This is a genomic window from Bacillus cereus group sp. N31 (assembly GCF_016483245.1).
In the GTDB taxonomy this organism is placed as follows: Bacteria; Bacillota; Bacilli; order Bacillales; family Bacillaceae_G; genus Bacillus_A; species Bacillus_A toyonensis.
The window spans coordinates 1-230,686 of sequence record NZ_JAEHCH010000004.1 but is presented as its reverse complement, the minus strand read 5'-3'; the positions used below and the strand labels follow the sequence as shown (position 1 = coordinate 230,686).

The window sequence follows — 230,686 nt, the reverse complement described above, 5'->3', positions numbered from 1 at the left end:
AATTATTTTTGCATATTGCTATTTTATCAAAGGGGTTTTAACATTTCCATATTTTATAAATAGCTTTCGCATTTTTCTTCAATTGTAATACCTGAAAAGCAGGCAGTCTTTAAGGCCTAATTAAGTAAGTATTCTATGTTACGAATGAAAAAGGATCTGATATAAATATCAGATCCTTTTTCACTGCTTCTTTTATAAATTTAATTTCTTGATACATACATCGTTTCACACGATAACTGGTTCATACGTGCTCAAATTATCATACACAGTTTTTACAATACTAGGCGGAAGGTTAACACATCCTCAGATCCACCTTTTCCTGTGGCAGTGCATAATGTTTAATAGAATCAAAGCATATTTTTACTTGCCTGACTTAATTTTTTCGCTATACTCTTCTAAAGTTAACCCTTTTTCTTTTAGATACACAGCAACTTCTTTTCCTACATAACGATAATGCCATGGCTCATACTTAATGCCAGTAATATTCTCTTTATCTTTCGGATAGCGGAGAGTAAACCCATACTCTGCAGCATTCTTATCTAACCATTTGAATGCATCAGTCGTTTCAAATTTTGCATTTAAATCTTCTACCGTATTCTGCCATTCAACTGAAATAATGTCTAACGCTAATCCCGTATGATGTTCACTTGCACCAGGATACTGAAGATATTCCAATGCTTTAGCACTAGCCTCTTTATCCGACAAACCTTGAGATTTATAGCTTTTAACTGAAGCATCATAATAAGTTTGTTGTAATTTTATAGCTCGATAACCTGATCTTAAATAAAGATTGATTCCCTCTTTTTTTGCAGCTGCTACCATATCCTGATAGGAAGTTGCAATTCTACTATCTATTTTCATATTTGGCTTCGCATTTTGAGTAATACTTGTTAATTCAATTCCTAGTTCCTTTGATAACATATGCTCTCTATTTACAAGAATAATTCTCCAATCATTAACATCAGAGATAGGTAAAACATCTTTTTTATTCGCATTTATCTCATTTTTATTTTTATCGTTATTATTAGTAGTTTCCTGAGATGTTTGCTTTCCACTACAAGCAGCAAGGCTCCATCCCATTGCCAATACCAATGCTAAAATTATAAATTTTTTAATTGTATCTCATTCCCTTTTTGTTTATTAGTCTTTATACCAATTTCCCAACACATCTCTAGGAATCTCCTTGAAATCCTCTAAAGAAACGGGGCCGACAAATTTTTTAATCCCATGATTTTTAGAATCTTCATCCGAATAATCTTTTAAAAATTGAATTTTAAATTGTTTCTTACCATCAGCATAGTCGGTTACTGTCGGTACGAGTGCCGCTTGTCGTATACCAAAAGTTTTATCTTCATACTTAACAAATTGTATATAAGATAATCCTCCTACCAATGTTTCTAATTTTTCTTGAGCAGAAATAAGATTTCCAAGAGAATAATAGATTAGCGTTTCATGTCCATCTTTATTTTGTTTCCACTCAATTGGTTGAATTACATGTGGATGATTTCCAATTACTACATCTACACCTAAATCTGTTAAATATTGAGCAACTTCTTTTTGTTGCTTTGAAGGTGTAGAGGTATATTCTACTCCCCAATGCACCATAACAATCACCATATCAGAGCTACTCTTTGCCTTTTCCACATCATTTTGGATCGCTTTTTTATCCATTACATTTAATGCCCAAGACTTATCAGCTGGAATTTTAATTCCATTCGTACCGTATGTATAATTTAGTAACGCAAAACGAATACCATTTTTTGTAATCGTTTTTATTTCATTACGCTCATTTTGATTCTCATTAATGCCTAATGGGATAACATCCGGATATTTCTTCCAGTATTCTCTTGTATTCGCAACACCTTTAATACCCATATCCATAGCGTGATTTGTCGCTTGCGTCACTATATTGAATCCAGTGTCCACTAAAGATTGACCTACTTCTTCAGGTGTATTGAAAGTCGGATATCCCTGTACTTTTAGATTATTTCCTGCTATTGGAGTCTCCTGGTTCACTATAGCAAGATCACTTGATTGAACAGCTTTTTTGATATTTTCATAAATATAGTGATAATCATATGAACCGTCTTTTTGTTTGCCATCTTTAATTACTGCATCATGATATAAATTATCACCCGTTGCCATTACATTCACAACCGATTTTACTTTTTTATCTTCAATAAAATTAGGAGACTGTTGAATGGGACTTTTCTCTACCCAGTTTGGTGCTTTTAATGATGTATCTGTATTTGATTGAGCCGGTGGTGATGAAGCTTTAGATGACTTAACATCTGTATTATCACAAGCGGTTAAAAGTACTAAAAAAATAAGACATAATAAAAATTTATTTTTACTTCTCTGTAAATTATGTAACATGTAATCCTCTTTTCTGTTCTATTACTTATAACCAATTTTAACAAATAACTTTTTAAACAACGTATTTTGGTTTTACACTTCATTATGGAAGGACACTTTGTTACAACTGCTTCGGAATATACGGATAACTATTTTCCACTTTCTAGCAATCTATCGATTCTATTAGAATTGATAGATTGCTAAAAAAGCATTATCCACCAGGATGCCGACTAGATTCCAATCAACATCCTCCATATATTGAATTTGATATACCTCTTCCAATTGTAGTAGCTGGTTAATCTAAACAATAGAGGAGATATAGCCTCTTCTCTTGCTTTACATTTGTGAGTGGCTCCAAAAAGAGGGAATCGTTGCCGTCCCCTCTTTAGATAGTGCAAAATTTTTGTACCTATTTTCTTTAAGTCGAGCGACAATCATTATACGAATCACAATAAGTAAGACCCAAGAACTTATTTTACCAATATATTAAAAAAGTAGCAATATCACCTGCGATTCATATAAAGAAGCCAATTAGGAGAAATGAAAAAGGAAGTCGTTATCTCTATCGTACAATTGATAAAGATGATGTAGCTCAAGTATTAAAAAAGTTAATCTGTACTATTAACAACAGTTAAAAGAAAAAAATAGTTATTTCCTATATCGAAAATTATGTAAATGAATACTGTTATGAAACGACTATACGATGGCACCGTTATATTTCCATAAAACTAACAAACTAAAATACCACGTAACATTACAAGAGTTACGTGGTATGTAAACGATGAAATATTAAATTTTCACTGATTGTTCTTCTTGATAAATAATTTCACCATCAATAATAGTTATTTCTACTTTTAAATCTTTAATTCGGTTTGGATTCACACTTAAAATGCTGTCATTTAATATAACTAAATCCGCCAACTTTCCGACCTCTATGCTTCCTTTTATCTCTTCTTCAAAACTCGCATAAGCGCCATTCCATGTGTATAGTTTAATAGCTTCCATTACACTTATAGATTGATTCACACCAACCTCTATTCCAGACTTCGTTTTTCTATTGACAGCAACATGAATTCCTAATAAAGGGTTATAGTCGGTAACTGGTGCATCCGAACTACCTGCTGCAATGATGCCTCGATCAATATAATCACGAGCAGCGTACATATGATTAACACGATCACCATAGTGCCGTACATATATCTCTCCGAATTCATATGGAAATGGAGGGTTTGGAATTGGAACTATCTCAAGTTTTTTCATTCTCTCTTGTAAATCTGGTGAAGAAATTCCCGCGTGCTCGATTCGATGACGATGATTTTTTCTTGGTGATTCCTCTAACGCCCTTTCTACACAATTTAAATACATTTCAATAGCTTTATCACCTTGTGCATGCACAGTGATTTGATAACCTTTTTTGTGTGCTTCGCCTAACACTTGATAAATTTCTTCCTCATTATAATAAAGAATGCCATAATTGTTACGATCACTCGAATACGACTCACGGGTTGCAATTGTAGGTCCAGTGCTACTTCCATCTGTAAACAGTTTAGCTGGTCCAACCTTGAACCTCTCATCTCCGGTACCAGTTATCACACCAGCTTCGACCATTTTATTAACAAATTCATGGGAGTTATTTATTTGACATATCATTGCATATATTCGGACACGAATATCCCTACTCTTCGCAGCTCGTTGTAGTAAACGAAAGCTCTCAGGTCCATCTCCACCTGCGTCATGTATACTCGTTATACCAGCTGCAACGAAATGATCTGATGCAATTTTCACAGCCTTCATCATTTCACTTTCTTTATAACTTGCAACTTCACTCATCTCCATATTTGCTGCTTCAATTAGCCTTCCTGTAAACTTTCCTGCCTGATCCTTTTCAATAACTCCCCCACTCGTGTTCGGTGTGTTCTCGTTAATTTGCGCAATTTCTAATGCTTTGCTGTTCACTACGCTTATGTGGTGACAAGTACGAGTTATAATAATAGGATGGTCAACTGAAATGTCATCCAGCTCAGTAATTGTTGGATAACGCTTTTCCTTCACAGCGGTTTCATTAAAGCCCCAAGCACGTATCCATTCACCTTTTGGCGTTTCTAATGCCTTCTTTTTTAGGTCATCTAACAAAGCTTCGATAGAATCAATATGTTCAGCTTTACAACTGACAGCCAACTGATTTTGTCCATAAGAAATGAGGTGCAGATGGGAATCAATGAATCCAGGAAGAAGCGTTTTTCCTTGCAAGTCAATTACATCCGTTTTTTCTCCTATAAAACTCTTAACCTCCTCATTCGAACCAACAAATGCGATACGATTATTTTTTATTGCCACAGCTTCGACTACTGTATTCTTTTGGTCGACTGTAATAACTTCTCCATTTAACAAGACAACATCAGCTTTCATAAACTCAACCCTTTCTGAATTACCCTTTTCGAGTAATTCATTCCGTATTTACAGTTACATCTCTCAATAGGATCTTCCGCCTTTTAACAAATTAAAGTTGAGCTAAACACTCTTTTATTGTTGTAACGATAAAAGTAAAGTCTTCCTCTGTAATGCTTAATGGCGGTGCAAGTTGCAAAATATTATTGTAACCGGCAACAGTGTCACCATTTTTACCGATAATTAGACCTTTTTCTTTACAAGCATTGATGACTTTGTTCATCTTTTCAATGGAAGCCGGTTCTTTTGTTTGCTTATCTTCCACTAGTTCAATACCTAAAAGAAGACCTTTTCCGCGAACATCTCCTACGTTTGGATGTTCTTTTACATCCTCTAGTTCATCTAACAGTCGTTCACCCAATTCCTTGGAACGGTCAATGAGTTTCTCATTCTCCATAATTTCTAAATTTTTCAAAGCTAAGGCGCAAGCTGCAGGGTTTCCTCCGAACGTATTCACATGGCGAAATCGATCATAATCTTCGCTGCCTACGTACGCCTCATAAATCTCTCGTTTAACTGCTGTTGCCGACAAAGGAAGATACGCACTTGTAATACCTTTTGCCATCGTAATGATATCTGGTTTGACACCGTAATTCATAAATCCAAACGGCTTCCCTGTCCGCCCAAATCCACATATTACTTCATCACAAATGAGCAACGCACCGTGCTTCTCGCAAATTTCTTTTACTTTTGCCATATATTCATCAGGAGGCATCAAAATGCCGCCCCCAGTAATAATCGGCTCCATAATTACGCCGGCTACTGTTTGACTTAACTCCCATGTCATGACACGATCGATTTCATCGGCACTTGCCAGTGTACGAACATCTTCTGGATTGCGATACGTATCAGGCGGTGCTACATGCAAGAATCCTTGCCCAAGTGGTTCATATTTATACTTTCTTTGTGCTTGTCCTGTTGCCGCAAGAGCCCCCATTGAGTTACCATGATAAGCACGATAGCGTGAAATAAACTTATAGCGTCCATGATCACCTTTTTGCTGATGATATTGACGAGCAATTTTAAACGCTGTTTCATTTGCTTCCGATCCACTGTTAGAAAAGAAAATAACGTATTCATCATCAAGCCATTCATTCAATTTCTCTGCTAATTTAATAGCAGGAACATGACTTTGTGTCAGAGGAAAATATGGCATTTCTTCCAGTTGTTCAAAAGCCGCTCTTGCAAGCTCTTTACGGCCATACCCAACATTCACGCACCAAAGACCGGACATGCCGTCTAAATAACGGTTTCCATTAATATCCGTCACCCATGCTCCTTCTGCTTTTGTAATAATTAAATTCGTTGGATTAGGGGATGCTCCTTTCATTGCATGCCAAAGGTACTTTTCATCTGCTTGTTTCAAATTTTGTGTTTGCTCTGTCGCTTGCACAATCACCAACTCCATTCTATCCGTTTATGATTTTCTATCACTCTATCAATAACGAGCCGTAAGCATTTTCTTGCGCGTATAAAATTCTACGCCATCTTTTCCATTTGCATGGAGATCACCATAGAAGGATTTCTTATAACCTGAGAATGGGAAGAATGCCATTGGAGCAGGGACCCCAAGATTGACCCCAAGCATACCTGCATCAATTTCTTCACGGAATTCACGAATTGCTTTCGCGCTATCGGTGTATAGGCATGCACCATTTGCGAACGGTGATGCATTAGCAACATGAATCGCTTCCATCAAGCCTTTTACGCGTATAATAGAAAGAACTGGTGCGAAGATTTCATCTTGCCAAATTTTCATTTCCTGTGTCACATTGTCAAAAATCGTTGGGCCAACAAAATAACCGTTACCGTTTGCTGCATCATCTTCACGTCCGTCACGAATAAGTGTCGCTCCCTGCTCTATACCAGATTGAATGTATCCAAGTGTACGCTCTTTATGGCCGTCACGAATAACGGGACCAAGGAAAACATCTTCTTCCAGGCCATTACCAATCGTAATTGCATTCGCCTCTTGAAGCAGTCTATTAACGAGCTCATCTGCAACGTCTTCTTCCACTACAACAACAGCCGCCGCCATGCATCTTTCACCCGCTGAACCGAAGGCAGCACTTGTAATTTCTTTCACTGCAAAACTAAGGTCCGCATCTTTTAATACGATCGAATGATTTTTTGCACCTGCAAGAGCCTGTACACGTTTGCCGTTTGCTGCTGCTGTTTTATATATATACTCAGCGACAGGTTGAGAACCAACGAAAGATACAGCCTTCACATCCTCATTGTCAAGAATGCCATTCACGACGTCATGTGCACCATGTACAACATTTAGTACTCCATCTGGAAGGCCTGCTTCTTTAAACAGTTCAGCTATGCGATTCGCCAGCAACGGTGTTCTTTCAGATGGTTTTAATACAAACGTATTTCCGCATGCAATCGCGAGTGGGAACATCCAGCATGGCACCATCATCGGAAAGTTAAATGGCGTTATTCCTGCGATTACTCCGATTGGATAACGATACATCCCTGATTCAACACCAGTAGCAATATCAGGAAGTTGCTCTCCCATCATTAAAGTAGGTGCACCTGCTGCAAATTCAACACATTCAATCCCTCGCTGTACTTCACCGTAAGCTTCTTTATAACTTTTTCCATTTTCCAAGGTAACGAGTTTCGCTAACTCCTCCCATTTTTCAATCAAAAGCTGTTGGTAGCGAAATAGAATCCGAGCACGCCGAGGTACAGCAACCTTTTTCCATGTTTGGAATGCTTCTTTCGCAGTTGCTACAGCTCTATCCAAATCTTCTTTAGTCGAAAGCGGCACACGAGCAATAGTCTCTCCTGTTGCTGGATTTGGTACATCTTCTACTTGTTTACTTTTAGATTCTATCCATTGTCCACCAATATAATTTTTTAACGTTTGTACATTTTTCGTTACTACCATGATGAAACCTCCTAATTTTAAGATAGCCGTCCTATGTATGTATTGCATTCACAAAAAAGAAAGCGCATTCGTTAGACGGTATATAAACTTATTTATATACATTTCTCTAACATTACTAATCTTACTCTTATCGATTGCATATGCAGGAGCAGTCATCTGCTTAGCATTTGTCCACTCCCCAGTTCACATTATTTCAGATTAATCTCATGGTTCATCTTATAATTCTTTTTCAAAAATACTGGGCAATCCCATTCACAAACAAGGTCCTTATCCAAGGAAACAACCCAGCCCTTTGTAACATGATACTTTTTTCCATCAACAGTAATAAACACTTCACCGTCTGTCACATAGAAAACTTCCTGTTCTTCTACATGCCACGTTCCTTTATTTGGTTCACCTACCCATGGTTCCCATGTGTTGGCACCTAGTTGCTCTGCTTCTTCTGCTGTAATTTTTTTCGCAAAAAACATGATGATAACCCTCTCTCTTATTAATAATTTTGACGGAATACGTTCCTATACATCTACTGTTTTAACATTGGTATCTGTATTAACATTGATAACCTTTAAACGTTTGAACTCTTTTCTCATAAAGTATATGGCAATGAGAACGCCTGGAATTTCGGCAGCAGGAGCAGCGTACCATACACCTTCTACACCCCAGAATTTCGGGAAAATAAATAGAAACGGTATCATGAACAACAATATTTTGCTAACACTAATAAACGTTGCGGACCAGTTTCTCTCCTGTGATTCAAAATAACCAGAGACAAGCAAGCTAACTGCACTAAGTGTAAACAAACAATTGAATACAACCGTCGTCCAAATGCCCAGTTTTTGCAATTCAGGATTACCACCGGAAAAAAATGACACAATTGGATCTGCAAAAATGATTAATATAGCTGTCACAATTACAAAGAAGGAAACTGTAAAAATGAGTCCCATCTTAATTGCTTGTTTCACACGATCAAGGTTGCCTGCACCGTAATTATAACTAATAATCGGTTGAAGCCCTGTCATCCCACCGAGCGCCGCTAAAGCGAGAAGATTTGTAATGTAACCATTTTGAATCGTGAAAGCTGCAACGTGCAGACCACCTCCGTAGCTTTGCAGTAAATTGTTGGTGAAAATAATTGCAATAAACATCATGAACTGACTAGAGAAAGATGCAAACCCCGTCCAAACTACTTCACCAATCTTCTTAAGATTAATCATCACATCTTTCATTTTTGGCTTCAGTTTTGTTTTACCAAACCAGAAATAAAAGATTAAGAGAACAGGAATCGATTGCGAAATCGTATTAGCCCATGAAGAACCCATCATCCCCATGTCGTACTTCACTACCATAATCCATTCCATAACTCCAGCAACAACTGCTGCGACTAACCAACTGTTCATTGACAATATAGGTTTTTCATCGATATTAGCTAAAATACTTAATACAACGGCCAATATCGTTAATGGCAACGAAATCCATAGTAGTCGGCTATATTGCACCGCATACGGAAGTGCTTCATCACTTGCTCCAAATAGAATCATAATATCAGTTTCAAAGACCAATCCAAGTACAGCTATCAAAGTGGAAAGGAAAAGAGTAAACCATAAAGTTTGTCCCATAATACTTCTAGCTTCTTCTATCTTCCCTTTCCCCATTCGAAGTGAAATGACCGCTCCGGCTCCTATCCCCAAAAGAACCCCAATCATACGGGTAATAACCATGACCGTAAACCCAATTCCGATTCCTTCGATTTCTAGCTCCTGAAAGCCACTGACGAAATAGCCATCAATAACCGATACAACTCCTAGAATTACATTAGCCATAATTCCTGCCAAAGCAAACCGTAAATATAGTAACGGAATACTTTTGGTTCCGAGCACTGAATCATCCACCGACTTATTCATTCCTTCTGGCTTCTCTATGTTCGATGACGGACGGTTGTCCACTATTTTCATGAGCATATCCCCTTACAAATAATTTATATAGCAAGTTAAGCTCAATTAATTCACATACCAACCTACAGGCTTGGCATGCTGGTGGATATTGATTTGCTTCGTTTCCATAAAGTGCTCCAGCCCGGCAACACCTAAAGCCCTACCGATTCCACTTTGCTTATACCCGCCCCAAGGACCTTCAACATAAGCAAGATGATAACTATTAATCCAAGTAATTCCCGCACGCAATTTACTAATGACACGTTTTGCTCGGTCCATATCTTCAGTAAATACAGCACCGGCTAATCCATAAATGGAATCATTCGCTTTTTGGATCGCATCTTCCTCATCTTTAAATTTCTGTACAACAAGGACTGGTCCAAAAATCTCTTCCTTAACAATACGCATATCTGCATTTACATCAGCAAAGATTGTTGGTGCGATAAAAAAACCTCGATCAAGCCCATTTTCTGTTAAACGTTTACCACCACAAACTAATTTTGCACCTTCTTCCATTCCACTCTTTATATAATGTAAAACGTCATTCATATGAGACTCGGTTGTAAGAGCTCCCATTTCGATATTCTCGCTTTCTCCGTTTCCAACTCCAATTTTGTTCGCACGCTCGGCCAATCTTTCAACAAACTTATCATAAATGGTCTCTTGTACAAGCAAACGGGATGCAGCTGAACAAACTTGCCCAGCGTTGTGGAAAATACCAAACATCGCATTATCGACAGCAGTTTCAAAATCCACATCGTCGAACACAATAAGTGGAGATTTCCCCCCTAGTTCCAGTGTAATTTTTTTCATATTGCCCGCGGCTGCTCGCATAATACTTTGACCTGTTTTTGTTCCACCTGTAAAGGCAATTTTGTCAACATCATGGCTCTCTGCAAGCTCATTCCCAACCTTTGAACCAGGTCCCAACACTAAGTTTGCCACTCCGTCTGGAAGCCCAATCTCTTCGATAATTTCAAATAACTTGAATACGCTTACAGGAGTGACGTCAGCAGGTTTAATTACAATTGTATTCCCTGCGGCAAGTGCAGGAGCAATTTGCCAAACAGCTAGCATAAGCGGGAAGTTCCAAGGTACAATCAGTCCACAAACACCAATCGGTTCATGAATAACAATCGTTTCTGAAGAATCATCACGATTGTAAGATTCCTTTTTTATACCTTTAATCAAGTCAGCATAATAGCGGAAGCATTGAACCGATACTGGAATATCTACATAGGTTGTTGCACGAATAACCTTACCGCTATTTGCAGTTTCCAAACGGGCAATTTCAGCTGTCTTCTCTTCAAGACGATCTGCAATCTTATATAGATAATCAGCTCTTTCATCAGCCGATAAATCTGACCAAATTCCGCTGTCAAACGCTTTACGAGCCGCCTTTATTGCTAGTTTCGCATCATCTGCTGATCCATGAGCGGACGTTGCAATAACCTCTTCAGTTGCAGGATTGATAATATTTCGTCTAGCACCCGATAATGCTTCTACCCATTTTCCGTCAATGAACATGTTTATTTCCATAAACACCTCTCCTTTACGCAATAATATCTACCAGCTTGAAACCAATATGTGCTATATTGACCAGCATCGTTTTCTGATTATAGAATGGGAATGATTTGAGACGTTCCTTTTCAAATCGATATCCACCTGCATTCCCCGTAACGATCCATTGTGCCAATAACTTACCAAACAACGTTGAGAGAGACGCGCCGTGGCCTGTATAACCAGTTGCAAAATATGCACCTTCTTTAGATTTACCGATAACCGGGAACGTATCAATTGTCACACCGATAAATCCACCCCACCTGTAATCTATCTTGCTTCCTTCTAGTTTTGGCATTATTTTAACCATAGCATCGTACACACTTTGATAAACGGCATCACCTAAGTTCGGACGAATATCACCACCGCCAAATACGATTCGATTATCTGGTGTACGCCTGAAATAGTAAAGGAAACTACTCGTATCAAAAACCATGCGATCTTTAGGAATGACGCTATTCAAAAGTGTTTCTGAAAGCTGTTCAGTAGCAATAATGCGTGCCGAAATTGGCAGTACGCCTTTATTCAGTTCAGCCATGATTTTTCCAGAGTAACCATCTGTAGCAACAATAATGTCTTTCGCTGTAACAGTACCTTTTTCTGTAACAACTTTCACACTATTTCGGCCGTACTCAATAGATAATGCTTTCGAATGCTCAAAGATTTTTGCACCAATTGATTTCGCTGCTTCTCCCAAACCAATTGCATAGTTCAGTGGTTGGAATGAGTAACTCGAGTTGTCGACTAAGCAACCATAATATTGCGGGGAATCAATTTCTTGATGCAACTGACTTCGATTAAGCACGCTACATTCATATCCAAAATTTTTGTTTAAGTACTCACTTTCATGTTTCAATCCTTCAAAATGTTTGGCTTTGTAAGCTGCCACAATGTGACCTGTCTTCCTAAAATTACAGTTGATTTGATGCTCGTCGATAATGTTTTTAACTAATTCAACACTAAGCAGAGAAAGATCGTTAAGCTGTCTCGCCTCTTCGGCACCATACTTTTTAGCAAGCTCCTGCATCGTTGACTTATAGCCCGGCAATACCATCCCGCCGTTGCGACCGCTTGCGCCATATCCGATTGTTTCCTGCTCAAGGACAATGACACTCTTTCCTAATTTTTGCAAATGATATGCAGAAGAAAGACCTGTGAAACCCGCGCCAATAATGACAACATCCGCCTCTTCATTTCCTTCAAGAGGTTTTCCTTTATCATAGCTGTTTGCAGTCGCTGTCCACAGAGAGAGCGTATCCATTCGATCCATCTTTTCCATAGCTAATCCTTCTCCTTTCGTGACATGTATGTTACAATACAGTCAAAAATATTCGCAATATTCACTCTTATTGAATTAATAATATGATTTGGAGTTTCCTCCAAGTCAATAGTCATTTAAGAGTTTTTTGAATTCATTTTACGAAAAAAGTGGAGTAACTCCACTTTTTTCATCGGAGGGACACATCTATGAAAATTGGTGCATTTGCAAAACTTTTTCATGTTACGACTGATACCGTTCGTTATTACATTGAACTTGGATTATTAATACCAGACAAAAAAAACACCCAGTATCAAATGAACCAATTGTGTTTCGACGACATGGCTTTTATTACCGAGTTGAAAAAATTTCATTTTTCATTGTTAGAAATCCAACGAATTTTATCGTATCGGCGTGTTACAAGCTTCTCGGACCATGAGGATATCGACTACTACAACAACTTGCTCACTGATAAAAAGAACGAACTGACCCAAAAAAAAGAAGACATATCAAAAGCTATCCAATTGATTGAAAAGGCGGTTCAAACCAGTTCGCCTTCATCCAAAGAAGAGAATATTACAGGAATCCCGCTTGACTTTGTAAATCTGCTCTATTGTCCGAAATGCCAAATTCCCCTTGAAATGAAAGATGTAACGATTAAAAAAGTTTACATTCACACGGGAAGTTTAACTTGTACCTGTGGATACGAAGCAGCTATCGAGGAAGGTATTATCATTACCGCGAACTTGTATGAGACGTCTCCTTATCCATCTTATTTTTACGATAAAGAAACGATTAAAGAGATTAATCCCAAAATGATTAACTTATTTGAAAAAATTAATTTTCAATTTCAAAAAGTTCTACAAAATATAGATTTGAAAAACAAATTAATTGTGGAAACAAACGTTGACGCTTTCGTGTCACTACCTAAATATATCGATGTTCTTGAAACGAGCGCATCCTATGTATTCAGTGGCTATTCACTTGAGATGCTCAAGAAGGTTCGAAACAGAATTGAGCGTATGAATCCGAAGCCACGCGTCCTTTATATTTTGAATTCCGATTTAAATTTGCCATTGAAACCGCTTAGCATCGATGTTTTTGTAGATAGTTTTTCAGTAACTGATTTTTCATTGCTCAATCCGCAATTCCCCATTCACGTTCTAAAAAACTATTTACATAACAGTTCAACAATTGTCGGCGGATACTCGTATTATGATAGCTCGGCCAAATCCTTGAAAAACATTTCAGGCTTATATCCAAATTCCAACGAGCATATTTTGTATCCCAAATACTTAGAAGAAAATTTATCAGTCAATGGATTTCAAATTACGCAAAGTGAAAATATCGGTTACTGTACAGATCCAGGACCTTATTTCGATTATCATGTAATAGACGAAAAATTCCACATGCTCCTGTATTTGGCTAGTACGAACAAATAGCATACAAAAAGTATTTGTCCGAAAAGCATGCTAGTTCACAAATGAGTAGCACCTTTGTAGCTAAAATGGTAGTGCGGGTATCAGCACCCGCACTACCATTTTCGATTTGCCAATTTCATTCTACAACGTTTACATATCAATCTTATTTAAATGAATTATAGTCACGGCTCTATAGTTCCTGTCCCAACTCCAAAACTCTATACGTTTAGCATTCTTCGGACTACTATTAGATTTTTTTATTTAGTAAAGGTCTCACAGTACTACCTTTACTAACGAAGACAGCGCAACTCATTTTTATTCGTTCTTCCCAGAAAATATCTCTTCATTCTATCCCCCTCCTAAAATCCCTTTTCCTCCATTGACCAGTCGTAAAAAAAGCCATCCAACTCGAACGAATTGGATGGCCTTATACTATAAAGAAAATGTTCTATTTGTATTACTTCAATTTTCCCTCAAAAACAATTTTTCTACCACACGGTTCAACTACTGTTTTTCCGTCTTTCTTCACTTCATGAAAGATTGGCTCTTCCATACGACGAGACGGGGCGTATCCTTCTTGTTCCATGCGAGCTAAGCAGTCTGTAATTGTTTCGTTTTCGAGTACTTCAAATTTCTTTTTATTAGGTTGTTTTGTCATGCCCTAACCTACTTTCTATTTTTCTTGATGCGAATTGATTCTTCATGTAGATCATATATACCATTGCGAGAATCCCTATTATAATCATAACCGCAATAAAAAAGCTTGTATACTGTATTTTTTCTATAAATACGCCTCCTAATACAGGCCCCATAATACTTCCTAAACTAAAGGCGATTCCAGATAATATATTACCTGCTGGTAGTAAGTGTCTCGGTAATAAATCTGTCATAAATCCAAGTCCTAAAGAGAAGCAAGATCCAATGACCATACCAGCTAACAGCATGCAGGCAAAGACTATCCAGTAATATTGATCAAATACGGCCGCAAGTAGAAAAATGCTCGTACCTATGCTGAACGTCCACGTTAATATACGGTCCCTTCCGTATTTATCACTTAATATACCGAGAGGAATTTGTGTAATAATGCCCCCAACTGCAAACGCTGGCAATAAGAAGGAAACTTCCGATACAGACCACCCTTTACGAAGTGCGTATACTGGTAAGTTACTATTTAACATTGCTTCAAGCACACCGTATGCAAGTGGTCCCAGTAATGCAATCCACCCTAATCCAACAACTTGTTTATAACGAGAAAATGATGATTCACTCTTCACTTCTCTTTCATCTTGTGCTGGGAATGCATTTTTCGTCGGGAGTAGTAAAAGCCAACCTATTAAACAAAGTATAGTAGATATGATAAATGGTGTTGCAAGACCGTACTGAACAGTGCTTGCTAAATACGGACCGACGGCAAAACCAATTCCGAAGAATACACCGTATATCGATACTTGTCTACCTATTTTACTCGGATCCGATGTTGTCGTAATCCACGTTTGCGTTCCAACATGAAGCATATGATCGCCGACTCCAACTAGAAATCTAAGGATAAACCATACCCAAAATGAAAATGTTTGTGTAAAAAAGAATAATGAAATAATAACAAGAAACCCACCAATGACGATAATTGGCTTCATTCCAAACTTTTGCATCGGTTTTTCAAGAAACGGTGAAATAACTAATATCCCAATGTATAATGCCGTCGCATGAATACCATTAATACTTGAACTAACCCCTTCTTGTTCAAAAATCATTGCAATGGCAGGTAAGAGCATCCCCTGTGATAAACCTGAGATTGCCACAATCCCAACCATAATCCAAAAAGTAAAACGCATCGACATCCTGTTCCCTCTCCTTCTCCCGCTTTCCACTTTTCATTATAAACGGTTTCTTCAAATGCGTGTACGAATATTAACAATAAAAAGAAGCTAAAAGAATGAGCCTTTTAGCTTCTTATCCTTCCCAAACTTGTGCTTTCACATTGTAATGAAAATGTTTAAAATATGGATTTTCATAAAATGAAGGGCCATATAAGTACGGATGTGAATGAGCGATTGGTGGCTGCTGTATTTGTAAAGGAACTACAGCTGGTGAAACTTGCAAATACATCGGGCTTATCATTATTTTTGCATATAAGTGATGACTATATGGCGAATGCGCAATTAAAAACGGTTGATGCACTAGTAATCTCCCCTTTTACCTACAAATGTTATAGTATATGCAATACTTTTGCTTTCGGGGACTATTTCTGTTCTAACCAATTCTCTACATGATTTATAAATACATCTAAACAATCAATAAACGGTGAGTGCCCGCAATCTTCTAACACCTGCAACTTTGCATTTGGCAAATGTTTTGCTAATTCCTCACCGACTACTTGCGGTACGACGTAATCCCTGTCACCTTGTATGACGAGTGTAGGAGTTTTAATACGATGAATTTGTTTATTTCCCTCTACCACACCATTATGTTCATCCGAAATATTAAATGTGATGAGCGCATAATTCACATCTACGAAATTACGCTGCGTTAACATATCATCTAAATACTTCTCATAACGATCCGGTTCCGGCTGATTGTGTGTATATATTAATAGATTCCACACTGTACGATAATATAATTTATTCATATTTTTTATCGCATCTAGTACTGGAGCGATTTGTACGGGATCTTGCGCGATTTCTTCTTTCGTCTTTACTAAACTTGATACGATCGGTTCCCCGTTAATATCTTTTTTAAAGATTGGATAGCCTTTCATCCCTACTGATTCTACTAAAATTAACTTTTCTACAAAAGTTGGGTGATTCGCTGTAAATTGCATCGCAACACCACCGCCCATTGACCATCCCATTAACGAAAACTTCTCTAGCTTTAATTGATCGATAAATAATTTTACATCTTCTGCGAAGTCTTGTAATGAATCTATCGACTTATTATACGTCGATTGTCCAAATCCTCTTAAATCAAGAGCGTAAATATGGTATTGATTTTGCAACTTTTCGATAACTAAATCAAAGTGTTGTGACGATGTCATGTTCCCGTGAATGAGTACGAGAGTTTCTGTATTTCGCCTTCCAACTTCCTGATACGCAATCGTTTCTCCATTCGATAGTGAAACAAACTCCATTGTTGCAGGCTTAATCATCACAAGTTCCCCCATTCTTTTTAATAGAAAGAAAATTCTTTATATAATTAAAGAATAACACACAGAATATATGTTCTCAACATAAAACCTATGCGAAATTTTTACATAAAACAAAATGCCTATTACTAGACAACTATAATAAAAAAAGATATAGTTAGCTAGGTAACTAATTTGAAAGGATCAAAATATATGGACGAAAAACAACATTTTTTTCACATCGTCAGCCAGACTTCTCGAAAGTTTACGAAGAAATTTAATGAACGCGTATCTCCAACTGGGTTATTTAGTGCGCAGTGGGCTGTTATTTTTCGCATTAATCAAACCGGTTCTTGTACACAAACAGAATTATGCCAGTATTTAAATGTTGAATCACCAACGATGACTCGTACGTTGACACGTATGGAAACGATGGGCTGGATTATTCGTACAGAAGGAAAAGATCGCCGTGAGAAGCTTATTTCTTTATCCGAAACAGCTATAAAAATGATTCCAGTATGGCAAGAAGAAGTGGATACTTTCGAAGAAAAGACGCTAGATGGTATTAACGAAGATGACTTACATCAAGCATTTCAAGTGTTACAACAAATTATTAAAAACTTAGATTAAATTGGAGGGATGACGATGCAAAGTGAAAAACTTTGGACGAAGGATTTCCTCGGAACTTGTTTTAGTAGTCTATTTCTCTTTTTAACATTCTATATGCTTATGACTACTTTACCTGTCTATGTAATAGACGGCCTAAAAGGAAGACCTGAGGAAATTGGTTTAGTTGCAACTGTTTTTCTTATTTCTTCTGTTTTATGTAGACCATTTACAGGAAAATGGCTCGATGACTTAGGAAGAAAGAAAATATTATTTATTTCACTTTCATTATTTTTAGCCGCTACTGTTATGTATTTCGGTGCGCAAAGTTTATTTTTATTACTTGCCCTTCGCTTCTTACATGGTATTGGCTTTGGGATGGCGACGACAGCAACTGGTACGATTGTAACTGATGTTGCGCCAGCTCATAGACGAGGCGAAGCACTTGCTTATTTCGGCGTATTTATGAGTCTGCCGATGGTAATTGGTCCTTTTTTAGGTTTAACAATTATTTCTCATTTTTCGTTTACTGTACTATTTATCGTTTGTTCCGTATTTTCATTACTTGCATTTTTATTAGGATTACTTGTAAATATTCCACATGAAGCACCAGTGAAAAAACAAAAACGAGAAAAAATGAAGTGGAAAGATTTAATTGAACCATCTTCTATTCCAATCGCTCTGACAGGATTTGTTTTAGCCTTTTCTTATAGTGGTATTTTATCCTTTATTCCTATATATGCGAAAGAGCTCGGTTTAGCCGATATTGCAAGTTATTTCTTCATTGTATACGCACTTGTTGTTGTAATTTCTCGTCCATTTACAGGAAAGATTTTTGACCGCTACGGCGAAAACGTACTTGTTTATCCAGCTATTATTATTTTCACAATTGGGATGTTCGCATTAAGTCAAGCGCAAACTCCATTTTGGTTCCTAAGCGCAGGTGTATTAATCGGTTTAGGTTATGGAACATTAATTCCAAGTTTCCAAACGATTGCAATTTCTGCGGCGCCAAATCATCGACGTGGTTCTGCGACAGCTACGTACTTCTCATTCTTTGATAGTGGTATTGGCTTTGGTTCTTTCATTTTAGGTATTGTCGCAGCGAAATCAAGTTATCATAATATGTATTTTATCGCAGCTATTATCGTTGCGTTCACTTTACTTCTATATTATGGATTACACGGTCGAAAACAAAAATTCAAGAAACAACGTACAGACGGACAAATTTCCGCTTAACGTTAATAAGGAAAGTAAACTTCCCCGTTTACTTTCCTTATTTTGTATTTCTTTCAAGACGAGCGTATACTTATAGTAGCAAATAAAGGAGGGACCTATATGAAACTAAAAAAATCTCCCCTACTCTTACTTATACTAACATGCATATTTGTAATTACAGGGCTTGGTTTTACATACTTCAAACATAATAAAACAACCCCATCAAAAAATAACGTGACAAAGGAGAATTGGTTAGATGATCCTTACTTACGTTGGTCGTACACACATATGAAAGAATTCACTTTAATTAATGAAGTCAAAAACAATCCCGACCAAGTGGCTCACTTCCCTACTGCATTACAAAAATTAGATGATTTTGCAGCGGAGCGTGGATTTGGAACTACGACTCCTTTAAGAAAACTTTTAGACGATAACAAAACAGATGCTTTTGTCGTTGTACATAATGGGCAACTTGTATATGAACGATATTTCAATGGATATAACGAGAGTGAACCGCATGGTATGGCTTCATTAGCAAAGGTCTTTACTGGGGCAATGATACAATCTCTCGCTGAAGAAAATCGTATCGATTTAGAGAAAACAGCTGACACTTATATAAAAGAATTAAACAATACACCGTTCGGTAAAGCTACACTCCAGCAATTAATGGACATGCAAGTTTCTATAGAGTACCCTACTCATGGATATGAACATCCAGCGTTAGAAAATCAAGATGCACAACTATATTTAGCGAGCAATATTTTACCCCGAGGTAAAAACTACGACGGTCCGATGAAAATTTATGATATGTTACGAGAAGCAGAAGAAACTGCACCGCCTGGTTCCGGTTTTTCTTACGATAACGGATCAGCGGAAACACTCGCTTGGGTTATTCGAACTATCACTGGTAAATCATTAGCTGAAAATGTTAGCGAACGAATATGGTCTCAAATTGGTATGGAAGAAAATGCGTATTACGTTACAGACGAAACAAAAGTAGAACAAGCAAGCGCTGGTTTAAATGCAACTGCTAGAGATATGGCAAGATTCGGTCAACTACTATTAAATAACGGGGAATATAACGGAAAACAAATCATCCCTTCCTCCATTACAGAAAGTGTGGAAAATGTACAAGAAGGTGAACTCGCAATTGGCAATGGCGCTTCTATTTCTTATCATAATCAATGGTGGATTCCGCACAATGAACAAGGTGCTTTCGAAGTGTTAGGCAGTTACGGACAAACGCTTTATATCGATCCGAAAGCAAATATGGTAATCGTCCACTTCTCTTCTAATGCTACACCTAGTAATGAAATACATTCGATTTATTCCGATATGTATGTTGATATTGCCCATCATTTGGAGAAGCTTTCACAGTAGTGGAAGCAGGAGTTTAAGCCTTACATGAATGACTATTTGGTTGAACAATCGATCTATTGTGCTGAAACGTCAATATAGTAAAAAAGGATCTCTCTTTATCAAGAGAGATCCTTTTTTTACTTCTTCTTCTTTTCTGTCGGTTGGCTTTGTTTAGCGAAATTAGATGAATCATCGAAATTTGGTTGCTTTTTACCAGCATTATTACTTCTACCTTTTCCCATATGTAATGCACCTCCCCCCTCCTTACTATTCCCAATAAAAAAATCCTCTTGCATCCAAAAGGATTTTTTGTTGTGCTATTATTAATAATGCCCAACTGTTACTGCAGTACTTCCAATACGGTCCTATCCTAACTTTTAACCATGGTGTTGATCGTGGCATCAAGCCTATGATTATCTATCCGTCTTGGCGTTTTTCTTTAAACGATACCCTAGTCTTCGATCGCTTGGTAGGCCGTGGTCCAGAAGTCTTGGATAAGATGCGATGGGGCCGGAGTGGACATCCCAACCTGGGTGAACAGAATTCCAATAAACTGTTTATCTGGATCAGCGTAAGCTGAAGTGCCGGTTCCGCCATCCCAGCCGAATTGACCGATAGACGCGTAGTCTCCAAGATAGGTACGCACCGCCATCCCAAAGCCCCAGCCACCTTGGATCCCTTGTCCGAATGACAAATGGACGTTATTTTTGGCCAAATCGTCTCGGTATACTTGTTGTTCAGGAGTAAGACGGTTGGTGGTCATCAGCTGGACTGCGGGCCTAGACAGGATCCGTTTAGTACCGTGCATCCCTTTATTCAAAAGCATCTGCAAATACGCGTGATAATCGTCGACGGTTCCAAGCAGTCCACCACCGCCTGCTTCGAATGCTGGAGGTTTGCTGTAACGTCCGCCCACACCTTCATCCCACACGACGAATTCACCTGTCTGCGGATCCGGGTTGAAGGCTGGTGGAAGCCGGTCAATCTTGAGCTGAGGTACGTAGAATCCAGTGTCCTTCATTCCTAGCGGATCGAATATGCGTTCGCGCAAGAACGACTCGAACGTCTGACCCGTGACCCTGGCAACAAGAACGCCGATTACTTCTAAACTGATATGATACTGCCACCGCTCTCCGGGCTGATAGCTTAGCGGAAGTGCACCTAGGCGACGCATAAACTCATCTGGATCGGGCATATCCTGCCCTGGCGTGTCGAATATCCCACTCTCGAAGAACGCGTTCATGATGGGAGAACCCATCAACGTGAGATCCACTCCGAGCCCGAATGTGGAGGTCAACAAGTCTCGTACAGTGATAGGACGCCGTGCTGGGACGGTCTCTTCTAGCCGGCCATCGGGCTGTTTCAACACTTGCCGGTCGGCGAGTTCCGGTAGCCATTTGTCTACTGGGTCGTCTAAATGCAGTTTGCACTCATCGAGCAAAACCATTACTGGTGAAACTGCGATTGGCTTGCTAGTGGACGCCAATCGAAAAATCGTGTCCCGACGCATTGGTGCACCGCCATCATGCCTCATTGTTCCAAGCGCTTCGACGTGCGTCTCGCCGTTTCGGCTGACTAAGGCGACGAGCCCAGGAATCTTTCCAGAATCGACATGCCGCGCCAATACATTGCGCATTTTGCGCAATCCTGTTTCAGAAAAGCCCTTATTGTTTTGTCCCATTTTGTTCTCCTTTAGTTTAGATTGAGATTTCTAATACATATTGACAATCAATTATTAGTTCTTCAAATAGAAAAATTCCCCTTTTTAATAATTTCGACAAAATGCATTTATATACATGGAGGCACCATGCATCACTATCAACCTAAGATAGGCTACATTTATGGGGATTTAATAATGGAGAATGCGATCATTAAAAACATTGATACATCCATTTAAAAATATGATTACAAAATTTGCGAATTGATTATGATACATCTAAAAACACCGATATATTTTCAAACAAGTAAAAAAGCGCCCTGTAAACAGGGCGCTTCGTTCCAACCTAATGACTAATATTAGCAGTTGGGTATAATGTCGTTCCTCCAATTGAAACCTTTATTTCATTTGTTAATGGAACATTTTGTTCATTAATAATTGTTCTCCACCATTCCCATGCAAGACCTGTACATTCTCTCGCTACGACTTTTACATTTTTTGAATTCGGTGGAAGTGGTATAACTGTAGAGAAGTGAGCCGTTTTATCTCTGCCGCTTCCTTCCCAAGTTTTATGTGTTAGTACTTCTTTCCCATTTTGATCATATGAGAATTCATCCCAAGATACATCAAATTGAGCAACATATGCACCGTAATGATCAAGCGTCATTTTCGCACTTGAATATTCTGTAGTTGTAGTCTCAACATAATCTGTATTGTTATGAACAGCAGCAGTTGCATTATCTTTTAAGAAAGTGCTCGTATATGAAATTGGGTATGCTGGATTTTTTTTACTTAACTCTGCATTATCTTTAATGATATTTCGGATTTCATTAAAATCTTTTGTAACAACCTTGTTATGCTCTTTTGCATCTCCGCCTAATACTACAGCGGTAAAGGTACTTTCTTCAAAAATATCTTTGTACTGTCCACTCGTTTCGACGCTGTTATTTTTAAGTAACGCTTTAAAAGCAGCTTGTACATCTTTGCTCTTAGATGTTGTTTCTAATTTCACATAAATGGTTCTGCCATAGGCTACATTTGACACCATAACAGGCGGAGCCGCATTACTTATCCCTTTACGAGTTAACTCACCGAAAGTAACACTATTATCAAAAAGATCGGATGGATTGTTAGGTAGTTCAGCACTTACGGTATAAAATATTTGCTTATATGCCGCAACCATCACTTTTTTCTCTCCATTTGCAACGGCATTAAAGTCAATGTTTAGACTGTTATCAAGATATTTAGCGTTGACATTAAGAGCACTTGCGATTTGTGATTTACTATACACCATGGACTCTGTATACTGCATTCTTGCAGGTAACGAATGTGTTGATGCATACTTCTCATTCCAAGTAGATACTAAATCATCTACTGCTCCAGACACATTACCATATGTCGGATTCTGGACAGATATCGTATTTTCTTTCCTCATTCCAGGTAAGTCTATACTAATATTTAAAGGTTTTCTCTTAGCCACTAATAAACTAGGTTGATTATCGGCAAAAGCTTTATTTGCAAGTTGTACTGCTCCTGGATACGTACGATTAGCTACAGAATCAATAATGGAAATATCGACCGGTGACGTTGTAAGTGATTTTTTTTCACGCTCAACTACTACAAATTTACCATTTGAATTGATACTTTCTTTCGGAACAAAACTCTCTACTTTATCACCATTTACTGCTAAAATATCTCTACTATCATACTTTAAATTTGCTATACCATTATTAATGTCACTAGCATTTTTTGTTGCATCAGTTGCATTACCTGTTTGCGTTTCCGCGAAAGAAATAGATGAATAATGAATAGTGCATAAACTAACTAATACACATGCTAGGAATTTTATTTTTTTATTATTTTTCTTAATTTTCAGAAAAATCACCCCGTTCTTTTTTTATATTAAATATGATAATGATTGCTAATTAATAAACTTACATAAATGCTTTTAAAAGTTCTTGAACTAACGGAATTACCCCACCTAAAAATTTCAAAACTGCCATTGCGATTTCCATATTGCTTCCTCCTCTTTGTTGTATTAAAGATGTGTTGAATATTTATGTCTTCATTATAATAAGCTTTTACATTTGCATCAATTCATTTTTATATGCAATATTACATATTGGAGGAAGAACATTTTTTTGCTAGATTGATGATGGAATAGAACCATATGCCCATCACCCTGAAGTTTTGGTGTCCCCCACAACGATAAAAACAAATCACTTCATGTGACACCTAAATCCAACGTTAAGATTAGTGCACAATTTAATAGAACTTGGAGATAATAGTGTCTAGTATTCAGCAAATGATTTTGAAACAAACAGGCGCACAATATTAGCCATTGTGGGATAAACAGCATAAGTGAATCACTTTATTTTGAAGCTCCTCTAGTTATGCTCCCTTTAATAAATGATCAGCACACAATCGCTGGACGAGTATACGAACTTGGTGCAGGGTTTATGTTACATATTCAGCAATTATCGGTCGAGGATTTAAAACATGCCGTCAATGGGGTGTTGCAGAGCCCTTTTTAACTAAGGTGCTAGTCTGACAAATTCATCTATAAATTCCATAATCAAAGCATAAATGATAAGACTTATAGGTAATACATTTACAACTAAAGCGAAAATTCTTTTACTTAATTTCTCTGTGCTGAACATTGAAAGAATGCTTACAGGTACACTAAATATAGAAAGATAGAATGTGAGTAATACTAACATTCTTATCATATAATTTCCACTATCGTCTACACTACTTAATAAATTGTAAATTGGTAAGATAATAATCGTAGCAATCGCTGTCACAGAGGATATTTTAGTAAATACATTCAAATTTCTCCTTACCAATCCTTTCACCTCTCTTTTATATTCATTACAATGCTCCTATAAGTTCATTCATTTTTTTACAGGTAGAAATAAGCATTTGCTCCATTCGTTCCTCTTATATTGAAAGGCATGTAGTACTCCCCCTCTTAAAAATATTTCAAATCAAAATGAAAAAACGTTTTGAAATATAAATTCAATCTATCAATACATTACAACAAAAATCTATAAATATCAGAATTTTCTATTTATTAAAGGTTATCCTCCAAACAACCTCGAACATTGTAAGAAACATACATAAGGAGGTTGATCTATTTTGTTTCGTTCCTTTACAAATGGTTGCGTCGCCTTAGTGCAACGTTTCTTGCCAGAACCGTTTATTTTATCATGTTTATTAACTGTTTTTGTTATCTTCTTCGGCATGTTTGCAACTCACCAAACACCGGTCGAAATGATTAATCATTGGGGTAATGGCATTTGGGGACTTCTCGCCTTTTCTATGCAAATGGCACTAGTACTTGTCACTGGATCTGCTTTAGCGAACGCTCCTCTTATTAAAAAGGGGTTAACGAAAGCTGCCAGGCTACCGAAAACGAATGGCCAAGGTATTATTGCCATTTCAATTGTAAGTTTACTTGGTGCATACATAAACTGGGGATTTGGTATTGTTGTATCTGTTTTATATGCAAAAGAAGTTGCAAGACAACTTGAAGGATTAGATTACAGATTAGCAATTGCTTCTTCTTACTCTGGATTTCTCATTTGGCATGCGGGTCTTTCCGCTTCTATCCCTCTTACGTTAGCTACTGGCGGTGAAACGTTAATTAAAACGACAGCTGGAAGTATTAAAGAAGCGATTCCAATAACAGAAACGTTATTCTCACCATACGCTCTCGTTCCAGTTATTATCTTTCTCATTACGATGCCACTCATTAACCGGGCAATGCATCCCGATGAAAAACATACGGTAACAGTAGATCCTAGCGTATTTCATGAAGAAGCTGCTGCTCAAGAAGTAGAGCCAAAAACACTCGCTGAAAAAATGGAAAATAGCATCATTATTACACTTTGCGTTGGATTATTAGGTCTCATTTATATTTTCAATTACTTTTATACGAAAGGTTTTAACCTTACACTCGATATCGTTATTTTTATGTTATTAATTGCTGGTCTTATTTTTCACCGGACTCCGATTCAATATATTCGCGCATTTTCAGACTCTACAAAAAGTGCTTCTGGCATTCTACTTCAGTTTCCTTTTTACGCAGGAATTATGGGTATGATGATTGGAGTAAATAGTGAAGGACTTTCTCTTGGAGGAGCTATTTCTAATTTCTTTATTAGTATTTCAAACGAAACGACTTTCCCGCTCTTTACTTTTTTAAGTGCTGGCATCGTTAATATTTTTGTTCCATCTGGTGGCGGTCAATGGGCTGTACAAGCACCCATTATGATTCCAGCTGGTGCTGAACTTGGTGTACCTGCTGCAAAAACAGCGATGGCAATTGCGTGGGGCGATGCTTGGACGAATTTAATTCAACCTTTCTGGGCATTACCGGCATTAGCGATAGCTGGTTTAGGTGCTCGTGATATTATGGGATTTTGCGTTGTGAACTTACTATATGCAGGTTTTATCATTAGTCTATGCTTCTTATTTATTTAAACGAAAAGCTAGTTTTATACTAGCTTTTTTACATAATAAATCACTTATTTCCCATGCAATTTACAATCGTTTCCCACTCTATATCGGTAAGATGTAATGCCTCAAATGCAAAAAAATCTTCACATATCTTTTCAATCAGATATGGATTTTCCCTCAAGAAATTCCACTGTAACGCTTTAGGAAGAAAATACGTTTCATACTCTTTACTTCCTCTTACTACCTCATCGACTTCTCTTTCACAAATCCCTCTTATTAAATAATCATTTCTTAATTGGATCTTCATTTGTTGAAACGTTTCACTATATTTCTTCAATTGGATTAAGCAATTAATATAGGTACGAAAAAGTTCGTTATCATACTGACAACAATTTATAATACGATCAATTTCATTCATAATGTACGAGCCTTTTCTTCTATTTGTAATAACCACTTTTCCCGCTTCTCTCGTTTACTCGTTTTCACAGATTGAAAAACAGATCGTTTTATATCGCGAATGCCGCAAAAACGTAACACACCTCTCTTCATCATAATCCAATCTGCTGATCGATATAATAGGGCGACGTACCATAACGGTGAATCTAACGTATTAATTACCCACGCCTTCTTTCCTTTCAATAAGCCCTTCGGCAAGGCACCTTCATATTTATAAGCAAATCCAGCTACGAAAATGCGATCAATAAACCCTTTTAAAATAGCAGGCATCCCCCACCACCATATCGGATATATGAATAAAAGAGTATCTGCTTCTGCCACTAACGTTCTGTACCAAGCTGTTTCTTCTTCATTTACTAAATCACGTCTTTTTTTCTCTTCATTAAATACAAGGACTGGATCAAATTGTTCCTTATATAAATCAAGTACCGTAACCGAATGATTTGTTTCTTGTAATCCTTTTTGCACATGCTTTAAAATCGCCGCGTTAAAACTGGAAGGACTAGGATGAGCGTATACAATTAGTACATTCACTACAAAACAACTCCCTCTATAGTTAAAGTTTCCCCTTCTTTAACATCTTCTCTACAATTTGTACGTTTTTCGAACTTTGTAATAAACGGTTTAATACGGTAAGTAACTCTTCCTTGTCTAAATCTTTCAGTTTCTCTTTCACCGTACGCTCACCAGCACCTTGAATATCATAAACAACTGCCGCCATATGCTTGCAAAGATTCTCATAAGGACACTCGCAGCTACTTTCTGTAAAATCTTCAAGATCAATAATCACTTCATAATTTCCTGCATTTCCAGTAACGAAAGCAATTACTTTCTTGTCTTGTATTTCAACATCTTCTACATGTCCATCTTCATAATATTCATATCCCTTATCTATAATGTACTTTGGGATCCATTTCGTTATATCTTTTAATAAGTAAGCGTACATATTTGCACCTCTTCCTTTAATTCCCTTTTGACTTCAAAAAACCTGCATGTTATTCTAATAACTGTCAAGTAGCGAGTCTACGTGACAAAACGACTGACACCTATTCGGCGGAGGTGTCTCTTTTCATTTGCAGCCGATATGAATTGCCTCTTTCAGGCACATTCAATTTTTGACACTACACACTCAACACCATTCCCTGTATCAGGCTGCATTAGCAGTCTTTTACTCTACATACTTCGCTATTTCAAGAAAAAAGAGAGACTAGCTCCCTTTTCTCGCCTTATAAAATACCCCTTTTTCAGTATAGAGATATTCATCATCAGCTAATGTAATTTTCCCATCCAGTTTGAGTTCATCTAATAGTCTTGATAAATAAAATTGATGTAACATTTTTTTCGTGAATTTTCCTTCATGATGCGAAACGATATGTTCTTGAATATCTAACAATGATATTGGCTTATCTTGCTCTATCATATATTCATAAACTGTAGTACGCAGTTTTACGTATTTTTCGAGTGTCACAGTAATCCGCAACCCCTTTCTTCTTAATATAAATTTTCGTAATCGGTTTTTTTTGCAACAAAAAAACCTCTCCGATAAGAAGAAGTTACGTATATATCTTCGTCTTATCTCCCAGAACAAATATGTTCTGCTGGAATTAGCACCTGCATCGCGGTTGCTGGGTTTCATCGGGCCAGTCCCTCCACCTCTCTGGATAAGAAAATATTCACTTAAATCTTACTATACGTAATTTCATTTCAATTGTCAAACAAATACAACAAATTATATTTTCTTTCTTCCTGTTCATACTATACATATATGAATATGCAAGGAGGATTATGAAATGCACGAAAATGCTCGCGGATATGTACAAGATTCTTTTCAATCATTACAAGAAGCAAAACATTGTTTAGAAGAAGCATTACAGACCGTCGAAAAAGATTTTAATCGTGCTCGTATTGAGCAATCTCTTTATGCGATCGAACAAGCTATTCAACGCTGCGATTACACGGTTCACATTTTAGAACAAGATTGAAAAAAAACTTCCCATCATAAGGTGGGAAGTTTTTTCAAATGGCATACTTCATAATTATTGCCGTTATGATTAAAAAATATACAGAATTAACAATTTCTAAAATCCCTACTTTTATGATAGAAATTTTTTTGCCATACAACATAATTGCCCGAATGACACTTGGTATAAAAATAAGAGAGCACCATGGATTGATAGCAAATATAATTATCGTTAATACGATATGATACCCCCATGATATAATACGATACTTCGTATTATTTTTTTCACGAATCATTGTCTTCACATAAAACGTACTTCCTAAAAAATATAAAAATGAAATAAGCGCAATAAATAAAGCTGTTTTATCTATGAGTTTCATTGAAAAATAATAACTAACTAAACCACCTATACAGAAAACGGTGATTGCGCAAATGTCATTTAGCAGTGCTCTTTCATTCTTTTGACGAGCGTAATACATATTTACTATAAATAATGGAATCATTGCTGCTATGAATAAAAGAACTCGCCATTCATATAATAGAGAAATCATCCCAAATACGAACGCAATAATAAAATATACAATTGCTGCATGTAAAAACTCTTTTTTTCGTTTTTGTTTTATGTACATGAGAAATGGATACGTAGCTAAATAGATAAAGAACCAAGCTAAAAACAATGGAATATGATAAAAAGTAGGTTTCCCAAGTATGACACTTAATAGAAATGGGATAACAAGCATGGCCCATGCACCATGTTGCTTCGGAATAACTAACTTCATTAACTATACACCTCCCTCTTGAAAGAAGTTCTCACCTACTATTATACAAATAATTTTATATAATAACGGATGTATATTGGATCTATTTTTTGACAATAAAAAATGCTCCTTACAATATGTAAGAAGCATGAAAGAGGCAAACGAATATGTAAGTCGCGACCCTACCTTATATAAGTATGCTTTTCTATGTCATGTTATGCTCATCTAATATACCGTATTTCTTTTTAAACCTTGTGAGAATCGTAATCCATGACGTACTAAATAGTAGTAGGAAAATAACATTTGAAATCGCATGACTTAAGTCAAAGTAAAAACTCGCGACATAGTACGCAATGACGGTTTCCCACGTTGCTTCTCGTATAAAACCGAGAAGTCCCCAGAAGTTCATAATCCAACCAAATAAAAATCCAACAATTAATCCGTATAGGAGTCTTCCCCAGAGCTTTTTCATGAAAAATGTATTACGTAATAGTCCAGCTATAAAACCAATCATACCCCACGAAAACATTTGCCACGGCGTCCACGGACCTTGTCCTAAAAAAATGTTCGATACGATAGCGGCTGTTGCCCCGATCATAAAACCAGTTTCACTCCCAAACACGATTGCAGAAACGATAATGACAAAGGAAGTTGGTTGTACACTTGGTAAAATAGAAAATGGTACGCGGCTAACCGCAGCAATTGCTGCTAACACGGCAACGAGAACAATTTCACGTGAAACAAACGCCTTCCTTTCAAAACGGATATAGAAAGGTAACATAATAACAGCTAATAAAAACAAACTACTTACCATGTAATAGCCGTCCATGAGGAGTGTAGTAAAGAGTAATGTGCCTATTATAAACGCAAAAATACATATTATGAATGCAATATATCGTTTGGACACGCTTCGTACACATCCTCCCACGTTAATGCATATGGCAATTCTTTTCGAATGAATCGATTAATAGATGTTGTATAAAAGAAGTTACCGCTAAAAAATTCTTTCGGTGCATCATTCATAATGACTGTTCCATCAAATAACATCATGCACTGATCAACATATTTCGCTGCGAACTCAATATCATGCGTTGCCATTACAATGGTTGTACCTTCTTTTTGTAATTTCCTAAATAGCTCTCCTACTCTTTCTTTCTTCCATGGATCTAATCCCTTTGTCGGTTCATCAAGTAGTAATAGCGTTGGTTTTGATAATAACGTTGTACATAATGCGAGTAGTTGTTGCTCTCCCCCGCTACAATCATGTGGATGGCGCTCTTTAAGCGAATGTAACCAAAACTGTTTCAACATATCTTCTGCTATTTCTTTTCCTTGTTCTCCATATAATTCACGAGCACGTTCATAAACTTCTTGCCACACTGTATCAAATGTAAAATGATAATACGGATGCTGTGATACATACCCGATCCTTTTAAATCGTTCTTTCGAATCAATTTTATGTATCACTTTACCATGCCACTTTACTTTCCCTCTTCTCGCTTTTTGCAATCCTGCTAAAATCGTTAACAGTGTAGACTTCCCAGTACCATTTTTCCCAACGAGCGCTACCCATTTTCCTTTTTCAATCGCAACTGTTAAATCTCGTAAAATAAGCGGACTATTTTTTTCATATTGAAAAGAAATATGTTCTGCACTTAACATTACTTCTTGTTTTTTACGTTGTACCATCTGCTCATTCACATATGATATCACTGAAAAATCATTCATTTTTATTTGTGCTTCTCGCACTGTAAACGGAATATCTCTCGCATTCCATTCTAAAAACAACCTTGGAATTTGCGGAATAAATGGACGGAAGTTTTCCACTTCCCACATTTTCGCTATAACTGTTTTAGGACTACCATCATAAACAATTCGGCCGTTATCCATACAAACAACGCGTGTTGCAAGTGGTATCACTTCATCTAAACGATGTTCACTTAAAATAATCGTAATTCCAAGTTCTTCATTAATACGTTTTAACAACCCTAAAAACTCTTTCGCAGCAATCGGATCTAATTGCGCCGTTGGTTCATCTAATAATAATAGTTTCGGCTGCATAACTAATACCGCAGCTAAATTGACAAGTTGTTTTTGCCCACCAGATAACGTATGAACAGATTGATGCAATAAATCTTGAAATCCTAAGAAGCTAATGAGCTCGGCTATTCGTTTTTGAATAATATGTGATGGTAATCCGATATTTTCTAAAGAAAATGCTAATTCTTGAATCACTGTATCCATTACGAGCTGATTTTCTGGGTTTTGAAATACCATCCCAATTTCTTGGGCAGATAATAAGTCAGGTACTTCCTCTAATAATACATCTTCATAAAACATCTCTCCCGAACGCGTGCCAATTGGAAGTAACTCCTTTTTAAAATGTTTTAATAATGTCGTCTTCCCAGATCCCGATCCCCCAGCTAGCGCTATAAACTCTCCTTTTTGAATAGAAAGAGAAATATGCTGTAACGCTTTTTCATTTTCATCAGCATATACAAATGATAAATTGTTTATTTCTGCATGCGCCACCATATCCATTCCCTTCCTTCCATTATGATTGGTAAATTAATAAACAGCATAAATGCTACAAACATCATTCCATCGTATTGCTGGAATAGAATAGATTCGACTTTCGGATAAATGATCAATTTTCCTCCGCCATACTTACTACATATGATAGCAGTTATAAATAAAATCATTAAATAACTGAGCGTATACCAATCATGTTTTTCCATTCTATACCGAATATACGTCGTACGTTTCGTTACACCAAATCCACGAGCTTGCATAGAATCTGCCGTTTGAAGTGCATCTTCTAACGAGCAAATTAATAATACTTGCAGTAACTGCATGCCATTTTTCACTCTTTCAACAATTGAACCTGAATCTACCTGCACACCTTTTGTCTTTTGGACGAGTGTTATTTTCTGTAATCGTCTAATAAACAAAGGCACAAACCTCACTGTAATCATCGTTAACAATGCAACTTTCGGTGAAATTCTCGAAAACAAATATAAAAATTTATGACTTGAAATAATATCATTATACGAAGCAAACGTAAACATAATCGCAACTAGTAATAACCCCATTACTAGTCCAAACATAATTGCCTCCAGCTTAATACGGCTATCACCTAACCAAAATAACGTTGTTCGACCTCTATGCGTTAATAACGAATTAAATAAAATTACCATAAAAAAGAATACGATTGTGCTCGGTAACATTTTTCTTATCTTTTCGCTATTCCCTTGCATCACATTTAATATAACGATTAATAAAATTGCTCCAATTAAAAAAAGAGGATGAAGACACATCATACATAGTATCATCACCCCAATATAATAGAAAAAATTCACAAAAGGATGTAAAGAAGAAAAACTTATTTTCATAGTCCTTTACCGAATGCCTTTCTTATTTTAATACATATACCCACTCAATTGTATCTCCTGGTTTTACTGTAACTACACCAGCACTACGGTTCGGAAATGCACCATTCACACGATATTTCCATCCACTAGTATCAGCAATATCTTTTTCATATAAATCATTAATACCTTTTACATAAATACTATCTTTTGATCCACTTGCATCAACATCTAATCCTGTACGCTGCAACACTTTATAAACAGTATCACCTTCTTGTACATCAACCTTTTTCGCACCTAATAAGTACCCTTCATGTCTTTTTACGGAGATAGTAACTTGTTTTGCTTGTGGTTTAGGTACCGGTACTGTATCTATTTTTGGTGGTACAGGAGTTGGTACGGGCGGAGTCGGTATCGTTTTATTCTCTTTATTCGGATCTACCTTTTGCTCCTGCTTCGGTGTTTCTTTCGGCTGATTGACAACCTTTGCTTCTTCTTTTACTTCCTGTGCTTTCGGTTGCTGTTGTTTCTCTTCGTTTGCTTTTTGTTGTTCTGGTTGTTTAGTAGCAGATTGCTCCTGAGGTTTCTCTTCTTTCTTTACTTCAGGTTGTTCCTGCGGCTTTTCCTCTTTCGGCTTCTCTGCTACTTTTTGTTCTTGTTTCTCTTCTTGTTGTTTCTGTTCCGGCTCAGCTTGTTTCTCTTCCGGTTTCACTTCTTCTTTCGGTTCTTCTTGTTTTGCTACCTCTTCTTGCTTTGGCTCTGCTTTCTTCTCCGGCTTTACAGCCGCCTCTTCACATCCGGCAAGTAGCCCGAGTGAAAGCATTAAAGAAATGAACCACTTCATCTTACTCATGTTCTCTCTCACCTTTCATATAAAAATTAGGAGCAAATCATTGCTCCTAATTTTTGTTAAGCTGCTTTACGTCTCCATAATACATATGCAGAAGCAATACATAATACACCCATACCTACTTCTGTAGCTGTACTATGAGAAGATGCTCCTGTTTTCGGTAGCATGTTTTCATTTTTAACTGGTTTATTATCTACAACAACTTTTACATCTTCATCTTTTGTTTCTTGTTGTATTTGTTTTTGTTCTTTCGGTTCTTCAGTAATTTCTTTTTCTATTACCTTATTTTCTGGCTCTTCAATTGGTTTCGGCTTAATTACTTCATCATCGCCTACATTAGACCAGTCATAAATAGACTTTCCGATTTCTTTAAATTGAACTAACGCTAAAAGAGCTTGCTCTGTAGCCATTCCGTTACCATTTTGATCACTTGGTAACCATTTAAATTCACCATTTGGAAGTTGATATGACAGCAGACTTTGCACTGCCTTATGAAGACGATTTTGATCTACATCTTTAACAAGTGATAATCCAATAATTGCTTGCGCAGTACTATTAGAATTTTCTTGTCCATCAGCAGAAAAACCACCATTTTTTAGCTGTTCGTTATATAAATACGCAACAGCTTTTTGTACAGCTGGTTTCACATCTGATCGATCTTGATAAGGTGCTAACGCGGATAAAACCATACCTGTTACATCGACGCTACTAGCACTATCTTTACTCCCTGAACTAGTATAAGTCCAGCCACCATCTGTATGTTGCGTGTTTAAAATTGCATCTACTAAAGCAACTCGATTCCACTTTGCTTCGACTGGAATTTCATATTTATTCGTATCAAAGGCAAGTAACGCAAATGTATAACCTGTAACAGAATTTACTTTATCAGATTCATACAATTTTTGAACTAAGTTATGTCCGCCTACCTTTTTAGGGTCTGCACTCATTGCATTCATCATAATAATCGTTCTAGCTAAATCTGTTGCTGAAAAACGATTTATACGCTTTTCCACTTTTTCTGTTACTGCCTTAACATAATTTAATTGCGCCTCAATTGGTACATTCTTTCCAGAACGAGAAAGCCCTAGAGCTACCCAATCACTCTCTATTCCATCTTGTAACATCTTTTCAGACGTTTTAGAAATTGCTTCGTTTACTTGCGCTGCTGGAACTTGAATGTTCTCTTGCTTTGGTTGTTCTGGTTTTTTATCATCTTGACCATTTGGTTTTGGATCGACTATCGGTTTACCATTTTCACCTTCTGGTTTTGGATCGACTGTCGGCTTACCATTTTCACCTTCTGGTTTTGGGTCAACTGTCGGCTTACCATTTTCGCCTTCTGGTTTTGCTTCGTCTGTTTTGCCACCGTTAGGTTCTTCCGTTTTACACGTTCCGAACTTATCTAACGTTTCTTTCAATGTTTCTTGACTCATATTGCTCCAGTCTGAAACAAAACGGAAAACAACAACATCTCCAGATTTTAATTTATAACTATCCGCTCCAACTTCTGCAGATTTATCATTTACATCATACAGCCAGCCACTTGTAGCCCCGGCCATTAGCCCATCAATGCCTTTTACATACGTTCCAAACGACATCGTTTCAGCTTCTACTTTGTCCCCCATGACTTTTTGCAGCAAACTTAAAGCTGTTTCCCCATCTTTAATTTGCTCTTCTTTCGGACATAACATAATGCCATTTTGTGATTCACCAACAATTGCAAGTTTTGCTGTATTTCCTTCAGCAAACGTAATATGTACTGTATTCGCAAAAGAAACAAATACAAGTATAACTGCCATTAACGACGTAAGCAGCCATTTTTTTAACATTGCCATCCCAAAATTTCCTCCCTTACTACCATTCACACAAAAAAAGACCCTTCAAGGGCGTGCAATTGACACTCTTTTTTTGTAAGTGTCGAACAAACTGTGCAACACCTCCTACCCGCATCATTCGCGGCTATATTTGTATAGGAAAAATAATTTTGTTCATGAACGTATCATTGTGATAACATTCACTTTTTTAGGCACGACTTACTTCCATTTAAGTTATCGTAAAACGATAAACCTATACATTCTGTTAATTTTAAATTTCTGTATTATTTTACTATTGACAAAGAATTTTGTCCATGCTTTATCGGATTTATTTTCTAAGAATAGTAACTTACTAACCTTTAACGACGCAAACTTTTTTCACTAATAATGACGCCATCTTCATCCACATAAACATAATCATTTGGCTTCCATTCTACTTGTCCAAATTGCAATGAAATATTTCGTTCTCCTTTCCCTTCTTTTACACTTCTATTTGGCATCGTCCCTAACGCTAAAATACCAATATTAATATTCTTTAGTTCACTAGAATCACGAACATATCCATTTACAATAATTCCTGCCAGCTTTCTTTCCTCTGCAATAGCTGCCAAATTATCACCGAGTAACGCACAATTCGTAGACGCTCCACCATCAACAACTAATACCGTTCCTTCCGGTAATGTTTGTAATCCTTCCTTCACTAGTACATTATCATCCTTCACTTTCACCGTTGCAATTTTCCCGTGGAATTGTTCTTTCTTCCCAAAAGATCGAAAAGACTGGCGACATATTTGTAACTCCTTTTCAAACTCATCACATAGATCCGTAGTTTTCCACATCTTTTTCCCTCTTTTCCTTTTACTTTCTATTTAACATATTCTTGGATTATTTTCGTTTCCCTGTCTAATGTTGCAATAATTTGTATGTGCAGGAAAGGACAGAAAAACTATTGCCTTAAGAAGCCACCTTTATTATAATCTATTTCACAGATAAATTTCAGAATATTAAAAATTAACCAAGTGAAAAAGGAGGGATTTTATGCAATTACAAACTGAGGTAAAAAAACAACCTAGTAAACGAAAGTTTAAAATGCCTGACGCGTACGTACTACTATTTTTTATTGCCTTACTTTGTGCCATAGCTACTTATTTCGTTCCTGCTGGAGAGTTTAAAAGAGTTACAAACGGTACTGTTACAACGACAATACCAGGAAGTTATCATTCTGTTCCACAATCGCCAGTAGGGTTTGTTTCTTTTTTTACCGCTATTGAAAAAGGAATGACACTTGCTGCTCCTATCATCTTCTTAATTTTATTTACAGGTGGAGCCATTGCCATTCTTGAAAAAACAGGTGCTCTTGACGGTTTAATCTATCATGTGATTAACAAATTTCGGAATCAGCAATTACTTTTCATTTGTATTGTCGCCGCACTCTTTTCTCTTCTCGGAACGACTGGCATTATCGTTAACTCAGTTATCGGCTTTATCCCCATCGGCATCATCGTTGCACGCACATTGAAATGGGACGCTATCGTTGGCGTAGCAATTATTTATTTAGGCACTTATGCTGGTTTTAATGCTACTATATTATCTCCCTCACCTTTAGGCATTTCACAAAAAATCGCAGAACTTCCGATGTTTTCAGGGATTGGGTTACGTACAGCAATCTATATCTCTTTTTTAATTGCTACCATTTTGTATATTAATTGGTATATAAAACGTTTAAAAAAATCGAATAAAGGAAGCATACTCGGCGATAACTGGTTTCCAAGTAATGCTCTTTCAAGAGAGAGAGAAATAGAGAAAACTGAAGTTCCTTGGACAATACGTCACAAATTAATTTTACTCGTCTCAGCTTTATCATTAATTGTATTTTTAATAGGGGCTTTTCGACTACATTGGACAGATGCAGAAATGACCGCTACTTTTATTTTCATCGCAATTACAGCAGGAATAATAGGCGGTATGAAAGCGAACGATATCGCTTCTACTTTTCTAGCAGGCTGCCAAAATCTCATATACGGTGCTTTGATCGTCGGAATGGCCCGCTCTATTTCAGTCATTCTAGAACAAGGCAAATTACTTGATACAATTGTTAATCAACTCGCACAGTCTCTCGAAGGACATAGCCCTGTATTTGGCGTTATCGGTATGTATGTAAGTAGTGCCGCATTACATTTCCTCATTTCATCCGGGACAGGAGAATCTGTTATTTTCATTCCGATATTAGCTCCATTAGCTGATTTCATGCACATTACACGCCAAGTTACAGTACAAGCTGTTATGCTCGGCGAAGGTGTAGTGAACTGTTTAAATCCAACTTCCGGTGTTTTAATGGGGGTACTCGCAGCGAGCGGCATTTCTTACGGAAAATGGATTCGATTTATGGCTCCTCTTGCATTCATTTGGTTTATTATTGGACTTATTTTTCTTATTATTGGAGTGAATATTGAGTGGGGACCGTACTAAAAGGTTTACAATATACTTAACTTGATGATACAAAAACATCTATTCTATTTTCCTCTCCAATCCTATAAAAATTATTGATTCTAGTATAGATGTAAGAAGGGATTGATCATTATGATCAATCCCTTCTTACAAAATATAATACCTTTACAAATCTTAGTTCCAAATTTTATTTACCCATTCCGGATGATCAATAAAAGGATTGCGATTATGTTGATATTTTGTAAAAATTATTTCATTACGCTTTCGCTCTAAATCATCGACCGGATCTTGTTCATTCCATTTTAGTAATACAGAGAGTTTTCCCATGTACGGATCTTTATTGTTATTCACCTTTTCATTGAGTTCCAAGTCTATTTCACCGCTATCCCCTTCGTAACGAACAGCCATGTAAAACAGCATTCTAGCGATGTCTCCTTTTACGCTATCACGAGGTTCCCAAGAATCACTATCATATTTACATTCTGTCGCTTCCGAATGATTCACACCACCATTATCAAAATCCAGATTTCCACGTGAACTATTTACAGATACATCCGTCGCTCTTAAATGATGCAGATCTGTTCCAGGTCCTGCAGTCGTTCCAAAATCACCATGAGATTTTGCCCAAACATGCTCTCGGTTCCAGTTATTAACTCCTGAACCATTCGTAAGTTTCCCTTGCGAACGCCCAGTATATAAGAGTATTACATTGTTTTTATTATTTGGATCTTCATCCGTATCTCTTAGCGCTTCCCAAACCGCACTGTATGATAACTTTGTATGATCATCAATAATATTATGAAGTTCCTTCTTTAGTTCCAAACCCGTTTTTCCTATTGCATTATTATAATATGTATCGTCATAGCTTTTTACAGTCATCTCTTGTGGTGATACAGAAGCTACTTCACCATGTATAGTATCTGTGAATGATAGAGATGCAGAACCTAAAATAAAAAATGAAGATAGTGTAACCATAGCAAGCTTTGTATTTCGAAACTTCATATACCCATTTCCCCTTTAAAATATAATTTGAAGTCATTTACTAAAAATGTTCTCCCTAAAACTACGAAAACGTTTAAAACTCCATTCCCCTTCTCTTTTTATTTAATACAAAACCCTATTCAGTCCGTATCATTTCCACACTTTTGGTTTATCTACTTTTCAAACAAATTCACTTTTCACAAGGAATATCCTTCCCTAGTAAAGATTATTAAACTATTCTTTACAATTAAAAAGTAGTTTAATGTTAACTTATAAATTTCAATTTTTTTATGCAATTATGCATATTCAATAAATTTTTCAAAGAAAACCGTGCAATAAAACAGATAGAGTCTAGGACAGCAATCGTACAAATCGAGATGATAGCTCGGCTCTTCCTTTTTCCATAACTGTCTTTATTTTTTGTGTAAAACTCTTCTTTCTCTGAAAAATAAGTACAAAAATAGATTGGATACCATGTAGGCACCAATCTATTTTTATTAAAGAAACTGTGTTAATTCTGCATTGACAACACGTTGTGCAGTAATGATAACACTTTCAGCTGTTATTCCATAAACACTATATAGTCCACCAGGTTGATTAGGAACAATTTGAACTTCATATTCTAATGCTTGTCCAAAAGCAGGATGAACTAAACTTAGAGTTTCAATAGTAGAAGCATTAGAATTCACATTGAAATTCACCTGTTCAATTAATACTATTGAACCGTCAAGTCTAAAAACTCTAGCTACTCCAGTAAGCGGGCCAGCAGTACGGTTAAGGATTTTCACCCTAACTCTATTTGCATTAGCAGGTTGATTTCCCAAGTTTTCAATAGGACCTGTAGTAAAAGCCATTTTACATTCACCTCCATTATATTATTACGATATTCAATGTTATATATTAACGCTATAAACTAATTACTCAATTTTTTCTAAATAAAAAAGCTCATTTCTTATATTTTTCAATAAGAAACAAGCTTTTCTTTTTCAACTATCATTCCTAAGGTAAATCTATCTGTCTCGGAAACTTTTGGAGCTAATTGACATTTATGTTGAGCATACAACTACTTCTATTTATTTGGCATCGAAGCTATATACTTTTTAACTACTTCATATACATATTCTTGATTTGCCGCTGCTGTATTTGGATTGTATTTTCCGCCGTTTGTTTTATTGTTAGATAATACTCGAATTCCTAAAAATGGTACGTCATAAGCTTTTGCGATTTGCGCTGCAGCAGCGCCTTCCATTTCTTCTACAGATGTACCGTATTTTGTATGGAACCACTTAATTCTATCAACTTCATTATTCCAAACGTCTGCTGAACCTATCGTACCCTCAACCACTTTACCTTTTGTATATGTATCTTTCACTGCATTAGCTGCTGCAAGTAAATCCTTATCTCCCTCGTAGTATCGGATTTTCTCAGCATTCGGATCTTCTCCAGCACTTCCTTCCGAAGCCATTAAGTCCATTGAAATCCATTTTGTCGGTTCAATCCCTTGATTCTCATCCATATTTGTTGTTTTTAATGAACCTATATTTGCAACTTGTTTTCCTAACACAATATCAAATACGTTTAAATTAGGATCATGGCCACCCGATGTTCCTTGGTTAATAATCGCTATAGGCTTATATTTTTCAATAGCCACTGCTGTAGCAGCTGCTGTATTTTCCATTCCTTTACCTGTTTTCGCAACGATTACAGGATAATTGTCGACAGTTCCTTTATAAAATACAAATGTTCCAGACTTTTCTTCTTTCACATTTTTTAACCTTTTCGCAAATTTTTCTGCTTCTATCGGCATTGGACCTTGAATTAAGATAGGCTTTTCGTTGCTTTTTGCCTCAACAACTTGTTTTGGACTCGCATTACATCCCGCAAGTATTGAGGATGACAATGCAATAGTAGTTACTAGGGCAACACATTTTTTTAACATATTGTTCTTCATAAATAATCTCTCCTCTTTCTCTTGTTGTTTCATATACTCGATGTTTTCGCCCAAAGAAAAAAGTTCTAGAAATTGTAGAAGAATCTCTACTTTCTAGAACTACGGTAGTCAAAGTTAATGAAGCAAAAGACGAGGTCAATGCTACATTATAGAACGGTAGCGGCTCCATACACAAACCGACCGAATACTTTAACCCGTAGTCCAGTTCTTTCATTGGGAACTAGGTAGAAACGCTCGGACCATATTACCGAGTATATACGAGTGATGTTATTCAAAATTATTATATGGATAATATAACAAACTATTAGTATGCACGCAATATAAATATGAACATTTTTTATAATTATTTAATAAATGTTCGTTTTTCGAGGGGTTGCATAATGAAAAAATCTGTTTTTTTAAGTTTCATACCGCAAAAACAGATTTCGTATACTTAATTAGATCATCCTCCAACAACCGTTAGGAAACATCTATCTAAAATAAAAAGAAGTTCCATAATATTTAGAACTTCTTTCCCTATGTATATTTACTTCGTTATCTCACCAAACTGCGCTCTCGTCACTTTCGCTAAGTCATCCACTTTAAGTTCAATTTGTATACCAATTTTTCCGCCGCTTACAATGATCGTTTCAAGCAATTGAGCACTTTCATCGATACATGTAGAAAATAACTTCTTCATTCCGACTGGTGAACAACCGCCGCGAATATACCCTGACACTTTCGTAATATCTTTAACAGGTATCATTTCAATCTTCTTTTCACTTACTGCTTTTGCGGCAGCCTTTAAATTCAGTTCCTCATCTACTGGAATAATAAACACATGATAATTTTTACTATTCCCTTGAGCAATTAACGTTTTATATACTTCTCTCACTTCTCGTCCAATTTTCTCGGCTACTGATACACCATCAATTTTCCCATCATCCGGATCATATGACATCATCGAATATTCAATTTTTTCTTTATCTAATATACGCATCGCATTAGTCTTATCTTTTTTCATAGTGATCTCCTTAAAAGGTTATTTCATATTATTAAGTTTTATTATACACCCTTTTCCATTTCTCCTACATAACTTCACGTATTTTTCAAAACTGAAAATATTGATATTTCAAAAATCATCTGATATAATTTGGAAAAACTTATGTTAAGGAGAGATTTGTAATGCGAAATTTTAATACTTCTTTCCAACTTCATCATCATACGTAACGCCGTGTATCCGAAGAAAAATTTTTCTTCGTGGGTACAGGGCTTTTCCTGTTGACCCACGAAGCGTTCATAAAGCTATGTGGGTATTTTTATACCCGCATAGCTTTTTTTAATTTAAAAATAGGAGTGATTACAGTGAAAATGAAAAATGTAAAAGGAACAAAGGACTATTTACCAGAGGAGCAAGTGCTACGAAATAAAATTAAAAGGGCGTGTGAAGATACGTTTGAACGTTATGGCTGTAAACCGTTAGAGACACCTACGTTAAATATGTATGAACTTATGTCTTACAAGTATGGCGGCGGTGATGAAATTTTAAAGGAAATATATACACTTCAAGATCAAGGAAAACGTGAGCTTGCTTTACGTTACGATTTAACAATTCCATTCGCAAAAGTCGTGGCGATGAATCCAAATATTCGTCTACCTTTTAAACGGTATGAAATTGGGAAAGTATTTCGAGATGGTCCGATTAAACAAGGGAGATTTCGTGAGTTTATACAATGCGACGTTGATATAGTCGGTGTTGAGTCTGTCATGGCAGAAGCTGAACTTATGAGCATGGCGTTTGAACTGTTCCGAACGTTAAACTTAGAAGTAACGATCCAATATAATAACCGAAAATTATTAAACGGTATTCTTCAGGCAATTAACATCCCTACTGAATTAATGAGTGACGTAATATTATCATTAGACAAAATTGAAAAGATTGGGATTGATGGTGTACGGAAAGATATATTGGGGCGTGGAATTACTGAAGAAATGGCTGATACGATATGTAATACCGTATTATCTTGTCTAAAGCTTACAATTGCTGACTTTAAAGAAGCTTTCAATAATCAACTCGTTACCGATGGAATAAACGAATTACAACAATTACAGCAATATTTAATTGCTCTTGGAATAAACGAGAATGCTATATTCAATCCGTTTTTAGCACGAGGACTCACAATGTACACAGGTACCGTATATGAAATCTTTCTAAAAGATGGCTCGATTACATCTAGCATCGGTAGTGGTGGTCGTTACGATAATATTATCGGAGCATTCCGTGGTGATAATATGAACTATCCAACAGTCGGTATTTCATTCGGTTTAGACGTTATTTATACAGCACTCTCACAAAAAGAAACAAAATCCTCTACAGCGGACTTATTTATTATCCCACTCGGGACAGAATTACAATGCTTGCAAATTGCCCAGCAATTACGATCCACTACTTCATTGAAAATTGAACTTGAACTAGCAGGACGCAAATTAAAACGTGCTCTTAATTATGCCAATAAAGAGAACATCCGTTATGTGCTTATTATTGGTGAAGAAGAACTTAGTACAGAAACCGTAATGCTAAGAAATATGAAAGAAGGTAGTGAGGTGAAAGTTCCTCTTGCTTCTTTAAGTAATTATTTATAATAAAAACCACCCTCGTTTGGGTGGTTTTTCTATTTTATAGATAACCTATAATTAGTTTACATAAAATGATTATAATCAACTCAAAACTACAAATATATAATATCCAATTACCTATTATTTTTAGTAATATATAGATATAGATTGTTTTAGGAGGATTTACTTTGAAAACCTACATCCAAGCACTAAAGTGGACTACAGGGATCTCTCACCTTTTATTACTTCCTTGTTATTATTTATTTCCAAGTCTTGTTAACCTATATGGGATACCTTTACTACTATTGATTGTTTTACATATCACTACTTTTTTATTAGCTAAAAAAGAAGGCATGAATACGTACCCTCATTATATCGGTATTATCGTTACTCTAGTTGCCTTCTTTCCTTATATAGCAATCGTTCTACATATTATAGCAGCAATCTTCCTTTTATTAGACGCTACTTCCACTACTAAAAATGAAGTTTGTAATTCATAGTAGGATAAATCGAAATTTTTATTACGGATGGTGTTGTCTATATTAGCACACACCAAAGTCTTTTTCACAAGTAGCACGCCTCCCGCTAACTCCTTTGCTTCAGTAAAGTTTTGAGGTGAATCGGCAAAGAGCAAAATCAGTAGCGCACTCTAGCCTTATTGCTAATATCCAAAAAGGATTTACTTTTTAAGTAGATCCTTTTTTTAATAGAAAAGCGAATTCCTTACTTCGGATTAATGAAAGAATATTCCGATTTATTTTTATAAAATTCTAAATATTTACAATAAACCTAAATTAACATACATTTTAGTTACACAAAAAATCTAAGTTTAAAGGAGATGAATTCATGCTTAAAAAGTTGGTAGTAGGTGCAGTGTTAGCTGCTTCATCATTAACTGTAGGATTTGGATCAGTATTAGCTAGTACCGAAAAGGATTATACGATTGCCTCTTTCGAATATGTAACTGTAGATGAAAAGGCTGTAGATTCGTTTCACAAATTGGGTGCTCCATCAAAGGAAGACGTAAAAATAACTTTAGTTCTACCGAAACAAAATCAAAATGGAGACTGGTTATCTTATGGATTTTCGAACAAAGAAAGTTTAGAGTCTTTTATTGAAAAAGATAAACAAAGGTTGAATCATACAATCACTCCCCTTGGTGTTGGAGGGAGCGGACCTGGTAGTACAGACTTCTATAAACGTACAGGTAGCGAGTATTTTTCTCTAAGTAGCGGTTATAAAAACTTGTCTGCTAGTTGGCAAAATCAAATTGTTTCTGTACGTACAGCAGCTCCTACTGCTAGCTATTCAACAACGCTATGGGAACGTACTTCAACTGAAGGATATGGAAAAGGTGTTGTTTTTAGACACGCTGATTGGTATGGTAAAACTGCAAACTTGAGTGACTTTGCGACTTCAGCAGTTGAAGTTAAAAAGTAACAAACATAGAAATAAAGTGAAACTTTAATCAGTGGGGGTTTTGTTCATCCCCCACTGATTATTAGCCTTCACCAATCGGGCTTTTACGGGCAGCCCGACCCCCACCTAATTTCTTTGCTTCCACTGAATTTTGAGGTGGAGGGCTTACTGCCCGTTAATGCGGGATAAAAGGTGTTTCCACATATGGAAACACCTTTTATTTCTACAACTATTTCACATATCTCTCCTATATCCATTTCAACTCTTAACTTTTATTTTGTGTATTTCTACTTTCCAAAACTTTCTCCATATTATGAGTTGCCCATTCCATCATTAATAGAATCATTGGACGAAGTGATTCACCAAGCTCAGTTAACGAATATTCTACTTTTGGAGGTACTTCGCGGTACACTTCGCGATGTATGATGCCATCTGCTTCAAGTTCTCTAAGCTGCAGTGTTAACATTCTTTGTGTGATATTAGGTTTTAATCTTTTTAATTCATTAAACCTCTTTGTACCATCTAATAAATGATACAAAATAACCCCTTTCCATTTCCCTCCAATGACCTCAACCATCGCTTCCACTGGACAAGAATATTTATTTAAAAATGGGTAATTTATATTATTTTCTTTTGAACAATCCATAATAAATCCCTTCCCTTAACATTAGTATCTTTTTTGATACTATACCACATAAATGTGCGTACTTGTTTCCATGTTACTTTAAAAATATAATTTACTTACAAAATAAATTAATGAAAAGAGGAACTTTTATGACAAATACAAACCAAATGACAAAAGAAAAAATTATGGAGGCTTTTCATTTCAGACATGCATGTAAAGAGTTCGATCCTATGCAACAAATTTCAGAAGAGGATTTTAATTTCATTTTAGAAACAGGCAGATTATCTCCTTCTTCTTTTGGATATGAACCTTGGAAATTTGTTATCGTACAAAATAAAGAAGTAAGAGAAAAACTACAACCATATTCATGGGGTGCTGGTGGGCAACTTGCAACAGCAAGTCACTTTGTCATTGTTCTTTCAAGAAACATTAAAGATATGCATTATGATGCAGATTATATTAAATATATGATGAACGATATTATTGGATTACCTGAAGACACTCAAAAAATCAGATATGAATTCTTCAAAAAGTTCCAGGAATCAGATTTTAACTTATTACAATCCGACCGTGCTGTATTTGATTGGGCATCAAAACAATCTTATATCGCTTTAGGTAATATGATGACGAGTGCAGCTCAAATTGGTATTGACTCTTGTCCAATAGAAGGATTTGATAAAGAGAAAGTAGATTCTTTACTTCGTCAAGAAGGCATTGTAAAAGACGATAATTTTGAAGTATCCGTTATGGCTGCCTTTGGTTACCGTAAAGAAGAGCCAAAGCGTGATAAAACAAGACAGACTACGGATACAATTGTTGAATGGATTTAGTAATATAGCACTCAAAAAATATTCCTCCTTATTGCTGGATACTCATACTAAAGAAGTAGAATTTGATTTTTCTTATGTATGAAATTGATTTTTCATGGAAAGATATGTTAGTATGTATGCATTTTGAACGCTCTATTTTTTAGAGTCGAACAGGAGGAGAATGAATATGTCTGATATTGAAGTTGGCGAAGTGTTTACTCTTAGTGATGAGAATAATGAGGATCAGGAAGTAGAAGTACTTGGAGCGATGGATGTCGAAGGTGCAGAATATATTGCAGTTGCCTTCGTAGAAGACATTCAAACAGAAACTGAGGAAGACATTGATATCTTCTTTTTAAAAGTAGAAGAAGATAATGAGTTTTCATACATCGAAAATGACGAAGAGTTTGACAAAGTATCGGCTGCTTTTGATAAGATTTTGGATGAGCAAGAAGAGCAAGAGTAATATTCGTTAAAAAACTCGAGGGGGATGCATATCCGCCCTCTTTTTTTATTCATCACTTACCAAGCTACATGTATTAAAGAGACTTATGCAGCCATTCCAGTACATCTTTCATCGCAAAAGGACCATCTTTTTTTACATGCTCCGCAAATTCCGAAACGAGACGTAGTGTTCTCACACTTTCGATTGGATGCTCTCCTGATGCACTTTCAGCAGAAAGCATCACTGCATTCGTCCCGTCTAGTACAGCTTGAAAAACATCGCTGACCTCTGCCCTTGTAGGAATAGAATGATCTACCATAGATTGAAGCATTTGTGTTGCTGTAATAACATATGTATTCGTTCGATTACATTCACGAATCATCATTTTTTGTAAAAGCGGAATAATTTGATACGGCAATTCCACTCCTAAATCCCCCCTTGCAATCATAATTCCATCTGCTTCTTTACATATATCTTGAAAATTCTCGATTGCTTCCATCGTTTCTATTTTTGCAATTAAACTTGGGGACGTTTCTTTATGCTCTTGTATAAAATTTCGTATTTCCTTTATATGACTAGGTTTTCGTACGAAAGAACACGCGATAAAATTAACATCCTCTTTTAAAAGAAATTGAATGTCTTTTTTATCTTTCTCTGTAATAGCCGGTAAACTAACTGTCGCACCTGGTAAATTCACCCCCTTATGAGATGAGATATTACCACCTGTTTTGATCTTTGTTTCTATTTTTTCCTTACTTACCTTTTCAACAATTAATTCAACCTCTCCATCATTAATCAAAATTCTACTGTCTACTTTCACATCATTCGCAATACCTACATAATCCACACTTGCTTCTGTATTACTCCCTATGACTGGTTGCGTATGTAAAAGAAAAGAATCCCCGGCCTTAAGTGAAATTTGATCTTCCTTCATTTCACCTAATCTTATTTTAGGACCTTGCACATCACCTAAAATTTTAATAGAGTCATCTAAAGATTTCACTAAACGAATGATGTCTTTATGACTTTCATGCGTGCCATGTGATAAATTTAGCCGAACAATTTTCATACCATTCTTTATTAACTGCACTAACGTTTCTTTATTATTACTTGCTGGTCCTATTGTACACACTCGATCAATTGTCATTCTTGCCACCATCCTTTTCAGATAGGTTTCCCACAAAAATTTAAAAATAACATAGGGAATACAATAACAGCTTTAAACTTTACAAACGAAATAATCCTACATACAAACGTAGAATTGCTTCGTATATGATTGATTTATACCGTGTTTCGTTTTTACCGTTAATGCTCTCCTTTACTATCTTTTCTTTTTCCGCCGCTACAATTAATGAATACATAATCCGATTGTTTTGTATTACATTCGATGCGATGCTTCTAACTCTCTTTCATTACCACCCTACTTTTCATTCATGTGCTCTTCTAAAAGTGTAAATCTACATTTACATGAATTTCATATTGGTAACCCTATTTCCATGTTCGCTAAGCAGTTAAAGCTATATTCAAATTATTAAAATGAAGATAGGTTAAATCAAAAGTAAAAGAAAAGTTAAGTATCGGATAGGTTGTTGAGAGTTTCGAATTTTTCGTATATTGTATGAGTTGAGTTCGAACTCAAAAATTAAAAAAGGTGGGAAAATTAGTGAATATGAAAAAATCTTTAGCGGTGACAACTTTAGGGTTAGCGGTTTTAGGTTTTGGTTTTACTAATAACGCAAGTGCCTCAGAGGTGGGTGCTGCAGACAAGCAGCCTGTTTTAGTTGACTTTGATACAATTCAATCAGCAAAAACATCCAATGTTTCTAGTTTGACTGTTGCAGCTGCACCTAAGAATGATTCTAACATTAGCGTCTATACTCCCTTTTTTGGTAACCCATATGCAGTTGCTAAATCGAAATCAACTACGACCGAAGACTATATTTATGCAAAAGCAAGGACTTTCAATGGCGATGGCTCATTAGTGAATACGAAAAGTAATAATGCAAAAAAATCATCTTATGTAAGTGCTACAGCGACCAACACAAGCGTTTATTATGGAGATGATTACGCTATTGGTAATCATACCTATAAATTAAATGGTTATAATGATGTGAATCACGAAACAAAAGCTTCCTGGTAAGAAAGAGAAAAAAGATATGCATCTTGCATATCTTTTTTCTCTTATATTTTAAATATATTGAGGTGTTATTTATGAAAAATATATATATCATTATCGGTTTTTTACTTATTTCTTTCTTTACAATGTATGTTTTGTTCCATACTTCAATTATACAACCTTATACACCTTCCAAAGAAAATAAGAGAGAGAAACAAACCAATACTATTTCATACGGCTTGAAGGATAATCAAGGCCAACATATTAACAACGGTAGTGAAATTACTAGTGAGAATAATACAATTAACGTATCGTTATCCTTTATACATAATATTGACGAAGACCGAAAGTATGGATTAATTGTTCTAGAAGATTACGTACAAAAACCTTTCAAAATAGAAAATACTGTAAATGAACTATCACACTACTCTTTCGATATGAAACCAAATAGTTCGATTACTACGAAAATCTCTTTACACACTTCTCCTAACGCAAGCGAATTAGCCTTTTTAATTATTAAAAAACCTGAATATAAGTTAAAAGATAATGACTTACATAAAGCGTCTATACTAGAAGAGATTTTAAGTATGCGATATTCAATACATCATCCTGATAAAGAAAGTGAAACATTAAAGTCTACCCCTATACAGCCAAATACTATTTTAAAAGATGGTCTTTATGAGCCATTATTTGTTACGAGCAATGAAGAGAAATTACAAACGGTATTTTCTGAAAAGGAAGGTGAAACATTAACTCTATCTAACGGAAATGAAACAAAAGATGAAATACCTTATGCAATCGTGGCCTTTAAAGATTGGGAACAAGTTGAATTATTCCATAATAAAAACGTCGCTTATACTACAGTGGCACCAGAAACGAGACAAACTTTTACTTTCACACTACCTACAGTGGAACAGGAAAGTAATTTTCAACTAGTCGCATTCCCATTTCCTTATAAAGTTAGTGAAGATCATTATGTCAGTCAACAAGCATACGGTTCATTTCGTATCGTAATTGAAAATAAAAAATAAATATGTTCCCACTATATACAATTACAACAACGTAAAAAGCCTACTCACACAAGTAGGCTTTTTCATACTACGATAACTTCGTCAATAACTGATTTAAATCTTTTTTCGTTTTCGTCGTTAATGACTTCATTTTCGTAATGTCGATCTTTTCTTTTTCCGCTCCTACAATTAACGGATACATACTTTGACCGATTGTTTTAGAATCCGTCGGATGTGATGCTTCTAACTCTTTTTCAATGACATCCCACTTCTCATTAATTTGTTTTCCAAGTTTATTTACTGTTTCTAATTTAGGGTTAGCAGCTAATTGCTTGTCTAAGCTTTCAATTAATGTAACGACTTCTTTTACGTTCGTTTTCACAGCAACATTTTTCTTCGAATCTTTAGTAGTCTTTCCACTTGTCGTTTGGTCTGTCGTTTTGCCGCTAGTTGATTGATCTGTTGCTTTGCCACTAGTAGTTTGCTCATTCGTTTTTCCTGTCGTTTCTTTTTCTTTTGTCGTTTTGCCGTTATTTTCTGTTCCAGATGATTCTTTTGTATTTTTTGCATCCTTATCTGTTTTTTCATTTGAAGAAGTATTTGTGTCTTTTTCAGTATCTTTCGTTGTTTTTGACGCTTCATCTGTACTTGTCGTTTTTGTTTCTCCTTCATTTTGTGCTGTTACTTGTTCTTTCTTTTCTGCCTCTTTATCTGCGGATGGACTACAAGCTGCCATAGTAAGCATTGTACCAATTGTTATCGATGCGATAGCGACCTTTTTCATTTTCATATAAATCCCCCTATGTTTACTTAATTTATCCTCCCCTTTACGATTCTATTTCCCCTTAAAAAATCCCTTTTCATACGAATCACCATCTTTCCGACAGTAATCTTCATAATAATACGTACAAAAACTGATAAACCGATTTGAATATTCGAGTTTCTTCTACTTCATTTTCCTCTCTGCTGTAAAAGAAAAAGAGTATATTGTCACATCAAGAATTACTATCCTCATATGACAATATACTCTCCTATCAAATTTTTCTCTTTCTTGACATTTTATTTATACAAAAAAATATAAATATCTTAATTTTTTTGTTTCTCAACAATTGTTAACATAATATTTTTATGAGAAACCACCATTCGAATGAATAACTTGCCCAGTAATCCACTTCGCTTCTTCACTTACTAAAAAAGATATTAGGCGCGCAGCATCCAATGATTCTCCAACTCTACCTTGCGGGAATTTCCATACTAAATAATGTTCTAATTCCTCTGTAATCCACCCCGTATTCGTCGGTCCTGGATCAACGGCATTAACGGTAATCCCCTTCTCCATCGCAACTGGTGCTACTGATTTTGTAAATGCTTCAATTGCCCCTTTCGTTGCCACATATGCTAGTTCATCTGGCATTGGACCTAATGACTGCCCTGAAGTAAGATTAATAATACTTCCACTCTGCTTGTATGCATAATGTTTTATAAATAATGAACTTAATAACATAGTTGCCCGAACATTCACTGTATAATGTTTATCTAACTGTTCTACATTTAATTCCTCAATTCTCGTATGAGTAGCATACGCTGCATTATTAATTAAAATAGATGGATCACCTAATCGTTCTGATACCATATAAAACAAACGATTTGGTGAATAAGACTGTGATAAATTGATTTCTGCCATTTCACATCGAACACCGTAACTTTCAATCTCCTTCTTCAACAAAAAGGGCTCTTGATCATTCATTCCCCATGGCATCGCTTTATCATACCGAGACCAGTATGTGAAAAAAATGTCTATCCCTTTTTGAGCAAGCACCTTGCATACAGCTGCACCAATTCCATTCAGACGGGTTGCCCCTGTTACAATTGCTATTTTCTTCACCTTTTCTCCTCCATCTATGGATAAATCCCCTGCACGAATACAGAGGATCTACCTTCTTAATTAATATTTGACAATATACGTTCTGCACCTAATTTTAAAATTTTAATAAAGATATAATTTACAATCGTAAACATTGCAAATAAAACGATAAACATAACCCAAAGTCCGACTTGAAGGAAGAAGTATAATACACTTACTCCGGCTACAATAATTAAAGCTATTAAAATATTAGCTAAAAAATTCCACAAAGTTGTATATCGACTTTTAAATAATTTCTGCTCTGTATCCCAATGAATATCTGCAGTTTGTGCGTCCCAGCGTGTTCCAATTAAATTAATTAATAACAACCCGTTCGCACTTAGTAAAAACCACAGTATCATGAAGACTGGAGAAATTCCAGCTACAACTGCCATCGTAATACCAAATACTGCTAAAATAATCACATTAATTAACCAAGCAGTGATCGCTTTCGCAAAAAAGATATCCGAAGCTTTTACTGGTAAATATCGATTCACAAACCATGAGCTTCCATCACGTGAAAATGACGTCGTTGCAATGACGTTACTACCCATCAAAAATAACGATGCACAAAGACCAACACCGATTGCAAACCCCGTTGTTTCTGGATTGTTAATATACTCTGTAATAAACTTTAAATTCCCATCTTGTACAAATAAAATAAAGAACAACATAATCGGCATAACGAAAGTTTGTACGATACAATTTAAGAAAAATTGTGGTGTACGGAATAACGTTTTAAATTCTTTTTTCACATACGCTTTCAAATGTGAACTTTGTACGGTTGATTTCTGTAAACCTTCTGCTGAAATGACCTCTTTTTTTGCTGTACTCGTTGAAAGTCCAATAACCCCTTTTAAATATGTACGCTCTGCAATGTAATAAAACAGCACAAAGAAGACAAATGAAATAAGGGCAAAGATCATTACATATAAAGGTCCCTTCCAATTTGCACTTTCTACTAATGCCACTGCTCCAAAATATGTAGTTGGAAAATAATTTGTCATTTGTACTATAAGAGAAGATTGATTATTTACAAGATATTCCGCAGCCCCGTCTCCAGAAAACGCACTTTTATTTCTCCACTGCATAAATACGTTAATTCCTACAATAAATAGTATACTTACGATTCCAATAAATATATTTCCTCGATCTTTATTTTTTGCTATATTTGTATACCTCATGATTACTGTCATCAGTAACGAAGCTAATACTAACGGGACGATCGGGAAAAGTAAGTAAATAAAAATCATATATATGTAATATGTAATAAATGCGTCACTTTTTAAACCGTACGTAATGAAGATTGGTAATAAAATGAATGAACTCATTACGTATTGTGTAATTAATACCGTTAAAAATTTTGCCGAAATAATTTGCGCTGGTTTTAATGGTAACGGCAATAACATTTCAATATCATTGCTGTAGTAAAATACAGTTAAAATGTTCGTTATACTCATTAAAAATACCCATATACTCGCAATCGCAAGTCCCATTGCAATAATCATTCCTGGGTCTTGCCCTAATTGTTTCATACCTTCATACATTCCGTGCGTCATCGAACCAAATATTAAAAAACCAACAAATAAAATAGCTGCAAATGAAAATACATATGCCCATCGCTTCTTCTTATCTGTTATGAAATCTGCATAATTTAATTTCAATAATACTTTCGTTAACGTCCAAATTTTACTCATTGCCCGTCATCTCCAAGAACATTTTTTCAAGTGATTCATTGGATTTAAAATGATCTCTCATTTCATTTAAATTTCCTTTAAACTGCAAATTCCCCTTATTAATAATAGCAACCCGGTCACATATTTTTTCCGCGACTTCTAATACGTGTGTAGAGAAAAATACAATCTTTCCTTTATCCGCATGCTCTCTCATCATTTCTTTTAAAATATAGGCAGATTTCGGATCAAGCCCTGTTAACGGTTCATCTAAAATCCATACATCTGGCTCATGCACGAGCACACCAATAATAACAATCTTTTGTCTCATACCGTGTGAATAACTTTGAATTTGATCAGATAAAGCATTATAAAGGTCAAATTTCTTCGCTAAAGACTCTATTCGTTCTTGGCGTACTTCTTTCGGCACTTCATACATATCTGCCATAAAGTTTAAATATTCAATTCCCTTTAATCGTAAAAACATATCTGGGCTATCTGGAACATAACCAAACGTCTTCTTCGCTTCCATCGGCTCTTTCATAATATTTTTGCCGTTAATAGTAATAGTCCCTTTGTCCACTCCATGAATACCAGTAATCATCTTAATTGTCGTTGATTTACCAGCACCATTCGGTCCTAAAAACCCAAAGATTTCTCCGCTAGGCACAGATAAACTTAAATCTTTTACTGCATAGGTAGACCCATTATAACTTTTTGACACATTCGTAATTTCAATCATTACATCCAATCCTTTCCTTAATTACCAAATAACTATATTGATATTATAGCATACTTCTATTTTAAGATTTTTACATTTTTCAGTTTATTTAACCTTTAAAATAAATGTACACCCCTAATCCAACAATTAAAACGACGGCTAATATAATATAAATTATCGTAAGACGTTTAATATTTCCTTTTGTCGCTTTACTATAATTCGCATCACCATTTCTCCCAATTAACACCGTCGCAATTACAGTAATCACTACAAGTAATACAACAATCATGATCCAAGTTAGCATTCCTTCCTCCCCCTCCTTACAATCATTTTACAATATTATCCTCTTTATTTCGCAGTATATTTCCTCTTTTTACTATTATTATGAAAAGAATTGGAAAACTATTATTACCATACATTTTTATACGTGATATATTTATAACATAATGTGATTTATTTCTAACATGATAAGGAGGATATATTTATGAAAACAACTTGGATTAAATATTTAGGATTTCTCGGTTTCTCCGGTTTTCTCGGATTTTTTTATGAAAAAGGATTTTTTACTATGTTCTGTTTCTTCTCCTTCTTCACATCGTATAGAACGGTTCAACACGATGAACGGTTTGAACAAATTGTCAATAAATCGTGCCGCAATGCATTTATCGTTACATTACTAACTACCGCTATCATTCTGTTTATTGAAATGTTATTTCCAAACCCTACTTTACAAGAGATTGATATTGCTGTTATTTTCGCTACACTTATTCTTACGTTCGGTTTCTCTATGTTCTTTTACGATAAACCAGTTGATGAAATGGAAGAAGTACCATGGCGTTCGTAACGAAAATAAAAGAATACCGCGCCAAGCTACATATGACACAAGAAGATTTAGCAAAGAGCGTTGGTGTACGCCGTGAAACAATTAGCCATCTTGAAAAAGGAAAGTACAATCCTTCCTTACAACTTGCTCACGATATAGCGAAGGCACTACATAGTACGATTGATGAGATTTTTATTTTTGAGGATTGATTAAAGGCATCCTGTCACCAGAATCACATAAAAAAATACCATCATTCTTTCCAAAAAGAATGACGGTATTTCTCATTGATTATCCATATAAAACTGCATGAAATACGCCTAACAGTAAGTATTGATCCTCTATATAATCATCATCATACACATTCATCTCGATGTAATACATATCTTCCTCAAGACGAATATTCCAATCTGCGATTACATAGCCCTTTCGTAATAACTTTCCAAGCCCAATTGAAGTTTTGTGAACAACATATTCTTCTCTCTTATATGTAAAGGTAAATAAGAAATTTGCGTCTAATAACTTTCCGTCACATACAAGTATTTCATGCTCTGCATCATTATTATCTTTGTACGTTACTAAAATCTTTCTTTGGCGCTGCCTACTTACATCCTTTGCAATGACGCGAATATTATCCTTACTATCCTTTATTTCATAAATGATATTACTACCGATTTTTGGAATGAAGTCTAGTACTCTCATCAACGTATTTTTATAGTAGCCCCGTACTACGCCTACTGGTTTGCTTTCATTATAAACTTCTATTGATATCGTATCCGCTTTACTATCACACGGTCGTTTGTAAGAAAGCTGCATCATTCGCTCTCCTCTTAAGTACTGATCAAACGTCACAGGATATTCTATCGCACGCAGTTCCTTATTTAGCTCATATAAATAACGCCCAACGCTCTCTATTAATGCTGTAGTAGATATACGTTCCTGAAGTTCAAATTGTTGCCAACTGGAATAAATTCTCCACTGATTTTCCTCTTCATAGGAAAAACCAAGAATTATCTCATCACGGTCAGCCGTTTCATAATTCATATGTACGTTCTGCCCGTATTGAACTTGTTCCATCCACTGTCCTAAATAAATGCCGAGCTCTGCAACCTTCATGCATGACTTTTGAAAAAGTACTCTTTCACTCGCGCAAATCGTTACATCTCCTTCGATAAAGCCCTTTGAATAAGCATCATACCGTGACTCATCCTTCTGCGGGAGACTTTTGTCTAACTCAAATAAAAACGTTAACATCCTTTATTCACCTCTAGTTGTTACACTAATCATACATGACATCGCATTACTCTGAGAAACTATTTATATACGTATATTTAATTCACGCATTATAACACGTGAATGACCTTGTATAGTAGCGCTATTTTTTATTCTATATCTTAGTATATGAACTTATATGAGCGATTTTTCTAATATATCTATCGTAACTTACAATATATCAACGATTTTTTCAATATATCTATCGCAACTTACAATATATCAACGATTTTTTCAATATATCGATTTTTCGACAAATATCAGCACAATTAAAATGAAGCTACCTTTTCTTCCGCCACTTCCCCAATTTCTAAAATTTGTAGCAGACTCTCCACTTCATAAGTCGGCTTAACACCCGTCATATTTTCTTTCAAACTCGGATTATACCAACACGTATCAATGCCGTAATCTTCTCCGCCTTTCATATCAGAAGTTAGCGAATCTCCAACCATTAGTACACTTGATTTATCCGTAATCCCAAACTTTTCAAACGCATAATCAAAAATCTCACGTGCTGGTTTTTGATGCCCCACTTCTTCAGAAATAATAATATGTTCAAAGAAGTTACGTAAAGGCGAATTTCCAATTCTCGATTGTTGCACCTTCGTATATCCATTCGTAATAATACCTAGCTTGCAATCTTGCAGATTTTCACATAATTGCACTGCACCTTCAATAAGATGTACTTCTTTCCCTAAGTTTTCAAGGTATACATCACTAAATTGCTGCGCATCTACTTCTATATGATGAAGTGCAAATAATTGTCTAAATCGATCTACTGCTAATTCACTTAGCGTAATCATTTTATTCTCTAAATCTCTCCATAACCCATTACTAATCTCTTTATAACTTGCAAGATAATCATTATACCCTGTAGGCATGCCGAACTGTACAAACGCGTTATGTAATGCGTTTCTTTCCGTTTCAGGGAAATCTAATAATGTATCGTCTACGTCGAATAATATAACTTTGTATTTCATGATGTTCTCCTCAATTCCTATTTTCAAAACTTCATTTTCATAGCTTCATTATAAACTTTTATATATTTCATTATAAAGTGCTTTGACTCGCTCTTTATAGAATACACCTTTATTCTTTATTTTCAAATGTGCTATAAATAAGTTTGCTAGCATGACCGCTGTATCTAGTCTATAAAATAAATTAACAATATGAGGGGTAGCATTAAAGATACTATCATTCTTATATCCATCTTTAAATTCATCCCAACTAACCTCATTTGTTTCAGCTATTCTCATAAGCTCCAATAACGGATGACCAATTAAAGCGTTATCCCAATCAACTATTGCTTTAACTTCTCCATTATACCCAATTAAATTGGCTGGTCGAATGTCCATATGTAATAAACACTTTACATGATTAGCTGTACTAAGAATATGTTCAATTGTTTGTGCATCTGGAAGTTTAATACCACAATTCGTAATTGTATTAAAACCTTCTACTCGTTTCACAATGCGTTCCGCTATATACTTACTAATTGGCTCTTTAATATTCTGCTCGTAATGTAAACCTTCAATTGACATACTATGAAGCTTGCTGACTAACTTCCCTATTTCGTATGCCGAAATTGGCATATGATCCGTAGCCACATAATCCGATATTAAAAAATCAAGTTCGGTAGAAAGATGCAATCTGTGTATACTTGGTACTGGAATACTTTTTGAATGACAATACTTAGAAAGCTCTGCTTCCTTTTGCAACGAAATCCGACTATTAAATAAATCTTCATTTATATTTTCTACTTCTCTTTCCCACGGCACTCGAAATGCTAAAGGTCCCTTTCCTGAATCTCCGCGAAAAACAATATTTTGCACTCCCGTTCCAATCACCTTTAAATCCTGCACAGCTAATTCCTTATATTTTTGACTTAATATTGTTGTTAAACTTTCCCTTAACTCCTCTGCTTTTAAACGTGTATGGATCATTTTATCCCCCGATTCGTAAGTTCTTTTCATCCATTTTCTCCTCAGTGCACAACATCCTCATAAACAAAATTATAGCAACAATAATAAAAGGAGGCTAATCCAAATCAGCCTCCCTTCTTCTTATTTTTCTTCTAACAATAATACTTTCATTTCCTCTAACGACTCTTTCGTAAAGCCAAGAGCTTTTTCAGCGTATACTTCAACTGATCCGTATTGCTTATGGATTCCATCAATCGCAGCTTGTAAATATTCGGCGCGTGCTTCAAACATTGCACCTAATATCGCTCTACTCTCATCGTTTTGTAGTTTTTCACCTAAAAAGGCCATCATTTTTTCATTTAATTTTTCACGGAAACCGTTACTTAGTAAATAATCTTCCATTACTGTTTTTTCTGGCACACCTAATAGAAGTAGTAATAATGCTGATCCAAATCCAGTACGGTCTTTTCCAGCTGTACAGTGGTTTACTAATGGTAAGTTTTCCGGATTTTGTGCAAGTTGTAAGAAGCTCACGAACGCCTCGTTACCACTTACGAAATCTTGGTTCATTTTCACAAGATATTCACCTGGTTTCCCCAACAGAGAAAGGTCACCAACTTGGAAAAACTCATTTATATTTAAGTCTTTCGCCAAGTCTTGCATAACTGGTAAGCATACTTGACGAGCACCTGTAATCTCTGGATTTGGCTTATGCTTCACTTCAAAGTCTGTACGATAATCACAGATTAACTTTAATCCAGATTTCTGTAAATACGCAATATCCCACTCTGTTAGTCCCGCTAATTCTTCAGAACGGTACAATTTGCCCCATTTTACTTTACGGCCTTCTGTCGTTTCATATCCTCCCATATCACGGAAGTTAAACGCTCCTTGTAGTGGCAATCTACGCTCAGCTACTGTCACTGCTTGTCCATTATTTCCTACTAGTCTAAAATATGGGCGTTCATTTTCAATCGGGTTTTCAATAGTGCATGATGATTCCCCGTTTACAGTTACAAGTAATTCTCCATTTTCTTCAATATAATCTGGTGAAGTACTCCAATAAATGCGTACTTCTTCTATATTATTTTCCCACTTTATATGTAACATATTATCTTCATTTCGTTCTACAGTTGCTTGTAGCCAATTCTCTTGCTGCTCCATTCTTTCACCAACGCTTTCTCTTATAATCAAATCTTTCTCTATTGTATTATAGGAATATCTACTTTGTCGTTCTCATTTTTCTTTTTATCTTACAAACAGGCAAAAAGTTCTTTTACTTGTTCATAATTTGTACATGGATTGCCTCGAAATGAGTTCGAGAGAGTACATCATTCATCCTCCTAAAACTTCCTCACATATCGCTCAGTAGAACTAAGCAGCTGACATCCATTCTTCCCAAAAACATCCTTCATCCACTCATTTTGTACATTTGTCTCGCCAATATAATAAGATGCACCTATTTCCTTTAAGACAAACATTGCACCTGTAAAGAATGCTGCTTCGTACCCTTTATTTCGCATATTTGGAGCCATTACGAAATACATAAGTTTCCCTTCTTCTAACGTACCTTTCTCAATATGCGGGATTACAATTCCTATTGGCTCTTCGCTTGCAACTGCTGTTAAACAATGTTCTTTCCATTGCTCACCAATTTCTTGTTCCATCATATGTACAAATTGATTATAGTCGACTTGTTCTTCCGTCATTTCGTTCCAAAAAGAATAAAAAGTATCCTCTCCTACTTCTTCAATCAGCTTAAAATCAATTTCACTTTCTACATCTTCTACTTCATATATATCCTTAAATACAATCATGTTTTCAGTAACATATTCAAATGAATACGTTTCAAAACATTTCTTATACACATCATAATTTGGACTTTTTGAAGAGATCTCAAAATGTAATTTTTCTACCCCCTCTTTTTCAGCCTCAGCAACGCAATATTGCATGATCTCTTTTAATTGCTCTTCTGTAAAAGCCTCTGCATTATTTTCTTTTATCATGATAGAAGAAGCACTTCTTCTTATTTTAAAATGTTTTTCTAACTGTTCTATTGTCGTCATATTCTTCCCTCATCTATGTCATACTCGAATTTCTAATGGTTCTCCTTGCATGAGCAGGATTGTCCTTGAATATATAGAATACTAGAAAAGATCGCATCTTTAAAGTGCGGAGGAGGTTCTCCATTGGATATTACAGCATTGCAACAACAGTTAGAGCTTATACAACAAAATGACTATACGCAACTGCATCATATAAATGTAAATGAGTTAACTTTGAACATGCTTCAGTACATCGGAACGACTGATAGTTACGTTCGTTACCAACTTATATATAAATGTTTTGCGCATTTCATTCATCATGAATTCCTTATGGACGATCAGCTGAAATTACTGTTGCAAACATGTTTAAGTGATGAGTATTTATATTGTGACATTTACTCCCCACATACAGATGGGGTTTTCACACGTTCTTACACTGTTTCTTTAATTGCGTTAATACTTCAATTCGCTAACTCTCACTACTTTTTTACAGAAGAGGATATTGAAGAGATAAAAAATAAACTCATTACATATACAAACTTAGAAATGGACTTTCGAGGATATATCGAAAATAAAGGATGGGCTCATTGTATCGCCCACGTATCTGATGCTTTCACTGAAATTGTTCATAATTCACATACGACTTTTGAGTGGTATGAAGAGCTTATTCATTGTTTATTAAATAAAATCTTCATTCCATCTGATATTTTTCATAATAACGAAGATGAGCGTATTGTTACGCCATTAATATCCATGCTGTATCATGACTTCCAGCAAGCTGAGTTAATTTCAATTATTTATAAAAAAATAAAAAGGCTTCCTCAAATTAGAAAACGCCTTTCGCTTAATGAGTATTGTATTTTATGTGCCAACATTAAAACCTTTTTACGTACATTATTTTTTAGAACAAAAGATGATCATAACTTAGCCTATACAGCACGTAAAACAGAAAAAATGTTAAAAGAACTTCCAAACTATTATTAAATACAAGGAGAAAAATTATGGGTTATATTGAAGACGTAAGAAATCTAGTAGGAAATCATCCACTTATATTAATAGGCTCACACGCCATTATATTAAATGAGAAAAATGAAGTATTACTACAGCTCCGAACAGACTTTAACCGTTGGGGTATTATTGGTGGTGCCTTAGAATATAACGAGACGTTAGAAGATGCTTTAAAACGAGAAGTATTTGAAGAAACTGGGCTTATCATTAAAAATCCAGAACTGTTCCGTACATACTCAGGACCAGATTTTTTTCAAATCTATCCAAACGGCGATCAAGTACACGGTGTACTCGTTGTTTATATTTGCCGAGAATTCCATGGTGAACTTGTATGCGATCAAACGGAATCGAAAGAACTGCGCTTCTTTTCACTTGATGAGTTACCTAGTAATCTTCCTCCTGTTATTGAGACAATCATGACAGATTATCTAAAAAAACAAGGGAACGCTTAACGTTCCCTCTCAAATCCAATCCGTTTTTTAATTTCCACCAAATTCACCTTCGCAATAGCCCCTGCCCTCTCAGCACCTTTTTCTAACGCTTCATATAGTAAATGCGGTCCATTCATATACGTTGCGTATTTTTCCCGAGGTCCTGCTAACTCACGATCTACAACGCGAAATAACTCTTTTTTTACATCGCCCCATCCGATTCCAGTTTCATATTTTTCACGCATTGACTGAATTTCATCTTTTGTCGCAAATTCTTTATAGATTGTAAATAACATTTCTAGTTCTTTCGGTTCATTTGGAAGTGAAGAATCTGTTTTTATTTTTAAAATAAGCTTTCGTAGTTTTTCTCGCTCTGCAAATAACGGGATAACATTCCCATAACTTTTACTCATTTTTCTTCCATCAAGACCAGGTAAAATTGCCCCTTCTTCTTGCACTACATACTCTGGAAGCGTAAATGTCATGCCAAATGTATGATTAAAATACGTCGCAATATCACGAGCAATTTCAATATGCTGAATTTGATCTTTTCCAACAGGTACATGAGTAGCTTGAAATAATAATATATCAGCCGCCATTAAAATCGGGTACGTATATAACCCCATATTCACACCTGCATCAATTTCTAATCCCGCTTCTTTATTTTGCTCTACCTTCGCTTTATATGCATGGGCACGATTCATAAGCCCTTTCGGAGTTAGACAAGCTAATATCCAAGCTAATTCCAAAATCTCTGGCACTTCTGTTTGTCGATAGAAAATAACATCTTCTCCAAGTCCGAGTGATAACCATGTAGCTGCTACCTCTTTTGTATAACTACTGAACTTCTCTGGATCATGCACTGCATTTAACGCATGATAATCAGCTATAAAGTACAATGCTTTTCCTTCATTATTTTTTGACATTTGCAATGCAGGTTTAATTGCACCAATATAATTTCCTAAATGCGGATAACCCGTTGGTTTAATTCCTGTTAACATTATTTTTTCGCTCATACTAACTCCTCCTTTCTCAAAATAAAAAACAAAAAGAGTCTCTCATCCTTAAAAAGGACGAGAGACTCCCGCGGTACCACCTTTATTAGCTATCATTAGCTCACTTCATACTTCGATAACGTGAAGTAACCGTCTTTACCTACTCATTTCAGTTAGAAGCTCCAGAGCCCATTCCATATTCATCCCTTACTGATTCCCACCACATATCAGCTCTCTGAAAAGTTTTGAACATGTACTCTTCTCTTTCATTGCTTTTTCGTTTTTTACAGTTTATCACATTCCCTTTCCAATTAAACCCTAATTTTCTGTTTTATATAGCAGGAATTTCCACCTTAATTGTCTAATAATATATAGGTTTGCAGAAGTAATCAAAACAACTTTGGAGGTTTTTTCATGGTAAAATATATATCCATTTTAGGTTCAACAGGATCCATTGGCACATCTGCATTAGATGTCGTTTCCGCTCATCCTGAACATTTTAAAATCGTCGGTTTAACCGCAAATTATAATATCGATCTTCTCGAAAAACAAATTGAATCGTTTCAGCCTCGTATTGTAAGCGTAGCGACAAAAGAATTAGCGGACACATTACGTTCTCGTATTTCAACAAATACAAAAATTACATATGGAACTGATGGTTTAAATGAAGTATCTACCCATCCTAATACAAATCTTGTATTAAGTTCAGTTGTCGGTGTTTCAGGTTTACTCCCAACAATTGAAGCATTAAAGGCGAAGAAAGATATCGCCATCGCTAACAAAGAAACTTTAGTTGCCGCTGGTCATATCGTAACTGAACTAGCGAAACAAAACGGATGCCGCCTAATTCCAGTCGATAGTGAGCATTCAGCTATTTTCCAATGTTTAAACGGAGAAAATAGTAAAGAGATTGAGAAGTTAATTGTCACAGCTTCTGGCGGCGCTTTTCGTGATAAAACACGTGAAGAAATGAAAACATTACAAGCGAAGGATGCTTTAAAACACCCAAACTGGTTAATGGGAGCAAAACTAACGATAGATTCTGCCACGTTAATGAATAAAGGGTTTGAAGTGATGGAAGCTAAATGGCTGTTCGATATTCCTTATGAAAAAATTGATGTTATGATTCATAAAGAAAGTATCATTCACTCTTTAGTGGAATTTATTGATGGATCAGTCATGGCACAGCTCGGTGCTCCTGATATGAGAATGCCGATTCAATATGCGTTTCACTACCCTACTCGACTACCTTCATCCTATGAAAAATTAAATTTATTAGAAATTGGTAGTTTGCATTTTGAAAAACCAAATTTAGAGAAGTTCCCCTGTCTACAATACGCATTTGAATGTGGCAAAATTGGCGGTACAACTCCAGCCGTATTAAATGCAGCGAACGAAATTGCAAATGCACTATTTCTTAAAAATGAAATTGCATTTTTCGATATCGAAAAAACAATTTACAATACAGTTGAAGCTCATCATAACGTAAAAGATCCTTCACTCGATGCTATATTAGAAGCTGATCAATGGGCACGCCAATACGCAAATCAATTATTAATAAAAAAGAGCTAAAACAGTTTTCTCTGTTTTAGCTCTTTTTTTACGTATTCAATTTTACAAATCTATAACCATGTGTAACTAACACTTTTAATATCGCATATCCTGGAATTGCTAAAACTATCCCCATAATACCGAATAAGTTACCGGCAGTTAAAATGATAAAGATTATTGTAATTGGATGGATATCTAGCTTTTTCCCCATTACTTGCGGGGAGATAAACTTACCTTCTGCTAATTGCACAACCATCATAACGATAATTACCTTTAAAACCATTCCTGGCGAGTCAATAAATGCGATAATTAACGCTGGAGTTATTGCAATAACTGGACCTACGTACGGAACGATATTTACAATCATCGCTAAAATAGCAAGTAATACCGCATATTTAATACCAATAATAAGATAGCCAATTAATAGCATGATACCGATAAACAAGCTAACGATAATTTGCCCTCTTATATACGAACTAATCGCATAATGCATATCATCTAGTATTCTCATTGCTGCCGGTTGTCTTTGCTCTGAAATAAACTTCAAAAAGTGATTCGGTAATTGTTCACCATCTTTTAATAGATAGAACAATATAAACGGAACCATGACAAAGGTTAAAACAACTTCTGTAAGTGTACTTAAAAATCCAGTTACATTTCCAGTCACTGATGATAATGACTTTGTAAAATCAACTGTATAGTCTTTTACTATATTCGCTACATCAATATTTAAATTCTCCTGAATTTTACCAAGTAAATTACTTTCCCCAAATCTACGTGCTGCTCGTTCGATTTCATGACCGAAATACGGTAAGTTATCTATTAATGCATCAATTTGATCTTTAATAATAGGGATAACCGTTACAACTAAAAACACAAATAATCCTAGTACTATTAAATATATCGAGGCTATCGATACGATTCTTGAAACACCTTTCTTTTCTAAAAGTGAAACGAATGGGTGCAAGATATAAAATAGCACTCCGGCTAATAATACCGGGAAGAATATTGTTTTTAAAAAGACGATAAACGGAGTAAAAACGAAAGAAATTTTTGTTAGCAATAATATGTTAATGAACAATAATGCAAATCCAAGTAACACTGCTAAATAATTTTGTTCCCTAAAAAACTTTTTTAACTTGTCTCTTTTTCTTATATTTACTTTTTCCAATGAAACCACCTCTTTGAATGATGAAAAGCCCTTACTCAGGGCTTTTCATCATTATCTATATCTTTATTTCCTTGCAGCTTTCACTACAAATGATACAATAAGAATTAATACGATTGCTCCTAATAATGCTGGCACGACATGAATTCCACCAAATGATGGCCCAAAAGATCCAAATAATCTACCACCTAACGAAGCACCTAATAAACCTGCGATAATATTTCCGAACATACCGCCTGGGAAATTTTTACCTGTTATAGAACTAGCAATTGCACCTATAATAGCACCAACTATTAATGTGATAATCCATCCCATCTTTAGTCCTCCATTTCTATTATAGTCTGTATGCTCAAATACAAGAGTAGCAAAACTCTTATATAAGATTACAAATTCATTTACACTAACCATATTCTACTATAGAAACAAACGAAAGAGTAATATATGTAAGGAGATACATATATTATATGCAAAAAAGAAAATCTTTGTCAAACTTACCCAAAAATCAATTATATTAATATACCATATTCAAAGGAGGCTTCACTATCTATGATTCTTAAGTTAAATGCCACTTCTTTTGAAGTTGCATCATCCATTTTACAAGTTCAAATTCCATCTTATAAAGTTGAAGCAGATTATTTAAACAGTACTGCAATCCCCCGTTTATATGATACTGTAAACGATATTCAAAATTGCGGTGAAACATTCTATGGATATTTTTCTGAAAATAAACTTGTCGGCTTTATTTCTTTTATGCAAGAAGAACAGCTAATTGATATTCACCGACTAGTTGTATCGCCTGATTTTTTTCAAAAAGGAATTGCAACGAAACTCTTAAGTTATATATTTAACATGTTCCCTTCTTCCATGGCATATATTGTACAAACAGGTAAAGCGAATACCCCTGCTATTGCATTATATAGAAAACATGGCTTCATTGAAGTAACCGATATAACAATTACCGATCGTATGATTCTTACACAACTAAAGAGACAGAAAACATAAAATAGTTTGACTCATTAGTTTATTTATGTTATATTTTACTTTATAATACCTTTTGCTGAGTCCAAATTTTGGAGCGGGGGAACCATTTTTGTAGCAATGCTACTTGGGGCGAATCTTTTTTAAGTAGGGATACTCTCACTTCCCGAGTCCGACAGCTAACCTCGTAAGCGTAATGGGAGAGGAAGGTGCTTTTTGCCTATGTTACACAGTATACCTCCTTAACTATAAAATCTGGAATCGATATCATTTTAGAGACCTATATTTATAGAAAAGGAGAGATGTATTATGTTACGTTTATCTGATCATGCAATAAAAATGATGGAGCAAAGACTTCGACTCGAACAACACCGCACATATCAAGCAAATAAAGTTGTAGATAACTTACATCACAAATACTTTTTCCAACATATTTTTCAACCAAAAAGATAAGTACTGACCTTTAACAAAATACAGCGCACACTAAAAAAAGTGTGCGCTGTATTTTACATTTTCTTGCCTTCACAATAAAGTAGTTGGCACCATCCTAGCTTTATATAAAGAATAATATTTCGTAGATGGTTCAGGCTCTTCTATTCTCTCAATTTTAAATCCCACTCTATTTAACTCATTTATGTATGTACTTATTTTTCTCTTATATAATGTCGCTTGTACATTTTCTCCTTTAAATGTTTCAAACGTAATAGGCATTTCCTCATGATAAGAAGACTTTATAGCAACTTCTTCTGTACCATACTGTAAGTTTGAATATACTGGGTGCTCCCAACTAAAAATAAAACTTCCTCCTGGCTTTACATATGAATAAATCAGTTCCAACGTTTTTCTTAAATCCGAAGTCCAACCTAATGCATAAATGGAATATACAATATCAAAATACCCTTTCGGAATATCTCCTTCCTCTTCCATTGCTCCGCATATTAACTTTAGATTCCAATCCTTTAACGCCTTATTCGCTATTTCAATTTGTGCACTCGAAAGATCAAGCCCCCATAATTCCTCTGCCCCTTGTTCCGCCATATATTACAACGAATGCCCACTTCCACATCCAATATTAAGTACCTTTTTATCTTTAATTGAATCGAACAAATGAATCTCATCTTCAGACGCCGTATACGGTCCATATTTCGGTAAACAATCCATTTGAAAGAAATAAGGTGCAACTGTATCCCAACACTTTTTATTTAAAGCTAACATTTGCGTACCTTTTATATTCTACATTCCCCATCCATTTTACTTTCTCTAATATTAATTACATATCATAACCAGATCGCCCTTTTCTCTTCGCCCGGTAGTTTTTCACTTTCGCAATCGTACCGCATGCTCTTCCTCCTTCTTCTCCAGCATACATACCGCACCATCTTTTACTTCCATTTCGCGAATGATCATAAAATACCCAGCGACAATCCGGACATGCTTTTAACCTTCCCCACACATTTTCTTGAATTGACATTAACACAATGCTTAACACTTTTGTATACACATTCTCTTCATATACCGGTTCATATGTAACACTTTTCATATCTTCCTTTACATGTACATGAAATGGGTATTTCTCTAACCACTTTTGCAATGATTCTCCGCCTTCAATTGCCACCCGAATATCTTCTCGAAAACTTTTTAATTCCTCTATCGTATGAAATGGAAGCTCTTCATGAAAATATTCTTTCATAAAAAGCTTTATATCCTCTTCTGTTTGCAGCAAATCAATTGCTTCTCTCGTATCGTTTGGTATTCTCCATGTATTTAAAAATTCTCGAATATATTCTAATTCATGTGGTGCGTTCTGATTCAATTCCATTCACCTTCTTCTTAAAATTTACTTTTTTCTGACTTTATGTATAATTATAATATAAAATAGTTAACCATTAAATAATTTTACTGGTTACAATATTAGGAGGAGTTCTATGAAAAGTTTCTCAATACCGATACGTTTCATGCTTATTTCTTCATTCTTTATGTCTTTTGGGTATTTTGCAGTATACGCATTTTTAGCTATTTATCTATTAACCTTTCTTCATTTTTCTGCTGTCCAAGTAGGAACAGTATTGACGGTTATGACCATCACATCACGAGTTATCCCATTATTCTCAGGGTTAATTGCTGACAAAATAGGCTATATCATCATGATGATAGCCGGATTATTTTTAAGAGGAATCGGATTTATCGCTTTAGGAATATGCTCTGATTTCTATACAATTTCTATTTCTTCTGCACTTATTGGCTTCGGAACTGCATTTTATGAACCTGCTGCTCGCGCCATATTCGGCTCACAACCAGCTCATATGAGAAAAAATTTATTTACATATTTAAACCTGAGTTTTAATTGCGGTGCAATAATTGGACCAATTGCAGGAGGATTCTTACTCTTACTCGATCCCATCTATGCTTTCTTTCTAACAGGATCACTTATGCTGTTATTCGCTTTTATCTTTTACTTACTTAAAAATCACTTCCAAGTCACTACTGAAAACACATCTATTACATTAGGAATACAGGCTATCTTACAAAACAAGCCTTTTCTTCTGTTTTCATTTATCATGATTTTCTTCTATATTATGTTTACTCAGCTTACTGTCGCACTTCCACTTCATATGAAAAACATTAGTAATAGCAACCAGCTTGCTACACTCGTTATTACGATAAATGCAATAACAGGCGTTATATTTATGGTGTTATTTCGAAAACTATTTCACAAATACAACACGCTGTCGATTATTAAATACGGTATTTTATTAATGGGCATTTCCTTTTTACTCATCCCTTTATTCCAGCACCCATATTGGTTATTTATTTGTGTAATTTTATTTACAATTGGTGAAACACTCGTATTACCTAACGCTGATATTGCTATTGCAAATTACAGTAACGAATCATATACAGCTACTTACTTCGGATTCTATCAACTATCACTCGCATTTGGTTTTATCATCGGTAATTATACCGGTACATCTTTTACATCCAACTTAAACGGAATGTATACACCATGGCTTATTTTCGGCGGAATAGGACTTATTGGTTTTATTTCACTACATATTTTAAATATAAAAAAAGGATTACCTAAGGAGGATATATACCTATGTAATGATACGAAACATCTTTAACAAATTTCAGTCGAGATGGTACCTTTAGACAAACGACCTATAATAAAAAAATTCGACCGTCATGTTTGACAGTCGAATCTTTTTATTCTTCATATTCAAGATGGTTATGTCTTTTACAACCAAATAAATAGCAACCCCCTATATGATAAGTTTCAAATTCTAACCCTGGAACATATCCAGATTTGATACGTTCTATCATTTTTTTATAACAATTATTCTCTTCTGTATATTCCTCAATTAACTCTTTCTTATCTTTTTCTGTCCAGTTTTTTTCTACTTCTTCAGTCTGAACATCTTCTATTTCTGCTGTTTTCGCTTCGATAGATTCCCGTATCACTTCATTTATACGCGTGAAATTATTAGCTTTATATAGAGCATAAACAAATCTACCAATCCAATTGGGGCTTTTCCAAACTTCTTTGTATCCCCTTTCGAACCATTCAATTGCTTCTTTATAGCAATTCAACTCGACATATAAATCTGCTACATGAATTTCTCCTATAAGATCATCAGATTCCCTGTTAAAAGTATCTAACTTCTCTTTCGCTTCTGTCGTTCTCCCTAAATCAATTAAACATTTTACATAGCTATACATGATATAGTCCGAATCCCCTGCAACTCGCAAGAAAAATTCCGAAGCTTTTTCCAGCTCTCCAAGGTTATAATGAGCTACAGCTACATTGTGATATGCTTCATTGGATGGTTGAATGGAAATAGACTTTTGTAATACTTCTTTCGCTTCTTCCCACTTTTTTTGTTTTATGTAAATTTCCCCTAAGATGTTATAAGGAAAGTATGAGGAAGGATTCAACTTAACAACTTCTTTTATTAATTCAAGAGCTCTAGCATCATCCTCTTCCTCATAAAAGTACATCCAAGCAAGATTATTGAGAGATTGCACACCTCTAGATTCATGTACCGCTCGTTGAAATAGTTCCATTGCTTTCTCATATTCATTTTGTTCAAACATTTCAATTGCCTTCTCGTTAATGTTCAAGTAACTACCTCCGAAGTGAATGAATTCATCTATTCCATATTATTATTTTAAAATGTAACAATTTTAATTTCCATAAAAAATAAGTTCACTTCGTATTAAGTTCTTTCTCCTGTCTACATTTCATCATATATTTGGATATCCAATTCGTAATGATTTTAACAACACCGCTTTCGAAAGAAAATATATATCTACTGTAAAAATACTGATTTACAACAATAAGTAAACTTTTCAATCTCTCTTAAACTGGATATACACCCTGTTACATTTTACATATTATGGTATAATTAAAATGAGTACTAGCTAAACATTTACGCTCCACACTAGCAGTCTAGCAATGCCAAAATCAAAAATCACTTGAAATTGGGGGATGTTATGAAAAAGAAATTAATTGTTCTTCTATTCATCGGAATCATATTATCAGGATGTTCAACTATAGCAGAAAATTCTTTAGAAACCGGAAACGGAAGTATGGAATTATTAACACCAACGATTACAACAAAAGATAATGAATTAGAAATTAAGACGGAAGGTATTGATGAAAATAAAGTAACTTTTATTTATGTCGCTAATAAAAAAGTATTGGAACAAAAAATAAAGAATAGTGAATCCTACAAACTTGATATTACAGGTATCAATGATGCTCATAGAACAGACTACAAGCCAAAAGTTCAACTTTTGCAGACTAAGGATGATAATAAAGATGGAGAGATGATAACTTTTAAGCAAGTTAGATATACAGTTAAAAAAAATTAATTTTAGAGTTATTTCATTATAAATGTAACGTACGAAAATATACTTTTAACAGAGGGTAAATGTAAGGGGTGCTAACATGAAAAAACGATGGATTTCTTGGTGGATTGGCAACATATTTTGGATTATCCTTTTTGGAGTGTGGGCAGCTATTATTTGGCTACGAGATGTCGATGGTGCTGGTGTTACTCAAACATCCGAAATTAAATCAATATCACTTATTGTTTTATTAATCGCGTTTATCATACCGATATTTATTCAAGTTATATGGCTAATCATTAATTTGAGGGTTAGTAGAAAAAACAATTATACGATTTAGTTTTTTAAATTAACAGATACATACTTTTTATAAAAAAGAGAGGAATCTAATTCGATTCCTCTCTTTTACATATGTGATTATGCCGTGCTTTTAAAGCCGCACTATTCCCTTTTTACGATGCATGATCGTCTTTCTTCTTCTTCAACAACGCTCTCTTCTTCATCGCCTTCGTTAAATATCCGCCTTTAAACGAACGGATTTCATAAGAAGACATAAACGCTTTCGGTGCAATTTCATTAATAATTTCTAAAAGTTCTTTCTCTCTAGAGCGCTTTGCAACGATATCTAAGCGATAACGTATAGAATTAATTCCTTCACCTTCAAATACTGTAACGCCAAATCCACAGTGACGTAATTCATCTACTAATTCATTACAACGGTCTAGTAAACTAACTTGATACGTAATATATCCAATTGCTAATTTATTCTCTATATAACCGCCTAATAATAGTCCCGCACTAAAGCCGATGACATAGGCAACGATGTTCATCCAATTTGATAAATCTTGAAACACAATCCCTAAACTGACAATGTAAATAGCTCCTTCTAACAATCCTACACCAGCAGCGGATCTTGTTTGATTCTTTACAAGCAAAATCGTTCGGATTGTTAATACTGGAACATATATAATTTGAAGCACAAAAATAAGTAACGCTTGTAACATTGGTATCCACCTCTTTCAAAAAGTCTTTTGTCATGATAACATACATAAGCTTTAGAAATCGATGGGTTTTTAAATTTTTAAAAATTATTTTTCGTACTATTGAAAAACCGAAAAAAGAAGCGTATTATAGTTGTCGTGAATTTGATTCCTGTCATTCACTCGCTTAAATAAAAAAGGAACCCCCATTAGGCCCCTTTTATTATAGCTCTATGTTATTAGAAGCCTTTTCTCTTCGCTTCTCTTCTTCTTTTACTAACTGTATATTTGCATAAGCTAAATTCGCAATCATTAAAAAGTGACCACCTAAAATACCTGTACCAAATGCCCACATTTCCATTTCATGCTCAATTTCATACATAATGATAGCCCCTAAAATTGCAGCTGCAAATCGGTTTAAAACCCCTAATCCAGGAGCCTTTTCTTTCATTACAATACTTCTTCCTAGTTTCTCCACCCTGCGAGCTAATAACCAAAGACAGTATGCACTTACAGCTAATCCAATACCGAACCCTGTCACTTGTTTTCCAAACGGAGTAATCGTCCACATAAGTAGTAAACCACTAAAGATCGCATACAATTGTAATCGATATACACGTAAGGCTTCTTGAATCAAAATATCCGCTCCTAATTCCTCATTTTTTATGCTTTAGAAGAAAAGCAGCAACTTACACAGTTGCTGCTTTCTCTTCTTCTTGTTCTTGTTCCATTTTACGAATTTCAACACGTTTAATTTGGTAAGCGTCTTTTTCTAACACTTTAAATTCATAACCTTCTGCTTCAACATGTTGTCCTTCTTCAATTTCATGATTTTGCATCATAATCCATCCACCGATTGTATCCACATCTTCTTCTTCAATGTGTAATCCAAACAGATCTTTTACTTCTGAAATAAGCACTTTTCCATCGACAATTTTATGGTACTCGTTCACATGTTGAATTGGTGGTGCTTCATCTTCATCATATTCGTCACGAATTTCGCCGACGATTTCCTCCAAAATGTCTTCAAGCGTTACAATTCCAGCTGTTCCTCCGTACTCATCATATAAAACAGCCATCGGAATTCGCTTCTTCTGCATTTGTAGTAATAAATCGTGAATTGGAGTTGTTTCCATCACTTCAATAATCGGACGCATATACGAGCGAATTGACGATAAATCTTTTTGATCCTCGGTCATATATCGAATAAAGAAATCTTTTACATTGACCATACCGATAATATCATCTTTATCTTCTCCAAAAATCGGATAACGTGTATATCGCTCATTTTGGATTACTTTCATGTGTTGTTCTACTGAATCTTCAAGGTAGAAACCAACGATTTCTGTTCGCGGTACCATAATCTCTTTTGCAATACGATTATCAAATTCAAATATATTATTTACATACTTGTATTCAGCTTGATTAATTTCGCCACTTTCATAGCTATCTGAAAGAATAAGACGCAATTCTTCTTCTGTATGAGCTACTTCATGTTCAGAAGCTGGTTTCAAACCGAATAAACCAGTTATAATACGAGCTGAACCGTTCAATACCCAAATAAATGGATACATGATTTTATAGAACATCATTAACGGCGTTGCCAATAACAACGTTACTTTTTCAGCCTTTTGAATTGCCAACGTTTTCGGAGCTAACTCCCCAACTACAACGTGTAAATATGTCATTAGCATAAAAGCAAGACCAAAAGTTAATACTGATGAGATAGAAGGGTTTATGTTCCATTTCTCAAATAACGGGTGTAATAACTTTTCGATTGTCGGTTCACCTAACCAACCTAATCCCATAGCTGTAACTGTAATACCTAATTGACAAGCAGATAAATATTCATCTAAATTTGTTGTTACCTTTTTCGCTGCTAAAGCACCGCGTTTCCCTTCCGCAACAAGCTGATCAATACGACTTGAACGTACTTTTACAATCGCAAACTCTGCTGCTACGAAAAATCCAGTAAATGCGATTAAAATCGCAACCATGACTAAATTAAATATTTCCAATGAATCCCCTTAGTTAAAAAACTAAGGTGTCCACCTCCTGTATACTATAATGTTTTCTTATTTGTTCGTTAGAAAACATAGCCCGATACAAAAATTAAAGAGGTCGGATTTCACTTATTCTATAATAATAGAGCAAGTGTCTGTATTAAAGCTGTCGTTTGACATGATAAAGATTTCGATATTTTTTCACGTTGTGAATCAGTCAATCCATCTAAAAGCGGCTTTAACTCTGTTAACTCTGCTTCTAATCGATGAATATGGTCTGTCACTTCATTCACTTGTTTCGAAACGTGTTCATTGATACCGAGCAGCTTCTTGTTCTCCTCGATTTTCTCTTTAATCTCACAAAGCGGCATATGCATTTCTTTGCACTTCTCAATAAATTGTAATGTCTCAAATGCTGTTTCGTCGTAATAGCGATAATTAGATTGAGATCGCTCCGCTTTCAAGATACCTAGATTCGTATAATAATCAATCGTTCGTTTCGACACGTGAGCCATGAGAGCCAACTGTCCGATTCGATACACCTTCCCAACGATCTTCCCCCCTTGTTTATATTACTACCATCATACAACACATAAACTGTACAGTCAAACGTGACGGTTTGTTATTCATAATTTATACAAAATTCCAAGCCCTACCCTATTATTATTCCATACAAGTAATCTACACTAATACAATTACTAAACTATTACTTAATCACTACATTGTCTATACCTTTTAACCTTTCTTATTTAAAAACATATTCTACTAATAATGAATACTTGTATAGGAGATGATTAACATGAGAAAGACACTCATTTCTCATTTTTATAATGAAGAATACTTACTTCCATGGTGGCTTATGCATCACACAAAAATATTTGATCACGGCATATTAATTAATAGAGGTTCTACAGATCGTTCCGTTGAGATTTGTAAATTATTTGCTCCCAACTGGGAAGTACGAAATTCAAGATTCCTTGATTTTGACCCCACTAATACTGATATGGAAGTGATGGAAATCGAAAGAGAAGTTTCAAGTTGGAAGATGGTATTAAATACTACGGAATTTCTTTGTTGTAACAATGTAGAAGAATTTTTCTCTTCACTTCATACGCTAGGTCAAAATATGTATGCGATTAGAATGATTGTCATGATTGATAAGCATGATTACAATTATTCAAAACTAAGATATTCCATTCCTTTAGTAGAACAACGATATCACGGGCTCTTCCCTTATAAACCAGAAATCAGCTGTGCCTGGAGATTTATACACAATCACCTTGATGGCGCATATTTACCTGGCCGACATTTTACTCGGCATCAACATCTCGTTTATAACTCCCCTTCATTTATTATTAAATTTTATTTTAGCCCTTGGAACGAACATGCAAAGGCAAGAAAATTACAAATAACACCTACCCTTTCAAAAAAGGGCATTCGAATGGGACTTCAAACACATTATGGTCAGTCCCCTGAGCAACTCGAAACTCGATTTTTAGAGCTTAGTAACATAACACAAGATCTACGTAATCACCCTGAATATCAACAATTATTCCCTAAATTTAAACCTTAATATTTCTCACATCATCATTTTCCACACATTTTTACGCACTTAGTCAAAAACAAAACCATTTGCATACAATATGAATACTGTATATATTATAAATTTTTATTTTAGGAGGAAAAAATGAAAGCTGTTATTCTTGCTGGTGGATACGGGACAAGGATTGGGGAAGAAACACATTTAAAACCGAAACCTATGATTGAAATTGGAACAAAGCCTATTTTATGGCACATTATGAGTTTGTATAGTCATTACGGTATTACTGAATTTATTATTTGCTTAGGCTATAAAGGATATGCAATTAAAGAGTTCTTTCTAAATTACAACCTACACATGTCAGATTTCACGATACATTTAAGGGATAATACAATTACTAGCCATTCTCATCATGTAGAACCGTGGAAAGTTACACTAATCGATACTGGTGTAAATACCGAAACGGGAGGACGAGTGAAAAAGATTCAAAATTTTGTTGGAGATGAACCTTTCTGCCTCACTTATGGCGATGGATTAAGTAACGTAAATATAAAAGAACTTATTGCATTTCATAAAAAACATGGAAAAATGGCAACTGTTACCGCCGTACAACCTCCTGGTAGATTCGGTTCTCTCATTTTAGATAAACAGTCTGTCACATCTTTTCAAGAGAAGCCACTCGGGGATGGCGGATGGGTTAACGGTGGATTTTTCGTTTTAAATCCTGAAGTTTTCAATTACATTAGTGGCGATAAGTCTGTTTTTGAAACAGACACTTTAGTTCAGTTAGTAAACAAAAATGAACTATCAGCATATCAACATACTGGTTTTTGGCATCCGATGGATACATTGCGCGATAAAAATAAATTAGTCGAGCTATGGGAAAGTAATAACGCTCCGTGGAAGGTTTGGTAATATGGCTTCATCATCTTTATGGAATAAGAAAAAAGTATTTATTACAGGGCATACTGGTTTTAAAGGCTCCTGGCTCACCCTTTTTTTAACTTCTTTAGGTGCAGAAGTAGTTGGCTTTTCTTCTCATCCCCCATCCATTCCTAACCTTTTTGAACAAGGTAACGTAGCAAAAGAATGTATAACAATTCATGGCGATATTACTGATTACGATTCTTTATTCCACGCCCTAAAACAACATAATCCAGACATACTATTTCATTTAGCAGCCCAGCCAATCGTCACCACTTCATATAAAAATCCTATCGAAACATTTAAAACGAATGTTTTAGGCACTGTTCACGTATTAGAAGCGGCAAAACATATAGAAAGTATACGTGGCATCATTAATGTTACAAGTGATAAATGTTATGAAAATGACGGGAGCGGTAACCGGGCATTCGTGGAAAGCGACCGGCTAGGAGGTTTCGATCCTTATAGTGCTAGCAAAGCTTGCGCTGAAATAGTGGCAACATCCTTTCAAAAATCATTCTTCCGCACTAATACTCAGAAACTTGCCTCAGTAAGAGCAGGTAACGTCATCGGCGGTGGTGATTGGGCAGAAGACCGATTATTCCCAGATGTCATTCGTGCATATTTACAAGATGGTACATTAACTATTAGAAACAAAAACGCTATTCGCCCGTGGCAACACGTATTAGATCCTTTACATGGCTATATCCTTTTAGCTGAAAAACTTTGGACAGACGCTGAATATGCGGAAGCGTGGAATTTCGGTCCAATGAATGAACCTAACAGAACAGTTCATGATGTCATTCAAACTATAATAAAATTATGGAATAAACCACTAACAATCCTCTCTCCTCCTACAAACACGCCTTATGAATCACCTATTTTAACACTCGACAGTACAAAAGCAATAAATAAACTCGGTTGGACACCTAAGTTATCAACAGACCATTCTATCGCTTGGACAGTTGATTGGTACAAAAAATATGCATCTGGTGAAAATATAGAATCTTTCACGCGACAACAAATCGATACATTCAAAAATTTATAAGGGGGCTATAAAATGGAACAGAAAAAATGCCGTTTTTGCCACTCATTACTCACAAATACTTTTTTAGATTTAGGTGTTTCCCCTCTCGCTAATTCATTTGTAGCTCCAGAAAACTCCTATAAAATGGAACCATTTTATCCATTGCACACATTTGTTTGTCACTCTTGTTTACTTGTACAATTAGATGAATTTGAATCTCCGCACAATATTTTTCATGACTATTTATACTTTAGCTCTTACTCATCAAGCTGGCTACTGCATGCTAAGCAATATGTAGAAATGGCAATTAAGCGTTTTAACTTAACAAACCATTCGCAAGTTATCGAAATCGCAAGTAATGATGGATACTTATTACAATACTTTCAAAAAGAAAAGATCGAAACATTAGGCATTGAACCAGCCAAAAACGTAGCAGAAATCGCTATGCAAAAAGGAATTTCTACTGAAGTAAATTTTTTCAGCAATGACTTAGCAAAAAAATTACCACAAGCTGATTTAATTATCGCAAATAACGTATTAGCACACGTTCCGAACTTGCATGATTTTGTCGCCGGTTTAAAAACGTTATTAAAACAAGATGGGACGATAACAATTGAATTCCCGCATTTATTAAACCTCATCTCCTTTAAGCAGTTTGATACGATCTACCATGAGCACTTCTCCTATTTCTCACTTATAAGCCTTCAAAAAATTTTAGCTCATCATCATTTACAAATTGTCGATGTAGAAGAACTCTCAACGCACGGTGGTTCCTTGCGTATTTTTATAAACCATCATAATGCCTCATCCACTATCCACCCCAATGTTACAAAATTAATCCAAAAAGAAGTCGATTACGGGCTAGATACATTAGATTGCTATCTCCTTTTTTCTAAACGCATAGAACAATTAAAAATAAGTATTTTACAGTTTTTTATCGAAGCAAAAGCTTTAAACAAACAAATTATCGGTTACGGTGCGCCAGCTAAAGGAAACACTCTTTTAAATTATTGCGGGATAGGAAAAGAATTTCTAACTTATACAGTAGATAAAAACCCTCACAAACAAAATCTTCTTCTACCAGGAACCCGCATTCCAATAAAATCTCCAGAAGAAATAAAACGTACAAAACCTGATTACATTCTCATACTTCCTTGGAATTTGAAAGATGAAATTATGAAAGAATGCTCTTTCATTCGTGAATGGGGCGGCAAATTTTTAGTAACAATACCAGAAGTTGAGGTAATTGAGCCATGAAAAAAATCCTTGTAACAGGCGGTAGTGGATGGATTGGTAAATACGTTGTACATTCTCTTATTCAAAAGGGCTATGAAGTGCACGCCACTTACAATACAAATAAGCCTTCTCACCTTTCTTGCCATTGGCATAAAGTAAACTTACTTTGCGATGAAGAGGTAAAAAAACTCATTTACGACATGAAACCTAGTTATCTCATTCATTTAGCTTGGGAAGCAGTACCGCCAGCATGCTACGTATCCATTAATAATTACTATTGGCTTACATCCAGCATCTCATTAATTCAACACTTCACAACATGCGGTGGAAAGCGAGTCGTCGTTGCAGGTACTGGCGCAGAATATGAATGGTTTAACGGTGTACTATTTGAAGATTCACCCTTACTTTCCTATAAAACCCCGTATTCATTATGTAAAAACACACTACACTCCTGGCTACAAACGTACGCCGAGCAAACAGGCCTCAGCATGTGTTGGGGCCGCATTTTTCATATGTATGGACCTCACGAACAAGGGAATCGGCTCGTTTCTAACATCATCACTTCCTTATTAAAAAATGAGGAAGCACTATGTACACATGGAAAACAATCAAGAGATTTCCTCCATGTGAGCGACGTCGCTGATGCTCTCGTAACAGTATTAGAACGCAATGTTACAGGCACAATCAATATCGCTTCTGGTCAATCTGTACAAATTAAAGAGTTAGCTTCTATCATCGCTAAAAAGATAGGAAAAGAACATTTAATTAAACTAGGTGCAATCCCTTTCTCTAAAGATGAACCTTTATTTGTCGGGGTTAATGTAGAACGTTTAAAAACTGAAGTAAATTGGAAACCAACATACGATCTAAATACAGGTATCGAAGAAACAATTTTATGGTGGGAATCATCTATACAAAAACATACCGATATGCAGTACTAAAACGTAAATCTTGCGCTCCTCTCGCTAAATCCTTATACCATTCTTCTAATTTTTCCGGCGTAATAATATGGTGCGTACCCATTCCTCCATGCTTACTAGCTTCAGAAAGCGTCGGACCAATTTGTAACTTTCTCTTTCTCATCGCATCGTTCCACGGACTAAACCCAAACCATAATATACAAGCAAGAGGCGGATAGATCATAGATTCATGCGCTGATAAATGTCTTCCAACCGTATAACTTCCGTGTTCATGATTATGAATAAATCTACCTCTTCTCCATAACGGCCAATCTTCTGGTAAATAACCGTGAAATCGCTGTTTCATTAAAGGGATTCCAAAGTTAAGGTCCGGATAATTATAGTTAGGATCATCAACCATAATAAGCCCTTCCAGCCAATACATCCTCCCTCCCAATTCATTTAGTGATTTCCAAAACTGGTTTTTATCTTGCACACAAAGAAACTCGGTCGTATTTAAAATCATTTTCCAACCTTGTACTTCTTGTTCTACCCTCATCACTTCATGATCTGTCGCATATGCATCAAACTCTGGATTTGTAGAATCTCGCACTTCCCAATGCGGTGCGAATTTTTTACAAATCTCAACCGAACGATCTGTTGAACCTTTATTAATTAAAATGCCATGATCAAACAGTTTCGTATGATGCATAAGCCACCACGGTAATAAATACTCTTCATTGTAAAAATGAGAAATAACAGTTGTAGTTATAACAATCTCCTCCACTTTCTCTATTAATCTACTTTTTCATCCTACTCTTAATATACTTATCAAGTATGTAATTGGTTTCTTTTATTTTAAAAATATGTTTTTCTACCATATACTATGCTTTCTTAGACAACCACCATTTCCATTTTCTAAAGAAACATCCCAATAAACTGAAAATTAAGTTATAATATCATTATAAAATTACGAAGGAGGAATGCACGCATGTACTACAACACTTCATTCGAAAACGATCAACCAGTAGGCCGTCTATAAACTAAGACGGGCATTCATATAACACATGCACTATGCCTCGTCTTAGGGAACTCATAATACCCTAAAAATAGACGGAGGTACTTTACATGAAACAAACAATTTTAGGAGCTATATGTTTATCACTAGCAGCAAGTATATGGGGCGGTATGTACGTTGTTAGTAAATACGTACTCGACTTTATCCCACCGCTGACACTCGTTTGGTTACGCTTTATTATCGCTTTCGTTGTTTTATATGCATTTTTGAAAATAACAGAGAAAAAGCAAAAGAAAAAAGTGACCATTCGCAAAAAAGATTGGCTATTATTCGCTTGGATTGGATTTATCGGATACTTCATTTCGATCACTTGTCAATTTATCGGAACAAAATTATCCGACGCTCATACAGGATCTTTAGTAACATCTGCTACACCTGCATTTATGGTTATATTTGCAGCAATCATTTTAAAAGAAAAACTAACCGCTCGTAGACTGTTATCTACTATAATAGCGACAATCGGTGTTATTATCGTAATCGGATGGGATATTGAAATTGGCTCCTATTTTATCGGAACAATTATATTAGTCGGGGCTGCTATTACGTGGGCTTTACTATCTATTTATGTGAAGATTGCTTCAGCCAAATTTTCATCTTTAGTTATTACAACGTACGCCATATTCTTTTCACTCTTTTTCATTACACCTTTTATGCTATGGGAATTCCAATCAAGCCCTATTGAACATATAAACATGTATGTACTATTAGGCGTAATTTATTTAGGAATCGCCTCAACGGCAGGTGCCTTTTTCCTTTGGAATAAAGGATTAGAATTAATGGACGCAAGCATTGGCTCGTTATTTTTCTTCTTCCAACCTATCGTCGGATCGTTACTTGGCTGGCTCTTATTAAACGAGACATTAAATAGTAACTTTTTTATTGGTGGTATTCTTATTATATGTGGCGTTTTTATTACTACTTTTGAAAAGAAATGAAAAACAGGCAGAGATTAAATATCTCTGCCTGTTCGTATATACTCTTTACGCACTCCAATGCGATGGACGGGACAATAATTTCGGCAATTTCGTATGTTTGTCCCCTCTCGCCGCATTGACTTGAACTTGCGTCAGAAAAATACTATTTGTAAAATCAGCCCCGCGAATATCTGCATCTCGCAAATCTGCTCCGATGAGATCCGCCCCGCGTAAATCTGCTCCATTTAAGTTAGCCGCAATTAAATAAGCACCCCTTAAATTCGCGCCTTGTAAATTTTTCTTTTTCAGGTTTGCTCCCATAAGATCTGCTCCGCGGTGAATGATTCGTTTCTTACGCGTCGCATTCATTTCCTTCCAAACTAGCTCACTCGTTTCTAAAAGTAAAACATTTACTTCTGCACGGTGTAATGGAATATTTACTTTCATTAACTCGTCCGCATTTAAATTCGAAAGTCGCTCTGTCTCTTCAATCGCTTTACTTAGTTCTTTATGAATTGGCTGCGTCGCCTTTAATAGAATCGCCTCATTCAAATACCAAAGCATTTCATGGAGCTGATGCATAACCGGAAAAGCATCATACATTTTTCTCGCATGCTTAGCATCTTTCCGCCAATCAATCCCTTTAAAGGTAACTTGAGAAATCTTCTGCCCAGCACCGAAACATTCAAATACTGTACAACCTTTATAACCTTTTCCTCTAAGATTTTTATGTATACTACATTTAAAATCTGATTGTAAATTGGAACATGGTTTACCACCATCTTTATTCACTGCAAAATCTACCGATGCTGCGAACGGTAACGCCACGCAACATAGACCGAAGCATTTTTCGCAGTTTGCTTTTAAATGATCGTTATGATTAGTCAAAATGTATACCCCCTGTTGTCTTTTGACTATTTCATAATATTCCAACTGCACAAAATAATCAATTTTAAAATAAATTGGCATCTTTCATTTCAAATCACAACTTTATCATTCGATTTCCTTTCAATTGAAAAAGACTAATTCTATCTAATGAATTATAATTAAATTATAAATTTTCAAACAAAAAGGAGAATTACTATGGCACTAGAAATGAAAACAAACTGTCAAATTTGCGATCAATCGCTGGAGCAAGATTCTGAAGCTTACATTTGCGTGTATGAATGTACGTTTTGTGCACCATGTACAGAAGAAAGACATAACGTTTGTCCAAACTGCGGCGGCGAGTTAGTACGTAGACCGAAAAAGAAACAGTAAAAAGCAAAGCGATATCGCTTTGCTTTTTTTGTTTTCTTGATATATAAAATTATATCAGCGATTTTTCAAATATATCGAACATAGCTTAAACATTTAAAAATTTAACACAAACAGGCTCTGGCACAACAACATCAGATTGTAAAAGAGTTAACTTTCCTGTAGATTCATTTCTTGAAAATAACACAAGATTATGCGACTTTTCATTTGTAGCAACAAGAAATTTTTCAGTAGGATCTAATACAAAGTCTCTTGGCCAATTTCCTTCTGTAGATGTATGTTCAACAAATGTAAGCTCACCTGAATTTTGATCCACACTGAAAACAGCAATACTATTATGGCCACGATTACCTGCATATACAAAACGGCCGTCAGAAGAAATATGAATCGCACTTCCTTGACTATTTTCATCAAACTCTGCTGGAATAGTAGAAATATACTGTAATTCTGTAAAGGTCCCTTCTTCCGCATTATATGTTAATACGATAACCTCTGAACTCAGCTCCGTCATCACATACGCATACTTTCCATTCGGATGAAAAGTAATATGTCTCGGCCCACTTCCTGGATTTACAGATAAGCTATTCACTTCTGTTAATGCACTACCTTTTGTTTCATACGTAATTATTTTATCTATCCCTAAATCAACGCCCACTACATATTTTTCATCAGGAGTATATCCCGCGTAATGTGCATGTGGTTTTTCTTGTCTTTCTTTATTCGGACCTGAACCTTCATGCGCCATAATAGATGAAGCAGGATTTACAGTTCCATTTTCTTCATTTATTTCAAAAGACTCAATCGTTCCTTTATGATAATTTGCTGTAACTACTGTATGACTCCCACTATCAATGCTCACATGACAAGGAGAAGCCCCTTCTACTACTTGTCTGTTTTCTGCCTTTAACTCTCCAGTTTTACTATCAATTGAATAAGCAGCTACACCACCAGATTCTCCTTCCTTAACAACGGAATAGAGATATTCATTATTTCGGTTAATCGTTACATATGTAGGGTTATCCAGCTTAGCCACAAGTGTTACATTACTAATTTTTTTTGCTTCTGTGTCTAAAGTAAACTTATATATTCCCTCACTATTTTCTTTCGTATAAGTTCCAACATATCCAATAAACGCTTTGTTATCCTTCATTTTCATAACCCTCTCTCCCTATATTTTTCGTTCATCATACTTCTTAAAATATTTTATGTTGAAAGAGTATCCTAAAAAATCGTAGTACCTCTTTATACGTTACCATATTTTCTTAGTAAATAGCTTTTAAACCCACTTTTTTTGATACGCTGCTATACTTTCATATTCTTCTTCCAAGTGACGGGACAGACGAATATAGATTGGTGTTAAATCTTTATATTTTTCCACACTTTCAATGTTTGGTTCATGGTGGAAATTCGCACCTACCATTTCAGAAACTACATGTAACGTATCTACTTCACCTAAACTATATAAACCGAGGATTGCAGCTCCTAAGCAAGAGCTTTCGAAACTTTCAGGAACATATACGTCTTGATGAAAAATATCCGCCATCATCTGTCTCCAAAGTTCTGACCTTGCAAAACCGCCTGTTGCTTGAATTTTTTTCGGTTCGCCAATTAGCTCTTTTAAAGCGAGAAGAACGGTATATAAGTTATAAATTACTCCTTCTAATACAGCACGAATAAGATGTTCTTTCTTATGATGTAATCCGAGTCCAAAAAAAGATCCTCGCGCATTCGCATTCCATAAAGGAGCTCTTTCCCCTGCTAAATACGGATGAAATAATAAACCGTCAGATCCAGGATTTACTTTTGCTGCTATTTCAGTAAGCACTTCATATGGATCTTTCCCTAAACGCTTCGCAAGCTCAATCTCCGAAGTGCCTAATTGATCACGAGCCCATCTGAAAATCATACCACCGTTATTAACTGGTCCACCGATTACCCAATGGTCTTCAGTTAAGGCATAACAAAAAATTCTACCTTTTGGATCTGTCACAGGACAATTTGTTACAGCACGTATCGCACCGCTTGTACCAATTGTAACAGCCACAACCCCAGGATCTATTGCATTTACGCCTAAATTCGATAGCACTCCATCACTCGCTCCTACTACAAAGGGCGTAGAAACAAGTACATTCATCTCTTTTGCAAGTTCTTCATCTAATCCTATTAAGCTGTGCGTCGTTGGAACAAGTTTAGAAAGCTTTTCATCTGAAATCCCTGCAACACGAAGAGCTTCCTCATCCCATTTTAAAGATTTCAAATTGAACATTCCTGTTGCTGATGCTATAGAATAATCAATTACATATTCTTTATATAATTTATAAAACACATATTCTTTAATAGAAATGAATTTATAACTTTTTGCAAACAATTCTGCCTGCTCATTCTGTAACCAAACTAATTTCGAAAGTGGTGACATAGGATGAATTGGTGTTCCAGTACGCAAATAAATTTCATGACCATTCATATCACTCTTTATTTTCTCTGCCCAGCTTGCACTTCTATTATCTGCCCAAGTGATACATCTCGTTAACGGTTTTCCCTTCTCATCTACAGCAATGATACTATGCATTGCCGAACTAAAAGAGACACAAAGAATATCATTTGGCTGTACACTACTTGATCGTACAGTTTCTTTAATCGTATTTATTACTGCATGAAAAATTTCTTCTGGGTCTTGTTCTGCTATTTCAGGCGTAGGAGAATATAAAGGATATTCAATTCCATGACTTGTAATAACAGATCCATCAGTAGAAAATAGAACTGATTTTGTACTAGTTGTCCCAATGTCTACACCAATCATATATTTTGAGCTCACCATTTCTTCCTCCTAACAAAAAATCCCTACAGTATCCTAATAATATAAGAACCATAAAAATACATTTATTTTATCTATTCATAACGTTATGTGCTAAAGTTATCTCTCTAAATTCATATAAAAGTATCCTTATTTTAAACAAACATATCGAGTAGTAAAACGCCTCCAAAAGCGATAAATGAAAGTAACGTTTCTAATACTGTCCATGTTTTAAATGTTTCTTTCACTGTTAAACCTAGGTATTCTTTGACCATCCAAAAACCAGCATCGTTTACGTGTGAAAACATTAATGCTCCTGCACCTGTTGCAATAACGAGTAACTCTAAGTTCACACCTGTTGTATTTTCAACGATTGGCGAAACGATACCCGCTGCTGTTGTTAAAGCGACTGTCGCTGACCCTGTCGCAATTCGAATTAATCCAGCTACTATAAATGCTAATACAATTGGAGATAGAGCTAAATGTTCAGACATTTGAGCAATAGCATTCCCTACGCCACTATCGATAAGAATTTGCTTAAATCCGCCGCCAGCACCAATAATCGCAACAATAGAACCGATTGGTAATAAGCTATCTTCTGTTACCTTCTTAATAGCCTTTTTATCGATACCTTGACGAAATCCAAGAAAATAGAAAGCTGCAAAACATGCAATCAAAAGCGCAATGATAGGACTACCGATTAATGTGACAATCTTCATTAAAGTATTAGAAAGCGGAACATAAGGAGCTGCTGCTGCTAACACCATTAACATAACGGGTAACAATATAACTAAAAATGAAACTCCTATTCCTGGTAATTTCGTTGATTTTGTATTTACACGTATCAATTCTGGTTCATTTTCAGGAATTACACGTTTGTGAATCCATTTAGCGAATATAGGACCTGCAATAATCGCTGCAAAAAATGTAATAATGAGTGAATAAAGAAGTACCTTCCCAAGGTTCGCTTTATAAATACCAATTGCAACGATTGCCCCTGGATGCGGAGGAACAAGGCCGTGTACGACAGATAACCCAGCAATTGCTGGTAATGCTATCAATAAAATATTTTGTCTCGTTGTTTTATGAATAGAAATTACTAACGGCAATAATATTAAAATGCCTACTTCAAAAAACACCGGAATTCCAATAATAAAACCTGCAATTAACATCGCCCATGGTAAGTTTTTTATTCCAAAGGATTTAATAAAGAACTCTGCCACCTGCATTCCAGCACCTGACTCTGCCATCATTTTCCCTAGAATTGTACCTAATACTAAAATACCTACTAAATGCCCGAGAACACTTCCGACTCCCGTTTCATAAGCGCTCACTATTTTATCCATTGGCATTCCAGACATAATTGCTAAAAACAAACTTGCAATCGTTAAACTAATAAACGCATGCCATCTCCACCACGATACTCCTAAAATAACAATTACAATTGATAATAATGTAATCATTAAAAGGTACATATTCATACTCAGTTCCACCCCTCTATGTAAACCCTTTCAAAATTACTATACAATTAAGAGAACTTATATAGTTCTTTCTTGAGTAAGAGATATTTTCACATAATAATGATTTATATAAAAAGAATCTCCCTTATCAGAGATACACGTTAACTACTCTCTCTAATAAGGGGATTTCTCTTTAATAATTATAATGTTATTGTGATACATGCTTCATGCGAGCAAATTTTCCTTCTTCAAAAGTGAATGACACTTTCTTCTCTTACTGTTTTCACGTAGTAAGACTCCTAACTCAGGATCCAAGTTAAACGATGAAGTTACCTAGGAATCTGTCCTCTCATGAAAAGCAATTTTCGGAAAGCCTCCTTCACTTTCATATATTATAATTTAGGTGCTTTCGCCCAATCTGCAGCGAACTTTTCAATACCTTGATCTGTTAATGGATGCATAGCAAGTTGTTCAATTACTTTATAAGGGATTGTTGCAATGTGAGCACCTGCCATCGCTACACGAGTTACATGATCTGGGTGTCTGACAGAAGCTGCAATAATTTGTGTATCTAATTGATGAATATCGAATAGCTCAGCAATTTTCGCAACTAAGAGCACACCATCTTCAGAAATATCATCTAAACGTCCTAAAAATGGAGAAACATACGTTGCACCTGCTCGAGCAGCTAAAAGTGCTTGGTTCACCGTGAAGATAAGTGTAACGTTCGTTTTCACACCTTTTTCAGTAAGATAGCGACAAGCTTCTAATCCTGCTAGCGTCATTGGAAGTTTTATCGTGACGTTTTTATCGCCACCGTTAATTTTAATTAATTCTTCTGCTTGAGCAATCATTTCTTCAGCTGTAACAGCATCTGGCGTTACTTCTGCCGAAACAGACTCAACTTTAGGTACTGCCTGACAAATTTCTGCGATACGGTCTTCAAACTTAACGCCCTCTTTTGCTACTAAAGAAGGATTCGTTGTAACACCAGCTAAAACTCCAAGTTTATATGCTTTTTTTATGTCCTCAAGATTTGCAGTATCAATAAAAAATTTCATGATCAATTCCCTCCAGTTTTTAAACGTTGATGAGTTACATGTTTAATATGCTTATCCCGTAAAAGCCCGATTGGTGTGAAATAAAGCCCCTACTTATTAAAGTTTCACTTTATTTCTTTTCTACAGCATGTCCGCCAAATTCATTGCGCAGAGCTGCTACTACTTTTCCTGTAAATGTATCATTGTCTAATGAGCGATAGCGCATTAATAACGACATTGCGATAACAGGAGTTGCTGTTTGAAGATCTAATGCTGTTTCTACTGTCCATTTTCCTTCACCAGAAGAATGCATAACACCCTTAATTTCATCCAGTTTTGCATCTTTAGAAAATGCATTTTCTGTTAATTCCATTAACCATGAACGGATTACTGAACCGTTGTTCCATACTTTTGATACTTTTTCATAATCGTAGTCAAATTCACTTTTCTCTAGGATCTCAAATCCTTCACCAATAGCAGCCATCATACCGTATTCAATTCCGTTGTGAACCATTTTTAAGAAGTGACCACTACCAGCTTTTCCGGCATATAAGAATCCATTTTCTACAGCAGTATCGCGGAAGATAGGTTCAACGATGTCCCAAGCTTCTTGATCTCCTCCGATCATGTAACAAGCACCATTACGAGCGCCTTCCATTCCGCCAGAAGTTCCTGCATCCATAAAGTGAATGCCATCTTTCTTTAATTGCTCATATCGGCGAATAGACTCTTTATAATGTGAATTACCCGCTTCAATTAAAATATCTCCTTTTGAAAGCAATGGTGTAACCTCATCAATAACAGAATCAACAACAGCGTGTGGTACCATTACCCAAAGAATTCTTGGTGATTGTAATGACTGAACAAGTTCACTTAAACTAGATGTACCTGTAGCCCCATACTCTTTCATTTCTTCTACTGCGCTCGTATTTAAATCAAATGCTGCTACCTCGTGTTTATGATCCATTAAATTTTTCCCTAAATTTAATCCCATTTTACCTAAACCAATTAATCCTACTTGCATAATATAATTCCTCCTCAAATCATCTTTTATTAAAAATCTATATCACTACGATTTTGAATACCTTTCAGCACTGATAAGTTGATCTGTCCAGAAAGGTATTCACAGTCATAGCTTAAGAATTCAATACATTTTTTGTAATTTGAACAACATTTTCTGTCGTAAATCCAAATAGATTCATGACTTCAGCCCCAGTTCCTGAAGCTCCAAATGTTTCAATCGATAATATTTTTCCTTCTTGTCCTACATAACGCTCCCAACCGAGAGATACACCCATCTCAAGAGATACTCGTTTCGTTACAGAAGACGGAAGAACGGATTCTTTATATTCTTTCGATTGGTGATCGAATAGCTCCCAGCTTGGCATTGCAACGATACGAACAGAGACATTGTCTTCTTCTAGTTTCGCTTTTGCACTAGCAGCTAAGGATACTTCAGAACCTGTCGCAATTAAAATCACATCCGGATTTTCATTCGTTTGTGCTAATACGTAAGCGCCTTTAGAAAGATTCTCTATGTTCGCTTTCGTTTCATGAAACACCGGTAAATTTTGACGGCTGAGTACTAAAACGACTGGACCATCCGTTTGCTGTAAAGCATAAGCCCACGCACTTGCTGTTTCATTTGCATCTGATGGGCGGATAACTGTTAAACCAGGAATTGCCCGAAGAGCTGCTAAATGTTCAATAGGTTCATGCGTTGGACCATCTTCTCCTACAGCAATCGAATCATGTGTAAATACGTACGTAACAGGTAACTTTTGCAATGCAGCGAGTCGAATAGATGGACGAAGGTAATCATTAAATACAAAGAATGTACTCACGAACGGTTTTACTCCTCCATGAAGTGCCAGTCCATTCGCTGCCGCGCCCATTGCATGTTCACGTACACCGAAATATATATTTCGGCCAGCATACGATTCTACCGCATACACTGCTTCACCTTTTATATCTGTCATCGTAGAATGAGAAAGATCTGCACTTCCACCGAAAATAGAAGGAATCGATTTCACATAATGATTAATAGCTTCCCCACTTGCAACACGAGTTGAAATCGTTTTTTCAGTATCGAAGGATAAAATGTCTTTCGCTTCGATTAAAACTTCACCTGTAATCGCTTTTTCTAATTCATCTGCTAGTGCAGGGTTTGACTCTCTGTATAAGTTGAACTGCTCATTCCAGCCATGTTCTTTTTCAATACCTTTTTGTTTCAGTTCATTAAAATGAGCTGTTACTTCTTCAGGTACAAAAAAGTCTTCTTCATAATGCCAACCATACACTTGTTTTGTCGCTGTCGCTTCTTCTAATCCAAGCGGGTTACCATGTGCTTTGTTCGTTCCAGCAACTTTTGGACTTCCGTAACCTATAATGGTTCTAATTTCTATAAGAGTAGGTTGGTCCGTATTGTCTTTCGCTAATTGAATCGCTTTTGTAATCGCATCAACATCGTTTCCATCTTCAACTCTTACATATTGCCAATGTGCAGATTCTACCCTTTTCTGCATATCTTCAGAGAAAGCAATGTTTAATTCACCATCAAGTGAAATTTCATTTGAATCATACAGCACAATTAACTTGCCAAGTTTCATATGTCCTGCCATTGACATCGCTTCATAAGCGACACCTTCCATTAAATCACCGTCTCCAACTAAAGCGTACGTATTGTGATCTATAATAGAGTGACCATCCTTATTAAACTTCGCTGCTAAATGCGCTTCTGCCATTGCCATTCCGACAGCATTGGCAATCCCTTGCCCTAACGGTCCTGTAGTTGCTTCAACTCCTGAAGTGTGACCAAACTCAGGATGTCCTGGCGTTTTACTATTTAATTTTCTGAAGTTTTTCAAGTCATCAATTGAAACGTCATATCCAGCTAAATGAAGTAGGCTATATAATAAGCTAGATCCATGTCCCGCCGATAAAACGAAGCGATCACGGTTAAACCATTTTGGATGATTAGGATTATGATTTAAATGATTCGCCCATAATGCATAAGCCATTGGCGCTGCTCCCATCGGAAGACCTGGATGACCTGAATTTGCCGCATTAATAGCATCAATTGATAACGTACGAATTGTATTCACTGCTAATTGATTTATGTTTTGTGTCATAGTAATCGTCCCCCTAAATGCTTTCATGAAAGAAAGTACTTATTTTTTCGTTTCTTGATCTAACCACCATTTAAATTCACTTTCTTGCAATAGTTCATTAGACGCATCTGGACCATATGAACCCGACTCATATTCATGAAGTGGTAATAAGTTTTCTTCGAATGCTTCAAGAATTGGTTGTACCCATTCCCATGACAATTCAACTTCTCTCCAATGTGCAAAGAATGTAGCGTCTCCACTCACAGCATCATGAATGAGTCTTTCATACGCTTCAGGTACTCCCACATCCGCTTGCTCACAAGTAAAGTTAATACGCATCGGTTCAATTTCTCCATTTTTCAATGGATTTTTACTATTTAACTGTAATGAAACGTTCTCACCTGGGCTAATTTCAATTATTAACAAGTTAGGTGCTGCATTTGGATTACTATCTTGATATTGCTGTTTTAACGTATTTTTAAATTCGATTACAATACGAGTAGACTTTTCTTTCATTCGTTTGCCTGTTCGTATATAAAAGGGAACGCCAGTCCAAAATGGATTATCGATCCACAAGCGAGCAGCAACAAATGTGTCTATGTTAGAAGAAGGATTTACTCCTGGCTCCTCTTTATATGCTACAACTTGTTGACCGTTTATCTCACCTGCACCATATTGTCCGCGAATGATATGGTTTTGAACGTCTTCTTTTTTCACTTTACGAAGCGTCTCCATTACCTTTCGCTTTTCCTCTCGAATTTCACATGCATTAACCTTTTCCGGCAAATTCATAGCAGTCATCATTAATATTTGTAACATATGATTTTGAACCATATCTCGAATGGCTCCTGCCTGATCATAATATCCTGCCCTTTCTTCAACCCCAACTGTTTCACTCGCTGTAATTTGTACATTCGCTATATGTTCTTTATTCCAAATCGATTGGAGAACAGGATTTGCAAATTCTAGTGCTTCAAGGTTTTGAATCATCGGCTTACCTAAATAATGATCAATACGGTATATCTCGTCTTCTTCAAACGTGCGACTAAGCTTATCATTCAGCTCACGAGCAGATGTAAGGTCGTGCCCGAACGGTTTCTCAATCATTAGGCGTTTCCATCCATCCGTTTTATCAAGTCCGCTTTCCTTAATATTTAAAGCGATTGTCTCGAAAAATTCAGGAGCAACGGAAAGATAGAACATTCTATTTCCTTTTATATGTAGTTCTTCTTCCCTTTCACGAACGACTTGTAATAATCTCTCATAGTCTTCCGGCTTACTCACATCTAATGGACAATAGCGAAAATTATCTAAAAAACCTTCGAGCTCTGAAGTCCCTTCTTCTCTATGACGAGAAAACGTCTCTATTGATTCTTTTATTCTTTTTTGAAAATCTACATGAGATACTTCACGTCTCCCAAGCCCGATAACAGATATTTGCTTTGGAAGCTTTTGATCTCTATATAAGTTATATAGTGCGGGGTAAATTTTGCGTTTCGCTAAGTCCCCTGTCGCTCCAAATAAAACAAAGGTCATTGATTCCAATTTCAGTCCCCCTCTTGTTGTATAATCCTGGTCAATATATTAAAAATGAATTGTACAGAAGCTCATGTTTTTATAAAAAACAAAGAGTTATCAAATTCCAATTCTTTTTATACCTTTCGCCTTCTAATTGTCCCCAATATTAATAGTGGCAATTCAAAGCGTTTCTACTACAACGTACTTATTTATAGAATTTAACGAAATATTTTATATTTGATTACTTTTAGTAATTAAATAATATTATGTCTAGTATATTAACTACATAAATTATTATCGTCAATAAATATGTCTTAAATTACATACTATTTATTTCGTAATACTTTTCTAAGTTTATCCTGAGTTACCATTCATTTTCAAAGATAATGATCGATATAATAAATATCAGTTTCATCAAAATCTTCAATTAATTTTTCGTTAAACTCGTGAACAGACGTTACATGATAACCAAAAGGCTTCTCTATAATAAAACGGTTCAATCCTTTTGTAGCCCACAATCCACTTTCCTTAATATTTAAAGCAATGACATCAAATACTTCTGGTATAACAGATAGGTAAAACATGCGGTTTTCAGGAATGTTTAATTCTGTTTCACGTCTCTTTACAAGACGCAACAAATCTTGATAGTCCTCTATATTCGCTGTATTTAATTGACAATAACGAAATGTGCTAATAAATTCTTCTACTCCTGATTCGTCATCAGTAGCTCTTCTAGAAAATGTAGCAAGGGATTGTTCTACCTTTGTTTGAAATTCCACATCTGACATTACCCTTCTGCCAATACCGATAATCGAAATAGATTGCGGTATATGTTGATTACTAAATAGTTTGTATAAAGCAGGGTAAATTTTGCGTTTCGCTAAATCCCCTGTCGCTCCGAATAAAGTGAAACTTTATTCAGCCCTCACCAATCGGGCTTTTACGAGCAGCCCAACTCCCACCTAACTTCTTTGCTTTCGCTGAATTTTGAGGTGGGGGTCTTACTGCCTGTGAATGCGGGATAAGCGTAATGAATAAATCATGCTGCAAAAATAACATCTACCCTTTCTTCAAAAAGCTTTACAGTAGTTTTTAGAAGTACGTTACATTATTTCATTTCATGCACTTTCCTCTTCTTTATATAAAATTCTCACTAACCAAATTCAAAATATTATACTTATTTTTCGTACTTTGCTATGCTATAACCACAAACAGGAGGTATAAACTATGAAAGCACAAATTATCCATTCTTTTGGGGATTCATCTGTATTTCAATTAGAAGAAGTTTCAAAACCAAAACTTTTACCAGGTCATGTTCTAATCGATGTAAAAGCAACAAGTGTAAATCCAATCGATACAAAAATGCGTAGTGGTGCCGTTTCAGCAGTCGCTCCTGAGTTTCCAGCTATATTACACGGCGATGTAGCTGGTATTGTTATTGAAGTAGGAGAAGGTATTTCGAAATTCAAATCAGGGGATGAAGTATACGGATGTGCCGGAGGTTTTAAAGAAACTGGAGGTGCACTTGCAGAATTTATGCTTGCTGATGCACGATTAATTGCTCACAAACCTAACAATTTAACAATGGAAGAAGCTGCTGCTCTACCATTAGTTGCAATTACAGCTTGGGAATCTTTATTTGATCGTGCAAATATTAAACCTGGTCAAAATGTTCTCATTCATGGAGCTACTGGTGGCGTAGGACACGTAGCCATTCAACTAGCTAAATGGGCAGGCGCTAAAATTTTTACAACCGCTTCTCAGCAGAGCAAAATGGAAATAGCCCATCGTCTAGGAGCCGATATAGCTATTAATTATAAAGAAGTATCTGTTCAAGAATATGTGCAAAAACATACGAATGGAAACGGATTTGAAGCTATATTTGATACAGTAGGTGGCAAGAATCTTGATCATTCTTTTGAAGCTGCTGCGGTCAATGGCACTGTCGTAACAATTGCAGCTCGTTCAACCCATGACCTCTCTCCTTTACACGCAAAAGGACTCTCTCTGCACGTTACTTTTATGGCATTAAAAATATTACATACTGATAAGCGTAATGATTGCGGAGAAATCTTAACGAAAATAACGCAAATTGTAGAAGAAGGAAAACTTCGCCCATTGCTAGATTCGAAAACTTTCACGTTTGATGAAGTTGCCCAAGCACATGAATATTTGGAATCGAATAAAGCAATAGGAAAAATAGTGTTAAAAAACGTTTGGTAATTTTGACTCGATAAAAACAACTTATTAGTTATCCTAATTACCAATTAACATGAGATAATGATACATAAAATAAAATGCCATGCGTAACAAAAACCTTGCAGAGAAATTCTACAAGGTTTTTGTCTATATATTTAAATAAAGAATCATATTAAAATAAAAGGTTTACAATTCATCATAGTAGTCTTAAATATAAGCTGCTTTAAAGGCTTGTTGGACAGCTTGTACTTCTAATGAGTCTTTACCATATAAGTTCGTTGCTACACGAATACAAGCTTCTTTTAATTCTTTAAAGTCAGAAGTCATATTTAATTCATCCGTATTTGCATAATAGAAAATATCAAACATTTTATCTTCTCCAATGCCATGTACGTTTACTCCATTATGGTTTCCACCACTAGCAATCAAGTAAGCTACTTTATTAATAATGCTAGAGTTCGTGTGTACACCACCATGATCGTGGTCAGCATCAATAGGTAAGTTATTATAATGTCTATAGTCCTCCGGATATCTAGAAGAGATAGATGATGGGTTTTTCATATCTCTAAAAATACGACCTGATTGTTCTCCCATTGTCCAATTGAACTTTCCGTTATTGGCATACTTTTCAACTGCTACTCCTAAAATATCAGATAGAGCCTCATTAATTGCACCAGCTTCTCCTGCATACTCAAGTCCAGACTCATTTCTTGTAACCGCGTGTGTAAATTCATGTCCTGCCACATCAAATGCTCTAACAATTGGATCTCCGTATACTAGCATAGCTCCATTACTAAATGCATTAAACCACTGCTTAGGATTTCCTTTATTCGTACCATTTGTGTTCCAACCATGAACGACAGAAATTACTTTTTGTCCGTTATTATCAAAGCTGTTACGGCCATATTTTTCTTGATAAAAATCATATACTTTCGTTGCTAAATAATGGGCACTAACTGCTTTAGGATCAGTAAAATTTGTAGAATTACTTGTTACTAAATCATCGAGATAACCCCATACATTTCTTCTATAATTATTATAATCTTTATAATTAGCAGTATATGTTTCAATTCCCTTACCACGAGAATAATCTGCAAGCATGTACGTTCCATCACTTCGCTGCGTAATTCCAAACGTACGATTAATACCTAAGTCATCTTTTCCTGTACCTGTTAATTTCGAAGGATCTTGTGCTTTATTTGCTGTCGCAGATTGGACAATACTACTATCTACTTGTATACCCAATTTTTGAACGAGTTCTTTTAATAGATTACCCCCAAAAGCATCAATTAATACCGTACCAGATACATATTCAGGTGTAGATGCACTAAAAGTAATTTGATATGCGTTTGTAGCTTTATTTGTATTTTCATCTACATATACCACTTGTTTAATTTCTGGTTCTTCAATAAATATGAGATCATTTCCATAGATGTTGAAAAGCTGTTTCTTTGCATCCTCTTCTGATAAAGTAATAGGTTGTTTCAAATCTTCCTGTTGTTGTAGATCTTGGGCACTATCCCCCGAAACGCTCGTAAGTACACCATCATCATTTATATGTGCTGTTAGTTGATATCCGTATACATCACTTCCTTCATACGTTTGTTGAAGACGTACCAATGTAGTACCATCATAAGATTTACGACTTTGCGTAACATTATAATTAACTTTGGATTCCGTATTAACTTGCTTTGATGATAATGCTTGTTCTGTTTTTCCTTTTAGTGCATCCTTTGCTACATTTTCTGCCGAATTTTGAGAAGGTGCTGTTAAATTACCTGTTCGGAACGTATCTTCCTTTGTTTCCACTTTTAAATCTTCTGTTTCCGCATGCACTCCTCCATAGGGCATAATCGCCGATAACACCACTCCTGTAGTTAAACCTACCTTTACGAAATTATTCATATTCTTACTCCTTTATAATCTTATTATTAAGTTAAATAAATGTTTATCTACTGTTTATGAATTGTGCTTCCTCATAATATGGATAGATTCCATTCATTTCTCAAAAATTACTCATTATATAAACTATCTTTATACTTATTCATATACAGTATTTTTTGTGGTTCTGATAACATATTTATTGCCATCCACACATTCTTTTTCATTTCTAATTTTTGCATTGGTATCTCTTTTAAAACAGGATTACTTATAATTGCTTCCATTTCTTCATCAATTCTTTGCATAAGATTTTCTTCCGGATTATTTTGCAAATAAGTATTTTTCAATCCCCATTTTGTCATTATAAATTCATTTGTTTTATTCATAGGATTCATAATAGTAGCTTTACTAGTTAATCGTTTTTTAATTTCATCATGATAGATTTTAATTCTATATCCTTCTTTTAGTGGAACTGTATCTTTTACAATCGTTACATTTGTTCCTTCCATTTCCTTCGTATAAATTTTTTCCCCCTTATTATTAAACACCTCTATTGATGCGTATTTTTCACCTGCATAATAGCTATGAGGCGTTTTAGTAGTAACCGTAAAAACAGCTTGATCTTGCTCTAAGTCTGTATTTAATTCGGCAAACTGGTCATCTCCTAATCCTAGGAATTGAATCGTTTCATTTACCAACTTACTCACTTTCATTTCGTTAATATCAATGGTTAGACTATTATCTTTTTCCTTTATATAGGTATAATACGAACTGAAATGGTACATACTATCCGTTTTTCCACCTGAAATCTCAACTGTATAAACTCCATTTGGTACGTCTTGTAAATTGATATCTGTTTTTTCAATTGTTTTCTCTTGAATAACTTTATTCCCTTCTTTTAATTTAATTTTTCCTCCTTTCAATGTATCTATTTCATTTGTATTTAAATGGATATGCAAATTCCCTTTTAGCCCAAGTGAAGCAATTTGCTGATTTGTAACTATTTCAAAGTTGGAGTTTATCGGAATCTCAGGATCAACTAGTGCTCTTGCTTTAACTAATTGTGATTCAGGCACTATATAAGCTAAAGAAGTAACAGCCGGATAACCTTTCGCCCTATTAATCTCTATTTGTTTATTATTAAGTTTAAAGCCCCATCTTTCAAAGACAGGTGTAAAATCAACTTGTCCATTCTCACTATAATACTGATTCATTAAATCTGGTAAAGAATGGTCACCTTTTTTGAAAGCTGTATTGCTAGCTATTTTTCGATAACCTTGATACATTTTCGCAAAAGCTTCATCGCCAGCTTTTTGTTTCGCCATCGTTAAAAGAATAAGTTTTTGTCGTAAATCTAAGTCATCATAATTTTTATTTTCTTTCATTAAAGAATTGTATAAATTCCGTTCTACTTGTTCCTTCTTCCCAAAATTAAACAACCAACCAACTTGATCTGCTTTTTTGCCGTATTTACTATATTGATATTGAACACCAAATAGATTATTAGAAACTTCTCCTGTAAATATTCCTTGATTATCAAAACCAGCTTGGTATCCATGGGCAATTTCATGTAAAGTTCCCCAACTAAGTTTATCTAACCACATCTTTGTACTATCTGTACTATTCGCTGTCCAATTTGCGCCATAATAGGCACCGCCAGCACCGGATATATCTGCTTTTAAGAAATAACGATTTTGACTTTTTCTATTTTCAACAGTTGAGCCATCTAAACCAATAATTGAATCATATATCACAAAAATATCTTCATAATACGCAATTAACTCATCTAACGATTGAAAATCTTTTAAAGATCTTACTAACTCTGTATCTTTTTTAGGTACAAATAATTGAAAACTCTTCCCTTGAATTAATGCATACTCTCCATCAAATTGATCCCATGTGCTAAAAAATTGAGATACACTTCCTTGTTGTTTATAAATTGGAAGAGGTTTCGTAGCACTTTCATACCCTACTTGGTACTCCAGTATAGCGCGCTCTTCACCATACGGAGTATCTATGAAAGGAACTAAAGGCGTATCACCTTGAATAGTGACCCATTCATTTCCTACTTGTATGGACTTTTCATTTTTTGAGTCATTAGATAATAAGCGTAATGTTAATTTGTCTTTAAAATAAAGATTCGTTTGTCTTACCTTTAATGGTGTATTTCTCTGCAAAATAAATCCTAAATCTTGTCGATCGTGATATTTCCCCTTACCTATGCCCGCCTGAAATATCCAAGTAGGCTCTTCTAAACTAGTAATTTTTTTTACATTTGTTCGTTCATCAGCATGTAAGTGTATATTTCCTATGAGGAAAAACATTGTATACATTATGCCTATAACAAGTAATTTTTTCATTTGCATATCTCCTTTTCTATTTTTTATATACAAAATACAATAAAACAAATTCCTCCTTCGTTACTTAAAACTGTAGTCCATAAGTTATTTCCCAGTGTAATTATTATAGTTACATTAATTCATGATTATCAATCATTAGATATATGTAATTTTACATATACAAATATTTAACATTTAATAATAAAATATCTTTGCCTATACTCCTTTATCACTTTCAAAAATTAATCAAAAAAACACGAAGACTTAAATGTCTTCGTGTTTTTTTTTAATATATATCGTTACACTTGTGATTGAATTAATAACTAGAATCTTTTTACTCATTCCTTATGAATAATGTTTATTATTTATGAAATTTCACACGCTCTTCAAGCGGTTGGAATTCTTTTTCACCTGGTGCAGCTGTTGGATTACCAAATGGCATTTGTGCAATTAGTTTCCAATTAGCAGGAACATTCCATTCTTGTTTTACCTCATCATCAATTAATGGATTATAATGTTGCAAAGATGCCCCTAATCCCTCTGCTTCTAAACCTGTCCACACGACTAATTGGTGCATACCTGATGCTTGGTGTGACCAAATTGGGAAGTTTTCAGCATATGCAGCAAATTTTTCTTGAAGCGATTTAACGATAGCCTCATCTTCAAAGAATAATACTGTTCCATAACCAGCTTTAAAAGAATCCATTTTTTGTTGCGTTCCTGAAAAATCTCCATCTCCAACTACTTTTCTTAATGTTTCAGTTGTAATATCCCATAATTTATCATGAGCTTCACCAAATAATACAACTAATCGCGCAGTTTGAGAATTGAAAGCTGATGGAGTATGTTTCACAGTAAACTCCACGATTTCTTTAATTTTTTCATCTGATACTTGTACCTCTTTATTAATTCCATAGTAAGTACGTCTTTCTTTCAGTGCGGTATAGAAATCTTTTGTCATAATTCATTTCCTCCTAATTTTTAATATTCTTCAAAATGATACATTGCGAAGATAATATGGGTTTAAATGAGTTCATTTTTGAATCATTGAACTCCATAACACCAATTGCTAGTCATTCTGAATCTAACTAAACTGCTTCATTTAAACCACTTTAGTTTACTAAAAAAACATTTTATAACATCGTTGAGACAATCTAGTGATCATTCGGTACTATTTTACCCATTCTCTATTCATGTATCCTGCTTGTTTCATATTTACACAAATATGAAAATAACCTTAAATTGCTGGTCAAAAAAGCCAGGTAGCATGAATAACACATTACCTGGATTTTTACAGTTTTAATTTAAATTCAGCTAAACATTACCAATGAATAGTATTAAAAACTATACCCGTCACTTATTTAATGATTAACATCTTATAAATTACATGTCAAACTTTAATACTGTTTTAACATCCATACTCTTACAGCAAACAAACAATAAAAAACACAAAAACGAACAGGAATGTGTTCGTTTTTGTCTCTATATTTAACAATTGAATTTACTTTTATTATTGATTCAAATGATGTTTAACTGCTCTTATTACCAATTCGTGATCTTCTTCTGGCGGCAATCCTGAAACTGTTATCATTCCAATAACTCCTACGTTTTTTACTCTGATAGGAAAGCACCCACCAAACGCAGCATATTCCGAAGTATCTAAAAGATATTTTTCATTATATGAGATTCCAGTTATTTCACTTTGTATCTGCATATAATAAGAGCTATGATCATGCAGGGAAACAACTCGTTTTTTACGCTCAATCCATTTCGTATTTTCCGCATTTGTCCCTGTCATCTTAAAATGAAATAATTGCACACCGTTTTTTGTTATATCAACAGCAATCAATTTCCCCTCTCGCTTTGCTGTTTCAGCGATAAATAAACCTAGTTGCAAGGCATCTTCATTTGTAAAAGAGGAAAATTGAAGTGTTTCCTCCTCTTTTAAAATTTGTTTACTAATTTCATTCAAATTTGAAGTACTCATATCTTTAACCTCCATAATCGTTTTATGCCACTCTGGCATTTTTTCGAAATTATTAGGCCATATAGTACAACCTTTTAATCAATCTGATTCTAAATAAACTGCTGTAACATCGTTGGTAAATAGTAGTACCGTAAAGCTTGTTTTCTTCTTACTGGTGCTATTATGAATGATATTCAAAGTTATAAAAAGTACGCACTTTAAAGTGCTATTTTACTTATCCCTATCTTACAGAGACTATTATGAAATATATTTAACATCTTAAAAATGTATGTACTAAAGAATAATATTTTTCATATCAAACTTTTTTGCTCAATGGCTGTAATTTAAATTCATCAAATTTTTGTATCAAGACAAACGAAAAATAAAAGAATCTAGCGGATACTAGATTCTTTTCTGATTAAAAAACACTCTTATATTTCTCGTGTGTTGTTACAAAAGACATAGAATAGAACTTCTACTAAAAGCTCATTTTAATTACAGTAAAAGATTGGTGAAACGAATACATTACACCACCTAAAAATAGGAGGCAACAAAAATGAGTGAAAAAACAGCAAGCTTTTCACAAGTAAATCACGTCGGAATTACAGTAAGTAATTTAGAAAAATCTATCGTTTTTTATGAAGCATTAACAGGTAAGAAAGTATCAAACATCGATGAAATTGGTGGAAAACGAATGGCGCAAACTCAAGGACTTGATGATACTCGTATTAAATATACCAACCTTCACTTAAACAATTTGAATATCGACATTCTAGAATACGTTGTCCCTAAATCAGATAAAGCATCTTACTCAAATGACCAAATTAGTGCAATTCATCTTTGTTTTGAAGTAGAAGATATCGATGCTGCTGTAGAACGTCTAAAAGCAATTGGAGTAGAACCAGATGGAGATCCAATTGTCTTTCAAGAAGAAGACGGCTTGAAATCTGGATTTGGTACAGGCGTTGCCTACTTCCGTGATCCAGATGGTACTAATTTAGAACTAATTGCTCCAAAAGGTCCATTCAGACGTGAATAATTAAAATATATTAATACCGAAAAAGCCACCTAATATATGAAAGATGGCTTTTTGTCGCTAAGTTGATAGATTGAATAAAAAAGGACAAACTCTCCAACTTGAGAAGTTTGTCCAAAAAGTTTTTCGTGTCCACTATTTTCACACTAAAACTAACAATCGTGAATTAGAATAATGACTTAATACTTGCTAAAACAGTAAGTACACCTACAATAATAACAAATACGTTACTCATTTTCCCTTTGTATTTAGCTAGTACTGGTACTTTATTGATTGCATACATCGGTAATAGACATAAGATAGCAGCAACTAATGGACCGCTTAGAGAATCAATAAGTCCAAGAATACTTGGATTTGTATAAGCAACAAACCAACATGATAATACAACAAAAGTAAGGACGATTGTCTTAATTGTTTTTTCTTCTATATCTTTTCCACGTGATTTACCGAACTTAATAATCATGTCACGCATTACTTCAAATGCTCCGATATAATGGCCAAGGAAAGATTTTGTAATAGCCACAAAAGCAATGATTGGAGCTGCAATCGTGATTACAGGTGAATTAAGCTCATTAGCAAGATATGAAAGGATTGATAAGTTTTGCTCTTTTGCCATTTTTAAATCCTCTGGAGTCAAGCTTAATGTACTACTCCAAACGAAGAACATAACTACAGCGAATGTCATGATATAACAAACTTTTTGTATTTGCGCACATTTAGCATCAGTAGCTTCTATTCCATACGTAGCTCTCTGTTTCACAACAAATGATGAAATCATAGGTGAATGATTAAATGAGAATACGATGATTGGTAGAATCATTAATATCGTTCCAAAATAGCCTGTACCTGTTGAAGCAGTAGAAACAGCTGAAAAACTAAGCATTGACGTATTCCACTGTGGAATTAAAGATATTGCGATAAAAAGTAGAGAAGCTATGAAAGGATACACTAGCATACTCATTACCTTTACAGTAATATCTTGACCAAAATTCAGTATAGCGATAAGACCAAGAACTAATACAAGTGATAAAATAGCCCTTGGAGGTTCTGGCATGTGCAATTGATGCACGATAAAACTACTTGCAGTATTTGTAAGCGCAACCGAATACATTAGTACGATTGTATAAATTGAACCGAAATATACGATGTTAAAAATGATACTCGCTTTATTTCCGAAATACTCTCTAATTGTACCTGTGATCCCCTCATCAGCAGAATTAGAAGCGTATATCATTTTAGCAAGTGCCCTATGTGAGTAATACATAACTGGATATGCAAGCAATGTAATTAGTAGTAATGATAATAAACCACCTGAACCTGCATTAATCGGTAAAAAGAGCACCCCTGCTCCAATTGCAGTTCCAAATAGGCTCAATGCCCATGTAGTATCCTGCTTATGCCACTTTTTCGGATCTGCATATTGCTCATTTTTTAGTGCGGTATTTTCAGCTTGAACTTCTATTTTCTTTGCAGTATTCCCGTTCATATAATAACTCCCCCTTGTATCCTATTCTTACGTCTCTCTTTATAGCTAACGAACATCTTCCTTTTTTGGAAAATGAATTCCTTACAAGTTGCCCCACATTGCATGTCCTTCATCATAATAAATCCAAATTGAAACATTCGCTAGTTAGCGTCCTAATATAATTGTTAGCGTTAACAAAAAAGTTTACTCGTAGTATCCGCTCTTTATATAAAGAACCCTTAAGAGAACAATATAGAATAGACTTCATAAATACGTTGCAACATTTCTAATAACAGTGTATTACTTTAGTGGTTTCTCTTTTTTTACTTATAACAGTAATTTCAGCTAAACCGGCCTCTCTTCATTTATGAGGCATTTCTTTCTCAATTCTACACATCACTTTAATAACTTCGGCAGCATTTATGGTATTGATTACACAAGCCACTGAAGCACTTTACATACATTTCCGCCTCTAATCACACACCTTTCTTACTAGTAATCGCATTTTTTATATTTTCTCCAGAGATAATAAAATTTCTCTCGACGCCCTCATTATAACGTGTATATTTATAAAATTAATATTTTTATATTTTCAGATTTTTTACCAGGAAAAATTTTCAATATATAATGAATTTCAGCCATAATGCAGTAATTTTTTCCATTATTTTAAGATATACCAGTTACTTAATACATTCCACCTCATACACTAAAACTATTGTAATAAATAATTAATGAATATATTTCCAAAATAGAAAAATAAATTTTGGGATATATATTATTAATATCGAATTTATATACATTTATTGGAAAGGTATATCTCTTTTCCACCAAAGTTTTCTATAAGAAATGAACTCATTTTTCGGACAATACGTTTTTTAACTTGATGACAATAAGGAAACCCGCTAGCATTTTACAAAAACTACGCTAAGCCGAAAAATATAATAAGCCCCCCATATGGAAGGCTTATTTACAAAATAATCATTGTCTATTTTTATTGATTCTCTTCGTCTCTTTTATACTCCAAAATATCACCTGGTTGACAATTCAAAGTCTTACATATCGCTTCTAATGTTGAAAAACGAACCGCTTTTGCTTTCCCGTTTTTCAAAATAGAAAGATTTGCCATCGTAATCCCAACCCTCTCTGAAAGCTCCGTTACGCTCATTTTTCGTTTTGCTAACATCACATCAATATTAATAATGATTGCCATATCCTCCACCTCAGACCGTTAAATCATTTTCTGATTTTATATTAATAGCTTCTTGTAAAAGTCTTTGTAGAACAGCAGCAAAAACGGCAATTACCATAGAGGCGAAAATAATAACCAATCCAATTGGTATAAAACTTGGAGGGTCAACTCTTGCCGCCATAAGATAGTAGAGTGGCATACCTAGCAAGTACAAGGTACTAATCGTGAGGGCACTGTATTTAATATTCTTTAAAGCCTTTACCGATAATTCCGAGAACGCTTCGTTCTTATCAATATAGCTTAAAAGTTTAAATGCTTGATACAGAGCAAGGTAAAAAGGTATCGCTGCCGCGTACATATCGATTAAAACGAGAGATTTCATATAAGCAATATTTGGATACAATTCTCCAGCAAAATCCCCAATCTCAGGCACCAAAAATATGCACAATACAAGGACTAGGATTCCTATAAAAATAATAGCTAGCTTTAAAAAGAGTGTCGTAACTTGTTTCATAAAAGCACCTCGCTTATTTAATAACAAAATGATTTTATCACATTATTTATTGTTTAACAATAAATATTAGTTGTTTTTTATTATATTATTATTGTTAATAAAATATCCTTTTCATTTCAACAAAAATAAAAAGCATTTCTCATTACAAAGAAATGCTTTTACTTTAAAATATTAATTTTATAAATCATGTTATTGAATTTCTCCTGAACTCCCTAATTTAATGGGTTTTTTTCACACAAAACAATTGATTTTATCACAACTAAAGATTCCAAAAGAAATTATATTTAATATAATTTTTAAACTCCCCCATTCACTAGCTCGTTTATCGAATTTAATTTTGAAGAAAGCTTGATAAACCATTCTTCATCCCCTGTTAATAATGCAAGGTCTATAAGATAAAGGATTTGTTCCTTGTTTATTGCTTTTGATTCAGGGAGTTTTTTTACGTGTTTACTTAAAAAGGACATTGTTCTACTTATTGTATCCCTGTTGTCACATTTAACAACATTAACCTTAACTACTTCCCCTACATGATCAAATGATTCAATATAACCAAGTATTAATTCACCCTCTACTGATATTCCTCGAACCCAATCTCCTACTTTTAAAACAGGATTATTTGACATCATACTTTTTCACCTTCCTAGAAATGATTTTAGTATTAATTTATTAGGATTCATTCCTCGTTTTTTAGAGACGACAAACAAGATACACAAAACAACTCGAACTGTAATGTTTTTCATTACATTTAGACATTAAGAACTCCACGGCTATATAGAAATTAAGCCGTTTATCGTTCTTGATTGATTAGATCGACTACTTCTTTCATCGTATAGTTCTTTAAATATTCACCTAGATGTTCTTCAGCACCTAAGAAAATAGTGAAAAGAACTTTTCGCATATTCGAACCCACAATACACTGGTCATTCGATTCTGGACATTTAGGTTGCAAAGCACCTTCTGAGGTTATTTGATAAATATGCCAGAGATTAACTTCACTTAAATCTCGAGCGAAAATAAAACCTCCACCAATTCCCTCTTTTGATTGTATAAACTTATGTTTTTTTAACAAACTTAGCACTTTGCGAATGCGTACTGGATGAACACCTGCACTTTCTGAAATAGCATTGCTTGTTGACATCCGGTCTGGCTGTAGTGCTAAATAAGTTAAACTGTGAATGGCCAAGGTAAAGTCACTGTTCATGGTCTTCCTCCTACGATATAAATTGCTAATCACTTTTCAACTTACTGTAACTATAAATATTACAGATAGGTTTGTCAAACGTTAAGATTTATAAATAATTTTTACTATGAAGAAATACATTCATTTATATTCTATACGAGCTCACCGATGTCTATTAGTTACATTTATCTTTTTGAACTACCTATTATCATTTATGTTTTTTAAGTCTAAAAATAATTTTAAAAATCCCACTGTTTCTTGACTTGTTCTTCTGCCAACTGTTTAATTTTTGTCCAGATTGTATCTTTGCTCACAATAACATTTGTTTGATAATTTCTATTTTTATAATTCACTGTAACGCATACTTCAATCATCTCTTGCTTCCTCCTTTCAAAAATTCCCTTTAAGAAATATTACTTATTAATTAGCCAACTTTTGCAATTCTATGTTCAGAACTGTTCGAACGCTACGTGGTAAAAATTTACGAATTTCTTCCTCGTTAAAACCAATCTGCAATCTTTTTTCATCCAACATTATTGGGCGGCGCAACATTTGAGGATACTCAATTATTAATTTATAAAATTCATTAAGCGAAAGCGCCTCGATATTTATATTTAGTTCCTGAAAAATTTTGGATCTAGTTGAAATAATTTCAGTAGCCCCTTCTTCAGTTAAACGAAGAATTGATTTAAGTTCATCGACTGTAAGAGAGTTTGATACGATATTTTTTTCGGTATAATCAATTTGATTCTCTTCAAGCCATGCTTTTGCTTTTCGGCATGAACCACAGCTTGCTGTCGTATATAAAATCACCATATTTTATTCACTCCTTTAATGTTCTTTATCAAACGTACAATTATTTTAAATATGGATTACTGAAATGTATTAAAAAAAATTACAGTTTAGAATCAAATTCACGTAATGTTATTTATTCGACAATGTTTAATTTATCTCAACTATCCGTTTCCTTTTAAAATGATGCTTTCATACAATTACTGTATCTACATTTTACAGACGATGACAACTTACTTCTTAAAACTATACTGTAATTTTAAACTTTACAGTTAGATTAATCAACTGTTAAGTCTTGGATTAAATCTATCAACGTAACAAATCGTTTTCTTTTGTGTGAATGTCCCCATAGTTATTATTCTCACCAATTTCAAATGCCCTTCAAAGTATATTATACTCATTTCTTGCTTACATGTGCTATTATGGAATATATTTAGCACAATAAATAGTACGCACTTTAAAGTATTATAGGTACTAAAAAGTAACATATAAACTTTCTAGTCATGTTCTGTTTACTCCTCTCTTACATTGGTTATTATGAACGATATTTAGCACAATAAATAGTACGCACTTTAAAGTGTTATAGGTACTAAAAAGTAACATATAAACTTTCTAGTCATGTTCTGTTTACTCCTCTCTTACATTGGTTATTATGAACGATATTTAGCACAATAAATAGTACGCACTTTAAAGTGTTATAGGCACTAAAAAGAAATAATTTTAGTATTCAAACGTATGTAGGCCCAAAACTGTCATCTAAATTCATCAAAGGAGTTTTTTTATGAAAACATATAATATTCCTGTAGAAGCGACTTTAGAAGTTATTGGTGGAAAGTGGAAAGTTGTTATCCTTTGTCATTTAAAAAAAGGAACAAAAAGAACGAGTGAATTAAAACGTTTAATGCCTGGTATTACACAAAAAATGTTAACACAGCAATTACGTGAACTGGAAGAAGACGATGTAATCCAAAGAAAAGTATATGATCAAGTACCACCGAAAGTAGAGTATTCTTTAACAGATTACGGTTCGTCTTTAGGAGCCATACTCGATTCCCTCTGCGCTTGGGGAGAAGGTCATCTTGAAAAAAACGGGAACACATCCATGCTTATTACAGCTGATGAATAATAAAGTGAAACTTTAATCAGTGGGGGGGCAGCCCGCCCCCACCTAACCTCTTTGCTTTCGCTGAATTTTGAGGTGGGAGTCTCACTGCCCTCAAATAGCGGGATACCTATTCCTCTATATGTGTAAATTCTATCGAAGACATAAAAAAACGGTTGAGCCACTACTTGTCTCAACCGTTTTTTTATGTCTCTTTATAACTTTTTGCGGAAATAACTGTTTCAAATTCAAAGGTTTCTGGTAGATGATCGGCATAAGAGTACTCGAATGTGCGTCCATCCGTTAAGTAGGCCACTTGTTCAACTCTCATTAGGAAATCTTGATTTGTTAAGTTCATAAACTGCTTTTCTCGATCATCTGGTCGAACTCCTTTAACCCTGACAACGGATGTCCCTACTTCAAGACCAAGTTTATTTTGAATGTGTGAGTATATCGATTCCTCTAAAACGGAAGCTTCAACACCTGGGATGACCGAAATCGGCATCCACGTATGCTCCATAATCGTCGGAATGCCGTGGATGATTCGAAGGCGGATGATTTTATAGACGAAATCACCGATTAAAACTCCCAATTTTTCAGCAACAATTTCATCGGCACCGACAATCGTAAACTCGATAATTTTACTTTCTACCTCACTGCCGTAAACAGCTTTCGTACCTGTTAAAGTTTGAATCATTCGTGCCTTTTCCTGTTGACGCCAATCTTGAACCACGGTTCCACTTCCGCGCCTGCGGATGATGTAGCCGTCTCTGACTAACAAATCCAGCGCTTTTTTAATAGTAAGTGCTGAAACGCTAAATTCTTCAGCAAGGACGGGGCTACTCGGGATTTTTTCGTTAATTTTATATTCGCTGTCTAAAATTTGCTGTTTAATTTTTTGGTAAATGCCGAGGTATTTTACTTGTGTTGATCCACTTGCCATTTCCATGCCTCCTTTATACTGTATTCCCTCTTCTATTCATTCAAATGTAAAGCCTCAAGTTTGTAAACAGAAGGTGATGGAGCAGCAAATCCGTTTTCCAAGATTTCAATATTCGTTACTGCTTCTTCGTCTTTCACAAGTTTTGGTGCACCATTTACGATTGTTTCATACGCTGCATCATAGAAACGACCGTAATCACCAAGCGGCGTTTTAATTTGTTTTTCAATCCAATCACCGTTTGCGTTACGATATTTAGCAATTCCATAGTACATCGGTGAATCTTCACCAAATCCTGCACTCTCAGGCATAATACCCGCTTTCAGATCATTTTCCTGCTGATCTTCACCGTATTTAATAAATGAACCATTTGTTCCATGAACGATAAAGCGTGGATAATCTTTCGCTACAACATGGTTTGTTTTCAATTTAATTTTCAGCTGATTGCCGTAATGTAGACCAACATCGAAATAATTATCAACCGCACCTTCCACTTCATTATTACGAATATCGTATGTCACCGTATCCGGACGGCCGAATAGTGAAATCATACGGTCCATCGTATGAATACCTAAACTGTAAAATGAACCTTCTTCTTTTAGACCTTCGTGAGTGATTGAACCAGGACGAAAATAATCAATATGTGATTCGACCTCAACAATATCACCGAGGAATCCTTGTTCCACAACTTGCTTCACAGCTAAGAAATCACCATCAAAACGACGGTTTTGATAAGGCATAACTACTACACCTTTCTCTCGTCCTAAAGCTAATAATTCTTTCGCATGTTCAACTGTATCGCAAAATGGTTTTTCAACGATAACTGATTTCCCAGCAAGTATAACTTTTTTCGCCAATTCGTAGTGGGTATGCGCTGGCGTACAGATTGTCACTACTTGAATTTCTTCATCATTCAACAATTCGTCCAAATCAGTAGTGAAATAAACACCTTTTTCCGCATATGGAGCCGCTAATTCTTCATTAATTTGGCGTGCAAAAATTGTTTTTACTTTTATATTTTTACGTGTGTTTACATAAGGTAAGTGATAACGGTTAGCTGATTTCCCAAATCCGATAAAGCCCATTGTTAATGTCATGTTCTTCAACTTCCTTGCTCATAAATTTTCGTTTCTATATTTATTATATATTTTTATGATATAAAGTATATAGTTTTATTTTTGAAATTATATATTAAGTAAAAAGTCAGGATAAAAATCATTTCGATTTTCATCCTGACTTTTTACTATTTTTGTGTAATACCAAACATTAATTTTTTTAATTCGCACGTTCTCTATTTGTCTTTCTTTAAATGACAAAGAATAACTACTTTCCACGAATAATTTCTAAAGTTTCCTCCACAGGAATAGTGTGTGTCTTCATGTAAAAACCCCTTTAATAATTTTATAAAACAAATAAGCTAAAATATTTTAATATTACTTTTAAGTATCTATAGCACTTTAAAGTACGTACTTTTCATTATGTAAAATACATTTCATAATAGCATTTGTAAGAGTTGCATAAGTAATTCAGTAGTAAATATTACCTATGTTATCTTTTAGGTATCCATCGTACTTTAAAGTACTTACTTTTTTAACTGTTTCAATACTTTTATCATGCATTTTGCCGGACGATGAAATGGCATGTTTTAATTTTCACATCCATTCACAATGATTAATTAATTTTTAAATACATTTTAGGAGGATATTTATAATGAGTAAATTACTAAAAGAAAAAATCGGTTTTGGTACAGCACCACTAGGGAATATGTACCGTAATATCCCAGAAGAAGAAGCAATCGCTACAGTAGATGCAGCTTGGGAGAATGGCGTTCGTTACTTTGATACAGCTCCACTTTATGGTTCTGGTTTAGCGGAAATTCGTCTTGGTGAAGCACTTTCAAAAAGAAATCGTGATGATTACTTTTTAAGCACAAAAGTCGGTCGAACTATTTCAGAAGAACTGGAAGATCCATCTGCACGTGATCTAGGTGAAAAAGGCGGACTCTTCGAATTTGGCCGTAAAAATAAAATGATCAATGATTATAGCGCAGATGCAACACTTCGTTCTATTGAGCAAAGTTTGAAACGTTTAAAAACAGATCGTCTAGACTTTGTTTTCATTCATGATTTAGCACAAGACTTTTATGGCGACGAGTGGATTTCACAATTTGAAACGGCTCGTACAGGGGCATTCCGTGCGCTAACACGTTTACGTGAAGAAGGAGTCATTAAAGGTTGGGGACTTGGAGTAAACAAAGTAGAATCAATTGAACTTATGCTTGATTTGGAAGAAGCAAAACCAAATATCTCCTTGTTAGCTGGTCGTTATTCACTATTAGACCACGAGCGTGCCTTGCAACGAGTAATGCCTGCAGCTGTTAAGCATAATATGGATATTGTTGTTGGTGGCCCATACAGCTCAGGTATTCTTGCTGGAGGTGCTCACTTCGAATATCAAAAAGCATCACCAGAAATTATTGCAAAAGTTGAGAAAATCAAAGCTCTTGCAAATCGTCATGAAATCAGCATTAAAGCTGCTGCTTTACAGTTTTCATTGGCTAACCCAGCGGTTGCTGCCGTTGTTCCTGGTGCAAGTAAACCGGAACGAATTGCAGAAGACCAAAATGCATTAAACACAGTAATTCCAGCAACATTCTGGGAAGAAATGCGCAAACAAAAACTAGTAGCACCTAATGCACCACTACCAATCAACGTAAAATAAAGTGAAACTTTAATCTGTGGGGCGGTTTATCCCCTACTGATTATTTCCCCGCAAATAGCGAGTTAAAAAGGAGCATAATAAATATGGCACATACTACTACATCTATGACAATTTTCGGTTCCCCTGAACAAGTATGGCAATTAATCGGAGGTTTCAACTCCCTTCCAGACTGGTTACCTTATATACCTAGCAGTAAATTAACTGAAGGCGGTCGTGTACGTCACCTAGCTAATCCAGATGGTGATACGATTATAGAACGCTTAGAAGTATTCAATGAGAAAGAACGCTACTACACGTATTCAATCATGAATTCACCATTCCCAGTCACTAATTATCTATCTACAATCCAGGTGAAAGAAGGTGCTGAAAGTAACACATCGTTAGTAGAGTGGTCTGGCACTTTCACCCCTGTAGAGGTTAGTGATGAAGAGGCAATAAATCTGTTTCATAGCATCTACAGCGATGGACTGAAAGCATTGCAGCAAGCATTTCTAGATTGACTACTAAAAACAATGAAAAGCAAAGCGATATCGCTTTGCTTTTTTATAAAATCCCTTTTAACTTTTCACCAATCAACTTCGCTACATACTCATACCCTTCTGGTCCAAAGTGTAGCCCATCTCTTTCATCATTTTCTACAAATGTTTTATAATTCCGTTCTTGAATCATTTCAGCATACAAATTTAGAAAATAGCTTCCTGTTCCTTTCGCCACTTCCTCTACCACGTCTGCATACTGACCGAGCACTTTATTTGTTCTATTATGCTGTCTTTCTTCATCAACTGGTGCAGGACTAATAAGCAGTACTTTACCTGACGAAATATGGTTCACAATCTTCTCTAAATTTTCTTTGTATGCTTGTAATGACCCTTGTGAAAAAGAAACTGCATCATTCGTGCCAAGAAAAACTGTTACGAAATCTGGTTTATGTGATAATACATCTTCTTCAATCCTATTTAACGCATCGGATGTATTATCACCTGGAACACCTGCATTCACCACTTCCCAATTTGAGAATATCCTTTGTAACCTTGGTGTTAATCTAGGTGTACCATCAAAAAATACATCATCAGCTGTAATACTATCACCGAAGCATACTAACGTTTTCATTAGACTTGCTCTCCTTTTACGTATGAAATAACTTTCCTTCTACCGCCTTAATATATCTTTCAGCAGAACGTTCCACTGCCTCATTTGCATTCTCTTTTACTACGCGATGAAAAGCGTTGTATAAACGATTAAACTGTAACGGCTTCACTCGATTCACCATTTCTTCCACTTTTCTCGCTGGTAATGGAATTAAGTTTGGATAGCTGTACATAAAACTTACCCATCGCTCATCCGCTACAACTTGAATAATATCACCTGTTAACAAAATTCCTTTTCCATCATTACCTTCTTCCCAATGTAAGACAGACCCACCTTTAAAATGACCTCCTAAACGATGAATGACCAATCCATCAGCTAATTGTAAAGACTCACCAGACCAATAAATAATACGACTACTCGGGCGCATCACCCACTCTTTATCATCTTCGTGTATATAAATTGGTACATCAAATGTCTCTGCCCATTCTACTTGCGTTGAATAATAATGAGGATGAGACAATGCAATTGCATCTAATCCGCCAAGCTCTTTTATTTTCGCAATTGTCATTTCATCTAAATAAGTAATGCAGTCCCATAGTAATCGATATGATTCTATTTTCACCACAAATGCTGTTTGACCGATCGCAAACCCTGGTTTTGTCGTAATACTATAAAGCCCGTTTTCTTCTTCGATTATTTCATTTTTATATGTATCACTTATTTGCAAGTTTTCTAAAGTCGTCCAAGACTGCCCTTTCGGATTCACATATTGCCTTTCTTCATCACAAATATGACAACTCACCGGTTCCTCTACACTCGCTGCATACTGCACACCACACGTTGTACAAACGAAATTTTTCATCATAATTCCCCCTATCCCTATATTTTTATTAAGCTGATTTTTGTTGATACTGATCTGTTTTTTTATTTTCAATTAATAAACTTATATAAGTAAGTAAATAAACAGCTGTAACCGACAATGGAATCACCGTAAATCCTTTTTCTGCAAACAGAATCCCGCAAACTGACGTCACGAATACAGTCCCTACTGACAATAGACCATAACTTTTGCTTTCATAAATCCATACGTACGGGATAAAATGAACACCTATTAACATTGCTACTACAAAAGGTAACCATTCTGGAAATTGAAAATAGGCAAGTAATACAAGCGGAATATTCAATACATTTATCCCACCAATTAATCCTGCCAAAATCCCTAACGGATTTCCTTTCGCAAACATATCAATTTTCAATATAGCAGCTATCATTAAGCCGAAAGGAAACACACATCCCATACCGATTAAATATACCCACACCACTTGTTTTTCAGAAAGAACAAAGCCCGTTATACTCATAACTATCCAAAATAAAACACCAGCTAATATAATCGGTAATCCTCTCTTCGTTTTTATCGCTAAATCCTTTTTTGCTTCTGAAAAATTCATTTTACTATCCCCCAAAAAATATTTGTGCTATAAAGTAGTCTCAACCTCGCCCATCCAATAACGCCAAGCTGCTAAATAATCTTCTAAATCTTTCGGGTGGTGTCTTAAACACGTATCTATCCGCAAATATAAACCTATGACCATTTCTTCATATAAATTACGGTCTTCTCTATGAAATACACTTTGTTTCATCACATAATCAATTGCTTCTTTCGTTAAATCTTCCGGAGTTGAACAAAACGCGTAAATTAAATCGTATATAGGATCTCCTAATACTGGTAAAGGATCAATTACTCCATGTAACCTATTCTCTTGAACTATAAAATTATGGAATCCGAAATCGCCATGTAATAAAAATGGCTCATCTATTCCAGCCCCTCTATTCGGACTATTTGCTAACTTAAAAACAAGTCTACATTCTTCATCACTTATGTACGACTTTACATTTTCGTGAGCTTCCATCACAGTTACTGTTAAAAATTCATTCCAAGATTGAACCGTACTGTCCTTCCATCCCCAGCCACTCACCTTTGGAACTTTTTCATACTTATTGATAACATCCTTTACAAGTTTGCACAGTATACTTCGTTTATGGCCAGATTTGCACGAAGTAGTCCCCTCAAGAAATGAATAAACAATATATCGACTTAACGGATCCTTATATAAAAGCTTTGGAAACGCATCATTCTTTTTATAAAACTGAAGAAAATAAGCTTCTTCACGTATTACATCCGATTCATTCAGTTTTACAACGTATTGTTCATCCAACAAATATATCGTACTTGTCGTTCCCCCGTTCAAACCTTTCATGTTTTTTGGATAATGTAAAATAACCTTCTCTTTAACTAGTTGTGCAGCGATTATTGAAATGTCCATTCCCTCACCCTTACACTCTGAATATTCCCTTAATTCAAAAGGAAACTTTACTATTATTTGACAGACATAAGGGGATTCCTCCCAACCATCTTAATATAACAAATGACACTTTCATTACTTCATCATATAATTCATTCCATTTATGATATTGCGATGCGATTTCTTTATTCCAAATGATCTTCATTTAATCTAGTAATTTCTATTGCACGATCTCTCTCTTGTAATTTACGAGCCAAACTTTCTACACCAAACACTTCTGTAAATGTGTGGCTACCTACTATTAAGTTGATACCTTTAAATTTTGCATGTTGCACTGTATATAATGTTTTTTCTCCTGTTATATACGTATCACAACCTTTTTCTAATGCTCGCTCAATCAAATTTGTATTGTTACCTGCACCGGTTAAAATCGCAATCCGTTTTATTGGTTTATCGTGATTCCTCCAGCTCTTCACTTTCTCTTCCATTCTTTCTTCAAGTTTTTCAACCAAGTTTGAAAATGCAATCGCTTCTTCAAATTCTCCTATTCCAGGTAATTCCTCTTCCTCATACGTAGAGTATTCTAGAATTGTATCTATCCCCATTTCCTTAAATAATGACGTACACGTACCAAATTCAACAAAATCTAACGGCAAATGAATCCAAAAATGATTCATTTCATATTGTTTTAATTTCTCAATACAAGCCTCTTCCATGCCAAACAAAAAACTCCAAGGAGCATGATGTGTAACTATCATATCGACTCCATTTTTATACGCTTCCTCAATCGTCTCTAGTGTCAAATTTGTTGTGTAACCGATTTTATGAAACTCCTCTTTACTTATATGAGTATAACCATATTCATCATCGCCGTATTTATGAAGATGCTCTCCAAATAGCGATTTTATATGTTCGTTAAACTGCGTTATATTCATTTTCATTTCTCCTTTCATTTACTTTTATATTTCATAAATAAGGAAATACTAAATAACAACGTTACATACATATAGGAGGACAATATGAAACCTGAATTTTTAAAAGCTGTACATGATGCGATTGGAAATGTCGAACACATTCATATAGAAGAAAGTGGCGCAGACAGTTTACTTATTCACCACGATGATGCGCAGCAATTAAAACAAGTTGCTGAGACTTTAGAAAATAATAATTTTCGCTCCGCTTTAAGAACAACGGGAAATGCTTCATATATTGAAGTGTTGAATAGATAAGGAGAAGTCCCGGTTATATGCCGGGCTTTTTCTAACCCTCATTAAAAATTTTATAATAAAGCTCTATCTCCGTTTTCAACAAACAATTATTTCTCCAAAATATCCTCTTCATCTTTTCATTCGAGGTATGTGTGCTCCCAATATAATAAGTAGCACCCATTTCCTTTAACATATGTAGAGATTGAAGATGTAGTTGGGAAGCAATTCCTTTCCCGCGACAATAAGGCATTACCCCAAAATAAAATAACCGTCCTTCACTTTCTATTCCAGATTCTATATGCGGTATGGACATACCAATTGGCTCATTTTTATCATAAAAAACAATACATGACTTTTCCCAGCCCTTACCTAACTCTGTTTGCACTGAATAAAAATGCTCATCGATAGTTAAAATTGAAGTTTGATTTCCTGAATTCAACATACATTGCTTCCAAATGTATTTAAATTCTTTTTCTGATAATGTTTCTTCTATTGAACAATATGTATATTGTTTTTCAAGCGCCTCTACATTGTTTAACCCTCTACACACTTCTATTTTTGCTGCGTGCAAAGAAAAACCTGCATCAAGTAACACTCTCGCACTTGAGTTATAACCATTAAACCTTTTGTTTAATACAATACTCGCTCTTTTTAACTCCCAGTTAAAACAAACCTCTTCAAATCTACATATCTTCTCTGTATAAGTTTGTACATCATAAAGAACATCCTCTTCTATTTCTTCAATTGTCACTGCATTTGGTAAGCCATTTAATACTTTTTTAGAGGGACCAAATAGATTCTGAATGATTGTAAGATCGTATATCACCACTTTAATTCACCCACACCTGGCTCAATAAACTTCCCTGAAACATCCTCATTTGAACCTATTACCCAATCATATATATTTTTTGCTCCTTCAGCCGAAGTCATATTCGCATCAAAAGCACCAATGTCAGTCTTTAATTTTCCAGGGTGAATGGCAGTTACACGAATTCCTTTATCCTCAAACTCTTGTTGTAAGCAGAGTGTTAACATATTTTGTGCAGCTTTAGCAATTCGATAAGAATACGAAAACTGTCCTTGTGGAAACTCTTTGTTCGCCATTTTATGCAATGAACCTAATCGAGAGGACACATTTATGATTCTCGGATAATCCGATTTAGCTAAAGCCACATATGTACCTTTTACAGCTCGAATTACACCTAAACAATGAATATTAAATACGTCCGTTAATTCTTCTGAATTCGTATGTAAAACCTCAGTCTCCTTTCCAGTAATTCCAGCGTTATTTATAACTAGATCAATATACTCTGTATATTCCTCAAGCTGTTTCTTAATTTGCTCCGTACTCTCATCAGCCGATAAGTCTGCCAATATAGGAAAACATCTACAACTAAACATTTGCTTCAATTGCGTTACCGCAACCTTAGTTCTAACTAACGGATAAACAATATGCCCATTTTCATGAAATACTTTTACTAACTGTAACCCTAACCCGCGATTTCCACCTGTAATTAGAACCCTCATATATCCATCTCCTTATTTTTAAAATAAATAAGAAAATCCCCCCACTTATCCTTCTCCAAAGAAAACGCCTCTCTCTTGCATTCAAAAGAAAAACCTGCTCTTTCCGCAAGACGAACAGATGGCTCATTATCAACACGTATATGTAACTCGATTCTATGAAAATGAAGACGATTAAAAAATAACGAGATCGCAGCTTTCACACTTTCCATGCCATATCCATTTTTCCAATATTGATTATGTATGGAATATCCCATCATCGCCCACTGATAGTCCATACGTGAAATTTTTATAAGCTCTAGCTTACCAATATTAGCTCCGTCTTCTTTACGAAAAATACCTAATACATACATCTCATCTCGATGTGCTGCTTCATCAAAGCCTCTTATCCATTCCGTGAACCATTCTTTTGTTGATGATGCCATAACTTGATAACCATCGTCATATTTATACTGCGATGGTAACCTCTTATTAAATCCATCTAACCAACTTTCATAATCATCATTTTGAAACGGACGGATCAGGAGTCTCTCTGTCTCTACCTGTAATAGCGGCATCTTCATTTACATCTCTTCCCTTGATTAATATTTGAATATTCTTTATTATCTTACACAAAATACAAAATCTAGTAAATTATTATGTTTTTGATAAACAAGGCTCTGTTAAACTAGAATGTTGATTTTTGAGAAATACAAAAAGGAAACCCGGTTCTGAAAGGTTTCCTTTTGTCATCACACTACCATACTTATCTGTGATTTAAAACGTTGTATTCTGTCTTTAATATTCCATAAACATCAACATCTTCATATGTATTTAATAAAAGTCTATTTTGTCTCAATGTGCCTTCTTTACGTAAACCCGACTTCTCTAACACTTTAATCGACGATCTATTTCTGGAAATGGCAGATGCCCAAATTTTGTTTAGACCTAATTCGATAAAGCCAAATTGAATCATTCTGTTTACAGCCTCGGTTGCAAAACCTTTACCCCAATAATTCTTACCAATCCAATAACCAAGCTCACCTCTATTGTTACCCTTGTCAATTCTTAGTGTAATTGTACCTACAATTTCTCTTGATTCTTTAGAAACGATTCCTACGGGATATTCGATTCCTTGCTTTATAAGTTCTGGTTGCATATCAACCCAATTTTGCGCGAACTCCAATTTATATGGGTGTGGAAGCCCAAGAATATTGGCTAATTCCTTGTCATTAGCCAATTCTTTAATTCTAAATACATCATCATTGGTAAAAGGTTCTATACATAAATGCTCAGATTCTAATTTTATAGCCATATTTTCTCCCCCTTGTACTGAAATTAGTTAGCTCCCTTTATTTTCAATATTACACCAAAAAACACAAAAAAATTTTAAATATTTATAATATCTACTAACAGAACCATAAACAAAAAATCCAGTTATGCGTTGTACATAACTGGATTCCTCATCATCTAATAGTTTTTTATTTTACAAGTACATTTTCTCTTAATTCTCTCTTCAACACTTTCCCTAAAGCGTTTTTCGGTAACTCTTCTACGAATACAACTTCTGGTATTTTATAACTTGCTAATTTCTCCTTACAATACTGAATAATACTTTCTTCTGTTAATGCTGTTTCGCTATTCTTTACAAGATAAGCTCTTGGAATCTCCCCCCAAAAGTCATCCATAACTCCAACTACTGCAACTTCTAAAACACCATGTATTTCATGAATAACATCTTCTACTTGATCTGGATATACGTTGTCACCACCGCGTATAATAACATCTTTATATCTTCCCATAATATGCAAGAATCCATCGTCATCTATCATGCCAGCATCGCCCATGTTAAACCAATTATCTTTTACTACCTTCTTTGTCGCCTTTTCATTATTCCAATACCCTTTAAACATGTATGGACTTCTTACATGTATCTCTCCAACTTCATTTGTTGTTAGTTCATGTCCTGTTTCTGGGTGAACAATTTTTAACTCTACATGTTTTAGTGTTTTCCCTACAGAAGACATCTTTTCTTTTCCCATCATTGGATGCCATGAAGTTACAACCCAACCTTCTGTACTACCATAGCCTTGCACCATATAGATTCCTTTTTCCAAATATTTTTGAATGAGCGTTTCTGGCACTTTTGTTCCACCGCTTTGTGCTACTTTAAAGGTTGAAATGTTACGTTCTTTTTTATTTAGTTCATCAAGCATGTAGCTATAAACAGCCGGGAATGCAAGCATCGTAGTAATTTTCTCTTCTTCAATCTTATCCCAAATAAGAGTAGGATTCGAATCAGCTAAGAAAATCATCGTAACACCATGATAAATGCAATTTAAAATAGAAAGCACGCCACTCATATGAAACAATGGATGCACGGATAAAAAGCGTTCACCTGCTGGAATTTCTCTTTGTCCCGCAACCTCAGCAAAATAGTGATGTAAGTTTTTATGACCAATTACACATGCTTTTGCCTGTCCAGTCGTTCCTGAAGTAAATAAATAAATTGCATCATCATCTTCATGAACTTCTACGTTCGGTTCTGTCATTGGCTGTTCTTGTAATTTTAATTCAAATGAACCGAAGCCTTCTTTTGTCGTTTCAATTACATAAGGAATTTCTTTAACAGCATCAACCTTTAATAAAAATTCACTAAACTCTTCATCAATAACTAGCACTTTTAATTTTGCTTCTTTTACAATCGTTTCTAATTCATAAACAGTAAGCTGATGATTTAGCGGAATAAATACCGCTCCAATTTTTAAACTTGCCATCATAATGCTTGGAAACGGGTGATTATTTTTGCATAAGATTCCTATACGATCCCCTCTTTGCACACCGTTATGTAACAAATAATGCGCAAACTGATTTACTCGTTCATTATACTGCTGAAATGAATATCTTTTCTCTCCGCCTACAAGCGCTTCCAAATTTGGTGATTGCATTGCTCTCTTTTGTAATAATTGTCGCATCGTTCTCAAGTAAAACTCTCCTTTATATATGTTAGGGTTTTTATTTTATCAGATTAACTATTAATTTACTAAAGATTACACTTAGTGAATTTAAAATGAATAAAGTGAAACTTTAATCAGCCCTCACCAATCGGGCTTTTGCAGGCAGCCCAAATCTCACCTAACTCCCTCGTATTCGCTGACTTTTGAGGTAGGAGTCCTGCTGTCCACAAATAGCGGGATTTAAAAATAGCCATCTACTTATCAAGTAAATGGCTATTTCTCCTTATATATTAGAATACTTCTTATTCATCACATATTGCACATACTCAGGCGCACTATTATTAATCTCTTCATCACTTAGCTTATATTCTGCACCATATAAATAAAACGAAGGTATAAATTCCATTCCCGTGTATAAGCTTGTAGCGTGAAATGGTTTCGTCAACTCAGCCATTGTGATCCCGCTATTTTCATAGTCTGTTTCTAATCCACCTATAGAAATAGCTACACCAAACTCTTTTCCCTTCACTTTATCCCCTTTAGATCCGTAAGCAAATCCATATGTTAATACATCGTCAAACCATTTTTTTAATAGTGGTGGTGAGCTGTACCAGTAGAATGGAAATTGAAATATATATCGGTCGTGTTCTACTAATAGCTTTTGTTCCTCTTCAACATTAAACTCCCAATTTGGTGCCGCTTTATATAGTTCATGCACCGTAATTTCATCAGAATGTTTCTCAAGTTCTTCTACCCATCTTTTATTAATTCGAGACTTTTCAATATCAGGATGTGCTACAATTACAAGTGTTTTCATATATTTTCTTCCCCCTTATAAATAATTCAAACCCTTTAGTATTAGTATGGATGAGTCACATATAATTGAAAAGTACGTACTTTCAGGTACTATAGGAACCTTGAGGTACCTTTGGAGGTGTTTTATGAATCAAAATGATGACTGCCCAATTGCAACGACACTCGATGTAATCGGCGGAAAATGGAAAGTTTATATTTTATGTGTTTTGATGGATGGAAAAATGCGAACAAATGAAATTAAACGAGAAATTCCAAACCTTACACAAAAGGTTCTTACACAGCAACTTCGGCAACTTGAAGCTGATGGGATTATCCATCGTACCGTATATCAAGAAGTACCACCAAAGGTTGAGTACACACTAAGTGAACACGGAAAATCTTTAATGCATATTATGAATGAACTATTTGAATGGGGAAAAGATCATCAGATGAAAAGATTAAATGACTAAAAGAATTCTACCTACCTTGTTACATCTTCTATACAAAGAATTCTTTTGAAATTTTGTAATAGGAGTATTGTCACATAACTATTAAGTTAAGAAAATAGATTACCCCCATTTGATATAGATTCATACTTTTAAGAGTTAATAAAGAAGAAAAATAGAATTATGGGGGCACAATCTTTCTTAACGTTCCAGAAGAGAATTCATGATATTAACAAAATTTGATTTGCTTACTGGCTCAGCATGCCCTACTACACAAATATCAAAATCAAATCCTTCCGTCGCTGTAATTAAAGACCTTAATTTTTCTTTATCTAAGTGGCAATTATTATAATAATCCACTCCAACAGCATCGCCAATAAATAATACTTTTTCTTGAGGTACAAATATGCAAACAGAATCGTCACTATGCGGAGAGATTACATGATGTAATTGTGCAACAATACCTCCTAAATCAATTTCCATATAACCGTTGAAGGAAATATCGGAAGTCACTACTCCTATTTCAGATAACAAAGGATACTCTATACGTATACAAGTATCTACAAATTCAATCTCAACCTCTGCTACTCTCTTTTTCATTTCAGAATCTGTCCATTCCCACATAGCCAATTCTGCTAATTTATCATTCGTTCTTTTGTGGGCAATTGTAATTCCTTCCACTGCATGCATCCCCAAAATATGATCCCAGTGCCAATGTAGAATCACAATTCTTTCCAGTTTCCTTAATCCTTCATTACGCACAGCTTCATTAAACAATTCAACATGATCTTTAGAGTTACCTGAGTCTACCATTAAAGAACACTTTTCTCCATACCTAAAATATTAAAGACTGTCTTTTTCTCTTAACAGTGGAACTTTCACCCGTTTTTCTGTAGGAGGATAAACAAGCGAAGCAGGATCACTTGAGTTGGAAGCTTTTGATACAATCCGATATAGGTTTCGTGAATTTCGTGTGTTTATCCTGGTTGTAGCTGGAATGGATTTGGAAATTGTTACAGAAAAAAGAACCGACATTCTTACAAATCTGGAAAATCAAAAATGGTTGTTTATGAAACTTTCTATATTTATGCTTAAAGTTGGTGCTACTTCTTTATTGCACTAGATAGTAATGTAATTTATAATACGTTTAAATGATTAAATTCTTAAACGGAAGGTAATGTTAACGAAATGAACTGTAATGATAAAGTAATGCATATTTTAGAAAATTTAAGACCATGTTTCCAAGGGTTGGGAGATCCAACTCGTCAGCAAATTGTATCGCTTTTAATTGATAAAGATAGCTTGAATGTGACGCAAATTGCGGAGCATATTCCCATGTCAAGACCTACTGTATCTCATCATTTGAAAATATTGAAACAATCAGGGTTACTTCGAGTTCAGAAAAAAGGCACTGAAATGTATTATTGTCTTGAATTTAATGAAACAATAAATCTTTTAAAAGAACTTGTTTCTTTAGTTGAAGATGAATGTAAGAATTAGATACTCATTTATAGTTTAGGGACACCTTTTGTCCCTTTTTTTAGCGACATTATGTTGAAGTGTTTGAGTTTTTAATCATTTAAACTTATAATCTCATACTAATTAAAATGGAGGTTTCAGATGAATAAGAAAACAGTATTAATTGTTGGTGGGTATGGTGTTGTTGGTAGTCAAATTGCTCAAATTTTACATGATCGACATCCTGATTTGGAAATTAGATTAGGAGGAAGAACCTTAGGGAAAACGTTACCTTTTGAATCAGAGAGAGTAAAAATAGTCAATATAGACAACACAACAGATGATCCTTTAAGAAATTTGGATGATAATTTCACAGTAGTTGTTAATGCGGTTAATGACCCGCAAGATAGACTACTTCTATCTGCAGTTCGAAAAAAATCTCCATTTGTTGACATTACTCGTTGGACTGAACGCTTTAAGAGTTCTATTGATCGATTAAAAAATGTTGAGGTCCAATCCCCTGTTGTATTAGCTTCAGGGTGGATGGGAGGGACAGCAGCCCTTTTTGCTAAAATTTATTCAAAAGATCTTCAAGAGGTTACGGTTGATATCAACGCACTATATTCTCTTCAAGACAAAGCAGGGCCAAATTCAACAGCATATATGGACCGGTTAACTATTCCATTTGAAGTTAAAGCTCGAGAGGGAATGCGACAGGCTTATCCAATGACTGATCCAATCAAAGTCCGCTTTCCTAACGGTTATATAACCAAATGTTATCGTTTGGATACTCCTGATCACGTAACCCTGCCAGAATCAATTCATGCTGTTTCGGCTAACTTTCGTATTGCTTTTGATAGTAAAATATCTACATATGGACTGGTCTCTCTGGTGAATACAGGGATTTGGAAAATGATTAGCGGAGAAAAATTTACCGATTTGCGGAAAAATATTCTCTATAAACCCGGAAGAGGAAGTGCACATAACATAGTTATTCACCTTAAAGGTTATGATGCTACTGGTGTATTGCATAGTCGATGTGTGAACATATCAGATCCGTTAGGACAGACACATCTTACCGCTTTAGGAGCAGCTGTCCAAGCAGAGAACATTTTACAAGCATCTGATATTGTGGTTCCGGATTCTGAAATTTACTTTCCGGAAAACCTATTAGATTTGGGTGTGAATCCATCTGCAATTTTAGATTTTTATAGGGAATATGGGGTTACTATTACGAAAGAAAATATATAAAAGGTACCGTTCTATTCGTGGTAGTACTCATATGGCTATCAAGCTAAAAAATACAACTATATCAAAAATGAGAGAATGTGCATCTTCATGTGAAAATGTACATTCTCTCGTTTTGCAGTGTTATAAAATTATTAGGCTGATAGGCATGGGCAGTATCCCCCAAAACAAAAAATTCTTTTGGGAGATTTATTTTGTTAGCTTCATAGTCATTATGCATCGTCACATCACTATGAAGCTAACAAAACGCTGACTTCTCAAAAAAACTAACTGTAGGGAAAGAAAATTACATATTCTTATAAATATAGCTCTTGTATAAAACTCTTAAAAATTATAACCACAGAACTACTTTCGTAGCATCTTCTTAATTTTGAAGTCTAGAAAGTCAGCATTTAAACTAAGCTTGCTAATATCGCTTTTGTACGATTGTCCGTTACCTCATAATAAATTTCTAATCCTTTTCGAGTACCTGTTACGATTTTAGCAGCCTTTAGTTTGGATAAATGTTGACTAATTGTACTTTGGGGCATTTGTAAATTCCCATACATTGTTGTTACATTCGTAGCGCCTTTTGCAAGCATTATTTTTACTAAGGATAAACGGACAGGATGTGCCAATACCTTTAATACTTCAGCGATTTCTACATACATTTCTTTTTTTTCTTTCATGTTTCTTTCTCCCCTTTTATATAAATATTAATGATATCCATATATATAATTCGAAAGCATATACGTTTTTGTGTCCGTCATTTTAAAAAAATATAAAAAAACTTTAGCCCGAAAACAAAGGAGTGTCTTAACATAACGTTTCACTATCAGTAATGAATAGAAATCTCGTTGTGGAAGCAGAAGGTTTTATGTTACTACTCTAAATTCAACTAGCTAAAATCAATGAAAAAGAGAGCAGATAATCTGTTCTCTTATGATGCCTCCTTATGTTCCGTGGAATGTTTAACACTCCCCATTCTCTTTAGTTTATTCCACCCTACTGCTACTCCTCGAATCGATGAGAATATAGATTTAATGACAACATACGTCATAAATTGACGATAAATAAAGCGTTGTAAAATTAACCATGCTAATGGTTTTGGATTCTCTTTCTCTAATTTAAATGCAAATAGTGAAGCGAGAAGATCTATGACAAAGAATACAAGATAAAATCCTAATACTTTTAGCGGATTGCTACCAAAAAGCCCCATAATCATTAATATATCTGCTAAAGGTGCAATAAATTGCAGAACATATTGGAATAACCACATATTGGGCAATGCAATAAATCCTAATGCTTTATGTTTGGAATGAAACAGCGCTTTTCGATGTTTCCAAAGACATTGGAGTGTACCGTATGACCAACGATATCGTTGTTTAATGAGACTTTTCACATCTTCAGGTGACTCCGTAAAAGCATATGCTTTTTCTTCATATACAATTCTATGTCCTTGACGTAAAAATGTAATAGTAAGATCCGTATCTTCTGCCAATGTGTCTTCGCTTAAATAACCAGATTCAACTACATTCTTTTTACTCCATGCTCCAATCGCTCCAGGAACAACTGTAATACAATTTAACTCATCAAAAGCTCTACGTTCTAAGTTAAATCCTGTAATATACTCAACATGTTGCCAAGTAGTCAATAAATTCCGTCTATTTCCAACTTTAACATTCCCTGAAACTGCCGCTACATTATGATCTTCAAAGTGTCTAATCATTAAAGAAATAGCATCTTGTGCAATAATAGTATCCGCATCTAACGTAACAATGATTTCTCCTCGTGATTGCTGAAACCCTAAATTCATTGCCGATGATTTCCCGCCGTTTTCTTTCTGAATTAAACGAACTTTAGGATGCTTATAAAATATTTCTTCCATTACTTTTGACGTACCATCTTTCGATCCGTCATCCACAACAATAACTTCAAACTCTCTATAATCACTATCCAAAATGGAGCGAATCGTCTTAGCTATCACCTTTTCTTCATTATATGCTGCTATGACAACAGTAACGAAAGGTTGATAAGAAGAATTAGTAAATAAGCGAGCGCTTACTGTCTTTTTCTGCTTGTATGCAAAATAAATTAAAAATAGGAATCGAAAAATACCTAATCCAATAGCAATATAAAAAATCGTTGTTAATATATGCTTTGCATATCCCGCTCCTGAAAAGACAGCTTTATTGTAAAGTAAATATTGTTTACCCTCAGAAGAAACAGGTGGCATAACTTCATCGCGTTCTTTATTCATTAAATCTGAAATTGTTACAAAACTATATCCATGCTTTTTAAGGTCTTTAATAATGATCGGTAGCGCCTCTACCGTATGGGTACGATTCCCTCCTGCATCATGAAGAAGAAGAATATTTCCCTCTCCCTTATAAATCGGATTAAGAGTACGCTTTACCAATTCATTTGTTGATGGCGTCGCCCAGTCCTCAGGATCAACTTTTTCTGCCACCATTGTATAGTTCATATTTTGCGCACGCAAAATAGGCATTATTTCATTTGATGAATCTGGATTAGCATCCGCTTCATATGGTGGCCTAAATAAAACAGTAGAATGTCCAGTTATTTCTTGAATTAGACGTTGCGTTGTATTCAGCTCTACTTTTGTTCGTAGTAAAGACGTATTAGCTACGTTAGGATGCTTGAAGGTATGATTACCTATTTCATGTCCTTCATCGTATATTCTTTTCACAATACTAGCATTGAGTTGCGCGTTTTCACCAAGTACAAAAAAAGCTGCTTTTATATTATTCTCTTTTAATATATCTAGAATTTCCGGTGTGTATTTAGGATCTGGTCCATCATCAAATGTTAATACTACTTGTTTTCCTTTTGGTTTTCCATAACGTTGCACTTCGTATGCAGATGGTAATGATTGATATACTTCATCTGTAAGATAACCATTTTTACCTGCTTTATAATCTCTTAATCCATTTTGTCTTTCATTCTCAATCTGTAAAATTTCACCTTGTCCTGAATAATTCACTTCATCTAAACTAGCAATTTTATGTAATGCATCAGGATTATTTTGTACTTCAATCGGATTTTTTAAAACTTTCCATATAGTAGGATCTTCTGCTCCTAATCTCCATAGTGCAAACCCCTTTGCATTGTTGTTCATTGCGATTTTCACTTGATTATAAAGAGTAACACTATCTAAGAACCAAGCAGTATGTTCTTTCCCTTCTGTTTTATATCGAAAATAAGGGTTTCCACTCATCTTATCCCATTGAATTTTTATATTTGAATCGTGAGCCATTGCCATAACTTCTGAAAAAGTTAAAGACTTCGCAGTCTCTTTACTATTTACTTCCCAATCATATCCATAGTTACCGAAAGCAACTATAAGTTTCTCAGACGGTATATCTAGTTCATTGAGCGTATGTTCGAACCATTTATTTGAAGCAATTGGTCCTGGCGCCCCTGCACCATAGTGCTCGTCATACATCATTACAATCATTCGATCTATTACTTTGGCTAACGCACCATAATCGAAAACTGTATCATTAGCAGGGACATCTTGCGTAACGAGCAAATGATGTTTATGAAAGACCGTAGTAAGTTCCTGCATGAATTTTGTTAAGTTTTCTCTATCGCTCTCGGGTATTGCCTCAAAGTCAATATTAATACCCGAAAATCGATTCTTTTCAACTTGCTTTACTAAATCATTAATAAACTTTGTCTTTACATCATCTGGGGAATTCAGTAACTTATGAACAAGTCCACTATCAGGGCCCGAAGCTTCCTTTGTATAGTTAGTAAGTAAAGGCATAATTTTCACTTGATTTTTTTCTGCTAACTTTACTATCTCAGGTTTCATCTCACTACGAATTGTTAAGTCTGCTTTTAAGTGATACCATTCTGGTACTAATGTGGTTAATGAATCGATATTCTCTTTTAAAGAAGCTGTACTATTTTCATCCCAGTTTACATAAAAACCATAAACTTCTTTAGAGTTTTTACTATCGTTCGACGTATTAACCAAATTTTTATTATCCTTCGTTTCGGTACTTGGTTTGAATTCTTCCTTCTTTAACTGCTGATCACTAAGTTTTTGATTAATAGGTACAAGTTTATTATCTTGTTGTACAGCGGTATTCATATTTGGAATTTCTGGCGTTGAAAAAATACTTTGAAAGAAAAAATAAAATACAATACTTAAGCTAACTATTGCGATACATAGCAACCAACTAAAAGCTATGTTTCTTCTTCCTTTCGGATCATAAAAAACAGGCTTTACTTTATCTTTCTCTTGTTGAATTTTTTTCTTCATTATACCTTTTACATACCCCTTCTTAATAGAAATATAGAATAATAAATCCTTTTAGCTTTGAAATAAATCTCTCACTTCCATTTTTTATGGATTCTTCTTTTCATTCCCTTACTGATGTCCTCTATTTTCTTGCTGAGACCCTCTTCCGTTGTTCCCTTGCTGATTTTCATTATTTCCTTGTTGAGACCCTCTTCCGTTGTTCCCTTGCTGATTCCCATTATTTCCTTGTTGAGACCCTCTTCCGTTATTCCCTTGCTGATTCCCATTATTTCCTTGTTGAGACCCTCTTCCGTTATTCTCTTGTTGATTTCCATTATTTCCTTGCTGAGATCCTCTACCATTACTTTCTTTTATTTGCTTCGATGGCTGTTCCTCGGTTTTCTTTTGTTCTTTCTGCTCTGGCTTCTCGTATTTTTTTTCTTTTACAGAAGACAAGTCCGCTGATGCATCAGGAGATGACTTTGGTTGCGATTGCACCTCTTCTTCGTTTTCCACTTGATTAGACGGCAAGGCAGGTGGAGTAAGCGCTTTTTTCTTCTCTTCCTCTTGCTTTATATAGACACCTGTGCCAATTCCTGCTTTCCTAGCATTCTCTCGCACTTCCAACGTACTGCTTTGATATACGACTGTAACATGTTTTATTTCATATTCTTTCTTTAATTCCTTCATTTCCTTTTCCAACTGTGGTTGTAACGCCTTATCTTTTGTAACAGCTGTTAGCATCACTTGTTTATCATTCGTTAAATAATTATCTTCTTGACTTTGCTTTATAATAGTACGTATTACGTCTTGCAACTGTTTATTTTCCCACCGTTTTATTTCTTTTAAAATACGCCTTCCATCATCATTACAAGCTTGCAAATCTATAACACGAAGATCCTTTGTTACACTCACCTCTAAACTTGGATTTATATCAACTGAGACATAAGCAAATACTTTTTCTTCCGGTTGGTTGTAGAAAAATAACAACGCGCATAGAAAACAAGCAACAAGTAATGATGCAGGCTTTAAGAAAGAAGGCATCGAAAAACGCGATGCTCTTTGCTCTTGCTCATCAAATGAGATTTCCTCCCCAACCATGTAAGAATTCTCTTTTCTTTTACACGTAATAAACTCTCCATTTGGTGTTAAAACCACTACGCTATGTTTTTTTATATCCATTACAATTCCTTTATTCATCATGCTTCCCTCCTCTTATATAATCAAGAATGTATGTATAGTTGTTTGCAAAGATAATACACATTGCAATGATATATTTTCTATGCCTCTCTAACGTTTTACGACTTACCCTAACACGTGGTTCAATATGTTTAAGCGGTAGCTTTTTCTTTCGGAACAGCTCTTCCATCATTTCCTCGTCTTTTATAATTATCTTTACTATTTCTATTAAATGTTCACGCGTATCACGATGCTTAGGAGATTCTTTAGCAAGCTCTGAAAATGTGATTTTAAACTCAGCTAGCACATTTTGAAAATGAAGAATTTCCTCCTTACGGTTACTATTTTCCATCTCTTTCATATACTCCGTAAGCGACACTTGCATTTCTAACATTTCCTCTTGCTTATCTTCTTTTAAAAAGACAAGGTTATGTTTAGACTCCTTGCGTATATAGTCAATTACATCTCTTTTTATAAGAAGATCAGCAAACGCTAAAAAGGATTTTCCTTTTGTATATGAATACTGTTCAATTGCTTCGTTAAATGCAAACAATCCAATGCTATATTCATCATCCTGTTCTGTAATATATCGGCGGCAGACAGATGAGATTGATTTTCTAATAAAAGGCTGATACTGTACGATAAACGCTTCTTTATCTCCTTCGTTGTTTTGTATGTTACATACGATATCTTCTATTTTCGGTTTTCTTAAGATCTTCATTACTAAACTCAACACTTGTAATCTCCCAGCCTCCTTCAAATAGCAAAATGGCCACTAAACAAGTGACCATTTAACCAAATTTTATTAGTACTTTTCTTTGGTCTTGTCTTCTTGCTGTTAGTTATATTTTTCGAGTCTAACTTTTCCCAACGTTTTCTCTCGGCACTAAAGTTAAGTTTGTATTTTTATCTACTTTCTTATTTTCTACCGTTCGTTTTGCTTATTCTTTTTCTATTTTATCTGCAATCCTTAAATAACTCTTCTCTATATCATTGGTAATTTCATCCTTTTATTTCGGATGCCCAACTTAATCTAGTAATTTTTATTAATACTCCGATATTCTTTTATAGTCATTTTTCTTCTATTTATTTTTTCACTATATATATTCGGAGGAATACATAGTTTTATGGGGGTGAAAAAATATTTTTTATAAAAAATAGATATTTATTTCAAAAATAAAAACCATTAATTTGAAGAAGATCTAATCAAATTGATGGTTTTTTTGTAGTATCTATTAAATTCAGTTGTGCTCTCATTATATATTAGACAATCAACTGTTCTCACTATTTCAAGCGTTACCTTTCTTGATTATCATAATATGTCTTATCTGCAGATTTTCTATCATTTCCTTTTAGATAAGCTAATATTACTTTTGGGTTTTTAAGTAAGGCCCAGTCTCCATATGTATCAAATCTCCTGCATGAAGTTATCATTCCATTTTTAATAGTACCGAATTTCTTATTATTTTTCTTTCCCCATTCTTTTAACCGTTTAGCGAAATCTGCATCTTCTGCCATAAGCATGTTTTCATTAAATCCGTTGATTGCCATAAAGTCTTTTTTATAGCACCAAAAAATCCCTACAGATATAGCTCCGTACTTAAAAAGTAAGGGGATTATTATTAACATTGCAGAGAGAAATATTCCTAAAGATATTCTTTCAAACTTCCCATTCACCCCACCACCAATATATTTACCTGAAGCTAAATATTTATCTACATTAGACAACATAGACTCTGTCATTATCGTATCAGCGTCTATAGTAACGATTATTTCTCCACTAGCCATTTTAGCCCCTGCATTTCGAATTTTAGATAAATTTTTATCGTTATTTTTCAATGTAATACAATTATAAGATTTTGCTATTTCCTCTGTTTTATCTGTGCAACGATTTAAAACAACTATAACTTCCGTTTGCTCTTTATATGCCTCTGATGCCTTTGCAATTGAATCCAAACATTTTCTAATGTACTTTTCTTCATTATGTGCAGGGATTATAATAGAAAATTTCACATCTTTTTTCAAATTGACTCCTGAAGATTCGTTTGTCTCAGTCATAATATCCCCCTTATTTTATAAGGTAAATACCTACTATACATAAATTATATTAATATTTATTAGGTTATATTATAGAAACTGAAGGTAAAGAGGCTCTTACTGTCGACGTTCAAAAGCAAGACGTACAGCAAGACCTGTCAAGACGCTTGCCATAAGCCAACGTTGCACTCGTAGCCACGTTGGGCGTGTGCCAAACCATTTGGCAACTTTACTTGCTGTAAATACAATTAGGAGGTTGACGATAAAGCTAACAGTAATTTGCGTAAGGCCCAAAACTGCACCTTGTAGAAGCAACGATCCCTTCTCAGGATCTTCAAATTGAGGTAGCAGTGATACATACAAAATTGCAATCTTTGGATTCAGAAGATTGGTCATGAGTCCCATTAGAAATAATTTCCGTGGTGGTTCATTAGAAATAGTACGAGGTTCCATAATAGATGTAGCACCAGGTTTAATCGAATTCCAAGCTAGCCAAAGTAAATAAGCGGCACCTGCCCACTTTACTGCTTCATAGACAGCAGGAACAGCAAGGAAAAGAACTGTAAGTCCAAACATTGTTGCGATTATATAAATTACAAATCCGAGCATAATGCCCAAGAGAGAAATAAATCCTGCCATACGTCCTTGCGTAATGGAACGAGAGATGAGATAAATCATATTAGGACCAGGTGAACAAACCATGCTAAGTGAAACAAGTGCAAAAGCTAGCAAAGTACTAAAGCTGACCATGAATCTTCCCCCTTTACGTTACATAAAATTTCCTATTGTACATTTTATCATGATTGAGGGGAGAAAAGATTAATATAAACCGATGCAGCTAAGTAATATTATCGAATCGAGTATAGTGTAATCACATATTTCTCATTCTCTTAAGTAAGGACTAAAAGTAACCTTTCCATAGAGCTACTAAAACTACTACGAATAAAGAAAAGCAACATGTAATAATTCGAATCCACTTTTGTATATCACCAAAATACCTTTCTATAAATATAGCGTTGATAGTAAGCATAAGAAATAAAACAAAGAAAGGCAGCGAGGTATAGGTCCATTTTTATCTTCATGGCTGGAATTATACTCCTTACCAAACTTCTAAATGAAATGTATAGCTGAGTAGTTACCTTATTTTTCAAAAAGACATTCTGATTATTTCTTTTTCACTTCTTCTACAAATTCCCATGTCTCTCCGTTATCTTTTGATTGATAAAGTGCACTACTATCGCCATTGTAGTCTCCATCTGCCCTTGTCCAACTAACATATTAAAAACCCCATCTTTCTCATATGGCATACTAGGAGAATCAAAAGGACTTATTGTGGACTGTGTATGATCTAATTTCACTTCATGCGGCGGATATTCTACCTTTTTGAAAGATACTCCCCCATCATCTGTGCGATATAACTCTCCTTCATTACCAGAAGGCCTAATTGCTCCTAAAAACCCAAGTTTATCATTTATAAAAGTGATTCCTGATACACTACCAATCCCCCCATTAAATGGGTCTGGATTGATAACCTCCCATGTTTTCCCTTCATCACTAGTCTTGCTTAATGAATAAAAGGCGCTCCCTAATGCTTTATCCGTCATATTTAGCTTATAACCAACTTCTTTTGATAGGAAAAACTGTTCTTTTTCATTCTTTAAATCTTGTTGTTTCTTCTCTTTAAGCCTATCTTCATTTGGAGGCGTCTTTGATTTACTCCAACTTGCGTCACTTATTAAATTATATCTAGCAGGGACTAGTTCTTGCTCTTTTCCAGGGACAAATATAGATACAGTATATCCAATGATATCAGAAGCTTCTTCTTTAAGACTCTGCCCCTTACCATCCTCAGTAATATTAATAATTCCCTCTGTATTGGATCCCCAATTTCTTTTCCCATAATAAATCAACCCATACTTACTTTCATTCCATTTTCTAACCGTTTGCTTAACTGGAATCGCCTTAACCGTTTTAATTAAAGGTTCTACTAATTTATCATCATTATAATCAGGCTTTGCGTATCCGTCTCGTATTATAGTAATATCTTCTGATTTCTTCTTATTATAAGAGATTAAATAAGTTTCTTCTTTCCCATCAACATTTTTCCCATAAACAAATGTATCAAACGCTGTGATTGTTCCATCTGAATGAAATGTAAGATCAAAATCAGTTGCCATATACAATTTCTTTGGCAAAGGATATTTTTTATTTATATCTTCAAAAATACCTTCTACTCCAGATTTATATATATTATTATGTTTAAGTTTAATTGACCTTTCATGTTTTAACTTTTCTATAAACCATGCCAATTTACCATTGTAATTTATTGCACTTTTATAAATCTGCATCCCATAAAATGATGTAATTGCAACAATAATGATAATAAAAATGGATCTCCATGCTATTGAATTAGTTAATTTTTTAGATTCATATTCTCTATTTTTTATCACCTGCATTGTAGTAAATGTAGTTATGGATATAAAAAGTACTACACATAATAACAAAATGTAAATATTATAATTCATTCTTCCGTACTTACAGTATAAGGCCAACTCATAACAAAAAATCCCGTATACAATTATTAGTATTGGATTTGTTACTAATGACAGAAGTATCCTTTTTGTATTTTCTCTAAATATAGAAACCACTCCTAATTACATGAATTACTGATATTAAGTATACTTTATTGTAAAGTAACAAAAAAGCTATTTAATCTTGCCGCAAAAAAATACAATAGACATCTGTCTATTAAAGCAATTTACAAATCTAGTTGTTTCATAGACAATGGATTTTTGAGTAAATACTAAAGTTGCTTCATTTATATGAATTACAAATCCAAGCATGATGCTCAATAAAAAAAATAAATCCTGCCACACGCCCCTGCGTAATGGAACGAGAAATAAGATAAATCAAAATAGGCCCAGGTGAACAAACCATACTAAGTGAAACAAGCGCACAAGCTAGCAAAGTACTCAAGCTCACCATAAACCTTCCTTCTTTATCTTACATAAAATTTCCTATTGTACATTTTATCATGATTGAGGAGAGAAAAGATTAATATAAACCGATGCAGCTAAGTAATATTATTGGATCGAATGTATTGTAATCACATACTTCTCATTCTCTTAAGTAAGGATTTAAAAGTACCCTATCCATAGCACTACGAATAAAGCAAAGCAACATGTGATATTTCGAACCCACTATTGTATATCACCAAAATACCGGTCTATAAATAAAGCATAAATATAAACCATAAGAAATAGAAAAATGTAAGTAAATGCACCCAATTTATCGTTAAACTTCTCATTTGTAAATGTACTTACATGAAGGAATAGAAAAACAAACGTTACTATGAATAGCTCAAATAGTCTTTTTTTATTCACCCCACCACCACCTTACAGTAATTCCCTTTTATTCCATTTTATCAGAACATACTGTGTAGCAGCATATGAATATTATATTCATGTTAAAAAGGCCAACAATCCAAGACTGTTAGCCTCTACTTCCCATATTCGTACCTTTTATCACTTTACTTCCTAACAACTGGAATCCACATTTCACCAAACACTAAGCCGTTTCTTTTCCCCATCTCAACCGTCGTATTTGGTCCACCAACATAAGCAAACTCATTTGCATCTGGTAAAGCTTGACCGAAGGCGATGCCAGTCAACTTATTACTTAACTCTTCAGCTGTTTTGTCTTCCCCTTTTACTACTAAGTATTCTCCCCTCGGAAACTGGATTACTCTAGATTCTTCTTCTATTTGTGCTTCTGTCATGACACCCGCATAATACATCATTTTGTTATTCACCGCTTCGCTCACAGAAAAAATGTATTCATTTGTCGCTAAAGCTTTTAAAGTGTCCAGCCTTCCATCTTCTTTAACAGCCGACCAAAAGTCTTCCTTTTCTTTATTTATTCCAGCAAAGTCTGTGTATTCACTCTTAATTTCAGTTCCAATACCTAACACAATAAAGCTATCTTTTTCTTCTATAGTATAATTTTTCATATGCAAAACCTTCCTCTTTTTTTATTAATCAAACGATTTATCTTTTCATCTGATACATTTATAATATCTTTAAACCATGTCAAAAAATGATACTGTTTAGGAGACCAAAATGAAAAAAATTGAACGGATTAATACAATTATGCGATATATCAACAACCGCTCCCACTTTACAATTTCTGAAATCATACGAGAATTTAACATATCACGATCGACAGCTATTAGAGACATTAGAGAAATTGAAGCTATGGGAATGCCACTTGTTGCTGAAGTTGGGAGAACGGGTGGATATTTTGTTATGCATAATTCTATCCTGCCCGTTGTTCGCTTTACTGATAATGAAGTGAAAGCTCTTTTTATTGCCTTTATGGCTACGAGGAATCAACAACTTCCCTACCTAAAGAGTCGTCAATCTTTAGCCGAAAAACTACTAGGGCTCATCTCAGAAACCCAGCAGGATGACCTTGTTCTTTTAAATCAACTCTTGCTGTTCCAAGGAACTAATCCTCATAATCCCGATCTACTTGAGCTTTCTGATCTCCCCCATCCTATGTTAGAAAAACTCATTCAAATCCTTCTTTTGGATAACCATTTATTGATTACCATTAAAGAAGATGAAGAAATTAAGTCTTATCCAATTTATCTATTACACCTTTATCAAGAAAAAAGCCATTGGATTATTGAAGGATTTGACTTAAAAGAAGAAAAGAAGTTGATGTTTTCTGTCGATAATCTCATCAATATCGAACCATACAAGACGAATAAAAGGCTCAATAAGAAAAAGATTTTAGAAAAACTAAGTAAGAAGGCTGAAGCAATTAACCTTGTACTTGAACTTGGTCCGACAGCAATTGCACAGTTCAAAAAATACCATCCTTTAAAAATTTCAATATCCTATACTAATCCTTACCAATCCACAGCCATTTTAAAAACTTTTATCAATGTTAATAATCCCGATGAAGTGACGGAAATAATAAATTGGCTGCTTTTTCTAGGGAAGGATATTACAATAAGGGAAATGCCTGAAGAAGTATTAAACGATTTACAAAAGCGATTATGTTTATATTCCCCATAAGCAGTGATCAGTTAAACCTCAAAATATTGAGTTTAAGCGATCGCTACTGAACGAGGCTTTTATGAATAATACAACAAAAAAGGTATGAACTAACTTTTAGTTCATACCTTTTATATTAGAGTTTTCTATAAACACATTAAATTGCTTGTTTAAGATTTGAATGTGGATTTGGTCCATACTTATTCTCACCTTCATCACTTTCAATGATACAAAACACAAGTAGAACCGCTCCTCCAAATGGCACCAAATTTAATAGCTGCCACCATCCTGTTTTTCCACTATCATGTAATCGACGGGCTTCCACTGCCAGAGTAGGAACGATAAAAATTGCTATATATAGCAAGGTAATATTGGCTCTTAAGTAAAAGGCAGACGAAAAATAAGAGGCCAAATATATTAATGACCAAAACGTAACCTTATTAAATAAAGTAAAAATCCAGTACTCTTTTCTCGGAGCTCTCCCGCTAAATTTCGCATAGTTTTTGAGAGTATATAAATACCATTTCATTTGAACCTCTCCCTTTTTCATCCCCTAAACGATTAATATATACATTATATACCTTATAAGTATAAATATAACACATCATAACAATAACCTCTATATTTACACGGAATATTCTGTTTATTAACAGGTCATTTTAGTTAAGTGTTAACATACCATATTTCCAGGCATGTGTATTCGATTTATTATTCTTCTATTTACTTTAAAACTACTACAATTAAGCGAAGTATGAATGAATTATTAAAGCAGAGAAAATCTTCCGAAATAATTTATATATTATTTCGGAAGATTTAATTCACTTACCCTAACTGACGTTTAAATGCTTTACTAGCAAAGAAGTAAGCAATAACCATAATTCCGACGCACCAAGCGAGCGCAATCCAAATATCGTTTCCAACAGTTCCTTCATATAAAAGAGCACGAATCGCATTCACGATTGAAGTTACAGGCTGATTCTCCGCAAACACACGAACAATTTTTGGCATCGTTTCGGTAGGTACGAAAGCCGAACTAATAAATGGAAGAAAAACTAGCGGGTACGAGTAAGCAGTCGCTCCTTCCATAGACTTCGCTTTCAATCCTGGAATGATAGCTAGCCATGTTAGCGCCAGCGTAAACATCCCAAGTATCCCAGCTACCGCGAGCCACTCTAGAATATTAGCACTAGAACGGAAACCCATTAAGAGTGCAACAAGAATAACTACAACGATAGTAAGTACATTAGCAACAAGAGAGGTTAGAACGTGAGCCCACAATATCGATGAGCGCTTAATAGGCATCGTAATGAAACGTGCCATCAGCCCACTCTTTACATCCGTAAAGAGTCGCACAGAAGTGTAAGCTACACCGGATGCGATAGCCATTAGCAAAATTCCCGGCAATAGATAATTAACGTAGTTTTCCGTTCCTGTTTTTATTGCACCGCCAAACACGTAGACAAATAATAGCATCATCATAATCGGCGTAATCGCTACTGTAATAATTGTATCCGGGCTGCGCATAATGTTACGCATTAAACGACCTAGTAATACACCTGTTTTACTTTTCATTTACATCTCCTCCTTTTTGCCAATGATCGCAAGGAATATTTCTTCCAATGTCGGTTGCTTCTCGATATACTCCACTTTTGCCGGTGGGAACATCTCTTTTAGTTCAGCAAGAGTACCTGTCGTAATAATTTTTCCGCCATGCAAAATAGCGATACGGTCTGCTAGTTGTTCGGCTTCTTCCAAGTACTGGGTCGTAAGCAAGATCGTTGTGCCGCTACCGGCAAGTTCCTTGACTGTATCCCACACTTCGATTCGCGCTTCAGGATCAAGTCCAGTCGTTGGTTCGTCAAGAAAAATAACTGCTGGTGCCCCGATCAAACTCATCGCGATATCAAGCCGGCGCTTCATCCCGCCTGAATACTGATCTGCCCTTTGGTTTGCCGCATCAGTCAGGCTAAATCTTGCAAGTAGATTGTCAGCAACTTGAGCGGGATTGGAAACACCACGTAGCCTAGCAATCATTATCAAGTTTTCTCTCCCAGTGAGCATACCGTCTAAAGCTGCGAACTGCCCTGTCAAACTGATACTTTGACGCACATGATCTGGTTGACGCTGTACATCAAATCCGCAAATGCTTACCTCACCGCCATCTTGCTTCATTAGCGTCGAAAGGATGTTGACCGTTGTTGTCTTTCCCGCTCCATTTGACCCTAGCAGCGCGAAAATTTCTCCACGCTGCACCTCAAAATCTACCCCTTTTAAAACTTCCTTGTCTTTAAAGGATTTTTTCAAGCCTTTTATAGAAATCGCTGCATTACTCATACTTTTTTCCTCCCTATAAAAATGTTTTGCGAAGATAAGTTATTTACCTCTATCTATTTAGTACCACCGATACTCTGTATCACTTAGTACCGAGCTAAAAATATAACTGAATAGCTATGGTGGCAATTCATATGTGTAACCAGCTAATCAGTCGGTATTACTTATTCCATTTATTTTTTTCTCAATTTCTTCATAATACTTTCATTCAAATCTTCACGATACTTGGAGACGTAAGTTTTAGCATTTGCCACTAGTTCGTCAGCAAAGGAAGCCACGTCATCCCCAGTAATGTCAAGCACTTGTCTTCCTTCTGCTGCACCAGCTTCAAACAAATCGATTAATTCATACTGTATGTGTAACATATCCATCCCGTTACCCGCTGAGAAATTCCACATGTAGTTTTGAATTTTCTTGAATACAAATTGGTAGTCCTCTGGCAGAGCCTCCACTCGGGCCATCATCATTTTGTACTCTTTTTTATCACCAATTAACTTTTTAAACATTTCTAACATCTTATTTTCCTCCTTTTTTATAAAACCGAACAAGAAATTTTCAAAGTATCGGCCGGAACATTTTATCTTATGAACCTATTTTGACTTCAAGACGTTAATTTTTGACGATACAAAATCCCATTTTTCCCAAAACAATTCAAGCTCCTGGCGGCCTTCTTCATTTAATGAATAAAACTTACGAGGCGGTCCCATATCTGATGGTTTCTTTTCAATATTCACAAGCTTTTTCTTCTCTAATCGTACAAGGATAGTATACACCGTACCTTCCACAACTTCGGTAAACCCAAGATCATTCAGGTGGCGGGTAATCTCATAGCCATACGTTTCACGGCGACTGATGATTTCCAATACACACCCTTCCAGTGAACCTTTCAGCATTTCAGTTAAATTTTCCATGTCCTGATCCTCCTTTACCCCCTATTCTGTCTGACTTATATTCAGTATCACAGAGTACTAAGGCGAATTTTTTACTGAATAGTTTTTGAGTAAAACTACACTATTCAGTATTACTTATTACATCTACATTGTATGACTAAGTAGTTGTGGAGTCAACTTTATTTTCAAAAAAAATAAAAATCCGCTTTACCCTAACTGGATACTGCCTACTTTTTTTGTTGTAAGGACCATCACACTAGCAAAACAGAGCTGATTCAAAGTGTAATTTAAATCAGCTCTGTTTTATTGTTTTCATACCGATATATCTTGTTTTTTCACGATACAAATTGTTTCTCACTACCATTCCCATTGCATATAAAGTATAAAGGCAATTGCGATCAGAGAAAATTTCCAGAGATTATCCGTACATGATACGAGCCCCTAAAATATAATTCTGTTAGAAATTTGTTCTCTATATTCTCTTTTATTTTATTGCTGATAGTTGATTAGCAACACTACCTAAAAATTTTTCTACCTTTTCTTTTGATGTATCCGGCGCATGATAACCGATCGTAAATGTAAGTCTTCCATTATAAGAGCTTGCTCCCATTGAAAAGAATGGTGCATACATAATAGGTGATGCCATATACCCGTCCTCAGCTTGAATTTGACCAAACTGAATAGGTTCCTCAGCGATCACTCCCAAATTTGTCAGTAATGGCAACGCCATCTCCATCTGTACAGCCTGTTCATATTGCTGATTATACATTTCCTTCACTGTAGATAGCTTCATTTCTGCCAGTAGCTCCATTCCTGCTGCTGAAGAAAGACCTGGATTTTGAGACTTTATTTTATCCATTGATTGTTTAACTCGAACAAGAGTCTGCTTAAATGTTTCATCGTCTTCCATTTTAATCACTGGCATTTCCATACCGGATAAGTTGCAAATAGCACCAGTTGTATTATTAGGCAGATATCGACGTAAATCAATTGTCAAGCCAATCATTTTTTCTGCAGTGCGAGGTTCTGCATACACAGTGAAATGTGATAAAGCTCGGAAGTATGCAGTCATGATTACATCATTCAAGGTAACCTGTTGTGCTTTTGTCCATTGGGTTAAACGTAGAGTTTGCTTATGGCTCAATCGCCGTACGGACATTTGGGGGAATTTATTTTTGTTAGGTTGAGATGGAAAAGACCATAACGATGCCTGTTGTTCTTGGTTAGGACGATACGCACTTTTTATGTCCGATATTCCAGCGTATTTGAATACATGTGATTGATCTCGACAACTCTCATTTCCCTCATCAAATTCCTTTATAATTTGCTTCTTAGACCGTCCCAATGAAAGGTGCGTATATATTGTTCCAAGCAATTTAATATATTCCTTGACTCCTGCACCATCTGAACATAGATGAGACAATTTCACAACTAACATATCTGTTGTAGTGCCCCGTAATAATTTCGTTTGAACCATAGGCCCCTGAATACGATCACCAGGTTCCTTAATAAAATCTATTGCCATTATTTCAAGTTCTTGATTATTTCCTTCTGCAAAAAAGCAAATAGATGAGTTAGTGTCAGATGAATGTTCCTCCCAGTAAGGAATATCATTTTCTACAAACCGGCTGTTCAAAACTGGTTGCAATTGCAACGTTATCCTTACTGATTCTTCAAGTATTTCCTTTGATATACCTACAGGAAAATAAAGAACTGCATTAATTTGTTGGTCTGCAGAATAAAGACCTAATACATAATTCATTCGATCTTGTGGTGTTACTGAATACTTTCTTTTCTCCATAATTCCGTCCCCCTTTAGGACTTTTTGTATAACCCTATTTTCCATATGCTTGTAATTTTTCTAGTCATTTTTCTTCATGAGCTAATAACGCTTATTTTTCGAATTTTTAACGAAATCATCTTCTCCGTATTGGTTTCATTCTTTTTGCAGGTGATATATCCATTATTTTATTGTTATTAACACTGCCTAAACTCCCAATAAAACCAAACAAAAATAAATTAAGTTTACACATACATAAACATTTTATTATAACGTCTATAAATTATCAATACGACAAATAAATCATTTTTATGTCTGTCAATAAAAAACAATATATTCAAGGGCCACTTCATAATAAAAGATTGATGGGCATGTATATGTACCCATATCACTATCAAAATAAGAATGAGAATGAGAATTTTTTCAACAAAAATAAGCTGCAGATATTGATTTTACAGTAAAAAAAGCCCCTCCATTTTGAAAATGAGTAGGGCTATTTCCAATTTGAATTTTATAAAAGAATGATTATCATAAATAATATTTTACTTTTTAGTCTACCTTATTATTTTCAATCCATTTTCCTAATAAATGAATGGATTTTATTCATTTAATTTGAGGTGGTATCGTTGGTTTTTAAAAATAGAAAGCTTATTTTCAAATCAAATGAAAAAGAGGTGAAATTATAGATATTCATGTGGAAATTTCGTTTTGGGGATACTTAAAATCTTAAGGTGATGGGCATGTGAGGTTACACTTTAAAAGCTTTATAAAATTTATAGATATAGCAGATTTTCTTTATTAATAATCATTTGTATGTACGTTTACTCACACACATACAAATGATTTATAAAGCCACAATTAAGTGAAAACATCTTTTCCGTTACGATAACATCATAGCCATGTCTTCTGCTGCATTTGTAATTAGTCTTAAACCAAATGTTTCTTGTAACACATCAAGCACGCCAGGTGAAATAAATTCAGGAGCCTTTGGACCGATGCGAATATCTTGAATCCCAAGACTAAATAGCCCGAGTAAAATGGCAACCGCTTTTTGTTCAAACCATGATAGCACAATACTTACTGGCAATTCATTCACTTCACATTGGAAAGCATCAGCTAATGTAGCTGCTATTTTCACTGTAGAAATGGAATTATTGCACTGTCCTAAATCAATGTAACGAGGAATTTCCGTACCAGGTACAACACCGTAATCCACATCATTAAAGCGGAATTTCCCGCAAGAAGTTGTTAAAATAACCGTTTCTGGTGGAAGTGACGTTGCTAATTCACGATAATATTCTCCGCCTTTTCCCGGTGCATCACAACCGGCGATAACAAAGAAACGCTTTATTTTCCCTTCTTTTACTGCATCAATAATTTCTGGAGCTAATGACAATACTGTATTATGATGAAACCCTGTCACTAACTGTTCTTCCGACTCCATATGTACTTCTGGAAGTTCTAGTGCTTTTTGAATCAATGGTGTAAAATCATCATTTTCAATTTTTTGTACACCTTCTAAACCTGCAATATCATATGAAAAGAATCGATCAGCGTATGATCCTTTAATTGGCATAACACAGTTCGTTGTCGCTAATATGGCACCAGTAAATGTTTCAAAAAGGCGTCTTTGATCATACCATGCCTTGCCGATGTTTCCTTTTAAATGTTTATATTTTTTCAGCTGCGGATATCCGTGTGCTGGTAGCATTTCAGAATGTGTATAAATATTAATGTCTTTTCCTTCTGTTTGCTTTAATAGTTCTTCTAGTGCAAATAAATTATGACCCGTAACTACAATTGCTTTACCTTCTACACGATTTTGTGTAATTTGTACAGGCTCTGGCACACCAAAATGATTCGTATGTGCCTCATCTAATAATTCCATCACCCGTAAAGCTGATTTCCCCACTTTCATAGCCATATCAATATGCTCTTGTTCGTTAAAGTTAGAATTTGTTAATGTCATATATAAAGCTTCTTGTGTTGTAGCATCTACAAATGCATCCGTATACCCTAGCTGAGCAGCATGTGTGCGATAAGCTGCAATTCCTTTTAGCCCAAACACAATCGTATCTTGTAAACTCGCAATCGTTTCATTCTTGCCACACACACCCATTACTTTACATCCGCCTGTTGGCGTTTGTTCACATTGATAACAAAACATATCATCCCACCCTCTCCCAATCATTCATTACACCTTAAGCATAATACCCATTGAAAAAAAGTGATGTGATTTCAATCACAATAATATATAAAGATTTGTGACAGCTCATATTGTTGACATAATATTTTTATTGACACTAAAAAAACATACATTAGTGTGCACACATCTTTCAATACTTTTAAATAGCTAAATAATTAATTTGGAGAAATATATACAACGAAAAAATTTTTGAATTCCTTATACAAATAGTTGCAATTCATCACATATGAAAATAGACATACAAATACGCTATTCTTTCTATCATTCAATAGAAAGAATAGCGTATTTTTCATTTTAAGGAAGTATCATTTTTTATTAAAGTCTTTATTGTAAACCTTTTTATTTACAATACATTTACATTATCTTAACATTACTTACATTATTTATATGATATATTTATATAGAAGCTACTTAAGAAATTTCATATACATTTTATCTTTATGATCTCTTATCTAATCAATAAAAAGATCATGTTATATTTTTATAACAGGGGTGAATTACGATGACTGAAACTTTAAAAACACTTATAATGCTTGATGCTACTTACGTTGTTATAGCAATTATGACAGTACTAGTATTTGTATACTTGGAATTAAAATCTCAGTAATATATGCTGACGTAATCAACAGATTCAGCATTTAAATATAGTTAGAAGAAAGAGAGGAGAAAATTATTTCTCCTCTCTTTTGTATTTCTACAATTTCTTATTTTAATAAATCCAATGTATGTAAAAGTAATCCCCTGTCTCCTACTTCTCCATGACCAGGTACTACCGAACTTATATTTCTATATCGCTTCAGCATATTCTCAATCGATGTGGACCATTCATTTACGTGCGCATCCGCAACATTTCCTAAATCTTTTGCTTCCGCAGATTTCACTAAACAGCCTCCAGCTAAAATTTTATATTGTGGCAACCAAACAACAATATTATCTTCTGTATGTCCTTTCCCTGGATAGAACGTTTCTACTTTTGTATTGCCAAACTTCAAACTCGTAATTGTTTGTAAATCTCCAAGCGGCTCTTCATATCCACTTTTCTTTGCTAGTTCTGCGGTTAATGCTGTACTATGCGCTTTAATGCCTCTTTCTTTCAACGTTTTTATTCCGCCAATTCGATCAGCGTGCGCATGTGTAATAATGACATCCGTTACGCGCTTCTGAAATTTCTTTTCTACCATTTCTATTAGTTCCTTCGTTAATTTGTCATCCCAAGAAGAATCAACAAGTACTAACCCTTTAGCAATATTAAGAACTAGACCGTTCGAAGGAACTGCTTCTCCATTAAAAAAACCTAACTCCGTATGAACCCATACATTCTTGTTTAACTGAGATATTGAAATGGTTCCCGTCTCATTTTTTATTACTGTTTTCTCTACCTTTTGTGATGCTTGTACAGAAGAAATTGTGCTAACAAATTGAATTGTTCCTAGTAAACCTACACATAATCCTACTTTTAACAACGTATTCTTTTTCATGTTATCAACCCTTTCCTTCAAGCTAAATAGTTATTACCTATATTAGACAATTCATCTTAAATGTTTGTTCCATATAAATGAACGCTTTATAATCGCGGCTTATGTAAATACACGCATGGTGCAGTAAAAAAGATCACCCAAATGGATGATCTTTTTTATAATTTATCAACATATTGCTTCGCTTCTAGTAAGGAAAAACCAAAAGCTTCTCTTACTCTCTTAACTGCTGTAACTTTTTTGCCTTCTTCTACAAGCTGGCGTAGTTCTTTATTAATTTCAGGTTCTCTTTCTACAATTCCCATTTCTTTCGTAATTAATTGTAATCTATCTTCAATTCTCTTTAAACGCGCATCATTTTTCTTTTCAATTGTAGCTAATTTTTCAGCGATATAAATGAAACCAAAGGCTACTATCGGTATAACCATCCAGAATTCCATAAATGTTCCCCCTTACTAACTTTCATTTGTTTTATTCCACTAACTTATGTAAATTTTACCACATGAACCATTTACTGTATAATACCACTATATCAAACTGTTAATAAAACCGATTATTTTAAGGGGACACTTTATGAAAAGATTTTTAAATACGTTACTTCAATTTGTAGTTCTTTCAATCGTGCTACATTTATTATTTGATATAGTTATAGTTAGTTGGCTTGTTTTCAATGAACCAATTAAAAACAAACAAATCATCATTTCTTTAATAACAATCTCATGGGTTATGTACATGTACCGAGACAAATTTTTTCAAAAGTTCACTTCAAACTAACTAAAAAAGAAAACACTTCATTGGTGAATGACGAAGTGTTTTCTTTTTTTTACTACTGTATAATAAAAATAATATTCTGTCTTTAAAGAAAGGAGTCACCATGAACTTAAAAATTAGCAATATATACGAGAAAATGAACCAATATTCCGTTGCAGGTTTAAGCCTCGCTGTTATATGTAATGGCAAACTAGATGAAGCGACTGCTCTTGGAACACTTGAAGCTGGAACAACTAGAGCTGTTACTACAAATTCTCTCTTTAATTCTTGTTCTATCAGCAAATTCATCACTACAATGCTCGTACTAACATTATCAGAGCAAGGTATCGTATATTTAGATGAAAACGTAAATGATAAACTCACATCTTGGAACATCCCTACTAATCTATTTACTTCACAAAAAAGCATCACTTTGAGAAACTTATTAAGCCATCAATCTGGACTCATTGATCCACCTAATGGTTTTGAACATTATACACCTGCAAAAGGCTTACCTAATATGTCTGAGCTCCTTTCCGGTAAAACACTATATTGCCCCGTACCTATAGAGGTAACTTATAAACCAGAAAGTGAATTTCACTACTCAGACGCAGGCTTTTGTATAACCGAACTACTACTTGAAGATATTACAGGAAGATCATTTAGTCAGTTATTAGAAGAACACATCTTCCAGCCACTACAAATGAAAAATAGTACACTTTTCTCTCCAAAAGACATAGATAAAACCGATGTTTTTGCTTGCGGACATAATAAAGATAGAACTGTAACAAATGAGAAGTATCCATTTTATCCATTCGCAGCTGCTTCAGGTATTTGGACAACACCAACTGACTTATCAGCTTTAGTTATTGAAATCATTCATTCCTTACAAGGAAAGGGCAAACTAAAACTTTCTCAAAAATTAGTAATAGACATGATTTCTCCTCAAGGTTGCTCAAAATGGACTGGATTAGGTGTTTTTCTAGATGATCCTAATGAAGAATTACAGGTTTATTCACTCGGATGGGGCGTTGGATTTCAATGTATGATGGTTTGTTATCCATACTGCGGGAATGGTGCTGTTATTATGACCAATTCCGATTTAGGTGTTCATCAAATGGAAGGGATCATTGGTGAGGTTGTAAAAACGTTATCCTTATAATGAAAATAAAGAAGCTGTTCCTTCCAGCTTCTTTACCTATATAACATTTTTCGCAACAATTTTTATATGTTCTGGTGCGATAATTTCCGTTATACTTTCTTGGAAATCTTCCCGCAACATTTCTTCCAAATGTTCTAACTGCACTTCAACATGAGTGCATTCTAAATTATGTATATTTAATAGTGCATAATGATCTTTTTTCTTAATTACTAAATATTGATTTTCCTCTGTCACAAGTACAGAACCTAATCGGACTCCTAGTAAGCGTTGATCGTCAAACTTCATAATTACTTCTCCTTCCCTCATATAAACGAAACTACAATGAAAATAATTACATTTATAGAAAAAACTTATTTAGACTATATCATAATTTACTAAAATATAAATATCATTTTCTCTTTTAATAAAAATCCCTATTTTTTCATATATTTCGATACAAAAAACTTTCTCAACATGAAATTAGAATTTTCAGTTTTTAATTCCATAAAAATCTATTATAATAAAGTTAATAAATGTTTGACCTCTCCTAATTCATGTACATATGGATGATCAGTAGTTCTTGCTACTGATCTATTTTTTTGATTTCAGAAAGTACATACGCTGCATCCTTTCCTACACCACAAATAAGTGCGGAACCCCTTTGAGATTGCCATGGTAAACCGATATAATACAATCCTTTTACTGGACTGATTCCCTTTATATGATTAGGAAATCCTTTCTCATTCACTGCCTTTTCTATTTCAATCCATTTATAATCTTGAGCAAAACCAGTTGACCATATAATGCTTTCTGCACTATATGTATCACCATTCTGAAACATAATGTTATTACTTGATACACTTACTACTTTTTCCTGCAGTTTAATTGCTCCACTACGGATAAGTTTCTTACCTTCAAAACCGAAAATGGGATCCTTCCTCTTCTGAAACCATTTTCCCCTCTTAGTATTTACTTCAGCATACAATAAACCTAATTTTTCTAACCAATTAAAAATGTTTTTTCTAAAAAGATGTAACGGTAAAAATGTTAAAGGATGACTGATAGACATCGTAACTTCATGAGTTTTTGCAAGTTCTACTGCTATTTGCATTCCTGAATTTCCGCCACCTACTACTAGTACTCTTCCCTTTGGGATTTGTGATGGTGATTTATATTGTGATGAATGTGCTTGAAAAATATGTGATGAAAGATGTTGTGAAAATGAGGGAATGAATGGCTGCTGAAAACCACCTGATGCGATAATAACTTTTTTTGATTGTAATATTTCTTTAGAAGTATGTAATTCGAATATATCTTTTTCTTTCTTTATTTTTAAAACTTCAGTTTGCAATTGTATCGGCAACTGAAAACGCCCTGCATATTCTTCTAAATAAGTCGCAATTTCATCTTTACTTGGAAATCCATTCCCTTCTCCTTTTAATATCATACTTGGTAAACTACTATATTCCCTCGGTGTGAAGAGCTGTAAAGAATCATATCTGTTTCTCCATGAATCACCAATTCGGTTTCCTGCCTCAAGTAGTAAAAAATTATAGCCTTCTTGCTTCAAGTAATTTCCCATTATTAATCCAGCTTGACCCGCTCCGACGATAATTGCATCTAACATCCTTTTCCTCCTTCTCATTTCACATGAATATATGCTCATTTGTTCATATGTTTTATCATACGATTTATTTTTCAATAATTCAATCTGTTTAACAAAATGAAAAAGAGCAGTTCACTACTTTATGAACTACTCTTCATTCCATTTATTTAATACGTAATTACACTGCACTATCTCTGAAAAATTTATATATTAATCCCTTCCGGTTCTACCATCTCTCCTCATAAAATACGATTCTATTTGAAAACGGATCAATTACAGTTAATTCGATTGTATCCCAAGGTGTTTTTTCTATATTTGGCTTCGAATAAGCATATTCTTTATTCAATAATATAGAATGATAATCCTCTACATTATCTATTTTGACGCGAATCGCACCGCCTGGCGAAGCATCTCCATGATGTTCTGATAAATGCATTACAGCATCATGTAACGAAATTTGTATATATAATGGCATATGTTCCTCATAACGATGTTCCCAATCCATTTTAAATCCTAAAAAATCCAAATAAAATAGCTTTGCTTTTTCAACATCAAAAACTCTAAATATAGGTGTAATCATTTATAATCCTCTCTTATTTATAAACATCTGCCGCCAATTCCCTCAATACATCCACATTCACTACTTCAAAACAACCATTGTTCTTTTTTATAACCTCTTTATCACAAAAAATATTTAATGTGCGCAATAAATGCCGATAACTCGTTCCTAACAATTCAGCTGTTTCCGTTAAATTCCCACTAAATACAATTCGATTTCCGTGCTGCACTGCTCGTTCCCCTGCTGCTAACATGTAACTTGCAAGTCTGTTTTCAAGTGGATATAGTAAATTAATTGTACTATTTTTTGAAAGTCGATTTAACTTATGTGCTAACGATCCGCAAATACATCGTAAAAATTTCGCATCATGAAATAGTTGATTTCTCACTTTCCCTAAAGGCAAACCAACACAATATGAATCTGCCATCACTTGTACGTTTGAAGCAGTCTTTTGAGAATGAATTAACTCAACATCCCCTAGCAGCTGCAAACTATCATAAAAGCATAACAATACAGATTTCCCGTTACTTAACGTATTAAACGCTTTCGCTTTTCCTTCAACAAAAAAATATAAATAATCTATCTCTTCATTTTCTCTACAAATAAACTCATTCTTTTTAAAAAATATAAGTTCCATATACGGTTTCATATCATTACTAAAAAATGAGTCAATATTATTTTGTATCATATACTCTGCTAATTTAATTGAATTACATACTTTCTTCATAGTTCCCCCGCCTTTACAACTCATCCCCATTGTAATCAAAATTTTCTTCTTCCACTATGACATATGTCATAGTAATACACAATTTCAGCATGATACAGTCATTACAAATATGAAAATTAAAGGGGATATTACATTGTATAACTTTCTTTCTGTCTTTATTGGTGTGCTCATCGCCGTTATGCTTCCACTGAACGGGATTTTATCTGAGTTAATTGGTAAGTACACAGCAAGCGTTGTCATTCACCTTGTCGGTTTAATTGCAGTTATTTTCGTTTTAATCATAAACAAAAATAAAATTCGTTTCGATAAAGGCATTCCACTTTTTCTATATAGTGCTGGAGCGATTGGGGTATTCACTGTTCTTTTTAATAATATAAGTTTCTCCGTCCTTGGTGCCTCTATTACGATCGCATTAAGTTTACTTGGTCAATCCATTGCTTCCATCGTTATTGATCATTTCGGCTTATTAGGAATGAAAGTTGCAAAGTTTGAAAAGAAAAAACTAATTGGATTATGTTTCATCTCTTCCGGAATTATAATCATGACAATTTATTAATGGAGGCAAGAAAATGTTATATATTACAATCGCTATTTTAGCTGGTGTTTCTATCGTTGTTGCTAGAATTATTAACGCGAATTTAGCAGCGAAAATTGGAAATTGGGAAGGCACGTTTTTTAATTATATTACTGGATTATTTTTCTCTACATTATTTTTAATTTTCAGTTCAGATTCATTATATATTCCAATGCAGACGTTACAATCTATTCCTATCGCTGTTTACTTAGGCGGATTAGTAGGCGTTATCGTCATTTCATTATCGAACTATATTACTCCTAAAATATCAGCATTTTATTTAACGTTACTCATCTTTATTGGACAATTATTTGCGGGGACTAGCATTGATTTCATCTTGTCCCACGAACTCTCAATGGGCAAAGTTATCGGTGGCATTTTCGTACTAATTGGTCTCACTTACAATTTACTCGTAGATCGCCCGATAAAAACTGTGAAACATAACTACGTTCAGTTATAATACTTTACGCTTACCTATCATATATTAATAGAAACGCTCTTCATACGAAGTAATAGAGAGGAGAATATTCTATTAAGAAAATCATTTTACTGCTCGGTAGTGCATTGATTATTTTTGGAATCGTATGGTTTTTCAACTCTGGTAAATCTATTCAAGATTTCTATACAGCAAATAAACCAAAGAAGAAAGCTACTATCATTTCAACTCAAAGGGACCCAAATGAGCCCCCTGTCTTTTTAGGAAAACAGGAAATAAAAGATATACATGTCGAGTCAATTAAAACAAAAAAGGATATCTTTCTTACAAAAACAGATGAAGTAAAAACGTTTATTAATAGTATGGATACCGCAAAAAAAGGAAAATTAACATTAGATGAAGAAGGATCAGATTTAATAGATTGTGATATGTGGATTACTTTCGAAGATGGAACTTATAAAAAATATTTCATATGGATAGTTGACCATCATAGTAACGAAGTGATGATTGCTCAGCAAGATACTCCTGATGATGTAAACCTTACGTACTATCAATTAAATGAAGATAGCTCAAAAAAGGTTTATAACTTATTTAAAAAAATTATTTAAACGAAAAAGTCATGAGCACGTAAGCCCATGACTTTTTGCACTATATATATTCCGGGAACACTTTACAGCTCTTTTCCTGTTCTATATCATGTCCAAAGAAAACAATTGGGTTCTCTTTGCTAACAATTTCTTTTAAACGCTTAATTGAAGATAAAGCTAATTCCGAATCAACCCCCGCGAACGGCACTTCATCTTCAAAATTCTCTTTCGTATACGATGCATCAATCGTTAATAACACTGGGCCAGTGTTTTCCGTCTCAATGAATAGTGATTGATGCCCTGGAGTATGGCCTGGTGTATGCAATAATTGAACTCCTGGTACGACTTCATAATCGCCTTCAATGATTTTGTAGTTTAAATTCGGCAATATACATTCTTTCATATATTCTTCGCTATGCTGCGCCGCCTCATATTCAGCACGCTGCACAATAATCGGTGTATTTGTAAAAACACCATTTCCCCCTGCATGATCAAAATGCAAGTGAGAACTAATAATATAAATAAGGTCTTCCGGCTCATAACCAACGCGTTTTAAAATATTCACGATTCTATCTTCTTCAGTCATTTTCGGTAAAATCTGCCCTTCAACAAATGTACCATCAAATAAATTTTCATTATTAACCGCACTTTCTGGCATACCTGTATCTACTAAAATTGGCCCTTCTTCTGTCTCCAATAAATAACACCATACTGGTAAGTTTAATAAATTCCCCGGTGTGAGCGTACTATTAACAGAAGAACAATCTAACATACAACGACCAGCTGGTACGAAATAAAGCTTCTTTACCGTCATTATGTATCCACCTTTACATTTCGTTTTGAATAAAACAATACAGTAAAAAATTCTACTTTTTAGAAATAAACTCCTTCTACTCTTTCATTCCAGCATACAAAAAAATGTACTTTTTACATAACAGCATTTCACCATCTATAATAAAGGAGTAAATGATTCTTACTTTAATGGAGGGACTACAAATGAAAGCAATTGGTTTACATGAATACTTACCTATTGAAGAAGAAAACAGTTTAATTGATATTGAAGTTGAAAGACCTGTTGCCGTAGGAAGAGATATACTTGTTAAAATTAACGCGATTTCCGTTAATCCAGTTGATGCAAAAGTTCGCTCTCCGAAAGATAAAAAAGAAGATGTAGCGAAAATACTTGGCTGGGATGCTAGTGGTGTTGTCGTACAAACTGGCGAAGGTTGTACGTTATTTAAAGAAGGCGATGAAGTGTTTTACGCTGGAAGTATTACGAAACAAGGTACATATAGTGAATACCACCTAGTCGATGAAAGAATCGTTGGTAAAAAACCTAAAACTTTAAGTGATACTGAATCTGCCGCAATTCCTTTAACAGCTATTACGGCGTGGGAAGGTTTATTCGAGCGTTTAGGCATTAATTACGCTAAGAAAAGCGAAAATACATTTAAAAACATTTTAATTATCGGCGGAGCTGGTGGTGTCGGTTCAATCGCAATTCAGCTTGCGAAATGGGCTGGATTAAATGTAATCGCAACTGCGTCTCGCGATGAAACGATAGAATGGGTGAAAAACTTTGGAGCTCACCATACAATTAACCATCATAAACCTTTAAAAGAGCAACTACAAAGCCTTGGATTCAACGATGTAGATTATATTTTCTGCTTAAATAATACAGATCAGCATTGGCATGGTATAGGTGAAGTAATTAAACCACAAGGTAAAATTTGCTCTATCGTAGAAAATGAACATCCTCTTGAAATGGGCATTCTAAAAAGTAAAAGTGCGACCTTTGTTTGGGAGTTTATGTTCACAAAGCCGATGTATGAAACTGGTGATATGATTACGCAGCATGAACTATTAAATAAAGTGAGCGAATTATTAGATGAAGGTATTTTAAAGACCACTTTAAATGAAACATTAGCACCAATTAACGCTGAAAACTTAAAGAAAGCACATGCATTACTTGAGAGTGGACGTACAATTGGAAAAATCGTATTAGAGAAATTTTAATCATGATAGTGACAGATAGTATGTGAAATTATATCAACGATTTTTCCAATATATCTATCACAAATCAAATTATATCAATAATCCGACAAGGTATATCAATTTATCGACAAATAACAACAATAAGAAAAGGCTGTTCCAGATGAACAGCCTCTTCTTTATTTACTTGAAATCTCTTGATTATTTTGAGTATCTAATGGCGCTCGCTTCCCTATTCCGAAAACATAGAAACTAATTGTAACGATAGCTAAGAAAACAATACCTACAACTAGTGAGATACGAGTATCATCGTTAAACCACATTCCAATTAATACCATAATTAAAAAGGCAATCGTTAAATAGTTTGTAACAGGAGCAAATGGCATTTTGAACGGATGATCTTTCATCTCTGCCCCTTTTTCTTTTCTAAAACGAATTTGACTAATTAAAATGACGAACCATGGTACCATACCTGGAAGTACACTCGCACTATACACATATACGAATAAGTTTTTTGGCGCAATATAACTTAAAACTACACCAACCGCTAAACCAATTATTACACCAACTGTACCAAATAATGGAACACCGTTACTAGAAATTTTCGTAAAGTATTTCGGTGCTTGTCCATTTACACCTAACGTATACAGCATACGTCCAGCACTATAAATACCACTATTACAACCAGACATCGCCGCTGTAATAACAACGAAGTTAATAAGTCCAGCAGCTGCCGTAATACCAACCTTCGCAAAAGTTGCCACGAACGGACTACCAATTGTACTTAATTGATCCCACGGATAAACAGTTACAATAACGAAAATAGCACCAATATAGAATATTAAAATACGCCAAATTGTACTTTGAATCGCTCTTGTAAGTGTCTTCTTCGGATTTTTCGCTTCACCAGCAGTAATCCCGATTAATTCCACACCTTGATATGCTCCAACTACAAGTGATAATGCAAAGAAGAATCCTGAAAAACCACCTGTAAAGAAACCGCCATTTGACCAAAGATTAGATATGCCAATCGCTTCTCCGCCATTACCAATTCCGAAGAAAATAAGGCCAAATCCAGCAATAATCATTAATAAAATTGTAACGATTTTAATCATCGCAAACCAAAATTCAAATTCACCAAATGACTTAACAGAAATTAAGTTAGCTGCACCAAGAATAACCATTGCAATCACACCTGGTATCCAAGCCGGTAGACCTGGGAACCAATATTGCATATACGCTCCAACTGCGATAATCTCTGACATCCCAACGATAACCCACTGGAACCAGTTACTCCATGCTGTCATATAACCAGCTAACGGGTGAATATACTTATGACCAAACGTCGCAAATGAACCTGTACTTGGCTCCATATACAACATTTCTCCCATGGCACGCATGATGAAGAAGATAAAAATACCTGCAATTGCATAGGCAAGCATTACTGACGGACCTGTCCACTTAATCGTGCTAGCTGAACCCATAAACAAACCAACACCAATTGTTCCGCCTAAAGCAATCATTTGAATATGACGTGCTTCTAAACCTCTTTTCAATTCTTTGTTTGCCACTTCACTTCCCCCTCTTAGATGATTCATAGCCGCATTTTAAAACAAGATGCTTTCCCCTAATTCCTTTTGGCCTGAAAATGATGAAGCAAACGTCATTTTACACTAGCTTTAAAGCTATCCTAAAATCGTTTTTTGCCTCTTGCAAAATTCTCAAAACCTTTCATCTTCCAATATTCTATAAATCTTAAAATTACTTATTTTATATTAATTCATTTATCTGAAAAATTCAATTATTTTTTCAATAAATTAATATGCATAATGATGTTTAATTTTTAACTGAATTAGCAATAAAATACATCTATTCAAAATGGTGCCGATATGAATATTATTACAATATAAATAACCGAGGAGAGCAGTTCTCCCTCGGCTTCATATATCATATAACTCAATATTTATAGTTGCTAACGTATTTTAAAAGAATTTCATTCCTATTGCTACTACCATTTTCAAAATTTATTTTCATACTTTTTAAACACTCTATTAACATCTCAAACAAAAATACAATATATTAGTAAAGTTACATACCATATACACCCTTAGCAAGGATCTCTTTATCAAAGCGAACAAATTTACTCTGTACTTCCATTCCAGCTGCTTCATATACGCGAGGTGCGCCTGTAATATTTTCAGAATCTACATTCAGTTGAACTTTTAAAGTCCCTTCTTCGTACAATTGACTAAATGCATGGTGTAATAGTGATAATCCTAACCCTTGTTTCCGCTTAGAACATCTTACACCTAGATGCATAATTTCAGCTTTATTATCAGTACCCTTTTTACTAAATATAAAACCAACTACCTCATCCACAGCCATTGCTAGTGACCATAATGTAGGATGAAACCCATCTCTTTCAGTACGTTGCAAAAACTCTTCTAACGTAGAAGGTTGCGAATTCCAGTGGTCCGCAAAGGCTTCATTAAAAGCTTGATGTAATCTCCCATCATCCACACCCTGTATGTAATGTCGCACTGTAACCCCATTTGGCCATATTGGTGATGGAACATTCCCCTGCAATTCAATCCCCATCCCCCACCAAATACGAGTTGGAATAAAACCAGCTTCTTCTAACATTTTTTCCTCATAGAAATTATTTGCTTGTGTTACAATCGTGCCATTCGAGCAAGACGAATTACTAACAAGCTCCTTAGCCCGCCCTTCAAGCTTTGACCATATTATTTGTTCAATACCTTGATTCATATAATTAGAATGAATAAGTACAGCAGATGGAAACTGTCTTTCACTCCCTGTCAAAATACCATAAGCAATTATTTCTTCTTCATTCATAACAACGTAAGAACTTTTACTAACATCAATACCTTTCCATGAGTTCGTAATATCCTCTACCGTTGTATCAACTTCACCGTAAATGGCTTGATCATAAATTGTACATAGTTTTAAAATTTGTTGTAAATCTTCTTGTGTAGTTGCTTTAACATTTAGACCGTTCATATTGTACCTTCTTTCTTTTTAATCAATTTAATTTCAACACTATTCTAATAACTTATTAAAAAATAATAAAAAAGAGCCTCATTTTCCAATGAGACTCTTTTCCTAATACATAATTAAACTGTTTTTTCAACTCGTTTACCAACAATAAACACCTTAGTAAACACCAACATGATAGCTACAATAGCTAGAAAATAAAGTGGCATCACCAGTAACGAGCCCGTATGAAGTTGACTCATTCCCCAAATTGTCACCGTCACTATTATATAGTACCCTAAGCTAAACAATGCTCCAGCTGTACCAATGACATCTTGAAAATCTACTAATGCTAAACTTAAACAGTTAGGTAATGCTACCCCAATTCCTAATAGCAATATAAACATCGCTACTAAAAATCCAATCATATATATTATGTTTGGATTTGATCCAACTGAAGTAATAATAGATAAAGCGACTGCTCCACCTGTCATTACAAAACAACCGATATATATAATTTTCTCTGGTTTATAAGTGGTAAGTAACCGCTTTGAAACTTTCGCTCCAATAATAGAAGCGGAAGCAACAACAATTCCTAGAAATCCGTACATACTAGGCGATAACTGAAAGTATTCAATAAAGATAAACGGCGCTTCTGCATAATAGCTAAATAAAACGCCATTCGCTCCTCCAATTAATAGCCCATATGTTACTACTTTCGGATTTGTAATCAACCGTTTTAAAACAGAAAACACATTTATCTTATCCGTTACTGCACCCATTTTTGTTTCTGGAAGAGAAACAAACGTATACAGCAAAATTCCGATACTCATAACTACTAAACTTAAAAATACTATTTTAAATCCAAACATTTGATCAAGAAAGCCACCAATTAACGGTCCTATTGCTGGTGTAAAAGCAATGACTGCCGAAATTTGAGCAAACATAACGTGACGTTTATGTCCTTCTACACTTTCACGAAGAATTGTTTGCGTCACAACTGATCCTGCACTTGCTCCAAACGCCTGAATAAAACGACTTAACAATAAAAATTCAATGGAACTTGCAATAAAGCATAAGAAGCTCCCCGCGCCATATATGACAATTCCAAGTAACATCGCCGGGCGACGACCAATTATATCGGATAACCATCCAATAAAAAATACACCTAAAGCAAATCCAGCAAAATAAACACTAAGCGTTAACTGCACCTCATTATTACTTACATGTAACGCCTTTGAAATGTCTGGTAAAGACGGTGTATAAATTGTTTCACTAATTTGCGGAAATGCTACAAGAATAATCATTAACCAAAGTGATGGTACTGAGACTTTTTTCATTTTTCATACCCTCCTATAACTTTGAAAATCTCAGAAATAAAAAGACTTTCCTAAGCTACGGAACAGGAGGGGCCATTATAGAAATTCGATCATAAAACAACAAAGAAAACACCTCAATTACGTATGTTAATACTTATAGGAGGGTAATATTAACATTGATTTTTAAATATACTTTTTCAATTATATTACATATTATCTCTACTTTTCTAGTGTTGATGCCTTGATTATTTGTTAGAAGATTATCATTTTTATATTATCTGAAAACTAATTCATTTCGAAAAACAGTAAAAAGAGCTGATTCAAAATATAGTTTAAGTCAGCTCTTTTCTCTCCTTTTTAGTACTTTTATGCTGATCTATTTTGTTTTTCTCGTGTTGCAAATTGTTTTTCACTACGATTCCCCATAAATCTAAAACATAAAGATAGGTGCAATCAGAGAAAATTTAACAAAAATAATTTATGAAGCATTTGAAGATAAACTTTTATCTGGGGTAAGACCTTTCCGTTAAATATAGCGTTTATAAAAGGGATTAGCCGTACATAAGACGAGCGCCTAAAATACAATTCTGTTAGAAAATTTTGCGCTATATTCTCTTTTATTTTATTTATGATAGCTGATTAATAACACATTCTAAAAATTTGTCTACCTTTTCTTTTGATGTCTCCGGCGCATGATAACCAATCGTAAATGTAAGTCTTCCATTATAAGTGCTTGCTCCCATTGAAAAAAATGGTGCATACATAATGGGTGATGTCATATACCCGTCCTCAGCTTGCATTTCACCAAACTGAATAGGTTCATCAGCGATCACCCCGAAATTTGTCATTAATGGCAACGCCATCCCCATCTGTACAGCCTGCTCGTATTGCTGATTATACATTTCCTTCACCGTAGATAGCTTCATACCTGCCAGTATCTCCATTCCTGCCGCTGAAGAAAGACCTGGATTTTGGCCCTTTATTTTATCCATTGATTGTTTAACTCGAACAAGAGTCTGATTAAATGATTCATCATCTTCCATTTTAATCACTGGCATTTCCATTCCGGATAAGTTGCAAATAGCACCAGTCGTATAATTAGGCAGATATCGACGTAAATCAATTGTCAAACCGATCATTTTTTCTGCGGTGCGAGGTTCTGCATACACAGTGAAATGTGATAAAGCACGGAAGTATGCAGTCATGATTACATCATTCAAGGTAGCCTGTTGTGCTTTTGTCCATTTGGTTAGACATAGAGTTTGCTCACGGCTCAACCGCCCTACAGACATTTTTGGGGATTTATTTTTGTTGGGTTGAGATGGAAAAGACCATAACGATGCCTGCTGTTCTTGGTTAGGACGATACGCACTTTTTACGTCCGATATTCCAGCATATTTGAATACATGTGATTGATCTCGAAAACTCTCATTTCCCTCACCAAATTCCTTTATAATTTGATCCTTAGATCCTCCTAAGGAAAGGTGCGTATAAATTGCTCCAAGCAAATTAATATATTCCTTGACTCCTGCACCATCTGAACATAGATGAGATAATTTCACAACTAACATATCTGTTGTAGTGCCTCGTAATAATTTTGTTTGAACCATAGGCCCCTGAATACGATCTCCAGGTTCCTTAATAAAATCTATTGCCATTATTTCAAGTTCTTGATCATTTCCTTCTGCAAAAAAGCAAATAGATGAGTTAGTGCCAGATGAATGTTCCTCCCAGTAAGGAGTATCATTGTCTACAAATCGACTATTCAAAACTGGCTGCAATTGTAATGTTATCCTTACTGATTGTTCAAGTATTTCCTTTGATAGACCTACAGGAAAATAAAGAACCGCATTAATTTGTTGATCTGCAGAATAAAGACCTAATAAATAATTCATTCGATCTTGAGGTGTTACTGAATACTTTCCTTGTTCCATAATTTTGTCCCCCTTTTAAGATTTTTTGTATAACCTTATGCTCCATCTAGTTGTAACTTTTCTAGTCATTTTTCTTCAAGAGCTAATACTGCTTATTTTTTGAATTTTTTCACGAAAGCACCTTTTCCATACTGCTTCCATTCCTTTTGCAGCTCTTTGTAGGTGATATACCCATTATTTTATTGTTATCGATATCCCCCACCTTTCAATAAAATCAAACAAAAACTCTTTTAGTCTACACATATACAAACATATTATAATAATGTTTATAAATTATCAATAAAACAAATAAATCTTTTTTTATATCTGTTAATTAAAAACAATACTATAATACGTTTAGGGATTACTTCATAAACAACAAACAAGACGCCACCCAAATCATGGGAGCGCCTAGAATAATGCTACAAACTTAATGAAATCTATTTATCCTCACGTCATTTATTTCTTTGCTTCCATACCCCATTCTCTTTACGATAAGTATGCTTTCCATTCATGAATCCAGCTGTATTACCAGGAATGCTATATTTCTTATTTTTAGTCTTCTTCTTCATCCTCTTCTCTTCTTGAATAGCCTGTAAATCCACCTTCCATTGTTTCAACAAATCCTTTTTACGTCGCATCGAATTTGTACCCCTCAGACTTAAATATAAATCTATTAATCATATTATATACATTTTATTATTCCTTCGATAAAAAGAGGGCACCCTCGCTCAGGTGCCAAGAGATACATATATATTGAGATAACTAACACGCTAGAAAAGACTTCAACCGAATCACACGGCAACACCTATTGATAATTGCTATTAATTTAATCATTAACAAATATATCTGGCCCCTTCTTCAACATGTACGAGAAGCCCGAAATAAATACAACACTAAATATAATAATAGAAGACCACATATTAAAATGATATTCTTTACCTGCAACCAAATTATATATGTTATGGACCAAGAAATTAGCACCTATAATAATTCCACCTAACATTGAACTAATTAAAATGCTCATTAAATAAAACTTAAGCTTTTGAAACATTTCCCCTCTACCTCTTTTCTAAAATAAACTTTATTTAGGTTATCCCAGAAAATTATACCATTTAATTTCCAAATGTTATTAAAGCTATATTTTAATTAAGGTTATTTTAAGGAAGGCATCATTTATTCCAATATCTAGTTTGTTCAAATTTTCGTTTAACATGTACCAAATTATGTTTTTCCTTCTAAATAGACCAACAATATATTAAAATACTTTATATATCAAGGAGGTTTATCATGATCAACTTTCATAAAACATTCCCCATCTTAGGATTCTTTTTATTTTTATACAGTTTTATCAGCATCATTTTTTTATTACTATTCCTTAGCGTTTAGTAACAACACGTATAAGTATATATTTAATGTGTAATTTCTATATTAAAAAAGAAAAAACAATAGTTTTGGATGCTTTTCTAGTTTTATTTTAAGTTACCTCTTTGTAATCTGTAATAATTTGCTGACTCTCATCATCATTATCAATTTCTTTTCTTAAGTATTCAAAGGTAATTTCGATTTCTTCCTTACTCTCATAATAAATCCCTTTTGTACTTTTAATTTCTGGGTCTAGTTGTTTTCCTCTGTCTTGAAGCGGGTTTATTTCTGCTCTTAAGAAAAGGCTTTTTAGAATTTCAAAAGCCAGAAAAAAAGTTTTGGATTACACTCGAATCTTTAATTCTAATCGGAACAGCCTGGATGTTAATAGGACTTTTTTATGTAACCTACATAATCAGTAAATCCCCTGAATAAAACTCCATATTCCGTCAACACTGTAGATGACATTAGATTTTTCTCCTTGCTCCCCCTTGGAGATGAGCAGTTAGCTTTTGCTAACTGCTCCTTTATTTATAACAAAAAGTAAGGTAAAAGTTACTCTCATTTTAATTAAACAACTTACTATCAATCCCCCTTCCTTTAAACCCTTGTTGCTAATGTAGTCATTCTTTTCTTATAAATTAGGCTTGCCACTGTTAAGTAATATTTGGTCATTGAGAAAAAATAAAAAGATAATGAATCGTAATTTTTTTACAAATCATCATCTTTTATTTTCCGTATTTTAACATTCTGTAAATGCATTAGCCCCAAAATATCGTACTTTTATAATTTGCCGATGATGAAGCTCATGACCAGCAATAATGTTTGCTAATGCACGAACCGTGACTTCAGAATTGTTCGCAATTCCCCTTTGTAACCAGGCATCTGTATCTAAACTTTTAAGTAAATGCACAGTAGATTGGCGAACAACTGTTAAATTCGTAAGAAGATCTTGCATAGATTGCTTATCAAAAGCTGCTCTAAGAACATACATATCGTCATTATAGCCAGGAAGTTCTGCTGTCTCACCTCTTGCTATGGACACCAAACGATATGCCATAATACGTTCAGTATCTGCAATATGACCGATTACTTCTTTTATACTCCATTTATTAGGAGCATATCGAAAATGTCCCTCACTATCAGAAATATCCTTCAATAAAAGATTCGTTTCCTTCATTTGTTGCTCTAGAATATGTATGATATCTCCATCTGGTACTAATTTTATGTACGTTGAATAGTATGGGTTATATTCATTTGTTCCTGGTCTCTTTTGCATACTTATCCTCCTCAGTATTTCATTTACACCCTACTTCAAAATGTTATCACATTAATCTAATTATTTGAATTACAAAACAAACGGTCTCCACATATGTTCATCAACTTAAGGTAAGCGGTTTGATTCTATTACAAAGTTTTCTACATGAGGCTACAATCTAGAACATGTTTCAACAGATCCATATTGTTCTAGTAGTAATTAAAAATTTTAAAACTAAAAAAGGACTCTATTTATGTAGGTCTGTTTTTCAGTATTTATAATTGATTTGTATCTAAAAATAAACATTCTATACGTATACATGCATAGTATGTTTTATCTAACTGCTATATGCTTTGTGCCAATTATAATATGAAGGACCTAAATACTCTTTTCGTTGACAAATAATGCTCGGTTCTCATAGTATCCATTCCTAATTGGATTTAGTTTATAAAACTCGTTTAGCACATTGTTTCAGTTTTTTTGCAAAAAATAGGTTCGTCCTCCACCTTCATTTAACGCTTGGAGGAAAGCAATTTCTCATTCGTATAATAAAAAGAGGGAGAATTGCCCCTCTTTCGTTTATATTGAGCTATTTTACAAGGTTAAATCATCCCTTTTAATATCAATCCTAAAACTGACATTACTATCGCACTAATAATAATTCGCAAAATCCAAGTTGTGTTTGTACTTATTTTCTCTAATTGCTTATTGATTGTTGCTATGTCTTTCTCATTAATAGTGGTACGCGTTTCTAAAGTACGAATGTCTCTCATAATTTCTTTTTGCTCTGCTTTTAGGCTGTCAATTTTCGCGTAAACATCTTCCATATATTCACACCCTCTGTTCATCTTAATAGAAAAATCTATATATATTATGAGACAACCCTCTTACCCGTGAATACATTCCATATATTCGCGCACCAAATTATTTGTACAATCTAATTGAATTACTTACATGTTTCCATTCTTCTATATAAATCTGCGTTTAGATAATATGCGATATGAATAAGCATTGAATTATTCTACTTTAAGAACGTATCCTGAACACTCTTTATATGCCGTTTCATAAAGACTTTCATCTTATTTAAAGGCTTTTTTATTTCTTTAATAACAAACAAGGTGCAATCCAACATACGGGAGCACCTACAATAATTACTATTATTTAAATCACCATTCTCATATTTACAACTCATTATAGTCAGTATAATTTTCTGAAGGAATTCTCTTTTTTAGCTGCTTAATGTAAACTAATATTAATTTGAAATAACTGTAATGATAAACTTTCTAGAACAATAAATATACTAGCTGAAACGGACCTATAGCCGATATTTTTTCCAGTAACATTAATGGTGATTTCAGCTAAATTCGTTTGAATATTATTTCCCTCAAAAATCTTATCTTCAACCTTTACAATATCTGCTTCACAATCTACTTCTTTAAAGGTTTTCAGTAATTTTGTTTCTAATAAACTAAAATCAAAGTTTTCATCTTTTATTACGGCAAATTTAATCTTCATATTGATTTCCTCATTTTTAATAAATTAAAATCATTAAATCAATATAAATATATATTATTCTATTAGTTAATTCAAAATATACGCTTCATATGTATCATTACTAAATATCATTTCTAATGAATTAAGTGCAAAAGAAACGAAATAAACAAAGTCTCTCTTTCAACCACTTCACGCATTCTGTAGCATTGGTAATAACAATATAATGAAGCAGATTAATATTAGGAGTGCCACTTATATTTAATATAATGCGGCTCTAAATTATTTTGCTCATTGCTGCTTTTTTATTTCTCACTCGAAACTTATGTAATAATACATATTTCAAATAAATTATCATCTTCCCCGTATTTTTATGATTGATTTTTTGTTCATAAATTCGTAACACATATACATGAGTTATCATGCTAAAATTAATTTATTCGAAAAAATTATTCTTAATGAATCAATAATTTTTAATACCCTGTTTAAAGCCTCGCCCCCCTGCGAGGCTTTTCCTATTTAACTAGAGTAGTAGTTGTGCTGTTACGCATTCCTACCTTTAGCTATATACTATAAATAACACTGCATGTTCATTTTAACTTTTCAGCATCAGCACACGTAAAATTCTCTCCTGCATCATTTGATTTACAAATTTTATTTATCGATTTTTCGGTTACTTTTTCATTTTCATTAGAAACTCGGTCTAAATCCATTCGAAATACTTGTTCCGGATTCTCCTTTGAATTTCCTTCAATATGAATTGTACGATCGAACATCTCAGCCGTGAAGCTGCTAGATGTATTTATCATTTTCACTCCATTATTTTCACCTACATAGCGTTCAACTACTTTTTCGGCTGCCTTTAATTGCTGAGATGTAGGATACGGTATAGATTCCGCTAAAATAACTACACCTACTAAATAAGTAATATACAAACCACCTGCAAACAAGATAACTTTTTTTACTGTTTTATTAATCATGCTCTAACTCCTTTTTCTTCTTTTGCTATTAAGATATATAACTTTCCTAATTTCTATCAATTTCTTTTTAGTACATAACATTCGTTTTACATTTTATAAAAAGCACCTCTCTTACTAATTTTCAATTTGATATTAACACTATTTTTATCGTTTTTCAATAAATAATTATTATATAACATTTTATTTTTACTGTTTTTTAGTTTTAGTTGAATCTAAAAACAACCGATTTATTTAATTGCACTACATCATCAGCAAGTTTAAAAATTTGTTAATCACTAAAATAAAAAAGAGCAACTATATGTAAATACCCCTCGATATATCTATGTAGGTTAGTCGTTTAGCTTCAGCACTCACTCTATCCGAGAATACTTTACCGAATATTCAATCTAATGTTAAAATTGACCCAATTAGCATTTTTGTCTATCACTGTATAAAAAAGTACAATAAAGAAAAGTCAGTACTTTCACAGTTAAGTAAACGCAAACTTGTTCTTCTATCTACTTACTATTTAAGGTTAATAGTGACATAACCAGCTCAAAAAATTCGACTTAAATTCATTAATGAATGGAGAGGTTTATATGAAATTAAAAGACAAAGTAGCAATCATAACTGGTGGTGCAAGCGGAATTGGCGAATCTACCGTTCGTCTTTTTATTGAAGAAGGTGCAAAAGTAGTTATCGCTGACTTTTCTGAACGTGGAAAAGACCTATCAGATGAATTGAACGCAAATGGATATGATACGTTATTTATTAAAACTGATGTAACAGTAGAGGCAGATATTAAACAACTAATCCATGAGACAGTAAGTAAATACGGTAAATTAGATATTATGTATGCAAATGCCGGCGTTGCTGATGATGCACCGGCAAACGAATTGTCCTATGAAAAATGGAAAAAAACCATTGATATTAACTTGTCAGGGGTATTCCTTTCTGATAAATATTCGATTGAACAATTTCTTAAACAAGGTGCAGGCGGTGTCATCGTTAACGCTGGTTCGATTCATAGTTTTGTTTCATTACCTACCCCAACAGCATACTCCTCTGCAAAAGGTGGCGTAAAACTATTAACTCAAAATTTATGTACCGCCTACGCTAAATATGGAATACGTATTAATGCGGTGTGCCCTGGGTATATTGATACCCCTTTGCTTGGTAGTGTTAATCCTCAACAGAAAGAATATTTAGCTTCCCTTCATCCACAAGGCAGACTTGGAACACCAGAAGAAGTGGCTAAAGCTGTCTTATTTTTAGCAAGTGATGATGCTAGTTTTGTTAATGGTACAACACTTCTTGTTGACGGAGGCTATACTGCACGTTAATGAAAAAATTTCAAAGCACATCTCTAAGGAATATATAGTCTTTAACAAGAAAAAGCACCGTCACAAGTGACGGTGCTTTTTCTATGTAAGAGCTACTAGAAGGTTCCCTTCTAGCCTACTCCCATTTATAAGTCCAAAATTGTTCAAGTTGCAACCATTTTAATGTTGCTGCATCTTTGTTTTTGATTTTCGCATGCGTTTCTTCGAGCATCGCTTCTGTTTGCGAACGGTGCGCACCTAGTGCAGCTAATTTATGCTCGAATACTTCACTAATATTATTTACAACATCCGGTTCACCGAGTACTGCTTCGCGATTTTTCGTAATCGCAACCGCATGAATAACTGGACGTTCTTCTTTTTGCATACGTGATACAGCGCGAACGACAGCGTGGCCAAATGCATCATGATCTGGATGTACGCCGTGCTCTGGATAAAATGTAATAATTCGAGATGGATTTACTTCTTGGATGATTGCTTCAATTTTATCTGCAACGAAATCAACATCTTCAAATTCTAACGTTTTATCATGGAAACCAAGCATTCTTAAATCTTGAATCCCCATCGCTTCACATGCATCTTTCAATTCTTTTTCACGGATATGTGGAATCGTTTCACGATTAGCGAATACGTTTTTTCCCATGTTACGTCCCATTTGTCCTAAAGTACCGCACGCATACGTTACAGGTACTCCTTGATCTGTTAATAAGCGAATTGTTCCTCCAGCAGCAAATGCTTCATCATCTGGGTGCGGAAATACAACAAGTACATGTCTCTCCATAAGTTTCCCTCCTTCTTACTTAAATGGCGTTAAGCTTAACTCAAGCGCTACCGCTAAGCGACCTTGGTTATCATGCCCTGCAAGTAATAAACGCTCTTTATCGTCTACTTCCCAGTGCGTAATACCTTCTGCATATACCCAGCCGTGATCCATCTTTAGACCAACTCGGTATGGGTTTGTTCCAGTTATTTTCCCACGCTCAAAGCGAATAATTGCATTTCGAATGAATGCTCCAACTGTCATCATCTTTTCATTAAAGTGTGACGCATACGCTCCGTTCGTTGTTTCTAAATGAATATATACATCTTTATTTACAAAACGTTCAATTTCATTTTGAATAAGAGAACTATCTTTTACTATTTCCATCGGAATTCACCTCTTTAAACCATTTTACGCAAAAATAATGTAAATTGCTATCTCTATATTAGAGGACAACGCTCACTTTTCCTAATAATTTGCACTGTGTTTTGTTATTTTTTTTATCATATGTGGAATTCAGAACTTTTCCTTCACTTCGTTAAATAGTTTTCTTTCTTTTTTGAATTTGCTACAATATATTTTATCCCGTATGAATGCATCTGGATACGTTTTGACAATTGAATACATATTTTAAAGAAGGTGACTCGCTTGGAACAATCAGCACATGAAGTAGCAAATTGGCAATATTATTTTGCAATTGCCGTATTTTTAGTCACGTACGGTTTTATTATTTCTGAAAAATTGAATCGTGCTGTAATTGCACTATTCGGTGCTGCTATTATGATTATTTTTGGAATTGTAGATTTACACACTGCTTTCACATCACATATTCAATGGGAAACGATCACCCTTTTAATCGGGATGATGATTCTCGTACATATTACGAGTCAATCAGGCGTATTTGAATTTGTAGCTATTAAAGCAGCAAAAGCAGCTGACGGAAAACCGATTCGCATTTTATTATTACTATCCTTATTAACCGCCGTCGGTTCTGCATTTTTGGATAATGTAACGACTGTTTTATTAATCGTTCCTGTTACACTATCCATTACACGTATTTTAAAAGTTAACCCTGTTCCTTATTTGATTTCAGAAGTACTGTTTTCAAATATAGGTGGAACTGCTACTTTAATCGGTGATCCACCGAACATTATGATTGGATCAGCTAATAAGCATTTAGACTTTAATGCCTTTTTACTAAATTTAGCTCCAATCGTAATTATTATTTCTATCGTTACACTTGGCATTATTTACTTCATGTATCGTAACAAACTAAAAACAACGCCTGAACAAATCGAAAAACTAATGGCGTTAAACGAAAAAGATTATATTAAAGATCAAAGCCTCCTTTTAAAATCGATTACAATTTTAGGACTAACTATTTTAGGCTTTGTACTTCATTCTATTATTCATGTAGATGCTGCCGTTATCGCAATGACTGGTGCTACACTTCTTATGTTAATCGGCGTAAAAGAACATGAAATAGAAGATATATTTGCCCACGTTGAATGGGTAACCATTTTCTTCTTCGCCGGACTATTCGTTCTCGTTGGCGGATTAATTGATATCGGACTTATTTCTTCACTCGCAAAAGAAGTAATCGACGTAACAAATGGCGATATCGGTTTCGCTGCGATACTTATTTTATGGGTATCTGGCATCGCATCTGCGACAATTGACAATATTCCATTTGTCGCAACGATGATTCCTCTTATTCAAGATTTAGCTACTGGCCTCGGATTATCTGTTGATTCGCCGCAAATCGAAGTGCTATGGTGGTCGTTATCTCTTGGAGCTTGCTTAGGAGGTAACGGAACATTAATCGGAGCATCAGCAAACGTAGTTGTTGCTGGTATTGCAAAACGTGAAGGACATGGATTTTCTTATATGGACTTCTTAAAAATCGGTTTACCGTTAACAATCATTGCACTATTGTTATCACATGCTTACATTTATTTACGTTATTTAATGTAGAAGTTGTACTGCATGAAATTCTATCGTCAAATACAAAAGGTTTGCAGCATAGTGCTGCAAACCTTTTTTCCATCACCAAAATATACCGATAATTGCTAATCCACCTAATATCATACCACCAATTTGCCCAACGATTGCGGGTGATAGTTGAACACCTTTCCTCACTTCAACAACCGGTCTTTCGTGCCTTAGTTGCTGCACTTCGCTTTGAAGTTGATGTACACTTCCGTGCAATTCTTTAATTAGCTCTTTTAATTCAGCAACCTCTTCATTTACTGGTTTACTTTTTTCTAAATTCATTTTGCATAACTCCTTATAAATTCAATCAGTACACTGTAAATTTTCGCCAATTTTCATTATATCTCCTGCATACTACATATATAATTTTGAATGTATTTTCTAACCTTGCTTCTCCATCCATTCATCCCGCAATATCCCCATAATGATACGATCAAAACACTTCCCATCTCTTTGCACTGCTTCTCTCATACAGCCTTCTATCTGAAAACCCATCTTTTTATACAACTCAATAGCAGCTTTGTTATAAGAAATAACATCAAGACCAACTCGGTGTAAATTTAATTCATAGAAAGCATACTTTAAAATAAGATGGATTGCTTCTCTTCCATATCCCTTACCTCTATCATTTGCATCTCCTATACCGATGGCTAATAAACCCGTTCTGTTATTCCACTCCATGCCATGAATTGCAACAAAACCAATTAAACGATCATCTTGAAGTGTTCTTAACATGAAAGAAACACTATTCGATCTCCGTCCCTTTAATAGGCCATCACTTGCTATTTCTTGTAACGATTGCGGGAATGCTACATCTGTATCTACATTTCTTAAATACTCACTATCTTCTTGCCACATAGCCATTACTTCAACATCTTTTTCTCTACTAGCTGATAATTTAATCGTTTTATTTTGAAAAAGATTCATTGTCATTTCAAACTCCCCCTTTTTAAGTAACGGGGATACTTATTTTAGCCTATTTATCCCCTTGTTCCATAAACTGCTTTATAAACGGGATACTTACAATAAGCGCTGACATTGGCACATCTCCTCTATACTAAATTAACTTCATTGTATAATTTTTCATTTATTCTAACAATAAGAATTACAAAAAGACCCTCCAAATTTAGAGGGTCTTTCCTAATAGCAAAACTGTATTATTTCGTAAACATTTTCTCCGCTTCATCCATCGCCATTTTGTTTCCTAAAGCAGAATAGTCAAGCCATGGTTGGTCATTAATAGTATATACGTGCTTACCTTTAACAGCTTTTAAGTCTTTCCAAATTGGTGTTTCTTGAAGTTGTTTAAATGCTTCTTTCGCTTTATCGTCTCTATTTACAACAACGAAAATCGCATCTGCATCAAAGTCAGGTAATACTTCTTGTGAAATGACTTCGAAGGGGCGGTTTCCATCAATTTTCTCTACACCATTTGCAGGCTGTAATCCTAAGTCATGGAATAAAATTGGTCCCATCGGTCTTTTCGTACTAAATACACGTAACTCTTTTGCAGTAACGCGAATTGCCATTACTTTTTCGTTATTACCCAGCTCTTTATCTATTAAATTTTTCACTCGTTTTGATTGTTCTTCATAGTCTTGAATATATTTATCTGCTTCTTTCTCACGGTTTACAAGTTTACCTACTTCTTTTAAATGATCTCTCCACGTACCTTCATCTAAATTAAAAGTATGTGTTTTTGCAATTTTTTCGTATTTCGCTAAATCTTTGCCAGCATATTTTTCATCCACATAAATTTCAGATGGCTTTAATTGTAGTAATGCTTCCATATTCGGATCTGTTACAACCCCAAGTTTCTTCGTATCTTTCAACTGCTCTTTTGCGTGCGGTAAGAAATCTTTTAAATCTCCACCAATAACAGAACCTACTGGTGTAATTCCTAATGCAAGTAAATTGTTCGTTAAGTGAATAGACATGGAAGCAATTTTTGGATCATTACTTTTTTCCGTTTTTTGCGTTGCCTCTTCATTAGATTTCGTTTGACCACATGCTGCTAATACTAAAATACACATAATGCTAAATAAAATAGTAAGTTTCTTTTTCATATGTTCTCCTCTTTGAAGTAGTTATTTTGTTTTTGTAAGTAAATAAAGAAAATACGGTGCCCCTAAAGCCGCTACTACTACACCAGCCGGAATAGAATTCGGCTCAAATATAGAGCGTCCTATCATATCTGCGAGCACTAAAATAATCATTCCGATTATGCCAGCTAACGGAAGGAAGTGTTGATAGGTAGTACCTACTAACTTTCTTGCGATATGCGGAGCAACTAAGCCGATAAAGCCAATCCCCCCTGCCATCGATACACTTGCGCAAGATAATCCAACCGCTGTAGCTAAAAGTAATAACCGTTCTTTTTGCACAGAAACACCAAGTCCTGCTGCTACACTATCACCTAGTGACAATGCATTTAACGTTTTAGATTTTAGCCATGCATACGGGGTTAGTATGAAAATCCAAGGTAATAATGCTAGCACATGAATCCAGTCTCTTCCCCACACGTTACCAACTAGCCATCTAGAAGCGAATGTATACGTCTCATCATTTAACTTGAGAGAAAAAAATAGCGAAATTGCACTAAAGCCAGCTGAAACTGCAATACCAACGAGAATAAGTCTAATGGGAAGTAAACCTTTTGACCGATCACTCGCAAGTAAAATAATAAGAAATGCAGCTAATACTCCTCCGCCAAATGTAAATAACGGTATTAAAATGGATGCACTCTCATTAATAGAATGAAAGAGAGTAACAAATACGATAAGACCGAAAGATGCACCTGAATGCAACCCTAAAATACCAGAATCTGCAAGTGCATTACGGGATAACCCTTGCAAAATCGCACCGGAAATACCAAGACCAATACCGGCTAACATCGTGATTATTATTCTTGGCATACGATAATCATATAGCACGGTTGCACTCTCAAAATCACCATAACCCAAAAGTGTTTCAATTACTCTAAGTGGCGCTATACTCAGTGTCCCTGTATTTAAACTAATTAAAATTACAGCGATACTTATACATCCGAAGATTGTAGTTACAGTAATAGCTCTCTTTTTATCCGTGTTAAAAAGATCCTTCACTTATAATTCCCTCCCAACTTTACGTGCTATATAGAGGAAGAATGGAACTCCAACAAGAGCTACCATAATCCCTATCGCAAGTTCCTTAGGAGGATTTACTGTTCTTGCCCCTAAATCAGCTACAACTAATAACATAGCTCCTAATAATGCTGACATAGGAATAATGAGTCTATAATTAACACCAACTAATTTTCTAGCAATGTGCGGGATAACTAGTCCTACAAATCCAATAGAACCAACAGCTGAAACAGAAACACCTGCCAGAATAACTACTATAATCATTCCTAGTATTCTCGTTCGGTTCGTTTTCACTCCTAAATTTGTAGCAACATCATCTCCCATTGATATGAGTGAAATCGATTGCCCTAACACTGTCGCAAAAACAATCGTTATAAGAATAATAGGAACTAAAAATTTCAAGTGTTCCCACTTAACGCCTGCAACACCACCAGCGTACCAAAACGCTAAATCTTGGCTTAAATCATAATAAATTGCAATACCTGAACTTAACGAATGTAAAAGTGCTGCCATAACCGCTCCAGCAATCGTTAACCTCATTGGTGTTAACCCGCCTGATGTTGCTGATCCAATAACAAAAATAAGTACTGTACTTAAGACAGCTCCAATAAAGGAAACAATCATTAAATAGGAATACGGCATATGTGGGAAAAAAGCAAAACTAAGCGCTACTACAAACATCGCACCTGCATTTATTCCGAGTACACCTGCATCAGCTAAAGGATTTCGTGTTACACCTTGCATAACAGCACCAGCAACCGCAAAAGCTGCCCCTACAACTGCTGCACCAATTACTCTCGGGAGCCTTAATTCATAAATAATTTGGTGCTGTGTTAGTTTCGGATTGTAATCCAAAACCGCTGCCCACACCGTTTGTAAATGAATATCTTTTGCACCCAATGAAATGGCTAAAAATATAGACCCAATTAAAAATAAAATTGTTAAGCTCATGAAACATATGGACTTAATATGTATCCAGCGGTTATTACCAGCATGTACAGTAGACTTATGTAACATGTTTCATTTCATCCTTTATATTCAGTTGTTTTTTATAATTATTTTTTATTTGTAATTATTATTGATAATAATTATCATTTTCATTTAGATATTATATCGCCACTTTTTTTAAATAGCAAACTATTTTTTACTTTGTTAAAATATTAAAATACTTATTACAATTCCCTTCTAAAACTTACAAATACATGCAAAATAGACTACTAGCTTATTTTTAAAATCGTAGTATACTTAGTCATTATTTCGAGTTTTCTAACAAACTTATCAAAGGAGACCCAATGTTCTGCATAAAACAATTACTACATTTCACTTACGAACAAGCATTATCTTGTTTATTCCCAGTCGCTATTTTTTTAACACTAGCCCTTTCAAAAATTATTTCTATCCCAGGGTTATATCGCTATGATTTCATACTCATCGTATGTCTTCTGATGCAGTGGATTATGTATAAAACTGGTCTTGAAACAAAGGACGAACTAAAAGTAATTACTGTTTTTCATTTAATTGGACTTTTACTAGAAATATATAAAGTACATTTCGGTTCATGGAGTTATCCTGAAGAGGCATATTCGAAAATTTTTGGAGTTCCACTTTACAGCGGTTTTATGTACGCAAGTGTCGCAAGTTACATATGCCAAGCGTGGAGAAGATTGCATTTACAAATGCACCATTGGCCAAAAGCCATTTTTGCCATACCGTTAGGAGCTATAATTTACTTCAATTTTTTTACACATCATTTTCTATATGACTTTAGATGGGTATTAACTTTACTTTTATTCATCGTTTTCTTTCGGACATTTGTAGAATTTTCATTGCAAAGCGTTACATATAAAATGCCGCTCGTACTCTCATTTTTCCTTATCGGATTCTTTATTTGGATTGCAGAAAACATCGCTACTTTTTTCGGAGCATGGCAATATCCAAATCAACGAGAAGCATGGAACCTCGTTCACTTAAGCAAAATTAGCTCATGGTTTTTACTCGTTGTTATTAGCATTATGATTGTTACGCAGCTAAAACATTTGAAGGAGTCGAAAAGATAATACTGATTATGTAAAAACAGTTAGCCCCTCGCTCATTAGAGAGTGAGGGGCTTTTTTAGTAATATTTTTTAAACCGTCCCTATCAAAGGAGTTATAAATTCATCATAATTTACAAGAGCATAAGCAGTTGCACATTATGAACTACTACTAGCAGAAGAGGTTGCTGCAGATGAAGCGGCAATCGTTGCCATCATGGCTGCCTGTTGTGCTTGTATGAGGACTTCTATCATTGTTTGTAAACCTGTGTTGGTAGTTTTACTTTCCTCACCTTTCTGACTTACGAACAGTTGAATAGCAATAAGAATATTTATATCTGTATGCCAACGGAACAATTTATCCCCCTGCAATTTTTCAATAAATGCTCTAATAGAATGAATCTCTTTTTCTCCGTCCTCGAGTAACGCTAGTAGCCCGATAGCTGGGTAATGCATCTGTTTTACTTTTACCTTTTCTTGCTTTAACAAATTCCATATATTTGTGCATTTTGCAACTAATAGTTCTTCCCTGACATCCTTCTTTAGTGAAAGAATATGACTCAAAAATTGAAGATCATTCCCTTTACGCAAACCAGCTGTCGCTAGTTTCTGATAAAGACGTTCCACTCGGTCCATAAGTGTTTCTACATGCTCTGATTGTCCTGCTAATAAAACTGCGAGCGGATAATCATTTGTACTTGTAAGAAAGAGGTGATCCTTTTTCATGCGTTTATATACTTGCATCGAACGCTGAATGTGCGCGCCATGTTGTTCATCTTCTTCTGTTAAAAGCACAGCTGCTGCGAGATAAGTAAATATACTCCGGCTAAAGCCACCAGTGACCAATTGTTCATATAAATCTAAAAACGTCCGAAAAGCTTTCTTGTAATCTGTAAAGTGAATATCTAATGTTGCGGCCACTACAAAACGATGATAAGACTTTAAGTATGAAAACATCCCTACCTGATTCTTAATATAACTACTAATTTCTAAAAAACGTCCGAGATCAAACAATTTATCACTACCTGCATACATAGCAGCAATCATCATTCCTGTTCGAGAATCACTCGTTTTCCATTTTAGTTCTCCCTTTAACTGTACATATGTATGTTTATATTGCTCCAACTTTTGTTCTAATGTAATCATAGTATTCACCCCTATTTCTAGTTCTTCTCTATTATTATACGTATATTCCATATTTAGGAATACTATAATTAATAATCACACCATAAAAATTATAAAATCCTTTTATTACTATATATTGTTTTTTGTCTTTCTTCATCAGCATCAAGATGATAATCCCTAATCCTTCAAAAAGTTATACAAAAAAGGTAGATAATAATTTATCTACCTTTTTTGTATATATTATTTAACATTACACCTGTATTGCTTGTTATATGCAATTAAGACTAAAGAGCTTTAATAATTCGTTCCATCGCCTTCATTTGCCCAAGATGATCCGCTTCATGATAAAGCATCATACCGTAAAGCTCCCCTACTGTTTCTAATCCTAGGAATGGTTCTGGAAGTTTATTTTCAAATACTTCTGCTGGCATTTCGTTAATACGCTTCGCTTGTTCTTTTAATTGAGCCGTTAACACTTCTAATGATGGCCCTTCTGTTTCCCATTTAGATGGTCGTGTACCATATCCAAACATACCTGGGTATTCAGTTGGTAATTGTTTAAATTCTCTTCCAAACATGAAAGTTTCTGCTGCCGTTAACACGTGACCAATATGCCAGCGAATTGTATTGTTAAAGCCATCCGGCTGCGTATCCGCAGTATTATCATCTAACGTTTCCATGAATTTCAGTAATGCTCCACGCGTTATTTCAAATTGTTTTAAACCAACTAGTCTATTCATTTTATCGCTCCCCTTTTTTATGTACAATTTATTATGAACTAAGAGTGTTCAACTTATTAAAGTTTCACCTTGTATAATCTATCAGAAACAATTAAGAAATACATCTAATATGCTTAGTAAAAATAATAACAAAGGTTCACTCCTCATAAATATAGAATTACTTACTGCACAAATATTTTAGTAAACAAAAGAGGAGTGTAATGGCATGTTACATATTTTAAAACAACAATATAATCTTATTAGCTCTACAAGAGAAACTCTATTTTCGTTTTTTGAAGAAATCCCAGTAGAAAAATTACATAGTACTGTTCCGAATTTCGGAAGCGGTAGTATAATAAAGACGCATATTCATGTAGCCGATTGCTATCGATACTGGCTTGGATCATTCGCATTCAAGCAAAAAAGAGCAGATTTTTCATTTGCCAGCGATTATGAAGTTGAGCATGCAGATGTCGAAAAAGTTCGTACTAGATTTAAGTTAGTAGATGAGGTTGTACTACGTTTTTTAGATGAATATAATGACCGATGGCTCGAAAATATAGCAAATGAAGTAAAATGGCAAAAAGAACCTTGGAGTACAACTCCGCTATGGCTTTTAACTCATACAGAGACACATGAATTTCATCATAAAGGACAAATTGTATCGATGGCTCGTCATCTTGGATATGCTCCTCCTGATACAGACCTTAGTTAATTCAATGGGCCATGATTACTGAAAAGATTAGAATGAATACAGATCGAGCATGTTTTGAAACCCAATCAAAACATGCTCTTACAATATTCTACCTTACAATTTTCATATTCCTATCAATACCAAATAGTCTCCGCATAATTATAAGCATCACTATTCGGAATAGCATGTTTCCCCTGCGCTTGCGCCTTTCTTGGATCTAAATCATATACCATTGGCGTATAGCATGATGTTTGCCCTTTATTTACAACACCATTTCCTCCAGCACTTCCGCAAGTGTATGCCTTTCCATCTGTTTTTCTAACAATCCTTGCATCAGCTTCGTTATTATAAACTGCTGGGCGGGTTACAGTAACTTTTGTCCATGCTGTCTTACAAGTCGTGCTAAATTTTAATTCTACATAAGAATTTGAATCAATCCACTTCTTTTCTTTCGTTACTGCGGATTGATCACAGCTGTTATAGTAAGGACTTTTCCCATCATATGAATGATCTTCTGCGTATGCTTTATCGCTATTAGTCGTGCTAAACATACTAGTTACAACGAGTAAAGATAGCAATAAACATGCACTCACCTTTTTTAATAGCTTCATATAATTTCACTCCTTTATTAATAACGTGCTGTTTTACCGTAACCGTTATTAAACGTAACCGCTTCAGCATCTGCTGTGTATCCGAAATCTGCAGTTAAATCAAATACCATTCCTGTATACGTGCTCGTTTGACCTGTTTTTATTGTGCCGTTCCCCTGATTAGAAGTAACTGATTTTTGGAATACACCATTTTTATATTTATTTACAACTGCGTACGCATACACTCCTCCCGAAACATCTGGTGCTGGTTGATCTAAAACAAGCTTAGACCATGCTGCATGACATTTATTACTGTAACGTAAATATACTGTCCCTACTTTTTTACTACCTTCATAAACTGCTGTAGACTTTGCATTAAATCCATCTGCATCACACGTTGTACTTCCCCCGTATACTTTCGTTGTTGCTGGATTTTTTCCGTCATAATAACTACTTAAATCAGTAGCTGCCAATGTACTTCCTTGGAAACTAAATAATACACCTATACTTGCCGCACTTAACACGCATACTTTCATTAACTTTTTAAACATATTAAATTCCCCCCTCACAATAGTACGTATACTAAAGACAATCTATCCCCTATGTAAGCCCTCCTTTCACGCTTCCTAGAGGCATCTTACAGAAACGAATAAACGTTGTAAATTCCCTTATGATTATTGGAATATACGAAGAATTTTACTTATCCTTGTAAGAAAAAAAGTTGAGAAATACACATTTTATAGCATTCTTTATTTAAAACATAAAAGAACCGATACTTGTTATATTCAAGCATCGGTTCTTTATACAAAATTGCCATTTTTTCTTTTATATAAAATAAATATTTCTCCACTTAATCCGTTGTAAAAAACTCCCTCGTTACATCAATAAATTGCTGCAGTGGCGCTGTCATCCATTTATCTTTATGCCAAGCAATTTGTGTATAAATCGGAGGTATTGTTTCTTTTAACACTAACTCCTTTAACGTCCCTTCCCGTATATCTTTTTCTACTACTATTGCTGGCAAAACTGCTATACCTAAATCCGCAATGACACATTGTTTAATTGCCTCGACACTAACAAACTCAATCTTATTTGCTGGATATACGTCTTCCGCACGAAATAACTCTTCAAATAAAGTCCGATATGAGCACCCTAGTTCAGTTAACAAAAGTGTTTCACTCTCTAAATCTTTTATAGAAACGGAAGCCTGTTCGAGTAAACAATGCCCTGGAGCCGCTACTACTTTTAATTCTTCTTTCATAAGTGGATCCACATGCAAAGCATCTTCTGTTTTACATTCGTCCAAAATAAATGCAAGATCGACTTTCCCCTCCATCAATTGTTCCTTCGCATCTTTATTGGAATGCGCTGGTTTAAATATAAGCTTTATTTTGGGGAATTGTATTTTAAACCTCTTTAATATAGAAGGAAGCCTATATGTACATTGACTTTCTTGTGCACCAATTATTAACGTACCTGCTATTTCCTCATCATCTTTCACAGCCGTCTTCGCTTCGTTACTAAGTGCGATTATCTTGTCCGCATATAGTTGAAACTTTCTTCCTGCTTCAGTTAAGAAAAGACGTTTCCCTAACCTCTCAAATAGTGGTGTACCGAGCTCAGCCTCTAACGTTTTAATTTGTGCTGTAACACTCGATTGGGCAAAGTTTAATTTCTTCGCAGTTTGTGTAAAGTTCAAAGTTTCCGCGGCTATTTTAAATGTAATTAATTGTTTTATCTCCATTTATCATCCCTCTTTTCAATCGCTATTTCCGATTGATTTCATCGAAATAATCCTCTTTGTCTATCGATGTTTATATTGTATGATAAAGAGCATCGACAAACAATATAAATGGAGGTATTCCATATGAAAGCACTTTGTTTCGAACAGTTCGGAAATCCGGATGTACTACAATATAAAGAAATACATGATCCAATCATAAATTCAAATGAAATTCTTGTCCGCACGAAAGCAATCGGTTTAAACTTTGCTGATATTTATAGACGCCGCGGTGATTATCATCTCGCTGGTAACCCGCCATATATATTAGGTTATGAAGGGGCTGGTATTGTTGAACAAGTAGGAGCTGACGTTACTACTATCAATCCTGGGGACCGTATTGCATTTGCTGACGTCCCATTTGCAAATGCAGAATTAGTTGCCGTTCCATCAGAGAAAGCAATTCCACTTCCAGATTCTATCCCGTTTGAAACAGCCGCTTCTGTCTTATTGCAAGGCTTAACAGCACATTATTTAACGAAAGATAGCTATCAAATAAAACAAGGTGATGTTGCTTTAGTACATGCTTCGGCTGGTGGTGTTGGTCAACTTCTTATACAAATAATTAAACTACTGGGCGGAAAAGTAATCGGCCTCACATCATCAAAAGAAAAAGCAAAAGTAGCCACGTTAGCTGGTGCAGATCGCGTATTTTTATATACTGAAGAATGGCATACGAAAGTACTTGAATTGACTAATGATACCGGAGTAAATGTTGTATATGAATCAGTAGGTTCTACATTAGAGGAAAGTTTTAAAGTTACTAAAGTTGGTGGTACCGTTGTATTCTACGGAATGGCTGGTGGTAATCCCGTGCCTGTTGATCCGCGTATGCTTATGGATACTTCAAAAACTTTAACTGGCGGAGACCTTTGGAACGTGCTTACTACTTTTGAAGAACGTAAGCAGCGCTCTACTCAATTATTTGATTGGATCACTACTGGAAAATTAAACATTGCGAGTCCTACTACATTCTCTTTACAAGACGGTGCCCGCGCCCATGAATTATTAGAGAGCCGTAAAAGCACAGGGAAGATTTTATTGATACCATAATCGTTCATATTTAAAAAGGAAGCTAGAATATATTTCATTGCTTCCTTTTTAAATGTTATTAATGTTCCATTTTGCTTCTTTTTAATAACCCTGTTATTTATATTTTTTATTTCTATACTTCTCTTTCTAGGCCCCTCATTTTTAGGTTTATAAAATAAATGAATCTAAATATTAAAGGAAAGAACAAACCTCCGGATATCAACGACCCAATAAATACAGTATCAATAAAAGAAAAAATCCCAAAGAATAGCATTCCAAAAAAATAAAATACAACTGCACTCCAATAAATAAAACGCGGAAACTTAGTTTGGAACGAATCACCTTTTTTACACGGTTTTCCAAATAAAAAATGAACGAATTTAATCAACATAATCACTTCTCCATATAATTGTTAATATCCTTTTCTTCTTAGAACTGAGCATAAATCACATACTATGTATCTTTTTCTTTGAGTTTTCCGACAACGGGGTTATTAGCTATGTCGAATACAGTAACCTTTTACTCATATGTTTCGCAAAGGCAACAATATATTTTTATTTCAATACAAATCGCCTATCCCCATTATCATGTTGCAATTCAAACAATACTGGATTACTAACAAATCTTTTTAACAAAACGTATGCCTCATGATCAGTTATTTCATTAGGAATATTAATGCCACTAAATGATGTTGAGGAAATTAGTGTATGAAAATCATATTTAAATTCATAATCACCAATATAAGTAAGTGCCAATTGCCCTTTCCATTCAATTTGATACGTCTGTCCTTCTAATCTAGTAAACTTAATATTATGAAAGGCTGACGCATCATGTCCAAGTAAATAAACGTCAAATGCAGTTAAATCTGAATCTAAGTTCTTCTGCTCATCTTCGGATAAAAAATCAATTGCAAATCTCTTCCCATTTAGCAAATCCAAATCAAAAGGCACCTCATCACTTCCTACACGAAACCCTTTAAAATCCCATTCTTCTGATGACAAAGTACAGCTATGGAAGTTGTTCCATACAATCTTCGCGTGCCAGTCATCAACATCTTCTCCATCTTCTTCATCATCTTCATCATCATAATCCGCAGTCTCTAAATGTAAATCAAAATACAAACCAGCTACACCATTTAACTCTTCTTCCTCCGCATATTTAAAATGTGCACTCCACTTAAAATTAACAATTCGATGACCTTTAGGCCACGGGTTGTCCACAAAATATATTCGATCCATATTTACACGTTCCTTATTTTGTTTTATTTCTCGTAAACTCACTTAAATTTCGAGATGAAATGTAAGACTAGACTAATAGCCCTCCAATAAGCTGCAAGACAATTTATTGTTTCTACTCTCTTACTATATCACCACAATAATTTTCATAGTGTATTTTTAACAGAATATTCCGATTCAAATTAACAAATGATATACTGAAAAATAAAAAGAAGCTAGATTTTCTAGCCTCCTTTTCTTATCTCTATTTGAGATTTAATTATATTTCCACACTTTCTTTCCCTTTTGCAACATACCTCATATCTCCAACCGACTCGACGATGTATTCCCCATCTTTATATAAAATTTTCGTTACACTTGCATTCTCTACTCCAAGTTTTGTTTTACTACTATCTATCATTTCTATTAAGGCAGTAATCAAAAGCCCATGAACGACAACTAAAACGTTACCGCCTCCATTTGCAGCAGCTTCTTCACTAATTTTATCAATCTCTGTTTTTATACGGGCAGAAAATAATTCCCAATCTTCCGCTTGTTTCGTAGGATCTGCTGTTCTAATAAGATTAATTACTTCTTGAATAGAAAGCTTCATAAGTTCTTCTGGTGCTGCAACACCCGCAGCTTTTCCAACCGTATCCCACATATTTTCAAGTTTTTCACCTTCAAAAATACCAAAATTTAATTCTCGTAAATTTTTTCTTTTCTCAAGTTTCAATTTTGATTGCTCACTATATTTTAATACTAAATTAGCAGTTTCAATCGCTCGGCCGCTATCGCTACTATACACATTCGTAAAATGAACATCTTTTAATCCTGTTCCTAAATTTGAGGCAACTTCCACACCTTTTTCTACTAACGGAGAGTCTGCCCAACCTTGCGCGCGATGGTTCGTATTTAATATTGTTTTACCATGTCTTGTAACATATAACGTAACTACATTCTCATTGCTATTTGTTTCTCGCTTATTCATTCTATTCTCTCCCTTTACGTTTCTATATCAATTTTACCACCTCAATTATTCATTGAGCAAAATATACGTCAGTAGATCTGCTGAAAAAAAACAGCTATCTTTCTGTATATCTCTACAAAAAGATAGCATTTTTTATGATTACATTTCTTAGCCAATACTTCTACTCAGCAAAAGCACTCGAATATTGTACAATTCCTTCTACACCTTGAAGAGTGTTCTCTCTTAGCTCCATCACCATAAATACTTCATCTGGCACTTCAAATGGCGCTTTTATATTCCACTGACTTACGCGTTCAAAACCGAATTTCGGATAGTACTCTGGATGCCCTAATACTACAACTGACCCGTATCCTAATTCTTTCGCTTTTTCTAAAGCAGCCGTGATCAGTTTTCCGCCAATTCCTTTCTTCTGATGGCCCCTAGCAACTGAAACTGGTGCAAGTGCTAACGATTCTACAGAAGTTCCACCTTGTTCTATTGTAATTTTCGATAACATAATGTGACCAACTATATCTTCATCTACCGCAACAATTGATAACTCCGGAACAAACGCGTCACATTCTCTAATACGTTTTACAAGTTCATGCTCTTTTTTATCACTAAATTCTTCATTTAAAAATGCCTCTTTTACAACTTCTTCTGTCTTTCTATAATCATTTTTTTGTTCTTGTCTAATCGTTACCATTCTATATTATCCTCTATTCTTTCTTATTTCTTTTTGGATTTTACGAAGTGCTTTTTTCGATCCGCGCTCTATATCATGTTGCATTTTTCTTTCTTTATAATCAACAAATAGTGTACTTAAATCGTACCCTTCTGGATATAATTCTTTCGCTGCTACCTCTAAAGTAATGCGTTTTACATTCACTTCAACGAATTCACCGTTATAATATACAACGACGTTATAAAAATTATCTTTTTCCTTATAGATGATACCAAAATCATCATAATCCAATAAATTCACACGGTCGCCGACTTTGTACTCATAATGAGATTCTCTTTTCTCTTGCACAAATTTCGGTTTTCTAATTTTACTTTCATTCACTTTTTCTATAACGTATTCTTTATTTCCCATATGCTCTTTCGCTCTTTGCAGTACATGTTCTTTTACGTTCATTTTATTCGCAATCCAAAGCGCATTACTTTCACCTGATTTACCGATAACTAATTTATAAAGTGGCTCTAGTGTTTCACTATTAAATTGCATTGCTGCATTCATAAAATCACCATGCATTTCTGAAAAGCGTTTAATTTCACCGTAATGCGTACTCGCAATTGTAATACATCCCGCAAGGTAAAATTCTTCTAAAATAGATATCGCAAGCGCCGCACCTTCATTCGGTTCTGTACCGCTCCCTATTTCGTCAAATAGTAGTAACGTATTATTATTTGACATCCTCATAATTTCAGACAAATTTTTCATATGAGATGAAAATGTGCTTAGTGCATTTTCGATACTTTGATTATCACCAATGTCTACAAATACATTTTCGAAAATAGCAATTTCCGTTTCTTTATCTCCCGCAATATGAAAGCCTGACATTGTTGCTAATGTTAATAGTCCGATTGTTTTTAACACAATTGTTTTGCCGCCTGCATTTGGTCCTGTAATAATTAAACTACGATACTCTTGACCAATTTCAAAGTTTAACGGTACAACTTGCCCTGTTAAAAGCGGATGCTTACAATTCATTAAATGAATGTTTCCGTGATCGTTTAGCTTCGGTTCTATTCCATCGATTGATTTACTAAACTTCGCTTTCGCAAATACCATGTCATATTGACTTATCAGTTCCATATTAATTTTTATACTATAAATATTTTCTACTACCATTCCTGATAGTGTCGCTAATATTTGATACTCTTCCATTGCCTCTTCTGCTTTCAAACTTGCTAGTTCCACATTTAGCTTTGTAACCGTATGTGGTTCTATAAATACAGTAGAACCTTTTGCAGAAGCTTCAACAATACTCCCAGCAACTTGATTTTTATAGGAAGATTTAATTGGAATCGTATAACGGTCATCCTTTTTACTAATAAAGAATTCCTGAATAAATTTCTTATTTGCACTACTATTTAAAAACTTCGTTAAACGCTCTTTTATTTTTCCATCTACAGAATCGATATTATTTCGAATTCGTTTTAACTCTTTACTTGCAGCTGCATCAATACTATTTCCTTTAATTGAAAAGTTAATTTCCTCTTCAATGCTTTTATATTCAGTCATTGAATTTGCATAGGAAGCTAATACTGGTGCAAAAAATTCTTTATCTAACATAAACTTTTTAATCTTTCTACATCCACGTAAAAAGTCTGAAACACTTACTAATTCCTCTGGATCTAAAATCATCCCTTTTTCTAATTTTTGAATTGTACTCGCGATATTTGAAATTCCGAAAAAAGGCACATGTCCTTCTGCATCTAATATAGTCCTTGCTTCTGTCGTTTCATTTAAACGATTTCTCACTACTTTTATACTTGTACTCGGCTCTAATTTATTTAATAATTCCTTACCTAATCCACTTACACAATAAGATTTCACTATTTCCTTTAATTCGTTATATTGTAACTTTTCAAAAGTCATCGTATTCATTTTGTTTCTCCTCACTATGATTGATGTTTATCATAAATGAAGATACCTACTCATTAGATCCCAATGAGTTTTACATTATTCAATTACTATTTTTATACATTTAAAACATATACAAAAAAGCTGCGGGGATACCGCAGCTTTTACATTTACAAGGCATGTGTAATAACATATGAGGAAATAAACCATAAAAAACGGATGGCAATCCTCTCATTACACGCTTTATAAAGTATTGTAGGTATCTTCATAGGTTTCGAAATAAACGCATGACAAAATTAGGGGTATGATACACATAAAAATCCCCTGGTCTTATCCGATTTATTTCATTAAATTTTTCCTATTTAATACCTACCGCACTCACAAAAAGCACCTCTCATTAATTTATATTTTATGGTCATTGAAATCTAATTTATTGAAATCATCATACTATATGTTTTGCAAGAAGTAAAGGTGTCATACTTTTATAACTATACAGAATGTAAAAAGAAGAGGTAACTTATATTTCAGTCTACCTCTTCTTTTTTATCACCAATTTACTGTTGAACATATATGGAAACAGAGCCTCCACTTACATGGAATTGCCCCCATCCATCTTTATTAATTGTTACAGTATTTGTTTGATTACCCGTAATATCGTACCATACTTCCCCAGCGTTATTCTTTCCAACATCCATCCACTTTGATCCTCCTGGTCCATCGGAGATTAATGTCGCTAAACCAGACTTAGCATGTACACTATCGCCTTCTCTTGTCCAGCCAATCACATCTGGATGGTCTAAATAATCACGCTGCGTACCATATGCAAAGTTTTTTCGTGCCGTCAAAATTGGATCAATTTTATCTTTTAACGCTGGAATTTCATAACTACTATTTCCGCTTGTCCCATAGTAATCACCATAGAAAACTGAAGGATAGCCCTCTGCACGAGTTAAAATAAATGCATATGCCAACGGCTTAAACCACGGACTTACTACAGATTCCAATGACTGCCCAGGTTGAGAATCATGATTCTCAACGAGAGTAACTGCGAGTGCAGGGTGATTTTTCATTACTGTTCCATTTAAAATATTTCTCATATCATAATTCCCATTTCCTGTTGAAGCATAATGAAAATTATAATGAAGCGGTGCATCAAATACAGATTGATTATAATTGACTTTTGCCAAATAATTGTTTAAAGTCTGGATATCATTTTGCCAATATTCAGCCACCGTAAACATTTCTTTCCCCGTTTGCTGCCTGACATGATTTACCCAATCGCGTAAATATTCATGATCAATATGTTTAACAGCATCTAAACGAAATCCATCTAAATTTAATTCATTCGCATACCACTTCCCCCAATTTTTCATCTCATTCGCAACATCTGGATGATCAAAATCAAGATCTGCATACATCAAATAATCATAGTTTCCATTTTCGCTAGACACTTCCCAGTCCCACGCTTTACCTATGCCCCTAAATTTATAAATTCGATTTAATTTCCTTCCTTCATCCCAATCCGTTCCGTCAAAATGATACCATTTCCATTTGAAATTAGAATAAGCATCTCTGCGCCCCGGAAAGTTAAAACCCGTCCATGCACTAATTTCATAATCACCTGATACTTCAATATTTCGATTGTTACGGTCTACCTCAACAGCTGTTACGGTTTCAGTATAATCAGCCCCACCTTTATGATTCATAACTACATCACCATATACGTCGATGTTTTGTTTATGTAAAGCGTCAATTGCAGATTTCAACTGTGCCTTTGTCCCATATTTCGTCCGCACCGTTCCTTTTTGATTGAACTCCCCTAAATCATATAAATCATAGGCCCCATACCCTACATCATTTTGCGAAGTCCCTTTATATGCAGGTGGTATCCATACAGATGTGATTCCCTTATGAGCTAAACTTTCAGCATCAGAACGCAAACGATTCCAATGATTCCCATCATTCGGAACGTACCACTCAAAATACTGCATTAATGTTCCATTATTTATCGTTGCTGCTTCTGCCTTATTCCTCCCATATATATTAGGAAAAAGCAAAATAAATAATAAACAGACTACCGTAATCCTTTTCAACATATTTACACCATCCCCTTCAAGAAAACGTTTGCATAATTCATTAAAATTATTATAATATTCGTTCTACAGTTAGTAAAGTAACAATCTTTTAATCTCTCACATTATTTTTCAAAATATGAATTTAACTATTCCACAAGTACCCCCACATAGTTTAAAATTCACATCGTATTCAAAATTGTATACAATTTATCTATAAAAGTATGACGGAGGGATTTCTATGACAGACTTTCAAAAACAATTTTTCGCACGTTTACATATAGAAGAAAAAAAAACCATATCATTTGAAGATTTATCTCAACTTATGTATGGAATGGCGCAAACTGTTCCATTTGAAAATTTAAATGTTCTCGAAAATAACTTTAAAGAAATATCAAAAGAGAATTTAAAAGAAAAAATTTTAGTAAACAACCGTGGCGGTCTTTGTTATGAACTAAATCCTACTATGTATTACTTTCTTAAAGACTTTGGATTGGATGTTTATTTAGTTTCAGGAACAGTTTACAATGCTGCAAACTCTATATGGGCTGTCGATTCCGGACATATCGCAACTGTTTTAAAACATCATCATGAACTTTATTTAATTGAAGTGGGGTTCGGATCATACTTACCTCTTGCACCTGTTCCTTTCTCAGGTGAAGTCGTTCACTCAGTAACAGGAGATTATCGTATTCGCAAAGAAACAACTGAAAAAGGAAATTACATTTTAGAAATGCGTAAAAACAATGAGTTTCTGGATCAATCTTCTGCTGATGATTGGACATTAGGCTATGCATTTTATATAGAAGAAGTGGATGAAACGAAAGCGAATACAGCACAAAAAATCATCGTTGAACATGAGGGCTCACCATTTAACAAAGTACCTCTTATTGTAAAACTTACACATGACGGACACGTTTCTTTAACAAAAGATCGTCTTACAATAACAAAGGACGGTACAAAATCTAAAGAAGAAGTTACAGACGAGCAATATACAAACCTTTTACATTCGAAGTTCGGAATTACACTATAACTGTTTAAGCCTTGCTATTTACAGCAAGGCTTTTCAATTTTCAGCAGGGATTTTTTGCAATTTGTTGTATTTCATAGTTATATAGGAATATGACTACACGTTTAGAAAGGAAATGATTATGACAGAACTTAAAGATCGATTACAAGTACCCGATAATGAAAAATGGAAGTTAACAGATATTTACGATACGATTGATGATTGGGAAAATGATTATAAAAAAATAGAAATGTTAACAATTGAACTAAAAGAATTTAATGGAGATATTCACGATGGCAATCGTTTATTAGCTTATTTAACAAAGAGTGAAGAAATATCTAGCATATTATCTTTAATGTTCGCTTATGCGCGATTACAATCTGATCTTGATACACGCGATACTGACGCCCAATCCCTTGTCGATAAAGTATCACAATTACATGTAAAGGTAAGCGCAGCGAAATCATTCTTCTCCCCATTCTTACTTAGCTTAGAAGAAAACACTTTACACTCTTACATAGAAGAAACGGAAGGGTTACTATACTATAAAGAAGACTTATTTGAATTATACCGTTATAAAAAACACGTATTGAATAAGGATCAAGAAGAAATTTTATCCCAAATGGGTGAAGCACTTTCCTCTCCGCAACATACATTTGGTATGCTAAATAATGCAGATATATCATTTGGTGAAGTGACAAATGATGATGGAAAGAAAGTGAACTTAACACGTGGAATGTATTCGAAGTTAATAGAAGATGAGAATCGTGAGAAACGTAAAGAAGCTTATAAGGCATATTACAAACCGTATGTTCAGTTAAAGAACTCAATCGCTTCTACATTATCTTCTGCTATTAAAAATAATGTTACTGTTTCAAAGCTAAGAAAATATCCATCAGCTTTAGAGAAATCATTATTTGGCGATATGGTTCCGAAAGAGGTATATGAAAACCTAATTGATACAACGAAAAAAAACATTCAAACATTACATACATACAATGAAATTCGTAAAGAAAAATTAAATGTAGACGAACTAAGACAATACGACTTAAGCGTCGATTTAGTACAAGGTGTAAAACAAGACATTCCATATGACGAAGCGTTTGATACTATGATTGCATCACTTGCTCCTTTAGGAGAAGAGTATATTGAAACATTAAAAGGTTTTAAAGATAAACGATTTATAGATGTGAGAGAAACGCCTGGAAAACGTTCGGGTGCTTATAACTTTGGGGTATATGGCGTTCACCCATTCATTCTTTTAAATCATCACGATGATCTAAATAGCCTTTTCACACTTACTCATGAGTGTGGTCACGGTATGCATACGCATTATTCACACGGATACCAACCAAGAATTTCTGCACACTATTCCATTTTTGTTGCAGAAGTCGCCTCTACAGTAAATGAAGTGTTATTAATTCACTACTTATTAAAAGAAGCGAAAAAAACGAACGTACGTAATCATTTAATTAACTACTTTATCGATAGCTTTAAAGGTACTTTCTTTACACAAATCATGTTTGCAGAATTTGAAAAAATCACACATGAAATGGCCGAACAAGGTAAACCATTAAACGCCCAAGTCTTTAGCGAAATTTATGAAAAGCTATTTAGAGAATATAACGGTGATTCACTTGTATTTGATGAAGAAGTAAAATATGGATGGTCTAGAATCCCTCATTTCTATCGTCCATTTTACGTGTACAAATACGCAACTGGATTCGCCTCTGCCATTCAAATTGCCGATAAATTATTAAGCGGTGATCCAAATGCACAAAAAAACTATATCGAATTCCTTAAAGGCGGAAGTTCTGACTATCCATTAAACCTACTGAAAAAAGCTGGTGTTGATTTAACTACGCCAGAACCGATTGAAAGTGCATTAAATCGCTTTACTCAACTTGTTGAAGAGTTTTCAGCATTATAAAAAAAGCATGCAGAGTATATACTCTGCATGCTTTTTTCATTCGAATCACTTTATTCTACATGTTGCTGCGTCACACAATGAATCATACCACCATACGCATACAGTGCATTTACATGAATACCAACGATTCTTCTTCCTGGAAACTGCCCTTCAATGATTTGCAGTCCTAACTTATCATGTTCATCACCGTATATAGGAACCAATACAACTTCATTTCCAATATAGAAATTCAAATACGAACCTTTACAGTCTGCCTCTTTTACCACTTTTCTTGTTACTGGTACTGGGATGAGTTGAAATGGACTTCCATCTATATTTCTCGCTTGTCGCAATTCTTGATAATGCTTTTCTTGCGCATCCAAAAGGTACGCCTCTCCTTCCCCGAAAGGATCATATTCATAAAGAATCGTATTTTCATTTACAAAACGTGCTGCCCCATCAATATGATAATCCGTATCTTCATCATAATTATCTTCACCACGAATACCAGTTATCCATATAAAATTCGTTACCCCTAAATACTTCGTTAACTCCATTTCAATCTCTTCCTGACTTAGTGTAGGATTTCGATTTTCATTTATAATAGAAGTTTTTGCCGCCATTAAGGTCCCGTTTCCGTTTATCTCTATTCCTCCACCTTCTAGACAAACACTTGCTGCAACTTTTGGGATACTATACATTTCACTTATTTCGTCCGGAATAACAGCATCATTTTCATACGGATATTTATCCCCCCAACCATTAAAAATCCAGTGCGTTAAGCAGAGATTTTCTTCCTTATCTTTTACAAATATCGGTCCATTATCTCTTATCCATATATCATCAGTTTCTTGAACTAAAAAATCAATTTTATCCATATTTACGTTCTCTTCAATTAGCTTCGATTGGACATGTGTTTTTTCTTCTTCATCATATACAACAATATGCACATTCTCTCCGTAATGAAGCTCCTTCGCCATCGTTACCCAAATATCATCTAACTTAGCTCTGTAACCTTCACCTCTATGCGTTTTATCATGAGGCCATTGGAGCCATGTCCCCTCATGTTTCTCCCATTCTGCAGGCATATAAAACAAACTATTTTCTATATTTCTCATACATGTTCACCCCTTCTCTAAATGTAAGTCCAGTCTATACTTTGACATCGTGTTAAGGTCAACAGCAATATATTCATTTGCTTGTAACTAATTCATAACGTTACTCTTTATTCTCCCTTGTGATACACTACTTCTCCTTGTAAAACTGTCATTAATACTTTCACACTCGGAATCTTATCGACACTCATTTTAGTAATATCCTCATTTAGTATTACGATATCAGCCGATTTTCCTACTTCAATTGAGCCAGTAATCTTATCAAGTCCTAGTGCCTTAGCTGGCTTAATTGTATAAGCATCAATAGCAGCCTGTACATTAGACAAGCCTTTCTCATCAATATTTAATGCGTTCGAAATCGTCACAAGTGGATTCAATTCATTTACATCCCAATCACTACTAAGTGATACATTTGCACCTGTTTTCCAAATTTGTCCTAACGGCATAATTCGTTTCATTTGCTGGTCTGTAAAATACGTACTTGCCCAGCTTTGTTTAGGATCTTCCGCAAAATCATGACCGACTTGAAAATCAGCGCTAACTCCTAAATGAGCAAAACGATTCATATCACTATCTTCTACCATTTCCACGTGCGTAAGCGTATACGGCTGTTTTGCCCCTTCTTTTTTCGCTGCTTCAATTGCATTTAAACTCTCTCTTACTCCACTATCTCCAATTGTGTGAATAAGTGCACCGTAACCAAGTTTATTAAGTTCAGTTAACCACCATTTCATTTTTTCTTCTGGAATATAGTTCAAACCATACGGGGTTCCTTTAAACCACTCAAATTTATATTTTTCAAGCGTTTTTGCTGTACTGTTAATACTAATTCCATCACTATACATCTTCACTTGATTAATAAGCATGCGTGACGACAAATCATCTCGCTTAATCTTTTGGAAATACTCGATTTGTTCTGCTTCATTTAAGTTCGGATACACCCACGGACGAAGTACTACCCGTGACGTTAACTTTTTCTCATCATTTACTTTATTCCAAACATCTAACCAGCCTCGTTTCCAATAGAGACGTCCATCCCCCACTGTAGTAATACCATTCTTCGCAACTTCATCTAAGCCGTCCAGCAAACCTTCATAATTTTTTTCGAACAAATTCGGTTGGGCATTCCATGCTTTTTCCATTACGATATCTCCAGCTGTATCATAAAGAATACCAAACGGTTCTCCTGTTTCTGGATCCCGAATAATTCTTCCACCTTGTGGATCTTTCGTATCTTTATTTATCCCAGCCAACTCCAATGCTTTCGAGTTAACCCATACAGAATGAGAGGTTCTTTCCATAATTAATACTGGGTTATTAGGAAATAGCTCATCAAGAACTTGTAATGGCGTTTGTTGTTCTGACTTTTCATCCATATTTTTTAACAGCTCTTCCAAACTAAATCCTGTTCCACTTATCCATTCCCCATCTTTCACATCTTTTTTACAAGCATTTAAATACGAGCGTTGTTCTTGCAACGCAGCATCTGGTGAGACACTACAATTCCCTGCTGCTGGTGATTTCGCTTCAAAAATATGATTATGATTATCCACAAAACCAGGAAGAAGTTGACGTCCTTGTAGATTTATCACTTTCGTATCTTTATTAATCAATTTTTCTACATCCTTATTTGAACCGACAAAAGTAATTTTCCCATCTTTAATCTCTATAGCTTCTGCCATTTCTTGCTTTTCATTAGAAGTGTAAATTGTACCATTTTTAAACACTACATTTTTGGGCAACTGACTAGGTAGAGCAGAGCTACCATTCTCACCTTCTCCTACTTCAGGCGTACACGCTGAAATCCATACCATACTTAGAATCAAACAAATAATCATGATTTTTCTTTTCATATTCTTTCTCCTTTTTATTATGATAAAATGAAACTTTAATCAGTGGTGGACTCCATCCCTCACTAATTATTTGCCCACATCCATCAGGCTTTTACGGACAGCCTGACTCCCAAAAAATAGCGAGATAAATTGCTTTCGTATATAGAATAAGGATTGACATAATGTTAATGTCAATCCTTATTCTCATTCTATTTTCGTAACTAAAAAACAAATTTGTGTCACATACTCTTCTGTTAAACAATCACATTCTGGTCCCTTTATATAGACTTCATATGGATGACTCTCTAGTATATAGCCATTCCTTTCAATCCACTCTTCTAACGCCATATAAGCATAACCTATATAGTCATAGCTGCCATAATGCAAAGTGGTAACAATTTGATGCTGCTTTAACCTTTTTATGTCGCACTCTTGTAATACACCTTTATTATCTTCATCCATAATCGGAATTCTTAATTCTATATGGCTGCGATTTGGAATATACTCTTCATCATAAAAAACTGTAGATGGAGAACCGACTATTTGAAAGCTATTTTTTTGTACTTGTTCATATAAGTCATAAAAATAATCATCCATATCGTCTATATCTATTTGTAACTTTTGAGCAATTACTGTTATTTCATTTCTCATTCCAATTAATACATCGTAACTTCTATGGCGAGCAATATTTAGACCTTTATTCATATTTACTATTTCATTCATTTTTGAAATAACCTGTAAATTTTGTTTCACTTCATGAGATAACTCCATAATTTGAGATTGCATATGTTCAACAAACGAATCTTGATCTGCTGACTGGAGAATGATTTTAATTTTTGGTAAAGGAAACTTGTACTCCCTCAGCTTTTTAATTTTTAACGCTACTTCCAGCTGCCCTTGTTCATAATATCTATATCCATTTACCGGATTCACATATGCTGGTTTTAATATCTCTTCTTTGTCATAATGCCTTAGCATCCGTGTACTCATTTTACAAATTCGTGAAAATTCAGTAATTGTATACATATAAATACCCCTTGAATACATTTTCTTATAAACTTATTCATCCCGATTGGTATGGGCTAATAATTAGAGGGGATGGCCTCCTCTAATTAAAGTTTCACCTTATTAAAACCAATCAAAAATTTTTCTAATTGAAGAACTTTCACCCTGATTGCTCAATCTTTTCATTTTTGAAGGCAATAAATGACTCGGACAATACCACGTTAAACAATTCATTGCACCTCCCATAGTCGATATTTCTCCTACATGAATTTGAATGACTTGTTTTTCCGTATGCTGTTGAATATATCGTAAAACTTCCCCGTCTTTTGCTAATCCAAACTTAGGAACATAAAGGGCGTCACATGTTTCTAACATATTTATATATAAACCTTTTGCCGATGCAATTTCTTGATCATATTGCCCTTTCTCTGTATATGACGAAGGAACAACGATAAATTCAGCTTCTGGCATTTGCTCTTGAATAATCTCTTGCACATGATATCTAAATTCATTATCACCTAGAAAATCACTAATAAACATTGTGTGTTCATCAATAAATTTAACCATTCCGTCCGCGTGCGCAAGTACATCTCCTTCTTCAGCAGGAATAATAATAACCCGGCTTACATCTAAATCCCACTCCAATTGCTCAATTATTTCCTCTTCCGTCCAATCATCGTTGTCATCAAATATGCGTTCTGTTAATATAACAGTATCTTTTTTATTCCAAATAAGATTGCCACCATCCAATATTAATGGTGATTTCACATACTCAAATTCATTTTTCTTCAACCATTTATTAAATTGTTGATCTAAATATCGCCCTTGATCCTCTGGTAAATAGTTTGGGTAATATTTAAATTTAACAAGATGATTCGTTATAACTGGCGCAACATCTCTTAGCCAAATATCATCATACTCAAAGAAGTTTGTATGAAAGTCTTGCTCTTCAACAGATAAAGATATAAGTTGATCGGTAAATGATTTTTTTTCATTTAAGTATTCATTAAAGTAAATAATGTCTTCATACAATGGTTGATAATATTCATTCGATTCATCTGGTATTGCAGTAAAAATAATGCCACTATGTTTTTGTTCCATTTTATTTACCTCGCTTTTTAATAATGATTACATAACTGATTTCAATCAACCAACTATTCCCCAATCCATTTCTCTTTTCATTACAATTTTTGAAACGTGCACATTTCATGAATGGATTATAGCACGGAGAAATATTATATATTTATATAAAAAATATATAGCTGTCGTTAAGCCGTAAAGTAACTCTTGACAAGATTTGAAAATAACGCATTTCAGACAACATTAAAAATATAATCATCATACCCAATGAATGATTAGCTGATTTTTTTATCAAGATTCATATCCATTACTTCGAACAAACCGTTTTGATTACATAGATCTAATACATGTGTTTCTACTCCTATACAAATCCCTTCTAATGGAAGATCGTTTGGGTCCTGACCAAATGGATCTTCAATTTCAACCCCTATTGCTTCAATCCCTATAAATGCAAAACTTATAAACGTAGTTGCAAGTACTGTAAACCACCCAAGACTATCAACAAGTCCGATCGGTAAAGTCCCGCAAAATATGAGCAGTAAAATTTTAATATGAGCAAAATATGCAAATGGGATAGGCGTTGTTTTAATACGATCACATCCACCCACAGCCGTAAGCAAATTATTCAAATCAGCTTCCATATTAATTATTACATTTGGATGAAGTCGACCCGTTTTTAAACCTTTTGATAGTATAGTTTTTAACATAAAAACTATACTAATTGGTAAATGAATAGATTCCGCCAATATTTCCTTTTCCTTCTCAGAACAAATATTAAGCAATGCTTTTATTTCAGTTAGATCTTTATCGTCTCTCAAATGCCCTTTCGCTATCTTAGGAAAAGCAATTAATAAATGTAAAAATTTTAGCTTTTCCTGATCCGTCTTTTTCTCTTCAAACTCCCAATGACATAAGAAACTAACTGCTAAATTTCTAGTAGAAGCACTAATCGTGCCAAATAACTTTCTACCCTCCCAGTACCTATCATAGGCAGTGTTCGTACGAAAAACTAACAGTAGACCTAAAGCTCCTCCAACAATTACCCAAGGAGTTTGATTAATTTTTATTGCTACATAATAGTAATTAATCACAGTGATTACTGTTGAAATGCACATATATAATAAAATTTGCGGGAAAATATCTCTTATAACTGTTCCCTTTAATGTAAATATTTGATGTAAACTATTTTGATTATTGTAATGTACCATATTTACAAAAGCCCCTTCTTTTTTAATCTTTTATCCTTAAAAATTACGAAAGTATACAATTAAATAGTAAAATCATAAACCCTATCATTACGAAACTGGTGAAAATTATTTCTTTCAATACTCTTACTCCTTTTTTTCCAAAAGATATACCACTTTTTTAATTTAAACAACAAATGTTTACTATTCTAAATCACGACGCATTATTTTAAAATTCGCAACGAATAAAGCACTAATTAATACAAGAATCGCGCAGGCGTTTAACAATATATCTATTGGACTATCATGATTTATAATAATGAGACGAACGATAGCTGTTATACCTATATATATAATATCGTAATGGAAAATGAAAATTCATTTGAAAATACTTTATAATCATTACGATGAATTCAAAATATAAAAAGAATACGACGATACTATCGATCAAATGATAACTAGATTCCTCACCATTTAATTTCAGTTCTTGTATAAATTGAATGACTTCTTTCACAAGAAACACACTTAGAACAACCCCTAAACAAATCAAAGCTACATTTAAAATGTACTGTAGAACGATAGGGAAAAACGAAAATACTATTTTTAAGTTCTTTAACACAAACATTTTCTCCTTTTCCATATAAAGTGAAACTTTAATCAGTAGGGGGTTTGTTCACCCCCTACTGATTATTAGCCCACACTAATCGGGCGTTTATGGACAGCCCGACTCCCACCTAACTTCTTTTTTCGAGTCGAGTTTTAAGGTGAGAGTCTTACTACCCGCAAATAGCGGGATAAAACGAAAAGCGACAATACACTATACTCCGATTATCATTATATTAAAACGTTTTATTTTTACGAATAATAAAGCATGACAAAATAGGTAAAGATAGTATTTCATCTATTTTGTCTATACAGCAGTATAACGAAACTCCAAACGATTATTTCAATTGAATTGGTTGTTGTTGTGTCACACAATGAATCATACCGCCATTTTTATAAAGCTCTCTCACATCAATACCTACTACTTTACGATCCGGGTATAACTTCTGAATCGCGTCGTTTGCGATTTTATCATTTGGATCATTATAATTAGGCACCAATACCACTTTATTCCCAATATAATAATTGATATATGATCCCTTATAATCAAGAGTTTTCCCATTTTCTAAAGCAACCTTGTCTTTACTAAGTGGTAAGTATTCATACTTATACTTCTTTCCTGAAGCATTTTTTGCATCTAACAATGTATCCATATCTTTGTTAGACAAACCCCATTCGGCTAGGTCGTCTTCTTTCATCGTTATAATAGTAGATTTATTATGGAATTTAGCAAATCCATCAATATGAAAGTCCGTAATATCTAAATTAGGTACTCCATCTAACCAAATAAAGTTTGACACCCCAAGGTCACTTATATATTTTTCAATTTCCTTTTCCGATAAATCAGGATTTCTATTTTTATTCGTTACAGCACTTCGAGTTAATAAAGTAGTCCCATTGCTATCTAATTCAATTGCGCCACCTTCAAGGACAAATTTCCCCCAATCAATTCTTTCAATCCCTAATTGCTTACTAACGTTCTCACGAATACGAGCATCATTTTTGTAAGGTGTTTTATTGCCCCAACCATTAAATGCTGGATCTAATATTTTTAGATTTTTATCATTGTCATAAACAAAAATTGGTCCACTATCTCTTGCCCATACATCATCCGTAGGTGCTATAAAGAAATCAATCTTCTCCATATTTAGCCCTTCATCTGTTAAAAGCTTATTGATTCTCTCTTTTTCTTCCTGGTCATATACAACAATGTGGACTTTTTCACCCGTAGTTAAAGCACTTGCCATCTTAACCCAAATAGGTTCAACTTCTTGTTGATACTCTTGACCATATGTGTATTCATGTGGCCATTGTAGCCATGTACCTTCATGTTTATCTGTTTCATCCGGCATCGTGTATTTTCCAATCTTTTTCTGTACCTCTACCTTCTCATTCTCTTTCCCTTTTGCATTTCCACCTTCATAAGAACATCCACTTATAACCGTTGTAGCTAATGTAGCTATCAAACAAAACTTCACTACTTTTTTCATTTTCTGCCCCTCCTGTTCTTGTCTTCAATAATGTAAAGCTTCACATAGTGTGAAGCTCAAGCTTTTTCATCGATGTAAAAATTACCAATTATCCTCCCACGTGATAATCGTAAAATTCCAATAAAAATAGAGGGCATTCACAAAGTAACCCCCTCTATTTAACATTACTATTTTTTAACTTCCTTCATAAATTTATTCTAATCTTATTCCCTACTCATACTTGCTTGTTCACTAAATAAAACATTATTAAATAAAAAAAAATCGGTATTGATCATTTCATATCAATACCGATTTTTAGACATTTATTTTTCTTCTATTAAATCATTCGCCATTTTTCTAAACTCTTGATTAAACGTATCATTCATACCATTCTGTACGTTAGAGAATAATATAACAAACGTTCGTTTATCCCAGTTAAAATTATTAAATGTGTTCCAACCAGCTAATACCCCATGATTATGATAATAGTCTGGGTAAATATAGAAACTAAATCCATATTTTCTTGCAGGTGATACAGTAAACATATCAGATAAGCCTTGCTTAGAAAGCAATTTCCCATCCATAATAGCCTCATCTAATTTTTTCATATCTTCAACAGTCGTATACATTTCACCACAACCATATAGCCAGTTCATTTTTAAGCGAGGCGCATCTATTAATTCATTATCTTTTTTCGTATAACCTTCCGCTAGGAAAATATCTTCTGGAAGAGTTGCCCCCATTCCAGATTCATGCATTCCAACAGGATTAAAAATATTTTCTTTCACATATTCAGCAAGCGGTTTATTCGTAATCTTTTCGACAATATACGCTAACACCATATAATTATAATCTGTATATTTCCATCCTGTCCCTGCAGGAAATTGTAACGTTTGCGCACCAATCCACGTTACTAACTTTAAACGTGACGCTGCATCAACACTCCCTTGCCCCTGTTCTGGTAACCCGGACGTATGTGTTAACAAATTTCGTAACGTAATGTTTTTATCTGCCGGAAACGATGGAATATACTTATTGACATTGTCTTCAATATTTAATTTCCCTTTTTCTCTTAGTTGCATAATAGATATTGCAACGACTGTTTTCGTAATGGAACCGATACGATACTTCGTTCTTGGCGTTGTTAACATTTTATCTTTCACATTCGCATAGCCGTAACCTTTTCGTAAAATCACATGACCTTTGCTAGCTACTAGAACACTCCCATTAAACCCTTTATCTTTTAAATATTGATCTAGTTTTCCCGCTGCACTTTCATAGCGTTTTTTCTCGTTTATACTAACTTCTTGCTGCTCTTCCTTTTGCTTATCAATTATATTCGAAAATGCCTTTATATCATATTTTTTATCTTTCTTTGCATGTATTAGTGCAACGACACTCCCACAAAAAACAGCAAAAATAAAGAAAACGATTAACCATTTCTTTAACATAATAGGAACCCTCTTTTTCTAGTTTCACTTAACGTGCATCCATTCTATTCTATATCTTTTAATTTTCAGATATTTTATAATATTACTTGCTATTCTCTTTATTTAAATTAGATTCCTTTTTATCACATTCAACTTTCAACTACTCTCTATTGTATTTCTTTCTTAAAAAATATCCAGCATACAATCGGATGCACCTGACTATAATTTTAATTTCTTATGTAACATTTGTTACACATCATACAGAATGGAGATGTAATATGAAAAATACCGATAGACGCAATCGTTTAGATGATCGAATGTTTCATTATCGGATAACAAAGAACAATATAGTTTTAATTGAATATTACGGAAAACAAATTATGATTTCAAAAGGAAATGACGCTGAAAAATTTTTAAACAAAATAAATCATGCAAATAACGATAAAGAACAACAACTGATTATGGCTAAAATTACAGGTAATTTCAAAAGAGAAATGAACGTAATTGAAAACGAATCTCATTTTCTTTTTTGATTATACAGCATATTCAATAAGAAATGTCGCTCATATGGCATTTCTTTATATTTTCTTCACCAAAAATTCACATTGCTAACTTTCCTTTATTTTTTATTCTCCCTATATAAACTGAGTACTGAAATACTTAGTAATACAACTATACACAACCACGCATACGTATACCCTTTCTGATCTACAATATACCCAAATAAGACAGGTGCAACAATAATAGCAATTTGATTTAATGTAAGAGCAAAACTCACTGTCATCCCTACAGATTCTTCACTTGCCGTTTCTGCAACTTCAATAATAAAAAGACTGAACCAGCCAATCGAAAAGAACCCTAACAATGCACTTACAACATACAAGAACTCACTCCTTATTGTATGTATATTCATTACTAACATAAGAATAAAACAGATAGAAGTGCAGACCGATATAAATAAAGGGATGCGCCGTTTTCCCTTATAACACAAATCACTAACAGCTGCCAATGTAATACGGCCAATCATTCCAGAAAAGAACATAACTGAAAATACTTTTCCGGCTAAAATAGGTGTAATTGATTGTTCCATTACTAAAAAATTTATAAAATGTCCAACTAACACCATTTGTAATGACATCATGCAAATACCAGTTATATAAATTGGATACAACGCTTTTTTATGCATCACTGATTTTAACTGCATCCAAAAAGAGGTTTTTATACGTTCTTCTTTCCCTTCCTTCCGAACACATGAATCTCGATAAAATATAGAAAATAAAAGACCACCTATTATACAAATGCTTCCTATTACATGTATCGCATAAGACAAATTATATTTTATTACAAGTAACGGAATTAATCCTCCCGCTAGTACACCACCAATCGGTATACCGGCTTGCCTGATCCCCATTGCTAACCCACGATTTTCTTTTGAGAACCATTTTAGTATCACTTTACTTCCTCCCGGCTGGGAAACACTATAAAAACATTCCTACTAACAAAAGGACAAAGAGTAACCCTTTAAATCCATTTACTATATTAGTCAGTAAGAGCGAACCTCCGAGTAAAAATGAACTGATAGTAATTAACCATTTTTCATTATATTGATCAAGTAGCTTCCCAACAAAAAGCATGCAAAATAGCGGTCCAATATTTACAACGCTTACTAATAACCCACTCTCCATATTCGTAAGTGCGTATTCTCCCTTCCAAAATAAAGCGAAAGCTCCGACACCATACGTTATAAGTGTCGCTGTCGTTTGAGCAATCGTCGCAAAAATTAACATCATCCACTTATAAGTACTGTTCACATTCTCTTTCATTAGCATTAAGATCCCTCCATCCCCTTCCATTGTATGAAATTTTTGATATCATATAAAATAAATATTAATCATATAATCCATCAAAAAAATTGATACCTTTTTCGGAGGGATGATACGTGGACATAAAAGATTTAACTGTTTTTTACGAAGTTGCAAAAGAAAGAAATATATCTCATGCAGCAAAAAATTTAAACTATGTACAATCTGGCGTAACGATGCGTATGAAACAACTAGAAAACGAATTAGGTGTGCCTTTATTTTATCGAAATGGAAAAGGTGTTACTTTAACTTCTAACGGCGAGATTTTATTAACATACGCAAAACAAATCATCCACTTAATGGAGCAATCTGTTAAAGCGGTCCAAAGTAATGGAACCGAACCAAAAGGCACTTTAAAAATCGGATGTACAGAATCCACAACAGCTGTTCGGATTCCTTCCATATTAGCGAACTACTATGAGAATTACCCACAAGTCGAATTAGTTTTAGAAACAAATACGACGGAACAGCTAACCCATCTCGTATTAGACCGAAAACTAGACGGAGCATTTATCGCTGGAACTACTCAGCACGCTGAACTTCGTGCAAATGTATTTCGTGAAGAAGAATTAGTTCTCATTAGCAAAAATCCTTTATCCTCTTTCCAAGACATAGGAGACATGAATTTACTTACCTTTAGTCACGGGTGCTATTATAGAAGGTTATTAGAAGACTGGCTTCAAGAAGAAGGAATTTCACCTAAACGAGTTTTAGAGTTTGGAACGATTGAAGCGATACTCGCATGTGTAAAATCAGGTATGGGCATAGCAATTATGATGAAATCTATCTTAAACGGTCATAAACATGACGTATCATTCAACCCTTTACCAAATAGCTTCAAAAAAGTTCCTACTACTTTTATTACTAGAAAAGATATTTTTCACTCAGCTGCATTACAAAAATTTATGGAGATGACTCACAATGCGTGAAAAGAAAATACGTGGTATGAAACGAAAAACAAATACTATGATAAAACGAATTGAGGAACATACAAAAACGTTCCCTTCTACTTTCTATAACGATGAATATTGGTATATGCCTTTACCAGTTTCTCAAGCTTTTATCGAGTCTCATAAAACACCTAGAAAAGTAAAACGATTATGTATACAAACCTTAATAGATCGAGTAAATCATTTAATTAAAATAAAACCGAGTGATGCACATACATATCGAGTTGTTACTATAATTTCTATAGAAAATTTATGGAGATCGCAAATTATCGTATTTAAAAACGATGACTACTTTCAAAATTTTTTCAATAGAAATAATGAATCTCAAAAATGGATCCCTCTTTCAAATGAAATTAATTTTTGGGAAACATGTGGAATTTCAATTTGCCCTACTACCCAACTGTTGCACTTTCAAGAAGTCATTTATGATGAAGATGCAATCGATAAAAAAGAGATTTGGTTTATTGGAGAGTTATCTTAAAAGGGGTACTTTCAAATGAAAAGCTTCCCTTTTTTTACCTGACAAAATCGCTATATAATGAATTTATCATTTCACTATATAGGAGGTTTTCAAATGGTAATCCCTAAATATCCTGATGTCCCTACTCTTACGAAAAAACAAATCGATCAAATTACAGAAATCACTTTTCTAAAAGAAATAACACCACAAAAATGTGATGCAATTTTCGTTTTCGGCGGTTCTCATCCTGGCAATTGGCAAACTCCTCTAGAAGCTTATCGACAAGGTTTAGGAAATCAAATTATCGTTACAGGTGGTACTAGTTTACATGGTATGAAACATCCGAGCTGGAATTACGGGGATTTGTCAGAAGCAGAAGTAATTGTAAATAAATTAATTGAACATGGCGTACCCAAAGATGCTATCATGTTCGAAACAAACTCCCTCCATTCTATCGCTAATGTAATTGAAGCGAAAAAGATTTTTGATTTCACAAAGATTAATCGGCTGCTATTTGTATGCAAAAGTTTAGGAGCTGGTCGGCAATATAGAGTATTAAAAAAACATTTACCTAAAACTATTACTTGTATCCCATATACATTTGATACAAGCTTCGATGGTGAGTTTATAATTAATAGATATAATTGGATGGAAAATGAAAAGAGTCGCTCTATGATTTTTGGAGAATACTTGAGAAATGTTTGCTACGGTAGAAAAGGTGGTATTGAGCCACCTGAAAAAGAGGTTCATGGTCTAGAAGAATATGTATCCTATTACTATAATCTAGCATAAAAGTAGAAAATTCTATTTCATATTATAAAAAAGAGTATACCAAAAACATTGGTATACTCTTTTTCCTATCTCGTTTATTTTTCTTTTAACACACTATGTAATCGATCAGGGTAATTTGTAAACATTCCTGTAGCACCCCATTTAATTAACAATCTCATATCTGGTTTCTCATTTATTGTATACGGGTGAATTAACAGTCCATTTTTCCTAGCCATTTTCATATATGACTCATCAATAATTAGTTCTCCGTTATCATTGCGTAAGTTTGGCCCAATACCAACTGCATACTTTTTAATTTCTTGAAAATCATCATTCGGTACACTTTTCGGTTCATGTGTAATACTAGACCACTCAACAATCTCATTGTTTTCATTTGGATAATACCAAAGCAGTTGAACTAACGGAATATTTTTATTCATACTATGAATCTTTGTTAAGCTATCTTTACTAAATGATTGAATCATAACACGGCTAGAAGACATGTTTTGACCTACTAAATTATATTTTTTTAATAAAGCTAATAATTTCTCTTCCATTCCTGGATACACATCTGGTGATTTTGTTTCAATGTAATACTTCATGCTTCTTCCGTACTTTTGGAAGATTTCTTCAAGAGTCGGAACCTTTTGACCAACGTACTCTTGCTTAGCCTTTTCTGGATAAGCTTTATTGAACCAAGATCCTGCATCTAAGCTTTTTATTTCACTTAATGTTTTGTCTCGTACTTCCCCTGTACCATTTGTAGTGCGATCAACTGCTGTATCATGCATTGCAATTAATTGGCCATCCTTAGTTAATTGAATATCTAACTCCAAATAATCCGCTTTCATTTTTTTCACTAAATCATAAGAAGCAAAAGTGTGCTCAGGTGCATGTCCACTTGCTCCGCGATGTGCAATATTTAAAAACTTATTCGTATTCCATTCATGCTTCCCTTCTGATTTCGCATGAACAGCTCCCCCAGCAAAGATACTTCCCGTCATAAAGAAAATAACTAAAACGCTAATAATTTTTCTCATCCTTCTAACCCTTCCTACGTTGCAAATTTCAACAAGCTAATGAGATTTACATGAAATAGAAGACATACTTTCATTATTTTTATACGCCTATATTAAAATTCCAATCTTACAAATATATTTTCTCTATGTTATTAATAAAGAAAACTATTTCATTCCTATAGCCTCCTTTTCACATGTAACTCCCTATTGTGTACGGTTCATTCAATAAAAAAAGCCATAATTTATTTAGAGGACACTCCTGTATCCCTAAATAAATTTATGGCTTTTCTCAAATATCTCCAGCCTCTATTAACTTGTCGAAATTAATCATACCAAACCTATTAAATTTTGTGAATATGATTTTTTAATAAAGTAAAACTTCAATCAACCAAGTTTTATGCATCCTCCATTGAGTATTAGTCCACACTGATCAGACTTTTATGGACAATGATTAGCTATAATGTCTTTTTGTTTTTATCAACTATTTTATTTACATAATATTATTATCTTTTATAACAACTTTCATTTTTTACAATTCTTAGTTAAAAAGTGGATAATTTATATACAACTACACTTCCTTATTTATTTGAAAATTTCATAATAAATTATTCATAACCTCTTCAAGTACTGTGTTTATTGGAGGTATAACCTCTTTCCCTGAACGCCACCCTATAAAGCCATCAGGTCTAATCAATACAGCACCTCCATTCTCTATCCCATATAATTTGCTAAAAACATCTTCTTGAGCAATAAAGTCTCCACTTAGACCAACTCGATACACTTTTATATTTATTCCTAATTTAGATGAAGCATCATGTGCAGCTTCATCCCAAGAACAATTTTCTATTCCTGTAAGTAATACAAAATTGTTACCGAATAAGTCTAGTATAGAAGCTTCTTTCCCTTCATACACCCCAAAAAAATGTGGTGCTCGCGTGCCAGGTCTTCCGTTCAACTCTACTACATCCATTCTATGCGGAGTGTTGGAGTCATCTATAATCGCCTCTGAACAATACTGATACCCAACAGTTACAGCTAAACCATCCATATTATTCAAACTGCCTTCCTCTCTATTCGCAGCACGAAATAATAAACTACTCGCATAATCCGTCGTTAATTTTGCAACAGAGTATCTCTCATCATGGTATGTTTCTAACAATTTCGGTTTTGCTTTCCCTTTTATAACAGCAGCTAACTTCCAGGCTAAATTATGCGCATCTTGTATTCCCGTATTTGAACCAAATCCTCCTGTTGGCGGCATAATATGTGCAGAATCACCAACTAAAAAAATGCGATTTTCTTGAAATTTTATCGCTGTACTTTCACTCGCTTCCCACGGTAGAACACTTAATATTTCTGGTTCAACATTTGTACTTCCAATTGCTGTTTGAATAATTTGTTTACAACGTTCTATATTAAAATCCTCTGGCCCCTCTCCTTTTAATGGATCGCAGGCTACATGATAAATCCATTTTTTTACGTTATCAACCGGGATGAGTGCACCAAGAACCTCCGGATGAAGTACCATAGAAAAACCGAATGCGTCTCCTTGTATAAACTCACTTAAATCAGCTTCAAAATAAATATTCATATAATAGCCACCAATGGTTCCACGACCCTCAGTTTTAATCCCTAACTGCTCACGTATTTTACTTTTCGCCCCATCTGCTGCAATTACATAATCACAATGTATGACACTCTCTTTTTCTGTTTCACGATCTCGAATCGTTGCTTTTACCCCGTTCTCATTTTGTTCAAATAAAATTAATTCATGATAAAAAGATAGTTCTCCGCCTAATGTCTTCGCTTCTTGTAACATCATTTCTTCTAAAATAATTTGATAACAAGCAGTTTGTTTTGATGCGCTAATCTCTTCTATTTTTTGAAGTAACTTTTCATCGTTTCCATACTGAGTGGCTCTCATTTTTTCCAATTCTTCCTTATTCGCCTCAGCTATTGTACGAACCGCTATTCTTCCTCGGCAATTTTCTAGTGCTTTCCCCGCCAATTTAATTCTATTTTCTAAACCTAATTCTCGAAATAACTCCATTGTACGTAAAGTAAGCCCGCCTGCTTTCGGATGAATTGCAGTAGACGAATGTCTTTCAATAAGTAAGTACCTAATATTATGTTTTGCAAGAAATAACGCAGACGCTAATCCTGATAATCCCCCTCCAACAATTAAAACTGGTACATAATTTGGTTTCATATATTTATCCTCCACATCATTGTTCTGAGCTCAGTATCATAAATATAATTAAAAAAACCATTAAAATATAGACTTATATTTCATTTCGAATTATCATATAGATAGATTACGCCCCAAAATCCCTTTTACCTTTTCATACATCTATAATCCACCTGAATTGTGTGTGTATGAAAGAGTAAAACAAAAGAACTTACTTTACGTTGAGCCATGTTTTATTTTTAAAACTTCATCTATTGAGTTATGTAATCCTTCCAATCCCTTTTCTATCCCTCTATAATTTTCAACAATAAAAAATTCATTCGTCTCGATTTTCTTTCCCAATATTGCAGCTCATACAACAATCATGTAGCATTATCGTATCGATGCAATGGTTCATCATCTTAAACCTTTCGACTAATTTATTGGAGGCAAAGTGATTGAAATGAATAAACAAGAACAATTAAATGTTATAAAAAAAGATTTTATTGATTCTCAAAAAGTATTATTGGCAATTGGCGATGAAACAAGGCAAGCTATTTTGTTAGTTCTCATGGAAACGGAATGTCAAACCGGATTACGTGTAGGAGAAATTACGAAGCAAACACACCTTTCCCGCCCAGCAGTATCACATCACCTTAAGATTTTACGAGAAGCTGGTATTATTTTAATGCGAAAAGAAGGCACAAAAAACTTTTATTATATTGATATACGTACAAAATTAGGTTTATTAAAAAATCTTGTGTTAGATATTGAAAAGCTGTTGCACAACTTTTATTGAAATAAAGATACGGTATTTGGAGGTATAAGAAATGAAAGCGATGATAATTGATAGATATGGAAAAGTCCCAATGCGTATGACAGAGGTACCTACTCCTGAAATAAATGAGTATGAAGTGCTCGCAGAAATTCATGCAGCTAGCATTAATCCAATTGATTTTAAAATACGCGACGGAAAAGTAAAAATGTTACTGAAATATGAAATGCCCCTAATACTTGGTAATGACTTTTCCGGTGTCATCGTAAAGATTGGGGCAAAAGTGACTAACTTTAAAGTCGGTGATGAAATATATGCACGCCCAAGAAAAAATAAGATTGGTACTTTCGCGGAGTATATAGCCATTCATGAAGATGATATAGCTTTAAAACCTAATAATTTAAGTTTTGAGGAAGCCGCTTCGATTCCACTCGTTGGCTTAACATCATATCAAGCATTACATGACATCATGCAATTACAAAAAGGACAAAAGATTTTAATTCACGCTGGATCCGGTGGTGTTGGTACTTTTGCTATTCAGTTAGCAAAAATAATGGGTGCCACTGTTACAACGACTGCTAGTGAAGCTGGTGTAAATTTAGTAACGTCTCTTGGCGCAGATGAAATTATTAATTATAAAACAGAGAAATTTGAAGATATACTAAAAAATTATGATGCGGTATTTGATACAATCGGCGGTGCAACACTTGAAAAATCATTCAATATTATAAAAAGCGGAGGAAACATTGTTTCCGTTTCAGGCATGCCGAATGCTCGCTTCGGTAAAGAATTTGGTTCAGGATTCTTTAAAACTCTCTTATTTTCATTAGCCAGCAAAAAACTTACCGCACTTGAAAAAAAGCATAATGCTCAATATTCATTTTTATTTATGAAGCCAAGCGGGGATCAATTACGTACTATTGCAAACTATATTAAAGCTGGACAAATCAAACCTGTAATCGATCGAGTTTTCCCTTTTGAAGATGCTCAAAAAGCAATGGAATATTCAGAGTCTGGAAGAGCAAAAGGGAAAATAATTGTAAAAATGAAATAATAATAAAACCTCCATTTTCTTAAAATGGAGGTTTTAAATTTGCTGTTAAATAGACATTGTGCAATGAAGTCCTTACAATAGATTGCAAGGGGAAATATTATATTATACTTTTAGTTAACTTTACAAAGAATACATACGTACAAATACATATCCTAATTACAAAAGAGGAGGAGATAAAATGACTAAAAATAATGAAGCTGGTTGGAATTTAGATAATAGTTATACGACTTTACCACAATCATTCTATACAGAAATCCCCCCTACTCCTGTAAGTTCACCGGAGCTAGTTAAACTAAATCATTCACTAGCAATATCTCTCGGCTTTAATCCTGAAGAATTGAAAAAAGAAGTTGAAATTGCTATTTTCGCTGGTAATGCACTCCCTGAAGGAGCTCATCCATTAGCTCAAGCGTATGCCGGTCATCAATTCGGACATTTTAATATGTTAGGCGACGGCCGTGCCCTTTTAATTGGCGAACAAATTACTCCTTCCGGTAAACGTTTTGACATTCAACTGAAAGGTTCTGGCCCTACTCCGTATTCACGCCGCGGTGATGGTCGTGCTGCACTCGGTCCGATGCTACGTGAGTATATTATTAGCGAAGCAATGTATGCACTTGATATTCCGACTACTCGAAGTTTAGCAGTTGTCTCAACTGGCGAACCAACATATCGTGAAACAAAGTTACCCGGAGCAATTTTAACTAGGGTTGCTAGTAGCCATATACGTGTTGGCACATTTCAATATGCTGCCGCTCGTGGTTCTACCGAGGATCTTCAATCACTAGCTGACTATACGATCAAAAGGCATTATCCAGAAATTGAATCTCATAAAAATCCATATACTGCATTACTACAAGAAGTCATTAAAAGACAAGCAAGTCTTATCGCTAAATGGCAACTTGTTGGATTTATCCATGGTGTAATGAACACTGACAATATAACGATTAGTGGGGAAACGATTGATTACGGTCCTTGTGCATTTATGGACAATTACGACCAAGGAACCGTATTTAGCTCTATTGACACACAAGGCCGTTATGCATATGGAAACCAACCATATATGGCTGCTTGGGATCTCGCTCGTTTAGCTGAATCTTTAATACCTATCCTACATGAAGATGAAGAAGCAGCATTAAAGATTGCACAAGACGAAATTTCAAAATTTAGCATACAGTATGAAAACAATTGGTTCCTTGGAATGAAAAAGAAATTAGGACTATTTAGCAACGAGGAACAAGATCAATCACTTATTGAGCAACTTTTAAAAATGATGGAGAAATATAAAGCGGATTATACAAATACCTTCCGTTCTTTAACTCTCGATACGTTAGAAAATACCCCTCTATTTGAAAGTCCAGAATTTAAAGAATGGTACGGACTATGGCAATCTCGATTAGAAAAACAAGAAGAATCAAAAGAGAACGCCTATGAGATGATGAAAAATAATAACCCATCGATCATCCCAAGGAACCACCGTGTGGAAGAAGCATTAGAAGCAGCTGCTACAGATGGGGATTATAGCGTAATGGAGAAACTTCTTGAAGCTTTATCAAATCCTTATGCTTATTCTGCAGAGCAAGAAGAATACTGCGTTCCACCTGCGCCGACGAATCGTCCTTATCGTACTTTTTGTGGGACTTAATTGTTTAATATGTAACAAGGTGTGTTCATACCAATTGTGTGAACGCACCCTTTTTATATCCCCCCACTCAACTAAAACTTTAAAATGCACATCCCCCGATGCCATTTCTTTAATCCAAAACAAATTCTACACTATTCCAATAGACTTACTCGTAAGCTTGTTAAACAAATATTGAGAAATATAAAACATCATTTCTAAATATTTTTATTTTTGATACTATATTTTATAAGAATATTCAAAAAGTGAGGGGATTTCATGAACGTTCAACTACAAGGTAATGAACAAATTACAAAATTATTTAATGACTGGTATTTGGCTATGCTAAAACAAGATGTATCCCAAGCGACAAACTTAAAGCATGAAATTGAGGAAAAGGCACTAAACTTCGAGGAAGATGAAAATTTAGCATTATATCATTCCTTACTAGAGTTTCGACATAAAGTTTTGACAGATAGTTTAAGTATTTCAAAAGATAGCTTTGATAAAATAGATTCTTACGTAATCTCATCCAATCATCCACTGTCTTACTACTATCACTTCTTTAAAGGCATTTATGCAACTTTAACCACAGACTATAACATAGCTAGCGAACATTATGAACAGGCTAAGTTATTATTAGTAAATAACACTGATAATCTAGAGCATGCTGAATTTTATTATCGAATGGCAATTTTCCATTATCACTTTTACCAACCAATTGAATCCATTGAATATGCAACTAAAGCTAAAGAGATCTTCGATAAACAAACTGGCTACGAAGTTAAAGTTGGATTATGTAAAAATACATTAGGTGCCTCATTTGTATATTTAAAACAATATGAACAAGCGGAAGAACAATATAATTCAGCAATACACCTTTTACAAAAATCTAATGAAAAAGAATTAATTTTAAGTGTGCGCAATAATTTGGGTTGGTTATATGCGAGTCAAAACCTCTCCACACTCGCAATCCGTCACCTATCAGAAGTAACTGAAAAGAAGCCTACACATTTCAAAGCTCTCTTCTTGCAAGCAAGAGAACACTCTAAACTAGATGAAACAATTATCGCTGAAGGATTAATCCAAAAAGGGTTAAAAATTTGTACGGAATTAAATAATGAAGAATATATATATCATTTTAAAATTCTAAACGAACTAAATAATAATGTTGGTTCTGAAGAATTAGAAACAATTATTCTTAAAGGAATTACGTTTTTCGACAAAGAATTATTATATAACTACACTCAAGAATACTCAGAAAAATTAGCTGTTAAATTTTATAGTGAAAATAACCACATTAAGGCAAGTGAATATTTTCATAAAGCGTTACAAGCAAAAGAAAAAACGTTTGAGAAAGGGGCATTGAAATGATAAAAAAAATTAGCTCTGTTTTTTTAGGACTATCTGTTTTCGGTATTTTGGCTACTGGTATTCATAGTTCATTTACATACCAAGCGGGTCATGCTGATCTTCCTGCACCACAAAGACCTGACCTTGTTCAATCCGTTGACGTAAGTACAGACTACAACTCAACAACAACTGAAAAAGCACTTTAAAAAATGAAAGACCTTCAATTAAGAAGGTCTTTTTAAATACGCTTATTTAGAATATTTCCCTTTCATGCAGGTTTTATTTTCTCATCAACTCCGCAATCCTCTTACTCCCCTCACTACCAACTTTCTCAAGTTTCTCCACAACTAAATTCCGTCTCTCTATAGAATGATTTTGACTTAACTTCGCTTTTCCTTCTATTTTATTTATCTTTATTTTAAACCCAACTATCCCCTTACTTAACCCTGCCATATAATCCGGGTCTACATTATCAAGTGAGTAGGTGCTCTGTGGATCTTCATATTTATGTACTAAGTCTTGAAGAGAATTTAATAATTCCTGTTTATCTTCAACAACTTCTAACTCTCCATATACATGTACTGCAACATAGTTCCATGTTGGTACAGCTTTGTTTGTTTCATACCATGACGGAGAGATGTAACTATGCGGCCCTTGAAATATAGCTAATACTTGCTGATTCTCACTATCTTTCCACTGTGCATTCGGACGTGCGAAGTGACCATATAACGTGAGCGTTTCCCTATTTAGCAACAACGGTAAATGCGTTGCATATGGTTCCCCGTTATGTTGAGAAAATAATGTCGCAAAGCTATTTTGTTCAATTGTTTCGTACTTCATCTCTTCACCTTGTATTGCAAAATATTTTGGTATGTACATTAGCTCCCTCTTTTCCGCTCTTTTCTATTTTCTTTCCTATTATATTTAGTAATCGCATCAATCAACAGGGCCAGTTTGTCATTATTTTATAGTGGCAGCATTCAATTTAATAAGAATAGGTCGCATGTACTTAATGCGACCTTAGTTTATTTTCCAAATATATTTGTAATAAATGCTGTTTTACCTTCGCCATAGCTCGATCGATTTTTCGACTCTCTTGCTAACTCTTCCTTCAAGTTTCCATACTCATTAGCTACTTCAGTATGTTCACGAAGGTAATCTCGAAACGCTATATGCCTTCTCAACTCTTCACTATTTTTATCACACACATATAAATGATGTTCCATCCGAACTGTATTTTCCTCGTTCCATGGAACGAACGCATCCTTTCTTCCAAACGCCTCTCTTCCTTTAAAGCTCCATTCTAACTCATGATAGTACCCTATCTTCTCAAGTTTTTTTACTACCTCATGAAAAAATTCGTACTCTTCTATCACAACATCAATATCTAGTATTGGTTTTGATGCAAGCCCTTTAACAGATGTACTCCCAACATGTTCAATGGATAAAATGCTGCCTTCCATTACATTGTTAATTAGAGTGTGTAATTTGTAAAATTCACTTTCCCATTTCATGTTATATTCTTCGATAGTAATTCTCTGTTTCAATGTATCCTTCCCCTCAAAAACAATTATAGCCTTTGAATATGAGTATCCTTAAAATCCGTCTCATATTTCAATCCATAACCAAACATTCGATCCATTCCAATATGTGCTGTCCATATTAAACCAACCATTAAAATTGGATCTAGCTTAAAAAAAACACCAATTAAAATAAGTAATATCGATATGATATACGTGTGAAATAAATTATAAATTCTTGCACCTATACGATTGTTTATAGTGTATGCTACCATCGCTAAATCCGGCGCAAAAAGTAATATGATAAATATTAACCAACTAAATCCACATAATGCGTATATATATATCGCAGCTAATAAAACGACAAATCCTTCAAGATGTATAATTCGTTTCTCCAAATTGCATCATCCCTTATCCTTTAACTGAAACACCTTATTCGGATTCAAAATATTTTGCGGATCAAGAGCTTTCTTTATTTTCTCCATTACGAATAATGCCGCCCCATGTTCTTCTTCTTGATACTTTCGTTTTCCGACTCCAACGCCATGTTCTCCCGTGCACGTTCCACCTCGTTTAAGAGCATATAGAACGATACTTTCGTTTATTTCGTCTGCCTTCTTCACTTCTTCTTTATCCTTTGTATCAATCATTAAGAGTACATGGAAATTCCCATCTCCAACATGACCGAGAATACCACCAATAAGACCTACTTTATGTAATACCTCTTTCGCATGGTGAATCGCACCAGCTAATTCTGAAATCGGCACACATACATCTGTACTCATTAGTTTTTTGCCAGGATAACTATACACGTAAGAATACGCTAAGTTATGTCTTGCATCCCATAATTTATTTCTCGCCGCAGTTTCCGTCTCAAACGCGATTTCTTTACATTTATGATCGAGAACGATTTCTTTCGTAAATTCAATATCTTGCTTTAGCCCCGCTTCATTGCCATGAAACTCTAAAAATAGTGTAGGTTCTTCTCTATAACTTGTTTCATTATAATGATTTACTTGTTTCATAGATAATTCATCAACAAGTTCAATTCTGGCAATCGGGATACCTGCTTGCAAAATATGTATAACAGCTTCTACTGCATCATTTATAGTTAGAAACGATGCTCTCGCTGCCATAACATGCTCTGGTATACCATATACTTTTAAAGTTAATTCCGTAAAACATCCAAGCGTCCCTTCTGAACCTACGAAAATACCATTTAAATGATAACCTGATGATGACTTCGCTGCTAAATTCCCCGTATGTATTACGTCTCCATCAGCTAGAACCACTTCTAAATCACGAACTTGATCACGCATTACGCCATACTTAACCGCTGTCGTTCCGCTTGCATTTGTAGCAGCCATTCCACCTAACGTTGCATCTGCTCCTGGGTCTACACTAAAAAACAATCCATACTTTTTCAATTCTTTATTAAGCTGAGAGCGGGTCACTCCTGGCTGTACTCTCACAAGAAAATCCTTCTCCCTTATTTCAAGTATTTTATTCATAAGAGAAAAATCCATTGTGATCCCCTTTTCATACGGAATTACATGTCCTTCTAAACTAGAGCCTACCCCAAATGGAACGACAGATCTTTTATGCTCACTCGCTACTTTCATTATCCCGCTAACCTCTTCGGTCGTTTTTGGAAAAACAACTACATCAGGTAAACTACTAGCATGATATGATTCATCTTTACTATGTAACTCTCTTACTGTCTCATTTATTACTACTCGATCTTCAGGAAGTATATCCTTTAATTCATTTACTAAATGCTCAATTGTTATTTCCATAACTAACTCTCCTTTTTTAGTTTTAAAATAAGTATACCATTTTCATACAAAATAATTAGAAAAATAAGATTATTGAACTTTAAGCATACAAAAAAAGAACTTGCAGCACCCGCTACAAGTTCTTTTCAAACTACATTTTATATGACTTCTTTATTAACAACATAAACCAAATTAATGTAACTGCCATCAATGAATGAGAGAAACCTACAATATACGTTAGCCCTTTAAAATCCGCTCCATTTAATTGAAGAAGCCCTCTCGCTGCCAGCGAACCTAACATTAAAGTTAATGCAATGTTATGTAAAACAAACCATTTATTAAATCCTTTCACTTCATGAAACGCGAATACTTTTGCTAATCCTAAAGCAATTAAAAAGAAGAAAAAACCAAGTACAAGTGTATGTGTATGTAAAAGGTTTAATAAAGTAGAGCCTAAAATCCCTTTATACTTCCCATACTCCCTAGCAAATATTCCTGACAATAAACCGATAATTAAATACGTAAACGATGCATTATATAATTTTTTCATTATGTACCTCCTTGAGTAGAATGTGTAGTGTGTCATATTTAGTAATAATGATAGTTATATAGTAAAAACTCCTAGTCACCTAGGAGTCATTGTATAAGTATCTCACTCTTTACAATCAAATCTAATTATAAAATATCCTTTTATACAAAACAAACGAACTTTATGTGAACAAGTAGAGCGTAAATAAAATATGTTGCACTTTTGTATTACGCAATCCATACTAATTGTTATAACATTTAAAGGTGGTGCAATACATTGATAGTTCTTGAAACTGAACGACTCACTCTTCGTTGGCTCGATATAAATGATGCTCCGTTTATTCTTGAATTAGTAAACGATCCTGCATGGATTCAGTTTATTGGTGATAAAGGGGTTAAAAACTTAGAAGACGCAAAAAATTATATCGTAAACGGACCAGTCGATATGTATAACAAACTCGGATTTGGCCTTTACTTAGTAGAAAGAAAAGAAGATCTCACACCACTTGGTATGTGCGGTCTTATTAAAAGAGATTCATTAGAAGATGTTGATATCGGCTTTGCCTTTTTAGAAAAATTCCGTTCAAAAGGATATGGCCAAGAGTCTGCTTCTGCGGTAATCGAATACGGTGTACAAAAACTTGGACTGAAACGAATTGTAGCAATTACTTCTACAGACAATGTTAATTCAGGAAAGCTTTTAGAAAAAGTAGGGGTGCGATTTGAGAAGATTATTTCAGGGTCTGGAGAAGATCTAAAGTTATTTGGATATAACGTATAATAATAAAGACGCAATTCATTGAACCTCTTCCTATAAACTGAAGGTTTTGGTAAGGAAAAGAACAGCCAATTACTTAAAAAGTATTTCTGGCATTTGTTCCACGAACAGACAACCAAAATGGTGTCCTATAGTTTGTTGCAGGAATGCCTAAATCCCCCAAAAATTCATTTTTAATTTATAATGAGTAAGTTCATTCACATATAAAAAAGATAGGGATAATTAGAATATTACTTCATTAAAAAAATAAAAAAGGAATCCTTTACGGATTCCTTTTTGCTTTCACTCTTTTTCAAACAGCGCATTTTTTGCACCTACTTTGAGTATAACCTATAATTCCTATAAAATAAATACGATTTATTTTATTTATTACTATATTTCATACATTCACCTGACCTATTATTATTTCCATGAATTATTTTAAACCACTAGATACGGCCGTCCAGAATTGCTTATTCTCTTGCTCGATTGCATAAACAGAAACCTCTGCAAGATTCTTTGTGATTGTATAGTGAGTTTTTTGTTTAATACTTGTTTCATCCTCATACCAAACTTCATGCTTAGGATTATTTTTATCCATATACGTAAACATCATGGAATCAGACGCTGCATCACGACGCGGTTTTGCTTTTGTCTGTTGAATAAGTTCATTTATGTCCTTCCAAGCAAGCATTTTGCTATTTTTTTCATCACTCAAATCTCAAACATTTCCGTATGCAGGGATACCCATAATAAATTTTTTATTATCTACCACTCTAGTAGTGTAATTTAGATTTTCTTCTAACCATGGCTTACTAATAGTAGATTCTGGTTTACTCCATGTACCATGCTCATCGTAAGTCATTACTTGAAGGGAATCTGCATTTCTACCTTATTGGACATAATCAAATGGCCATGTATTCTCACGATCATCCTCACCCTTAGCTGGAACCGATACCGTAACAGTATGACCTGAACTATGAATTTTTTTGATGTCTCTTTTACAAAGAGCGTAAGTAAGTCACGGTCTTCTGGATTAATACTTTCTAAATCAATATTAACGCCGTCATACCCATATTCAATAACTATGTTATACATTTGATTTATTAATTTTTCTCTTTTCTCTGAATCCGAAAGAACATTATGCGCTAACTCAAAATCAAAATAATTAGTATCATTGTTAAAATTAGATAAAGCTGCATAACTTTTTATTTTTTTGTGAGTAGGACAATACTTCATTAGGTACATCACTTTCCACAGTACCATCTGCATAGAAAAAGAAGTTCTACTCAATATAGGTAGAACTTCTTTTTTTATACTTCACATATACGGAGTTCTCACTTATCCATTCCACATCGTGTTTAAAATCAGGAGAAACTCATCTTCATTTACAGGTTTACTGTAATAATAGCCCTGAATTAGATAGCATGCATTTTGTTGTAACACTGTTAACTGTTCTTTCGTTTCCACTCCTTCTGCTATCACTTTCATATTTAAAGTATGCGCTAGTGAAATAATGGTTTGTATAATTTCATCTCCATCAGTAGAAGTTCCGATCCTATTAACAAATTCTCTTGGAATTTTCAAAGTATCAATTGGATACAGTGGCAGATACGCTAATGAAGAATAACCTGTACCAAAATCGTCAATTGATAAATTTACACCATACGATTTTAATGCTTTTAACTTCGATAGGGTTTCTTTTTCATCTACCATTGCTATTCGCTCTGTTAATTCCAAATCAATAGAACTAGCAGGTACTCCTATTTCTTCTATGGTCGATATAATTATTTGGACAAAGTCTTTCTGTTCAAACTCTATAGCTGATAAATTTATCCCCATCTTTAGATTTGAATAGCCCGCAGAATGCCATTCTTTCAGCTGTCGACACGCTTTCTGTAATGTCCATTTCCCAATTGAAATAATCTGCGACGTTTCTTCCGCGATAGGTATAAACTCAAAAGGAGAAATCAGCCCGAGCTCTGGATGTTGCCAACGTATTAAAGCCTCTGCACCAATAAGCTTACCTGCCTTACTATCAATTTGTGGTTGATACAATAAAACCAACTCATTATTTTCAACTGCATTTGGTAAATCCTGCTCTAATCGTAATCGACGGGTTATTTTTTGAGATAATGTCTCGTCATACATACAAACAGCATTGTTACCTTTTTCCTTTGCACTATACATAGCGATATCGGCATGTTGTAAAAGTGTAGTAGTATTTATTCCTCCAAACGGATACACTGCTATTCCTATACTAAGAGATAAGTAAAAACTATGCTGATTTACTACAAATGGTTCTTCAGTTATACGAAATAAAGTTTCACACAAATCCAATAGCTGTTGCTCTGTTTGGTTATAGATAATGATCGCAAACTCATCTCCCCCTATTCTTGCTAGAGGAATAGTCGGTGACAGACATATCCTAAAACGGTTGGCAACTTCTTTTAAAACCCTGTCACCAATGGAATGACCTAGTGTATCATTAATAGTCTTAAAGCGGTTTAAATCTATATACAAAAGCCCAAACTTATCCTGTGCTTTTTGTGCACGCTTAATGGATCTGTCTAATTCTTGCTGGAAGAATATACGATTTCCAATCTCCGTCACCGTATCATGGAATGCAAGATAATTTATCTCATCCTGTTGTTGTTTCATCCTCGTTATGTCTTTTACCATTACATAACTCCCAAAAGTTTGTCCTTCTATCATAATAGGCACTATAGTGACATACCAAAAGAGTATATCCTTCTCATTGTTATTTTTCACACGTAACTGTAACGAAGATGAGCTACATCGTTTCCTTTTCTTTATAGCCGATTCCAATTCAGATTTATCTTCATCTAAAAAAATAGAGAAGCACTCTTCCCCTATTAATACAGCACTGTCTTTTCCTAATAACATACTTCCAGCCTGGTTTATATTTAATACGATACCATTTGAATCAATCGTTAATATAGGATCCGGATGATACTCATATAGTGACTTAAACTTCTCTTGATTTTTTACCAAATCATTAGATTTATTTATTAAATCCATTGTTCTTTGAGATACTGTTTGTTCTAATTGATTATTAAACACTTTTAATGTTTCGGTTAAATCTTTGTTTTGCATTCGTACGATTGTATGACGAATCAGTACAAATACAAAAGCAATACAATTTCCCATAATCAGTGTAGATGAAGAAGTGTGCTCTTTCAAAGTAAAGCCAATTAAGACTGCAACTGCAAGATAAGGGAAAATGACAAGAATTTTCTTTCCAAATGTCGGATTAATAATAAAATAATTTTTTTTAGAAGATGTATTCTTTGGAATTGTAGCAGCAATAGCGATAAATAATAGGAAAACTCTATACAAACACCTTAATAATATAACTGAACGATCTGACAAATCGTCTTGTAAGTAAAAATACAAGTAGTCCGTAATAGCCAATCCGGTTAATACTAGGATAAAAATAAACAATTTACTTTTTGTATTGAAAATAGCCGGTCGAAAGATTAGGGTAACTCCAAGTAATAGAAGAAATAAATCTATAATTGGAAAAATAAATGAGAGAAAAACATCTCCAATTGATAAGAATAAGATATTTGCAGAAGGTTTATTAAATAGGTACCACTCTAATGTAAAAATAGCAGTAACAACACTACATAAATCACAAAGTAAATACGCTTTCTCCCACTTGCTACATTCCATCATGATTTTATAAAAGAACGCAAAGAGAAAGAAGAATAAGAAAAACAACAAAAATACATCAGAGATATTAAAATTTTGTATTGGTAATTCTACATTAAGTACTTGAAAAGCGGATATGAAATTCCCTATCAAGAAACACCCTATTGCAATGGTAATGCAAACCCAGAATACTCCTAACTTAATTTTTCTAGATAATATTGAGTACAGTAATGAGATAAATACAGTAGTTTCAATGACTAAAGATGATAGTCGGATATTAAAATCTGATACGAAATAATGATTCGGAAAAACAAATAAAAATATAAAGCAAAAGCTTATATAAGCTATTAAAGCCAATATTAATACATAAAATTGCACATATGCATGTTTACGCAATGGACTCACCTTCTTGAGTTTTTTCTATACTTTTATTAAAAAATGTCTTGATAGTGGCACAACTCCTACTAATTAAAATGTGTGCTACCTATTATCCATATTATGGCCTTTTTAAAAGATTTCTTTCTACATACAACAGTCTTGTTAATTTTTTGTAGATGTTTACAATTTTTAATACCGAGGATTCCAAAAAGGATAAGTTGAAAAATGTAGTTTTTTAAGTGTTTGCGCATCGTAAATTTGGATGGTGCAACTTAACTACTCTTTAAATATGAGATAGAATATAATCCACTATTGGATTATATTTAGTTGCTAACTATCACACTTAAAAGAAATGAAAATATACTATCATTAACATGAAAATTCGAGTTAATTTACGGAACCTAATGTAACGATTGTAGTTACAAAACAGGTTGATGTCAATTTCAAATCGCTCCCCTTTTAATGAACAAAAGACATGACATATTGAATAACAATGTACCATTTATAAAAAGAATGTAATGTTTTATTTCCTTCCTCAAAGAATTATAAATAATCTAGGATTAGGTGAAGGTGATTCTGTTATTGCATCTTCAAAAAAAGAATGTTACTCTAAAAATAGAATTATGAAAGGAATGATGGATGAACAATGATTAACTAATTTATATTTTAAGTTGAATTTTATAACTTCAAACTACAAAATATAGGGTTAGTCTATCCATTTTTATAATTCATTTCACACTTTATTTATCATGATTCAAATGATTAATCAGTACCTATTAAGTATAGACGAAAGACTAATCCTTCCGATTACAAATTGGGGGATTTTTTTATTCCCGTTTATGTTAGTTGAAACTTATTACTTGTTAAATGTACTTAACAAATAAAGGAGCGAGAAAAATGAGTACTTCAGATACTATTGTTACACATGTAATGCTCTATATAAGTCGTTAATATCCATCAAACTTATATAGAGGAATTAAAAAATGGATGGATGTTCCGACTTTATATGAAACGTTTCGATATATAAAGGAGGAATTATTATGTCAATGATAAAAGTCCAAGACTTAACTTTTTCATACCCAGGTAGCTTTGATACTATTTTTGAAGGTGTAAACTTCCAAATAGACACGGATTGGAAACTGGGATTTATCGGTAGAAACGGACGAGGTAAAACGACATTCTTTAATTTATTGTTAGGGGATTATGAGTATAGTGGGAAAATCCTTACTTCGGTAGAATTCAATTACTTCCCCTATCCTGTTGCAGATAAGAACAAATTTACTCATGAAATCCTTGAAGAAATTTGTCCTCAAGCAGAAGATTGGGAATTTCTACGTGAAATATCCTATCTAAATGTTGATGCCGAGGTCATGTACAGACCGTTTAAAACATTATCAAATGGTGAACAAACAAAGGTGTTGCTTGCTGCACTGTTTTTAAAAGAGGGCCAGTTTCTATTAATTGATGAACCAACAAATCACCTAGACACTGCTGGACGAAAGATAGTCTCTGATTATTTAAGGAAGAAAAAAGGATTTATTTTAATTTCACATGACAGAATCTTTTTAGATGGATGCGTTGACCATATCTTGTCTATAAATAGAGCAAATATTGAAGTTCAAAGTGGAAACTATTCTTCTTGGAAGTTAAATTTTGATAGACAGCAAGAGCACGAAGAGGCTACAAATGATCGTCTACAAAAAGACATAGGGAGATTAAAACAGTCTTCCAAGCGTTCAGCAAGTTGGTCTCATAATGTGGAAGCGTCCAAAAATGGAACGAGGAATTCAGGCTCTAAGTTGGATAAAGGATTTGTAGGACATAAAGCAGCCAAGATGATGAAAAGAGCAAAAAACCTTGAATCAAGGCAACAAAAAGCTATTGAAGAAAAGTCAAAATTACTAAAAAACGTGGAGAAAACTGAGTCATTAAAATTAGAACAATTGAAGTTTAAATCAAATGACTTAGTTACTTTGACTGACGTATCCGTTAAGTATGATGACCAAATTGTGAATGAGTCAATTAGTTTCATGGTTGAACAAGGTGACCGAATTGTACTAGATGGAACGAATGGGAGTGGGAAAAGTAGTATCTTAAAACTAATTCTAGGACATCCGATACATCATACAGGCTTAGTTACTTTAGGTACAGGACTCATCATTTCCTACGTCCAACAAGATACTTCTCATTTGAAGGGATCGCTATTAGATTTTATTGAAGAGCACAAGATTGATGAGACTTTATTTAAATCCATCCTACGTAAAATGGACTTTGACCGAATTCAATTCGAGAAAGATATATTTCATTATTCTGGTGGACAAAAGAAAAAGCTGCTTATCGCTAAAAGTTTATGTGAAAAAGCTCATTTATATATATGGGACGAACCACTAAATTTTATAGATATCTATTCGCGTATGCAGATTGAAGAGCTTATTCAACAATTTAACCCCACAATGGTTATTGTTGAGCATGATAAGGCATTTCAACAATCAGTTGCAACGAAAATTATATCTATGTAGCTCAAAGCAAACACTTAAAAATATAATCAGTAAATCGAGTCATTAAACTATAAAAGACTTTAATATGATGATGAAAAAAGCCTAATTTCTCTACAAAATATTGAGAAATTAGGCTTTTTAATAGCAACAGTAGCATTCATAAACAATGAATACAGTTTAACTCTTCAATTTTATTTTCACAGATTCATATATTCTTCTAAAGTCAGTTTTTCCTTATATATATTTTCAGCAATATCTCCTACATAGCGAATATGCCAAGGTTCATATGCATAACCTGTAATACCTTCCTTCCCCTTAGGATAACGAATAATAAACCCTGTACGATGCGCATTTTCTTTCAGCCATTTTCCTTCCTTCGTATTAGCAAAGGATAACTCTAGTTCATTGTTCGCACTTTTAGAAGAAACATCCATTGTTAACCCTGTTTGATGTTCGCTATGGCCTGGTTTTGCCGAAAAACGATCCGTATGCTCTTGGCCTTTTCTTTTTACATTGTTTGCATACAGATTTTTTTGATATTCATAGGAACGAAATCCTGAAACAGCATTCAGCTGAATTCCTTCTTGTTTTGCTAAATAGAATAACTTTTCTAGTGCGTCAGCTGCCTCTTTACGAAGATGACTCTTTTCTACTGTTCCACTGAATGAGAATGGTACATTTGGTACAACTAAATCTTTTGGTTGATAGTTTTCAGGCAATCCATATTCCTTATTCACTACAACCTGTACACTAGCAAAAGAACTTTCTTTTTCTTTTTTTATGGAATTTTCACTATATTCATAATTTCTCTTTTCAGATCCTTTACCAATAGATATGTTGGTGTAAAGTATAAAAATACCTAACACCACAATCATACAAGTGAAGATTCCTACTAATTTAAGTCTCATGATTCATTTCCTTCCTACCAATCTGTATGTTTCTCGTTCATCATACTGCAACCATATCAAATTCATATTAACTTGAAGTGAACTTTTGTTCTTAACGTATTTTACAATAAGAAAAAAGCCTATCGTATGAAGCGTTTGACACGCTAAAAATACGACATGTAGAAATCTATTTTATTCCTACACATAGATAAATAATCTAAAAATTTGTACAATAAGATAATAAGTGTAGCATTCTATTATAGAAAGGTCTTGGTATGGTGCTAGGTATTCATGTAAAAAAAACAAAGGCAGAGTTAATTATTTCATGGCAGTTGGCGAAGATTACTATTCCATTAGGTGATGTGATTGAGGTTACCGAAGATTCTACCTATGCTGGCGTTGAAGAATCAAATGTGATTCGTATTGGAACAGCATATGGTACAACGGATCGTATTTTAATTAAAACGGTAAAACAAAATTATGTATTATTTACTACAAATAAAGTTTCAATTTTAAACGCAATTCACGCTTAAAATCGAATGTCAAAACTGACTCAAACAAAATCCGAGTTAAGTTCAAAAATGAAAGGTCTTCTAATTATTAGAAGACCTTCTTTGTAAAAATTATATAGTTATTATACGTTTCTACGTTTGATAAATAATACAGTTCCAAGAGCTAATAATAAAAGGCCAACGCCCATTGAGATCCACATGGATAAATCTCCACCTGTAACTGGTAATATTCCTGATTTTAATGTCTTTTCTGTTTTTTGTTGTTCTGGTGTTGGAATGCTTTTATCTGGATGCGTCTGATCTGGTTTTGATTGATTAGGTTTAGGTTGTTCCGGTTTTACCTCTTTGAATTTCACTGTTTGTCCCTTATCTTCAATGTCAACGTGAATAGCTACTAAGACATTATCTTGATACAGTTCTTCAAATACTACTACTTCTTTACCTTGTAATGCAGAAGCATTAAATGTGAAGTCTAATGTGATAGAACCATTTTTTTCTTTTGCAGTAAACTTAGATTCTGCTGTTACTTCTTTACCGTCAACTAATAATGGTTTGTTTGTTGCTTTATCCATTAGTTTACCTTTTACAACGTACTCTTTACCCACGATTAAGTCTTTGTATTCCACTTTATCTTGGATTGTTACAGATTTTGTAGCGTCTAATTCTTTAGAACCATCAGCTTTGTTTGTAGCTGTTGTTTTTATTGAAGGCTCTACAAATCGAACTGTTTGACCTACATCGTTAATGTCAGCGTGAGTTGCAATTACTTGACCTTCATGTAATAAGTCTTCAAACACAACCACTTCTCTTCCTTGCTGTTCAGCACCAACGAAAGTAAAGTCTACTGTTACAAAACCATTCTTTTCTTTTGCAGTAAACTTAGTCTCAGCTGTTACTTCTTTACCATCAATCAATAATGGTTCGTTAATAGCTTTGTTCATTAATTTACCTTTTACAGTGTACTCTTTACCAACAACTAAGTTAGTATACTCTACTTTGTCTTGGATAGTGATAGAATTATTTGCATGAATCTCTTTTCCACCATCAGCTTTGTTTGTAGCTGTTGTTTTTATTGAAGGAATCTTTTCATCTTTGACAATATGTTTAATGATTTGACCATTCTCTTTGATCTCAAAAGAGAACGTTTCTTCATTCAATACATAACCTTTTGGTGCAACAGTTTCTTTATATGTGTATTTTCCAAATGGTAACTTTTCAAACTTCGCGATACCTTTATCGTCTGTTTTTCCTTTTACTACTTCTTTTCCTGCTTCATTATAAATAGTAAACTCTGCATTTGGAAGTTTGTTGTTTCCATCAGCTACATCAACTTTTGTAATTTCTAGATCACCTTTGATAAGATGATTAACTGCTAATAACTCAATAATTTTCCCATGTTCCTTTATTTCGAACACAATCGGTTCTTTAATAAGAACGTAACCGTTTGGAGAAGCCTTTTCTACAAATGAATATTTACCATATGCTAAATTTTTGACGTTAACTTCACCTTTTTTATCTGTCTTATATTCACCAATAACTTTCCCACTTGCATCTTTTAACTCGAATACTGCACCTTCTAATTTTTTGCTGATATCTTCATTATCTACTTTAAGTAATTTTACACTACCTTTTACTTCGGTATTTTCTACTGTAAAAGTAAGTGTTTTATTGTGCTCTTTAATTTCAAAAGGATACTTTGTTTTATTTTCAAGATATCCATTAGGTGTTTTTGTCTCTAAGAAATAATACTTACCATACGTAAGATCCTCAACTTTTGCAATTCCATTTTCTTTTGTTACTACTTTTTTCACTTCTTTTCCATCTTCAGTGAAGACTGTAAATTCAACATTTGGCAAAATCTTTCCTGAATCACTAAGTTTTTTTATTTCGATGTTACCTTTTACTTTATTGTTTACTACTTGAACAGCTCCTGTTTCCCCTGTTTTAACTTCAATAGTTTGTGGTTTATCACCTGAAACATAACCTGTTGGTGCTTTAATTTCTTTTACTGTATATGTACCAATTTGTAGGTTATTTAATTCTGCAGTACCATCAGCACCAGTCGTGATTTTTCCAACTGATTCATTATTTGCATTAAAGACTTCAAATACTGCACCAGCTAGAACTTCCCCATTTTCTCCAACCTTTTTAATTTTTAAAGAACCAGTTGCTTCCCAATTTACTGCAAGATCACTACTAAGTTTTTCTTCATTTCTTTCTAATAATACCGTAGCATTCTGAACAGTATCCGTGCCGCGGTAAGCAATTGCTTGAACTTTAGTTAAATTAGCAGCAACACTTAAATTAAATTCACCTGTTTTTGTGTTCTTAGGAATTTGGATACGGAATTTTTCCCCAACTGAAAGCTGATCTCTCACTTCACCATTTTCACTAACAATTTTAACTCCAGTAGGGGCATTTTTCGCTACTACCTTATAAGAACCACTCTTAGCATTTGTTTGTACTGTGTATAGATTCGTTTCAAAGAACTCACCCTTTAATTCTGCTTTTTGCTTTTCAGCAGGAATCACATTCATAAAAATATCTTGCGTCTCTTCACTATTATTAGCATTATTAATAATAGCCTTAGCTGCTTTTTCAACATTTTTATTCTCATGTTTTAATTCATTTACATCAAGTTGACCTAATGCATTCCAGACCGCAAGCTGAGTTGCATAATGCGCTTCATTTTCATTAGCTACTCCCAGCTGTTGAGTACTTTTTTGTGGGAAACCATTTAATAAGACCTTATATACTACATTATCTGTTTTCCCCATTTCAGGAAGATCTTCACCATTTGGTGATTTTAATCCAAGAGTTAAGCAATAAGCAATTTGACCGCTTGAATTTTTAATAAATTCAGTCCGAATGTACTTACCTAGACTATTACTATAACTCCATTCCATTGAATATTTTTCATGCGTCATAACTTCTGCACTAGCCCTTGGTAAAAACACATTAAAGAATAATGCCAGTACTGATAATAATGTAAAAACTCTTATAATAACTCTCTTACTCAATTCTGAAACCTCCCTAAAATAAATTTATCTGAGTATATATCGCAATATCTAAAACATTCACGAGCAACCCGATTATCATTATAAAACAAAAAATTACAAATATTAAATATTTTTAACTAAATAGTCATAAAATTTACACATTTTAATATTTTTCAAGTTTTTAAATGAGTTTACTATATACAGATTCCAAAACACGACTGCAATTAACCAGATAAATATGTATGTTAAATATGTAACTAGTAGTTCTTTTGTTCAAGTTAGTAATCTTCTATTTTATCCAACCATTACTGTAAGAAAATCCAGCCAATTGCTTTTACCTAATAAATAAAAAAAGGCATCAAAAGTTTCGCTTTGTAATCATATATTTTGGCATATTTAATTATCTTTAAAAGAGGCCACTATTTAAATTACTAGCTTACTTCTTTCCATTCTATTTATAAATATGTACAATTTGTTCAACAAAAAAAGTTCCCTATTTTATATGAGGAAACTTTTTACGTAGTATGAACCTAAAAACCTAAAATCCCTATAATCTGGCGGGCCTTAGCATTATCAATATAATAATGCATCTCTAACCCTCGTCTTTCTGCACGGAGTACGGTTCCCTTTAATTTTGATAGATGTTGTGAAACAGTGGATTGCGGGAGTCTTAATATTTCCGTTAACTGTGTAACATTACACATTTTATGGTGCATTAATTCATTTACAATTTGTAATCGAACGGGATGTGCCATTACCTTTAATACATCTACATCTTCTTCACTAATTTCAACTCGATTTCTATTAGATAGTAATGTTGTCATTTCGCATTCTCCTTTAATATTTATTTCTATTTTCCTATTATCCTTATAAGTAGTACTTATAGATGATTACCATTTGTCCTGTTGAGAAAATATATTCTCTTTCTTAAATAAAAAAAGACCCCTATCCTGAAAACAGTAATTACTACTTCAATGAATTAATGTCCTCTAATTTTCAGCCAAACTATATTTTATTTTGGAAAGATTATTTCATAGTCTATTACATGATTTTGAGCGAGGTTTAACATACTTTGTTAAACGAAAAATCTATAAGAAATCTTCCTTCATTTCGCCTTATACAACATATACTATTTATTTCTCAACACAAATAAACGAAATTAAATTCCCAATAATGGTAACTTCAGCTGTTAACTATCATTCCTTTTAACTTTCCCCAATTAAAAATAGCCTTTTCTTTTCATTTCATTTTCTTGTTACCCCGAATAATATGTACCCCTCTTTTATTCTATTAATTCATTATTACACTCCTCCATTTAGATATAAGGGGAACTTCTCATTCAAAGAACTAATTATGCAATATTGCATTTGATAATCATTTTTAATTGTAACTATAATGATTACAGGATGCTATTAATCCAAATATTCTACATGGAGGTTTTATTATGTTCAAAAAAATTATTGTATCTTCTATGGCGCTTACTATGTTCGGTGGAGCTGCAACTATGCTAGAGGTACCTACTGCTCAAGCAGCTTCTTATAACTCAACATCATCCTCTTACTTTGATGTCACTCCTGAAGAGGCCGCGGCTTTCTATCAATCTCAAGACTATAAAAAATTAAAAGTATTTATGGATGACTTTGAAGCTAGAAATCCTTATACTCCTGGTGGAGGCTACGCTCAAGGTAGTGTACGTATGCAAAAATTCAACGATGCTCTTAGAGATGCTAAATTAACAAATATCTACCAAGAATTTATTAGAATCTCATACTACAATCATTATCCAGAACCAAAATAATAACCACGGATAAAATGTTTATTATTCCTATAACTTAGCCTAATTTTAAATGTATAGCCTAAAAATAATGATTAGAAACCACTCATATAAGAGTGGTTTTTCTATTTCCCTATATAATTTAGCTGCATGTTAAGTCACCTTTATTTTGAAATCTTTCATAATGGACATTCTCTCGTTTACACAAACTAGTAGATTAGCGAAGGAAATATCAAAATGTCTTTATAAGTGGTTGGAAGTAATTCTTTTCTGTTTCATAACAAAAAACGAGCACCCTCTCACAATTAACATAAGGTGAACTGCACCCCAATTGTTAGACACCGTCTAACAATTGGAGGTGCAGTTTTTCTATGGTTAAATTCACAGCTGATGAAAAAATACACATCGTTCAACGTTATTTGAACGGAAATGAAAGTTACCGAGAAATTAGTAAAGCGGT

At 34.5% G+C, this 230,686-nt stretch carries 222 protein-coding genes, 11 pseudogenes, 3 riboswitches and 1 other annotated feature; of the genes and pseudogenes, 69 read left to right on the top strand and 164 right to left on the bottom strand.

The genetic code is table 11. From position 1 onward, the window contains the following. Positions 1 to 360 precede the first annotated feature (360 nt). From JDS81_RS09105 to JDS81_RS09065, 9 genes are all read right to left on the bottom strand, one after another. The gene (locus tag JDS81_RS09105; RefSeq protein ID WP_000241997.1) at positions 361 to 1,092 is read right to left on the bottom strand and encodes a M15 family metallopeptidase; all 732 of its coding nucleotides are present in this window, start codon (positions 1,090 to 1,092) and stop codon (positions 361 to 363) included. A 48-nt stretch (positions 1,093 to 1,140) separates the two neighbouring features. Beyond that, a complete protein-coding gene (locus tag JDS81_RS09100; protein ID WP_087970201.1) occupies positions 1,141 to 2,376 on the bottom strand; it encodes a CapA family protein in 1,236 nt (411 codons plus the stop codon). 768 nt (positions 2,377 to 3,144) lie between these two features. Then, positions 3,145 to 4,764 (bottom strand): amidohydrolase, encoded by a 1,620-nt coding sequence (locus tag JDS81_RS09095; RefSeq protein WP_097954616.1) that lies wholly within the window; start codon positions 4,762 to 4,764, stop codon positions 3,145 to 3,147. Positions 4,765 to 4,855: 91 nt separating this feature from the next. Next, positions 4,856 to 6,211, bottom strand: coding sequence for an aspartate aminotransferase family protein (locus tag JDS81_RS09090; RefSeq protein ID WP_173781196.1), 1,356 nt, complete (start codon positions 6,209 to 6,211; stop codon positions 4,856 to 4,858). A gap of 30 nt (positions 6,212 to 6,241) precedes the next feature. Continuing rightward, a complete protein-coding gene (locus tag JDS81_RS09085; RefSeq protein ID WP_097954617.1) occupies positions 6,242 to 7,702 on the bottom strand; it encodes a CoA-acylating methylmalonate-semialdehyde dehydrogenase in 1,461 nt (486 codons plus the stop codon). 188 nt (positions 7,703 to 7,890) lie between these two features. Next, positions 7,891 to 8,172, bottom strand: a complete 282-nt coding sequence (locus JDS81_RS09080) for a cupin domain-containing protein (RefSeq protein ID WP_000464526.1) — start codon at positions 8,170 to 8,172, stop codon at positions 7,891 to 7,893. Between the two features lie 45 nt (positions 8,173 to 8,217). Further along, positions 8,218 to 9,654 (bottom strand): MATE family efflux transporter, encoded by a 1,437-nt coding sequence (locus tag JDS81_RS09075; protein WP_097954618.1) that lies wholly within the window; start codon positions 9,652 to 9,654, stop codon positions 8,218 to 8,220. Between the two features lie 45 nt (positions 9,655 to 9,699). Beyond that, positions 9,700 to 11,172, bottom strand: a complete 1,473-nt coding sequence (locus JDS81_RS09070) for an aldehyde dehydrogenase family protein (RefSeq protein ID WP_097954619.1) — start codon at positions 11,170 to 11,172, stop codon at positions 9,700 to 9,702. A gap of 13 nt (positions 11,173 to 11,185) precedes the next feature. Next, positions 11,186 to 12,472, bottom strand: a complete 1,287-nt coding sequence (locus JDS81_RS09065) for an NAD(P)/FAD-dependent oxidoreductase (RefSeq protein ID WP_000413844.1) — start codon at positions 12,470 to 12,472, stop codon at positions 11,186 to 11,188. 188 nt (positions 12,473 to 12,660) lie between these two features. On the opposite strand from JDS81_RS09065, the gene JDS81_RS09060 reads away from it, so the two are divergent. After that, positions 12,661 to 13,893, top strand: a complete 1,233-nt coding sequence (locus JDS81_RS09060) for a MerR family transcriptional regulator (protein ID WP_097954620.1) — start codon at positions 12,661 to 12,663, stop codon at positions 13,891 to 13,893. 436 nt (positions 13,894 to 14,329) lie between these two features. Here the strand turns inward: JDS81_RS09060 and JDS81_RS09055 are convergent, their stop codons facing one another. The 4 genes from JDS81_RS09055 to phaZ all read right to left on the bottom strand — a co-directional run bounded on the left by JDS81_RS09055 (position 14,330) and on the right by phaZ (position 17,014). Beyond that, positions 14,330 to 14,530 carry an NETI motif-containing protein gene (locus JDS81_RS09055; RefSeq protein ID WP_000166303.1) on the bottom strand — a complete coding sequence of 67 codons (201 nt, stop codon included), beginning with the start codon at positions 14,528 to 14,530 and terminating at the stop codon, positions 14,330 to 14,332. Then, complete coding sequence (locus JDS81_RS09050; protein ID WP_000062786.1) at positions 14,514 to 15,710, bottom strand: MFS transporter; 1,197 nt, start codon at positions 15,708 to 15,710, stop codon at positions 14,514 to 14,516. The genes JDS81_RS09055 and JDS81_RS09050 overlap by 17 nt, the downstream gene beginning before the upstream one ends. Positions 15,711 to 15,822: 112 nt before the next feature. Further along, positions 15,823 to 16,050, bottom strand: coding sequence for a hypothetical protein (locus JDS81_RS09045; RefSeq protein ID WP_097954621.1), 228 nt, complete (start codon positions 16,048 to 16,050; stop codon positions 15,823 to 15,825). Positions 16,051 to 16,111: 61 nt separating this feature from the next. Continuing rightward, on the bottom strand, positions 16,112 to 17,014 hold the full coding sequence (gene phaZ, locus JDS81_RS09040; RefSeq protein ID WP_097855306.1) for an intracellular short-chain-length polyhydroxyalkanoate depolymerase: 903 nt from the start codon (positions 17,012 to 17,014) through the stop codon (positions 16,112 to 16,114). Positions 17,015 to 17,203: 189 nt separating this feature from the next. Here phaZ and JDS81_RS09035 point away from each other — a divergent pair, with 189 nt between their 5' ends. From JDS81_RS09035 to JDS81_RS09025, 3 genes are all read left to right on the top strand, one after another. Continuing rightward, entirely contained in the window at positions 17,204 to 17,620 is a 417-nt protein-coding gene (locus JDS81_RS09035; protein WP_000343676.1) for a MarR family winged helix-turn-helix transcriptional regulator, read from the top strand. A gap of 15 nt (positions 17,621 to 17,635) precedes the next feature. Then, complete coding sequence (locus JDS81_RS09030; RefSeq protein ID WP_001190344.1) at positions 17,636 to 18,835, top strand: MFS transporter; 1,200 nt, start codon at positions 17,636 to 17,638, stop codon at positions 18,833 to 18,835. A gap of 99 nt (positions 18,836 to 18,934) precedes the next feature. Continuing rightward, positions 18,935 to 20,194 carry a serine hydrolase domain-containing protein gene (locus JDS81_RS09025; protein ID WP_097954622.1) on the top strand — a complete coding sequence of 420 codons (1,260 nt, stop codon included), beginning with the start codon at positions 18,935 to 18,937 and terminating at the stop codon, positions 20,192 to 20,194. A 430-nt stretch (positions 20,195 to 20,624) separates the two neighbouring features. On the opposite strand, the gene JDS81_RS09020 is transcribed toward JDS81_RS09025, so the two are convergent. Both JDS81_RS09020 and alo read right to left on the bottom strand, forming a co-directional pair. After that, on the bottom strand, positions 20,625 to 21,854 hold the full coding sequence (locus JDS81_RS09020; protein ID WP_097954624.1) for a serine hydrolase domain-containing protein: 1,230 nt from the start codon (positions 21,852 to 21,854) through the stop codon (positions 20,625 to 20,627). A gap of 322 nt (positions 21,855 to 22,176) precedes the next feature. Beyond that, the gene (gene alo, locus JDS81_RS09015) at positions 22,177 to 23,715 is read right to left on the bottom strand and encodes an anthrolysin O/cereolysin O family cholesterol-dependent cytolysin Alo (protein WP_098056341.1); all 1,539 of its coding nucleotides are present in this window, start codon (positions 23,713 to 23,715) and stop codon (positions 22,177 to 22,179) included. Between the two features lie 448 nt (positions 23,716 to 24,163). Between alo and JDS81_RS09010 the strand changes: the two genes are divergently transcribed. Together JDS81_RS09010 and JDS81_RS09005 are read left to right on the top strand one after the other, a co-directional pair. Further along, positions 24,164 to 24,364, top strand: coding sequence for a glycosyltransferase (locus tag JDS81_RS09010; RefSeq protein WP_195755606.1), 201 nt, complete (start codon positions 24,164 to 24,166; stop codon positions 24,362 to 24,364). A gap of 604 nt (positions 24,365 to 24,968) precedes the next feature. Next, the gene (locus tag JDS81_RS09005; protein ID WP_097955170.1) at positions 24,969 to 26,315 is read left to right on the top strand and encodes a short-chain fatty acid transporter; all 1,347 of its coding nucleotides are present in this window, start codon (positions 24,969 to 24,971) and stop codon (positions 26,313 to 26,315) included. A 40-nt stretch (positions 26,316 to 26,355) separates the two neighbouring features. Here the strand turns inward: JDS81_RS09005 and JDS81_RS09000 are convergent, their stop codons facing one another. The 4 genes from JDS81_RS09000 to JDS81_RS08985 all read right to left on the bottom strand — a co-directional run bounded on the left by JDS81_RS09000 (position 26,356) and on the right by JDS81_RS08985 (position 28,215). Further along, positions 26,356 to 26,709, bottom strand: coding sequence for a hypothetical protein (locus JDS81_RS09000; RefSeq protein WP_001002312.1), 354 nt, complete (start codon positions 26,707 to 26,709; stop codon positions 26,356 to 26,358). After that, the gene (locus JDS81_RS08995) at positions 26,706 to 27,281 is read right to left on the bottom strand and encodes an NAD(P)H-dependent oxidoreductase (protein ID WP_001101665.1); all 576 of its coding nucleotides are present in this window, start codon (positions 27,279 to 27,281) and stop codon (positions 26,706 to 26,708) included. Before JDS81_RS08995 ends, JDS81_RS09000 begins: the two co-directional genes overlap by 4 nt. Before the next feature lie 22 nt (positions 27,282 to 27,303). Continuing rightward, entirely contained in the window at positions 27,304 to 27,693 is a 390-nt protein-coding gene (locus JDS81_RS08990; RefSeq protein WP_000271514.1) for an SWIM zinc finger family protein, read from the bottom strand. 261 nt (positions 27,694 to 27,954) lie between these two features. Further along, positions 27,955 to 28,215, bottom strand: a complete 261-nt coding sequence (locus tag JDS81_RS08985) for a hypothetical protein (RefSeq protein ID WP_142312434.1) — start codon at positions 28,213 to 28,215, stop codon at positions 27,955 to 27,957. A gap of 101 nt (positions 28,216 to 28,316) precedes the next feature. Further along, positions 28,317 to 28,415, bottom strand: a riboswitch (SAM riboswitch). Between the two features lie 122 nt (positions 28,416 to 28,537). Here JDS81_RS08985 and JDS81_RS08980 point away from each other — a divergent pair. Beyond that, entirely contained in the window at positions 28,538 to 28,729 is a 192-nt protein-coding gene (locus JDS81_RS08980) for a hypothetical protein (protein ID WP_000545000.1), read from the top strand. Between the two features lie 34 nt (positions 28,730 to 28,763). Here JDS81_RS08980 and JDS81_RS08975 read toward each other — a convergent pair whose 3' ends face one another. From JDS81_RS08975 to rraA, 7 genes are all read right to left on the bottom strand, one after another. Further along, entirely contained in the window at positions 28,764 to 29,486 is a 723-nt protein-coding gene (locus JDS81_RS08975; protein WP_097955174.1) for a YwiC-like family protein, read from the bottom strand. A 184-nt stretch (positions 29,487 to 29,670) separates the two neighbouring features. Further along, positions 29,671 to 30,372, bottom strand: coding sequence for an ECF transporter S component (locus JDS81_RS08970; RefSeq protein WP_002093568.1), 702 nt, complete (start codon positions 30,370 to 30,372; stop codon positions 29,671 to 29,673). After that, complete coding sequence (locus JDS81_RS08965; RefSeq protein ID WP_142312433.1) at positions 30,345 to 32,006, bottom strand: ABC transporter ATP-binding protein; 1,662 nt, start codon at positions 32,004 to 32,006, stop codon at positions 30,345 to 30,347. The genes JDS81_RS08970 and JDS81_RS08965 overlap by 28 nt, the downstream gene beginning before the upstream one ends. Continuing rightward, a complete protein-coding gene (locus JDS81_RS08960; protein ID WP_097955177.1) occupies positions 31,979 to 32,857 on the bottom strand; it encodes an energy-coupling factor transporter transmembrane component T in 879 nt (292 codons plus the stop codon). The genes JDS81_RS08965 and JDS81_RS08960 overlap by 28 nt, the downstream gene beginning before the upstream one ends. Before the next feature lie 22 nt (positions 32,858 to 32,879). After that, positions 32,880 to 33,686 carry a DUF4430 domain-containing protein gene (locus JDS81_RS08955; protein ID WP_199688506.1) on the bottom strand — a complete coding sequence of 269 codons (807 nt, stop codon included), beginning with the start codon at positions 33,684 to 33,686 and terminating at the stop codon, positions 32,880 to 32,882. A 56-nt stretch (positions 33,687 to 33,742) separates the two neighbouring features. Beyond that, positions 33,743 to 35,518, bottom strand: a complete 1,776-nt coding sequence (locus JDS81_RS08950) for a DUF4430 domain-containing protein (protein WP_097955181.1) — start codon at positions 35,516 to 35,518, stop codon at positions 33,743 to 33,745. Positions 35,519 to 35,856: 338 nt separating this feature from the next. Next, entirely contained in the window at positions 35,857 to 36,336 is a 480-nt protein-coding gene (rraA, locus tag JDS81_RS08945) for a ribonuclease E activity regulator RraA (RefSeq protein ID WP_000266041.1), read from the bottom strand. Between the two features lie 199 nt (positions 36,337 to 36,535). Between rraA and JDS81_RS08940 the strand changes: the two genes are divergently transcribed. Further along, positions 36,536 to 37,966 carry a YfcC family protein gene (locus JDS81_RS08940; protein WP_070173514.1) on the top strand — a complete coding sequence of 477 codons (1,431 nt, stop codon included), beginning with the start codon at positions 36,536 to 36,538 and terminating at the stop codon, positions 37,964 to 37,966. A 153-nt stretch (positions 37,967 to 38,119) separates the two neighbouring features. Here JDS81_RS08940 and JDS81_RS08935 read toward each other — a convergent pair whose 3' ends face one another. From JDS81_RS08935 to ybaK, 4 genes are all read right to left on the bottom strand, one after another. Continuing rightward, a complete protein-coding gene (locus JDS81_RS08935) occupies positions 38,120 to 38,947 on the bottom strand; it encodes an endonuclease I family protein (protein WP_002175618.1) in 828 nt (275 codons plus the stop codon). A 476-nt stretch (positions 38,948 to 39,423) separates the two neighbouring features. Beyond that, a complete protein-coding gene (locus JDS81_RS08930; RefSeq protein ID WP_000896124.1) occupies positions 39,424 to 39,780 on the bottom strand; it encodes a hypothetical protein in 357 nt (118 codons plus the stop codon). Between the two features lie 215 nt (positions 39,781 to 39,995). Further along, the gene (locus tag JDS81_RS08925; RefSeq protein ID WP_097955182.1) at positions 39,996 to 40,877 is read right to left on the bottom strand and encodes a 5'-methylthioadenosine/S-adenosylhomocysteine nucleosidase; all 882 of its coding nucleotides are present in this window, start codon (positions 40,875 to 40,877) and stop codon (positions 39,996 to 39,998) included. A gap of 177 nt (positions 40,878 to 41,054) precedes the next feature. Continuing rightward, positions 41,055 to 41,158, bottom strand: a riboswitch (purine riboswitch). 245 nt (positions 41,159 to 41,403) lie between these two features. After that, the gene (ybaK, locus tag JDS81_RS08920) at positions 41,404 to 41,880 is read right to left on the bottom strand and encodes a Cys-tRNA(Pro) deacylase (protein WP_097955184.1); all 477 of its coding nucleotides are present in this window, start codon (positions 41,878 to 41,880) and stop codon (positions 41,404 to 41,406) included. 341 nt (positions 41,881 to 42,221) lie between these two features. Here ybaK and JDS81_RS08915 point away from each other — a divergent pair, with 341 nt between their 5' ends. The 3 genes from JDS81_RS08915 to JDS81_RS08905 all read left to right on the top strand — a co-directional run bounded on the left by JDS81_RS08915 (position 42,222) and on the right by JDS81_RS08905 (position 44,912). After that, positions 42,222 to 43,499 (top strand): histidine--tRNA ligase, encoded by a 1,278-nt coding sequence (locus JDS81_RS08915; RefSeq protein ID WP_097955185.1) that lies wholly within the window; start codon positions 42,222 to 42,224, stop codon positions 43,497 to 43,499. A gap of 161 nt (positions 43,500 to 43,660) precedes the next feature. Next, a complete protein-coding gene (locus JDS81_RS08910; RefSeq protein WP_097955187.1) occupies positions 43,661 to 43,972 on the top strand; it encodes a hypothetical protein in 312 nt (103 codons plus the stop codon). A 346-nt stretch (positions 43,973 to 44,318) separates the two neighbouring features. Next, positions 44,319 to 44,912, top strand: coding sequence for a hypothetical protein (locus tag JDS81_RS08905; RefSeq protein WP_097955188.1), 594 nt, complete (start codon positions 44,319 to 44,321; stop codon positions 44,910 to 44,912). 244 nt (positions 44,913 to 45,156) lie between these two features. Here the strand turns inward: JDS81_RS08905 and JDS81_RS08900 are convergent, their stop codons facing one another. Next, positions 45,157 to 45,537: a winged helix-turn-helix transcriptional regulator gene (locus JDS81_RS08900; protein WP_061529481.1), complete on the bottom strand. Its 381-nt coding sequence runs from the start codon at positions 45,535 to 45,537 to the stop codon at positions 45,157 to 45,159. Between the two features lie 128 nt (positions 45,538 to 45,665). On the opposite strand from JDS81_RS08900, the gene JDS81_RS08895 reads away from it, so the two are divergent. Then, positions 45,666 to 46,346, top strand: coding sequence for an NAD(P)H-dependent oxidoreductase (locus tag JDS81_RS08895; RefSeq protein WP_097955190.1), 681 nt, complete (start codon positions 45,666 to 45,668; stop codon positions 46,344 to 46,346). Between the two features lie 160 nt (positions 46,347 to 46,506). Further along, positions 46,507 to 46,791: a DUF1292 domain-containing protein gene (locus JDS81_RS08890; protein ID WP_002039126.1), complete on the top strand. Its 285-nt coding sequence runs from the start codon at positions 46,507 to 46,509 to the stop codon at positions 46,789 to 46,791. Positions 46,792 to 46,864: 73 nt separating this feature from the next. Here the strand turns inward: JDS81_RS08890 and JDS81_RS08885 are convergent, their stop codons facing one another. Next, positions 46,865 to 47,929, bottom strand: coding sequence for a pyruvate kinase (locus tag JDS81_RS08885; protein ID WP_097955191.1), 1,065 nt, complete (start codon positions 47,927 to 47,929; stop codon positions 46,865 to 46,867). A 504-nt stretch (positions 47,930 to 48,433) separates the two neighbouring features. On the opposite strand from JDS81_RS08885, the gene JDS81_RS08880 reads away from it, so the two are divergent. Then, positions 48,434 to 48,910 carry a hypothetical protein gene (locus JDS81_RS08880; protein ID WP_001056341.1) on the top strand — a complete coding sequence of 159 codons (477 nt, stop codon included), beginning with the start codon at positions 48,434 to 48,436 and terminating at the stop codon, positions 48,908 to 48,910. A gap of 71 nt (positions 48,911 to 48,981) precedes the next feature. After that, positions 48,982 to 49,917 carry a hypothetical protein gene (locus JDS81_RS08875; RefSeq protein WP_097955194.1) on the top strand — a complete coding sequence of 312 codons (936 nt, stop codon included), beginning with the start codon at positions 48,982 to 48,984 and terminating at the stop codon, positions 49,915 to 49,917. 67 nt (positions 49,918 to 49,984) lie between these two features. Here JDS81_RS08875 and JDS81_RS08870 read toward each other — a convergent pair whose 3' ends face one another. From JDS81_RS08870 to JDS81_RS08850, 5 genes are all read right to left on the bottom strand, one after another. Further along, positions 49,985 to 50,686: a hypothetical protein gene (locus JDS81_RS08870; protein ID WP_097953906.1), complete on the bottom strand. Its 702-nt coding sequence runs from the start codon at positions 50,684 to 50,686 to the stop codon at positions 49,985 to 49,987. Between the two features lie 336 nt (positions 50,687 to 51,022). After that, positions 51,023 to 51,781 (bottom strand): SDR family oxidoreductase, encoded by a 759-nt coding sequence (locus JDS81_RS08865; RefSeq protein WP_097953905.1) that lies wholly within the window; start codon positions 51,779 to 51,781, stop codon positions 51,023 to 51,025. A 56-nt stretch (positions 51,782 to 51,837) separates the two neighbouring features. Continuing rightward, complete coding sequence (locus tag JDS81_RS08860; RefSeq protein ID WP_097953904.1) at positions 51,838 to 53,496, bottom strand: putative ABC transporter permease subunit; 1,659 nt, start codon at positions 53,494 to 53,496, stop codon at positions 51,838 to 51,840. Then, the gene (locus JDS81_RS08855) at positions 53,489 to 54,214 is read right to left on the bottom strand and encodes an ABC transporter ATP-binding protein (RefSeq protein WP_097953903.1); all 726 of its coding nucleotides are present in this window, start codon (positions 54,212 to 54,214) and stop codon (positions 53,489 to 53,491) included. The genes JDS81_RS08860 and JDS81_RS08855 overlap by 8 nt, the downstream gene beginning before the upstream one ends. Positions 54,215 to 54,302: 88 nt before the next feature. Further along, positions 54,303 to 54,497, bottom strand: coding sequence for a hypothetical protein (locus tag JDS81_RS08850; RefSeq protein ID WP_000958860.1), 195 nt, complete (start codon positions 54,495 to 54,497; stop codon positions 54,303 to 54,305). Between the two features lie 180 nt (positions 54,498 to 54,677). On the opposite strand from JDS81_RS08850, the gene JDS81_RS08845 reads away from it, so the two are divergent. Beyond that, the gene (locus JDS81_RS08845; protein WP_097953902.1) at positions 54,678 to 55,037 is read left to right on the top strand and encodes a DUF3796 domain-containing protein; all 360 of its coding nucleotides are present in this window, start codon (positions 54,678 to 54,680) and stop codon (positions 55,035 to 55,037) included. Continuing rightward, positions 55,025 to 55,225, top strand: a complete 201-nt coding sequence (locus JDS81_RS08840; protein ID WP_000896288.1) for a helix-turn-helix transcriptional regulator — start codon at positions 55,025 to 55,027, stop codon at positions 55,223 to 55,225. Before JDS81_RS08845 ends, JDS81_RS08840 begins: the two co-directional genes overlap by 13 nt. A gap of 79 nt (positions 55,226 to 55,304) precedes the next feature. Here the strand turns inward: JDS81_RS08840 and JDS81_RS08835 are convergent, their stop codons facing one another. The 5 genes from JDS81_RS08835 to JDS81_RS08815 all read right to left on the bottom strand — a co-directional run bounded on the left by JDS81_RS08835 (position 55,305) and on the right by JDS81_RS08815 (position 60,273). Further along, positions 55,305 to 56,267, bottom strand: a complete 963-nt coding sequence (locus tag JDS81_RS08835; protein WP_000955130.1) for a tubby C-terminal domain-like protein — start codon at positions 56,265 to 56,267, stop codon at positions 55,305 to 55,307. A 287-nt stretch (positions 56,268 to 56,554) separates the two neighbouring features. Beyond that, positions 56,555 to 57,265 carry a YjjG family noncanonical pyrimidine nucleotidase gene (locus JDS81_RS08830; protein ID WP_000875936.1) on the bottom strand — a complete coding sequence of 237 codons (711 nt, stop codon included), beginning with the start codon at positions 57,263 to 57,265 and terminating at the stop codon, positions 56,555 to 56,557. Between the two features lie 48 nt (positions 57,266 to 57,313). After that, on the bottom strand, positions 57,314 to 58,258 hold the full coding sequence (locus tag JDS81_RS08825; protein ID WP_097953901.1) for a phosphotransferase family protein: 945 nt from the start codon (positions 58,256 to 58,258) through the stop codon (positions 57,314 to 57,316). Positions 58,259 to 58,348: 90 nt separating this feature from the next. Further along, a complete protein-coding gene (locus JDS81_RS08820; protein ID WP_097953900.1) occupies positions 58,349 to 59,371 on the bottom strand; it encodes a tyrosine-protein phosphatase in 1,023 nt (340 codons plus the stop codon). Between the two features lie 179 nt (positions 59,372 to 59,550). Next, positions 59,551 to 60,273 carry an N-acetyltransferase gene (locus JDS81_RS08815; RefSeq protein ID WP_070173518.1) on the bottom strand — a complete coding sequence of 241 codons (723 nt, stop codon included), beginning with the start codon at positions 60,271 to 60,273 and terminating at the stop codon, positions 59,551 to 59,553. A 123-nt stretch (positions 60,274 to 60,396) separates the two neighbouring features. On the opposite strand from JDS81_RS08815, the gene JDS81_RS08810 reads away from it, so the two are divergent. Together JDS81_RS08810 and JDS81_RS08805 are read left to right on the top strand one after the other, a co-directional pair. Further along, a complete protein-coding gene (locus JDS81_RS08810) occupies positions 60,397 to 61,236 on the top strand; it encodes a DUF2785 domain-containing protein (protein ID WP_097953899.1) in 840 nt (279 codons plus the stop codon). A 17-nt stretch (positions 61,237 to 61,253) separates the two neighbouring features. Next, a complete protein-coding gene (locus JDS81_RS08805) occupies positions 61,254 to 61,712 on the top strand; it encodes an NUDIX hydrolase (RefSeq protein WP_000540496.1) in 459 nt (152 codons plus the stop codon). Here the strand turns inward: JDS81_RS08805 and JDS81_RS08800 are convergent. Beyond that, positions 61,709 to 62,707 carry a tryptophan--tRNA ligase gene (locus JDS81_RS08800; protein WP_097953898.1) on the bottom strand — a complete coding sequence of 333 codons (999 nt, stop codon included), beginning with the start codon at positions 62,705 to 62,707 and terminating at the stop codon, positions 61,709 to 61,711. The two genes, JDS81_RS08805 and JDS81_RS08800, sit on opposite strands and share 4 nt — an antisense overlap. A gap of 50 nt (positions 62,708 to 62,757) precedes the next feature. Beyond that, positions 62,758 to 62,965, bottom strand: a binding site (T-box leader). 135 nt (positions 62,966 to 63,100) lie between these two features. Here JDS81_RS08800 and JDS81_RS08795 point away from each other — a divergent pair. Continuing rightward, on the top strand, positions 63,101 to 64,258 hold the full coding sequence (locus JDS81_RS08795; RefSeq protein ID WP_097953897.1) for a 1-deoxy-D-xylulose-5-phosphate reductoisomerase: 1,158 nt from the start codon (positions 63,101 to 63,103) through the stop codon (positions 64,256 to 64,258). Between the two features lie 28 nt (positions 64,259 to 64,286). On the opposite strand, the gene JDS81_RS08790 is transcribed toward JDS81_RS08795, so the two are convergent. Continuing rightward, positions 64,287 to 65,408, bottom strand: coding sequence for an AI-2E family transporter (locus tag JDS81_RS08790; protein ID WP_000416922.1), 1,122 nt, complete (start codon positions 65,406 to 65,408; stop codon positions 64,287 to 64,289). Between the two features lie 63 nt (positions 65,409 to 65,471). After that, positions 65,472 to 65,720: a GlsB/YeaQ/YmgE family stress response membrane protein gene (locus JDS81_RS08785; RefSeq protein ID WP_000539733.1), complete on the bottom strand. Its 249-nt coding sequence runs from the start codon at positions 65,718 to 65,720 to the stop codon at positions 65,472 to 65,474. 231 nt (positions 65,721 to 65,951) lie between these two features. Here JDS81_RS08785 and JDS81_RS08780 point away from each other — a divergent pair, with 231 nt between their 5' ends. Both JDS81_RS08780 and JDS81_RS08775 read left to right on the top strand, forming a co-directional pair. Beyond that, on the top strand, positions 65,952 to 66,407 hold the full coding sequence (locus tag JDS81_RS08780) for a GNAT family N-acetyltransferase (protein ID WP_000601224.1): 456 nt from the start codon (positions 65,952 to 65,954) through the stop codon (positions 66,405 to 66,407). Between the two features lie 43 nt (positions 66,408 to 66,450). Then, positions 66,451 to 66,593: riboswitch (cyclic di-AMP (ydaO/yuaA leader) on the top strand. A 99-nt stretch (positions 66,594 to 66,692) separates the two neighbouring features. After that, positions 66,693 to 66,836, top strand: coding sequence for a hypothetical protein (locus JDS81_RS08775; protein ID WP_000945246.1), 144 nt, complete (start codon positions 66,693 to 66,695; stop codon positions 66,834 to 66,836). A 10-nt stretch (positions 66,837 to 66,846) separates the two neighbouring features. Here the strand turns inward: JDS81_RS08775 and JDS81_RS08770 are convergent. Together JDS81_RS08770 and JDS81_RS08765 are read right to left on the bottom strand one after the other, a co-directional pair. Next, positions 66,847 to 67,613 (bottom strand): annotated as a pseudogene (locus JDS81_RS08770) (class I SAM-dependent methyltransferase). A gap of 40 nt (positions 67,614 to 67,653) precedes the next feature. Next, positions 67,654 to 68,196 (bottom strand): CGNR zinc finger domain-containing protein, encoded by a 543-nt coding sequence (locus tag JDS81_RS08765; RefSeq protein WP_142311506.1) that lies wholly within the window; start codon positions 68,194 to 68,196, stop codon positions 67,654 to 67,656. Positions 68,197 to 68,308: 112 nt separating this feature from the next. On the opposite strand from JDS81_RS08765, the gene JDS81_RS08760 reads away from it, so the two are divergent. Further along, entirely contained in the window at positions 68,309 to 69,505 is a 1,197-nt protein-coding gene (locus JDS81_RS08760; protein WP_000834835.1) for an MDR family MFS transporter, read from the top strand. Positions 69,506 to 69,587: 82 nt separating this feature from the next. Here JDS81_RS08760 and JDS81_RS08755 read toward each other — a convergent pair whose 3' ends face one another. Continuing rightward, the gene (locus tag JDS81_RS08755; protein WP_097953895.1) at positions 69,588 to 70,502 is read right to left on the bottom strand and encodes a tetratricopeptide repeat protein; all 915 of its coding nucleotides are present in this window, start codon (positions 70,500 to 70,502) and stop codon (positions 69,588 to 69,590) included. Positions 70,503 to 70,874: 372 nt separating this feature from the next. Here JDS81_RS08755 and JDS81_RS08750 point away from each other — a divergent pair, with 372 nt between their 5' ends. Together JDS81_RS08750 and JDS81_RS08745 are read left to right on the top strand one after the other, a co-directional pair. Beyond that, positions 70,875 to 71,255, top strand: coding sequence for a hypothetical protein (locus tag JDS81_RS08750; protein WP_000727885.1), 381 nt, complete (start codon positions 70,875 to 70,877; stop codon positions 71,253 to 71,255). Positions 71,256 to 71,331: 76 nt separating this feature from the next. Continuing rightward, positions 71,332 to 71,571 carry a DUF3923 family protein gene (locus JDS81_RS08745; protein ID WP_000747675.1) on the top strand — a complete coding sequence of 80 codons (240 nt, stop codon included), beginning with the start codon at positions 71,332 to 71,334 and terminating at the stop codon, positions 71,569 to 71,571. Between the two features lie 112 nt (positions 71,572 to 71,683). Here the strand turns inward: JDS81_RS08745 and JDS81_RS08740 are convergent, their stop codons facing one another. The 4 genes from JDS81_RS08740 to JDS81_RS08725 form a co-directional block, all read right to left on the bottom strand. Then, positions 71,684 to 72,235 (bottom strand): DUF2179 domain-containing protein, encoded by a 552-nt coding sequence (locus JDS81_RS08740; RefSeq protein WP_000938448.1) that lies wholly within the window; start codon positions 72,233 to 72,235, stop codon positions 71,684 to 71,686. A gap of 199 nt (positions 72,236 to 72,434) precedes the next feature. Continuing rightward, complete coding sequence (locus JDS81_RS08735; protein WP_000613866.1) at positions 72,435 to 72,848, bottom strand: ATP synthase subunit I; 414 nt, start codon at positions 72,846 to 72,848, stop codon at positions 72,435 to 72,437. 52 nt (positions 72,849 to 72,900) lie between these two features. Next, positions 72,901 to 74,229 (bottom strand): hemolysin family protein, encoded by a 1,329-nt coding sequence (locus JDS81_RS08730; RefSeq protein ID WP_000402262.1) that lies wholly within the window; start codon positions 74,227 to 74,229, stop codon positions 72,901 to 72,903. Between the two features lie 119 nt (positions 74,230 to 74,348). After that, positions 74,349 to 74,729, bottom strand: a complete 381-nt coding sequence (locus JDS81_RS08725) for a MerR family transcriptional regulator (protein ID WP_002039109.1) — start codon at positions 74,727 to 74,729, stop codon at positions 74,349 to 74,351. A 275-nt stretch (positions 74,730 to 75,004) separates the two neighbouring features. On the opposite strand from JDS81_RS08725, the gene JDS81_RS08720 reads away from it, so the two are divergent. The 5 genes from JDS81_RS08720 to JDS81_RS08700 all read left to right on the top strand — a co-directional run bounded on the left by JDS81_RS08720 (position 75,005) and on the right by JDS81_RS08700 (position 79,882). Next, positions 75,005 to 75,787, top strand: a complete 783-nt coding sequence (locus JDS81_RS08720) for a glycosyltransferase family 2 protein (protein WP_142311507.1) — start codon at positions 75,005 to 75,007, stop codon at positions 75,785 to 75,787. A gap of 114 nt (positions 75,788 to 75,901) precedes the next feature. After that, the gene (rfbF, locus tag JDS81_RS08715) at positions 75,902 to 76,669 is read left to right on the top strand and encodes a glucose-1-phosphate cytidylyltransferase (protein ID WP_097953893.1); all 768 of its coding nucleotides are present in this window, start codon (positions 75,902 to 75,904) and stop codon (positions 76,667 to 76,669) included. Between the two features lies 1 nt (position 76,670). After that, positions 76,671 to 77,726 carry a CDP-glucose 4,6-dehydratase gene (rfbG, locus tag JDS81_RS08710; protein ID WP_097953892.1) on the top strand — a complete coding sequence of 352 codons (1,056 nt, stop codon included), beginning with the start codon at positions 76,671 to 76,673 and terminating at the stop codon, positions 77,724 to 77,726. A 12-nt stretch (positions 77,727 to 77,738) separates the two neighbouring features. Continuing rightward, the gene (locus tag JDS81_RS08705; RefSeq protein WP_097953891.1) at positions 77,739 to 78,962 is read left to right on the top strand and encodes a class I SAM-dependent methyltransferase; all 1,224 of its coding nucleotides are present in this window, start codon (positions 77,739 to 77,741) and stop codon (positions 78,960 to 78,962) included. After that, positions 78,959 to 79,882, top strand: coding sequence for an NAD-dependent epimerase/dehydratase family protein (locus JDS81_RS08700; protein WP_142311508.1), 924 nt, complete (start codon positions 78,959 to 78,961; stop codon positions 79,880 to 79,882). The genes JDS81_RS08705 and JDS81_RS08700 overlap by 4 nt, the downstream gene beginning before the upstream one ends. Here the strand turns inward: JDS81_RS08700 and JDS81_RS08695 are convergent. Next, positions 79,851 to 80,627, bottom strand: a complete 777-nt coding sequence (locus tag JDS81_RS08695) for a glycosyltransferase family 2 protein (protein WP_097953890.1) — start codon at positions 80,625 to 80,627, stop codon at positions 79,851 to 79,853. The two genes, JDS81_RS08700 and JDS81_RS08695, sit on opposite strands and share 32 nt — an antisense overlap. Positions 80,628 to 80,968: 341 nt before the next feature. Here JDS81_RS08695 and JDS81_RS08690 point away from each other — a divergent pair, with 341 nt between their 5' ends. Then, positions 80,969 to 81,853: a DMT family transporter gene (locus JDS81_RS08690; protein ID WP_097953889.1), complete on the top strand. Its 885-nt coding sequence runs from the start codon at positions 80,969 to 80,971 to the stop codon at positions 81,851 to 81,853. Positions 81,854 to 81,898: 45 nt separating this feature from the next. Here JDS81_RS08690 and JDS81_RS08685 read toward each other — a convergent pair whose 3' ends face one another. After that, complete coding sequence (locus tag JDS81_RS08685; protein ID WP_097953888.1) at positions 81,899 to 82,720, bottom strand: pentapeptide repeat-containing protein; 822 nt, start codon at positions 82,718 to 82,720, stop codon at positions 81,899 to 81,901. Positions 82,721 to 82,915: 195 nt separating this feature from the next. Here JDS81_RS08685 and JDS81_RS08680 point away from each other — a divergent pair, with 195 nt between their 5' ends. After that, positions 82,916 to 83,092 (top strand): DUF1272 domain-containing protein, encoded by a 177-nt coding sequence (locus JDS81_RS08680; protein ID WP_001162789.1) that lies wholly within the window; start codon positions 82,916 to 82,918, stop codon positions 83,090 to 83,092. An 85-nt stretch (positions 83,093 to 83,177) separates the two neighbouring features. Here the strand turns inward: JDS81_RS08680 and JDS81_RS08675 are convergent, their stop codons facing one another. The 9 genes and pseudogenes from JDS81_RS08675 to JDS81_RS08635 all read right to left on the bottom strand — a co-directional run bounded on the left by JDS81_RS08675 (position 83,178) and on the right by JDS81_RS08635 (position 94,070). Next, positions 83,178 to 84,245 (bottom strand): lactonase family protein, encoded by a 1,068-nt coding sequence (locus JDS81_RS08675; RefSeq protein WP_097953887.1) that lies wholly within the window; start codon positions 84,243 to 84,245, stop codon positions 83,178 to 83,180. Positions 84,246 to 84,365: 120 nt separating this feature from the next. Beyond that, positions 84,366 to 85,907: a gluconokinase gene (gene gntK / locus JDS81_RS08670; protein ID WP_097953886.1), complete on the bottom strand. Its 1,542-nt coding sequence runs from the start codon at positions 85,905 to 85,907 to the stop codon at positions 84,366 to 84,368. A gap of 131 nt (positions 85,908 to 86,038) precedes the next feature. After that, positions 86,039 to 87,364 carry a gluconate permease GntP gene (gene gntP / locus JDS81_RS08665; protein WP_001057626.1) on the bottom strand — a complete coding sequence of 442 codons (1,326 nt, stop codon included), beginning with the start codon at positions 87,362 to 87,364 and terminating at the stop codon, positions 86,039 to 86,041. A gap of 371 nt (positions 87,365 to 87,735) precedes the next feature. Then, complete coding sequence (gene fsa / locus JDS81_RS08660) at positions 87,736 to 88,404, bottom strand: fructose-6-phosphate aldolase (RefSeq protein WP_000667688.1); 669 nt, start codon at positions 88,402 to 88,404, stop codon at positions 87,736 to 87,738. A 109-nt stretch (positions 88,405 to 88,513) separates the two neighbouring features. Further along, positions 88,514 to 89,407: a phosphogluconate dehydrogenase (NAD(+)-dependent, decarboxylating) gene (gnd, locus tag JDS81_RS08655; protein WP_001195919.1), complete on the bottom strand. Its 894-nt coding sequence runs from the start codon at positions 89,405 to 89,407 to the stop codon at positions 88,514 to 88,516. A gap of 112 nt (positions 89,408 to 89,519) precedes the next feature. After that, positions 89,520 to 91,514 carry a transketolase gene (gene tkt, locus JDS81_RS08650; RefSeq protein WP_097953885.1) on the bottom strand — a complete coding sequence of 665 codons (1,995 nt, stop codon included), beginning with the start codon at positions 91,512 to 91,514 and terminating at the stop codon, positions 89,520 to 89,522. A 39-nt stretch (positions 91,515 to 91,553) separates the two neighbouring features. Further along, a complete protein-coding gene (gene zwf, locus JDS81_RS08645; RefSeq protein WP_000445347.1) occupies positions 91,554 to 93,038 on the bottom strand; it encodes a glucose-6-phosphate dehydrogenase in 1,485 nt (494 codons plus the stop codon). Between the two features lie 350 nt (positions 93,039 to 93,388). Then, positions 93,389 to 93,925 (bottom strand): annotated as a pseudogene (locus JDS81_RS08640) (glucose-6-phosphate dehydrogenase); the annotation flags it as partial. A gap of 4 nt (positions 93,926 to 93,929) precedes the next feature. Continuing rightward, on the bottom strand, positions 93,930 to 94,070 hold the full coding sequence (locus JDS81_RS08635) for a hypothetical protein (RefSeq protein ID WP_179864510.1): 141 nt from the start codon (positions 94,068 to 94,070) through the stop codon (positions 93,930 to 93,932). 168 nt (positions 94,071 to 94,238) lie between these two features. Between JDS81_RS08635 and JDS81_RS08630 the strand changes: the two genes are divergently transcribed. Further along, the gene (locus JDS81_RS08630) at positions 94,239 to 95,234 is read left to right on the top strand and encodes a zinc-dependent alcohol dehydrogenase family protein (RefSeq protein ID WP_097953884.1); all 996 of its coding nucleotides are present in this window, start codon (positions 94,239 to 94,241) and stop codon (positions 95,232 to 95,234) included. Between the two features lie 183 nt (positions 95,235 to 95,417). Here the strand turns inward: JDS81_RS08630 and JDS81_RS08625 are convergent, their stop codons facing one another. The 4 genes from JDS81_RS08625 to JDS81_RS08610 form a co-directional block, all read right to left on the bottom strand. After that, the gene (locus JDS81_RS08625) at positions 95,418 to 97,115 is read right to left on the bottom strand and encodes a M4 family metallopeptidase (RefSeq protein ID WP_097953883.1); all 1,698 of its coding nucleotides are present in this window, start codon (positions 97,113 to 97,115) and stop codon (positions 95,418 to 95,420) included. 107 nt (positions 97,116 to 97,222) lie between these two features. Beyond that, the gene (locus JDS81_RS08620; protein ID WP_097953882.1) at positions 97,223 to 99,451 is read right to left on the bottom strand and encodes a putative mucin/carbohydrate-binding domain-containing protein; all 2,229 of its coding nucleotides are present in this window, start codon (positions 99,449 to 99,451) and stop codon (positions 97,223 to 97,225) included. 340 nt (positions 99,452 to 99,791) lie between these two features. Continuing rightward, positions 99,792 to 100,391: a nitroreductase family protein gene (locus tag JDS81_RS08615; RefSeq protein ID WP_000158953.1), complete on the bottom strand. Its 600-nt coding sequence runs from the start codon at positions 100,389 to 100,391 to the stop codon at positions 99,792 to 99,794. Positions 100,392 to 100,940: 549 nt separating this feature from the next. Then, positions 100,941 to 101,456 (bottom strand): heme-degrading domain-containing protein, encoded by a 516-nt coding sequence (locus JDS81_RS08610; RefSeq protein ID WP_138921149.1) that lies wholly within the window; start codon positions 101,454 to 101,456, stop codon positions 100,941 to 100,943. 496 nt (positions 101,457 to 101,952) lie between these two features. Here JDS81_RS08610 and JDS81_RS08605 point away from each other — a divergent pair, with 496 nt between their 5' ends. Beyond that, positions 101,953 to 102,435: a VOC family protein gene (locus JDS81_RS08605; RefSeq protein ID WP_097953881.1), complete on the top strand. Its 483-nt coding sequence runs from the start codon at positions 101,953 to 101,955 to the stop codon at positions 102,433 to 102,435. A 163-nt stretch (positions 102,436 to 102,598) separates the two neighbouring features. On the opposite strand, the gene JDS81_RS08600 is transcribed toward JDS81_RS08605, so the two are convergent. From JDS81_RS08600 to spxA, 7 genes are all read right to left on the bottom strand, one after another. Further along, entirely contained in the window at positions 102,599 to 103,918 is a 1,320-nt protein-coding gene (locus JDS81_RS08600; protein ID WP_001014167.1) for an aromatic amino acid transport family protein, read from the bottom strand. A gap of 970 nt (positions 103,919 to 104,888) precedes the next feature. Beyond that, on the bottom strand, positions 104,889 to 105,107 hold the full coding sequence (locus tag JDS81_RS08595; protein WP_000974630.1) for a helix-turn-helix domain-containing protein: 219 nt from the start codon (positions 105,105 to 105,107) through the stop codon (positions 104,889 to 104,891). Between the two features lie 10 nt (positions 105,108 to 105,117). Continuing rightward, positions 105,118 to 105,600, bottom strand: coding sequence for a DUF2975 domain-containing protein (locus JDS81_RS08590; RefSeq protein ID WP_097953880.1), 483 nt, complete (start codon positions 105,598 to 105,600; stop codon positions 105,118 to 105,120). Between the two features lie 296 nt (positions 105,601 to 105,896). Beyond that, positions 105,897 to 106,229, bottom strand: a complete 333-nt coding sequence (locus JDS81_RS08585) for an IDEAL domain-containing protein (RefSeq protein ID WP_000987479.1) — start codon at positions 106,227 to 106,229, stop codon at positions 105,897 to 105,899. 161 nt (positions 106,230 to 106,390) lie between these two features. After that, complete coding sequence (gene saiR, locus JDS81_RS08580; protein ID WP_001083461.1) at positions 106,391 to 106,804, bottom strand: Rrf2-family transcriptional regulator SaiR; 414 nt, start codon at positions 106,802 to 106,804, stop codon at positions 106,391 to 106,393. Positions 106,805 to 107,022: 218 nt separating this feature from the next. After that, positions 107,023 to 107,157: a BA3454 family stress response protein gene (locus tag JDS81_RS08575; RefSeq protein ID WP_000573526.1), complete on the bottom strand. Its 135-nt coding sequence runs from the start codon at positions 107,155 to 107,157 to the stop codon at positions 107,023 to 107,025. Between the two features lie 46 nt (positions 107,158 to 107,203). Next, positions 107,204 to 107,599, bottom strand: coding sequence for a transcriptional regulator SpxA (gene spxA / locus JDS81_RS08570; RefSeq protein WP_000236192.1), 396 nt, complete (start codon positions 107,597 to 107,599; stop codon positions 107,204 to 107,206). A 757-nt stretch (positions 107,600 to 108,356) separates the two neighbouring features. Between spxA and JDS81_RS08565 the strand changes: the two genes are divergently transcribed. Beyond that, entirely contained in the window at positions 108,357 to 108,701 is a 345-nt protein-coding gene (locus tag JDS81_RS08565) for a winged helix-turn-helix transcriptional regulator (protein WP_000860824.1), read from the top strand. A gap of 181 nt (positions 108,702 to 108,882) precedes the next feature. Here JDS81_RS08565 and JDS81_RS08560 read toward each other — a convergent pair whose 3' ends face one another. Together JDS81_RS08560 and JDS81_RS08555 are read right to left on the bottom strand one after the other, a co-directional pair. Then, complete coding sequence (locus tag JDS81_RS08560) at positions 108,883 to 109,620, bottom strand: GntR family transcriptional regulator (protein ID WP_097953879.1); 738 nt, start codon at positions 109,618 to 109,620, stop codon at positions 108,883 to 108,885. A gap of 32 nt (positions 109,621 to 109,652) precedes the next feature. Further along, a complete protein-coding gene (locus tag JDS81_RS08555; protein WP_000176622.1) occupies positions 109,653 to 110,714 on the bottom strand; it encodes an oxidoreductase in 1,062 nt (353 codons plus the stop codon). A gap of 613 nt (positions 110,715 to 111,327) precedes the next feature. Between JDS81_RS08555 and JDS81_RS08550 the strand changes: the two genes are divergently transcribed. Further along, positions 111,328 to 112,338, top strand: coding sequence for an aldo/keto reductase (locus JDS81_RS08550; protein WP_097953878.1), 1,011 nt, complete (start codon positions 111,328 to 111,330; stop codon positions 112,336 to 112,338). Between the two features lie 83 nt (positions 112,339 to 112,421). Continuing rightward, on the top strand, positions 112,422 to 112,838 hold the full coding sequence (locus JDS81_RS08545) for an SRPBCC family protein (RefSeq protein ID WP_097953877.1): 417 nt from the start codon (positions 112,422 to 112,424) through the stop codon (positions 112,836 to 112,838). 43 nt (positions 112,839 to 112,881) lie between these two features. Here the strand turns inward: JDS81_RS08545 and JDS81_RS08540 are convergent, their stop codons facing one another. The 5 genes from JDS81_RS08540 to JDS81_RS08520 form a co-directional block, all read right to left on the bottom strand. Continuing rightward, positions 112,882 to 113,448, bottom strand: a complete 567-nt coding sequence (locus JDS81_RS08540; protein WP_097953876.1) for an SGNH/GDSL hydrolase family protein — start codon at positions 113,446 to 113,448, stop codon at positions 112,882 to 112,884. 16 nt (positions 113,449 to 113,464) lie between these two features. Beyond that, positions 113,465 to 114,292, bottom strand: coding sequence for an MBL fold metallo-hydrolase (locus tag JDS81_RS08535; RefSeq protein ID WP_002059746.1), 828 nt, complete (start codon positions 114,290 to 114,292; stop codon positions 113,465 to 113,467). A 25-nt stretch (positions 114,293 to 114,317) separates the two neighbouring features. After that, complete coding sequence (locus JDS81_RS08530) at positions 114,318 to 114,875, bottom strand: DUF7010 family protein (protein WP_001011593.1); 558 nt, start codon at positions 114,873 to 114,875, stop codon at positions 114,318 to 114,320. A 27-nt stretch (positions 114,876 to 114,902) separates the two neighbouring features. After that, positions 114,903 to 115,751 carry a phosphotransferase gene (locus JDS81_RS08525; protein ID WP_000355231.1) on the bottom strand — a complete coding sequence of 283 codons (849 nt, stop codon included), beginning with the start codon at positions 115,749 to 115,751 and terminating at the stop codon, positions 114,903 to 114,905. A 164-nt stretch (positions 115,752 to 115,915) separates the two neighbouring features. Further along, the gene (locus JDS81_RS08520) at positions 115,916 to 116,665 is read right to left on the bottom strand and encodes a Nif3-like dinuclear metal center hexameric protein (protein WP_070173544.1); all 750 of its coding nucleotides are present in this window, start codon (positions 116,663 to 116,665) and stop codon (positions 115,916 to 115,918) included. Between the two features lie 84 nt (positions 116,666 to 116,749). On the opposite strand from JDS81_RS08520, the gene JDS81_RS08515 reads away from it, so the two are divergent. After that, positions 116,750 to 116,959 (top strand): hypothetical protein, encoded by a 210-nt coding sequence (locus tag JDS81_RS08515; protein WP_000801649.1) that lies wholly within the window; start codon positions 116,750 to 116,752, stop codon positions 116,957 to 116,959. A 31-nt stretch (positions 116,960 to 116,990) separates the two neighbouring features. On the opposite strand, the gene JDS81_RS08510 is transcribed toward JDS81_RS08515, so the two are convergent. The 6 genes from JDS81_RS08510 to JDS81_RS08485 form a co-directional block, all read right to left on the bottom strand. Next, positions 116,991 to 117,767 (bottom strand): GNAT family N-acetyltransferase, encoded by a 777-nt coding sequence (locus JDS81_RS08510; protein ID WP_199688505.1) that lies wholly within the window; start codon positions 117,765 to 117,767, stop codon positions 116,991 to 116,993. Beyond that, positions 117,761 to 118,465, bottom strand: coding sequence for an SDR family NAD(P)-dependent oxidoreductase (locus tag JDS81_RS08505; protein ID WP_070173546.1), 705 nt, complete (start codon positions 118,463 to 118,465; stop codon positions 117,761 to 117,763). The genes JDS81_RS08510 and JDS81_RS08505 overlap by 7 nt, the downstream gene beginning before the upstream one ends. Further along, positions 118,462 to 119,025, bottom strand: a complete 564-nt coding sequence (locus JDS81_RS08500; protein ID WP_097953874.1) for a GNAT family N-acetyltransferase — start codon at positions 119,023 to 119,025, stop codon at positions 118,462 to 118,464. Before JDS81_RS08500 ends, JDS81_RS08505 begins: the two co-directional genes overlap by 4 nt. Before the next feature lie 182 nt (positions 119,026 to 119,207). Then, positions 119,208 to 119,756 carry a GNAT family N-acetyltransferase gene (locus tag JDS81_RS08495; RefSeq protein ID WP_097953873.1) on the bottom strand — a complete coding sequence of 183 codons (549 nt, stop codon included), beginning with the start codon at positions 119,754 to 119,756 and terminating at the stop codon, positions 119,208 to 119,210. A 166-nt stretch (positions 119,757 to 119,922) separates the two neighbouring features. Continuing rightward, complete coding sequence (locus JDS81_RS08490) at positions 119,923 to 121,425, bottom strand: class I adenylate-forming enzyme family protein (RefSeq protein WP_142311349.1); 1,503 nt, start codon at positions 121,423 to 121,425, stop codon at positions 119,923 to 119,925. Positions 121,426 to 121,681: 256 nt separating this feature from the next. Beyond that, on the bottom strand, positions 121,682 to 122,215 hold the full coding sequence (locus JDS81_RS08485; RefSeq protein ID WP_087948721.1) for an NAD(P)H-dependent oxidoreductase: 534 nt from the start codon (positions 122,213 to 122,215) through the stop codon (positions 121,682 to 121,684). Positions 122,216 to 122,339: 124 nt separating this feature from the next. On the opposite strand from JDS81_RS08485, the gene JDS81_RS08480 reads away from it, so the two are divergent. Beyond that, positions 122,340 to 122,663 carry a winged helix-turn-helix transcriptional regulator gene (locus JDS81_RS08480; protein ID WP_001072968.1) on the top strand — a complete coding sequence of 108 codons (324 nt, stop codon included), beginning with the start codon at positions 122,340 to 122,342 and terminating at the stop codon, positions 122,661 to 122,663. A gap of 177 nt (positions 122,664 to 122,840) precedes the next feature. Here JDS81_RS08480 and JDS81_RS08475 read toward each other — a convergent pair. Further along, positions 122,841 to 123,458: pseudogene (locus JDS81_RS08475) on the bottom strand (MBL fold metallo-hydrolase); the annotation flags it as partial. A gap of 109 nt (positions 123,459 to 123,567) precedes the next feature. On the opposite strand from JDS81_RS08475, the gene JDS81_RS08470 reads away from it, so the two are divergent. The 3 genes from JDS81_RS08470 (at position 123,568) to JDS81_RS08460 (ending at position 125,348) form a co-directional block, all read left to right on the top strand. After that, positions 123,568 to 123,762, top strand: coding sequence for a hypothetical protein (locus tag JDS81_RS08470; protein ID WP_097953871.1), 195 nt, complete (start codon positions 123,568 to 123,570; stop codon positions 123,760 to 123,762). A gap of 65 nt (positions 123,763 to 123,827) precedes the next feature. Continuing rightward, a complete protein-coding gene (locus tag JDS81_RS08465) occupies positions 123,828 to 124,139 on the top strand; it encodes an ArsR/SmtB family transcription factor (protein ID WP_000995770.1) in 312 nt (103 codons plus the stop codon). Between the two features lie 120 nt (positions 124,140 to 124,259). Next, positions 124,260 to 125,348, top strand: coding sequence for a saccharopine dehydrogenase family protein (locus JDS81_RS08460; protein ID WP_097953870.1), 1,089 nt, complete (start codon positions 124,260 to 124,262; stop codon positions 125,346 to 125,348). Positions 125,349 to 125,737: 389 nt separating this feature from the next. Here the strand turns inward: JDS81_RS08460 and JDS81_RS08455 are convergent, their stop codons facing one another. The 11 genes and pseudogenes from JDS81_RS08455 to JDS81_RS08405 form a co-directional block, all read right to left on the bottom strand. Beyond that, on the bottom strand, positions 125,738 to 126,013 hold the full coding sequence (locus JDS81_RS08455) for an ArsR/SmtB family transcription factor (RefSeq protein WP_000660068.1): 276 nt from the start codon (positions 126,011 to 126,013) through the stop codon (positions 125,738 to 125,740). Between the two features lie 251 nt (positions 126,014 to 126,264). Then, positions 126,265 to 129,615 carry a trifunctional glycoside hydrolase family 18/polysaccharide deacetylase/glycosyltransferase family 2 protein gene (locus JDS81_RS08450; protein ID WP_097953869.1) on the bottom strand — a complete coding sequence of 1,117 codons (3,351 nt, stop codon included), beginning with the start codon at positions 129,613 to 129,615 and terminating at the stop codon, positions 126,265 to 126,267. Positions 129,616 to 129,726: 111 nt separating this feature from the next. Then, positions 129,727 to 130,797, bottom strand: a pseudogene (locus JDS81_RS08445) (anti-sigma factor domain-containing protein); the annotation flags it as partial. Next, the gene (sigI, locus tag JDS81_RS08440) at positions 130,787 to 131,509 is read right to left on the bottom strand and encodes an RNA polymerase sigma factor SigI (RefSeq protein ID WP_097953821.1); all 723 of its coding nucleotides are present in this window, start codon (positions 131,507 to 131,509) and stop codon (positions 130,787 to 130,789) included. The gene sigI and the pseudogene JDS81_RS08445, both read right to left, overlap by 11 nt. Positions 131,510 to 132,069: 560 nt before the next feature. Then, positions 132,070 to 132,831: a glycosyltransferase gene (locus JDS81_RS08435; protein ID WP_097953820.1), complete on the bottom strand. Its 762-nt coding sequence runs from the start codon at positions 132,829 to 132,831 to the stop codon at positions 132,070 to 132,072. A gap of 96 nt (positions 132,832 to 132,927) precedes the next feature. Further along, entirely contained in the window at positions 132,928 to 133,560 is a 633-nt protein-coding gene (locus JDS81_RS08430; protein WP_097953819.1) for a LysE family translocator, read from the bottom strand. Positions 133,561 to 133,711: 151 nt separating this feature from the next. Continuing rightward, positions 133,712 to 133,867, bottom strand: a pseudogene (locus tag JDS81_RS08425) (DUF3963 domain-containing protein); the annotation flags it as partial. 107 nt (positions 133,868 to 133,974) lie between these two features. Then, positions 133,975 to 135,458: pseudogene (locus JDS81_RS08420) on the bottom strand (WD40/YVTN/BNR-like repeat-containing protein). A gap of 170 nt (positions 135,459 to 135,628) precedes the next feature. Continuing rightward, positions 135,629 to 135,795, bottom strand: a pseudogene (locus tag JDS81_RS30325) (LysE family translocator); the annotation flags it as partial. Positions 135,796 to 135,947: 152 nt separating this feature from the next. Next, positions 135,948 to 136,193 (bottom strand): annotated as a pseudogene (locus tag JDS81_RS30320) (DUF3963 domain-containing protein). Between the two features lie 146 nt (positions 136,194 to 136,339). After that, on the bottom strand, positions 136,340 to 136,819 hold the full coding sequence (locus tag JDS81_RS08405) for a GyrI-like domain-containing protein (protein WP_000801038.1): 480 nt from the start codon (positions 136,817 to 136,819) through the stop codon (positions 136,340 to 136,342). 109 nt (positions 136,820 to 136,928) lie between these two features. Between JDS81_RS08405 and JDS81_RS08400 the strand changes: the two genes are divergently transcribed. Next, a complete protein-coding gene (locus tag JDS81_RS08400) occupies positions 136,929 to 137,891 on the top strand; it encodes a helix-turn-helix transcriptional regulator (protein ID WP_097953816.1) in 963 nt (320 codons plus the stop codon). Positions 137,892 to 138,027: 136 nt separating this feature from the next. Here the strand turns inward: JDS81_RS08400 and JDS81_RS08395 are convergent, their stop codons facing one another. The 9 genes from JDS81_RS08395 to JDS81_RS08355 form a co-directional block, all read right to left on the bottom strand. Further along, on the bottom strand, positions 138,028 to 138,399 hold the full coding sequence (locus tag JDS81_RS08395; protein WP_097953815.1) for a DUF805 domain-containing protein: 372 nt from the start codon (positions 138,397 to 138,399) through the stop codon (positions 138,028 to 138,030). 293 nt (positions 138,400 to 138,692) lie between these two features. Next, entirely contained in the window at positions 138,693 to 139,442 is a 750-nt protein-coding gene (locus tag JDS81_RS08390; RefSeq protein WP_097953814.1) for an ABC transporter permease, read from the bottom strand. Next, positions 139,443 to 140,204 carry an ABC transporter ATP-binding protein gene (locus tag JDS81_RS08385; protein ID WP_097953813.1) on the bottom strand — a complete coding sequence of 254 codons (762 nt, stop codon included), beginning with the start codon at positions 140,202 to 140,204 and terminating at the stop codon, positions 139,443 to 139,445. It abuts the gene before it with no gap. Between the two features lie 170 nt (positions 140,205 to 140,374). Next, positions 140,375 to 140,716 carry a DUF1048 domain-containing protein gene (locus JDS81_RS08380; RefSeq protein WP_000891986.1) on the bottom strand — a complete coding sequence of 114 codons (342 nt, stop codon included), beginning with the start codon at positions 140,714 to 140,716 and terminating at the stop codon, positions 140,375 to 140,377. Positions 140,717 to 140,791: 75 nt separating this feature from the next. Then, positions 140,792 to 141,112 carry a PadR family transcriptional regulator gene (locus JDS81_RS08375; protein ID WP_000429487.1) on the bottom strand — a complete coding sequence of 107 codons (321 nt, stop codon included), beginning with the start codon at positions 141,110 to 141,112 and terminating at the stop codon, positions 140,792 to 140,794. A gap of 463 nt (positions 141,113 to 141,575) precedes the next feature. Next, entirely contained in the window at positions 141,576 to 142,892 is a 1,317-nt protein-coding gene (locus JDS81_RS08370; RefSeq protein WP_097953812.1) for a condensation domain-containing protein, read from the bottom strand. 859 nt (positions 142,893 to 143,751) lie between these two features. Beyond that, positions 143,752 to 145,038, bottom strand: a complete 1,287-nt coding sequence (gene hcp / locus JDS81_RS08365; protein ID WP_097953825.1) for a hydroxylamine reductase — start codon at positions 145,036 to 145,038, stop codon at positions 143,752 to 143,754. A gap of 743 nt (positions 145,039 to 145,781) precedes the next feature. Continuing rightward, complete coding sequence (gene bla2 / locus JDS81_RS08360; RefSeq protein WP_097953811.1) at positions 145,782 to 146,555, bottom strand: BcII family subclass B1 metallo-beta-lactamase; 774 nt, start codon at positions 146,553 to 146,555, stop codon at positions 145,782 to 145,784. A 155-nt stretch (positions 146,556 to 146,710) separates the two neighbouring features. Then, positions 146,711 to 146,992: a hypothetical protein gene (locus tag JDS81_RS08355; RefSeq protein WP_097953810.1), complete on the bottom strand. Its 282-nt coding sequence runs from the start codon at positions 146,990 to 146,992 to the stop codon at positions 146,711 to 146,713. Positions 146,993 to 147,125: 133 nt separating this feature from the next. Here JDS81_RS08355 and JDS81_RS08350 point away from each other — a divergent pair, with 133 nt between their 5' ends. Continuing rightward, positions 147,126 to 147,326 (top strand): hypothetical protein, encoded by a 201-nt coding sequence (locus JDS81_RS08350; protein ID WP_097953809.1) that lies wholly within the window; start codon positions 147,126 to 147,128, stop codon positions 147,324 to 147,326. 100 nt (positions 147,327 to 147,426) lie between these two features. Beyond that, positions 147,427 to 148,464 carry a serine hydrolase domain-containing protein gene (locus tag JDS81_RS08345; protein ID WP_001049517.1) on the top strand — a complete coding sequence of 346 codons (1,038 nt, stop codon included), beginning with the start codon at positions 147,427 to 147,429 and terminating at the stop codon, positions 148,462 to 148,464. A gap of 36 nt (positions 148,465 to 148,500) precedes the next feature. Here the strand turns inward: JDS81_RS08345 and JDS81_RS08340 are convergent, their stop codons facing one another. From JDS81_RS08340 to JDS81_RS08325, 4 genes are all read right to left on the bottom strand, one after another. Continuing rightward, positions 148,501 to 148,749 (bottom strand): hypothetical protein, encoded by a 249-nt coding sequence (locus JDS81_RS08340; RefSeq protein ID WP_000666948.1) that lies wholly within the window; start codon positions 148,747 to 148,749, stop codon positions 148,501 to 148,503. A 277-nt stretch (positions 148,750 to 149,026) separates the two neighbouring features. After that, entirely contained in the window at positions 149,027 to 150,070 is a 1,044-nt protein-coding gene (locus tag JDS81_RS08335) for a flavin-containing monooxygenase (RefSeq protein ID WP_097953808.1), read from the bottom strand. Between the two features lie 205 nt (positions 150,071 to 150,275). Beyond that, positions 150,276 to 150,629: a glyoxalase superfamily protein gene (locus JDS81_RS08330; protein WP_000632419.1), complete on the bottom strand. Its 354-nt coding sequence runs from the start codon at positions 150,627 to 150,629 to the stop codon at positions 150,276 to 150,278. A gap of 13 nt (positions 150,630 to 150,642) precedes the next feature. Beyond that, on the bottom strand, positions 150,643 to 151,335 hold the full coding sequence (locus JDS81_RS08325) for a cyclic nucleotide-binding domain-containing protein (RefSeq protein ID WP_097953807.1): 693 nt from the start codon (positions 151,333 to 151,335) through the stop codon (positions 150,643 to 150,645). A gap of 109 nt (positions 151,336 to 151,444) precedes the next feature. On the opposite strand from JDS81_RS08325, the gene JDS81_RS08320 reads away from it, so the two are divergent. The 3 genes from JDS81_RS08320 to JDS81_RS08310 all read left to right on the top strand — a co-directional run bounded on the left by JDS81_RS08320 (position 151,445) and on the right by JDS81_RS08310 (position 152,953). Then, positions 151,445 to 151,891: a DMT family transporter gene (locus tag JDS81_RS08320; protein ID WP_044793277.1), complete on the top strand. Its 447-nt coding sequence runs from the start codon at positions 151,445 to 151,447 to the stop codon at positions 151,889 to 151,891. 13 nt (positions 151,892 to 151,904) lie between these two features. Further along, on the top strand, positions 151,905 to 152,369 hold the full coding sequence (locus tag JDS81_RS08315; protein ID WP_097953806.1) for a DMT family transporter: 465 nt from the start codon (positions 151,905 to 151,907) through the stop codon (positions 152,367 to 152,369). A gap of 89 nt (positions 152,370 to 152,458) precedes the next feature. After that, on the top strand, positions 152,459 to 152,953 hold the full coding sequence (locus JDS81_RS08310) for a hypothetical protein (protein WP_141499521.1): 495 nt from the start codon (positions 152,459 to 152,461) through the stop codon (positions 152,951 to 152,953). Between the two features lie 40 nt (positions 152,954 to 152,993). On the opposite strand, the gene aiiA is transcribed toward JDS81_RS08310, so the two are convergent. Further along, positions 152,994 to 153,746 carry a quorum-quenching N-acyl homoserine lactonase AiiA gene (aiiA, locus tag JDS81_RS08305; RefSeq protein ID WP_097953804.1) on the bottom strand — a complete coding sequence of 251 codons (753 nt, stop codon included), beginning with the start codon at positions 153,744 to 153,746 and terminating at the stop codon, positions 152,994 to 152,996. Positions 153,747 to 153,928: 182 nt separating this feature from the next. On the opposite strand from aiiA, the gene JDS81_RS08300 reads away from it, so the two are divergent. Continuing rightward, positions 153,929 to 154,948, top strand: coding sequence for a zinc-binding alcohol dehydrogenase family protein (locus JDS81_RS08300; RefSeq protein ID WP_097953803.1), 1,020 nt, complete (start codon positions 153,929 to 153,931; stop codon positions 154,946 to 154,948). Between the two features lie 155 nt (positions 154,949 to 155,103). Here JDS81_RS08300 and JDS81_RS08295 read toward each other — a convergent pair whose 3' ends face one another. The 10 genes from JDS81_RS08295 to JDS81_RS08245 form a co-directional block, all read right to left on the bottom strand. After that, positions 155,104 to 156,495 (bottom strand): amino acid permease, encoded by a 1,392-nt coding sequence (locus tag JDS81_RS08295; RefSeq protein ID WP_098908624.1) that lies wholly within the window; start codon positions 156,493 to 156,495, stop codon positions 155,104 to 155,106. A 517-nt stretch (positions 156,496 to 157,012) separates the two neighbouring features. Then, complete coding sequence (locus tag JDS81_RS08290; protein ID WP_097953801.1) at positions 157,013 to 157,945, bottom strand: GNAT family N-acetyltransferase; 933 nt, start codon at positions 157,943 to 157,945, stop codon at positions 157,013 to 157,015. A gap of 113 nt (positions 157,946 to 158,058) precedes the next feature. Beyond that, positions 158,059 to 159,258 (bottom strand): multidrug effflux MFS transporter, encoded by a 1,200-nt coding sequence (locus JDS81_RS08285; RefSeq protein WP_097953800.1) that lies wholly within the window; start codon positions 159,256 to 159,258, stop codon positions 158,059 to 158,061. Between the two features lie 605 nt (positions 159,259 to 159,863). Beyond that, complete coding sequence (locus JDS81_RS08280; protein WP_097953799.1) at positions 159,864 to 161,171, bottom strand: condensation domain-containing protein; 1,308 nt, start codon at positions 161,169 to 161,171, stop codon at positions 159,864 to 159,866. Positions 161,172 to 161,605: 434 nt separating this feature from the next. Continuing rightward, complete coding sequence (locus JDS81_RS08275) at positions 161,606 to 161,791, bottom strand: hypothetical protein (RefSeq protein WP_097953798.1); 186 nt, start codon at positions 161,789 to 161,791, stop codon at positions 161,606 to 161,608. A 188-nt stretch (positions 161,792 to 161,979) separates the two neighbouring features. Next, the gene (locus JDS81_RS08270) at positions 161,980 to 162,204 is read right to left on the bottom strand and encodes a hypothetical protein (protein WP_000486799.1); all 225 of its coding nucleotides are present in this window, start codon (positions 162,202 to 162,204) and stop codon (positions 161,980 to 161,982) included. Between the two features lie 1,053 nt (positions 162,205 to 163,257). After that, a complete protein-coding gene (locus JDS81_RS08260) occupies positions 163,258 to 163,794 on the bottom strand; it encodes a DinB family protein (protein ID WP_097953797.1) in 537 nt (178 codons plus the stop codon). Between the two features lie 581 nt (positions 163,795 to 164,375). Further along, complete coding sequence (locus JDS81_RS08255; protein WP_000390466.1) at positions 164,376 to 164,600, bottom strand: hemolysin XhlA family protein; 225 nt, start codon at positions 164,598 to 164,600, stop codon at positions 164,376 to 164,378. 409 nt (positions 164,601 to 165,009) lie between these two features. Further along, positions 165,010 to 165,288, bottom strand: coding sequence for a hypothetical protein (locus JDS81_RS08250; RefSeq protein ID WP_097953796.1), 279 nt, complete (start codon positions 165,286 to 165,288; stop codon positions 165,010 to 165,012). Between the two features lie 566 nt (positions 165,289 to 165,854). Further along, positions 165,855 to 166,244, bottom strand: coding sequence for a hypothetical protein (locus JDS81_RS08245; protein ID WP_097953795.1), 390 nt, complete (start codon positions 166,242 to 166,244; stop codon positions 165,855 to 165,857). 578 nt (positions 166,245 to 166,822) lie between these two features. Here JDS81_RS08245 and JDS81_RS08240 point away from each other — a divergent pair. Next, positions 166,823 to 167,566, top strand: a complete 744-nt coding sequence (locus tag JDS81_RS08240; RefSeq protein ID WP_000768010.1) for an SDR family NAD(P)-dependent oxidoreductase — start codon at positions 166,823 to 166,825, stop codon at positions 167,564 to 167,566. 115 nt (positions 167,567 to 167,681) lie between these two features. Here JDS81_RS08240 and bshB2 read toward each other — a convergent pair whose 3' ends face one another. Together bshB2 and JDS81_RS08230 are read right to left on the bottom strand one after the other, a co-directional pair. Continuing rightward, positions 167,682 to 168,344 carry a bacillithiol biosynthesis deacetylase BshB2 gene (bshB2, locus tag JDS81_RS08235; protein WP_097953794.1) on the bottom strand — a complete coding sequence of 221 codons (663 nt, stop codon included), beginning with the start codon at positions 168,342 to 168,344 and terminating at the stop codon, positions 167,682 to 167,684. A 15-nt stretch (positions 168,345 to 168,359) separates the two neighbouring features. After that, a complete protein-coding gene (locus JDS81_RS08230) occupies positions 168,360 to 168,710 on the bottom strand; it encodes a YojF family protein (RefSeq protein WP_000407039.1) in 351 nt (116 codons plus the stop codon). A gap of 261 nt (positions 168,711 to 168,971) precedes the next feature. Between JDS81_RS08230 and JDS81_RS08225 the strand changes: the two genes are divergently transcribed. After that, positions 168,972 to 170,297 carry an ArsB/NhaD family transporter gene (locus tag JDS81_RS08225; RefSeq protein ID WP_097953793.1) on the top strand — a complete coding sequence of 442 codons (1,326 nt, stop codon included), beginning with the start codon at positions 168,972 to 168,974 and terminating at the stop codon, positions 170,295 to 170,297. 72 nt (positions 170,298 to 170,369) lie between these two features. On the opposite strand, the gene JDS81_RS08220 is transcribed toward JDS81_RS08225, so the two are convergent. From JDS81_RS08220 to JDS81_RS08200, 5 genes are all read right to left on the bottom strand, one after another. Then, positions 170,370 to 170,597, bottom strand: coding sequence for a coiled-coil domain-containing protein (locus JDS81_RS08220; RefSeq protein WP_001047523.1), 228 nt, complete (start codon positions 170,595 to 170,597; stop codon positions 170,370 to 170,372). Between the two features lie 99 nt (positions 170,598 to 170,696). Continuing rightward, complete coding sequence (locus tag JDS81_RS08215) at positions 170,697 to 171,248, bottom strand: GNAT family N-acetyltransferase (protein ID WP_000178484.1); 552 nt, start codon at positions 171,246 to 171,248, stop codon at positions 170,697 to 170,699. A gap of 224 nt (positions 171,249 to 171,472) precedes the next feature. Beyond that, complete coding sequence (locus JDS81_RS08210) at positions 171,473 to 172,381, bottom strand: iron-hydroxamate ABC transporter substrate-binding protein (protein ID WP_016108847.1); 909 nt, start codon at positions 172,379 to 172,381, stop codon at positions 171,473 to 171,475. Between the two features lie 21 nt (positions 172,382 to 172,402). Further along, entirely contained in the window at positions 172,403 to 173,419 is a 1,017-nt protein-coding gene (locus tag JDS81_RS08205; RefSeq protein WP_097953792.1) for a FecCD family ABC transporter permease, read from the bottom strand. After that, positions 173,420 to 174,454: a FecCD family ABC transporter permease gene (locus tag JDS81_RS08200; RefSeq protein WP_097953791.1), complete on the bottom strand. Its 1,035-nt coding sequence runs from the start codon at positions 174,452 to 174,454 to the stop codon at positions 173,420 to 173,422. Between the two features lie 275 nt (positions 174,455 to 174,729). On the opposite strand from JDS81_RS08200, the gene JDS81_RS08195 reads away from it, so the two are divergent. Further along, the gene (locus JDS81_RS08195) at positions 174,730 to 175,494 is read left to right on the top strand and encodes a DUF817 domain-containing protein (RefSeq protein ID WP_097953790.1); all 765 of its coding nucleotides are present in this window, start codon (positions 174,730 to 174,732) and stop codon (positions 175,492 to 175,494) included. Between the two features lie 134 nt (positions 175,495 to 175,628). Here the strand turns inward: JDS81_RS08195 and JDS81_RS08190 are convergent, their stop codons facing one another. Both JDS81_RS08190 and JDS81_RS08185 read right to left on the bottom strand, forming a co-directional pair. Further along, a complete protein-coding gene (locus JDS81_RS08190; RefSeq protein ID WP_142312490.1) occupies positions 175,629 to 176,666 on the bottom strand; it encodes a DUF4003 domain-containing protein in 1,038 nt (345 codons plus the stop codon). Positions 176,667 to 176,878: 212 nt separating this feature from the next. Then, positions 176,879 to 177,334 (bottom strand): DinB family protein, encoded by a 456-nt coding sequence (locus tag JDS81_RS08185; protein ID WP_001081127.1) that lies wholly within the window; start codon positions 177,332 to 177,334, stop codon positions 176,879 to 176,881. 205 nt (positions 177,335 to 177,539) lie between these two features. Between JDS81_RS08185 and JDS81_RS08180 the strand changes: the two genes are divergently transcribed. Next, on the top strand, positions 177,540 to 178,028 hold the full coding sequence (locus JDS81_RS08180) for a DinB family protein (RefSeq protein ID WP_097953788.1): 489 nt from the start codon (positions 177,540 to 177,542) through the stop codon (positions 178,026 to 178,028). A 113-nt stretch (positions 178,029 to 178,141) separates the two neighbouring features. Here the strand turns inward: JDS81_RS08180 and JDS81_RS08175 are convergent, their stop codons facing one another. From JDS81_RS08175 to JDS81_RS08165, 3 genes are all read right to left on the bottom strand, one after another. Beyond that, a complete protein-coding gene (locus JDS81_RS08175) occupies positions 178,142 to 178,618 on the bottom strand; it encodes a DUF2690 domain-containing protein (RefSeq protein ID WP_097953787.1) in 477 nt (158 codons plus the stop codon). 17 nt (positions 178,619 to 178,635) lie between these two features. Continuing rightward, positions 178,636 to 179,148: a DUF2690 domain-containing protein gene (locus JDS81_RS08170; RefSeq protein WP_097953786.1), complete on the bottom strand. Its 513-nt coding sequence runs from the start codon at positions 179,146 to 179,148 to the stop codon at positions 178,636 to 178,638. 299 nt (positions 179,149 to 179,447) lie between these two features. Continuing rightward, the gene (locus JDS81_RS08165; RefSeq protein ID WP_000403867.1) at positions 179,448 to 180,341 is read right to left on the bottom strand and encodes a LysR family transcriptional regulator; all 894 of its coding nucleotides are present in this window, start codon (positions 180,339 to 180,341) and stop codon (positions 179,448 to 179,450) included. 123 nt (positions 180,342 to 180,464) lie between these two features. Between JDS81_RS08165 and JDS81_RS08160 the strand changes: the two genes are divergently transcribed. Further along, on the top strand, positions 180,465 to 181,430 hold the full coding sequence (locus tag JDS81_RS08160; protein ID WP_097953785.1) for a quinone oxidoreductase family protein: 966 nt from the start codon (positions 180,465 to 180,467) through the stop codon (positions 181,428 to 181,430). A gap of 112 nt (positions 181,431 to 181,542) precedes the next feature. Here the strand turns inward: JDS81_RS08160 and JDS81_RS30315 are convergent, their stop codons facing one another. From JDS81_RS30315 to amyS, 6 genes are all read right to left on the bottom strand, one after another. Then, positions 181,543 to 181,800: a hypothetical protein gene (locus JDS81_RS30315; RefSeq protein ID WP_000905653.1), complete on the bottom strand. Its 258-nt coding sequence runs from the start codon at positions 181,798 to 181,800 to the stop codon at positions 181,543 to 181,545. A gap of 163 nt (positions 181,801 to 181,963) precedes the next feature. Continuing rightward, positions 181,964 to 182,647 carry a hypothetical protein gene (locus JDS81_RS08155; protein WP_097953784.1) on the bottom strand — a complete coding sequence of 228 codons (684 nt, stop codon included), beginning with the start codon at positions 182,645 to 182,647 and terminating at the stop codon, positions 181,964 to 181,966. 256 nt (positions 182,648 to 182,903) lie between these two features. Beyond that, on the bottom strand, positions 182,904 to 183,614 hold the full coding sequence (locus JDS81_RS08150) for a histidine phosphatase family protein (protein WP_097953783.1): 711 nt from the start codon (positions 183,612 to 183,614) through the stop codon (positions 182,904 to 182,906). Between the two features lie 160 nt (positions 183,615 to 183,774). Further along, positions 183,775 to 184,299, bottom strand: a complete 525-nt coding sequence (locus tag JDS81_RS08145; protein ID WP_097953782.1) for a GNAT family N-acetyltransferase — start codon at positions 184,297 to 184,299, stop codon at positions 183,775 to 183,777. Between the two features lie 6 nt (positions 184,300 to 184,305). Next, a complete protein-coding gene (locus JDS81_RS08140; protein ID WP_097953781.1) occupies positions 184,306 to 186,207 on the bottom strand; it encodes an endonuclease MutS2 in 1,902 nt (633 codons plus the stop codon). Positions 186,208 to 186,737: 530 nt separating this feature from the next. Further along, complete coding sequence (amyS, locus tag JDS81_RS08135; protein WP_097953780.1) at positions 186,738 to 188,279, bottom strand: alpha-amylase; 1,542 nt, start codon at positions 188,277 to 188,279, stop codon at positions 186,738 to 186,740. Positions 188,280 to 188,496: 217 nt separating this feature from the next. Between amyS and JDS81_RS08130 the strand changes: the two genes are divergently transcribed. Both JDS81_RS08130 and pepF read left to right on the top strand, forming a co-directional pair. Further along, positions 188,497 to 189,288, top strand: coding sequence for an arylamine N-acetyltransferase family protein (locus JDS81_RS08130; protein WP_087970272.1), 792 nt, complete (start codon positions 188,497 to 188,499; stop codon positions 189,286 to 189,288). A gap of 118 nt (positions 189,289 to 189,406) precedes the next feature. Further along, positions 189,407 to 191,194 carry an oligoendopeptidase F gene (gene pepF / locus JDS81_RS08125; RefSeq protein ID WP_097953779.1) on the top strand — a complete coding sequence of 596 codons (1,788 nt, stop codon included), beginning with the start codon at positions 189,407 to 189,409 and terminating at the stop codon, positions 191,192 to 191,194. A 50-nt stretch (positions 191,195 to 191,244) separates the two neighbouring features. On the opposite strand, the gene JDS81_RS08120 is transcribed toward pepF, so the two are convergent. The 8 genes and pseudogenes from JDS81_RS08120 to JDS81_RS08085 all read right to left on the bottom strand — a co-directional run bounded on the left by JDS81_RS08120 (position 191,245) and on the right by JDS81_RS08085 (position 200,912). Continuing rightward, positions 191,245 to 192,291: an agmatine deiminase family protein gene (locus JDS81_RS08120; protein WP_097837355.1), complete on the bottom strand. Its 1,047-nt coding sequence runs from the start codon at positions 192,289 to 192,291 to the stop codon at positions 191,245 to 191,247. A gap of 107 nt (positions 192,292 to 192,398) precedes the next feature. Beyond that, positions 192,399 to 194,141: an amidohydrolase gene (locus JDS81_RS08115; RefSeq protein WP_097953778.1), complete on the bottom strand. Its 1,743-nt coding sequence runs from the start codon at positions 194,139 to 194,141 to the stop codon at positions 192,399 to 192,401. Between the two features lie 183 nt (positions 194,142 to 194,324). Then, positions 194,325 to 195,146 (bottom strand): MerR family transcriptional regulator, encoded by an 822-nt coding sequence (locus tag JDS81_RS08110; RefSeq protein ID WP_097953777.1) that lies wholly within the window; start codon positions 195,144 to 195,146, stop codon positions 194,325 to 194,327. A gap of 102 nt (positions 195,147 to 195,248) precedes the next feature. Further along, entirely contained in the window at positions 195,249 to 196,226 is a 978-nt protein-coding gene (locus JDS81_RS08105) for an agmatine deiminase family protein (protein WP_000435609.1), read from the bottom strand. Positions 196,227 to 196,480: 254 nt separating this feature from the next. Beyond that, entirely contained in the window at positions 196,481 to 197,413 is a 933-nt protein-coding gene (locus JDS81_RS08100) for a bestrophin family protein (protein WP_097953776.1), read from the bottom strand. Between the two features lie 180 nt (positions 197,414 to 197,593). Next, a pseudogene (gene psiE / locus JDS81_RS08095) lies at positions 197,594 to 198,008 on the bottom strand (phosphate-starvation-inducible protein PsiE). 322 nt (positions 198,009 to 198,330) lie between these two features. Then, entirely contained in the window at positions 198,331 to 199,482 is a 1,152-nt protein-coding gene (locus JDS81_RS08090; RefSeq protein ID WP_142316328.1) for an agmatine deiminase family protein, read from the bottom strand. Positions 199,483 to 199,784: 302 nt separating this feature from the next. Continuing rightward, on the bottom strand, positions 199,785 to 200,912 hold the full coding sequence (locus tag JDS81_RS08085) for a serine hydrolase domain-containing protein (RefSeq protein ID WP_087970263.1): 1,128 nt from the start codon (positions 200,910 to 200,912) through the stop codon (positions 199,785 to 199,787). A gap of 257 nt (positions 200,913 to 201,169) precedes the next feature. Between JDS81_RS08085 and JDS81_RS08080 the strand changes: the two genes are divergently transcribed. Next, entirely contained in the window at positions 201,170 to 201,424 is a 255-nt protein-coding gene (locus tag JDS81_RS08080) for a hypothetical protein (protein WP_097953775.1), read from the top strand. A gap of 86 nt (positions 201,425 to 201,510) precedes the next feature. Here the strand turns inward: JDS81_RS08080 and JDS81_RS08075 are convergent. Continuing rightward, positions 201,511 to 202,720 (bottom strand): annotated as a pseudogene (locus JDS81_RS08075) (MFS transporter). A 110-nt stretch (positions 202,721 to 202,830) separates the two neighbouring features. On the opposite strand from JDS81_RS08075, the gene JDS81_RS08070 reads away from it, so the two are divergent. From JDS81_RS08070 to JDS81_RS08060, 3 genes are all read left to right on the top strand, one after another. Next, positions 202,831 to 203,682 (top strand): LysR family transcriptional regulator, encoded by an 852-nt coding sequence (locus JDS81_RS08070; RefSeq protein WP_097953774.1) that lies wholly within the window; start codon positions 202,831 to 202,833, stop codon positions 203,680 to 203,682. Further along, positions 203,675 to 204,184 (top strand): DUF3916 domain-containing protein, encoded by a 510-nt coding sequence (locus tag JDS81_RS08065; RefSeq protein WP_097953773.1) that lies wholly within the window; start codon positions 203,675 to 203,677, stop codon positions 204,182 to 204,184. The genes JDS81_RS08070 and JDS81_RS08065 overlap by 8 nt, the downstream gene beginning before the upstream one ends. Before the next feature lie 93 nt (positions 204,185 to 204,277). Next, a complete protein-coding gene (locus tag JDS81_RS08060) occupies positions 204,278 to 204,955 on the top strand; it encodes a YdcF family protein (protein ID WP_097953772.1) in 678 nt (225 codons plus the stop codon). Between the two features lie 74 nt (positions 204,956 to 205,029). Here JDS81_RS08060 and JDS81_RS08055 read toward each other — a convergent pair whose 3' ends face one another. Together JDS81_RS08055 and JDS81_RS08050 are read right to left on the bottom strand one after the other, a co-directional pair. Then, positions 205,030 to 205,974, bottom strand: a complete 945-nt coding sequence (locus JDS81_RS08055; RefSeq protein WP_097953771.1) for a glycerophosphodiester phosphodiesterase — start codon at positions 205,972 to 205,974, stop codon at positions 205,030 to 205,032. A 574-nt stretch (positions 205,975 to 206,548) separates the two neighbouring features. Further along, positions 206,549 to 208,162 carry an FAD-dependent oxidoreductase gene (locus tag JDS81_RS08050; RefSeq protein WP_142316327.1) on the bottom strand — a complete coding sequence of 538 codons (1,614 nt, stop codon included), beginning with the start codon at positions 208,160 to 208,162 and terminating at the stop codon, positions 206,549 to 206,551. Between the two features lie 412 nt (positions 208,163 to 208,574). Between JDS81_RS08050 and JDS81_RS08045 the strand changes: the two genes are divergently transcribed. The 5 genes from JDS81_RS08045 (at position 208,575) to JDS81_RS08025 (ending at position 213,129) form a co-directional block, all read left to right on the top strand. Continuing rightward, positions 208,575 to 208,919, top strand: coding sequence for an ArsR/SmtB family transcription factor (locus JDS81_RS08045; RefSeq protein ID WP_000571879.1), 345 nt, complete (start codon positions 208,575 to 208,577; stop codon positions 208,917 to 208,919). A gap of 31 nt (positions 208,920 to 208,950) precedes the next feature. After that, positions 208,951 to 209,949, top strand: a complete 999-nt coding sequence (locus JDS81_RS08040; RefSeq protein WP_000646450.1) for an NADP-dependent oxidoreductase — start codon at positions 208,951 to 208,953, stop codon at positions 209,947 to 209,949. Between the two features lie 178 nt (positions 209,950 to 210,127). After that, positions 210,128 to 211,594 carry a protein adenylyltransferase SelO gene (locus JDS81_RS08035; protein ID WP_097953769.1) on the top strand — a complete coding sequence of 489 codons (1,467 nt, stop codon included), beginning with the start codon at positions 210,128 to 210,130 and terminating at the stop codon, positions 211,592 to 211,594. 255 nt (positions 211,595 to 211,849) lie between these two features. Beyond that, complete coding sequence (locus tag JDS81_RS08030) at positions 211,850 to 212,944, top strand: response regulator aspartate phosphatase (RefSeq protein WP_097953768.1); 1,095 nt, start codon at positions 211,850 to 211,852, stop codon at positions 212,942 to 212,944. Continuing rightward, positions 212,941 to 213,129: a Phr family secreted Rap phosphatase inhibitor gene (locus tag JDS81_RS08025; RefSeq protein ID WP_000592017.1), complete on the top strand. Its 189-nt coding sequence runs from the start codon at positions 212,941 to 212,943 to the stop codon at positions 213,127 to 213,129. Before JDS81_RS08030 ends, JDS81_RS08025 begins: the two co-directional genes overlap by 4 nt. Positions 213,130 to 213,202: 73 nt before the next feature. On the opposite strand, the gene JDS81_RS08020 is transcribed toward JDS81_RS08025, so the two are convergent. From JDS81_RS08020 to JDS81_RS08000, 5 genes are all read right to left on the bottom strand, one after another. Continuing rightward, positions 213,203 to 213,802 carry an FMN-binding negative transcriptional regulator gene (locus tag JDS81_RS08020; RefSeq protein ID WP_097953767.1) on the bottom strand — a complete coding sequence of 200 codons (600 nt, stop codon included), beginning with the start codon at positions 213,800 to 213,802 and terminating at the stop codon, positions 213,203 to 213,205. A 146-nt stretch (positions 213,803 to 213,948) separates the two neighbouring features. Beyond that, entirely contained in the window at positions 213,949 to 214,470 is a 522-nt protein-coding gene (locus JDS81_RS08015) for a GrpB family protein (protein ID WP_199688503.1), read from the bottom strand. Positions 214,471 to 214,493: 23 nt separating this feature from the next. Beyond that, positions 214,494 to 214,841: a DUF4260 domain-containing protein gene (locus tag JDS81_RS08010; RefSeq protein ID WP_097953765.1), complete on the bottom strand. Its 348-nt coding sequence runs from the start codon at positions 214,839 to 214,841 to the stop codon at positions 214,494 to 214,496. 6 nt (positions 214,842 to 214,847) lie between these two features. After that, positions 214,848 to 216,239: an FAD-binding oxidoreductase gene (locus JDS81_RS08005; protein WP_097953764.1), complete on the bottom strand. Its 1,392-nt coding sequence runs from the start codon at positions 216,237 to 216,239 to the stop codon at positions 214,848 to 214,850. Positions 216,240 to 216,369: 130 nt separating this feature from the next. Then, positions 216,370 to 216,768: a DUF2871 family protein gene (locus tag JDS81_RS08000; protein WP_000737892.1), complete on the bottom strand. Its 399-nt coding sequence runs from the start codon at positions 216,766 to 216,768 to the stop codon at positions 216,370 to 216,372. A 255-nt stretch (positions 216,769 to 217,023) separates the two neighbouring features. Between JDS81_RS08000 and JDS81_RS07995 the strand changes: the two genes are divergently transcribed. Continuing rightward, positions 217,024 to 217,527 (top strand): GNAT family N-acetyltransferase, encoded by a 504-nt coding sequence (locus tag JDS81_RS07995; RefSeq protein WP_097953763.1) that lies wholly within the window; start codon positions 217,024 to 217,026, stop codon positions 217,525 to 217,527. A gap of 412 nt (positions 217,528 to 217,939) precedes the next feature. Here JDS81_RS07995 and JDS81_RS30310 read toward each other — a convergent pair whose 3' ends face one another. From JDS81_RS30310 to JDS81_RS07985, 4 genes and pseudogenes are all read right to left on the bottom strand, one after another. Continuing rightward, positions 217,940 to 218,197, bottom strand: coding sequence for a glycoside hydrolase family 18 protein (locus JDS81_RS30310; protein ID WP_242481343.1), 258 nt, complete (start codon positions 218,195 to 218,197; stop codon positions 217,940 to 217,942). A gap of 27 nt (positions 218,198 to 218,224) precedes the next feature. After that, positions 218,225 to 218,377 (bottom strand): annotated as a pseudogene (locus tag JDS81_RS31055) (glycosyl hydrolase family 18 protein); the annotation flags it as partial. Beyond that, entirely contained in the window at positions 218,368 to 218,742 is a 375-nt protein-coding gene (locus JDS81_RS31050; RefSeq protein ID WP_371399170.1) for a glycosyl hydrolase family 18 protein, read from the bottom strand. The gene JDS81_RS31050 and the pseudogene JDS81_RS31055, both read right to left, overlap by 10 nt. Positions 218,743 to 218,844: 102 nt before the next feature. Next, complete coding sequence (locus JDS81_RS07985) at positions 218,845 to 221,574, bottom strand: sensor domain-containing protein (protein WP_142316326.1); 2,730 nt, start codon at positions 221,572 to 221,574, stop codon at positions 218,845 to 218,847. Positions 221,575 to 222,596: 1,022 nt separating this feature from the next. On the opposite strand from JDS81_RS07985, the gene JDS81_RS07980 reads away from it, so the two are divergent. Further along, positions 222,597 to 224,075 (top strand): Lsa family ABC-F type ribosomal protection protein, encoded by a 1,479-nt coding sequence (locus JDS81_RS07980; RefSeq protein ID WP_097953761.1) that lies wholly within the window; start codon positions 222,597 to 222,599, stop codon positions 224,073 to 224,075. Between the two features lie 176 nt (positions 224,076 to 224,251). Here JDS81_RS07980 and JDS81_RS07975 read toward each other — a convergent pair whose 3' ends face one another. Then, entirely contained in the window at positions 224,252 to 224,962 is a 711-nt protein-coding gene (locus JDS81_RS07975; RefSeq protein WP_097953760.1) for a M15 family metallopeptidase, read from the bottom strand. Between the two features lie 257 nt (positions 224,963 to 225,219). Between JDS81_RS07975 and JDS81_RS07970 the strand changes: the two genes are divergently transcribed. After that, positions 225,220 to 225,474 (top strand): SunI/YnzG family protein, encoded by a 255-nt coding sequence (locus JDS81_RS07970; RefSeq protein WP_097953822.1) that lies wholly within the window; start codon positions 225,220 to 225,222, stop codon positions 225,472 to 225,474. A gap of 101 nt (positions 225,475 to 225,575) precedes the next feature. Here JDS81_RS07970 and JDS81_RS07965 read toward each other — a convergent pair whose 3' ends face one another. Continuing rightward, on the bottom strand, positions 225,576 to 228,473 hold the full coding sequence (locus tag JDS81_RS07965) for a VaFE repeat-containing surface-anchored protein (protein WP_097953759.1): 2,898 nt from the start codon (positions 228,471 to 228,473) through the stop codon (positions 225,576 to 225,578). Positions 228,474 to 228,982: 509 nt separating this feature from the next. After that, positions 228,983 to 229,276 (bottom strand): ArsR/SmtB family transcription factor, encoded by a 294-nt coding sequence (locus JDS81_RS07960; protein ID WP_097953758.1) that lies wholly within the window; start codon positions 229,274 to 229,276, stop codon positions 228,983 to 228,985. Between the two features lie 620 nt (positions 229,277 to 229,896). Between JDS81_RS07960 and JDS81_RS07955 the strand changes: the two genes are divergently transcribed. After that, entirely contained in the window at positions 229,897 to 230,250 is a 354-nt protein-coding gene (locus tag JDS81_RS07955; protein WP_097953757.1) for a hypothetical protein, read from the top strand. Positions 230,251 to 230,686: the final 436 nt, after the last annotated feature.

Bases quoted from the DNA above. Each gene is read 5' to 3' on its own strand.
- JDS81_RS09100 (WP_087970201.1), bottom strand. From the start codon at position 2,376: ATGTTACATAATTTACAGAGAAGTAAAAATAAATTTTTATTATGTCTT.
- JDS81_RS09095 (WP_097954616.1), bottom strand. From the start codon at position 4,764: ATGAAAGCTGATGTTGTCTTGTTAAATGGAGAAGTTATTACAGTCGAC.
- JDS81_RS09090 (WP_173781196.1), bottom strand. From the start codon at position 6,211: ATGGAGTTGGTGATTGTGCAAGCGACAGAGCAAACACAAAATTTGAAA.
- JDS81_RS09085 (WP_097954617.1), bottom strand. From the start codon at position 7,702: ATGGTAGTAACGAAAAATGTACAAACGTTAAAAAATTATATTGGTGGA.
- JDS81_RS09080 (WP_000464526.1), bottom strand. From the start codon at position 8,172: ATGTTTTTTGCGAAAAAAATTACAGCAGAAGAAGCAGAGCAACTAGGT.
- JDS81_RS09075 (WP_097954618.1), bottom strand. From the start codon at position 9,654: ATGAAAATAGTGGACAACCGTCCGTCATCGAACATAGAGAAGCCAGAA.
- JDS81_RS09070 (WP_097954619.1), bottom strand. From the start codon at position 11,172: ATGGAAATAAACATGTTCATTGACGGAAAATGGGTAGAAGCATTATCG.
- JDS81_RS09065 (WP_000413844.1), bottom strand. From the start codon at position 12,472: ATGGAAAAGATGGATCGAATGGATACGCTCTCTCTGTGGACAGCGACT.
- JDS81_RS09060 (WP_097954620.1), top strand. From the start codon at position 12,661: ATGAAAATTGGTGCATTTGCAAAACTTTTTCATGTTACGACTGATACC.
- JDS81_RS09055 (WP_000166303.1), bottom strand. From the start codon at position 14,530: ATGACAAAACAACCTAATAAAAAGAAATTTGAAGTACTCGAAAACGAA.
- JDS81_RS09050 (WP_000062786.1), bottom strand. From the start codon at position 15,710: ATGTCGATGCGTTTTACTTTTTGGATTATGGTTGGGATTGTGGCAATC.
- phaZ (WP_097855306.1), bottom strand. From the start codon at position 17,014: ATGATTAAGCCTGCAACAATGGAGTTTGTTTCACTATCGAATGGAGAA.
- JDS81_RS09035 (WP_000343676.1), top strand. From the start codon at position 17,204: ATGGACGAAAAACAACATTTTTTTCACATCGTCAGCCAGACTTCTCGA.
- JDS81_RS09030 (WP_001190344.1), top strand. From the start codon at position 17,636: ATGCAAAGTGAAAAACTTTGGACGAAGGATTTCCTCGGAACTTGTTTT.
- JDS81_RS09025 (WP_097954622.1), top strand. From the start codon at position 18,935: ATGAAACTAAAAAAATCTCCCCTACTCTTACTTATACTAACATGCATA.
- JDS81_RS09020 (WP_097954624.1), bottom strand. From the start codon at position 21,854: ATGGGACAAAACAATAAGGGCTTTTCTGAAACAGGATTGCGCAAAATG.
- JDS81_RS09000 (WP_001002312.1), bottom strand. From the start codon at position 26,709: ATGAATGAAATTGATCGTATTATAAATTGTTGTCAGTATGATAACGAA.
- JDS81_RS08990 (WP_000271514.1), bottom strand. From the start codon at position 27,693: ATGTACGCTTACTTATTAAAAGATATAACGAAATGGATCCCAAAGTAC.
- JDS81_RS08980 (WP_000545000.1), top strand. From the start codon at position 28,538: ATGCACGAAAATGCTCGCGGATATGTACAAGATTCTTTTCAATCATTA.
- JDS81_RS08975 (WP_097955174.1), bottom strand. From the start codon at position 29,486: ATGAAGTTAGTTATTCCGAAGCAACATGGTGCATGGGCCATGCTTGTT.
- JDS81_RS08965 (WP_142312433.1), bottom strand. From the start codon at position 32,006: ATGGATATGGTGGCGCATGCAGAAATAAACAATTTATCATTTGTATAT.
- JDS81_RS08960 (WP_097955177.1), bottom strand. From the start codon at position 32,857: ATGAAAATAAGTTTTTCTTCTTTACATCCTTTTGTGAATTTTTTCTAT.
- JDS81_RS08955 (WP_199688506.1), bottom strand. From the start codon at position 33,686: ATGAGTAAGATGAAGTGGTTCATTTCTTTAATGCTTTCACTCGGGCTA.
- JDS81_RS08950 (WP_097955181.1), bottom strand. From the start codon at position 35,518: ATGGCAATGTTAAAAAAATGGCTGCTTACGTCGTTAATGGCAGTTATA.
- rraA (WP_000266041.1), bottom strand. From the start codon at position 36,336: ATGTGGAAAACTACGGATCTATGTGATGAGTTTGAAAAGGAGTTACAA.
- JDS81_RS08940 (WP_070173514.1), top strand. From the start codon at position 36,536: ATGCAATTACAAACTGAGGTAAAAAAACAACCTAGTAAACGAAAGTTT.
- JDS81_RS08935 (WP_002175618.1), bottom strand. From the start codon at position 38,947: ATGAAGTTTCGAAATACAAAGCTTGCTATGGTTACACTATCTTCATTT.
- JDS81_RS08930 (WP_000896124.1), bottom strand. From the start codon at position 39,780: ATGGCTTTTACTACAGGTCCTATTGAAAACTTGGGAAATCAACCTGCT.
- JDS81_RS08925 (WP_097955182.1), bottom strand. From the start codon at position 40,877: ATGAAGAACAATATGTTAAAAAAATGTGTTGCCCTAGTAACTACTATT.
- ybaK (WP_097955184.1), bottom strand. From the start codon at position 41,880: ATGAAAAAAGATAAGACTAATGCGATGCGTATATTAGATAAAGAAAAA.
- JDS81_RS08905 (WP_097955188.1), top strand. From the start codon at position 44,319: ATGCTTAAAAAGTTGGTAGTAGGTGCAGTGTTAGCTGCTTCATCATTA.
- JDS81_RS08900 (WP_061529481.1), bottom strand. From the start codon at position 45,537: ATGGATTGTTCAAAAGAAAATAATATAAATTACCCATTTTTAAATAAA.
- JDS81_RS08895 (WP_097955190.1), top strand. From the start codon at position 45,666: ATGACAAATACAAACCAAATGACAAAAGAAAAAATTATGGAGGCTTTT.
- JDS81_RS08890 (WP_002039126.1), top strand. From the start codon at position 46,507: ATGAATATGTCTGATATTGAAGTTGGCGAAGTGTTTACTCTTAGTGAT.
- JDS81_RS08885 (WP_097955191.1), bottom strand. From the start codon at position 47,929: ATGGTGGCAAGAATGACAATTGATCGAGTGTGTACAATAGGACCAGCA.
- JDS81_RS08875 (WP_097955194.1), top strand. From the start codon at position 48,982: ATGAAAAATATATATATCATTATCGGTTTTTTACTTATTTCTTTCTTT.
- JDS81_RS08870 (WP_097953906.1), bottom strand. From the start codon at position 50,686: ATGAAAATGAAAAAGGTCGCTATCGCATCGATAACAATTGGTACAATG.
- JDS81_RS08860 (WP_097953904.1), bottom strand. From the start codon at position 53,496: ATGAGTAAAATTTGGACGTTAACGAAAGTATTATTGAAATTAAATTAT.
- JDS81_RS08855 (WP_097953903.1), bottom strand. From the start codon at position 54,214: ATGATTGAAATTACGAATGTGTCAAAAAGTTATAATGGGTCTACCTAT.
- JDS81_RS08850 (WP_000958860.1), bottom strand. From the start codon at position 54,497: ATGCTAACTTGGATCATGATTGTTGTATTACTTGTAGTGATTACTGTA.
- JDS81_RS08845 (WP_097953902.1), top strand. From the start codon at position 54,678: ATGAAAACAACTTGGATTAAATATTTAGGATTTCTCGGTTTCTCCGGT.
- JDS81_RS08840 (WP_000896288.1), top strand. From the start codon at position 55,025: ATGGCGTTCGTAACGAAAATAAAAGAATACCGCGCCAAGCTACATATG.
- JDS81_RS08835 (WP_000955130.1), bottom strand. From the start codon at position 56,267: ATGTTAACGTTTTTATTTGAGTTAGACAAAAGTCTCCCGCAGAAGGAT.
- JDS81_RS08830 (WP_000875936.1), bottom strand. From the start codon at position 57,265: ATGAAATACAAAGTTATATTATTCGACGTAGACGATACATTATTAGAT.
- JDS81_RS08825 (WP_097953901.1), bottom strand. From the start codon at position 58,258: ATGAAAAGAACTTACGAATCGGGGGATAAAATGATCCATACACGTTTA.
- JDS81_RS08820 (WP_097953900.1), bottom strand. From the start codon at position 59,371: ATGGAGCAGCAAGAGAATTGGCTACAAGCAACTGTAGAACGAAATGAA.
- JDS81_RS08815 (WP_070173518.1), bottom strand. From the start codon at position 60,273: ATGACGACAATAGAACAGTTAGAAAAACATTTTAAAATAAGAAGAAGT.
- JDS81_RS08805 (WP_000540496.1), top strand. From the start codon at position 61,254: ATGGGTTATATTGAAGACGTAAGAAATCTAGTAGGAAATCATCCACTT.
- JDS81_RS08800 (WP_097953898.1), bottom strand. From the start codon at position 62,707: ATGAGCGAAAAAATAATGTTAACAGGAATTAAACCAACGGGTTATCCG.
- JDS81_RS08795 (WP_097953897.1), top strand. From the start codon at position 63,101: ATGGTAAAATATATATCCATTTTAGGTTCAACAGGATCCATTGGCACA.
- JDS81_RS08785 (WP_000539733.1), bottom strand. From the start codon at position 65,720: ATGGGATGGATTATCACATTAATAGTTGGTGCTATTATAGGTGCAATT.
- JDS81_RS08780 (WP_000601224.1), top strand. From the start codon at position 65,952: ATGATTCTTAAGTTAAATGCCACTTCTTTTGAAGTTGCATCATCCATT.
- JDS81_RS08775 (WP_000945246.1), top strand. From the start codon at position 66,693: ATGTTACGTTTATCTGATCATGCAATAAAAATGATGGAGCAAAGACTT.
- JDS81_RS08760 (WP_000834835.1), top strand. From the start codon at position 68,309: ATGAAAAGTTTCTCAATACCGATACGTTTCATGCTTATTTCTTCATTC.
- JDS81_RS08750 (WP_000727885.1), top strand. From the start codon at position 70,875: ATGAAAAAGAAATTAATTGTTCTTCTATTCATCGGAATCATATTATCA.
- JDS81_RS08745 (WP_000747675.1), top strand. From the start codon at position 71,332: ATGAAAAAACGATGGATTTCTTGGTGGATTGGCAACATATTTTGGATT.
- JDS81_RS08740 (WP_000938448.1), bottom strand. From the start codon at position 72,235: ATGTTACAAGCGTTACTTATTTTTGTGCTTCAAATTATATATGTTCCA.
- JDS81_RS08725 (WP_002039109.1), bottom strand. From the start codon at position 74,729: ATGGCTCACGTGTCGAAACGAACGATTGATTATTATACGAATCTAGGT.
- JDS81_RS08720 (WP_142311507.1), top strand. From the start codon at position 75,005: ATGATTAACATGAGAAAGACACTCATTTCTCATTTTTATAATGAAGAA.
- rfbF (WP_097953893.1), top strand. From the start codon at position 75,902: ATGAAAGCTGTTATTCTTGCTGGTGGATACGGGACAAGGATTGGGGAA.
- rfbG (WP_097953892.1), top strand. From the start codon at position 76,671: ATGGCTTCATCATCTTTATGGAATAAGAAAAAAGTATTTATTACAGGG.
- JDS81_RS08705 (WP_097953891.1), top strand. From the start codon at position 77,739: ATGGAACAGAAAAAATGCCGTTTTTGCCACTCATTACTCACAAATACT.
- JDS81_RS08700 (WP_142311508.1), top strand. From the start codon at position 78,959: ATGAAAAAAATCCTTGTAACAGGCGGTAGTGGATGGATTGGTAAATAC.
- JDS81_RS08690 (WP_097953889.1), top strand. From the start codon at position 80,969: ATGAAACAAACAATTTTAGGAGCTATATGTTTATCACTAGCAGCAAGT.
- JDS81_RS08680 (WP_001162789.1), top strand. From the start codon at position 82,916: ATGGCACTAGAAATGAAAACAAACTGTCAAATTTGCGATCAATCGCTG.
- JDS81_RS08675 (WP_097953887.1), bottom strand. From the start codon at position 84,245: ATGAAAATGAAGGATAACAAAGCGTTTATTGGATATGTTGGAACTTAT.
- gntK (WP_097953886.1), bottom strand. From the start codon at position 85,907: ATGGTGAGCTCAAAATATATGATTGGTGTAGACATTGGGACAACTAGT.
- gntP (WP_001057626.1), bottom strand. From the start codon at position 87,364: ATGAATATGTACCTTTTAATGATTACATTATTATCAATTGTAATTGTT.
- fsa (WP_000667688.1), bottom strand. From the start codon at position 88,404: ATGAAATTTTTTATTGATACTGCAAATCTTGAGGACATAAAAAAAGCA.
- gnd (WP_001195919.1), bottom strand. From the start codon at position 89,407: ATGCAAGTAGGATTAATTGGTTTAGGTAAAATGGGATTAAATTTAGGG.
- tkt (WP_097953885.1), bottom strand. From the start codon at position 91,514: ATGACACAAAACATAAATCAATTAGCAGTGAATACAATTCGTACGTTA.
- JDS81_RS08635 (WP_179864510.1), bottom strand. From the start codon at position 94,070: ATGTTATTTTTGCAGCATGATTTATTCATTACGCTTATCCCGCATTCA.
- JDS81_RS08630 (WP_097953884.1), top strand. From the start codon at position 94,239: ATGAAAGCACAAATTATCCATTCTTTTGGGGATTCATCTGTATTTCAA.
- JDS81_RS08625 (WP_097953883.1), bottom strand. From the start codon at position 97,115: ATGAATAATTTCGTAAAGGTAGGTTTAACTACAGGAGTGGTGTTATCG.
- JDS81_RS08620 (WP_097953882.1), bottom strand. From the start codon at position 99,451: ATGAAAAAATTACTTGTTATAGGCATAATGTATACAATGTTTTTCCTC.
- JDS81_RS08615 (WP_000158953.1), bottom strand. From the start codon at position 100,391: ATGACAAAAGATTTCTATACCGCACTGAAAGAAAGACGTACTTACTAT.
- JDS81_RS08610 (WP_138921149.1), bottom strand. From the start codon at position 101,456: ATGCCAGAGTGGCATAAAACGATTATGGAGGTTAAAGATATGAGTACT.
- JDS81_RS08605 (WP_097953881.1), top strand. From the start codon at position 101,953: ATGAGTGAAAAAACAGCAAGCTTTTCACAAGTAAATCACGTCGGAATT.
- JDS81_RS08600 (WP_001014167.1), bottom strand. From the start codon at position 103,918: ATGAACGGGAATACTGCAAAGAAAATAGAAGTTCAAGCTGAAAATACC.
- JDS81_RS08595 (WP_000974630.1), bottom strand. From the start codon at position 105,107: ATGGCAATCATTATTAATATTGATGTGATGTTAGCAAAACGAAAAATG.
- JDS81_RS08590 (WP_097953880.1), bottom strand. From the start codon at position 105,600: ATGAAACAAGTTACGACACTCTTTTTAAAGCTAGCTATTATTTTTATA.
- JDS81_RS08585 (WP_000987479.1), bottom strand. From the start codon at position 106,229: ATGATGTCAAATAATCCTGTTTTAAAAGTAGGAGATTGGGTTCGAGGA.
- saiR (WP_001083461.1), bottom strand. From the start codon at position 106,804: ATGAACAGTGACTTTACCTTGGCCATTCACAGTTTAACTTATTTAGCA.
- JDS81_RS08575 (WP_000573526.1), bottom strand. From the start codon at position 107,157: ATGATTGAAGTATGCGTTACAGTGAATTATAAAAATAGAAATTATCAA.
- spxA (WP_000236192.1), bottom strand. From the start codon at position 107,599: ATGGTGATTTTATATACGACAGCAAGCTGTGGTTCATGCCGAAAAGCA.
- JDS81_RS08565 (WP_000860824.1), top strand. From the start codon at position 108,357: ATGAAAACATATAATATTCCTGTAGAAGCGACTTTAGAAGTTATTGGT.
- JDS81_RS08560 (WP_097953879.1), bottom strand. From the start codon at position 109,620: ATGGCAAGTGGATCAACACAAGTAAAATACCTCGGCATTTACCAAAAA.
- JDS81_RS08555 (WP_000176622.1), bottom strand. From the start codon at position 110,714: ATGACATTAACAATGGGCTTTATCGGATTTGGGAAATCAGCTAACCGT.
- JDS81_RS08550 (WP_097953878.1), top strand. From the start codon at position 111,328: ATGAGTAAATTACTAAAAGAAAAAATCGGTTTTGGTACAGCACCACTA.
- JDS81_RS08545 (WP_097953877.1), top strand. From the start codon at position 112,422: ATGGCACATACTACTACATCTATGACAATTTTCGGTTCCCCTGAACAA.
- JDS81_RS08540 (WP_097953876.1), bottom strand. From the start codon at position 113,448: ATGAAAACGTTAGTATGCTTCGGTGATAGTATTACAGCTGATGATGTA.
- JDS81_RS08535 (WP_002059746.1), bottom strand. From the start codon at position 114,292: ATGATGAAAAATTTCGTTTGTACAACGTGTGGTGTGCAGTATGCAGCG.
- JDS81_RS08530 (WP_001011593.1), bottom strand. From the start codon at position 114,875: ATGAATTTTTCAGAAGCAAAAAAGGATTTAGCGATAAAAACGAAGAGA.
- JDS81_RS08525 (WP_000355231.1), bottom strand. From the start codon at position 115,751: ATGGACATTTCAATAATCGCTGCACAACTAGTTAAAGAGAAGGTTATT.
- JDS81_RS08520 (WP_070173544.1), bottom strand. From the start codon at position 116,665: ATGAATATAACGCAGTTTAACGAACATATAAAATCGCTATTTGGAGAG.
- JDS81_RS08515 (WP_000801649.1), top strand. From the start codon at position 116,750: ATGAAACCTGAATTTTTAAAAGCTGTACATGATGCGATTGGAAATGTC.
- JDS81_RS08505 (WP_070173546.1), bottom strand. From the start codon at position 118,465: ATGAGGGTTCTAATTACAGGTGGAAATCGCGGGTTAGGGTTACAGTTA.
- JDS81_RS08500 (WP_097953874.1), bottom strand. From the start codon at position 119,025: ATGAAGATGCCGCTATTACAGGTAGAGACAGAGAGACTCCTGATCCGT.
- JDS81_RS08495 (WP_097953873.1), bottom strand. From the start codon at position 119,756: ATGGCTATAAAATTAGAATCTGAGCATTTATGTATAGAACCTTTTACC.
- JDS81_RS08485 (WP_087948721.1), bottom strand. From the start codon at position 122,215: ATGAAAACACTTGTAATTGTAGCACATCCTGATATTGAAAAGTCTCGA.
- JDS81_RS08480 (WP_001072968.1), top strand. From the start codon at position 122,340: ATGAATCAAAATGATGACTGCCCAATTGCAACGACACTCGATGTAATC.
- JDS81_RS08465 (WP_000995770.1), top strand. From the start codon at position 123,828: ATGAACTGTAATGATAAAGTAATGCATATTTTAGAAAATTTAAGACCA.
- JDS81_RS08460 (WP_097953870.1), top strand. From the start codon at position 124,260: ATGAATAAGAAAACAGTATTAATTGTTGGTGGGTATGGTGTTGTTGGT.
- JDS81_RS08455 (WP_000660068.1), bottom strand. From the start codon at position 126,013: ATGAAAGAAAAAAAAGAAATGTATGTAGAAATCGCTGAAGTATTAAAG.
- JDS81_RS08450 (WP_097953869.1), bottom strand. From the start codon at position 129,615: ATGAAGAAAAAAATTCAACAAGAGAAAGATAAAGTAAAGCCTGTTTTT.
- JDS81_RS08435 (WP_097953820.1), bottom strand. From the start codon at position 132,831: ATGACTGAGACAAACGAATCTTCAGGAGTCAATTTGAAAAAAGATGTG.
- JDS81_RS08430 (WP_097953819.1), bottom strand. From the start codon at position 133,560: ATGGTCAGCTTTAGTACTTTGCTAGCTTTTGCACTTGTTTCACTTAGC.
- JDS81_RS08405 (WP_000801038.1), bottom strand. From the start codon at position 136,819: ATGAAAAATTATACTATAGAAGAAAAAGATAGCTTTATTGTGTTAGGT.
- JDS81_RS08400 (WP_097953816.1), top strand. From the start codon at position 136,929: ATGAAAAAAATTGAACGGATTAATACAATTATGCGATATATCAACAAC.
- JDS81_RS08395 (WP_097953815.1), bottom strand. From the start codon at position 138,399: ATGAAATGGTATTTATATACTCTCAAAAACTATGCGAAATTTAGCGGG.
- JDS81_RS08390 (WP_097953814.1), bottom strand. From the start codon at position 139,442: ATGAAAAGTAAAACAGGTGTATTACTAGGTCGTTTAATGCGTAACATT.
- JDS81_RS08385 (WP_097953813.1), bottom strand. From the start codon at position 140,204: ATGAGTAATGCAGCGATTTCTATAAAAGGCTTGAAAAAATCCTTTAAA.
- JDS81_RS08380 (WP_000891986.1), bottom strand. From the start codon at position 140,716: ATGTTAGAAATGTTTAAAAAGTTAATTGGTGATAAAAAAGAGTACAAA.
- JDS81_RS08375 (WP_000429487.1), bottom strand. From the start codon at position 141,112: ATGGAAAATTTAACTGAAATGCTGAAAGGTTCACTGGAAGGGTGTGTA.
- JDS81_RS08370 (WP_097953812.1), bottom strand. From the start codon at position 142,892: ATGGAGAAAAGAAAGTATTCAGTAACACCACAAGATCGAATGAATTAT.
- hcp (WP_097953825.1), bottom strand. From the start codon at position 145,038: ATGTTTTGTTATCAATGTGAACAAACGCCAACAGGCGGATGTAAAGTA.
- bla2 (WP_097953811.1), bottom strand. From the start codon at position 146,555: ATGAAAAAGAATACGTTGTTAAAAGTAGGATTATGTGTAGGTTTACTA.
- JDS81_RS08355 (WP_097953810.1), bottom strand. From the start codon at position 146,992: ATGGAATTCTGGATGGTTATACCGATAGTAGCCTTTGGTTTCATTTAT.
- JDS81_RS08350 (WP_097953809.1), top strand. From the start codon at position 147,126: ATGAAAAGATTTTTAAATACGTTACTTCAATTTGTAGTTCTTTCAATC.
- JDS81_RS08345 (WP_001049517.1), top strand. From the start codon at position 147,427: ATGAACTTAAAAATTAGCAATATATACGAGAAAATGAACCAATATTCC.
- JDS81_RS08340 (WP_000666948.1), bottom strand. From the start codon at position 148,749: ATGAAGTTTGACGATCAACGCTTACTAGGAGTCCGATTAGGTTCTGTA.
- JDS81_RS08335 (WP_097953808.1), bottom strand. From the start codon at position 150,070: ATGTTAGATGCAATTATCGTCGGAGCGGGTCAAGCTGGATTAATAATG.
- JDS81_RS08330 (WP_000632419.1), bottom strand. From the start codon at position 150,629: ATGATTACACCTATATTTAGAGTTTTTGATGTTGAAAAAGCAAAGCTA.
- JDS81_RS08325 (WP_097953807.1), bottom strand. From the start codon at position 151,335: ATGAAGAAAGTATGTAATTCAATTAAATTAGCAGAGTATATGATACAA.
- JDS81_RS08320 (WP_044793277.1), top strand. From the start codon at position 151,445: ATGAAAATTAAAGGGGATATTACATTGTATAACTTTCTTTCTGTCTTT.
- JDS81_RS08315 (WP_097953806.1), top strand. From the start codon at position 151,905: ATGTTATATATTACAATCGCTATTTTAGCTGGTGTTTCTATCGTTGTT.
- aiiA (WP_097953804.1), bottom strand. From the start codon at position 153,746: ATGACGGTAAAGAAGCTTTATTTCGTACCAGCTGGTCGTTGTATGTTA.
- JDS81_RS08300 (WP_097953803.1), top strand. From the start codon at position 153,929: ATGAAAGCAATTGGTTTACATGAATACTTACCTATTGAAGAAGAAAAC.
- JDS81_RS08290 (WP_097953801.1), bottom strand. From the start codon at position 157,945: ATGAACGGTCTAAATGTTAAAGCAACTACACAAGAAGATTTACAACAA.
- JDS81_RS08285 (WP_097953800.1), bottom strand. From the start codon at position 159,258: ATGAAAAAAGTCTCAGTACCATCACTTTGGTTAATGATTATTCTTGTA.
- JDS81_RS08280 (WP_097953799.1), bottom strand. From the start codon at position 161,171: ATGGAACAAGGAAAGTATTCAGTAACACCTCAAGATCGAATGAATTAT.
- JDS81_RS08275 (WP_097953798.1), bottom strand. From the start codon at position 161,791: ATGCGACGTAAAAAGGATTTGTTGAAACAATGGAAGGTGGATTTACAG.
- JDS81_RS08270 (WP_000486799.1), bottom strand. From the start codon at position 162,204: ATGTTTCAAAAGCTTAAGTTTTATTTAATGAGCATTTTAATTAGTTCA.
- JDS81_RS08260 (WP_097953797.1), bottom strand. From the start codon at position 163,794: ATGCAAAAGAGACCAGGAACAAATGAATATAACCCATACTATTCAACG.
- JDS81_RS08255 (WP_000390466.1), bottom strand. From the start codon at position 164,600: ATGGAAGATGTTTACGCGAAAATTGACAGCCTAAAAGCAGAGCAAAAA.
- JDS81_RS08250 (WP_097953796.1), bottom strand. From the start codon at position 165,288: ATGAAGATTAAATTTGCCGTAATAAAAGATGAAAACTTTGATTTTAGT.
- JDS81_RS08245 (WP_097953795.1), bottom strand. From the start codon at position 166,244: ATGATTAATAAAACAGTAAAAAAAGTTATCTTGTTTGCAGGTGGTTTG.
- JDS81_RS08240 (WP_000768010.1), top strand. From the start codon at position 166,823: ATGAAATTAAAAGACAAAGTAGCAATCATAACTGGTGGTGCAAGCGGA.
- bshB2 (WP_097953794.1), bottom strand. From the start codon at position 168,344: ATGGAGAGACATGTACTTGTTGTATTTCCGCACCCAGATGATGAAGCA.
- JDS81_RS08230 (WP_000407039.1), bottom strand. From the start codon at position 168,710: ATGGAAATAGTAAAAGATAGTTCTCTTATTCAAAATGAAATTGAACGT.
- JDS81_RS08220 (WP_001047523.1), bottom strand. From the start codon at position 170,597: ATGAATTTAGAAAAAAGTAAACCAGTAAATGAAGAGGTTGCTGAATTA.
- JDS81_RS08215 (WP_000178484.1), bottom strand. From the start codon at position 171,248: ATGACAATGAATCTTTTTCAAAATAAAACGATTAAATTATCAGCTAGT.
- JDS81_RS08210 (WP_016108847.1), bottom strand. From the start codon at position 172,381: ATGAAAAAGAAACTTACTATTTTATTTAGCATTATGTGTATTTTAGTA.
- JDS81_RS08200 (WP_097953791.1), bottom strand. From the start codon at position 174,454: ATGTTACATAAGTCTACTGTACATGCTGGTAATAACCGCTGGATACAT.
- JDS81_RS08195 (WP_097953790.1), top strand. From the start codon at position 174,730: ATGTTCTGCATAAAACAATTACTACATTTCACTTACGAACAAGCATTA.
- JDS81_RS08190 (WP_142312490.1), bottom strand. From the start codon at position 176,666: ATGGAATATACGTATAATAATAGAGAAGAACTAGAAATAGGGGTGAAT.
- JDS81_RS08185 (WP_001081127.1), bottom strand. From the start codon at position 177,334: ATGAATAGACTAGTTGGTTTAAAACAATTTGAAATAACGCGTGGAGCA.
- JDS81_RS08180 (WP_097953788.1), top strand. From the start codon at position 177,540: ATGTTACATATTTTAAAACAACAATATAATCTTATTAGCTCTACAAGA.
- JDS81_RS08175 (WP_097953787.1), bottom strand. From the start codon at position 178,618: ATGAAGCTATTAAAAAAGGTGAGTGCATGTTTATTGCTATCTTTACTC.
- JDS81_RS08170 (WP_097953786.1), bottom strand. From the start codon at position 179,148: ATGTTTAAAAAGTTAATGAAAGTATGCGTGTTAAGTGCGGCAAGTATA.
- JDS81_RS08165 (WP_000403867.1), bottom strand. From the start codon at position 180,341: ATGGAGATAAAACAATTAATTACATTTAAAATAGCCGCGGAAACTTTG.
- JDS81_RS08160 (WP_097953785.1), top strand. From the start codon at position 180,465: ATGAAAGCACTTTGTTTCGAACAGTTCGGAAATCCGGATGTACTACAA.
- JDS81_RS30315 (WP_000905653.1), bottom strand. From the start codon at position 181,800: ATGTTGATTAAATTCGTTCATTTTTTATTTGGAAAACCGTGTAAAAAA.
- JDS81_RS08155 (WP_097953784.1), bottom strand. From the start codon at position 182,647: ATGGATCGAATATATTTTGTGGACAACCCGTGGCCTAAAGGTCATCGA.
- JDS81_RS08150 (WP_097953783.1), bottom strand. From the start codon at position 183,614: ATGAATAAGCGAGAAACAAATAGCAATGAGAATGTAGTTACGTTATAT.
- JDS81_RS08145 (WP_097953782.1), bottom strand. From the start codon at position 184,299: ATGGTAACGATTAGACAAGAACAAAAAAATGATTATAGAAAGACAGAA.
- JDS81_RS08140 (WP_097953781.1), bottom strand. From the start codon at position 186,207: ATGAATACGATGACTTTTGAAAAGTTACAATATAACGAATTAAAGGAA.
- amyS (WP_097953780.1), bottom strand. From the start codon at position 188,279: ATGTTGAAAAGGATTACGGTAGTCTGTTTATTATTTATTTTGCTTTTT.
- JDS81_RS08130 (WP_087970272.1), top strand. From the start codon at position 188,497: ATGACAGACTTTCAAAAACAATTTTTCGCACGTTTACATATAGAAGAA.
- pepF (WP_097953779.1), top strand. From the start codon at position 189,407: ATGACAGAACTTAAAGATCGATTACAAGTACCCGATAATGAAAAATGG.
- JDS81_RS08120 (WP_097837355.1), bottom strand. From the start codon at position 192,291: ATGAGAAATATAGAAAATAGTTTGTTTTATATGCCTGCAGAATGGGAG.
- JDS81_RS08115 (WP_097953778.1), bottom strand. From the start codon at position 194,141: ATGAAAAGAAAAATCATGATTATTTGTTTGATTCTAAGTATGGTATGG.
- JDS81_RS08110 (WP_097953777.1), bottom strand. From the start codon at position 195,146: ATGTATACAATTACTGAATTTTCACGAATTTGTAAAATGAGTACACGG.
- JDS81_RS08105 (WP_000435609.1), bottom strand. From the start codon at position 196,226: ATGGAACAAAAACATAGTGGCATTATTTTTACTGCAATACCAGATGAA.
- JDS81_RS08100 (WP_097953776.1), bottom strand. From the start codon at position 197,413: ATGGTACATTACAATAATCAAAATAGTTTACATCAAATATTTACATTA.
- JDS81_RS08090 (WP_142316328.1), bottom strand. From the start codon at position 199,482: ATGAAAAAAGTAGTGAAGTTTTGTTTGATAGCTACATTAGCTACAACG.
- JDS81_RS08085 (WP_087970263.1), bottom strand. From the start codon at position 200,912: ATGTTAAAGAAATGGTTAATCGTTTTCTTTATTTTTGCTGTTTTTTGT.
- JDS81_RS08080 (WP_097953775.1), top strand. From the start codon at position 201,170: ATGAAAAATACCGATAGACGCAATCGTTTAGATGATCGAATGTTTCAT.
- JDS81_RS08065 (WP_097953773.1), top strand. From the start codon at position 203,675: ATGCGTGAAAAGAAAATACGTGGTATGAAACGAAAAACAAATACTATG.
- JDS81_RS08060 (WP_097953772.1), top strand. From the start codon at position 204,278: ATGGTAATCCCTAAATATCCTGATGTCCCTACTCTTACGAAAAAACAA.
- JDS81_RS08055 (WP_097953771.1), bottom strand. From the start codon at position 205,974: ATGAGAAAAATTATTAGCGTTTTAGTTATTTTCTTTATGACGGGAAGT.
- JDS81_RS08050 (WP_142316327.1), bottom strand. From the start codon at position 208,162: ATGAAACCAAATTATGTACCAGTTTTAATTGTTGGAGGGGGATTATCA.
- JDS81_RS08040 (WP_000646450.1), top strand. From the start codon at position 208,951: ATGAAAGCGATGATAATTGATAGATATGGAAAAGTCCCAATGCGTATG.
- JDS81_RS08035 (WP_097953769.1), top strand. From the start codon at position 210,128: ATGACTAAAAATAATGAAGCTGGTTGGAATTTAGATAATAGTTATACG.
- JDS81_RS08030 (WP_097953768.1), top strand. From the start codon at position 211,850: ATGAACGTTCAACTACAAGGTAATGAACAAATTACAAAATTATTTAAT.
- JDS81_RS08025 (WP_000592017.1), top strand. From the start codon at position 212,941: ATGATAAAAAAAATTAGCTCTGTTTTTTTAGGACTATCTGTTTTCGGT.
- JDS81_RS08020 (WP_097953767.1), bottom strand. From the start codon at position 213,802: ATGTACATACCAAAATATTTTGCAATACAAGGTGAAGAGATGAAGTAC.
- JDS81_RS08005 (WP_097953764.1), bottom strand. From the start codon at position 216,239: ATGGAAATAACAATTGAGCATTTAGTAAATGAATTAAAGGATATACTT.
- JDS81_RS08000 (WP_000737892.1), bottom strand. From the start codon at position 216,768: ATGAAAAAATTATATAATGCATCGTTTACGTATTTAATTATCGGTTTA.
- JDS81_RS30310 (WP_242481343.1), bottom strand. From the start codon at position 218,197: ATGCTTGCTTGGAAGGACATAAATGAACTTATTCAACAGACAAAAGCA.
- JDS81_RS31050 (WP_371399170.1), bottom strand. From the start codon at position 218,742: ATGAAGTATTGTCCTACTCACAAAAAAATAAAAAGTTATGCAGCTTTA.
- JDS81_RS07980 (WP_097953761.1), top strand. From the start codon at position 222,597: ATGTCAATGATAAAAGTCCAAGACTTAACTTTTTCATACCCAGGTAGC.
- JDS81_RS07975 (WP_097953760.1), bottom strand. From the start codon at position 224,962: ATGAGACTTAAATTAGTAGGAATCTTCACTTGTATGATTGTGGTGTTA.
- JDS81_RS07960 (WP_097953758.1), bottom strand. From the start codon at position 229,276: ATGACAACATTACTATCTAATAGAAATCGAGTTGAAATTAGTGAAGAA.
- JDS81_RS07955 (WP_097953757.1), top strand. From the start codon at position 229,897: ATGTTCAAAAAAATTATTGTATCTTCTATGGCGCTTACTATGTTCGGT.